This is a genomic window from Nocardioides sp. J54 (assembly GCF_000519005.1).
In the GTDB taxonomy this organism is placed as follows: domain Bacteria; phylum Actinomycetota; class Actinomycetes; order Propionibacteriales; family Nocardioidaceae; genus Nocardioides.
In genome coordinates, this window is the sequence record NZ_JAER01000006.1 from 1 (window position 1) to 180,544 (window position 180,544).

The window sequence follows — 180,544 nt, forward strand, 5'->3', positions numbered from 1 at the left end:
AGCGAGGAGCCGCACCCCGGTGGTTGAGGTGCGACGAGCGCCAGCGAGGAGCCGCACCCCGGTGGTTGAGGTGCGACGAGCGCCAGCGAGGAGCCTCGAAACCACCGGGCCTGCCAGGCGGACGGTGCCGGGCACAGTCGGGTGCATCGGGGCCGGAGGTTTCGAGGCTCGGCGCTAGCGCGCCTCGCACCTCAACCACCGGCGAGAGGCTCGGCGCTAGTCGCACCTCAACCACCGGCGAGAGGCTCGGCGCTAGCGCGCCTCGCGCCTCAACCACCGGCGAGAGGCGGGTCATCGCTGCCGCCTGCGGTAGCGGACCCGGGCGGGCTGGGCGAGCTGGATGACCATCTTGCTGAAGTCGTCCTGGTAGGAGTCGAGCGGCTGGACCGGCTCGAACTCGAAGTCGCGCAGGATCACCGAGAAGATCGCCTTCATCTGCATCATCGCGAAGGCGTTGCCGACGCAGCGGTGCTTGCCGGCGCCGAACGGGATCCACGTCCAGCGGTTCTGCAGGTCCTCCTGGCGCGGGTCGACGTAGCGGCCCGGGTCGAACTCGTCGGCCTTCGGGAAGTCCTCCTCGATCCGGTTCGACACCCGCGGCGATGCGGCGAGCACGGTGCCGGCGGGGATCGTCCGCCCGAGCAGGTCGAAGTCCTGCTGGACCAGGCGCATCAGGATGACCAGCGGCGGGTGCAGCCGCAGCGTCTCCTTGAGCGCCGACTCGAGAACCGGGATCGAGCGCAGCGCCTGGAAGGAGACCTCCGGCGCGTTGCCGTCGGCGTCGGGGGCGTAGAGGGCGTCCAGCTCGGCGACGACGTCCTGCATCACCCCGGGGTGGCGGAGCAGCTCGATCATCGCCCACGACGCGGTGCCCGACGAGGTGTGGTGGCCGGCGAACATCATCGAGATGAAGATGCCGGTGACCATGTCGGCGTCGTACCCGACGGCGATGAGGACGTCGAGCAGGTCGCGCTCCTCCTTCGGGATCTCGCCCTTCGCGATGCGGGCGGTGATGATCGCCTGCACCTTGGCGACGAGCTCCTCGCGGGCCTCGTCGCGGATCCGGAAGCTCTCGATGTCGGCGTAGGGGTCGACGTACGCGATCGCGTCGGTGCCACGCTCGAGGCGGTGGTAGACCTCGGCGAAGGAGCCGTCCAGCGCGTCGCGGAACGGCTTGCCGATGAGGCAGGAGGAGGTGGTGTAGATCGTCAGCTCGGCGAAGAAGTCGAGCAGGTCGATCTCGCCCTCCTCGCCCCACCCGGCGACCATCCGGCGGATCTCCGCCTCGATGGTCTGCGCGTGCCCGCGCATCATGTCGCCGCGCAGTGCCTGGTTCTTCAGCATCTGCTGGCGCTCCTCGGGGCTGGCGTCGAAGACGACGCCCTTGCCGAAGATCGGGGTCATGAAGGGGTACGCCGCAGCCTGGTCGAGCACGTCGTCAGGTGCGCGGAAGAAGGCCTCGTTGGCCTCGGCGCCGGTGACCAGCACGACCTGCTTGTCGGCGAGGCGGAACCGGCCGACGTCGCCGCACTCCTCGCGGACGCGGTGGAAGAGGCGGATCGGGTCGACCCGCATCTCCGGCAGGTGGCCGGTGCCCTTGATGATCGCCGGCACGTCGGCGCCCTGGTCGTCGACGACCATCGACACCTCGGGGATGTTCTCGAGACTCATCGGCGCTCCAGCGGGGCTTCGGGGTTCACGTCGACGGGGCTGAGGTGGATGCCCCGCGGCGTGCTGACGACGGTGGCGATGGCGTCCGCGACGGCGGTCGCCTTCATGAAGTGGGAGTGGCGGGCGTGACCCCACTTGACCCACTCGTTGAGGACCCGCGCGGCGGCGGCGGGGTCCCAGTCCATGCCCATCTCGCTCCACGTCGGCCCGGGGCGTACGACGGACGCCCGCACGCCGCTGCCCTCGAGCTCCATCTGCAGGGAGGCCACCAGCCCCTCCAGCCCGGACTTGGTGGCGCTGTAGCCGCCCATGAACGGACGGGCCCGGACGGCGGTGTCGGAGGAGACGAAGACGATGTCGCCGCGCTGCCGCTCGACCATGCCGGGCACGAACGCCCGGACGAGGCGGTGCGGGCCGAGCAGGTTGACGTCGACCTCGCGGGCGAGCCGCGCACTGTCGGTCTCCAGCAGCGAGCCGGGCCCGATGAGTGCGGCGTTGCTGACCACGACCTCGACGTCGCCCAGGTCGGCGGCCGCCTTGGCGGCGAACTCCTCGACCGACTCGTCGGAGGACACGTCGAGCGGGTGGGCGACGGCCTCGCCGCCGGCCTCACGGATCTCCGCGGCGATCTCCTCGCACAGGTCGACGCGGCGCGCGCCGAGGGCGACCGGGAAGCCCGCCGCGGCCAGGGCGCGGGCGGTCTCGGCCCCGATCCCGGACGAGGCGCCGGCGACGACGGCCGGACGCCGGTCGGGGTGCACGGGCTTGGGCATCAGCGGTTCCTCTCCGTGAAGGTGACCGGGAGCGAGGCGAAGCCGCGCACGCTGGTGGAGTGGACGCGGACCGCGCGGTCGGCGTGGACGTGGAAGTCGGAGACCCGACGGACCAGCTCCTCCAGGACCACCCGGGCCTCGAGCCGCGCGAGGTTGGCGCCGAGGCAGAAGTGGCGGCCGGTGCCGAAGCTGAGGATCTCGGAGAGCTCGGCCTTGTCGCGGTGGATGTCGTAGGTGGTGGGGTCGGTGAAGACCCGCTCGTCGCGGTTGGCGCTGCCCAGCAGGACCAGCGCCTTGGAGCCGGCGGGGATCCTCACCCCGGCGACCTCGACGTCCTCGACGACGTACCGCGCGAGCATCTGGCTGGAGGTGTCGTGGCGCAGCGTCTCCTCGATCCACGCCGGGACGAGGGCGATGTCGCCGAGCACCTGCGCCTTCTGCTCGGGCGCGGCGGCGAGGTGGAAGAGCGCGTTGCCGAGCAGCTTGGTGGTGGTCTCGTTGCCCGCGACGACCATCAGGAAGAGGAACGCCATGATCTCGCCGTCGGCGAGCTGGTCGCCCTCGAGCACGGTCTCGACGAGCGCCGAGGTGAGGTCGTCGCTGGGGGCGCGACGGCGCGCCCTGACCATCTCGCCGTAGTACTCGAACAGCGTGAAGGACGCCTCCACGCCGGCCTTCGGGACGTCGCGCACCCCGTCCTCGCGGTGCACCACGAGGTCGGCGAGGCGGCGGACCTCGTCGCGGTCGGCCTCCGGCACGCCCATCATCTCGGAGATGACGTCCATCGGGAGCTTGCCGGCGAAGTCGGCGATCCAGTCGGACTCGCCGTGCTCGGCGTTCGCCGCGAACGTGCGGGCCAGGTAGTGGTCGGTGAGTGCCTGGATCTGCGGCGTCAGCTCGCGCACCCGGCGCGGGGTGAACGCGGCGGAGACCAGCTTGCGAATGCGGGACTGCTCGGCGCCGTCGAGCCCGAGGAAGCTCATCACGCGGTGCGCCTCGGGGTTCCACGCCGACGCGTCGAGCGAGACGCCCATCCGGTTGGAGAAGACGGTGTCGTTGCGCAGCACGTCGAAGACGTCGCGGTGCCGCGAGATCACCCAGAGGTCGTCGGCGGCGGCATGGAAGACGGGCGCCTCGTCGCGCAGGCGCTGGTACGTCGGGTAGGGGTCGTCCTGGAAGGCGTAGTCGTAGGGGTCGAAGACGAGGTCCCCGGCCATGGAGAGGTCGGCGGTCATCGGTGGTCCCCCAGGATCGTGGCGACGACCGTGTCGAGGCGGTCGCCGAGGTCGGCGTAGGTGATCAGGCCCATGCCGGCCTGCAGCAGCGCGCCGGAGAACGCGAGCACGAGGGCGTCGACGAGCTCCGGCGTCGCGGCGTCGCCGAGCGCGGCCTCGAAGCGGGTGACGAACTCCGCGCCGATGCGCAGCCGCAGCCGGTCGACGTCGGGGTCGGAGCCGAGCAGGGCGACCGTGGCGCCCGCAGCCAGGTGCGGGTCGTGCTCGCAGAGCTCGGTGAGCGCCCGGGTCACGGCCTGGACCCGGGAGGTCGGCGACCCGCCGGTCGGTGTGGCCGGGGCGTCGTCGACCAGCCGCCGCCAGAACAGCTCGGCCAGCAGGTGGTTCTTCGAGGAGAAGTAGGTGTAGGCCGTGGCCGGCGAGACACCCGCCCGCATCGCCACCTGCCGCACGGTCAGGGCCTCGGGCCCGACCTCGGCCAGCTGCTCGAGGCCGGCCTCGAGCAACCGCTGCACGGTCGCCGCCTGCCGCTGGTTGAGCTGGCGCCGCGGCGAGCTGGTCAGTTGACTGGACACGTGTCCAACCTAGGACCGGGCAGCGAGCCGTGCAAGACATTTCTGGAACTTGTTCTAGATCCGGTCGAGCCGATCGCCTAGCGTGCTGGCATGCCAGCCGCACCCGTCACCCCTGCCTTCGACACGATCGTCCGCGGCGGTCTCTACTTCGACGGCGACGGCTCGCCCGCGCAGGTCCGCGACGTCGGCATCCGCGACGGCCGGGTGGCCGCCGTGTCGGCGACGCCGCTCGACACGACCGGGTGCCCCGACGTGGTCGACGCGCACGGCCGGTGGGTCGTCCCGGGCTTCCTCGACATCCACACCCACTACGACATCGAGGTCCTCGCCGGGCCGGCGCTGCTCGAGTCGCTGCGCCACGGCGTGACCACGGTCCTCCTCGGCTCGTGCTCGCTGTCGACCGTCCACGTCGGCGGCGTGGACGCCGGCGACCTCTTCGGGCGGGTCGAGGCGATCCCGCGGATGCACGCGATCCGCGCGGTCGAGGAGGCGAAGGACTGGGGCTCGGCGAGCGAGTACGTCGCCGCGCTCGAGCGCCGCGCACTGGGCCCGAACCTGGCGGCGTTCATCGGGCACTCCGACATGCGCACCGCGACGATGGGCCTGGACCGGGCCACCCGCCCGGAAGTGCGCCCGTCGGCCGCCGAGCAGCGACGGATGGAGCAGATGCTCACCGAGGCGCTCGACGCCGGGTTCGTCGGCATGTCCGCCCAGCAGCTGCTGTTCGACAAGCTCGACGGCGAGCGCTGCCGCTCGCGGACCCTGCCCTCGACGTACGCGAAGAGCCGGGAGATGCGCCGGCTGCGGCGGGTCCTGCGCGAGCGCGACCGGGTCATCCAGGCCGGGCCGGACGCCTCGCACCCGCACACGATCCTGCTGCAGGCCCTGGCATCGATCGGCGGCTGGTTCCGCAAGCCGCTGAAGACCTCGCTGCTCTCGGCGGCCGACCTCAAGGCGATCCCGTTCATCATCCACCTGATGCGCCTGCTCGCGGGGACGGTCAACCGGCTCGGGGCCGACTTCCGCTGGCAGCACCTTCCGGTGCCCTTCGAGGTCTACGCCGACGGCATCGACCTGGTGATCTTCGAGGAGTTCGGCTCCGGCGCGCAGGCGCTGCACCTGCAGGAGAAGGTCGCCCGCGACGAGCTGATGAAGGACCCGGCGTACCGCAAGGCGTTCCGCAAGGACTACGAGTCGAAGTTCGGCCCGCGGGTGTGGCACCGCGACTTCTTCGACGCCGAGATCGTCGCGTGCCCCGACCCCAGCGTGATCGGCAAGTCGTTCGGCCAGGTCGGCGTGGAGCGCGGCGGGCAGCACCCCGTCGACGCCTTCCTCGACCTCGTCGTCGAGCACGGCACGGCGGTGCGCTGGCGCACCACGATCTCCGGCCACCGCCCGCAGGTGCTGCGAAAGATCGCCCAGGAGAAGGGCGTGCAGATGGGCTTCTCCGACGCCGGGGCCCACCTGCGCAACATGGCTTTCTACAACTTCGGCCTGCGGCTGCTCAAGCACGCCCGCGACGCCGAGCGCGCCGGTCGTCCGTTCCTCAGCGCCGAGCGCGCGGTGCACCGCCTGACCGGCGAGCTCGCCGAGTGGTACGGCATCGACGCCGGCCGGATCCGCGAGGGCGACCGCGCCGACCTCGTCGTGCTCGACCCCGAGCGGCTCGACGCGACGCTCGAGGAGTACCACGAGGCCCCGGTGGCGGCGTACGACGGCCTCCCGCGGATGGTCAACCGCAACGACGCCACGGTGACGCACGTCTACGTCGGCGGGCGGGCGGTGTGGCACGGCAGCGCGCCGACCTCCCTGGTGGGCGGCGAGCGCACCGGCCGCTTCCTGCGGGCCGGCGTGGTCGACCGCGAGCCGCTGGCCGTCGCGGAGGCCCGTCCGGAGCAGGGCGTCGCCAACCAGACAGGTGTCTAGCGCAACGCTAGAACACGTTCTACTGTTGGCGTCATGCGCAACGGCATCGTCCTGTTCACGTCCGACCGCGGCATCACCCCGGCCCGCCTCGCGCAGGCGGCCGAGGAGCGCGGCTTCGACACCATCTACGTCCCCGAGCACACCCACATCCCGGTCCGCCGGGACGCGTTGCACCCGACCGGGGGCGAGGAGCTGCCGGACGACCGCTACCTGCGCACCCTCGACCCGTGGGTCTCGCTGGCCACCTGCGCGGCGGTCACCGAGCGGATCGGCCTGTCCACCGCGGTCGCGCTGCCCGTCGAGTCCGACCCGATCACCCTCGCCAAGACCCTCGCCACCCTCGACCACCTCTCCGGCGGCCGGGTCACCATCGGCGCCGGCTACGGCTGGAACACCGACGAGCTCAGCGACCACCACGTCCCGGCGGGCAAGCGGCGCACCGTGCTCCGGGAGTACCTCGAGGCGATGCGGGCGCTGTGGACCCAGGAGGAGGCGTCGTACGACGGGGAGTTCGTGTCCTTCGGCCCCAGCTGGGCCTACCCGAAGCCCCCGCAGGGCCGGATCCCGGTCATCATCGGTGCGGGCGGCGGGCCGAAGACGATGAAGTGGATCGCCGCGAACGCCGACGGGTGGATGACCACCCCGATCGAGACCGGCATCGCCGACAAGGCCGCGCTGCTGCGCAAGGAGTGGGCCGAGGCCGGCCGCGAGGGCGAGCCGGACGTGCGCATCCTGGTCGCGAAGAAGCCGACCGAGGAGGACTTCGCCGACTGGATGTCCGCCGGGGCCACCGAGCTGATCTGGGGCGTGCCCGACGCCGAGGAGGACAAGGTGCTCGCCTACCTCGACAAGATGGCCGCGCGCCTGGGGCTCGCGGGCTGAGCACCGGCATGACGACCGGCATGACCAGCCGCTACACCGACCTCAGCCGCGAGGAGCTCGCGGTCGTCGTACCCGAGCTGCTGCTGATCGGGCAGCTCATCGACCGCTCCGGCATGGCCTGGTGCATCGCCGCCTTCGGGCGCGAGGAGATGCTGCAGGTCGCCATCGAGGAGTGGGCGGCGGCGAGCCCGATCTACACCCGGCGGATGCAGCAGGCACTGGGCTACGCGCCCGCCGAGCCCGGCCGCGGCGACGTGGTCACGATCTTCAAGGGCCTGCAGCTCGACATCGGCGCTCCCCCGCAGTTCATGGACTTCCGGTTCACCGTGCACGACCCGTGGCGCGGGGAGTTCCGGCTCGACCACTGCGGCGCGCTGATGGACGTGGAGCCGATGGGCGAGGACTACGTGCGCGGCATGTGCCACGACATCGAGGACCCGACCTTCGACGCCACCGCGATCGCCACCAACCCGCACGCGCAGATCCGGCCGATCCACCGCCCGCCGCACAACAGCGCCGAGCGCGCGGGCGGGGCGCACTGCGCGTGGACGGTCACCATCGACGAGTCGCACCCGACGCCGGAGCCCGTGCCCGCGCTGGAGGTCAACGAGCGCTCCCGCGCGGCGACGCTCGCGCTGGACCCGATCGACCCGGCCGACGAGGGCCGCAGCGACTACTCCGGCCCGCTGCTCTCCGACCTCGACTTCGCCGCGTTCTCCCGCTCCGCGCTGGTGCGGATCGCCGACGAGGTCTGCCTGCAGATGCACCTGCTGGACCGCGCGTTCGCGCTCGCCGTCGCTGAGCGCACCGAGACCGACGGCGAGCTGGAGAAGCTGCGCCGCAAGCAGCTGGTCGGCGTCGCCGGCATCGGCGCCGAGCGCCTCGCCCGCGCCCTCGGCCTGCTCGGGACCGAGGACCCGGTCGCGGCGGCCGTGCGGCTGCTGTCCGTGCACCCGCTGCTCAACCCGGCTGCGTACGTCGACGCCTCGCTCACCGACGGCACCCTCGTCGTGCATCCCTCCCCCGCCCACGAGGACGAGGCGTGGATCTCCCTGTGCGGCCCCGCCAGGACCGGCGCCCTGCAGGCGGTCGTCCGCGCCGTCGACCCCCACCTGGACGTGGAGGTCGAACCGCTCGCTAACGAGGAGGGCTGGCGGGCGAGCGTGGTCCGTCGTACCGACCCGGCGCCGGAGGCCAGCGAGGTCGCCGTCACCCGCTTCAGCACCGGCGCCGGCTTCACCTTCCAGCCCCGCCGCTCCCTCCCCATCACCCCGGTCTGAGGCCCGCCCGGCTGCGGTAGTCCCGGGTCAAAAGCACCCTCGCATGGCGTGTCGCGGTGCTTTTGACCCGGGACTATCCCGGTCCGGCCGGGTACGGCGGCGCGGTAGTCCCTGACGAAAAGCACCGCGACACGCCGTCGGACGGTGCTTTTCGTCAGGGACTATCCCGGCGAGGAACCCGGGCCCGGCCGTCAGCCGACGAGGCGGGGGCGGCCGCAGTCGACGCTGGGGACGGCCTGGACGGTGCCGCCGGCAAGGTCGATGCCGAGGGTGCGCAGCAGGGGGTCGAGCAGCCAGCGGTCGAGGCCGCTCACCAGCGGGTTGACCAGGCCCTCGAGCACCAGCTTCGAGACCCAGTTCAGCAGGCTGCCGATGCCGAGGAACTCCAGCAGGGAGGAGAGCGGGCCGAGGCCGCCGAGCAGGGTGAGGTCGGTGAACGCCAGGTGCAGGGTCGGGATGCCGAGGCCGCCGACGGCGGCGGGCAGGAGCGCGGAGTAGTCGTCGCCGACGATGTCGAGGTCGACGACGCGGGTCGGCCGGCTGGTGCTCTGCCCGCTGCTGAGGGCGATGGTGCCGCTGACGACCTCGACGCCCTTCCAGCTCGACAGGCCGATGTCGAGCAGCGCGACCCGCAGCTTCGGCGAGGTCGGGTCACCGGCGCGCTGGCCGAGCCGCACGTCGACCCCGAGCAGGCCGCTGTCGATCAGGAGCTTGACCCGCTTGCCCTCCGACAGGCAGGTGATGCTCTGCGCCGTGGCGCTGGCGTCGGCGAGGGTGACCCGGATCGACAGCGGCACCTGCACCTTGACCAGGCCCAGGTCGAGGTTCACCGCGTTGCCGGACAGCTCGAGCTCGACCTGGGAGCTCTCGGCCTTGCCGCCGCACTGGACGACCGGGCGCTGGCCGACCTTCACCCGCACCGACAGGTCGACGAGGCTGGAACCGCCGGAGCCGAGGGGCAGCGGGACCTTGACGTTCAACGGGAGTGCGATGACGTTCTCGCCGTTGGCGATCGCGAGGGAGCCCGCGACGAGGTCGAGCAGGTCGAGCTTCACCTCGGCCGCCGCCTCCTGGTCGGTGTCGAGCTCGACGAGGTCGGACAGCGTGATGTCGATGTTCGAGACGTTCGCCTGCAGGCCGCCCATCACGTTGCGCAGCAGGTCGACCTCGGCGAGCCGGCCGCTCTGCCGCTCGAGCACGTTGACGGCGGCGAGCATCAGCCGGGACAGGCCGACGCCCACGCCGGCGGCCTTGGTGAACGACGCCACCGAGATGTCGGCGCCGACCAGGGCGTCGAGCTCCTCGATGAGCTCCAGCAGCGAGAGGTCGACGCCGGCGAGGCCGGACTCGGGGTCGAGGACCCGGGCCGAGAGGCCGCTGCCGAGCAGCTTGCCGAGCAGGGCGTCGAGGAGCCAGGACCGCCCGGTGTCCACCTGGGCGGCGTACGAGCTGACCTTGAGGCAGGCGACCTTCGCCGCGATGCCGACGGCGCTGCGCCGGGCGTCGCCGCGGCTGACCCCGGTGACACCGGAGAAGGCCATGGGTACGTCGTGGGCGACGGTGACCCGGATGCCGCCGGGCACGTCGGTGGCGGATGCCTGCTGCCAGCCGCCGTCGTCGCCGCGGACCACCAGCTGCCAGGTGACCGCGCCGGGCGGCAGGTCCCCGCCGACGCCGGTGGCGTTGCGGGCGACGCTGCGGTCCCGGGCGGTGTTGATCCGCTGGATGTCCGCGCTCGAGTAGCCGGAGACGGGCTTGCCGGTCAGCTCACGGGCGAGGTCGAGGGCGACCACGTCGGCGACGGCCTGGAGGTCGCGACGCAGCACCCGGTGCAGCCCGGCATCCACCGCGAGCACGCCGACCACCAGCAGCACGACGAGGCAGAACGACCCGAGCACCGCGACGGCGCCGCGCTCCCCGCGCTGCGCCCCCCTCCGGGCGCGCTCCAGCAAACCCACCGGGGCTCCCTCCCCTGTCCGGCCCGCCGAGCCGGCGACTCCCACGCCGACGCCGACGGACGTCTCCCGCGGGGGACGCTATCGGAGAAGTGGAGAACCCTTGTCAGGAGTCCCGTAACTGGAGTTGTGCCCTTGGTCACGCGAGACCGTACCCGGGCCGGGGGCGGGCCGGGCAGCGGGCCGGGTCAGCCGTGCAGCCCCTTCTCGATCGCGGCGACCACCTTCGGCCGCAGGTCGCTGGCCGCGATGACCTCGTCGACGGAGCCGACCTCGACTGCGCGGTGGATGTTGTGGACCGCGTCGAACTCGGCGGCGACCTCCGCGATCTTCTCGGCGCGCAGCTGGGCGCGCAGCTCGGCGAGCTCGACCACGAGCCGGCCTCGCTCCCCGTCCCCGGCGCCGTCGATGCAGGCCTCGAGCTCGGCGACCCGCGGGTCGGCGGCGGCGCGCTTGGCGACCTCGGCGGAGAAGACGACGGCCGCGGCGGGCGCGCCGCCGAGCACGGAGGCGTAGGAGCCCTCGATCGCCAGGACGGTCATCTCCGGGTTGAGCCGCTTGGAGAACACCACGAACGCGCCGCCGTGGTAGCGGGAGATCACGCAGAAGACGATCGGGCCGCGGAAGTTCACGATCGCGCGACCGATCTCGGCGCCGTACTCCAGCTGCAGGTTGCGCATCGACTCCGGTGAGCCGTCGAAGCCGGACAGGTTCGCCAGCACCACGAGCGGCCGGTTGCCGGAGGCGGCGTTGATCGCGCGGGCGACCTTCTTCGACGACCGCGGGAACAGGGTGCCCGCGGTGTAGGTGTCCGGGCCGTCGGTGGGCGGGAAGCCGGCGCGCGGCACCGGCCTGGACTCGATGCCGACGAGACTGACGGGGTAGCCGCCGATGCGGGTGTCGACGACCACCGCGGTGTCGGCGTCGGCCATGCCGGCCCAGCGCTCGAGCATCTCGTGGTCGGCATCGGCGAGCGCCCGCATCACGGTGCGGATGTCGAAGGGCCGCTTGCGGTCGGGGTTGTGCTCGGCGGAGAAGATCTCGCCGACGGTGGCGAAGTCGCCGCCGTGCGGGAAGCCCGACACGTCGCGGTCGACTGGGTCGCTGGAGGGCGCACGGCGCGGCCCCGGCTCCCCCGGTACGACGTAGGTGTGCTCGTAGTGCGACATCAGCACGTTGAACGCGCCGGCCAGGTCGGGCACCCAGTACTGCGCCTGGCCGTTCGGGCCCATGACCCGGTCGTAGCCGCCGATGCCGTGGTTGTCCTCCGCGGAGACGCCGCCGGAGAAGTCCAGCGACTGCTTGCCGGTGAGCACCATCGCGCTGTCCGGCGTCATCACGAGGATGCCCTTGGTGTGCATCAGCATCGTGGCCTCGGCGTTCCAGTAGGGCTGGGCGCCGACGTTGATGCCTGCGACGACGATGTTGATCTCACCACCGACCTGGGTGAACTCCACGATCCGGCGCAGCGCCGCGGCCACCCAGTCCATGTTCTCGGTGCCGCTCTCCATGGAGATGCGGGCGCCGGCGGACACGGCGAACCACTCGACGGGGACACCCATCTCCTCGGCGAGGTCGATCGCGGCCATGACGCGCGAGCACTCCGGCTCGGAGAGGGCGCCGAGCGACTTCAGCGGGTCGCCGCAGAGCACGACCCGGGTGATGCCCTCGGGGTGCAGCGCGGTCGGGGTGGTGACGACGGCGACGATCATGCCGGCGGTGTTCTGGCCCGGCGCCCGGTCGACCGGCACGAGGCGGCCGGAGGCGTCGAGGTCGTGCTCGACGACGGAGCCGCCGCCGGCGAGGACGGCCTGCAGCTCGTAGGGGTAGACCAGGCCACGGCGGCGGGCACGCAGCACCTTGCCGGTGTAGTCGTCGAGCGGCGCGAGCGGCTCGGTCGGCGGCTCGATGACGTCGGCGACGACGCCGGCGCCGGGCTTGGCGTGGAAGCGGATCGCCAGCGGCACCGGGGCGCCGCCGTCCGGGCCGGCGACGCGGCCCTCGGCGAGGACCTCCTCGATCCCGGCACCCTCGCTGAGAGGGGTGATCTTGCCCTGCAGCGCGGCGAGCTGGTCGAGGTCGGCGTCGACGACCGGCCACACCGTCACCCACACGTGGTTGACGTCGAGCTTGGTGCCCTCGCGGCCGCGGGCGGTGCGCACGCGGCGGATCGCCTCGAGGCAGTTCTCGACCGCGCGCTCGGCGTGCGGCAGCGCGATGACCCTGCCCTCGTCGTCGCGTACGACGGCGAGCTGGCGCACCTGCGCGGCGGCGACCAGGCGCCGGTCGGCGGGATTGTTGCGGGCGACGCACTCGTAGAGCAGGACGTCGTCGGGCGCGGCGAGCCGGGTGACGTCGAACTCGCGCAGCCGCCACAGGTTGAGCCGGCGCCCGACCATCGGGTGCATGCCGCGGACCAGGGTGTCCTCGACGAGCACGTCGCCGCCGGGGCGGAAGGTGAAGTAGCCGACCGGCTGCGGCGCGCTGGGGCACACCACGACGGAGACCCGGCGGGCGCGTTCCGCGAAGGGCTGCTCGGCCAGCATCTTGGCCAGCTCGGCAGAGACGTCGTCGGCCTCGGCCGGGGCGTCGGGCCAGCGCAGGTAGACCTCGACGACGTCGTCGTGGTCGTCGGTGAGCACCGAGCTGACGGCTGCCGCCAGCGGGCCGTCGGGGTCGGCGAGCTCGGCGACGTCACCGATCGTCGAGATGACCCGGGTGGCGCCCTTGTCGTCGGTGGCGTACTCGGCGTGCACGACGGGGCGGCCGTCGTGCTCCTGCGGGGAGCTGACGGTGAGGTCGTGGAGGTCGTACTCCAGGTAGTGACGCCGGATCAGCACCTCCAGCAGCGGCTCGCTCGTGGGCAGGCCGTCGCCGAGCCGGTCGCGCAGGAACCCGACGAGCGGCTCGGGGATCGCGGTGAGCGCGGCGATGCGCGCGTCGCGGTCGGCGGCCGCCGGGTCGGTGAGCGCCTCGACCTCGGCGGCGACGCCCTCGAGCACGGCGCGGCGCTCGTCGTCGACCAGCGGCTGGTCGAACCAGCTGAAGCGCACCGACCGGGCGAGGTCGCCGACGACGGCGAAGCGCAGCTGCGTGGCGCGGACCAGTCGCTCGAGCAGGGCGCGCACGGCGGCGCGGTCCTCGGCCTCGGGCGGCGGGTCGCCGAGCCAGCGCTGGAGGACGCCGACGGCGATCTCGACGTCGGAGGTGTGCTGCTGGGCGAGGAACACCCGGAACACGGCGCGCTCGAGGTCCGGCGTGCGGTCCAGGTCGGCGACCCCGTAGTGGCCGAGCACCCGCAGCAGCTTCTCCCGGAAGTGCTCGGGCAGGGCCCCGCGGTCGGGGTCGAGGCTGCGCAGGTAGGTGTGGAAGAACTCGCGCGAGCTGTGCACCCGCAGCTCAGCGGACGGCTCGTCACCCGCCGGGCGGTTGCGGCTGAGCTCGGCGAAGTCGGTGAAGAGGGACAGCAGGTCCATCTCCGTGCGCAGCGTGTCGGCCGGCGAGCCGGCGTCGCGGCAGGCGAGGTAGTCGGCCAGCAGCGCGGGACGCTGGTCCGGCTCGACGTCGTACCCGAGGAGCAGGCTGCTCAGCGCCGCGCGCGCCTCGGCGCAACGGCCGGACTCGGCGATCGGCAGCGGCTCGGGCAGGTCGAGGTCGACCTCGGCGCCACCGGCCTCCTGCTCCTCCGCGGCGTCGGCGGTGGGGTCGAGGCGCACCAGCGGCGCGCCGGTCTCGACCTGGCTGCCGACGCGGACCAGCAGCTCCTTGACCCGGCCGGTGAACGGCGCGGTGAGCGCGGTCTCCATCTTCATCGACTCGAGCACCAGCACCGGCTGCCCGGCAGCGACCTCGTCACCGACCGCGAGCGGGGTGGCGACGACGAGCGCCGGGGCGGGTGCGCGGACCATGCCGCCCTCGTCGCGGCTGATCCGGTGCATGACGTCGTCGACCTCGACGAGGTGGACGGTGCCGTGGCTGGCGGTGACGAGGCGGTAGCGGTGCCCGTCGACGGTGAGCCGGCCGTGCACCTCGTCGATCCGGTCGAGGTTGGCGGACACGGTGCGCTCGACCGCACCGGCGGTGATCGTGACGCGGTAGCGGGCGGGGCCGACCTGCTGCACGGTGAGTGCGTACGTCGTCCCGCGGAGCTTGAGCTCGATGGTGCGTGCCGGGTCGTGCTGGACCTGCGGCCGGCCGCCCTGGGCGGTGCGCAGCAGGTGCGCGATCTCGGCGCGCTCCTCCTCGTCGTACGCCTCGATGGCGGCGGCGACGAGCGCGATGCCGGAGTGGCGCGCGGCCTGGAGGCGGCCCTCGCCGCGGACCCGGTCGATCCAGCCGGTGTCGGCCCAGGCCGGCTCGCCGGTGGTGACCTCGGGCTGGTCGAGCAAGTCGAGGATGAAGCTCTTGTTGGTGGCACCGCCGTCGATGACGACCGTGGTCTCGGCCATCGCGCGGCGCAGGCGGGCGAGAGCCTGCTCGCGGTCGGCGCCCCACGCGATGACCTTGGCGATCATCGAGTCGAAGTCGGCGGGGATGGTGTCGCCCTCCGCGACGCCGGTGTCGACGCGGATGCCCGGCCCGGCGGGGAACTCCAGGCGGCTGATCCGGCCCGGGGCGGGGGCGAAGTCGCGGTCGGGGTCCTCGGCGTTGAGCCGCGCCTCGACGGCGTGGCCGCGCTCGTCGGGGCGCTCGCCGGACAGCGGGATCCCGCGGGCGACCTGGATCTGCAGCGCGACGAGGTCGGTGCCGGTGACCTCCTCGGTGATCGGGTGCTCCACCTGGAGGCGGGTGTTGACCTCGAGGAACGCGAAGGTGCGCTCGCCGGGGTGGTAGAGGAACTCGACGGTGCCGGCGCCGGCGTACCCGACCGCGTTGGCGAGCCGCTCCGCGGATGCCTTGAGGTCGGCGGTCTGGGCCTCCCCGAGCAGCGGGGAGGCGGACTCCTCGATGACCTTCTGGTTGCGGCGCTGGACCGAGCAGTCGCGCACGCCGATCGCCCACGCGGTGCCCTGGCCGTCGGCGATGACCTGCACCTCGACGTGGCGGGCGTCGGTGACCAGCTTCTCCAGGAACACCACGCCGCTGCCGAAGGCGCGCTCGGCCTCGTCGCGGGTGCGTTGGTAGGCGTCGGCGAGCTCGTCGGCGGTGGCCACCTTGCGGATGCCACGACCGCCGCCGCCGGCGGTGGCCTTGAGCATGAGCGGGTAGCCGATCTGCTCGGCGCTGGCCAGCGCCTCCTCGAGGGTGTCGACGCCGCCGCGGCTCCACGGGGCGACGGGGACGCCGACCTCCTCGGCGATGAGCTTCGAGCCGATCTTGTCGCCGAGCTTGCGCATCGCCTCGGCGCTGGGCCCGATGAAGGTGACGCCGAGCCGGTCGCACAGCTCGGCGAAGGCCGGGTCCTCGGCGACGAAGCCCCAGCCGACCCACGCCGCGTCGGCGCCGGTGCGGGCCAGGGCCTGCTCGAGGACGGCGAGGTCGAGGTACGGGCGGTCGGCGGCCGCGCCGAGCAGGTAGGCCTCGTCGGCCTCGCGGACGAAGGCGGCGCCGGCGTCGACGTCGGTGTAGAGCGCGATGGTGCGGATCGCCTCGCGGGCGCCGTGCCGGGCGTTCAGGTCGCGGACGGCGTGGATGAGCCGCATGGCCGCTTCACCGCGGTTGACGATGGCGATTCGAGAGACCTCTGGCACGCTCTCGACACTGCCAGCCCGGGCGGGGGCGGCGACACAACGGATCCCACAGGATTGGCGGCCGTTCGTTGTCGGTTCCATCCAGCGCCCCGCCGGGCGCCGGGGGCGACGCGATTTCAGGGGCAGAAAAGTGCAAGGCTCGCGACTCTGGCCGCTCACACCCGTGTGTCCCTACGATCTCGCCATGACTGCCGCGGCCGCGTTGCCCGACGACGCGACCCTGGTCGCCGGTGTGCTCGCCGGGGACCGGCAGGCCTTCGCCGGGGTGTACGAGAAGTACGCCGACCGGCTGCACGACTTCGCCTGGTCGATGCTGCGCAGCTCCGAGGAGGCGGCCGACTGCGTGGCCGACTCCTTCGTGGTGATGGCCGAGAAGGTCGGCCAGCTCCGCGACCCGTCCCGGCTGCGCCCGTGGCTCTACTCCGTCGTACGCAACGAGTGCCTGCGCACCCTGCGCGCCCGCGGCCGGGAGGCCCACGACGACGAGTGGCTGGAAGCCATGCCTGACCACGGACCGAGCCCCGAGGACGTGGTGGCCGACGACGCCCACCAGGCGGAGCTGCGCGAGCTCGTCTGGGCGGCCGTCGAGGGCCTCAACGACCGCGACCGGGCGCTCATCGACCTGCACCTGCGCCAGGGCCTGGAGGGGGCCGAGCTGGCGGCGGCGATGGACGTGACCCCGTCGAACGCCTACGTCATGCTCAGCCGTGCGCGCGACCAGGTCGAGCGGGCGCTGGGCGCACTGCTCATCGCCCGCAAGGGCAGCGACGACTGCGCCGACCTGGCGAGCGTGCTGAAGGACTGGGACGGCACCTTCTCCCCCCTCGTCCGCAAGCGGGTCGCACGCCACATCGACAACTGTGAGGTGTGCGAGAGCCGTCGCAGGCTGATGGTCAGCCCGCTGGCGCTGCTGGCGGGCGTGCCCGCCTTCGCCGCCCCGGCCGCGCTGCGCGACCGGGTGCTCGACAACGAGCGGCTCGTCGCGTTCTACGTCGACCAGCCAGCGGTGGCGCCCGCCTCGGGGCCTGGTGCTGCTGGTGCTGCCGGTGCTGGCGGTGCTGGCGGTGCTGCGGAGCGTGCCCGTCGGCGCAGCGGGCTCGTCGCGGCAGCGGCGGTCCTGCTCCTGCTCGCCGGGGTCGCGCTGGTCACCCTGCTGTGGCCCGGGGGCGACACCGACCTGGTCGCCGTCGACACCCCGACCAGCACGCTGGCGACGTCACCGGCGCCGGTCTCATCCTCGGCGCAGGGGACGGACCCGACCACCGGGGCCGGGAGCGACCCCGCCCCGACCAGCACCGCCACCGGGACGACGGGCACGACCGGGACGACCGGGTCCACCGACGGGACCGACGCGACCAGCGAGCCGACGACCGACAGCACCGTCGCCGCCGCGCCCGGCGAGCTGCGGCTCTCCACCCGCTCCATCGACCTCGGCTCGAGCGGCACCAGCGGCACCGTCCGGCTCTCCAACGTCGGGGGGAGCCCGGTGGACTTCACCGCCCGGGCACGCACCGCCTGGCTCTCGGTCTCCACCAGCGGCGGCCGGATCGCGGCCGACGGGTCGACCGGCCTGCGGGTCAGCGCCAGCCGCTCCGGGCTGTCCGAGGGCACGCACCGCGGCCAGGTCGAGGTGACCTGGTCCGGCGGCACCGAGCTGGTCACCGTCACCCTGCGGGTGAACCGCCCGCCGGTCGTCGGCACCATCACCGCCGGCGCCACCAGCTGCAGCATCCCGGTCACCGCCGAGGTCAGCGACGGCACCGGCGTCCAGTCCGTCCGGGTCACCTGGTCGGGCTCCGCGAACGGCCAGGCCACCGCCACCCGCTCCGGCGGCCGCTGGCGGGCGAGCATCCCGGTCGCCGTCGGCGGCAGCGTGACGGTCACCTTCACCGCGACCGACACCGCCGGGCTGCGCTCGACGCGGTCGCGGACCTTCTCCTTCGACCCCTGCCCGGGCTGATCCTGCGGGGCTGATCCTGCGGGGCTGGTCCGGCGGGGCTGGTCCGGGGCTGGTCTGGGGCTGGTCCAGGGCCCCGGGAAGAAGTTGCAAGGTCCGCCGCTGTGTCGGCTCCTACCTGCATGAGCCACACGCGCACCCGCCTCGCCGACCTGGTCCTCCTCGTCGGGCTGGTCGCAGGCCTGGCGGCGCTCGCGGCCGGTGTGCTGCCCGGTGTGCTGCCCGGCCTGCAGCGCGAGGAGGAACCGGCGGCCGTCGTACCTGCTCCGCCGGCGCTGGCGCTGCCACCGGCTCCCCCGGTCCCCGCCGCGCCGACGCCGCCCGAGCGCGTGACGGCACCGACCCGGATCGAGGTCCCGGTCATCGGCGTGGACGAGCCGCTCACCGGCCGGGGCCTGGCGGCCGACGGCTCGCTCGACACCCCGGAGTTCGGCACGGCGGCGTGGTACTCCCCCGGCCCGCGCCCCGGCGAGCCCGGCGGCGCGGTGGTCGTCGCCCACGTGCACGGCCCCGACGGCCCCGACGTGTTCTGGGACCTCGCCACCCTCGAGCCGGGCGACACCGTCCGCGTGCACCGCCGCGGCGCCGTGGCGACCTTCGTGGTCGAGGACGTCGAGGACGTGCCGAAGGAGCAGCTGCCCTACGCGCGGATCTGGCCGGCGACCGAGGAGCCACTGCTGCGGCTGATCACCTGCGGCGGGACCCGTACGGCGGACGGCTACCCCGACAACACGATCGTCTACGCGCGCCTGGTCGGAACCGAGCGGCGCTGAGCTGGTCGGGGCGGTCGGCTGGTGGCTGGGGGCGGTGGGCCGGGGGCGGTGGGCCGGTGGCCGCCATGTAACACGTCGTTCGCTGACCTCCCCGCCCGTTCACCGCGCCCCAGCGGCGCGTCACCCGGCATGTCGCGCGGTCAACGGGCTGCCACAGCCGCGAACCACGTGTTACAGCCCGCCCGGCCCGCCGACGTACGCCGCCCCGCCATGCAACACGTCGTCCACCGACCTCCCCGCCCGCTCACCGCGCCCCACCGGCGCGTCACCCGGCGTGTCGCGCGGCCAACGGGCTGCCACAGCCGCGAACCACGTGTTGCAGCGCGCGTCAGCCCCCCCACCACCACCCGGCCCCGGCCCGCACCGCCAGGCAGGCACCGCCGAACCCCTCCCGACCAGCCCGAAAGAACTTCCGCGGAAAAGCTGCAAGGTCCCGAACCCCCGCTGCTCCTACTCCCAACGAACACGAACCGGGCCCGCACCGGCCCACCACACCAGGAGCAGACATGAACACCACCGCCCGCACCGCCCTCCGCCTCCTCGTCGCCACCCCGATCGCGGCCGCCGCGATCGCCGTCGGCGGCGGGGTCGCCCACGCCGACGGGTTCGGGCCCGGCCCGATCGTCGTCGCGATCCCCGGTGACGGGGAGCCGACCGGCCCGGGCGGCTTCACGAACCCCGAGCCCGAGCCGAAGCCGGACCCGAAGCCGGAGGGTCCGGGTGGCTTCACGAACCCCGAGCCCGGCCCGAAGCCGGACCCGAAGCCGGAGGGCCCCGGCGGGTTCACCAACCCCGAGCCCGGCCCGAAGCCGGACCCGAAGCCCGAGGGCCCCGGTGAGATCACCGCCGGCGAGGACGACGGCCCGCGCCCCGACGGCCCGGACGACCTCGCCCACCCCGAGGAGGGTGACCAGCCTGAGGACCAGCCCCAGGACCAGCCCGGTGACGAGCCGGCCGACGAGCCCACCGCGGAGGACGGCGGCAAGGGCGAGCTCCCGGACGACCGGACGGACGTCAAGGACGTCGACGAGGTCGGCGGCGTGACCGAGGCGGTGCCGGTCCCGACCCGCATCGATGCCGGCTCCGCCGACGCCGGTGAGCCCGACCTGGGCCTCACCTTCGGCCTCGCCGGCGGCGGCCTGCTGGCCGCGGCGGCAGCCCTGCTCGCCCGGCAGCGCCTGGTCCGCCGCCAGCGCTGACCTGCCCCCTCAGCATGGGTTGAGGAGTGGGGCCGCAACCCATCCGCACGACGGCCGCCCGGTCACCCGGGCGGCCGTCGTCGTGCTGTCAGGGGCTCTTCCGACCGTACGACGGAGCGCCGGTCAGACCCGCTCGAAGGCGATCCCCGCCCGCTGCAGCCGGGCGAGCAGCGCATCGCCCATCGCGGTGGCGGTGGTGACCTGGCCGGAGACGTTCGGGTTCTCGTCGAGGGCCAGGCAGATGGCCGACTCGGCCAGCATCTTCGCGGTCTCGGTGTAGCCGGGGTCGCCGCCGGAGACGCGGGTGTGCACCGTGTGCCCGCCGCTCTCGGCGACGAAGTCGACGGTGAACCATGACTTCTCCCGCCGCCCCTCGGACGGGCCCTGACCCTGCGGCACCCGCTTGAGCAGCGCGTTGCGCAGCGGCGGCACCTGCGAGGCGAGGGTGAGGCCGGTGGCGCCGATCGCGCCGCCCGCCGCGTAGCGCAGGGTCTTCGTCCCTGCGTAGTGGGAGTAGGTGAACGCCGGGCCGTAGGCCGGCAGCGCGGCCCCGCTGCGCGCCACGACGAACGGGTCGATGGTCGGCAGCGGGAGCAGCCAGTAGCCGAGGTCGCGGTCGCGACGCGGTGCGCTGGCCGAGGCGCGGGAGCGGCGGCCCTCGGGGCGCGGCTCCATCCGGCGCCGGGCGCTGGACGCCTCCTTCATCTGCCGCGCGCGCGAGAAGGCGGTCAGCGCGGAGTGGAAGGTGCCGCCGGAGAAGCTGGCCTTCGACCGCACCACGCCGCGCATGGTGACCGGCGCGGTGATCTCCCCGCCGACCTCGCGGGCGAGCTCCTTGATCGTGAAGTACGCGCCGAGGTCGTGCGGGATCGAGTCGAACCCGCAGCAGTGCACGAGCCGGGCGCCCGAGCCCTCCGCGGCGGCGTTGTGCTCGACGTAGGTGCGGTCGACGAACTCCGGCTCCCCGGTCAGGTCGACGTAGTCGGTGCCAGCGACGGCGCACGCGGCGACCAGCGGGCCGCCGTACTGGACGTAGGGCCCGACCGTCGTGGCGACCACCTTGGTCGTCGCGACGACCTCGGCGAGCGCGTCGGGGTCGGCGGCGTCGGCGACGAGCAGCGGCAGGTCGGCCAGGTCCGGCCGGGTGGCGGCGAGCCGGTCGCGGACCTGCTCGAGCTTCCGCTCGTTGCGCCCGGCGATGGCCCAGCGCAGGTCGCCGCCGTGCGCGGCGAGGTAGTCGGCGGTCAGGCCGCCGGTGAAGCCGGTGGCGCCGAACAGGACGACGTCGTACGGGCGGGAGCTCTCAACCATGTCGGCGAGTCTTGCACCCCGGATGGAACCTCACGCAAGGCTCGACCCGTCTCACCCATGACAGATCATTGCCAGCACGAACGACCGGAGCGCACGTGGACCCAGGGAACGAGTCGGACTACGCCGACTACGTCGAGCAGGCATGGCCCTCGCTCGTGCGCGCCGCCGTCTTCCTCGGCGCCCGGCCGGACGAGGCCGAGGACCTCGCGCAGACCACCCTGGTCCGCTGCTACACCGGCTGGGACCGGGTGCGCAGCGCCGACAACCGCGACGCCTACGTCTACCGGATGCTGCTCAACTGCCTGCGCGACAGCCGCCGGACCCGGTGGTGGAAGGACCGGCGGTACGACGACCCGCTGGCCCTCGAGCAGCAGGACGCCCGCCGCGCCCGCTCCGGCGGGGACGCCACCGAGCGGGTCGCGATCGCCGACGCCGTGCACCGCGCGCTGGGTGGGCTGTCGAAGCCGAACCGGGACGTCGTGGTGCTCCGCTACTTCGTCCAGCTCAGCGAGAAGCAGACCGCGGCCGTGCTCGGCGTGCCGGCGGGGACGGTGAAGAGCCGGCTCTCCCGGGCGCTGGCCCACCTCGCCACCAACGACCACCTCCTCGACATCGCGGGAGAGCGACAGTGACCGACCTCGAGAACCTCTGGGACGATTACCCGACCGGCAAGGCGCCGGTGACCGCGATCCTCGCCGCGGCCGTGGGTGAGCGGCGCCGGCGCCGCCGGCTGCTGGTCCGGCCGCTGCTCACGGCGGGCGTGGCGACCGGCGTCGCCGGGGCGTTCGTCGCCGGCACCCTCGTCGGCGGGTCCGGGCCCGGCACCCCGGGCGGGACCGCCCTGCCGGAGCGGGTCGCCTTCAAGGCCGACCTCGAGCCGGCGGCCTCGTGCGACGAGCTGCTGGCGAGCTACGTGCGCCGCGGCAAGGAGCGGGTGACGGCGTGGGGGTGGGACGACTTCAGGGTGGCCCTCGGGGCGCACGGGCGTGAGGGGCCGGTCGCCGACCGAGCCGTCAACGAGCTGTCTGGCCGCACAGCCGGACAGGTGCCGAAGGCGCAGCGCGCCACCAGCAGCGACACCGGCACCAACGTGCAGGAGGCCGGCGTCGACGAGCCCGACACGGTGAAGACCGACGGCTCGGTCCTGGTCACCGTCCGCGACGACGACCTTGTGACCTGGGACGTGACGGGCGCGAGCACCGAACGGCTCTCCTCGGTCCGCCTCGACGGCATCGAGTCCGCCGAGCTGCTGCTGGCCGGCGACACGGTCGTCGCCATCGGCGCCGACGCCGGCGCCCCGCCCGAGGCCCCGGGCACGCGGGTGCTGACGATCAGCCTCGCCGACCCGGCCGAGCCCGAGGTCGTCGCCGACGTCAGCTACGACGCCGCCCTGCTGTCCGCCCGGCAGCACGGCGACACCGTCCGCCTCGTCCTCGAGTCCGGCCTCCCCGACCTCGACTTCGTCGAGCCGCGCGGACGCCGCACCGACCAGGCAGCCCTGCGCCGCAACCGGCAGGTCGTCGAGGAGTCGACGATCGAGGACTGGCTGCCCACCATCACCACGGATGGCGACAGCCGGCAGCTGCTGGACTGCACCGACGTCGCCATCCCGTCCGACGACCTCGGGCTCGCCACCACCAGCATCGTCGGCCTCGACCTCGCCAGCGCGGCCGAGCCGGACGCGATCGGCCTGGCCGGGCGCACCGGCATCGCCTACGAGTCGGCCGACCACCTCTACCTCGCGACCCGCGCCGGCTGGGACGGCTGGGATGGCAGCTGCCTCGACTGGTGCCGGGGCGCGCCGACCCGCACCTCCGGCACGACCCACGTCTTCGACTTCGAGCTCGCCGGCTCGGCCGCCACCCACGTCGCGTCCGGCGAGGTCGAGGGCGCGGTCCGCGACCGCTGGTCGGTCGACGAGGCCGACGGGGTGCTGCGGCTCGCGCTCGGGCCGACCAGCGAGACCGGCGACTTCAACTCCGTCGTCACGCTGCGCCGCGAGGGCGAGCAGCTCGTCGAGCACGGTCGCCTGGACCGGCTCGGCCCGCGCGAGGACATCACGTCCGTCCGCTGGTTCGACGACCTCGCCATCGTGGTGACCTTCCGCCGCGTCGACCCGCTCTACGCCGTCGACCTCACCGACTCCTCCCGCCCGCGGCTGCTCGGCAAGCTGAAGGTGCCCGGCTTCTCGTCGTACCTCCACCCGCTGGGGAGCTGGCGGATGGTCGGCGTGGGCGAGGGCCCCGACGGCAAGGGCGGCTGGGGCGCGCAGGTCGGGCTCTTCGACGTCCGCGACATCACCGACGTGCGCCGGCTCGACGTGCACAGCTACGGCCGGTCGTTCCGCGCGCTGGCCGGAACCGACCCGCGGGCGTTCACGTGGCTGCCCGACGAGCGGACCGTGGTGACCGTGCTCGAGAGGCGCGCACGCACCCGGGTGGGCTACGTGTCGATCATCCGCCTCGTCGACGGCGAGCTGCGCCAGCGCCTGCAGCAGGTGGAGTACGGCGCGGACGTCGACCTCGTGCGCGCCGTGCCCCTGCCCGACGGGCGGGTGGTGCTGGTGACCGGCGAGCAGGCGCAGTTCCTGGAGCCGTGAGGCCCGCTCCCCGGCGTACGGTGGAGGCATGTGCCGCAACATCCGTCCGCTCAACAACTTCGAGCCGCCGGCCACCAGCGAGGAGGTGACGGCTGCCGCCCTGCAGTTCGTGCGCAAGGTCAGCGGGACGACGAAGCCGAGCCAGGCCAACCAGGCGGCGTTCGACCAGGCGGTGCACGACATCGCCCACATCACCCAGCACCTGCTCGACAACCTGGTCACCACGGCGCCGCCGAAGAACCGGGAGGTCGAGGCCGAGAAGGCCCGCGAGCGTGCCCGGCTCCGGTACGGCTGAGGGCCCCGACGACCCCCGCGCCCGGGTCGCCGCCGCGATGGAGGCGGTCCCCCGGGAGCACTTCCTGCCGGCCGACCAGCGGCGCTTCGCCGGCGTCGACCGTGCCCTGCCCATCGGGCACGACGTCACGAACTCGCAGCCGTCGACGGTGCGCGCGATGCTCGAGCTCCTCGACGCCCGCCCCGGCCACCGGGTGCTGGACGTCGGCTGCGGGTCCGGCTGGACCACCGCGCTGCTCGCCCACCTGACCGCGCCCGACGGCCACGTCACCGGCGTCGAGATCCTGCCCGAGGTCATGGCGCTGGGTGCGCGCCACCTCGCGGCCCTCGGCCCGCCACCCGGCGTCGAGCTGCACGAGGCCCGGCCCGGCGTGCTCGGCTGGCCCGACGGCGCGCCCTACGACCGGGTGCTGGTCTCCGCCGACGCCGAGCACGTGCCGCTCGCGCTGGTGGAGCAGCTCACCCCGGACGGCACCTTCGTCGGGCCGGTGCGCGGGCGGATGCTGCGGATCCGCCGGCAGCCCGGGGCCGAGCCGCTCGTCGAGGAGCACGGCCGCTACGTCTTCGTCCCGCTCGTATCCTGAACCGGTGACGCTCCTCGGCCAGCAGGACCCCGCGCTGGAGCGGTGCGCCGCCGGCCCGCTGGTGCTGCTGACCGGCGCCGGGCTCTCGACCGACTCCGGCATCCCGGACTACCGGGGCCCGGGTGCCCCGGCCCGCACCCCGATGACCTACCAGGAGTTCGTCTCCGGTCCCGCTGCCCAGCAGCGGTACTGGGCGCGCAGCCACCTCGGCTGGTCCCGGATGAAGCGGGCGGAGCCGAACGCCGGGCACCGCGCGGTCGCCGCGCTCGGGGCGGAGCTGGTCATCACGCAGAACGTCGACGGCCTGCACGAGGCTGCGGGGACGCCGCGCACGGTCGCGCTGCACGGCCGGATCGCCGACATCGTGTGTCTGGCCTGCCGTCGTACGACGTCGCGGGCTGGGCTGCAGCAGCGGCTCGAGGACGCCAACCCGGGCTGGGCGGCCACGCACGCCGACGTGGCGGTGCGACCCGACGGCGACGTCGACCTCGAGGACACCCACGGGTTCGTCGTGCCGGCGTGCGAGGACTGCGGCGGCGTGCTCAAGCCGGACGTGGTCTTCTTCGGGGAGAACGTGCCGAAGCCGCGGGTGGAGTGCTGCTACGCAGCCGTCGAGGCCCTGGTCGGCTCCGACGGCTGCCTGCTCGTCGCCGGCTCCAGCCTGACCGTGATGAGCGGCCTGCGCTTCGTGCGCCGCGCCGCCCAGCTCGGCATCCCGGTGGTGATCGTCAACCGCGGCCCGACCCGCGGCGACGACCTGGCCGCGCACAAGGTCGACACCGGCACCAGCGAGTGGCTCTCGGCCCTCGCCGAGGTGCGCTGCTGAACGCAGTCGATCTGCGCGGGACGAAGCCGGCCCGGAGCCGGAGGGAGCGACGAAGGAGCGACCGGAGGCGCAGGGAGGCGCCGTCCCGCGCGCCGACGGTCTTGCCGCCACCCGGACGTCACCACCTGCCGGAGGCAACTGCGGCGCGGCAGCGCGGCGCGAGGCACGAGCGACGCGCTCGCGCCATCCAGCTAGAGCCGCTTCACGAAGATGTGGTCGGCGGCCTCGGGGAAGATCTCGGCGGTCTCGCCGCCAGCACCGACCAGCACACCGTCGGCGGTGGCCTGGATGGTGATGGTCTTGTCGGGCAACGCGCCGACGCGGCGCATCGCGCTCATCAGCGACTCGTCCTTCTGCATCTCCTCGGAGATGCGGCGGACCAGGGCGCGGGAGCTCTCGATGCCGGCGGCCTTGGAGAGCGGCTCGACGTCGTCCATGAACTCCGGTGCGACACGGACCTCGCCGAGCTCGTCGAGGCCGGGGATCGGGTTGCCGTAGGGCGACTCGGTGGGGTGGTCGAGCAGCTCGAGGAGGCGACGCTCGACGTTCTCGGAGATGACGTGCTCCCAGCGGCAGGCCTCCTCGTGGACCTGCTCCCAGTCGAGGCCGATGACGTCGACGAGCAGGCGCTCGGCGAGGCGGTGCTTGCGCATCACGCGGGTCGCGAGGCGGCGACCCTCGTCGGTCAGCTCGAGGTGGCGGTCACCCTCGACCGTCAGGAGGCCGTCGCGCTCCATGCGGGCGACCGTCTGCGACACCGTGGGACCGCTCTGGTGGAGGCGCTCGGCGATCCGCGCGCGCAGCGGGACGATGCCCTCCTCGATCAGCTCGTAGATCGTGCGGAGGTACATCTCGGTGGTGTCGATCAGGTCGCTCACCCGACCATTCTTACCTATGGCTCCCCTCCCCCGGGCTGGCAGGCTGGTGGGGTGACCTCGCTGCTCGTGCCCCGACGCTTCAACGGCCCGCCCCGCTCCGGGAACGGAGGCTGGGTGTCCGGAGCCCTCGCCGCCCGGCTGCCCGGAGAGGGGGTGGGCCGCCCCGTGACGGTGACCCTGCGCCAGCCCCCGCCGCTCGAGGTGCCGATGCCGGTCTCGCCCACGGCGAACGGCGCGATGCTGAGCCACGACGGCGGCGTGGTGGCCGAGGCGGCGTACGCCGAGCACGAGCCGACGCCGGTCGCCCCGCTGCCGGTCGGGCGGGCTGCGGAGGCGGAGGCGGCCTACCGCGGCCACCGCGTGCACCCGTTCCCCAGCTGCTTCGTGTGCGGGACCTCGCGCCGGGTCGGTGACGGGCTGCGGATCTTCGCCGGGCCGGTCGAGGGCGAGCCGGAGGGACGGGTCGCGGCGACGTGGACGCCGTACGCGAGCGACGTGCCGACCACCTGGGCGGCGCTGGACTGCCCGGGCGGCTGGTCCAGCGACCTCGAGGGCCGCCCGTCGGTGCTGGGCCGGATCACGGTGGAGGTGCGGCAGCTGCCGCGCACCTCGGAGCGTTACGTCGTGGTGGGCGAGCAGCGCCGGATCGACGGGCGCAAGACGCTCACCGCAGCCACCCTGTTCGGCCCGGGCGCCGAGGTGGTCGCGACGGCGGAGCACGTGTGGATCGCGGTCGACCCGGAGAGCTTCCGGTGACCGCCGCGGCCGAGCGGCCGTGGTGGTACGACGCGGTCGTCTACCAGGTCTACGTCCGCAGCTTCGCCGACGGCCTGCCGGTGCCCGGTGACGGGGTCGGCGACCTGCGGGGCATCACCTCGCGGCTGCCGTACCTGCGCGACCTCGGCGTGGACGCGCTGTGGATCACGCCGTTCTACCGCTCGCCGCAGAAGGACCACGGCTACGACGTCGCGGACTACTCCGACGTGGACCCGCTGTTCGGCGAGCTGGCCGACGTCGACACCCTGCTGGCGACGGCGCACGACCTGGGGCTGCGGGTCATCGTCGACCTGGTGCCGAACCACACCTCCGACCAGCACCCGTGGTTCCAGGCCGCGCTCGCGGCCGGGCCGGGCTCGCCGGAGCGGGCCCGCTACCTGTTCCGCGACGGCAAGGGGCCGGGCGGCGCGGAGCCGCCCAACAACTGGGGCTCGATCTTCGGCGGGCCGGCGTGGACGCGGGCGAGCGAGGCGAACGGCGAGCCGGGCCAGTGGTTCCTGCACCTGTTCGACAGCACGCAGCCCGACCTCGACTGGCGCAACCCCGAGGTCGGCGACATGTTCGAGGGCGTCCTGCGGTTCTGGCTCGACCGGGGCGTCGACGGCTTCCGGGTCGACGTGGCGCACGGTCTCTTCAAGGAGGAGTCGCTGCGCGACCAGGTGCTGCCCGACCCGGACGACCCCGACGACCCCGACGACCCCGACGGGACTGGCGCCGTCGGCGAGCCGCGGCAGGCCGAGTCGATGGTCGAGCGGGTGGTGCGCGACGAGCCGATGTGGGAGCAGCCGGAGGTCCACGACGTCTACCGCCGCTGGCGCCGGGTGCTCGAGGAGTACCCCGGCGACCGGATGGCCGTCGCCGAGGCGTGGACCCAGACCCCGGAGTCGATGGCGGAGTTCATCCGTCCCGACGAGCTGCACCAGGCGTTCAACTTCGCGTGGCTGAGCGCCCCGTGGTCGGCGTCCGCGTTCGCCGAGGTGGTCAACACCTCGATCGCGGCGGTGGCAACGGCCGACGCGGCCCCCACCTGGGTGCTGTCGAACCACGACGTGGTGCGCCACCCGACGCGGTACGGCGGCGGGCCGGCCGGCCTCGCCCGGGCCCGCGCCGCGACGCTGGCGATGCTCGCGCTGCCCGGCTCCGCGTACCTCTACCAGGGCGAGGAGCTCGGGCTCGAGCAGGTGGACGTGCCGCCCGAGGCGCGGCAGGACCCATCGTGGTTCCGCACCGGCGAGCCCGGCCGGGACGGCTGCCGGGTCCCGATGCCGTGGTCGGGCTCGGCTCCGCCGTACGGCTTCGGCGGGCCGGAGGGCACCCAGCCGTGGATCCCGCAGCCGACGGGCTGGGCGGGGCTGACCGTCGAGGCACAGCAGGCCGACCCGGACTCGACGCTGGCGTTCTACCGCCGCGCGCTGGCGACGCGCCGCGAGGTGTTCGCCGGCGCGGACGACGAGACCACCGCCGCGACCGACGGTGACCTGCTGGTCTTCCGCCGGGCCGGGGTGACCGTCGTCCTCAACGCGGGCACCTACCCCGCCCCGCTCCCCGCCGGCGAGGTCCTGATCAGCAGCGGCCCGCTCCCCGGCGCCGTCCTGCCCCCCGACACCGCCGCCTGGGTCCGCTGACACGTCGAGGCGTCACCTGTGGCCCGTCGAGACGTCACCTGTGGCCCGTCGAGGCGTCACCTGTGGCCCGCTCGGCGCGGTAGTCCCTGACGAAAAGCACCGCGACACGCCGTACGACGGTGCTTGTCGTCAGGGACTACCGCAGCCCGTGCTCAGTGGTCGCCGGGCTCCGAGAGGGCCTGGTTGTAGCGGCGGAGGGTGGCGACGAAGGACGACATCTCCTCCGGCGTCCAGTCGTCGAGGCGGTCGGCGAGGCGACGGCGACGCTCGGCGGCGACGCTGTCCATCCGCTCCACGGCCTCCGCGCTCGCGGTGAGCAGGGTGGCGCGGCCGTCGGCCGGGTCCGGCTGGCGGTCGATCAGCCCGAGGTCGATCAGGTGCTGGACCTGGCGGCTGATCGCGCCCTTGTCGATGTCGAAGACCTGGCCGATCGCCGAGGCCCGCACCGGGCCGTTGTCGCGGACGTAGCCCAGCATGAGGTACGACGCCGGCAGCAGCTCCGGGTGCACGGACCGCGCACGTTCGCCGATCACGCGCCGGATCCGGCGGATCAGCACGCCGACCTCGCCCTCGAGCTCGCGGAGGACGTCGGTGCGGGACAGTGTCGTGCTCATCGGGAGCCATCCTCCCGGACGGAGGTGCCGCCGGTGAAGACCGGCTGGTCGACCGGCTCGCCCGTGGCCACCAGCCCGGCCTGCACCTCGCTGTCCGCGACGCTCGGCGCCTTCGCGACCGACGCACCGTCAGCCGGGGCAGCCGGGGCAGTCGGGGCAGCCGGGGCGGTCGGGGCGTGGTTGGAGGTGCGCAGCGGGACCTCCTTGATGAACAGGATGCACAGGAAGCCGGCGATCGCGAACGGGACGGCGACCATGAACAGGTGGCCGACGGCCTCGCCGAAGGATGCCTCGTAGAGCGCGCGGATCGGGCCGGGCAGCTCGGACAGGGTCGGGATGTCACCGGTGGAGTGCTGCATCTCGGCGAGCTGCTCCTGGCTGACCTGGCCGCTGGCGACCAGCTTCACCAGCCCGTCCTTGACGCTGCCGGTGACCTGGTGGGCGAGCACCGCACCGAGGGCGGCGACACCCGCCGAGCCACCGATGGACCGGAACATCGCGACCACGGAGCTGGCCGCACCGAGGTCCTCGGGACGGGTGTTGTTCTGCACCGCGAGGACGAGGTTCTGCATGGTCGCACCGACGCCGACGCCGGTGAGCGCCATCCAGAGGCCGACGATCCACAGCGAGGTGGTGGAGTCGATCGTGCCGAGCAGGGCGAGGCCGGCGATCAGCAGCACCATGCCGCCGACCAGCCACCGCTTCCAGCGACCGTCGCGGGTGATCACCCGGCCGCTGACGATGCTGGAGACGAGCAGGCCACCGACCATCGCGACCGACATCAGGCCGGCCTCGGTGGGCGTCATGCCGCGGGAGAGCTGGAAGTACTGGCTCAGGTAGACCGTCGCGCCGAACATCGCGACGCCGATCATGACCGACGTGGCGGTCGCCAGCGAGGTGGTGCGGTCGCGGAAGAGGCGCAGCGGGATGACGGGCTCCGCCGCGACCTTCGCCTCGACCCACAGGGCCGCCGCGATGAGCAGCAGGCTGCCGCCGACCAGCGCGGCCGACGTACCGGACACCCAGTCGAAGTTCGTGCCCGCGAGGCTGACCCACACCAGGATCAGGCTGATGCCGCCCATGATCAGGGTCGCGCCGAGGTAGTCGATCTTGACCTGACGCTTCACGACGGGCAGGTGCAGCGTCTTCTGCAGCACGACGAAAGCGACGGCCGCGACCGGGATGCCGATGATGAAGCAGCCGCGCCAGCCCAGCGGGCTGTCGACCACGAGCCCGCCGAGCAGCGGGCCGCTGACGGTGGCGGTGGCGAAGACGGCGCCGATGTAGCCGCTGTAGCGGCCGCGCTCGCGGGGCGGGACCATCGAGGCGATGACGACCTGGACCAGCGCGGTCAGGCCGCCGACGCCGAGGCCCTGGAAGGCACGGGCGCCGATGAGCACGCTCATCGACGGCGCGACCGCAGCCGCCACGGAGCCGGCCGAGAAGATGACGAGCGCGACCTGGACCAGCAGCTTCTTGCTGAACAGGTCGGCGAGCTTGCCCCAGATCGGGGTGGTCGCGGTCATCGTGAGCATGGTGGCGACGACGACCCACGTGTAGCCGGTCTGGCTGCCGTTCAGGTCGGTCACGATCGCGGGCAGCGCGTTGCTGACCACGGTGCTCGAGAGCATGGCCACGAACATCGCCAGGAGGAGCCCGGTCAAGGCCTCCATGATCTCGCGGTGGGTCATCTGACCCGTCTCGGCGGTCGCCGGGGAAGTAGTTGACATGAATCAACCATATCCCCGATTAGTTGACTCAGACAACTTTCTGTGACCGGGCCGACACCGGACCCAGGGTGCCGGGGCGCCGGGGCGCCGGGACGGTACGACGGCGCCGTACCCGCCACCTCGGGCAGCCATGACCCGCACGTCGCGGCGCCACAAGACGCACGTCGCACCGCCACAAGACGCACCTCGTGGCGCGAAGCGTCACACCTCGCGGCGCGAAGCCCCACACCCCGCGGGGGAGGGGCGGGCAGGACGACGGGAAAAAAGGAGCGACCCGCAGGTGTGGTCCGCGGAGGGACCCCGTCCGGTGGATGGTCCGGACTCACCTGCGGGTCGGGTGGCTGCGTTGGATTCGCGTCGCAGCCGAAGCAATTCGCACTGCGGGGCTGCTAGCGGGCAGCCACCTCACGCATCCGATGAGAATTCATTCTTCGGACCACCTCCTTTCCCGTGTGCGACCACCGTAGGTCGCGTCCGGGCGCCACACAATGGATTAACGCCGGCAGGCCCCCAGCCCACTCAGCCCACTCAGCCCACTCAGCCCACTCAGCCCACTCAGCCCACTCAGACCGCGGCCGCCGCGAACTGGGCCGCGTGCAGGCGGGCGAAGGCGCCGTCGCGCTCGAGCAGCTCGGCGTGCGAGCCCTGCTCGACGATCCGCCCGTCCTCCATGACCAGGATCAGGTCGGCGTCGCGGATGGTCGAGAGGCGGTGCGCGATGACGAACGAGGTCCGGTCGGTGCGCAGCGCGGCCATCGCCTTCTGCAGCAGCAGCTCGGTGCGGGTGTCGACCGACGACGTCGCCTCGTCGAGGATGAGCAGCGCCGGCTGGGCCAGGAACGCCCGGGCGATGGTGATCAGCTGCCGCTCCCCCGCCGACAGGTTCGAGCCCTCGTCGTCGACGCGCGTGTCGTAGCCGTCGGGCAGCGAGTGGACGAACCGGTCGACGTACGTCGCCCGCGCGGCCTCGCGGATCTCCTCCTCCGTCGCGTCGGGCCGGCCGTAGGCGATGTTGTCGCGGATCGTGCCCTCGAACAGCCAGGTGTCCTGCAGCACCATCCCGACCCGGCTGCGCAGCTCGGCGCGCGACATCGCGCTGACGTCGGTGCCGTCGAGGGTGATCCGGCCGCCCCTGAGCTCGTAGAAGCGCATGACCAGGTTGACCAGCGTGGTCTTGCCGGCGCCGGTCGGTCCGACGATGGCGACCATCTGGCCGGGGTGCGCGACGAGCGAGAGGTCCTCGATGAGCGGCTCCTCGCCGTACGAGAAGGACACGTGGTCGAAGACCACCTCGCCGCGGGTCTCGATCCGCGCCGGCAGCGCTGCGAGCGAGGACGGGTCCGCCTCCTCCTCGGCGTCGAGCAGCTCGAAGACCCGCTCGGCGGAGGCGACACCGGACTGCAGCAGGTTCGCCATCGACGCGATCTGGGTGATCGGCTGGGTGAACATCCGGGTGTACTGGATGAACGCCTGCACCTCGCCCAGCGACAGCGAGCCGGACGCGACGCGCAGGCCACCCACGACGGCGATCACGACGTAGTTGAGGTTGCCGATCAGCATCATCAGCGGCATCACCAGGCCACTGATGAACTGCGCGCGGTACGACGACTCGTAGAGCTGCTCGTTGGCGTCGTCGAACTCGGCCTCGACCGCTGCACGGCGGCCGAACACGGTGACCAGCGCGTGCCCGGAGATCGCCTCCTCGACCTGGGCGTTGAGCCGCCCGGTCTGGCGCCACTGGCCGATGAACTGGCCCTGGGAGTGCCTCATCACCCGGCTGGTGGTGAACATCGCGATCGGCACGGAGACCAGCGCGATCAGTGCCAGCAGCGGCGAGACCCAGAACATCATCCCGAGCACGCCGACCACCATCATCAGCGAGGTGAGCAGCTGGCTCATCGTCTGCTGGAGGTTCTGCGCGACGTTGTCGATGTCGTTGGTGACCCGGCTGAGCAGCTCGCCGCGCGGCTGGCGGTCGAAATAGGCCAGCGGCAGGCGGTGGATCTTCTCCTCCACGTCACTGCGCATCCGGCGCACGGTGCCCTGCACGATGTCGTTGACGAGGTAGCCCTGCAGCCAGCCGAGGACCTGGCCGCCGACGTAGATCGCCAGCGCCATCAGCAGGATGTCACCGACCGCGCCGAAGTCGACGCCGCGGCCCGGCACGAAGTCGAGGCCGTCGAGGAACCCGGCGAGGCCACTGTCACCGCGGGCCTCGGCGTCGGCGACGACGTCGGCCTTGGTCGTGCCCGGGTCGATCCGGCCACCGATGAAGCCGTTGAACACGGCGTCGGTGGCGCGGCCGAGCAGCCACGGGCCGACCGCGACGGAGGCGACCGAGCCGGCGGCGAGCAGCAGCACGGCCACTGCCCGGCCGCGGGCGGGTCGGAGCAGCTGGAGCAGGCGGCGGGCGGAGCCGCCGAAGTCGTCGGCCTTCTGGCCGACCATGCCGCCCATCGGGCCACGCCCCGGGCCGCCCTGCTGGACGATCCGCTCGGTGGTCCTCATGGTGCCGGAGGGCTTCTGGTCGCTCATGCCGCCACCTCCTCACCGCTCACGCCTTGCGAGGCGGCGATCTCCCGGTAGGTCTCGTTGTCGGCCATCAGCTCGTCGTGCGTGCCCTGGCCGACCACCCGGCCGTCCTCGAGCACGAGGATCTGGTCGGCGTCGCGGATCGTCGCGATCCGCTGGCCGACGATGAGCACGGTGGCCTCGCGGGTCACCGGCGCGAGCGCGGCGCGCAGGCGGGCGTCGGTGGCGACGTCGAGCGCCGAGAACGCGTCGTCGAAGAGGTAGATCTCCGGTCGTCGTACGAGCGCGCGGGCGATGGCGAGCCGCTGCCGCTGGCCGCCGGAGACGGTGGTGCCGCCCTGGGCGACCGCGGTGTCGAGCCCGTCGGGCATCTCGCGCACGAAGTCCGCGGCCTGCGCGATCTCCAGCGCCTCCCACAGCTCCTCGTCGGTGGCCTCGGGCCGCCCGTAGCGCAGGTTCGAGGCGATGGTGCCGGAGAAGAGGAAAGCGCGCTGCGGCACCAGGCCGATGCGCGACCAGAGCAGCTCGGGGTCGAGCTCGCGAACGTCGACACCGTCGACCCGCACCGTGCCCTCGGTGGCGTCGAGCAGCCGCGGCACCAGGTTGACCAGGGTGGTCTTGCCGGCGCCGGTCGAGCCGATGATCGCCACCGTCTGGCCGGGGCGGGCGGCGAGGCTGACGCCGGACAGCACCGGCGCCTCGGCGCCGGGGTAGGTCAGCCCGACGTCCTCGAGGTCGAGGTGGCCGGCGACGTCGACCTCGGTCACCGGCTCCGCGGGAGGTACGACGCTCGTGCTGGTCGCCAGGACCTCGCTGATCCGGTCGGCGCTGACCGCCGCGCGCGGCACCATCATCAGCATGAACGTCCCCATCATCACCGACATCAGGATCTGCATCAGGTAGGCCAGGAACGCGGTGAGCGCACCGACCTCCATCTGCCCGCTGTCGACGCGGTGGCCGCCGAACCAGATCACCCCGACGCTGGCGACGTTGGACACCCCCATCACCAGCGGGAAGAGCGCCGCCATCCACCGGCCGGCGCGCAGCGACACCTCGGTGAGCTCCTCGTTGGCGTCCTCGAACCGCTTCGTCTCGTGCGGCTCGCGGACGAACGCGCGGACCACGCGGATACCGGTGATCTGCTCGCGCAGCACCCGGTTGACGTCGTCGAGCCGCTCCTGGACGGAGCGGAACGCCGGCACCATCCGGGACACGACGATGCCGATGCAGACGAAGAGGACGGGCACGACGGCGACGACCAGCCAGGACAGGCCGGCGTCCTCGCGGACCGCCATGATCACGCCGCCGAACATCATGATCGGGATGGTCACCGCCATCATGCAGGTCATCACCGCGAGCATCTGGACCTGCTGGACGTCGTTGGTCGCGCGGGTGATGAGCGAGGGCGCACCGAAGGTGGAGACCTCGCGCGCGGAGAAGCTGCCGATGCGGTGGAAGAGCCGCTGGCGCACGTCGCGGCCGAAGGCCATCGCCGTGCGCCCGGCGAACCACGCGGACGACATCGAGCAGACGGCCTGCACGAGCGCGATGCCGAGCATCACGGCACCGATCCGCACGACGTACGCGGTGTCGCCCTTGGCGATCCCGTTGTCGATGATGTCGGCGTTGAGGTGCGGCAGGTAGAGCATCGCGACCGTCGCCGTGAGCTGCAGGAGCACGATGGCCACCAGCCAGCGGCGGTACGGCGCGAGGTGGGTCCGCAGGAGTCGGAGGAGCATCAGTCTCGGCTGCTTTCGGTGGTGTCCACGACACCGTTGAGCACGATGTCGACGATCTCGGTTGGGGTCAGCAGGTCGCCCTCGGCGATCTCCGCGTGGGAGCCGGCGAAGGTGAGCACGCGCCAGGCGTGCAGGACCCGCTCGGGCGGCATGGTGAGGCGGTCGCGGTCGGGCTCGAGGAGCGCGAGCTGCCGCTTGCGCGCCGCCTCCATCCCGGCTGCGACGTCCGGGTGCTCCATCACGTGCGCCGGCGGGCCGACGGCACCGATGGCGCTCATCAGCCGGAAGATCGCGAGGAAGCGCTGCTGCAGGATCGTGGTCATCGCCACCATCCGCTCGCGCAGCGGCAGGTCGATGTCGATCTCCTCGAGCCGGGTCAGCACGTCGCCGACCTCGAACGCCCGCGCGACGGTGGCGTCGACCAGCTCGTCCTTGGAGGCGAAGACCCGGAAGATGGTCCCCTCCGCCACGCCCGCCGCCTCGGCGATCAGCCGGGTGGTGACCCGGAGGCCGTGCTCGTAGAGCAGGGGGCGGGTCGCGCGGATCAGCGCCTCGCGGCGCTCCTCCGGCGACATCGGTGCTGCACGACGGGCCACGCCCGCCAGCCTAAGTGAGTGAGCACTCACTCACCAAACCCTTTTCCTAGCTCCCACGACTCGTCGAGACGGCACTTGTGGCAGGTCGAGTGGTCAGTCGTGGCACGTCGAGTGGTCACTTGTGGCCCGTCGAAGCGTCACTTCCGGCGCGTTGAGACGTCATCTCTGGCGACCGGCCCACCGTCGTACGACGGTGACCACTCGACGTGCGCGAAGTGACGTCTCGACGGGCCGGAAGTGACCAGTCGACAGGCCACACGTGACGTCTCGACGGGCCACAAGTGACGTCTCGACGGTCAGGGGAGGTCGAGGGTGCTGCCGGGCAGGACGGGGAGGCGCAGGCGGGCGCCGTCGGGGCCGCCGAGGCGGAGGGTGTGCAGGCCGGGGAGCGCGAGCGGGGAGGCCAGCGACGTGCCGACGAGCTGGACGCGGATCCGGTGGCCGGCGCGGAACCGGTTGCCGACCGGCCACAGCTCGACCTGGTACCGGCGGAACTGGCCGAGCCGGGCGGGCGAGGGGTTCGTGTAGTCGCCGTACGGCTGCACGACGCGACCCTGGTCGTCGGTCAGCGACCTCTCCTCGACCACGCCGGGGAAGCTCGTGGAGAGCCGGCCGACGGTGAGCGGGTGCGCCCGGCCGTCCGGCGCGACGTCGGACAGCACCGCCCAGATGCCCGACCCCGGGGTGGTCGTCGCGAGCTCGAGGTCGAGGGTGACCGGGCCGGCGAGGTCGACGTCGCTACCCAGTGGCGCGGTGGTGAAGGACTGGCCGGTGAGGCCGTCGATGCTCGCGAGGTTGGACTGCGCCAGCAGCGGCAGCGCGCCCGTCAGCGCGCTGAGCCCGCTGGCCTCGAGCAGCGAGGTGTTCGGGACGTCGGTCATCGTCGGCAGGGACGGCACGGTGAGGTACGACGCCGTCGTGCGCCGCGCGGGGACGCTCGGCGACAGCCCCTTGCCCGACGCCAGCGCGAGCTCGGTCCACGTGGTGCCGGGCACCGGCCAGTCGTCCGCGGTGACGGTCACGTGCTCCCCGGCGAGGTACGACGCGCGCGAGCCCTGCGCGAGGGTGAGGCTGACCCGCGGCGCATCCTCGATGCCGTTGTCGATCCCCCGCACGTGGTGGTCCAGCCACGCCGCTGCCTCGGCGGCGCCGCCGTCGGTGCCGGCCGGGAGGCCGTCGTGGCCGCCCTCCATCACCAGGTGCGCCCCGTCGGCGCGCAGCGCGCGGAAGGCCTCGAACGCGCCACGCGACTCGACGTCGTAGAAGCCGTTGACCATCAGCACGGGGATGTCGTTGGCGTCCCCGCGCCAGCCGCGCTGCTGCCACCACTCGTCGAGGGTGGGGTGGGCGAGCACGTTCAGCCCGGTGGCGAAGAGCCCGCCGACGACGTCGAGCGCGGAGCCGGGGTCGCGCTGCAGCCGGTCGAGGCCCTGCAGCAGCGCCGGTGCGCCGATCAGCGCGAGCACCCCGGCACCCGGGAGCAGGTTGAGCACCCCGCCCGGCACGAGCAGGTCGCGGTAGAGCTCGTGCGTCCCGGACTTGAGGATCGCCGCCTCCACGCAGGGCAGCTCGAGGTGCCAGGAGTTGTAGAGCGTGATCGCGCTGGCGGAGAACCCGTTGAGCGCGAGGCGGCCGTCGCTGAACGGCTGCTGGCACGCCCACTCCAGCACCTCGACGACGTCGGCCTGGGTGCGCGGGCCGAGCGCGTCGAAGGACCCGTCGCTGTCGCCCGTGCCGCGGATCTGGACGAGCAGGAAGTTGTAGTCCGCGCTGACGTCGAGCGACTCGCTGCCGCGCCCGTACGGCGAGAACTCGACCACCGTCGGCTTCGGGGTCACCGGCCCGGTGCTGGTCAGCGTGGTCTGCAGCTCCACCCCGTCGGAGGTGGTGAACCGCTCCTGGACGACGACGTCCTGCGGCTCGTCGGCCCGCACCGGTGCTGGAGCGAGGGCGAGCCCGGAGGCGGTGACGACGGCGGCGAGCAGAGCGGCCCCGGTGCGCTTCCCCATGGTGGCCCAACGACGTCCTGCGGGTCGGGCTATGCGGACAATGGGGCCATGGCCCGCGTCGCACTCGTCCTCGGCTCCGGCGGTGCCCGGGGCTACGCGCACCTGGGCGCGGTCGACGAGCTCCGCTCCCGCGGCCACCAGGTCGTCGCGGTGTCCGGTACGTCGATGGGGGCGCTTGTGGGCGGCCTCGTCGCGACCGGCAAGGACCGGGAGTTCGCGGACTGGGCGACCACGCTGACCGGCCGCCGCGTGCTGCGGCTCGCCGACCCCACGTGGGCCGGCGGCGGCGCGGCGACGGCCGAGCGGCTGATGGCGCACCTCGAGGAGATGCTCGGCGACACGCTGATCGAGGACCTGCCGGTCCCCTACACCGCCGTCGCCACGGACCTCGCTGCCCGCCGCGAGGTGTGGTTCCAGCGCGGGCCGCTGCTGCCCGCGATCCGCGCCTCCATCGCGATCCCCGGCCTGTTCACGCCCGCCGTCGTCGACGGCCGGATCCTCGTCGACGGCGGCCTGCTCAACCCGCTCCCGCTCGACCCGACCGCCGCCGCGGCCGCCGACTTCACCGTCGCCGTGTCGCTCCAGGGCCCGCGCGCGCCGCACGAGCCCTCCTCCCCCGCCCGCGGCTTCTCCGTGCGTCGCGCCGAGTGGGCCGCCGACCTGCGCCGCCGCTTCCGCCGCTCCGAGGCCGCGTCCGTCGACGACCTCGTCGAGGACGTGCCTCTCGGCGCCGTGGAGGCGCCCGCCGAGTCGGCCTCGGAGGTGGACGTCCGCCCCGACGTCCGTACGTCGGAGGTGGTGTCGCTGTCCTTCGACGCGATGCAGAGCCTGATCACGCGCTACCGGCTCGCCGCCCTCCCGCCCGACGTGCTGGTCACCGTCCCCCTCGGTGCCGCCCGCACCCTCGACTTCCACCGCGCCGAGGAGCTCATCGAGCTCGGCCGCCAGCTGACCCGGCAGGCCCTCGACGACGCGGAACGCTAGCCACCTGCTCGAGCGCGTCGCCTGTCGTGCTCGCCTGGCCCACGAGGCGGACCGTGCCCAGCGCAGCCCGGTGCACCACGGCCGGAGGTTTCGAGGCTCGGCGCCGGGGCGCCTCGCACCTCAACCACCGGCAGACCGGCACCGCGCCGGGGCGCCTCGCACCTCAACCACCGGCAGACCGGCACCGCGCCGGGGCGCCTCGCACCTCAACCACCGGCAGAAGGCGCCCTGTAGCCCCCGGTGGTTGAGGTGCGACGAGCGCCAGCGAGGAGCCTCGAAACCACCGGGCCCCTAAGGCGGACGGTGCCCAGCACAGCCCGGTGCACCACGGCCGGCGCGGGAACCTCCCACCGCCTCACCCCGCACGCCGTATCCTCCGAGTCACCATGACCAAGGAGGACCTGGTGCCGACAGCGTCGTCTCGGGGGCCGCGCGCCCTCCGCATCCTCGGGACCGGTGCGGCGGTGCCGGACGTGGCCCTGACCAGCGCCGAGCTGGACGAGCGGCTGGGGCTGCCGCCGGGCACCGTCGAGGACAAGACCGGCGTCCGGGTGAGGTACGTCGAGCGCGGTTCTGCCGCGGAGCTCGGGGCGCGGGCGGCACGGAAGGCACTGGCGGCAGCGGGTGTCGACCTCGACGACGTCGACGTGGTCATCGGCGCCAGCGCGACCCCGGACCAGCCGCTGCCGTGCAACGCGGCGCTGCTGCACGAGGAGCTGGCCCCGGGGCGACCGATCCCGGCGTGGGACGTCAACGCCAGCTGCATGAGCTTCCTCGTCGCGCTCGACCTCGCGGCCACGCTGGTCGACGCGGGCCGCCACGAGCGCATCCTCATCGTGTCCAGCGACCTCGCCTCGGTCGGCCTCGACTGGTCCGACCTCGGCGCGTCCGGCATCTTCGGCGACGGCGCCGCGGCGGCGGTGGTGGGGCCGGCCGACGGCTCCGGGTCGGCCGTGCTGTCGTCGGGCTTCGAGACGCACAGCGAGGGCGCGCACAGCTGCGAGATCCGCGGTGGCGGCTCCCGCTACGCCCCCGACCGCGTGGAGGGCGACTACGCCGACTGGGGCCGCTTCCGGATGGACGGCGGTGCGGTGTTCCGCCTCGCGTTCCGCCACCTGCCGCCGTTCGTCGACCGGCTCCTCGCCGCGGCCGGCGTGACGATGGACGACCTGTCCGTCGTCGTGCCGCACCAGGCGAGCCACCACGGCATCAGCTGGGTGCGCCAGCAGCTCGGCGCCGGCGACCGGGTCGTCGACATCTACGCCGAGCACGGCAACCAGGTCGGCGCCTCGCTGCCGTCGGCGCTGCACGCGGCGATCGAGACCGGGCGGCTGCGGCGCGGCGACCACGCGCTGCTGCTGGGCACCGGCGCCGGGATCAGCCTGGGCGGGATGGTGCTGTGCTACTGACCCCGCTCCCCCAGCAGCCCGAGGTCACCTTCCACTGGCTGCGCGTCGGCCACTGCAAGGGTCCCGAGGCGATGGCCCGCCAGGGCGGGCGGTTGCGGCTGATCGAGTTCCCGTCGTACGTCGGCGCCCTGCACCACCCGGATCACGGCTGGACGCTCTTCGACACCGGCTACTCGCAGCACTTCTTCGACACCACCCGCCGCTTCCCCGAGCTCGTCTACCGCAACCTGCTGCCGGTGACGCTGCCCGAGGCGGAGCACCTGCCGCACCAGCTGGCAGCGCTCGACGTCGAGCCCGGCGACGTACGACGGGTCGTGGTCTCCCACTTCCACGGCGACCACGTCGGCGGCCTGCTCGACTACCCCCACGCGCGGTTCATCGCCGGTGCCGCGGGTGCCGAGCAGGCGCTGTCGCTGCGCGGGGTCAACGCCGTGCGGCACGCGATCGTGCCGGCGTTGCTGCCCGACGACCTGCGCGACCGGCTCGACCCGGTCGAGGAGTTCCCGGAGCTGGCCGTCGGCGGGCTGCGCACGTGGGACCTGCTCGGCGACCGCAGCCTGCTCGCGGTCGACCTGCCCGGGCACATGCCCGGCCACCTCGGCCTGCTGTTCACCTCCGGCGGGCGGCAGGTGATGCTCGTCGGCGACGCAGCCTGGACGACCCGGTCCTTCCGCGAGGTGCGCCCGCCCTCGCGGCTGGCGAAGGGGATCATGCACGACTGGTCGAGCACCGTCCGCACCCTCGGGGCGCTGCACGACCTCGACGCCGCGCACGACGACCTGCTCGTCCTGCCCGCGCACTGCCCCGAGGGCGCCGCCGCCTGGGCGGCCGGGACGGGCAGGGCCTGAGGAGATGGCCGGCAGCCACGCGGCAGTGGCCGCGGCGTTCGCGCGCGAGCGCTGGCTCCTCCCGCGGAGGTACGACGCCGCGCGGGCTCGGGCGCTGGAGCGGTTCCTGCGCGAGGACCTCCCCCGCGCGTCCTTCTACGCGCCGCACGCCGGACGTCCGCTCGCCGAGCTCCCGGTGGTCGACAAGCGCACCGTGCTGGCGGACTTCGCGGCGTTCAACCGGTTCGGGATCACGCTGGAGCAGGCGCTCGAGGTCGCCGAGGCGGCCGAGCGCTCGCGCGACTTCACCACCACCCTGCCGGGCGGGGTGACGGTCGGGCTGTCGTCGGGCACCACCGGCACCCGCGGGGTCTTCCTCGTCTCCGAGCAGGAGAGCCGCCTGTGGGCCGGGATCCTGCTGGGGCAGGTGATGGCGCCCGCGTCGCTGCGCACGCTCGCCCGCCGGCCGCTGCGGGTCGCCCTCTTCCTGCGCGCCAACAGCAACCTCTACGAGACCCTCGACAGCAGGCGGGTGCGCTTCACGTGGCACGACCTGACCGTCCCGGTCGAGGACCACCTCCCGGACCTGCCGGGCACCGACGTGCTCGTCGCGCCGGCGAGCGTGCTGCGCCGGGTCGCCGAGGCCCGCCCGGCCGGGCTGCGTCCGCTGCAGGTGGTCTCCGTCGCCGAGACCCTCGACCCGGAGGACGAGGCGGTCATCCGGGAGGCGTTCGGCCGGCCGGTCGAGCAGATCTACCAGGCCACCGAGGGCCTGCTGGCCGTCAGCTGCCCGGCCGGACGCCTGCACCTCAACGAGGCCCACGTGCACGTCGAGCCGGAGTGGCTCGACCACCGCCGCTTCCACCCGGTGGTCACCGACTTCACCCGGACCACGCAGCTGGTGGTGCGGCACCGCCTCGACGACGTGCTGCTGGCGGCCCCCGGCCCGTGCCCCTGCGGAGGCCCGGGACGCAGCATCGCGGCCGTGCTGGGCCGCGCCGACGACGTGCTGCACCTCGACCCGTCCGGGGTCGCTCCCGGCAGCAGTGGCGAGCGCACGACGGTCCCGGTCTGGCCCGACGTGCTGCGCCACACCGTGGCGCTGGCCGGCGACCTCGGCGACTACCGCATCGAGCAGCACGGTCCCGAGTGGCGGGTCGCGGTGACCGGTGACCCGGCCGCGGTCCCGCGGGTCGCCGCCGAGGTCACCCGGCTCGCGGAGCGGCTGCGTGCGCGACCGCCGGCCGTCGTACCCATGGCGTGGCCGGACGAGGCGCCCGACCAGAAGCGCCGCAGGATCAGGAGGATCGCGTGATGAAGCTGCTGGTGACCGGGGCGTCCGGGTTCGTCGGCGGACGGCTCGTCGAGGTCGCGCGGGAGGCCGGGCACGAGGTGTTCGGCGTCGGTCGCCGGCTGGTCGACCGCACGCCCTTCGCGGCCGACGACTACGCCAGCGTCGACCTCGGCCGGGTGGCCGCCTCCGGCCTCCCGGACCTGCCCTGGCAGCCGGACGCGGTGGTGCACTGCGCGGCCCGCGCGACGCCCTACGCCCCGCGCCGGGCCTACGACCGCGACAACGTCGACGCGACCCGCACCGTCGTCGAGTGGTGCCGCCGGCTCGGCCGACCGCGCCTGGTGCACGTGTCGTCGAGCTCGGTGCTCTACCGCGACGGCGACCAGCTCGACCTCACCGAGGACTCCCCCGTCGGACCGCCGTTCGCCAACGACTACGCCCGCACCAAGGCCGCGAGCGAGCAGGTCGTCCGGGAGTACGACGGCAGCTGGGTCCTCGCCCGTCCCCGGGCCGTCTTCGGCCCGGGCGACACGGTGCTCTTCCCGCGGATCATCGCCGCTGCGAAGGCGGGTCGGGTGCCGCGGCTGACCGGGCGGACGGAGCCGGCGGTCGGCGACCTGATCTACGTCGACAACCTCGCCGACTACCTGCTGCAGCTCGCGGCGCGCCCGGAGCTCGGCGGGGTCTACAACCTCACCAACGCCGAGCCCGTCGAGATCCAGGCGATGCTGCTCGAGGTGATCGACCGGCTCGGGCTGCGACCGCCCACCCGGGAGGTCAGCCTGACCACCGCGATGCGCGCGGCCACCGTGCTGGAGCGCGCCTGGCGGCTGCTGCACCTGCCCGGCGAACCGCCGATCACCCCCTACGGCGTGGGCGTCCTGAGCTGGTCGAAGACCTTCGTGCCGGACAAGATGCTGGGCGACCTCGGCAAGCCCCGGGTCTCCGTCGCCGACGGCGTGGACCGGTTCGTCGCGTGGCAGAGGGAGCGGTTGTGAGCGGCCGCGGCGTGGTCACCGCGGCCGCGGCGGGCTACCTGGCGCTGCACGCCGGCAAGGCCGCCACCACGCTGCGTTCCGCGTCGCGGGCACCGTCCGCCGTGGCGCCGGACGAGGAGGCCGTCGCGCAGGTCGTCGTCGTGCAGCCGATCCTGTCCGGCGACCCGGGGCTGGAGGACGCGCTGCGCGACAACCTCCTCGCGCTCGCGGGCGCCCGGTTCTGCTGGCTCGTCGACGAGGACGACGCGGAGGCGCAGCGGGTCGTCGGCGCGATCACCGCCCAGCTGGCGCGATCCGGCGAGGCCGGCCGGGTCGAGGCCGTCACCTGCCCGGCCGCACCCGACGGGGTGAACCCCAAGCTGGCGAAGCTCCAGCCGGCCCTCGACGCCGCGGCCGACGACGAGGTCTTCCTGGTCCTCGACGACGACACCCGGTTGCCGCGGGAGAGCCTGGGCGCACTGCTCGCCGGGCTGGAGCGGGCGACGCTCGCGACCGGCCTGCCGGCGTACCTCCCGGGCAGCACGGTGTGGGCGCAGCTGGTCGAGCAGTTCGTCGACAACAACGCGGCGATGACCTACCTGACCCTCGACCCGGTCACGATCAACGGGATGACGTGGGCGATGCGGGTGCGCGACCTGCGCGCGCTGGGCGGGTTCACGCCCCTGCTGCGCAACCTCACCGACGACCTCGCCGTGGCGCGGGCGGTGCTCGCCGGCGGCGGCACGATCTGCCAGACCGCCTCACCGCAGTGGATCACCACCACCGTCGCCGGCCCGGGCGCCTACGTGCGGCTGATGCACCGGTGGATGCTGTTCGCGAACCTCCTGCTGCGCCGCCAGCCGGCGCGCACCGTCGCGGCGATCAGCGCGTTGCACGGCGTGCACCCGACGCTGCTGTGGACCGTGCTGCTCGGGTCGGTGCGCCAGCGCCGCCTGCTGCCGCTCGTCACCGTCCTCGGCGGCCGGGCGGCGCTGCTGCGCGTGCTGCAGCGACGGATCTACGGTCGCCCGCTGCACCGGCCCGGGGTCTCGCTGGCCTCGGAGCTCGTGCAGCCGCTGCACCTCGGGCACGGGGCGGTGCAGCGCACGATCCGCTGGCGCACCCGGACCTACCGCGTGCGCAGCGACGACGACTTCGCCCCGGTGGACGGATGAGGCTCCAGGTGCTCCACCTGACCGGGCAGAGCGACCCGCGCAGCTGCGCGCTGTCGCCGGTCCAGCACGCCTTCCTCGACGACCTGCCCCTGCCGGAGGAGGCGAAGGTCCGGCTCAACTTCCCGTACGACGACGCGCTGGCGCCGTACCGCGCCGTGCCGCTGTGGCTCGGGAGCCTGCGCCACGTCGTGCTGTTCTGGCGGGTCCGGCTGCGGCGAGGCGCGTGGGTGGCCCGGCACCGGCCCCTGGTGGAGGCGCAGCTGCGCCGCGCCGAGCGCAGCCTGGTGCTGGCCGGGTCGATCGGGCTCGACCTGCTCGGCCGCCTCGACCTTCCGCGGGAGCTGCTCGACCGGCTCACCGTCGTCGCCTACGGCGCGGTGGCGACCCGCCCACCGGCCTGCCGCACGATCCGGGTCGCGAGCCGTCGCGACCACCTCGCCCGCTGGTGGCCGCACGACGTCACCGTCGACGCCGGGCACCTCGATTACCTGGCCACCCCCGAGCTCGCCGAGCTGTGCGGACGCCTGGCCACCGAGCTCGCGGGGGAGGCCGCGTGAAGCGCATCGACGTCATCACGCCGCCGATGGCCGGTCACCTGCACCCTGCCCTCGGCGTGGCCCGCCGTCTGGCGGACGAGCCCGGCCTGTCGGTGCGGGTGATCAGCACCCCGGCCGCCCTGCCGGCCGTCGCGGCGACCGGGGTCCCCGGCCTGGCGCTGCTCGAGGGCGCCGACGAGCTGCTCGAGACGGTGGTCAACCCGCCGTACCGGATCGGCAGCAGCCCGCGGAGGCTGTTGCGCCAGTTCCGCGCGGCCGCCGCCCTGCAGCGCGACTTCCAGGCCGACCTGCTCGACCTGTGGGCGGGCGACGCCCCGGACCTGGTGGTCGCGGACTTCACCATGGCCGCGGTGGGGCCGGCGGCCGACGCGGCCGGGCTGCCGTGGTGGACCCTGCACCCGTCGCCGTGCGCGATCGAGGGACGCAGCGGCCCGCCGGCGTACCTCGGCGGCTGGCGGCCGGGGGTCACGCCGCTGGGCCGGGCCCGCGACGCCGTGGGGCGACGCTGGGTGCACGGGTTCAAGCGGGTGACGCCCCGGATCGCCCGGGTCCGGCTGGCCGACGTGGGCATCGACGCGATCTACCGCCCCGACGGGTCGGAGCGGATCTACTCCGCCGACCGCGTCTTCGCCCTCACCCCTGCCGCCATCGAGTACGACCGCGCCCTGCCGGCCTCCGTGCGCTACGTCGGTCCGGTGCTGCACACCCCGCCGACTGGCCGGCCCCCGGTCGAGCTCGAGCCGGGGCACCGGCACGTCCTGGTCACCGCCGGCACCCACCTGCCGTGGCACAAGCAGGCGCTGCTGGACGCGGCCGTCGGTGCCTCCGCCAGCCTCCCGGACGACGTGGTGCTGCACCTGAGCCTGGGTGGCACCGGCGGCGTCGCCCGGACGGCGTTGCCGGCGGGGGTGGTCGTGCACGAGTTCGTCGACTACGAGCGCGACCTGCCGCGCTTCGACGCCGTGGTGCACCACGGCGGCGCCGGGGTCCTGGGGCACACGCTGGCGGCCGGACTGCCGGCCGTCGTGTGGCCGGTGGACTACGACCAGTTCGACCACGCCGTCCGGCTCGTCGACGCCGGCGTCGCCGTACGCCTCCTCCGGCCGGCAGGCCTGGGCAACCGTGTCCGCCAGGTGCTCGAGGACCCCCGCTACCGGGCGGCCGCGCAGCGGGTGGCGGCGGAGGTCGCGGCGGCGCCGGCCGTCGAGCAGGTGGCAGCAGAGGTCCGCGCGCGCCTGCTGGGCGGGGAGGCCGGGTGAGCGACGACGGCGCCGCCCGCTTCGTGGATTCGCCCCCGCGATCGGCCCAGCCGGGGCATCATGCGCCCATGGACATGGGGACCACGTCGCCTGCGCGCGCCCACCTGCAGGCGCTGATCGCCGCGGCCGCCCCGGACCCGCTGCCCGCCGAGCAGGCGCTCCCCCTGCTCGCGCAGCTCGGCGAGACCGACACCGAGGCCCTGGGTCGCATCGCCTACCACGCCCTCACCGGCACCGAGCCGGGCGACGGCGAGCCGCGGGCGCCGCGGGAGGTCGTCGACGGCTTCCCGCCCTTCGCCTCCGAGGTGCTGGTGCGTGCCATCGCCGGCCCCGACGAGCGTCGCCCCACCCCGCAGGCCCTGCTCATCGTGCTCGACACCGTGCCGAAGGGCAGCTGGCCGAGTGCGGGGCGGCCGTTCGTCACGCTGCACGAGGAGGCCGCCGCGACGGTGACCGAGCCGGAGCCCGCAGCCGAGGGTGGCGCCGCACCGGAGCCGGCCGCGCCGGAACGACTCGCTGGCGATGCCGGGCCTGCGCCGGTCGAAGCAGCCGCCCCGGCCCCCGAGCCGGTCGTCGAGGCCGAGCCGGTCGTCGAGGCCGAACCGGTCGCCGACGCCGAACCTCCGGCCGCGGTCGAGCCGATCGCGCACGACGAGTTCCGCAGCCTGCTCACCCCGTCGCGGTCGGTGCCCCGCTTCGACCCGCTGACCGACCCGTTGCCCGAGCTGCTGGACGACCCGCTCACCGGCCCCTGGCGGCCCGACGACGAGCCGGCACCGATCGACCTCTCCCGGGTCGCCGGTGGCACGAGCGACCAGACCGCGCAGGTCGATGCCGACGCCGCCTTCGAGGGCGACGCCGACGCCGAGGTCGAGGTCGAGGCCGAGACCGAGCAGCCTGCGGTCGACGCGGAGCCCGAGCCGGTCGACGCGCAGCCCGCCCCCGAACCGGAGCCGGTCCCCGCCCCGGAGCCGGTCAGGGCTGCGCCGCCGGCCCCGTCCCGGCCGGAGGCACCGGCCGACCAGCGGGGGATGCACGAGGAGTTCCGCAACTTCGTCTCGCCCGGCTTCGAGGTGCCGCGGTTCGAGCCGCTCGAGGGTGAGCTGCCGGCGGGCAGCGACCTGGTCCGTCGGCGCCGCAGCCGCAGCAGCCGCAGCGCCCGGGGACTCGGACGGCGCCGCGACCGCGCGAGGCGGACACCGTCCCCCGAGCCGCAGCCGGCCGCGGAGCCGAGCCTCGACGAGGCTGTCGAGCAGCGGATCGCCGCGTTCACCAGCCCGGTCCCGAGCACGAGCGGCAGCGACCCCGCAGCCACCGAACCGGCCACCGAACCGGCCACCGAACCGGCCACCGAACCGGCCACCGAGCCGGCCACCGAGCCGGCCACCGAACCGGCCACCGAGCCGGCCACCGAGGTCGCGCCGCAGGCACCGGCCGCCGAGGCCGCGCCCGAGCCGGAGCCGGTCGACCAGCCGGTCGACCAGCCGGTCGACCAGCCGGTCGACCAGCCTGACGACCAGCCGGACCAGGTCGACGGGGCCGACGGGGCCGGGCCGGAGCAGCCGGAGGTTCAGGCGAGCACCGCGCGTGCGTCTCGTCAGCGCCGCCCGGCGGTCGCCCACGCCTCCTCCGACGACGACCGCCAGCACACGCTCGTGCTGGTGGCGGTGATCGCGGTCCTGATCGTGCTCGGCGTGGTCTGGGCCTCGCGGGACTCCGGCGAGCCCGAGGAGGCGGGGACGCCTCAGGGTGCCAGCCGCTCCAGCGTCCAGCTCGTGCCGTCGGCGGTGTAGCGCAGCCGGTCGTGGAGGCGGCCGCGCCGGCCCTGCCAGAACTCGAAGCGCTGCGGCGCGACGCGGTAGCCGCCCCACTCCGGCGGCACCGGGACGTCCTGGCCGGCGAAGCGTTCCTCGGCCTCGCGGTAGCGCAGCTCCAGCTCGTCACGCCCGAGCACGACCTCCGACTGCGGTGACGCCCAGGCGCCCAGCTGCGAGCCGCGCGGTCGGGTCGCCCAGTAGGCCTGCACGTCGCCGACCGGCAGGCGGGTTGCCGTGCCCTCGACCCGCACCTGTCGCTCGAGCGGGTGCCACGGGAAGAGCAGCGCACAGGCCGCGGAGTGCGCGAGCGCGGAGCCCTTGCGTGACGCGGTGTTGGTGAAGAAGCGGAAGCCGTCCGGGCCGACGCCCTTGAGCAGCACGGTGCGCGCCGACGGCGTCCCGTCGGGGTCGACGGTGGCGACCACCATCGCGTTCGGCTCGTGCAGCCCGGCGGTCGCGGCGTCGTCGAACCAGCGCTGCCACAGGGCCCACGGGTCGGGGCCGGCGCCGACCTCGTCGAGCCCGGCGTCGCCGTACTCGGCACGCAGCGCGGCGAGGTCGGACGGGTGCTCGTGCTCTGCCATGGACCCAACCTAGACGTGGGCCGGATCGCGTTGGCGGGGACGCCCGTAGGGGCCGTTACGGGGGTGGGGCAGAATGCGGGTGGCCCGCGGCCCGCTGCGCCCTCGCGCGCGCCGCCCGAAGCAACGAAGGAGTCGCCGATGGTCGAGGTACATCACGGACTGGAAGGCGTCGTCGCCTTCGAGACCCAGATCGCGGAGCCGGACAAGGAGGGCTCGGCGCTGCGCTACCGCGGCGTCGACATCGAGGACCTCGCCGGCCGCGTCCCCTTCGAGAACGTGTGGGGGCTGTTGATCGACGGCTCCTTCACCCCCGGCCTGCAGCCGGCCGAGGCGTACTCGCTGCCCGTCCACACCGGTGACGTGCGCGTCGACCTGCAGTCGGCGATCGCGCAGCTGGCGCCGGCCTTCGGCATCACCTACACCTACGACTCGACCCCCGAGAAGGTCCGCGAGGACCTCGGCCGGGCGGCCGTCATGGTGCTCGCCTGGGCCGGGCAGTCCGCCCGCGGCCTGGGCCTGCCGGTCGTGCCCCAGAAGGTCGTCGACGAGGGCAAGACCCTCGCCGAGCGGTTCCTGCTGCGCTGGCGCGGCGAGGCCGACCCGAAGCACGCGAAGGCGATCGACGCCTACTGGTCGTCGGCGGCCGAGCACGGCATGAACGCCTCCACGTTCACCGCCCGCGTCATCACCTCGACCGGGGCCGACGTGGCAGCCGCCCTCTCCGGCGCCATCGGCGCGATGAGCGGCCCGCTGCACGGCGGCGCCCCCTCGCGCGTGCTCGGCATGATCGAGGACGTCGAGAAGTCGGGCGACGCCCGCAAGTACGTCAAGAACCTGCTCGACTCCGGCGAGCGGCTGATGGGCTTCGGCCACCGCGTCTACCGCGCCGAGGACCCGCGCGCCCGCGTGCTCCGCCGCACCGCCCGCGAGCTGGGCGCCGCCCGCTACGAGGTCGCCGAGGCCCTCGAGCAGGCCGCCCTGGCCGAGCTCCGCGAGCGCCGCCCGGACCGCGTGCTGGAGACCAACGTCGAGTTCTGGGCGGCCATCGTCCTCGACTTCGCCGACATCCCGGCGCACATGTTCACCTCGATGTTCACCTGTGCCCGCACCGGCGGCTGGTCGGCACACATCCTCGAGCAGAAGAAGACCGGTCGCCTGATCCGCCCGTCGGCGGTCTACACCGGTCCCTCGTCGCGGCCCGCCAGCGAGATCGACGGCTGGAACGCCGACTGGGCGGGATGACCCGCTCCCCCTGACGACGACAGCGCCCCACCGGCTCGGCCGGTGGGGCGCTGTCGTGTCGTACGGCGTCGGTCGGCGCCGTCCTTCAGTGCCGTGGGTCAGTGCCGTGGGTCAGTGCCGTGGGTCAGTGCATGAGCACCGGGGCGACGTCGCCGTCGGCGTCGGCGGCCTCGTCCTCCTCGCGGCGGCGCGGCAGGAACGCGACCGGGACGAGGGTGACCAGCACCAGGGCGAGCGCGACCCCGAAGGTGCTGCCGAAGGCACCGGCCGCAGCGTCGAGGCCGCTGGCGACGAGCTCGCGCGGCAGCTCCAGCGCCGTGGCCAGGCCCGGGTCCATGGTCGCGGCGATGGCGAGCTCGGCCTCGGAGAGCGACTCGCCGCCAGCCAGCGGGACGCTGTCGCCCTTGCCGAGCTGCGTGGTCAGCACGACCGAGAGCACGGCCGTGCCGACCGAGCCGCCGACCTGCTGGATGATGTTGAGCAGGGTGGACCCGCGGGCGGCGTCGGCGTGGCTGAGCGTCTTCAGCGCCGAGGTCATGATCGGCATCATCGTCATGCCCTGGCCCAGCCCCATCACGAACAGCGCGCCGCTGAGCAGCCAGTACGACGTGTCCGCCTCGAGCTGGGTGAAGCCGAGCAGGCCGACGGCCATCGCGACCAGGCCGAAGGGCGCCGTACGACCGATCGGGACCCGGTCGGCGAGCACGCCGGCCAGCGGCATCATCAGCATCGCGCCCAGGCCCTGCGGGGCGACGAGCAGGCCGGCGTGGAGCGTGGACTCGCCACGCACCTGCAGGTAGTAGCTCGGGAAGAGCAGGCCGGCACCCATGAACGCGACCATGAAGATGAACATGGTGATGGTGGCGACCGTGAGGCGCTTGTTGCGGAACAGGCGCAGGTCGACCAGCGGGTGGGCGGGCTTGAAGCTGTAGAGCACGAAGGCGACGATCAGCACGATGCCGGCGGTGGCCGAGACCCACACCCGCGGGCCGAAGGACGCCCCCTCGCCGGACTCGGCGATCGAGGAGACGCCGAAGAGCAGCAGCGCCAGGCCGGGCGAGAGCAGCAGCATCCCGAACAGGTCGAAGCGCTCGGAGGGGTGCGGCTCGTCCTTCGGCAGGATCGCGGCGGCAGCGGCGATCGCGATCGCGCCCAGCGGCAGGTTGATGAGGAAGATCCAGTGCCACGACGCGATGTCGATCAGCCAGCCGCCGAGGATCGGGCCGCTGATCGGGCCGAGCAGCATCGGGACGCCGAGGATCGCCATCAGGCGACCCATCCGCTTCGGGCCGGCGGCCCGGGTCATCATCGCCATGCCCAGCGGCATCAGCATGCCGCCGCCGAGGCCCTGCAGGACCCGGAACAGGATGAGCATGCCGACCGAGTCGGCGAGCGCGCACAGCGCCGAGCCGGCGGTGAAGAGCAGCAGCGCCACCAGGTAGAGGCGCTTGGTGCCGAACCGGTCCGCGGCCCAGCCGGTCATCGGGATGACCGTGGCCAGGGCCAGCGTGTACGCCGTCATCGTCCACGCCACGGTGGCCAGCGAGGCGTCGAACTCCTCGCGGAAGGTCGGCAGCGCGACCGACACGACGGTGATGTCGAGGATGGACATGATCGCCCCGAGCACCACGACGAGCGCGACCTTGAGGACCGCGGCGTCGATGTGGTCGGGGTACTCGGGCTCGGCGGGGCGTGATGGCGCCGCAGCGTCAGTCATCGGGCGGGCTCCTTGCGGTCGCGGTCCGTCGGGAGCGGGTGCACCCGACGGGGAGTCTCGTTCGGTGTGCGCTCGCCGCGGCGGCGGTCCGACGACCGCGGCCTGCGGGGCGGCCGACCGGCGGCGCGTCCCCTGCTCGCGCGCAACCTTGGCAAACTATCACCAACCAGCAGCTGTTCCCGGCCGCGCGGCGTGATTCCGCGCACACCTCCCGGGGCGTCCGGGACGGTGGTCCCGGCAGGTCCGGCAGGTCCGCGGCGTCAGTGGGCGATGCCGAGCTGGTCGAGCAGCGCCGCCGCGGCCGGTGCCGGCCCGAAGCTGCTCCACACCAGGTGCTCGGTGCGCACCGGCGCCCCGGTCACCGGGATCGCGACCAGGTCCGGGAACTGGTCGACGAAGGCGGAGGCGAGCAGCGCGACCGCGAGACCCTCGCGCAGGATCCGCGCCATCAGCAGCATGTCCGCGACCTCGAAGGCGACCTCGCGGGTCAGCCCCGCCCGCTCGAACGCGAGGTCGCTCTGCTGGCGGCCCGGGCTGGTCGCCGGGAAGTCGACGAAGGTCTCCTCCGCGAGCCGCTCCAGCCGGACCCGGCGCCGGGAGGCCAGCGGATGGCGGGGCGCGACGACGGCGCGGTGCTGGTCGCGCGGGAAGACGTGCCCGGCGACGCCGGAGGGGACTCGCCCCTCGGGCAGCCCGAGGAACGCGAGGTCGAGCGAGCCCTCCGCCACCCGGCGCACGAGGGTGTCGCTGCTCGCGCTCTCGAACCGGACCCGGACACCGGGGTGGCGGGAGCGGAACTCCCGCAACGCTGCAGGCACGTCGACCGCTGCGACCGTCGGGATCACCCCGATGGACAGCGGTCCACGGATCTCGCCGACCGCCGCGGCGACCTCGGCGGCGGCGCGCTCGGCGGCGTCGAGGCACTGCCGGGCGACGGGGAGGAAGGCCTCACCGGCGGGCGTGAGGCGGACCTGCCTGCTGGTCCGGTGGAAGAGGCGCGCGCCCAGCTCCTGCTCGAGCCGGGCGACCTGGTGGCTCAGCGCCGACTGCACGACGAAGCACCGCTCCGCAGCGCGGGTGAAGCTGCCGAGCTCGGCCACCGCCACGACGCACCGCATCTGCTGGAGCTCCACGAGATCAATCGTGCAGCACGATTGATCTCATGAAAAGCATGCGTTGGACTCATGGCTCGGAGGCGAGCACCGTGGAGGCATGACCTCCTCCACCCTCGCCGCCCCCGGCTCGCCGGCACCCGCCACCACCTCCCCCGCCGTCGACCCGGGTCGCGCCGGCCTCACCGCGCTGACCGCGCTCGCACCGGTGGTGTGGGGCACGACGTACCTCGTCACCACCGAGCTCCTCCCGGCCGGCCACCCGCTCTTCGCCGGCCTGCTGCGCGCCCTGCCCGCCGGCCTCCTGCTGCTCGTCGTGCTGCGGCGGCTGCCGCAGGGGGTGTGGTGGTGGCGGACGCTCGTGCTCGGCTCCCTCAACATCGGCATTTTCTTCCCGCTGCTCTTCGTCGCCGCCGAACGGCTGCCGGGCGGCGTCGCCGCCACCGTCGGCGCGATCCAGCCCCTCCTGGTGGTCGCCCTGGCGCTGCCCGTGCTCGGCGAGCGGCCCACCACGCCGCGGGTGGGGTGGGCCGTCGCCGGCGCCGTCGGCGTCGCGCTGGTGGTGCTGAACCCGGCCGCCGACCTCGACGCCCTCGGCCTGCTCGCCGGCGCCGGTGCCGCGCTCTCGATGGCTGCGGGCCTCGTGCTGACCCGCCGCTGGGGCCGCCCCGAGGGCACCTCCTCCCCCGTCCTGGTCAGCTGGCTGCTCACCGCCGGCGGCTTGGTCCTGCTGCCCGCCACCGTCCTCGTCGAGGGCGCGCCGCCCGCGGTCGACGGTGGCGCGGCCGCCGGCTACCTGTGGCTCGGCGGCGTCGGCGGCCTGGCGGCGTACCTGCTGTGGTTCCGCGGCGTCGGCCGCCTGCCCGTCGCCTCCACCGCCCTGCTCGGCCTGCTCTCCCCGATCATCGCCGCCACCCTCGGCTGGCTCGTGCTGGGCCAGGACCTCCGCCCCGTCCAGCTCGCCGGCTTCGCCCTCGCCCTCGCCGCCATCCTCGGCGGCCAGCTCGCCACCGGCGAGCGGCGGTGACGCGCACGGTAGGCCCACGGGCACGGGAACGAGCACGGGCACGGACACGGGCCCGGCTCGACCACCGGGCGTCCGATCACGCCGTCCCGGGCAGTCAGCGGGTGACGTGGTCGAGCAGCTCGGCGCTGGCGCGGGCGGCGGCCCCGGCGTCGCCGCGGCGGACGGCCTCGAGGACGGCGTCGTGCTCGGGGAGCATCGCGGGGTAGCCCCGGGTCGGGTCGTCGATGCTGGCGCGCAGGGTCTCGACGAGGCCGCCGTAGAGCTCGCTGAGCAGCGGGTTGTGGGCGGCGGTGACCACGGCGACGTGGAAGGCGACGTCGGCGTCGACGAAGCCCTGGCCGTCACCGGCGTCGAGGGCGGCCAGGCGGCGGGCGGCCAGCCGATCGAGGGCGGCCAGGTCGTCGTCGGTACGACGCTGGGCGGCCAGCGCAGCGGCGCGCACCTCGATCGCCTGGCGCACCTCCAGCAGGTGCAGCGCGTCGACCCGCTCGACCTGGCGGCGCATCAGCGCCTGCACCTCGGTGGTCGCGGCGACGTAGGTCCCGTCGCCGCGGCGCACCTCGAGCACCCCGACGTGAGCGAGCGCCTTGACCGCCTCGCGAACGGTGTTGCGGCTGACCCCGAGGGTCGCGGCCAGCGCCGGCTCGGGCGGGATCCGGGTGCCGACGGACCACTCACCGCTCGCCAGCAGGCGACGCATCCCGTCGATCGCCTGGTCGACGAGGGAGGTGGGGGTGGCGGGCGCGAGGGGCATCCATTCGTCCAATCATCCGATGTCTGTCATGCTAGGGGACGTGCCCGACGTCGTCCACCCGACCCCGAGCCGCCCGACCAGCAGGCCACGCCGCGCCGGGCTCGGCCTGGTGGTCGCGGTCCTGCTCGTCTCGGTCAACCTGCGCATCGCCGTCACCAGCCTCGGCGCGCTGCTCGACCGGCTCGGCGAGATGGGCGTCTCCCCCACCACGCAGGGCGTCCTCACGTCCCTGCCCGTGCTGTGCTTCGCGATCGTCGGCGCCACGGCGATGGCGGTGACCCGCCGGGTCGGCGTCGACCGCGGCCTGGCGATCGCGCTGCTCGTGCTCACCGCCGGGCTCGTGCTGCGCGTGCTCGACGGCACCCCGGCCCTGCTGGCGGGCACCTTCGTCGCCTGCGCCGGCATCGCGCTCGCCAACGTGCTGATCCCTGCGATCGTCAAGGAGCACTTCCCGGGCCGGGTCGGCGCACTGACCGGCGCCTACACCGCGTTCCTCTCGATCGGCTCCGCGGCGGGCGCCGCGCTCGCCGTGCCCCTCACCAACGCCACCGGCTCCTGGCGCCTCGGGCTGGGCCTGTGGGCCGTCGTCGCGCTCGCGGCCGCGCTGGCGTGGGCGCCCTTCGCGCGCGGCGGCGCCGAGCGCCGCTCGACCCAGCGCGGCGCACCGATGTGGCGCCACCCGACGGCGTGGGCGGTCACCGTCCTGTTCGGCACCCAGTCGCTCTACGCCTACGTGATGATGAGCTGGCTGCCCAGCGTGTACGTCGACGCGGGGTTCAGCGAGGAGGCCGCCGGCGTGCTGCTCGCGGTCAGCATCATGATCGGCGTCCCGTTCTTCTTCGTCGTCCCCAGCATCGCCGGACGGATGCGGCAGCAGGGCCCGCTGATCGCCGGCCTCACCGGGCTCACCGTCCTCGGCTGGACCGGGCTGTGGGTCGCGCCGGAGCAGGGCGCGTGGCTGTGGGCGGCGCTGCTCGGCGCCGGCGGCTCGGTCTTCCCGGTCGTGCTGCTCTGCTTCGCCCTGCGCACCTCGACCTCGGCCGACACCGCCGCGCTGTCGACGATGGGCCAGAGCGTCGGCTACCTGATCGCGGCCGGCGGCCCCTTCCTCGTCGGGGTGCTGCACCACGCGACCGACGGCTGGGCCGTGCCGTGCGCGCTGCTCGTCGGCCTCGGCGTCGTGCAGGTGGGTGCCGGGTTGCTCGCCGGCCGACCGGTGACCATCGACGCACCGGCCGGTCCCGCTGCGAGCCAGGTCAGGACCGGTCCAGCGCGCTGACCAGCACCGCCAGCGCCTGGTCCAGCTCGGCGTCGCTCGGCCCGCCGAAGCCGACGACCAGCCCGCTGAGCCGCGCCGTGCGGCAGTAGTCGCGCAGGAGGTTGACCCGGAAGCCCGCCCGCTCCGCGGCCGCCCGGGCGCGGACCGCCCGGGCGTGCGGCAGCAACCACGTCGAGTACATGCCCGCCACCGGGCCGGCCAGCTCGGCGAAGGGCTCCAGCGCCGCCACCACCCGCGGCGCCCGCTCGGCGTAGACCCGGCGGGCGGAGCGGACCACCGCGTCGACGTACCCGTCGCGCAGCAGGGTGACCATCGCCCGCTGCACGGGCCACGCCGGGGCGTCGTGGGTGAGCGAGCGGTGCGCGTCGTAGGCATCGAGCAGCGCGTCCGGTACGACGCTCCAGCCCAGCCGCAAGGACGGCGAGATCGCCTTCGACGCGGTGCCGAGGTAGGCCACCCGCTCGCGGTCGAGGGTGGCCAGCGCCGGCACCGGCGCGACGTCGTAGCGGAACTCGGAGTCGTAGTCGTCCTCCACCACCAGCGCGCCGTCGCGTCGGGCCGTGGCAACCAGGACGAGCCGGTCGGCCGCCGGCATGACCCGGCCAAGCGGGTGCTGATGGGCGGGGGTGACGTAGGCCGCCGCACACCCGGCGAGGTCGTGGACCGGCTCGAGCGCGGGCAGGTCGCGCACCTCGCGGCCGGACTCGCGCACCGTGGCGACGGCGGCGCGGTAGCCGGGGTCCTCGACCGCGACCGGCTCGCGCGGCAGGACGGCGAGCAGGTGCCGCAGCCCGGCGCCGGTGCCGCTGGTGACGCGCACCTGGTCGGCGTCGACAGCCAGGCCGCGGGTGCGGCCGAGCCGCTCGGCGACCAGTGCACGCAGCTCCGGCAGCCCGCGCGGGTCGTCGTACCCCCGCGGCGGCGTCGCCGACGACACCTCGCGCCACGCCCGCCGCCACACCGCGGCGTGCCGCGGGTCGACCCACGGCGTGCCGGCGTCCATCATCACCAGCTCCCGCTCCGCCCGAGGGGTACGACGGCGCGCCGGTCGCGCCAGCCCCGCCGCACGACCGCCCGGGCCGCCCGCGACCCAGGTGCCGGCACCGCGGCGGGCCTCGAGCCAGCCCTCGGCGAGCAGCTGGTCGAAGGCCTGCTCGACGACCGACCGGGAGACGCCGAGGTCCGCTGCGAGCCGGCGCGAGGCCGGCATCCGGTCGCCCGGGGCGAGGCCTCCGTCGAGCACCAGCTGGCGGACCCGGTCGGCGAGCTGGGTGCCGAGCGGGCGCGGGTCGGCCCGGTCGAGCCGGACAGGGAGGGTGCTCATTGGCCTGCCGAACTTGTCGAGAACTGGCCCGGGACAACAGGCCACTTGGCGCGCACCATGGTGCCATGACCACGCCCCCGACCGCACCGCCGTCCCACCAGTCCCTGCCGCCGCTCGAGCCGACCGCCCGCGCCCGGGTGACCCGCGGCCGCAACCGCGCGGTCACCGATCGTGCCGCGCTGCTGGACCTGCTCGCCGACGGCCTGGTCGCCCACCTGGGCGTCACCGTCGGGGACCACCCGGTCGTGCTGCCCACGGCCTACGCGGTCGACCCCGACGGGCCGGACGAGGGTGGCAGCCTCTACGTGCACGGATCGGTCGCCGCCCGCTGGTTGTGCGGGTCCGTGGGCGCGACGGTGTGCGTCACGGTGACCGAGCTCGACGGGCTGGTCGCCGGCCGCTCGGCCTTCCACCACTCGATGAACTACCGGTCCGCGGTCGTCATCGGCCGGCCCCGGCTCGTCGACGACCCGGCGGAGCGGCAGCACGCGCTCGACCTCCTCGTCGACCACATGATCCCGGGCCGGTCGGCGACCCTGCGACCGAGCACGCGCAAGGAGCTGGCCGCCACCGCGGTGCTGGCGGTGCCGCTGCACGAGGCGTCGATGAAGGCCCGCGCCGGCGGGCCGGTCGACGAGCCGGAGGACGTCGCCGCGGGGGTCTGGGGCGGGCACGTGCCGGTGCGCCGCGAGCTCGGGCCCGTCGTACCGGCCGGGGACAACCTGCCGGGGCTCAGCGTCCCGGCGGACGTCGCAGGCCGGACTCGATCGCGAACACGACCAGCTGCGCCCGGTCCCGCGCCTGCAGCTTGACCATCGCCCGGCTCACGTGGGTGCGCACGGTGTCCGGGCTGACGACCAGCGCGTCGGCGATCTCGGCGTTGGACATGCCGGTCGCCACCCAGCCGAGCACCTCGCGCTCGCGCTCGGTGAGGTCGCCCAGGCGCGGGTGCGGCCGCTCGGCGCGGCTGGCACCGAAGTGGTCGATCACCCGGCGGGTGACCGACGGCGCGAGCAGGGAACCGCCCTCGGCGACGACCCGCACCGCGTCCAGCAGCGCGGTCGGCTCGGCGTCCTTGAGCAGGAAGCCGCTGGCGCCGTTGCGCAGCGCCTCGAAGACGTACTCGTCGAGCTCGAAGGTGGTCAGCACGACCACCCGCACGTCCGCGAGCGTCGGGTCGGCGGCGACCTCGCCCAGCAGCGCCAGCCCGTCCATCACCGGCATCCGGACGTCGCAGAGCACGACGTCGGGGCGGGTACGACGCAGCAACGCCAGGCCCTCACGCCCGTCGCCGGCCTCCCCCACCAGCTCGAGGTCGGGCTCCGCGTCGACGAGGGTGGCCAGGCCCATCCGCACCAGTGGCTGGTCGTCGACCAGCGCCACCCGGACCGGCGCACCGGCCGCCGTCATGCGGGCAGCACCGCCGCGACCTCGAAGCCCCCGCCGGTCGCCGGCCCGGCGCGGAAGCTGCCACCGACCGCGGCCACCCGGGCGCGCATCCCGCTGATGCCCATGCCCTCATCCTGCACCGCACCGCCCCGGCCGTCGTCGGAGACGCGCAGCGCCACGGTCTCGGCGCCGCGTTCCCAGGTGACCAGCGCGGTGCTGGCGAACGCGTGGCGCAGCACGTTCGTCAGCGCCTCCTGGAGGAGCGCGTACGCCGTCTCGCCGACCGCCGGGTCGAGGACGCCCGGGTCGCCGAGCACCTCGACGCGCAGCCCGGCGGCGCGGACGCGATCCACCAGCGCCGGGATCGCCTCCGCGCCGGGGGCGGGACGCCGCGGAGCAGGCTCCCCGGCCATCGTCGCGAGCTCGGTGCGCAGCGCGTCGAGGGCCTCACGGCTCGTCGTCCGGATCGCCTCGAGGCTCTCCCGCGCCTTGGCCGGGTCACGGTCCAGCACGTGCAGGGCGACCCCGGCCTGCATGGCGATCACCGCCAGCCCGTGTCCGACGCCGTCGTGCAGGTCCTGCGCCATCCGCAGCCGCTCCTCGGCCGCCGCCCGCGTCGTGCGGTCCACCCGTGCGCTGCGGCCGTGGCGCAAGGAGGTCCCGATGGCGGTCGCGGCAGCGACCAGGGCACCCACCCCGATGCCCTGCCAGGTGCCGACGACGACGTCGTCCCACCGCAGCCCGCGCACGAGCAGGCCGGCCCACAGCAGCACCGCTGCCGCACCCAGCACGGGCAGCCACCCGCGCACCGGCCGACCGGTCGCGAGCACGAAGGCGCCGACGATGAGCGCGAAGAAGATCGGCCCGTTCTCGCCCCCGACGGCGAAGTAGCCGCCGGACAGCGCGCCGGTCGCGAGCAGGCCCGTCGGCCAGCGGTCCAGGGCGAGCAGCGACAGCGCCGCCGCCGCGGCGAGCACGACGGCGAGGAACCGCGCGGCCACGCCGGGGTCGACCACCCCGCCCGGACCGAGGTTGGTGCCGGCCGAGCCGCCGATGATGACCACCGCGACCGGGACCAGCCACCAGCGCCGTGCGAGCCACGTGTTCGTGTCCATGCACCGAACGTAGGCGAGTCGACGGCCGACGTCGTACGACGAGGAGAGCCTCCGCCCTACGCAGGCTTGCGTACGTCGGCGCCTCCTGCCGGCGGACGCGCCGGACGGCGTCGGCCCGCAGGGTGGGAGCCATGGACGACATGGCACCCACGGTGGCCTCCACCGACAACCTCACCAGGGTCTACGGCGACCGGGTCGCCGTCGACCGCGTCACCATGACCGTGCGGCGCGGGGAGGTCTACGGCTTCCTCGGACCGAACGGGGCCGGCAAGACGACGACCCTGCGCATGCTGCTCGGCCTGGTCCGGCCCACCTCGGGTTCGGCGTACGCCACCTCCCCGGTGGGCGCGCTGATCGAGGGGCCGGGCTTCTTCCCCTACCTGTCCGGGCGCGCGAACCTGCGCACCCTCGCCCGGCACCGCGGCTTCGACGACGCCGAGGTGGAGCGCGTGCTCGAGCGGGTCGACCTCGCCTCGCGCGCCGACGACCGGTTCAAGGGCTACTCCCTCGGCATGAAGCAGCGCCTCGGCGTCGCGGCCGCGCTGCTCGGCGACCCCGAGCTCGTCGTCCTCGACGAGCCGACCAACGGCCTCGACCCCGCCGGGATGGCGGACATGCGCGCCCTCGTCGTCGACCTCGCGCGCGGCGGCCAGACCGTGCTGCTGTCCAGCCACCTGCTGGCGGAGGTGCAGGAGATCTGCGACCGCGTGGCGATCATCCACGAGGGCCGGCTCCTGCACGAGGGCAGCGTGGCCGAGCTGCGCGGCGGCGTGTCCCTGCGCGTGCGGGCCGCCCCGGAGGACGAGGCGCTGGCGGTCGCGATGCGGCTCGCCGGCGACGACGGCGTCGCCCGCACCCCGGACGGGGCGCTGCAGCTGGCCCTCCGTCCCGAGCGGGCGCCCCGGGTCGTGCGCGACCTCGTCGCCGCCGGCGTCGACGTGCACGAGGTCACCGCCGTCGAGCGCAGCCTCGAGGACGTCTTCTTCGAGATGACCACCCACCACGTGACCAGCCCGACCGACCCGTCCAGCCACCACACCACCGAGGAGGTGCCGGCATGAGCACCACCGCCGCCACGCGACCCACCGCACCGAGCGCCCGCACGGGCGCCGTGACCGCGACCGTCCGCAGCACCCGCGCCGAGCTGCTCCGGCTGCGCGCCTGGCCGGCCGTGTGGATCACGCTCGGCGCCTGGCTCGCGCTGAGCCTGATGTTCGGCTACCTGTTCACCTACCTGTCGTACACGACCGGCGACCCGGGGTTCGCGGACGAGGGCACCACGCGGGAGCAGCAGCTCGCCGAGCTGCTGCCCACCGCGGTGCCCGACGTCTTCCTGCAGGGCATGCCGATGTTCGGCGGCGCGCTGATGATGGTGCTCGGCGCACTGGTCGCCGGCAGTGGCTACGGCTGGGGCACCTGGAAGACGGTGTTCTCCCAGGGGGTACGCCGTGGTCCCGCCGTGGTCGGCTCCGCCCTCGCGCTGAGCGCGTTCGTCGTAGCGACCCTGCTGGTCACCCTCGCCTTCGACCTCGGCGTCTCCCTGGTCATCACCGCCAGCGAGGGCCACGACGTCGTGCTGCCCTCGACCGGCGCGGTCGTCGAGTCGCTCGGCGTCGGCTTCCTCGTGCTGGAGACGTGGGCGCTGGTCGGCTTCGCCCTCGGCACCCTCGCCCGCGGCCCCGCGCTCTCCGTGGGGCTCGGCCTGGTCTGGGCGCTGGTGGTCGAGAACCTGCTGCGCGGCGTCGGACAGCTGCTCGGCTGGGTCGAGGCGCTCACCGAGGTGCTGCCCGGCACCGCCGCCGGGTCCCTGGTCGGCGCCCTCGTCGGGGCCGGTGAGGGCGACGGCACGCCCGGTGTGCTCGACACCGTCCCGGCCACCCGGGCCGCCCTCACCCTGGTCGCGTACGTCGTCGTGGCGCTCGTGCTGAGCGCCGCCCTGGTCCGCCGGCGCGACGTCTCCTGACCCACCGACCGCACTGGCCGCGCGGGCCGCACCAAGGCTTTACCGGTGCAGATGTTTGAGAGCCCTCGCGGCGGGAAATGGCAGGACCGGAGCTGAGCGGCCATCTCGGGGCCGCTCAGACCGGCGAGTCGAACCTCTCAGATCCGCTTGCCGAAGCAGCGCGACAGCTCGTGGCCGGCGTAGTAGCCGAAGTCGGGGACCTCGACGTAGCCCTCACTGAGGTAGAGGCTGATCGCCTCCGGCTGCTTGAGGCCGGTCTCGAGGACGGCGAGGTCGTGGCCGGCAGCGGCAGCCGTCGCCTCCAGCTCGCGCAGCACCCTGCGCGCCAGGCCGCGGTTGCGGGCCTCCGGCACGACGTACATCCGCTTCACCTCGACCGCGGACGTGGCGCCGAGCTCGCGGACCGGGGAGCGGCGCCAGGCGCCGGTGGCGACCGGGGTCGCGCCGTCGTACCCGACGAGGAAGAGGCCCTCCGGCGGGTCGAAGACGGTCGGGTCGATCGGCGCCTCGTCGGGCGAGCCGTAGCGCTCGGCGTACTCCTGCTGGACGCGGTCGACCAGCAGGGTGGCGTCGGCGTGGAGGTAGCCGACCGGACGGAGCTCGAGCGAGGCTTGCATGGCGAAACCGGTTTAGCACCGGCGTCACCTGCCTGTCACACTGGTTTCACCCCTGACAACGTCGTCAGCCTCACTCTGCTCGCACCGATGAGAAGGTTGACCACGTGACCGACATCCAGATCCCCGCCGACCTCAAGCCCGCCGACGGCCGCTTCGGGGCGGGGCCGTCGAAGATCCAGACCAGCCACCTCGACGCGCTGGCCGCGACGGGCGACTCGCTGATGGGGACCTCGCACCGCCAGGCGCCGGTCAAGGACACGGTCGGTCGCGTGCTGCAGGGCCTCGCCGACCTGTTCACGCTGCCCGAGGGCTACGAGGTCGTCCTCGGCAACGGCGGCGCCACGGCCTTCTGGGACATCGCGGCCTTCGGCCTGATCGAGAAGAAGTCGCAGCACCTGTCGTTCGGCGAGTTCTCCAGCAAGTTCGCCGCGTCGGTCAAGGCCGCCCCCTGGCTCGACGAGCCGTCCGTCATCACGGCCGAGCCCGGCTCGCGCCCCGAGGCCGTCGCCGAGGAGGGCGTCGACGTCTACGGCTGGGCGCACAACGAGACCTCGACCGCCGTGATGGCCCCGGTCGTGCGCCCCGCGGGCACCGCCGACGACGCGCTCGTGCTCATCGACGCCACCTCGGGCGCCGGCGGCCTGCCCGTCGACCTCGCCGAGACCGACGTCTACTACTTCGCGCCGCAGAAGTGCTTCGCCTCCGACGGCGGCCTGTGGTTCGGCATCTTCAGCCCGCGGGCGCTCGAGCGCGCCGAGCGGATCGCCGCCTCGGACCGCTACGTCCCGCCCTTCTTCGACCTGCACACCGCGATCGACAACAGCCGGAAGAACCAGACCTACAACACCCCGTCGGTCGCCACCCTCTTCCTGATGGCCGAGCAGCTCGACTGGATGAACAGCCAGGGCGGCCTCAAGGGCATGGTCGAGCGGACCACCGCCTCCTCCGACGCGCTCTACGGATGGGCCGAGCGGACGTCGTACACGACGCCGTACGTCGCCGACCCCAGCCACCGCTCGCTCGTCATCGGCACCGTCGACTTCGACGACGCCATCGACGCCGCCCAGGTCGCGAAGGTGCTGCGCGCCAACGGGATCGTCGACACCGAGCCCTATCGCAAGCTCGGCCGCAACCAGCTCCGGATCGCGATGTACCCCGCGGTCGACCCCGCCGACGTCGAGGCGCTGACGCGGTCGATCGACTACGTGGTGGAGCGGCTGGGCTGAGCCTCGGTGGGTGGGGGTTTCACCACCTGGGTGGTGAAACCCCTGCCTGGCGCAGGAAATCCGGGCCGGATCGGCGAGTTTCGTGTGCCCAGTCCCGTAGTTTCACCACCTAGGCGGTGAAACCCCGCCCCGCCAGCCCCCGCACGACCCTCAGGCCATCACGTCCACCCGAGGGGCTCCGAGCGCGACCATCAGGTCGCGTCGGGCCTCCCCGGTCACGGCGCCCGGCGTGGAGAGGGCCTCGGCGACGGAGCGCCGGAGGTCCTTGGCCTCGTGGAAGTGGTGGAGGGCGGCAGAGCGCCACTCCTCGATGTCCGGCCCCATCTCCGGCATCGGGTCCACGACGACGGGCGTGCGGAGGACGAAGGCCCCGCACAGGAGCGCGAACCCGGTCAGCAGCACCGCGGTGGTCAGCTCGATCGGCATGGTCGTCTCCTCTTCTCCTCGCCTGCGTCGGTGACCGGACCAACGCGGGTCCGCAGGGGAGGTGACGATCGGACGACGAAATCGGGACGAAGTCCCGATCACCCGCCGGAGGCGTTCAGAGGCGCCCCGCGACGAGCTCGTACGACGACCGGCCGAACGCGACGATGCGGGCGAGCTCGACCTGCGTGGGGGTGCCGCGCAGGGTCTCGAGGGCGGCGTCGACCGCGTCCTCCTTCGGCCAGCCGTAGATGCCGGCGCTGACGAGCGGGAAGGCGAGGCTGCGGGCGCCGAGCTCGTCGGCGACCTCGAGGGCACGGCGGTAGCAGGAGGTCAGCAGACGGCGGTCGGTCTGCCCGATGCGGTAGTTCGGGCCGACGACGTGGATCACCCACCGGGCGGGCATGTCGCCGGCGGTGGTCCAGCCGGCGTCGCCGGTGGCGAGCCCGTCCGGGAAGCGTCGTACGCAGTCCTCGAGCACCGCCGGGCCGCCCGCCTGGTGGATGGCACCGTCGACGCCGCCACCGCCACGCATGCGGGAGTTCGCTGCGTTCACGACCGCATCGACGCGCTGCTGGGTGATGTCGCCCTCGACGACCTCGATCTCCATGCCTGTCCCCTTCACTCGACCGTGCGGAGCCGCACCCGGCACGGTCCGCCCTCGACCAGGCCCTCCGCGGTGCGCACCGACTTCTTCACCGGCAGCACGAACGTCTTCTGCTCGGCGCTGGGGAAGACCGACGTGCGCCACGTGCTCGCACCGATGGTCACCTCGACGCGGACGCTGCCGAAACCCTTGCGCGGCGCGACGTCGTCGATCGCGTCGGACACCTCGAACGGCAGGCTGACGAAGAACCAGCTGCTGCCCGCCTGGTCGCGCGCCTCCCAGCGCCACAGGTCCGCGGTGAACGCGAAGTCCTCATCCACGCGGCCGATCCTGTCAGCGACCTCCGACAAGGCGCAGCGTCGCCCGCTCCAGCGCGGCCCGGCGGGCATCGGGGTCCACGTCCTCGCCGGAGGTACGACGCACGGCCGCCCGGATGGTCCGGTCCGCCTCGTAGGCGTCGACCACCCGCGGGTCGACGTACGCGCTGCGGGCCAGGGCCGGCGTGTTGCCGAGGAACTCCGACACCTCCCGCATGGCCGAGGCGATCGCCCGCTTCCGTGCGGTCTTCGACGACTCCGACGCCGGGGGCGCCTCGGCGAGGGCGGCCGCGGCGAGCACGGTGCCGTGCCAGGTGCGGAAGTCCTTCGCCGACACGTCGAGCCCGCTGACGTTGCGGAGGTACTCGTTCACGTCGGTGCCGGTGACGTCCAGCAGCCGCGTGTCCTTGCGGCGACGCCGGCGCCGCTTGTCGAGCGCCTCGACCGCGACCTGGTCGTCGATCTCCACGTGGTGCTCGACGCCGGACTTGCCGGTGAACTCGAAGACCAGCTTCTCCTTCCGGCGACGCACGTGCTGCCGCTCGAGCGTGGTGAGCCCGACCGAGCCGTACTCCTCGGCGTAGATGTCGTTGCCGATGCGGAAGCAGCCCAGGTCGATGAGCCGTACGGCGAGGGCGCAGGTCGCCTTCTGCCCGAGGTCGTCCTCGCCGAGGTCGGCGAGCACCTCCTCGCGGATGCGCGGCAGGCGGCGGCCGAGCTTCACCACCCGGCGGTGCTTCTCGTCGCTGCGCCGGGTCACCCAGTCCGGGTGGTAGATGTACTGGCGGCGGCCGGCGTCGTCGGTGCCGACAGCCTGCAGGTGCCCGTTGGGGAACGGGCAGATCCAGACGTCGGTCCACGCCGGCGGGATCACCAGCGCCTTGCACCGCTCGACGTCCTCCGGATCGAGGCGCGCGCCGGACTGGTCGAGGTGCACGAAGCCACGCCCGGCACGGCGCCGGATCCAGCCCGGCTGGTCGGGTGAGCTGCGACGGAGACGGACCACGCAGGACAGGTATCCAGTGCGGCTGGTTCCAGCCGTCCGCCCGTGCGTGACCATGCGCACCGTAGCGGTCGCACACGCGTTTGTGGTTAGGTCTTGTCGGGTCGTGACATCCGTCGGCTGTTCGTGGGGAACGTGACGGGACGTTCCCGGCGGCCCACCAGGAGGTGCCCTCCCCGTGTGGGAGTTCATCAGTGAAAGACGCGCCAGTCTGGCCTTCGACGCCTACCAGCACACGAGCCTCGTGCTCCAGTGCGTGCTCCTCGCGACGGTGATCGCCGTCGTCGCCGCTGCCCTCATCACCCGCGCCCCGCGGCTCGAGCCGGTGGCCAACGCGGTGTCCGCGATCGGCCTCACCCTGCCGTCCCTGGCGCTGATCGGCCTGCTGATCCCGCTCTCGGGGCTGGGCACGACCACCGCCGTCGTGGCGGTGACCTTCTACGCCGTGATGCCGATCCTGCGCAACGCCGTGGTCGGCTTCGCGCAGGTCGATGCCACGCTTCTGGAGTCCGCACGCGGCATGGGGATGTCGGAGCTGCGGACGCTGACGCGCATCCGGCTGCCGCTCGCCTGGCCGGTGATCCTCGCCGGGGTCCGGGTCTCCACCCAGATGTCGATGGGCGTCGCGGCGATCGCGGCGTACGTCATCGGCCCCGGCCTCGGCAAGTACATCTTCACCGGGCTCGCCACCGACGGCGGGGCGAACTCCGTCAACAACGCCGTCGTCGGCACGTTCGGCATCGTGCTGATCGCGCTCGTCGCCGACGCACTGCTCCTGCTCCTGGGCCGCCTGACGATCTCGAAGGGAATCCGCGCATGACCACCACCGAGGGTGCACCCGACGACACCGCCCACAACGACGACACCTCCCGCGAGATCAGCGGTGCGGAGCTGGTGCTGACCGACGTCGTCAAGAAGTACCCCGGCCAGAAGACGGCCGCGGTCGAGGGCCTGTCCCTCACCATCCCCGCCGGCGAGATCGTGATGTTCATCGGGCCGTCCGGCTGCGGCAAGACGACCTCGCTGAAGATGATCAACCGGCTGATCGAGCCGACGTCCGGCACGATCACCATCGACGGCAAGGACATCCGCCAGCAGGACGAGAACGAGCTGCGTCGCCACATCGGCTACGTCATCCAGGGCGGCAGCCTGTTCCCGCACATGACGGTGGAGAAGAACATCGCCATCGTGCCGAGGCTGCTCGGCTGGGACGCCGACCGCATCGAGGAGCGGGTCACCGACCTGCTCGACCTGGTCGGCCTCGAGCCGGCGCGCTACCGCCACCGCTACCCGCGCGAGCTCTCCGGCGGCCAGCAGCAGCGCGTCGGCGTGGCCCGCGGCCTCGCGGCCGACCCGCCGGTGATCTTGATGGACGAACCCTTCGGTGCGGTCGACCCGATCACCCGGCAGCGGCTGCAGGACGAGCTGCTCAGCATCCAGCGCGAGCTGCGCAAGACGATCGTCTGCGTCACGCACGACATCGACGAGGCGATCAAGCTCGGCGACCGGATCCTGATCCTCCAGGAGGGCGCGAGGATCGCGCAGTACGACACCCCGGAGACCATCCTCAGCGCGCCGGCCAACGACTTCGTCGCCGACTTCGTCGGCGCCGGCTCGTCGCTGAAGGCGCTCAGCCTGGCCCGGGTCTCCGACGTCGAGCTCCGCCAGCCCACCACCGCACGCGTCGGCGAGTCGACCGCGGAGGCGCGCAAGAGGGCCGAGGCGAACGGCGACACCGCCGTCGTCGTCCTCGACGACCGCGGCCGGCCACGCGGTTGGCCGTGGCTGCGGCAGCTGCGCGGGGAGACGATCATCGTCCCCGACCACGAGGTCAACGACGTCGACGAGCGGTCCACGCTCAACGACGCGCTCGACACGATGCTGTCGAGCAGCCACGGCGCCGCGATCGTCACCGGGCGCCGCGGCCAGTACCTCGGCGTGGTCGACTTCGCCGCGGTCACCGAGCAGATCCGCGCGATGGAGGAGCAGGCCGGTGGCTGAGCCCACGACCGTCACGCCCACCGCGCCCGCGACCGAGTCCGCGCCCCGCGGCCGGCTGACCCGCGAGGCCCTGCTGATGCTGGTCCTGCCGCCCGTCGTCGTGCTGCTGGTCTTCGGCGCCTGGGTCTGGTGGCGCCAGACCACCGACCTGGACGTCATCGAGGCCAACCAGCTGCGCTGGTCGGAGATCCGCTCGCTGCTCGTCGAGCACGTCCAGCTCACCGTAGTGACCTCGCTGATCGTCGTCGGCATCGCCGTCCCGCTCGGCATCGTGCTCACCCGCCGTGCCTTCCGCGCCGCGGCGCCGGTGGTCGTCGGCATCGCGAACGCCGGCCAGGCCGCGCCGTCGGTCGGCCTCATCGTGCTGCTGTTCCTGTGGCTCAACGACTGGCTCAGCGGCTTCTGGATCGCGGTGATCGCGCTGAGCCTCTACGGCATCCTGCCGGTGCTGCGCAACACGATCACCGGCATCGAGGGGGTCGACCCGACCCTCGTCGAGGCCGGACGCGGGGTCGGCATGACGACCTTCGGGACGCTGTTCCGCATCGAGCTGCAGCTCGCGCTGCCGGTGATCATGGCCGGCGTCCGTACGTCGCTGGTGCTGGTCGTCGGCACCGCCTCGCTCGCGTGCTTCATCAACGCCGGCGGGCTCGGCGAGATGATCATCACCGGCATCACCCTGTTCAAGTACTCCCTGATGATCTCCGGCGCCCTGCTCGTCGCACTGCTCGCGCTCGTCTTCGAGTGGCTGGGACGGGTGCTGGAGCTGCTGACCCGACCGAGGGGCATCTGACATGCGCATGCTGCGGAACACCGCCGGTGCCGCACTGGTGGCGCTGTGCCTGGTGGCGACGCTCACCGGCTGCGGCCTGGGCACCGCGGGCGGACGGATCCTGTCCGGCTCGCTCTCCGGGCCGGTCGAGGACGTCGAGTCGCTGGAGGGGCTGCACATCGGTGTCGGCTCCAAGAACTTCAGCGAGAACATCATCCTCGGCAAGATGGCGATCAGCCTGCTCGCCTCGGCCGGCGCCGACGTCACCGACCTCACCAACATCCCCGGCTCCGCGTCCGCGCGGGAGGCCCACCTGCAGGGCCAGATCGACGCGATGTGGGAGTACACCGGCACCGGGTGGATCGCCTACCTCGGCGAGGAGAAGCCGATCCCGGACGAGCAGGAGCAGTACGAGGCCGTCCGCAAGCGCGACCTCGACGAGAACCAGCTGGTCTGGCTGCCGCCGGCACCGATGAACAACACCTACGGCTTCGCGATGACCCAGGCGACGAAGAAGAAGCTCGGCATCAGCAAGCTCTCGGAGCTGCCCACGGTGCCGGTCGAGGAGCGCACCTTCTGTGTCGAGTCGGAGTTCACGAACCGCCCCGACGGCCTGCCCGGGATGCTGAAGACCTACGGCGTCCCGCAGGGCCGGCCCAACGGCGTGCCGGACGGGAACCTGAAGACCTTCCAGACCGGTGCGATCTACAGCGCCACCGACGCCGGCAAGTGCAACTTCGGCGAGGTGTTCACCACCGACGGCCGGATCAAGGCGCTCGACCTCGTTGTGCTCGAGGACGACAAGCAGTACTTCCCGAAGTACAACGTCTCCCTCGTGGTCCGCGAGGAGGTCCTCGACGACTACCCCCAGATCGCCGACCTGTTCGCGCCGGTCTCCGAGGAGCTCACCGACGAGGAGCTCATCGAGCTCAACGCACGGGTCGACGTCGACGGCGAGGAGGCCGTCGACGTGGCCTGGGAGTGGCTGGTCGAGAAGGGGTTCGTCACCGAGGAGTGACGGGCCGCGGCCCGCTGTCAGCGGGGGCGCAGCGCGCGCAGCAGCACGACGACGATGACCGCGCCGGCGACCCCGCCGAGGGCCCACGGCCACCAGTCGCGCTCCTCGGCCCGCACCGGTACGGACTCGCCGTCCTCGCCGTCCTCGCCGTCAGCACGGCTGTCGCCGTCGGTGGCGGCGTCCGCCGGCGCACCGGTCGCCGAGCCGTCGACGGCGGCCCGGACGTCGGCGGGAAGCTCGACCCGCAGGACCTCGGCGGCCTGGCCCTCCGAGCTGAGCAGCACCTCGCCGTCCGCGGTGACCGCCAGGCCCTCGCCCTGCTGCTGGGAGGGCAGGTCGAGCAGCGCGACCCGGTCCAGCGCGGGCCAGGTGTAGACGGCGGCCTGGGTGTAGTTGCGGATGATGACGTGCCGCCCGTCGGGGAAGAAGGCTCCGTCGGTGGCGATGCCGAGCACCTCGTCGACCGGCTCCAGCTCGTTGACCCGGTCCTCGGACAGCTCCTCGGGCGCGGCGTACACGCGACCGAAGACGCCCTTGGAGACCACGTAGAGGCGGCCGGTGCCGGGCTCGGTGAGCAGCGTCTCGGCGTCGCGGGGTCCGCCGTCGTAGCTCAGCCGGTACGACGGCGCCCGCACCTCGCGATCGCCGCGCCCGACCGGCACCTTCGTCACCGTGACGGTGCGCCGGGCGGCCAGGTTGTCGCCGATGTCGCCGACCCACACGTGCCCGTCGCCGGCGGGGGCGAGCGCCTCGATGTCGGTGGCCTCGCCCTGCCACCGGGTGACCCCGACGGTCTCGCCGGTCGCCGGGTCGATGGTGAAGACGCGGTTGCTGTCGCCGGAGTCGTTGACGGTGACCGCGAGGCCGTCCTGCAGCACCAGGCCGCTGGACTCGACGACCTCGGGGTCGGCGAACGCGAACACGACCTCGGAGTCGACCGGCTCCTGGGCGACGCCGGGCGCGAGCAGCGCGACGCCGAAGGGCACGGGCAGCAGGGCGAGCAGGACCTTCTCGACCACGCGGCTCACGCCCCTGCGGCCGGCAGGTCGAGGAGCTCCCCGAGCCGCGGTCGGATCCCCCACGTCGCCACCAGGTCGTCGTACTCGTCGAGCGGCTGGGCGCCGCCCGTGCGCACCGCCCGCAGCAGGGTGTTGCGCGGGGTGTGCTTGCTGTCCACGAACTCCATCACGTCGACGCGGTAGCCGCGGCTGCGCAGCAGCTGGGCCCGCAGCGCGTCGGTGAGGGTGTCGGCGAACCGCTCGCGCAGGATCCCGTCGCGCACCAGCGAGGTGTACGGCGCCGGCGAGTCCGCCTTGCGCAGCTGGGCCGCGATGTCGTGGTGGCAGCAGGGCGCGGCCAGCACCAGCGTGGCGTCCCAGCCCACGGCGCGGGCGAGCGCGTCGTCCGTGGCGGTGTCGCAGGCGTGCAGGGCCAGCACGACGTCCGGCGGCTCGGGCAGCTCGGCGTCGCCGATCGTGCCGGCGACGAAGCTGGCGTCGATGCCCAGGCCGGCGGCCACCGCGGCATTGTGGTCGCGGGACTGCTCCTTGACGTCGACGCCGGTGAGCCGCACGGGCAGGCCGCGGCGCTCGCTGAGGAAGCGGTGCGCGGCGAAGGTGAGGTAGCCGTTGCCGCACCCGAGGTCGACGACCCGCAGCGGCTCCTCGGGCGTGGGGCGGCGCAGGTGGCCGCGGGCCCGGGCGTCGGCGATGGACCGGTCCAGGATGCGCAGGAAGTCCTCGACCTGGCGGTACTTCGCCATCCGGCTGGGCTTGATGCGGCCCTTCGCGTCGGCGAGGCCGAGGGCCGCGAACAACGGGTCGCCCTCGGGCAGCATCCGCTCCTTGGCGCGGTCGTGGTCGCGGGTCGGCTCCGCCTCGGCGTCGGCCTGCCGCTTCGCGGCGTGCACCTGGGCGTCACCCTTCTTGGTGACCCGCAGCGACAGCTGCCGGTCGGTCGTCTCGACGGTCCAGTTGCCGAAGGGCTCGGCGAGCAGGCGGTCGACCTCGGCCCCGGCCGCGTCGCCGAGCAGGTGGTTCGAGGTGTGGGCCTGGGTGGCGTCGTACCGCACGACCTGGAGGTGCCGGCCCGCCTTGAGGTCGACCCAGCGCAGCTCGACGCGGCGCCACCCGGGAGCGGCGGTGCGGCGCTTGCCGGACGCGACCGCACGGACCAGGCGGTCGTCGGCGAGCAGGTCCTCGCGCACCCGCGCCAGGCCCTGCTCGAGCGTCTCCGTGCGGCTGCTCATCGCGGGCTCACTGCACGACGGCGGCCACGACGACGATGAGCAGCAGGAGCACCAGCGCAGCCGGGATGACGAGTCGACGGTGGCGCGGGTTCACGCACCGATCCTACGGTCCGCCCGGTCCGCGTCCGCATCGGCTCACCACAGCGAGAGGGAGGCGCCGACGATGCCGGCGAGGTCGTCGGCGCTCACCCGCTTGGGGGCGGTGTCCAGCAGGCGCTGCTGCTTGAGCGCACCGTCGACGAGGTCGTCGACGTCGCCCTCGTCGTAGCCCACGGCGGCGAGGCCGTTCGGGATCCCGATGTCCTGCATCAGCCTGGCGACCACGCCCGGCAGCACGTCCGGACCGTTGCCGGAGACCGTCGGGTCGAGGAGCTGGGCGGCGCGCAGGTGGCGCTGGGGCGCGGCGTCGAAGGTGAAGCGGAACGCCTCCGGTGCGGTCAGCGACACCGCCATCCCGTGCGGCACCATCGGCTCGTCCTGCGGGTAGTCGGGCGGCACGAAGTCCCGCACGCGCCCGGCGATCGGGTAGGCGTTGGCGTGCGGGATGTGCACGCCGGCGTTGCCGAAGCCCAGGCCGGCGAAGGTCGCGGCGAGCGCCATCTGCTCGGACACCACCGCGCCGAGCGCGTCGTCGGGCTTGCGGTGGACCGCGGCCCGGAAGGCGCCGGAGAGCAGGCCGAGGGCGCGCTCGGACCACAGGTCGGCGATCGGGTTGGAGCCGCAGTAGGGCACCCGCTGCTCGGGCGACTTCGCCTCGTAGTCGCCGTACCAGCGCGCGGTGTAGCTCTCCAGCGCGTGGCACAGGATGTCCATGCCCGCGGCGGCGGTGACGGCGGCAGGCTGGGTCGCCGACAGCGCCGGGTCGACCACCGCGAGGCGCGGGCGGAGCGCGGCGTGGCTGATGCCGGTCTTCACCTTCAGCGACAGCACGTCCATCACGCAGATCGTGGTCGACTCGCTGCCGGTGCCGGTCGTGGTCGGCACCGCGACCAGCGGGAGCACGGGCTGCTCGGGCGCCCGGGCCTTGCCGACTGGGGCATTGACGTAGTCCATCAGCTCGCCGGGGTTGGTCACCAGCAGCGCGACCGCCTTCGCGGTGTCGATCGACGACCCGCCGCCGACCGCGACCACCGCGTCGAACGGTCCCTCGGAGCGCGCGAACGCGACCGCCTCCTCCAGCGACACGTCCGTCGGCTCGACCCGGGCCCGGTCGAAGACGACGACCTCCAGCCCGCTCGAGCGCAGCGCGCCCGCGACGTCGTCCGCGTGACCGACGAGCGCGACCCCGGGGTCGGTCACCAGCAGCACCCGGCGCGCGCCCCAGGCGCTGACGTCGTACCCGATCTCGCGGGATGCGCCGCGCCCGAACTTGAGCGCCGGCGCGGCGTAGGTGAAGACGGTCTCCTGCCGAGAAGTGGTCACACCTTCACGTTATCGCCGGCCACCTCGATCGCCGCGCGGACCGAGCCGTAGACCTTGAGCCGGCCCGCGGCGACGTCGGCGAGCGGGACCCAGGCGACGTGGTCCGTCGTACCGCCCTCCTCGACGACGCGGGGCTCGCCCTCGCCGACGCGTGCGCGGTAGATGATGCCGATGGCGTGGAAGTCCTCGGCGCGGCCGTTGGGGGCGGTGCCGGTGAAGTGGTGGTCGAGGACCGTCAGCAGGCCGGTCGCCTCCCCCTCGAGGCCGCACTCCTCCCACAGCTCGCGGCGGATCGTGTCCGTCGGGGACTCGCCGTGGTCGATGCCACCCCCGGGCAGGTGCCAGGTCCCGGGGTCGGGGGCGAGGTCGGAGGTGCGGGTGAGCAGGATGGCGCCGTCGCGCACCACGTAGGCGTAGGCGGCGGCGCGCTGCCGGCGACGGACCTGGTACGACGCCAGCGCCTCGCCCACGAGGCCGACCGTCGGCACGGTGCCGTCGAGCACCTCGGCGAGCGGCTTCCAGGCGGCCTCGGCGGTGCTGCCGTCGACCTCGGTGACGTGGGGCTCGGGCGCGTCGGCGGGCACCCAGCCCTCGAAGACGATCCGCACCGAGTGCGCGTCGACGCGACGGCCCCGGCGCCACGCGTCGGCGACGTGCATCGAGAACACGTGGGCGGTCGGCTCGACGGTCACGTCGAGGCCGGTCTCCTCGTAGACCTCCCGCACCACCGCGTCGGCGGGGTCCTCACCGTGGTCGACACCGCCGCCGGGGAGCGACCACAGCTCCTTGCGGGTGACCTTCTCCGAGAGCCGCGAGAGCAGGATCTGGTCGCCCCGGACGATGACGGCGTACGCCGCCAGTCGCTGCACCCGCTGCGCCATCGCCGCCTCCTGTCCGTCTCGGTCCACCCTAGGGCGTGCCCGGTGGCGGTCAGGAGAAGGGCGGGCGGGCGTCCCTGGCGAGGGAGCGCTTGCCGGCCCAGCGCCACACGCGCGCCGCGCGGTCGCGGTCCTCGTCGGTGACGAGGTTGCCCATCCAGCGCAGCGCGAGGGTCATGAGCAGGTCCGAGCGCATGCCGAGCGGACCCAGCGTGGGCAGCAGGCGCGGGACGGTGACGAGGCCGGCGAGGCGACGGGCGATGGAGAACGACTCGCCGTAGTGCTCGCGCAGCAGCGCCGGCCAGACCGTGGCGAGGTCGACGTCGGGGGTCTCGGCCAGCAGCTCGGCGACCAGTCGCCCGGTCTCGAGGCCGTAGTCGATGCCCTCGCCGTTGAGCGGGTTGACGCAGGCGGCCGCGTCGCCGATCAGCGCCCAGTTGCGGCCGGCGACGTTGGACACCGCGCCGCCCATCGGCAGGAGCGCCGAGGTCGGCATGCGCAGCTCCTCGCCGAGGCCGAACTCCTCACGGAGCCGGTCGGCGTACAGCGCCATCAGCGGCTTGATCGCGACGTCCGCGGGTCGCTTGGCGGTCGCGAGCGTGCCGGCACCGAGGTTGACCTCACCGGCACCGGCGCCGAGGGGGAAGATCCAGCCGTAGCCGGAGAGGATCTCGTCCTGCTCGCCGCGCAGCTCGAGGTGGGAGCTGATCCACGGGTCGTCCGCGCGCGACGACTTCACGTAGCAGCGCCCGGCGACGCCGTACACGGTGTCGCGGTGCCACTCCCGGCCGAGCACCTTGCCCAGCGGCGAGCGGACCCCGTCGGCGACGACGAGGCGGCGGCAGGCGACCTCGCGGCCGTCCTTGAACACCACGGCGGCGACCCGGTCGCCGTCCATGCGCACGTCGACGGCGCGAGCGCCCTCGAGGCCGACGGCGCCGGAGTCCAGCGCGGTCGTGCGGAGGTGGTCGTCGAGCTCGGTGCGGGCCACGGCGCTGCCCCAGTCGGGCAGGTGGCCGCCGGGCCAGGGCAGGTGCAGCGTCTGACCGAAGCCGTGGGCGCGCAGGCCCTGGTTGACGGTGTGGGAGCGGACCCAGTCGCGCAGGCCGAGGCGCTCCAGCTCGCCGATCGCGCGCGGGGTGAGCCCGTCGCCGCAGGTCTTGTCGCGGGGGAAGACGGCGGCGTCCGCGAGCACCACGTCGGCACCCGAGCGGGCCGCCCACGCCGCCGCCGCCGATCCGGCCGGACCGGCGCCGACGACGAGGACGTCGGTGCTCAGCGGGGTGCTCGCGCTCATCCTCCGATTGTGTCAGCCGCCCGCCTGCTCCCCCGCATCCACCACCCCGCTCGTGGGACAGCCTGTGGAGACAGCTGCGATAGTCCCGGGTCAAAGCACCGCGACACGCCGGTCCAGGGTGCTTTTGACCCGGGACTACCGCGGCGTCGTCCACAGGCAGGTGCCCGGGAAGTCGGGCCGCGGGGCACTGGAATCCGGGTCGGCGGGGTCGTGAGGGTCGGGGGCATGCAGCTTCCTCGACCGACCACCGGCACCGCACCGACCACGTCCACGCCCGTCACCGGGGCGGTCCGGTGAGGGCCGGACGGAGGCGGTCCCGCGCCGTCGCCGTGGCCTGGGCCCTGCTGGCGGTGGCTGGCACGACATTGGTCACCGGGTGCGACGACGGCGGCGAGCCACCCGGTGCCCGCGGCGTCCCCGGCAACGCGGGCGACGACACCCCGGGCGGTCCCGGCGGTCCCGGCGGGCCCGGCGACGACGCCGACGGCGCCGACGGCGCCGACGGCGCCCCGGACGCCGGAGACGTGCCGGAGGAGTGCCGCGAACCGTTCCCGCTCGCGTTCGGCCCCGCCGACCTGGACGACATCGCCCTGCTGCCCGACGGGTTCCCCGACCCACCGGTCCCGGCGACCCTGTGCCTGACCGACGAGACGTTCGACGGGACGCAGGAGTCGGCGTCGTACGCGACCTCGGCCAGCGAGGAGGAGGTGCTCGCCGGCTACGAGGCGGCACTCGCCGACCTCTCGCCGGTCCGGGAGCAGGACGGCGTCGGCCGGCCGGTCGTGAGCGCCAGCGACGGCGACCTCTTCATCCAGGTCACGCCGCGCCCCGGCGGCTTCGTGCTGGCCCTGGCCTTGAGCACCGGGTGAGCCGCGGGTGGGGTGGTCGACTCGGCCGAACCGGTCACCTCACCGGCCCGGACCGGCGATGATGGCGCTCGTGCCAGCGACGACCAGTGGCCCCGCCCCGGTGCGCGGGCTCCCTGAGCGCGCCGGCGCGGCCCTCGGCGCCGTGCTGGTCGCGCTGGGCCTCGCGACGCTGGCGAGCCTGCTGCTCACCGCCGAGGCGTCCGGCCCGTCGTACGAGGTCCGGCGCGAGCTGGCGCCGTTCGACCTGGTGATGAGCGCGGTCTACGGCACGGTCGGCGCACTGATGGTCGCCCGGCGGCGCCACCTCGCCGGCTGGGTCTTCCTCGTCGTCGGGTGGGGGTACGGCGTCACGGCGGCCAGCATCGCCTGGACGGTCCTCGGCGGGGAGCACCCCGACCTGCCGGGCCTGGCGTGGGCGCCGCCGGTGGTGCTGGCCGGCTGGACCACCTCGGCGCTGCTCACCGTGCTGGTCCTGCCGTGGCTGCTGACCCCCCGGGCGCCGACCGGCTGGCTGCGCGGCGGCGCGATCGGCGGGGCCGCCGTCGTGGCGGTCGCGGCCGTCGTGCGGATGCTGCTCCAGGTCCCCGGCGCCCCGCCGCACCCGCTGACCGGCGGCGGCCGGATCTCGGACCTGGCCCGCCGCGCCGACGACGCCCTGATCCCGGTGTACTTCCTGCTCGCCCTGCTGGTCGCGGCGCACCTGGCGTGGCGGCTGCGGCGAGCGCCGGTCCAGCAGCGGCGGGAGCTGCTGTGGTTCGTGGCCTCGGTGCTGGCGGTCGCCGTGGGCTACATGGCCTTCGAGATCGGCGTCAGCCTCGACGGGCGGTGGTTCGTGATCGGCACCGCCGCCATGTTCGTCGCGGCCCTGACCCTGCCGGCGGTGGTGTTCCTGCTGCTGCGCCGACAGCCGTCGTGGCAGCTCGACCTCGCGATCTCCCGCACCCTGGTGGGCGGCCTGCTCACGGCGATCCTGGTCGCGAGCTACGTCGTGCTGGTGTGGGCGCTGAGCATGGTCGCGCCATGGGGCGAGCAGTCGCGCGGCGTGGTCGTCGTCGCCGGCCTCGCCCTCGCCGTCCTGCCGCTGCGCGACTGGCTGCAGCGCCAGGTCGAGCGGCTCGTCTTCGGCTCGGGGGCGGACCCGTCGGTGCTGCTGGAGCGGGTGGCCCAGGCCCTGAGCGCGGCCGACGAAGACCAGCCGCAGCTCGACGGGATGATCGCCGCACTGCGCCGCGCCCTGCGCCTGAGCCGGGTCGAGGTCACCCTCCACGACACGCTGCTGACCGCCGACGGCCGCGAGGAGGAGGACCAGGACGAGCGCGCCATCCGGCTCCCGCTCAGCAGCAACGGCCGCACGATCGGCGAGCTGGTCGCGGTCGCACCCCGCGGCGAGCGCCTCGACCCGCGCTCGGTGCGGCTGCTGCGCCAGATCTCCGGCCTCGTCGCCGTCGCCGCGGAGCTCGACGAGACCAACCGGGCGCTGGAGGCCGCGCGGGCACGGGTCGTCGAGGTGCGCCACGAGGAGCGGCGCCTGCTGCGCCGCGAGCTCCACGACGGCCTCGGCCCGGCCCTGTCCGGCACCGCGCTCGCCCTCGCCGCCGTACCGGCCACGTCCTCGCTCAGCGCGGACGACGCCGTCCTGCTGCGCCGCCTCGTCGAGGAGCTCAGCCGGCGGGCCGACGACGTGCGCCAGATGGCGCGGGTGCTGCTGCCGCCGGTGCTCGACGACGGGCGGCTCGGCGAGGCACTGGCCTTGCTGGCCGACCGCTACTCGATGGGCCGCTTCTCGGTCTCCGTGGACGCGCCGCACGCCGACCGGCTCGACGGGATCCACCAGGTCGTGGTCTACCAGGTCGCCGCCGAGGCCGTCCGGAACGCGGCGCGGCACGCGGGCGCGCGACACTGCCTGGTCCGCGTGGAGCTGCCCGACGGCGGCGGGGTGCGTCTGGAGGTCTGCGACGACGGGCGCGGCATCAGCGCCGAGGCCGCGCCAGGCGTGGGCATGGCGTCCATGCGGGAGCGGGCCGGCGAGCTGGGCGGGTCCGTCGAGGTCACCGCCACCGAGGGAAGGGGGACCACCGTGGTCATGGTGCTGCCGTGAGCACGTCCGAGGGCACCGCCGGAAATCCGGTCGGGACTGTGTCCGGCGGCGCGCCGGGCGCGAGCGACACGATCCGGGTGGTGGTCGTCGACGACCACCCGGTCTTCCGGATCGGCATGAGTGCGCTGCTGCGCTCGCTGCCGGACGTGGAGGTGGTCGGGGAGGCCGCCGACGGTGACGAGGCGCTGGCGGTCGTCGCCGAGCACGCTCCCGACGTCGTGCTCATGGACCTCGACCTCGCCGGCGACTCCGGCGTCGAGACGACCCGAGAGCTGTGTCGCCGGGACCCCACCCTGGGGGTCCTGGTGATCACCATGCTCGGCGACGACGACTCGCTCTTCGCCTCGATCCGCGCGGGGGCACGGGGCTTCCTGCTCAAGGGCGCCTCGCCGGACGAGGTCGCCCGCGCCGTCCGCTCGGTCGCCAACGGCGACTTCCTGCTCGGGCCGCAGCTGGCGCAGCGCGGCGCGCTCTACCTGTCCGGGGCCCGCACCCGCGGCACGGTGCCCTTTCCCGAGCTCACCGACCGGGAGCGCGAGGTGGTCGACCTGGTCGCCCGCGGCTACGACAACGCGACCATCGCACGGCGGCTGGTGCTGAGCACCAAGACCGTGCGCAACTACGTGTACGGCGTGCTGGCCAAGCTCGACGTCCCCGACCGCGGCCAGCTCATCGTCCGGGCCCGCCAGGCCGGTCTGGGTGGCGACGAGCCCGACGACGCGGGGCGGTAGCCCGGGCGGGGTGCCCGGGAAGTCGGGCGCTGCTGACCTGTCCCCCGGGCCGTCGGGTCGCGCACGCTCGGCAGCATGAACGAGACGACCCCCCTGACCACGCCAGCGGGCGCTCCGCCCGGCCCCGCGCCTTCGCGCTTCACGGCGTGGCCCCTGATGATCACGCTCTGTGGGCTGCTCGGCCTGGTCGCCCTCCTGCTGGAGGGACGGCCTGACAACAGCAGCGACTTCGACTACCCCGTGACCGCGGAGCACGTGCTCGAGATCGACCATCTGCCGTACCGGCTCTCCGGCGCGATCGGCTACGTCGTCGCGCTCCTGCTCGTCGCAGCTGCGGTGATGTGGCGGCACCGCGTCGAGCGCCGGTTCCCCGGGTCGGGCGGGGCGACGGCCGTGTCCTACGGCGTGCTGGCCACCGCCGCCCTGGTGACCCTCACGTACGGCTGGCGCGGCGCGTTGGGCGACTACCTGCCCGGCGGACCGGAGGAGGACACCTACGACACCGAGGGGCTCTACAACTACTTCGTGATGACCGACTTCAGCCCCTACATCGCCTTCGTGCCGTTGCTGGCCTCGGCGTACGGTCTGGCGTGGATGGCGTTCCACGAGCGCCTGGTCTCGCGGGGTCTCGGAGCGCTGTCGGCCGTCTTCGCCAGTGCGCTGCTGCTGGCGGTCTTCGTCACCGGCGTGCCCGGGCTTCCCGCCCTGATCGTGGTCGGTCTCATCGTCGCCGGCATCTGGCTCGCCGTGGGTCGCAGCCCGATCACGATGGAGGTCGGCCGATGAGGCGCCGCATCGCCCGGACCGGCGCCATGGTGTCGGCCGCCGTGCTGGTCACGGCCACCGCGCCCGCCCTCGCCCAGCCCGGTACCGACCCCGAGGTCCCGAGGGACACCATCGGGCCCGCGATCGCGATCACCGCCCCGGACCCGGTCTGGCAGGACTGGCACGGCGGCGCCGTCGAGCTCTCGGTCCGCGCCACCGACATCAGCGGGGTCGAGTTCGTCTCCTACACCCTCGACGGCGCCCAGTCGGGCGGCGGTTCGTTCCCCGTGTCCTCGGGCAAGGTGTCGGTCTGGGCCGACGGCGTCACCACGATCACCGTCACCGCGATCGACGGGGAGGGCAACGACGCGACGAAGACCCACACCGTGCGGGTCGACGCGACGGACCCGACGACGCAGCTGCTGGGCGTCGCGAACGGCGCCCGGCTGGTTCGCGGCTCGCTGCACGCGCTGTTCCACAGCTGCGAGGACCTGCGCACCGGCATCGCGAGCTGCGCGACGACACCGCCCCGCACCTCGGGCGCCGGCGTCGACACCAGCACGCTCGGGCAGCACACGATCACCCTCACCGCGACCGACAACGTCGGCCGGACGAGCACCCGCAGCCTGAGCTACACCGTCGTCGAGCCGGAGCTGCGCGTCACGCGGCCCCCCGAGGTCACCGGGCACACGGGCGCACCCCGTGTCGGGGACATCCTGCACGTCTCGGGTGCGGAGTTCGAGCCGGCCGCGGAGTCGCTGACCTACCGGTGGGTCCGGGGCGCGGAGATCGTCGCCACCGGCACGTCGTACGAGGTGACCGCTGCGGACCTGGGCCACCAGGTCGGCGTCCAGGTGACCGGGCACCGCAGCGGGCACGAGGACCTGACGTGGGGCAACCTCTACGTCGGCTGGGCAGTCGAGGGCGAGTTCACGGTCAGCGGCGTGGGGCGGCTGAGCGGGACCGCGACCGAGGGCCGCACGCTGCGAGTGACGCCGCCGGAGGTGAGCCCGACGCCGACCTCGACCACCTACGAGTGGACCGTCGGCTCACGGGTGGTCACCACCTCGGTCCCGACGCTGGCGCTGACGTCGGCGATGGTCGGCCGGCGGGTCAGCGTCCGGGTCGGCTTCCAGGCGCCGGGCCGCACCACCGCCTGGACTCCGGCGACCCTCACCGGCGAGCCGGGCGGGGCGACCCGGACCGCCGTGGTCACCGGCAAGGCCTGGAAGGTGCTGCGTCGCCCCGCCGTCACCGGCACCCCGCGGGTCGGCAAGCGCCTCGCCGTTCGCGCACCGCGGCTGTCGGGCAAGGCCCAGCGCCTGACCTACCAGTGGCTGCGCAACGGCAAGGTGATCAAGGGCGCCACCGGCACGCGCTACGTCCTACGCACAGCCGACCGCGGCAAGCGGATCAGCGTCCGGGTCCGCGCCACGACACCGCACCGCCCGGCCACCCGCGCCACCTCCCCCGCCGTCCGCATCCGCTGACGGCTCCCTCCCCCCAGGGCGAAGGCCCTCCCGACCGGCGTCGGGAGGGCCTTCGTACGTCGTGGGCGAGTCCACGCGCGTCACGTGGTGGCCGTTCCCGGGCGAGCGTGACCCGCCACTTCCTGACCGTTCCTGTTGCTTCCTGACCTTTGCAACACTCAGGAAGCGAGGGAATCACCGCTGAGGAGGTGATTCCGCCCCCCCGCCGGGCGCCGCGCCCGGAACGCCCGAAGGCCCCCACGAGCGTGCTCGCGGGGGCCTTCGGCTGGTTGACCCGGTCTCGGACCGGGACCTGGCTTCGCTCAGTTCTGGTACGAACCGAAGTCGAAGTCGTCGAGCGCGACGGCCTGGCCGGCCGCGTTGCCGAACTCGTAGTCGTAGGACTCGTAGCCCGTGACGGCGTACGCCGCGGCGCGCGCCTCCTCGGTCGGCTCGACGCGGATGTTCCGGTAGCGCTCCAGGCCGGTGCCGGCCGGGATGAGCTTGCCGATGATCACGTTCTCCTTCAGGCCACGCAGGCTGTCGGAGCGGCCGTTGATCGCGGCGTCGGTGAGCACCCGGGTGGTCTCCTGGAAGGAGGCCGCCGAGAGCCACGACTCGGTCGCGAGCGAGGCCTTGGTGATGCCCATGAGCTCCGGACGACCCGAGGCCGGCTTGCCGCCCTCGGAGACCACGCGACGGTTCTCCTCCTCGAAGAGCACGCGGTCGACCAGGTCGGAGGGCAGCAGGTTGGTGTCACCCGACTCGAGCACGGTGATCCGGCGCAGCATCTGCCGCACGATGATCTCGATGTGCTTGTCGTGGATCGACACACCCTGGCTGCGGTAGACCTCCTGGACCTCGTCGACGAGGTGCTGCTGCGTCCGGCGGACACCGAGGATGCGGAGCACCTCCTTCGGGTCCGGCGTGCCTTTGGTCAGCATCTGGCCGACCTCGATGTGGTCGCCGTCGTTGACCAGCAGGGCCGAGCGGCGGCTGACGACGTACTCGATGACGTCGGAGCCGTCGTCCGGGGTGACCAGGACCTTGCGGGCCTTGTCGGTCTCCTCGATCTGCACGCGGCCGGCGGCCTCGGAGATCGGGGACACACCCTTGGGCGTACGGGCCTCGAAGAGCTCGACGACGCGGGGCAGACCCTGCGTGATGTCGTCGGCGGAGGCCACACCACCGGTGTGGAAGGTACGCATGGTCAGCTGCGTGCCGGGCTCACCGATCGACTGGGCGGCGATGATGCCGACGGCCTCGCCGATGTCGACCAGCTTGCCGGTGGCCAGCGAGCGGCCGTAGCACTTGGCGCAGGTGCCGGTACGGGCGTCGCAGGTCAGCACGGAGCGCACGGAGACGGTCTCGATGCCGGCCTCGATGAGCTCGGCGATCTTGACGTCACCGAGGTCCTCGCCCGCGGCGGCGAGCACCTCGCCGGTCTCCGGGTGGGCGATGTCCTTGGCCGCCGTACGGGCGTAGGCCGCGGTCTCGGCGTTGTCGTCCTTGACGACGGTGCCGTCCTCGGTCCGCACGCCGATGACCTTCGGCAGGCCACGCTCGGTGCCGCAGTCGTCCTCACGGATGATGACGTCCTGCGAGACGTCGACCAGACGACGGGTCAGGTAACCCGAGTCGGCCGTACGCAGCGCGGTGTCGGCCAGACCCTTGCGTGCACCGTGGGTCGAGATGAAGTACTCCAGCACCGACAGGCCCTCACGGAAGTTGGCCTTGATCGGGCGCGGGATGATCTCGCCCTTCGGGTTCGCCACCAGGCCTCGCATGGCGCCGACCTGGTTGATCTGGTTGAAGTTACCCGAGGCGCCCGAGTGCACCTGCACGTAGATCGGGTTGGTCGGGTTGGCCTCGAACGTCGACCGCAGGGCCTTGCCGACCTCCTGGCTGGCCTTGGTCCAGATCTCGATGAGCTCTTGGCGGCGCTCCTCGTCGGTCACCAGACCGCGCTCGAACTGCTTCTGGATCTTGGCGGCCTGCGCCTCGTACTCTCCGAGCAGCTCCGCCTTGTTCTCCGGCGTGATGACGTCGTCGATCGAGACGGTGACACCCGAGCGGGTGGCCCAGTGGAAGCCGTTGTCCTTGAGGGCGTCCAGCGACGCCGCCACGACCACCTTGGGGTAGCGCTCGGCGAGGTCGTTGACGATGGCGCCGAGGCGCTTCTTGCCGACCTCCTCGTTGATGTACGGGTAGTCCGCCGGCAGCGTGTCGTTGAAGATCGTGCGGCCGAGGGTGGTCTCGAGCAGGACGGGCTCGCCCGGCTCGTGGCCCTCGATGACGTAGTCGGTCAGCATGATCTTCACGCGGTCCTGCAGCGCGATCTCGCCACGGTCGTAGGCCATGATCGCCTCGGACGGGGACGAGAAGGAGCGCAGGTGCGTCTCGCCGTCGACCTCGACCGTCGCCTGGCCACGCTCGGTGGTCAGGAAGAACAGGCCGATGATCATGTCCTGGGTCGGCATGGTCACCGGACGGCCGTCCGACGGCTTGAGGATGTTGTTCGTCGACAGCATCAGGATGCGGGCCTCGGCCTGCGCCTCCGCGGAGAGCGGCAGGTGGACAGCCATCTGGTCACCGTCGAAGTCCGCGTTGAACGCGGTGCAGACGAGCGGGTGCAGCTGGATGGCCTTGCCCTCGACGAGCTGCGGCTCGAAGGCCTGGATGCCGAGGCGGTGCAGGGTGGGCGCACGGTTGAGCAGCACGGGGTGCTCGGTGATGACCTCTTCGAGGACGTCCCACACGACCGGGCGGCCGCGCTCGACCATCCGCTTGGCCGACTTGATGTTCTGCGCGTGCGACAGGTCCACGAGCCGCTTCATGACGAACGGCTTGAAGAGCTCCAGCGCCATCTGCTTGGGCAGGCCGCACTGGTGCAGCTTCAGCTGCGGACCCGACACGATGACCGAACGGCCCGAGTAGTCGACGCGCTTGCCGAGCAGGTTCTGGCGGAAGCGACCCTGCTTGCCCTTGAGCATGTCGGACAGCGACTTGAGCGGCCGGTTGCCCGGGCCGGTCACGGGACGACCGCGGCGACCGTTGTCGAACAGCGAGTCGACGGCCTCCTGGAGCATCCGCTTCTCGTTGTTGACGATGATCTCCGGCGCACCGAGGTCGAGCAGCCGCTTGAGGCGGTTGTTGCGGTTGATGACGCGGCGGTACAGGTCGTTGAGGTCGGAGGTCGCGAAGCGACCACCGTCGAGCTGCACCATCGGGCGCAGGTCCGGCGGGATGACCGGGACGGCGTCGAGGACCATGCCCTCGGGCTTGTTGCCGGTCTTGCGGAAGGCCTCGACGACCTTGAGGCGCTTGAGGGCGCGGACCTTGCGCTGGCCCTTGCCGGTGGCGATCGTCTCGCGCAGGCTCTCGACCTCGGCGTCGAGGTCGAAGGACTGCAGGCGCTTCTGGATCGCCGTGGCGCCCATGTGGCCCTCGAAGTACTTGCCGAACCAGTTCTTCATCTCGCGGTAGAGGACCTCGTCACCCATGAGGTCCTGCACCTTGAGGCTCTTGAAGGTCTCCCATACCTCCTCGAGGCGGTCCAGCTCGCGCTGGGCGCGGTCGCGCAGCTGCTTGAGCTCACGCTCGGCACCGTCGCGGACCTTGCGGCGCTGGTCGGCCTTGGCACCCTCGGCCTCGAGGGCCGCGAGGTCCTCCTCCAGCTTCTTGGTCCGGTCCTCGAGGCCGGCGTCGCGGCGCTTCTCGATGGACTGGCGCTGCAGGCTGATCTTGCCCTCGAGGTCGGCGAGGTCGCGGTGGCGCGCCTCGTCGTCGACGTGGGTGATCATGTAGGCCGCGAAGTAGATGACCTTCTCGAGGTCCTTCGGCGCCAGGTCGAGCAGGTAGCCCAGGCGGCTCGGCACACCCTTGAAGTACCAGATGTGCGTGACCGGGGCGGCCAGCTCGATGTGGCCCATCCGCTCACGGCGGACCTTGGACCGGGTCACCTCGACGCCGCAGCGCTCGCAGATGATGCCCTTGAAGCGCACGCGCTTGTACTTGCCGCAGTAGCACTCCCAGTCCCGGGTGGGACCGAAGATCTTCTCGCAGAAGAGGCCGTCACGCTCGGGCTTGAGCGTGCGGTAGTTGATGGTCTCCGGCTTCTTGACCTCGCCGTGGCTCCAGGTGCGGATGTCGTCCGCGGTAGCCAGGCCGATCTGAAGCTGGTCGAAGAAGTTCACGTCGAGCACGGTGGCTGATGTCCTTCGTTAGTTCTTGAAAGTGAGGCTGGGGACTGAGGGAGGCGGTACGACGCCCGGGGGCGTCGTACCGCCGTCGCGCTCAGACTTCTTCGACCGTCGAGGGCTCGCGACGCGACAGGTCGATGCCGAGCTCCTCGGCGGCGCGGAAGACGTCCTCCTCCGCGTCGCGCATCTCGATGGCGGTGCCGTCCTGCGACAGGACCTCCACGTTGAGGCAGAGCGACTGCATCTCCTTGACGAGCACCTTGAACGACTCCGGGATGCCGGAGTCGGGGATGTTCTCGCCCTTGACGATGGCCTCGTAGACCTTGACGCGACCGGGCACGTCGTCGGACTTGATGGTCAGCAGCTCCTGCAGGGCGTAGGCGGCGCCGTACGCCTCCATGGCCCAGACCTCCATCTCGCCGAACCGCTGGCCACCGAACTGGGCCTTACCGCCCAGCGGCTGCTGCGTGATCATCGAGTAGGGGCCGGTCGAGCGAGCGTGGATCTTGTCGTCGACCAGGTGGTGCAGCTTGAGGATGTACATGTAGCCGACCGAGACCGGGTCCTTGAACGGCTCGCCGGAGCGGCCGTCGAACAGGCTGGCCTTGCCGGTCTCCTTGACCATCCGGACGCCGTCGCGGTTGGGCAGCGTCTGGCCGAGCAGGCCGGTGATCTCGTCCTCGCGGGCGCCGTCGAAGACCGGCGTCGCCAGCTTGGTGTCGGGCTGCGCCTCGTCGGCGCCGATGGCGACGAGCCGCTGGGCCCACTCCTCGTCGCGGAGGTCGGCGTCGATGTGCCAGCCCTGCTTGCCGAGCCAGCCCAGGTGCAGCTCGAGGATCTGGCCGATGTTCATCCGTCGCGGGACACCCAAGGGGTTGAGCACGACGTCGACCGGCGTGCCGTCCTCGAGGAACGGCATGTCCTCGATCGGCAGGATCTTCGCGATGACACCCTTGTTGCCGTGACGGCCGGCGAGCTTGTCACCCACGGAGATCTTGCGCTTCTGCGCGACGTAGACGCGCACCAGCTGGTTGACGCCCGGCGGGAGCTCGTCACCCTCCTCACGGTCGAAGACCCGGACGCCGATGACCGTGCCGGTCTCGCCGTGCGGGACCTTCATCGAGGTGTCGCGGACCTCGCGCGCCTTCTCACCGAAGATCGCGCGGAGCAGGCGCTCCTCGGGGGTCAGCTCGGTCTCGCCCTTGGGCGTGACCTTGCCGACGAGCAGGTCGCCGTCGCGGACCTCGGCACCGATGCGGATGATGCCGCGCTCGTCCAGGTCGGCCAGCATCTCCTCGGAGACGTTCGGGATGTCCCGGGTGATCTCCTCGGGACCCAGCTTGGTGTCGCGGGCGTCGACCTCGTGCTCCTCGATGTGGATCGAGGTGAGGACGTCCTCCTGCACCAGGCGCTGGCTGAGGATGATGGCGTCCTCGTAGTTGTGGCCCTCCCACGGCATGAACGCCACGAGGAGGTTGGTGCCCAGCGCCATCTCGGCGTTGTCCGTGCAGGGACCGTCCGCGATCGGCGAGCCGACCTCGACGCGGTCGCCGGCCTCGACCAGCGGGCGCTGGTTGATGCAGGTGCCCTGGTTGGAGCGCTTGAACTTCGCGAGGCGGTACGACGAGTAGCCGCCGTCGTCGTCCATGGTCTCGACCAGGTCGGCCGAGACGGACTTGACGACGCCCGCCTTGGTGGCGACGACGACGTCACCGGCGTCGACCGCGGCGCGGTACTCGATGCCGGTGCCGACGATCGGGCTGTCGCTCTTGATGAGCGGCACGGCCTGGCGCTGCATGTTCGCGCCCATGAGCGCGCGGTTGGCGTCGTCGTGTTCGAGGAACGGGATCAGCGCGGTCGCGACCGACACCATCTGGCGCGGCGAGACGTCCATGTAGTCGACGTCGTCGGCCGGGACCTCGGCGACCTCGCCGTCGCGCTGGCGGACCAGCACGCGCTCGTCGGTGAAGCGGTTGTCGGCGCCCAGGGCCGCGTTGGCCTGGGCGATGACGTACCGGTCCTCGTCGTCCGCGGTGAGGTAGTCGATCTTGTCGGTGACCTGGCCGTTCTCGACCTTGCGGTAGGGCGTCTCCACGAAGCCGAACGGGTTGATCCGGCCGTAGGAGGCGAGCGAGCCGATCAGACCGATGTTCGGGCCCTCAGGGGTCTCGATCGGGCACATGCGGCCGTAGTGCGACGGGTGGACGTCACGGACCTCCATGCCGGCGCGGTCGCGGGACAGACCACCGGGGCCGAGCGCGGAGAGGCGACGCTTGTGCGTCAGGCCGGCGATCGGGTTGGTCTGGTCCATGAACTGCGACAGCTGCGAGGTGCCGAAGAACTCCTTCAGCGCCGCGACGACCGGGCGGATGTTGATGAGGGACTGCGGCGTGATCGCCTCGACGTCCTGGGTCGTCATCCGCTCGCGGACCACGCGCTCCATGCGGGCGAGGCCGGTGCGGAGCTGGTTCTGGATCAGCTCGCCGACCGTGCGCATGCGACGGTTGCCGAAGTGGTCGATGTCGTCGGCCTGGACCGGCAGGTCCTTGCCGTCGGCGTCGGTGAGGACCTCGCCGCCGATGGCGGTGACGAACTCGTCGCCGTTGTGGAGCTGGACGATGTACTTGATCGTCGCGACCATGTCGGCGATCGTCATCGTCTGCTGGTCGAAGGCCTGGTGGAGGCCCAGCTTCTTGTTGACCTTGTAGCGGCCGACCTTGGCCAGGTCGTAGCGCTTCGGGTTGAAGTAGTAGTTCTTCAGCAGCGTCAGCGCAGCCTCGCGCGTCGGCGGCTCGCCCGGGCGCAGCTTGCGGTAGATGTCGAGCAGCGCGTCGTCCGGACCGGAGGTGTTGTCCTTCTCCTCCGTCAGCTGGATCGACTCGTACTGGCGCAGGTCGGCCATGACGGCCTCGTAGTCGTAGGCCTCGCCGGTGTCCTCGGCGATCGCCTGCAGCGCCTTGAGCAGGACGGTGACGTTCTGCTTGCGCTTGCGGTCGAGGCGGACGCCGACCATGTCGCGCTTGTCGATCTCGAACTCGAGCCACGCACCGCGGCTCGGGATGAGCTTGGCGGTGTAGATGTCCTTGTCGGACGTCTTGTCGGCGGAGCGCTCGAAGTACACGCCGGGCGAGCGCACGAGCTGCGACACGACGACGCGCTCGGTGCCGTTGATGACGAAGGTGCCCTTCGGGGTCATGAGCGGGAAGTCGCCCATGAACACGGTCTGGCCCTTGATCTCACCGGTCTCGTTGTTCGTGAACTCGGCGGAGACGTAGAGCGGGGCGGAGTAGGTGAGGTCCTTCTCCTTGCACTCGTCGACCGTGTACTTCGGGTCGTAGAACACGGGGTTCTCGAACGAGAGCGACATGGTCTCGGAGAAGTCCTCGATCGGGGAGATCTCCTCGAAGATCTCCTCGAGACCGGACTTGAAGGTGGCGTCCTCCCCCGCGTCGATGCGGGCCTGGATACGGGCCTGGTGGGCCTCGTTGCCGACGAGCCAGTCGAAGCTGTCGGTCTGGAGGGAGAGGAGCTGCGGGAGCTCCAGCGGCTGCTGGATCTTCGCGAAAGAAATGCGGGACTTACCGGGGGTGGTGCGCGCGGCCAAGAGTTGTCCTTCGACGGGTTCGACTCTTCGAGAAGCGCCCTGCCCACCACGTCATCGGCCACCGGGCAGGCCGAAGCGCATCTGAGGGCAGGCGCAAGGAGCCACGATACCTGATATGGGCGCGCTCCACAATGCCGGCTGCGTCTCTCCTCGCAGTCGCGGAGCCGATCGCCTCACTTCCGTCGATCCGGTGCCGCCGATCATGCGTCGCCCGACCGGGCGAGGTCAAGGGCGCCACGCCCGGCCCGGGGTGTGAGCGATCGCACCGCAGGTGCGGTACGGCGCCCGGGCAGCCGGGCCGGCCGAGTAGCGGATCAGCCGGGACGGTCGCAGTTGGAGTCGACGCAGACGTCGTCGACGAGCCAGCTCTGCGAGCTGCCGGACTCGCGGACCATGGCCAGGGAGACCCACATCCGCAGCGGGGTCTGACGGACCTCGTTGCGGGTGCTCTCCTGGACGAGGAAGACCATGACCGTCGCGTTGCGGCCGTCGCGGCTGAGCCGGGTCAGGGCGACGGCCTCGGCCCGGGCCTGGACCACCAGCTTCTGGTCGGCGGCGTCCTTCGCGATGTCGGGCCAGCCCTTGGCCTGCTTCGCGCCGAGCTCGGGGGTGACGTGCTGCTGGACCCGCTCGAGGTCGGCGTCCATGGTCTCGTAGTTGTACGAGAACACCTCGCCCACCAGCCGCTCGGCGGCGGACTCGACCGAGCGCGCGGACTCCTGGAAGCGCTGGTTGGCCGCGGCGACCTCCGCCGGGGAGTCGTCGCTGAAGAGCTTGCCGCCGGGCTGGAGCAGCAGCACGACGGCGAGCACGAGGGAGACCACGGCCGCGACACCGGCGGCGCCGAGCGCCCAGCCGGGAGGGCCGGCCGGCTCTGCCTGCTGCTTCGTCGTGGCAGCGGGCTCGCGGGCCGGGGCCGCACGCGTCGGGACGGCCTCGTCCTGGCCGCGGGCCTCGCCCTCCGCGTCGTCGGCAGCGTCGTCGGCAGCGTCGTCGGCAGCGTCGTCGGGCGCGTGCTTGGTCAGCACGACCGGGGCCCCGGCCGGCTCGTCGGCGTCACGGGCGGCAGCCAGCTCGGCGTCGTACGCCGCGCGCTTGTCGGCGTCGAGGAGCACGGCGGCGGCGTCGTTGAACGCGCGGAACCGCCGGTCGGTCGGGTCGAGGTCGGCGACCGCGGCCTTCCAGGCGCCGCGGATCTCGTCGGCGGAGGCGGTCTCGTCGACGTTGAGGATGTCGTAGAGGTTCGCGCTCACTGCTCGCCGCCCTCCTCGTCCGCGCCGCCGGACTGCCCGGCGCCGGACTCCTCGGTGGCCGGAGCGTCCGGGGTGACGTCCTGGCCCGGCGCGCCCGAGGGCGACTGGCCCGGGTCGGGGACGGCGTCCTGCGAAGTCGAGCTGGCGAACGACGGCAGGCCGTCGTCGACGTCGTCGAGGTCGTCGACGACCCAGCTGCCGCTGATCTTGACCAGCGTCACCTCGTAGCGGAAGCGCTGCGGCTCGAAGTCGACGCGCTCCTCGTCGTCCTCGCCGCTGGGGTACGACGACCGGACCTCGGCGCCGACGAGCACGGTCGCGGAGTCGGAGTCGATCGCGGAGATCCCGATGCCGTAGACCGTGGCCGCGCGGTCGATGCCGGTCTCGGCGACCGCCTTCTCGGCGATGGCCAGGTTCTCCTCGAACGCGGCACGGAACTTGGCGGTCATCAGCTCGCCGACGGCGCGGTACTCCGGCATCTGCCCGGAGTCCTCGAGCTGGTCGGGGCCGTAGGTGTTGAAGCGCTGCACGAAGGTGCGGGCCGCGGCCAGCACCTCCTCGCGGTCGCGGGTGGGGTCCTCCGGCGGGTCGAAGACCGAGGAGACGCGGTCACCGAGGCTGGAGCCCGCGCCATTGCCGAAGACCACCAGGGCCGACACGGTCAGCCCGGCGACGCACAGGCCGACGAGCGCGGCGAGGACGGCCCAGCGCGTGCGGGCAGCACGGGCTGCGCCCGTCGTCCCCTCCGTCTTCTGGTCGTCCGCCTTGCCGTCCGCGGTCACCGGCTCGCGTTGAGCATCGGTTGGACGTACAGCCACTTCCACGAGTCCTCTCCGAGCGTCGGAGGGGCCACGTTACCCCGGTCGCTCGAGGCGCCCTCGGGGACGTCCCAGGTCACGTCGCCGGTCTCCTCGTCGACCCGGACGGCGATGTCGTAGCGGGTGCCGCCGGGTGCCACGCGCTGCAGGTTCTGCAGACCGCGGGGGTTGGACTTGGTGATCGGCTCGGTGCAGCCGACGTCGTGGGGCATGGGCAGGTCGCCGCGGTCCGACTCCGGGTTGCGGCGCTCCTTGACGTAGCCCTCGTAGCAGATCTTCGGCAGCGTGTTGAGGATGAGGCCGAAGTGCACGTCCCAGTAGCCGCTGCCGCCCTGGGCGACCGACTTCTTGCCGACGACGACCTGGCCGGCGCCGACGGCGTACGGGTAGACGACGAGCATCTGCCGCAGGCCGGGCAGGTGGCGGACCACGACCCGACCGGTGGTGACGAGGTTGGCGAGCAGCTCGCTGAGCTCGACGCCGTTCTGCTCGAGGAAGGTGCGCAGCTGGGTGGCGGCCACGGAGCCGGAGTCGATCACCTTGCGCAGGTCCTTGTCGGCGCCCGCGAGCGACGACGAGAACGCCGAGAGCTGGCTGGCGAAGGCACGCAGCGACGTCTGGGTGGCGAGCTGGCCGCGGAGCACGGTGTTGCTGTCGCGGATCAGCGCGGTGGTGACGTCGAAGTTCTCGTCCGCGGTCTCGATGAACGAGTTGCCGGTGTCGATGATCCGCTGGAGGTCCTGTCCGGTGCCGGCGAAGGCCTTGCCGAGCTCCTCGACCGTGGTGGAGAGGGCCTCGCGGTCGACGCTGGCGACGGTCGCCGACAGGTCGCCGAGGAGCTTCTCGGTGGCGATCGGCGTGGCGACGTCCTCGATCTCGGAACCCTCGGCGAGGTAGGGCTCGCCGTCGCTCTGCGGCTGGAGCTCGACGTACTGCTCGCCGACCGCGGAGCGGTTGCCGACCAGGGCGATGGTGTCGCTCGGGATCTCGTCCCACTTCTTGTCGATCTCGAGGGCGACGTCGACGCCGTCGGAGGTGAGGGTCAGTTCGCCGACCTCGCCGATCCCGACGCCGCGGTAGGTGACCTCGGCGCCGGTGAAGATGCCGCCGGAGTCGGGGTAGTGCGCGATCACGGTGTAGGAGCGGTCGATGACGACGCGGTCGAGCTGCGCGTAGCGCGCGCCGACGTAGGTCACGCCGAGCAGCGTGATCATCGCGAAGATGAGCAGCTGGATGCGGGTGCGACGGGTGATCACCGGCTCACGCTCCGTCCGTCGTCCGAGGCCCGCAACGGGGCGGAGTAGACGTCCACGAGGTCCGTGTCGTACTGCTCGTCGAAGTCACGCCACATCTTGCTGGCGTCCTCGGACATGCCCGGCCGTGGCCGGTTGAGGCCGCCGCCCTTGAGGGCGTTGCCGAGCACGTTGCCGAGCAGGTCGCCCGACGCCCGGGTGCCGGAGGTGCCGGTCCGGCCACTGCCGCAGAGGATCTTGACCGCGTCGCAGATGTTGTCGAGCAGGTAGCCCGGCAGCTTGAGGCACTCGGTCGGGTTCGGCGGGGTCCGCAGGCACTTCTGCAGGGTCTGGGTGACGCCGTTGCACAGCGTCTTGAGGTCCACCAGCACGTCGAGCGGCAGGTCGGGCAGCTCGTTGATCGGGATGCAGGCGATGTCCGGCAGCACCAGGTTGCCGAGGTCGAGCTGCAGGTCGACCGACAGGTTGACGTAGTCGCCCATGTGCAGGTTGCGGGCGGTCTGCGGGTTGCGGCCCACGGCGTCGTCGACGAACGGGTAGGTCAGGAAGGTGCTGAAGCCCGTCGCGAAGTTGTCGCCGGACGCCGCGATCTGGGTGAGGATCGGGTCGAGCTGCCTGAGCGTGGTGATCGTCGACTGCTTGGTCGTGTTGATCACCCGCACACCGACGTCGCTGAGCTTCGTCAGGCCGTCGAGCATCGACACCAGGTCCTCGCGCTGCCGGTCGAGCGAGTCGAGCGCGCTCGGCAGCTCCTCGAGGGCGAGGTCGATGCTGTCCTGGTGCTCGCGGGCGCTGATCGCCAGGCGGTTGACCGACTCGATGGCGTTGACGATGTCGCCCTTGCGCTCGTCGAGGCGCCGCACCAGCGACTCCACCTGGGTCAGGACCGACTTCGCGGAGTCCTCGCGGCCGTCGAGGGCCAGGTTGAGCTCCGAGGCGATGGTCTTGATCTGGGCCACGCCACCGCCGTTGAGGACCAGGCTGAGCGCGCCCAGCACCTCCTCGACCTCGGGGTTGCGGCCGCCCTTCTCGATGACGTCGCCGTCGTCGAGGCGTCCCTCGCCGCCGCCCGAGGGCGCGGCCAGGGACACGAACTTCTCACCCAGCAGGCTGGTCTGGCGGATCGAGGCGATCGGCTGGTCGGGCAGGTCGACGTCGTTGCGGAGCTCGAGCTCGACCACCGCCTGGTAGCCGTCGAGGTCCACGTCGACGACCTGGCCGACGGTGACGTCGTTGACCTTGACCGAGGACTTCGGCACGAGGTCGAGGACGTCGTCGAAGCGGACGGTCACCGTGATCGGGTCGCTGCCGACGTCGGCGCCACCGGGTAGCGGCAGCTGGTAGACGTCGAAGTCACAACCGGTCAGCGCGACCATGCCGACGAGGGTGGCGGCCACGACGCGGGCGCGGGAGCGCAGGCGCTTCATCGGTCACCTCCCACCAGGCCGAAGAGGGTCGGGTCGTAGGGCTGCGAGAACGCGGAGCCGGTGCCGAACGGTGCGCCGCGCGGCAGCAGGGTCCCGATCAGGTTGCACAGCTCGCCCTTCGGGTCGTTCGCCGACACCAGGGTGCACAGCACCGTCTTCGGGTTGGACGTGAGCTCGTGCACCAGGTTGCCGATGTTGGCGTTGGCGTCGAGCGTGCCGTTCTTGGGGTTGTAGGTGTGGTAGAGGTTCGTCAGCGCGAGCGGGCCGGCGCGCAGCAGCTCGTCGAGGTTCTCGCGCTGGCGCACCAGCACCTTGGCGACCCGGTTGACGTCGCGGATGTTGCGGCCGAGCACGGCGCGGTTGGTCTTCACGAAGGTCGCGACCTCGCCGAGCGCCGTACCGAGGTTCGACAGCGCCGAGGTCAGCTCCTGGCGCTCGTCGGCGAGCAGGCCCGAGACGTCGCCCAGCGACTTGTTGAAGTCGCGGACGGTCTGGTCGTTGTCGGCCAGGGTCTTGATGAAGCTCTCGAGCTGCGCGGCGGAGTCGAACAGCTCTTCCTTGTTGTTGTCGAGGGTGTCGCTGAGCCGGCCGAAGTCCTTGATGGTCTGGCGGAACTGCTCGCCCTGGCCGCCGAAGTTCTTCGCGGTCTGCTCGAGCAGGTCGGTCAGCGCGCCCTCCTTGTTGGCGCCCTCCGGGCCGAGCGCGACCGTGAGCTTGTCGATGCTGGAGTAGATCTCGTCCAGCTCGAGCGGGATCGCGGTGCGGTCGGCCTTGATGACGGTGTTGTCCGCCATCACGGTGTCACCGTCCTCGTAGGCCGGCGTGAGCTGGATGTAGCGGTCGCCGACGACGGACGGGGAGACGATCACCGCCTGGGCGTCCTGCGGCACGTCGACGTCGCTGTCGTAGGTCATCACGACCTTGACCTGGGTGCCCTCGGGCACGACCTCCTCGACCTTGCCGATCGCGACCCCGAGCACACGGACCTCGGAGCCCTCGTAGACCGACACCGCACGCGGGAAGTACGCCGTCACGGTCTTGGCGTCGCCGGCACCGCCGATCATCCACACCACGCCGGCGGCCAGCAGCAGCACGACCACGGCCACGGGCAGGAGACGTCGCAGGTCGCTCATCAGTTGCCACCTCGCAGACCGGGCACCGGCGGCAGGTTGAAGATGTAGTTGTCGAACCACGGCCCGTTGCCGAGCGTGCTCGCGAACACGCGGTAGAAGGGCGCCATCGTCTTGATGGCGGTCTCCAGGTTGTCCTCGTTCTTCTTGATGACCTGCAGCACCGAGTCGAGCTGGTCGAGGGCGGGCTTGAGGTCGGCGCGGCTCTTGCGGATCAGCCCGGTCAGCGTCTTGCTGAGGGTGCTGGTCGACACGAGCAGGCGGTGGACCTGCGCCTTGCGCTGCAGGAGCGCCTTGAACAGCGTGTCGGCGTCGTCCATCAGCGCGACGATCTCCTCGTCGCGGGCGTCGAGGACCGTCGAGACGCGGTCGAGGTTCTTGAGCAGCGAGTTGATCTCCTCGTCGCGCGAGGCGATCACCTTCGACAGCGCCGAGACACCGTCGAGCGCCGCCCGGAACTCCTCGGGGGTGTTGCGGGTCAGGTCGGCGAGCGTGGTCAGCGCGTTGGCCAGCTGGTCGGTGTCGATGTCCGCCGAGGTCTCGGCCAGGCCGGTGAAGGCCTCGACGACGTCGTACGGCGAGGTGGTGCGCTCGGTCGGGATGGTCGCGCCCTCGGCGAGCTCACCGGTCCCGGCCGGGTAGAGGGAGAGGAACATCGAGCCGAGGATGGTCTTCACCTTGATGTCGGCGCGGGTGTCCTCGCCGAGCTCCTGGTCGGTCTTGACCTGGAAGCCCACCTTGACGGAGTTGCCGTCGAGCTCGACGGAGGTCACCTGGCCGACGCGGACGCCGGCGATGCGGACCTCGTCCTTGACCTTGAGGCCGCCGGCCTCCTCGAAGGAGGCGTAGTAGGTGTCACCGCCGCCGATCAGCGGCAGGTCCTGGGCGCGCATGGCCGCCACCAGCATCAGGACGAGGACGGTGATGCTCGCCGCCCCGACCACGACGGGGTTGCGCTCGCGGAACGGCTTCACTCCCCCACCTCCTGCTTCAGCGAGCAGCGCGGCGCGTTGATCGGGACGGTCGCCCCGATCGGGTTGTTCAGGCCGGGAACCTTGATCCTCGCCGTGAAGTGGCAGAGGTAGAAGTTGAACCAGGAGCCGTAGATCGCCGTCCGTCCGATCTTGGTCAGCTTGATCGGGAGCACCTGCAGGGAGCGGTCGATCTCCTTGCGGTTGCGGTTGAGGGTCGTGGCGACCTTCCGCAGCTCCTTGACGTCCTTGAGCAGCGGCTTCTCGATGTCGGTCACCAGCGCCGCGGTCTGCACGGACAGCTCCGAGATCGAGTCCAGCGAGGACAGGATCGCCTCGCGGTCCTCGTTGAGCCCGCCGACGAGCGAGCGGAAGCTGTCGATCAGGTCGGTGAGCTGGTCGTCGCGGTCGGCGATGTGGTCGAGGACGTAGTCGAGGTTGTCGAGCAGCTCGCCGATCACCTCGTCGCGGTCCGCGAGGGTGCGGGTGATCGAGGCGGTGCTGGACAGCAGCCCCTCGACGGTGCCGCCCTCGCCCTGGAAGACCTGGACGATCTCGTACGACAGCTTGTTGATGTCGTCGGGCGAGAGCGCCTCGAACAGCGGCTTGAAGCCGTTGAACAGCACCGTGAGGTCGAGGGCCGGGGTGGTCCGGTCGACCGGGATCTTGCCGCCCTCGTCGAGCCGGTCGCTGCCGCTGCCCTGCTGGGTCAGCGAGATGTAGCGCTGGCCGAGCAGGTTGCGGTAGCGGATGGTGGCGTGGGTGGCGTCGTCGACGACGGTGTCCTCGGCGACCTTGAAGGTGAGCAGTGCCCGGTCCGCGGCGAGGATCTCGATGTCCTCGACGGAGCCGACCTTCACGCCGGCGATCCGGATGTCGTCACCCTTGTTGACGCCGGTGACGTCGACGAACTCGGCGGCGTACTCCTTCGTGGCGCCGAAGGACAGGTTGCCGATCGTGATGATCAGGACGCCGGTGGCCATCGCGGTGGTCACCATGAAGATGACCAGCCGGACGAGGTCGCCGGAGGTGCGCTTGTCGAGCCCGCGGATCATCAGCGACCACTCCCCGCGGCCACGGCCGGACCGGCGAGCACGACGTTGATGTCGGCGCCGGCGCCGTACTCGGCCTCGAGCGCGCCCCGCAGCGCGGTGACGTCGTCGGGCGTGCCCTGGTAGGCCGCCGACGGCGCGGGCCGCAGGTTGCCCTTCTCCGTGGAGCCGTTCATCCCGTCGTTGATCTTCGGCAGCGGCGGGTAGGGGTTGTCCTGGCTGTAGGGGATGTCCGGCAGGCCCAGGCAGTCCGGGCCGCGGTCCTCGCCGAACTTCGGCGCGTCGGCCGGGGTGTAGGCCCGCGGCTGGTCGATCAGCGTCTCGAGGACGATGTGCAGCTCGTAGCCGCGGAACGCCTCGGCGAGGCGGCCCTGCGCCTTGACGATGCCCGCCGACATGCACGGGAAGATCGGGGAGTACCGCGCCACCACGGCCAGCGTGCGGGTGGAGAGCTCGCCGGCCTCGCGCAGGTTGGCCTCGTTGGCGTCGAGGAAGGAGCGTGCCGTGTCGGAGAAGCTCCGGATGTCACGCAGCGTCGCGGTCAGCGCCGCCTCCTTCTCCTCGATGGTGCCGGTGGTCTTGACGGTGTCGTCCAGGATCTGCGCGACCTCCGGGAGGATGTCGGCGTAGGTGTCGGAGACCTGCGCGGTCAGGCGCAGGTCCTCGAGCAGCGCCGGGATCTCCGGGTTGATCCGCTTCAGGTAGGAGTCGACGGTCTCGAGGTTGGACCCGAGCTGCTCGCCGCGGCCCTCGAGGGCGGTGGAGAGCGCGGTGAGGGTGGCGTTGAGGTCGGCCGGCCGCACCGTGCGCAGCAGCGGGTAGATGTCGGACAGCACCTCCTCGAGCTCGGTGGCGACCTCGGTGCGGTCGATGACCGCGCCGGCCTGGATGGTGCCGGACGGACCCGTCTCGGGGACCACCAGCGACACGTACTTCTCACCGAAGAGCGTCTTGGGGACGATCGAGCCGGTCACGTTGGCCGGGATGTCGTCGATCTTGTCGGGGTAGATGCCCAGGGTCAGCTCGGCACCGCGCTCGTCGCCGGCACTGGCCTCGAGGACCTCGCCGACGATGACGCCACGGACCTTGACGTCGGCGCGGATCGGCAGCTGGAGACCGATGTTGGAGGTCGTCAGCGTGATCCGCTCGTAGCTGGCGAACTTCTTCGTGAAGGTCGCGTAGGTCAGCCAGACACCGAGCAGGAGCAGGCACAGGAAGACCACGCCGAGCGCCTTGTGGGCGGAGAGCAGCTTGTTCATCGCCTCGTCACCCCGCCAGCCTGACCGTCGTGGACGCGCCCCAGATCGCCATCGACAGGAACAGGTCGATGACGTTGATGGCCACGATGCTGGTCCGCACCGCACGGCCCACGGCGATGCCCACGCCGGCGGGACCGCCCGACGCCGTGTAGCCGTGGTAGCAGTGGATGAGGATCACGACGACCGCGAAGACCAGCACCTTGCCGAAGGACCACAGCACGTCGCCCGGTGGCAGGAACTGGTTGAAGTAGTGGTCGTAGGTGCCCGCGGACTGTCCGTAGAACTGGGTCACCACGAGCCGGCTCGCGACGTACGACGAGAGCAGGCCGACGACGTACAGCGGGACGATCGCGATCAGGCCCCCGATGACGCGGGTGGCGACCAGGAACGGCATCGAGGGGATCGCCATGACCTCGACGGCGTCGATCTCCTCGGAGATGCGCATCGCGCCGAGCTGGGCGGTGAAGCCGCACCCGACGGTCGCGGCGAGCGCGATGCCGGCGACGAGGGGCGCGATCTCGCGGGTGTTGAAGTAGGCGGAGACGAAGCCGGTGAAGGCCGCGGTGCCGAGCTGGTTGAGCGCGGCGTAGCCGGACAGGCCGACCTGGGCACCGGTGAAGAAGGTCATGCCGGCGATGACGCCGACGGTGCCGCCGATGACGGCGAGCGCACCGGTGCCGAGGGTGACCTCGGCGAGGATCCGCAGGATCTCCCGCGGGTAGTGCATGACCGAGCGCGGCAGCGCCAGCAGCACCTTGATGTAGAAGGACAGCTCGTGGCCGAGGGTGTCCAGGCCCTTGACGGGCCGTTCGTAGATCGCCTTGAGGTTCGCCATCGCGCTAACCCGTCTTCGGGGGCACGACCTGCAGGTAGATCGTGCTCAGGGTGAAGTTGACGACGAACAGGAGCAGGAAGGTGATGACGACGGACTCGTTGACCGCGTCGCCGACACCCTTCGGGCCGCCGGCGGCGTTCATGCCCTTGTAGGACGCGACGACGGCGGCGATGAGGCCGAAGACGAGGGCCTTGATCATGCCGATCCACACGTCGGGCAGCTGCGCGAGCGCGGTGAAGCTGGCCAGGTAGGCGCCCGGGGTGCCGTCCTGGAGGATCACGTTGAAGACGTAGCCACCGCCGACGCCGACGACCGCCACCATGCCGTTGAGGAAGACCGCGACGAGCATGCAGGCGAGCACGCGGGGCACGACCAGGCGCTGGATCGGGTCGATGCCCAGCACCATCATCGCGTCCAGCTCCTCGCGGATCTTCCGCGCACCGAGGTCAGCGGCGATCGCGGAGCCGCCGGCGCCGGCGATGAGCAGCGCGGTGGCGATGGGGCCCGCCTGCTGGATGACCGCGAGCACGGACGCCGAGCCGGTGAACGACTGCGCGCCGAACTGCTTGATCAGGCCGCCCACCTGCAGCGCGATGACCGCGCCGAAGGGGATGGCGACCAGCGCCGTCGGGACGATGGTGACCGAGGCGATGAACCACGCCTGTTGGAGGAACTCCCGGGTCTGGAACGGACGCCGGAACAAGCTCCGCCCCACGTCGAGCGCGAAGGCGAACAGCTTGCCAGCGGTTCCGACAGGCTGGAGAGCCCGAGCAACCGTCAGTGACATGAAGATCCGTCAGTGCTCGGCGCGTCCACTGGCGTGCTCGGCTTCCTTGGTGAAGGAACCCGGCGGCGGCGTCACGCCGTTGAGGCGGCACCACTCGCCCGGCGGGCGCTGGGCCCGGCGCGGGATACCGTTGGACGGCTCGAGCTGCAGCGGGATCGGGGGCAGCGGCGGCAAGCTCAGGTCCTTCTCCGCGGCCAGCTGGTCGGCGTCCTTCTCCTCGGACATGCCGATCGGGCCGACGGTCTGGGCGTTGAGGAACTGGCGCACCACCGGCTCGTCGGACGACAGCAGCATCTCGCGCGGGCCGTACATGGCCAGGTGCTTGTGGTAGAGCAGGCCGATCTGGTCCGGCACGATCCGCACGGAGTGGATGTCGTGGGTGACGATGAGGAAGGTCGCGTCGATCTGGGCGTTCAGGTCGACGAAGAGCTGGTTGATGAACGACGTGCGCACCGGGTCGAGGCCGGAGTCGGGCTCGTCGATCAGCAGGATCTCGGGGTCGAGCACGAGGGCGCGGGCCAGGCCGGCGCGCTTGCGCATGCCGCCGGAGATCTCGCCGGGGAGCTTCATCTCGGCACCGAGGAGGCCGACGAGGTCCATCTTCTCCATGACGATGTCACGGATCTCGGACTCGGACTTCTTGGTGTGCTCGCGCAGCGGGAAGGCGACGTTGTCGTAGAGGTTCATCGAGCCGAACATCGCGCCATCCTGGAACAGCACGCCGAACAGCTTGCGGACCTCGTAGAGCTCCTTCTCCGAGCACGAGGCGATGTCGGTGCCCTCGATGACGATCGAGCCCTCGTCGGGCTTGATCAGGCCGATGAGGGCCTTGAGGAAGACCGACTTGCCGGTGCCGGACGGGCCCAGCATCACCGAGATCTCGCCGGCGGGGAGGGTGAGCGTCACGCCCTTCCAGATGAGCTGCTTGCCGAACTGTTTGGTCAAGTTCGTCACCGCAACGTCGACGCCCATGTGTTCCCTCTTCCCTACGTCCGCTGACCCGGAGCATTGCTGCACTTGCACAACGCAGCGAGGTGGCGCACGTTACGCACCGCCCGTGGTGGGCGTCACGTGACGACGGCCACCGCGAACGGGACCGTACTCGTGAGTAGCCCCGCGGGTCAACCGGGGTCCACCCCCGCGGCCAGAGGGTTGACAGGATGCCCGGTCACTGCATCCGGGCCACGCCCGGGGCGCCAGGCGGCCGCGTCCCGAGGTGGCGCCGAAAAGCGACAGGGCCGGCAGAGCGTGCGCTCTGCCGGCCCCGGGTGCTGACCGAGGTCAGCGAGGGGTCACTTGAGGGTGACGGTGGCGCCGGCGCCCTCGAGGGCCTCCTTGGCCTTGTCAGCGGCCTCCTTGTTGACCTTCTCGAGGATCGCCTTCGGGGCGCCCTCGACGAGGTCCTTCGCCTCCTTGAGGCCGAGCGAGGTCAGCGCGCGGACCTCCTTGATGACGTTGATCTTCTTGTCACCAGCGGCCTCGAGGATGACGTCGAACTCGTCCTGCTCGGCGGCGGCCTCGCCACCGGCCGCGGCGCCGCCGGCGGCGGGGGCAGCGGCAACGGCGACGGGGGCAGCGGCGGTGACGCCGAAGGTCTCCTCGAACTGCTTCACGAACTCGGAGAGCTCGATGAGGGTCATCTCCTTGAACGCGTCGAGGAGCTCGTCAGTGGTGAGCTTCGCCATGGTGGCGTGTCCTTTCTCAGATGGCCTGGCCGCGTACTGCGGGCGGGCCGGGTTTCAGGTGGTGTACGTCGGCCTGGATCAGGCGTCGGTGGACTCGGTCGCCTCGTCAGCGGCAGCCTCGGCGGCCGCGGGGGCCTCCTCAGCAGCAGCGTCCTCGGCGGCCGGGGTCTCCTCGGCAGCGGCCGGCGTACCGGCACCACCTGCGAGGATCGAGGGGTCCTCCTGCGCCTTCGCCTCCAGGGCGCCGGCGAGCCGGGCAGCCTGGGCGAGCGGGGCGTTGAGGAGGTAGACGGCCTGGCTGAGCGAAGCGAGCATCGCGCCCGCCAGCTTGCCCAGGAGCACCTCGCGCGACTCGAGGTCCGCCAGCTTGGCGATCTCGTTCGCGTCGAGGATGTTGCCGTCCAGAACGCCACCCTTGATCACGAGGGTGGGGTTCGCCTTGGCAAAGTCACGCAGACCCTTCGCCGCCTCGACGACGTCGCCCGTGATGAAGGCGATCGCGGTCGGGCCGGTGAGGAGGTCGTCGAAGCCGTCGATGCCCGCCTCCTTGGCGGCGAGCTTGGCCAGCGTGTTCTTGACCACGGCGTAGTTGGCGTTCGCACCGAGGGAGCGGCGGAGGTCCTGCAGCTCCTTGACGGTGAGACCGCGGTACTCGGTCAGCACAGCGCCTGCGGCCTCGCTGAAGTGCTCAGCGATCTCCGCGACGGCGGCCTGCTTGTCTGCCCGCGCCATGGGTCTCCTTCCGGTGGGGACCGCCGCACTCGTCCGGGAAAGACGAACGCCCCGAGCGCAGGCGCTCAGGGCGTGGACATCGCGGGCTTGCCCGCGTCGTTCTGCTCTGATCCCCTGCGCAGGCCGTCCACTCTCGCGGAACCTTCGGCCCGGACTGGTAGCCCGGACAACCGGCGGTCTTAAGGTTTCGACGACGAGGGTACGACGGCGCCCACTCCCGCCCCAAATCCACGAGCAGCCCGACGCTGCCCCCGCGGGGCCGATGCGGCACGATGGTGCCGTGACCTCCGCGACCCCTCTCGCCGACCTGTCCGCCGACGACCTCGCCGCGCGCCTGACGGCGGTGCGCGCCGACTACGACGCGCTCAAGGAGCGCGGGCTGAAGCTGGACCTGACGCGGGGCAAGCCCGGAGCCGACCAGCTGGACCTGTCCAACGGGCTGCTGACCCTGCCGTCGTCGTACAAGGACCGCTCGGGCACCGACGTCCGCAACTACGGCGGCCTCGAGGGCCTCGCCGAGCTGCGCGAGATCTTCGCCGACCTGCTGGGCGTCGACACCGCCGACGTCGTGTGCGGCGGCAACTCGAGCCTGACGATGATGCACCAGGTCATCACCTGGATGCTCCTCAAGGGCGGGCCGGACTCCCCGCGGCCGTGGTCGCAGGAGCCGGTCGTGAAGTTCATCTGCCCGGTGCCCGGCTACGACCGCCACTTCACGATGCTCGCCGAGCTCGGCATCGAGATGGTGACCGTCCCGATGACCCCCGACGGCCCGGACCCGGTCGCCGTGCGCGCGCTCGTCGCCGACGACCCGGCCATCAAGGGCATGTGGATCGTGCCGACCTACGCGAACCCGACCGGCGCGGTGTGCTCCGCCGAGGTCGCCGCCGAGCTGATGGCGATGCCGACCGCGGCCCCGGACTTCCGGATCTTCTGGGACAACGCCTACGCCGTGCACCACCTGACCGAGGTGGAGACCAAGAGCGCCGACGCGCTCGGCCTCGCTGCGGCGTCCGGCCACCCCAACCGGCCGGTCATGTTCGCCTCGACCTCGAAGATCACCTTCGCGGGCGCCGGCGTCGCCGCGCTGGCCGCGTCGGCGGAGAACAAGGCGTGGTACCTCGAGCGCCTCGGCTTCGCCGCCATCGGACCGGACAAGGTCAACCACCTGCGCCACGTCGAGTTCTTCGGTGACGCCGACGGTGTGCGCGCGCACATGCGCAAGCACCGCGACCTGATCGCGCCGAAGTTCGCCGCGGTCGAAGAGGCACTCACCTCCCGCCTGGCCGGCCTGGGCATCGCCGAGTGGACGGTCCCGACCGGCGGCTACTTCGTGAACCTCGACGTGCTCGACGGCACCGCCTCGCGCGTGGTCGCCCTCGCCAGGGAGGCCGGCATCGCGCTGACCCCCGCCGGCTCGGCCTTCCCGCACGGCGACGACCCGAACGACCGCAACATCCGCCTCGCCCCCACCTTCCCCGTGCTGGAGGAGGTCCAGGCCGCGATGGCCGGGGTCGCGGTCTGCGTGGAGCTGGCCGCGCTGGAGTCGCTGACGCAGGGCTGAGCCGGTGGCGAGGGAATCACCTCCTCAGCGGTGATTCCCTCGCTTCCTGACCGTTGCAACGGTCAGGAAGCAGCAGGACCGGTCAGGAAGTGGCGCCCGGACGGCAGGGGCAGCGGTCGCTAGGCAGGCTGGAACGGCGACAGCGAGAGCGTCGTGAACTGGCCGATGTCGGCCGCGTGGCCGTCGATCAGGGCAGGGACGGTGATCGGCACCTGGCCCGCGGCGAGCTGGACGACGACGATCGAGGCCTGCTCCTGCTCCGCACCGGCGAGGGCGCCGCTCCACAGCAGGTGCAGGGTCGCCTCCTCCCCCGGCGCGACCCGCACCGGGCGCCGGGGCACGGCGTTGCCACCGGCGTCGTGGTCACGGTGCCCGACCTCCGGTACGAACGTGGATCCCCACGTGCCGCGCACACCGATGCCCGGGACGCCCTCGACCACGCAGGACCGGTCGGAGGTGTTCCGCACGACAAGGGTCGTCACCCGGGTGCCCGCGGCGGCGTCGATGCCACGCAGGGACCCGGTGACGTCGTCCGGGCCGCAGTGGTCGGGGCCGGGGTCCACGGCGGCACGGGTGCGCAGCAGCGCCACCAGCGCGTCGCCCTGCAGCTGCTCGTCGGCCACCGGCGGGGCGCCGTCGGGGCTCTCGTCGTAGCCGGGCGGGACCTCCTCCAGCCCGGGCGGGGCGGTGGTGCCGCTCGGGCCGTCCGCCGCGACCGACGTCCCCGGTCCACCGGGCGGGCGGTCGTCCGTCCCGTCGGAGCAGCCGGCGAGCCCGCCGCTGAGGGCTCCGGAGAGCACGACGACGAGCAGGGGCGTCCCGAGGCGCAGCACCCGGTCACCCTACGCAGGCGCGTCGGGCTGCCCGCGAGCCGCCCGCGAACACCGGGGAACGGCGACGCCCGCCGCCCCTGCTGGGGACGGCGGGCGTCGTACGGCGTCGTGGGCGGCGTGTGCCGCCCGGTGCACCGGAGGCGTCAGGCGACCTCGTCCTCGACCGCGACGTTCTTGGTGCGGTTCGGGTCGACCTGGACGCCGGGGCCCATGGTCGTGGAGATCGTGACCTTCTTCAGGTAGCGGCCCTTGGAGCTGGCCGGCTTGAGACGCAGCACCTCCTCGAGGGCGGCGGCGTAGTTCTCGGCGAGCTGCTGCTCGGAGAAGGACGCCTTGCCGATGATGAAGTGCAGGTTGGCGTGGCGGTCGACGCGGAACTCGATCTTGCCGCCCTTGATGTCGGAGACGGCCTTGGCCGGGTCCGGGGTGACGGTGCCGACCTTCGGGTTCGGCATGAGGCCGCGGGGACCGAGCACGCGGCCGAGGCGGCCGACCTTGCCCATGAGGTCCGGGGTGGCGACGACGGCGTCGAAGTCCGTCCAGCCGCCGGCGACCTTGTCGATCAGCTCGTCGCCACCGACGAAGTCGGCGCCGGCCTCACGGGCGGCCTCGGCCTTGTCCGCGTTCGCGAACACGAGGACGCGGGCGGTCTTGCCGGTGCCGTGGGGCAGGTTGACGGTGCCGCGCACCATCTGGTCGGCCTTGCGGGGGTCCACGCCGAGGCGGAAGACGACGTCGACGGTCTCGTCGAACTTCTTCTTGCTGGCGGCCTTCGCGATCTTGATCGCGGCGAGCGGCGCGTAGAGCTCGTTCTTGTCGAACGTCTCGGCAGCCGCGCGGTAGGTCTTGCTGCGCTGCATGGTGATTCCTTAGTTAGAAGAGGAGGTGTGGTCAGCGGGCCAGCGCGGCCCTTCCACGAGTGATCAGGCCTCGACGGTGACGCCCATGGAGCGGGCGGTACCCTCCACGATCTTCATCGCGGCGTCGATGTCGTTGGCGTTGAGGTCGGGGAGCTTGGTCGTCGCGATCTCGCGCACCTGGTCCTTGGTCAGCTTGCCGACCTTGTCCTTGTGCGGGACGCTCGAGCCCTTCTTGAGGCCGGCGGCCTTCTTGATCAGCTCCGCGGCCGGCGGGGTCTTCGTGATGAAGGTGAAGGACCGGTCCTCGTAGATCGTGATCTCGACCGGGATGACGTTGCCGCGCATGGACTCGGTCTGGGCGTTGTACGCCTTGCAGAAGTCCATGATGTTGACGCCGTGCGGACCGAGCGCGGTACCGACCGGCGGAGCCGGGGTGGCCGAGCCGGCCTGCAGCTGCACCTTGACCAGTGCGGCGATCTTCTTCTTGGGAGGCATTCCTCTATCTCTTTCTCTCGTGGTCACAGCGAGGACGTCGTCCTCTGCCACTTGCTGCCGGGGCAACCCGGACATTCTTCCGCGTCTTCGCGCGTACGGCGAATTGCGGGGAGGCCCCGCCACCGGACCGGTTCGGTCCCGGGGCGTTCCTCGCGCCGGTCGTCAGGGGCAGCGCGCTCGCGCGCGCTCCGCTCAGACCCGCTGGATCTGGCTGAAGCTGAGCTCGACCGGGGTCTCCCGGCCGAAGATCTCGACCAGGGCCTTGACCCGCTGGGCCTCGGCGTTGATCTCGGTGATCGTGGCGTGCAGCGTCGCGAAGGCACCGTCGACGATGAGGACCGAGTCGTTGACGTCGAAGTCGACGACCTCGACCGGCTTCTTCGCCGGGGTGGCGGCCGTCGTACCACCAGCGGCGGCAGCGGCCTCGCTCTCGGCGGCCGCGGCGGTGACCACGGCCGGGGCGAGCATCTTCTCGACCTCGCCCATGCTCAGCGGCACGGGCTGGTGGCTGTGACCGACGAAGCCGGTGACCGACGGCGTGTGCCGCACGGCGGCCCAGGACTCGTCGGTGAGGTCCATGCGGACCAGGACGTAGCCGGGGAGGACGGTGCGCTTGACCATCTTGCGCTGGCCGTTCTTGATCTCCGCGACCTCCTCGGTGGGGACCACGATCTCGTGGATGTAGTCCTCCATGTTGAGGGAGTGGATGCGGTTCTCGAGGTTCTGCTTCACCCGGTTCTCCATGCCGGAGTAGGTGTGCACGACGAACCAGTCACCGGGCTTGGCCCACAGCTCGCGGCGGAACGCCTCGAGCGGGTCCTCGTCCTCGGCCTCGGCGGGCTCGTCACCCTCGGCAGCGGCGTCGGCGTCGGCGTCAGCGTCGGCGTCAGCCTCGACGTCCTCGGTGCCGGCGAGGTCGTCAGCACCCTCGGTGGACGCCTCGGGGGCGCCCTCCTCGATGGCCTCGGGGGCCTCGACCTGGTCGGCCGCCTCGTCGATCTCGGGGGCCGAGTCGTACTGCTCCGACACGTGCTGCTCCATCAGTTGTCCGAAAATGTCAACGACGACCCCACCCGGGAGGGCGGGATCAGATGTCGTCCGCGCCGGTGAAGATCTCGAAGGCGAGCTTGCCGAAACCGAGGTCCAGCAGCGACACGATCGCGATCATCACGAGGACGAACGCGAGGACGACGAAGAAGTAGGTCACCAGCTGCTCGCGGGTGGGGTAGACCACCTTGCGCAGCTCGGCGACGACCTGGCGGTAGAAGGTCACCGGCCCGGTGCGCTTCTCGGAGGGCTTGCCGCCGGAGGGGTCCTTGCGGCCCCCGCGGACTGCCGGAGCGTCCGACACGCTGCTCACCCTTTCGCCAGTCGTTCTTTCGTCATCTCTTGCAGGGCACGAGGGACTTGAACCCCCAACCTTCGGTTTTGGAGACCGATGCTCTGCCAGTTGAGCTAGTGCCCTCCGCGGCTTCCCCCGGCTCCCGCTCCCCGACCTCGTCAGGGCGCGACTCACCATGTGGAGGATCCACCAAGGGATGACTCTACCCATCCTGACCACACGGGTCCAAAGCCGGCCCGTCGCCCGGCCGTCGCCCGGCCGTCGCAGAGGCGCCACGGAGCCGTCGCGGCGCCCCCACGGGCGACCCGGCCACCCCTACGATGGCGGGCGTGCGGGACCTCCAAGCTTTGCCCAAGGCGCACCTCCACCTGCACTTCACCGGCTCGATGCGGCACGCGACGCTGCTGGAGCTCGCCGAGCGCGACGGCATCCACCTGCCCGACGCGCTGGTCTCGGAGTGGCCACCGCAGCTGACCGCCGCCGACGAGAAGGGCTGGTTCCGCTTCCAGCGTCTCTACGACGTCGCCCGCTCCGTGCTGCGCACCGAGGACGACGTGCGCAGGCTGGTGCGGGAGGCCGCCGAGGACGACGTCGCCGACGGCGGGCGCTGGCTGGAGATCCAGGTCGACCCGAGCGGGTACGGCGGCCGGTTCGGCGGGATCACCGCGTTCACCGACCTGGTGCTCGACGCCGTGCGCGAGGCGTCGGAGCTGACCGGCCTGGGGATGGCGGTGGTGATCGCGGCCAACCGCACCCGCCACCCGCTGGACGCGCGCACGCTGGCCCGGCTGGCGGCGCAGTACGCCGGGCGCGGGGTCGTCGGCTTCGGGCTGTCGAACGACGAGCGCCGCGGGCGCACCGAGGACTTCGGCCGGGCGTTCGCCATCGCCGAGCGGGCCGGCCTGCTGCTGGCGCCGCACGGCGGTGAGCTGCGCGGCCCGGAGCACGTGCGCACCTGCCTCGACACGCTGCACGCGGACCGGCTCGGCCACGGCGTGCGCTCCGCGGAGGACCCGGCCCTGCTGGACCGGATCGTCGAGGCCGGGGTCGTGCTGGAGGTGTGCCCGGTCTCCAACGTGGCGCTCGGGGTCTACTCCGACCTGACGTCGGTGCCGCTGCCGACGCTGCTCGAGGCGGGCGCGACGGTGGCGCTGGGCGCCGACGACCCGCTGCTGTTCGGCTCGCGCCTGGCCGGGCAGTACGCCACGATGCGCGCCGCGCACGACCTGAGCGACGCCCAGCTGGCCGAGCTGGCCCGGATGTCGCTGCGCGCGAGCCGCGCACCGAAGGACCTGCTGGACCGCGCGCTGGCCGACGTCGACGCGTGGCTGGCCGGTCCCGACCGGTGACCCCTGTGGTCCGACGGTCACGCGGAGGCGGTTTCGCCGTGCCTGCCGGATGGGAGGATGGGGGCCATGAGCGAGCAGCCGCCCCTGGCGTCACCGTCCGGCCCCGACCCCTCGTTCGAGCCGTACTCCGCCCCCGCCTGGGGTGACGTCACCGGCGAGACCGGGACCGAGCCGACCCGGATGGCGCCGCCGGGACCCGCCCCGACCGCGTCCTTCGGCGCCGCTCCCCCGCCGCCGGCCGCCGGCGCCCACGGGGTGCCCGGCACGCCCGGGGGCCCGGCTGCGAGTGAGGCCGGCTGGTCGCCGTACCCGGTGGCCCCGCAGGGCCAGAACCCCTACCAGGTCCACCAGCAGTTCGTGACCTACGGCGCCCCGACCCACCAGCTCGCGACCACCTCGCTGGTGCTCGGCATCATCGGCATCGCCGGGATCCTGCTGACGCCGATCTTCCTGATCACCTTCCTCAGCGCCGCGTGCTCGCCGTTCGCGATCTGGCTGGGCATCAAGGCGCGCCGCGAGATCCGGGCCAACCCCCGCCAGTACGGCGGCGAGGGCGTCGCCACCGCGGGCCTGGTGACCGGCATCGTCGGCCTCGTGCTCGGCGTGATCGGGCTGTTGCTGATCGTCGCGCTGTTCGCCTTCTTCGCGGCGATCTTCAGCGCCGCCTGAGCCGCCTCCGCGAGCGGCTCAGAACTCGGCGCCGACCAGCACCGGCTCGTTGACGAGGGTGATCCCGAAGCGCTCCTGCACGCCGGCGCGGACCTCCCGGGCGAGGTCGAGCAGCTCGGCCGTGGTGGCGCCGCCCCGGTTGGTGAGCGCCAGCGTGTGCTTGGTCGACAGCGACACCCGCGCACCGGGGCGGTCGAGGCCGTAGCCCTTGCCGAACCCGGCGTGGTCGATCAGCCACGCCGCGCTGGTCTTCACCCGCCCGTCCGGCTGCGGGTACGACGGCGCCCCCTCGGGCACGGCGCCCGGCTCGACGAAGGGGTTGGTGAAGAACGAGCCCGCACTCCACGTGTCGTGGTCGTCGGGGTCGAGCACCATCCCCTTGCCGCGGCGCAGCCCGAGCACGGCCTCGCGCACCTCGGCCAGCGGCGCGCGCTCCCCCTGCTCGACACCGAGGGTGCGGGCGAGCTCGGCGTAGGCGACCGGGGCGCTGAGCCCGTCGCGGCGCAGCCCGAAGGTCACGTCGAGGACCAGGTGCCGGCCGGGGTCGGCCTTGAACCGTGAGTGGCGGTAGGTGAACTGGCACTCCTGCCCGGTGAAGGTGCGCTCGCCGCGCAGCACGCGGTCCCAGACCCGGACCCGGGTGATCGTCTGGGCGACCTCCTGGCCGTAGGCACCGACGTTCTGGATCGGGGTCGCGCCGGTGGTGCCGGGGATGCCGGAGAGGGCCTCCACGCCGCTCCAGCCCTCCGCGACGGCGCGGGCGACGAGGTCGTCCCAGCGCTCGCCCGCGGCGACGGTGACGCCGACGGTGTCCCCGTCCCCCTCGTCGTCGACCTGCATCCCACCGCCGGTGAGGTGGACGACGGTGCCGGCGAAGCCCGCGTCGGCCACGACGAGGTTGCTGCCGCCACCGACGAGCAGCACCGGCTCGCGCGCGGCGTCGGCCTCGGTGACGGCTGCCACGAGCGCGTCGGCGTCCGGGGCGGCGACGTACCGGCCGGCGGGGCCGCCGAGCCGCAGGGTGGTGAGGTCGGCGAGGGCGGGCTCAGGCACGGACGGTCGCCCTGGGCGCCCCGAGCACCTTGGTGCCGTCGACGGTGACCTCGAGCGCGAGCTTCAGCAGGCCGTCCTCGGTGCGGTCGCCGACCGTGCCGGCGACGGTCACCTGCGCGGCCCCCTCGGCAGGTACGACGACCGGCTGGGTGAACTTCGCGCCGATCTCGACGACCTCGGCGCCTCCGGTCCACTCGGCGACGGCGCGGCCGACGAGGGCGAGGGTGTACATCCCGTGCGCGATCACGCCGGGCAGGCCGACGGCGAGCGCGACCTCCTCGTCCTGGTGGATCGGGTTGTGGTCACCACTGGCGTGTGCGTAGGCGACCAGGTCGGCGCGGGTGACGTCGAAGGTGATCGTGGGCAGCGCGGTCCCGCTGGTCAGCTCGCTCATCAGGCACCTCCGCGGTGGACGAGGGTGGCGGTGGCGGTGCAGACCAGGGCGCCGTCGGCGTCGGTGATCTCGCTGGAGGTGCTGATGATGTCGTTGCCGCCGATGGACCGGACACCGGTCACGGTCAGCGTCGCGGTCAGCTCGTCACCGACGACGACCGGGCGCTGGTAGGTGAACCGCTGGTCGCCGTGCACGATGCGGGAGAGCTCGACCTGCTCGGCGGCGAGGAAGTCCTGCAGTGCGGCGAAGGTCACGACGATGGGGAACGTGGGCGGGACGGTCCCGTCCCCGGCGCCGGCACCGACGGCCGAGGCGAAGGCCGAGACGGCCTCCGCGGTGACCGGGCGGGGCTGCGTCGCGGGGAAGGCGCGTCCGACCAGGGAGGCGTCGATCGGCATGCGTCGACCCTAGTCCGGCGCTCGGGCTACTCGCGAGTCGCGTGCGCCCTGGGCCGGTGCACCACGCCTCCAGCCGGGTACCGGGCGTTCCTCCCGGTGGTTGAGGTGCGAGGCCGCCCGCGGCCGAGCCTCGAAACCACCGGGCCCGCGGGGCGGACTGTGCTGGGCACAGCCCGGTGCACCGTGACCGCAGGTTTCGAGGCTCGGCGCCGGGGCGCCTCGCACCTCAACCAGCGGCGGGAGGGCGCAAGCACCGGCACGCGCTCGGGCAGTGAGCTCCGGTTGGCCGCCAGGCGGGCTGTGCCACCCGCCGGGGGCAACGGCGTGCGCGGCAGCGCGGCGCCCGCGCCGAAGCGTCGAGGGCAAGCGTGGGCCGAGCGGAGCGAGTGCCTGCGCGCAGCCCTCGACAGGCGACGCGCTCGCGCGATCATGCGCTGCAACGACGACGACCCGCCGGCCCCATCGGGGGCGGCGGGTCGTCGGAGCGCTGGTGGCGCTGGGGTTCAGCGGGTCTCGCGGTGCGCGGTGTGCTTGCGGCAGCGCGGGCAGAACTTCGACAGCTCGATGCGGTCGGGGTCGTTCCGGCGGTTCTTCTTCGTGATGTAGTTGCGCTCCTTGCAGTCCACGCAGGCAAGCGTGATCTTGGGGCGAACGTCAGAGCTCTTGCTGGCCACGAGGATTCCTTCGGGATGCGTCTTGGGGGTGCTGCTGGAACTGCTTCGTCATCTGGCGTAGCGGGGGCGGGACTCGAACCCGCGACACCACGATTATGAGCCGTGTGCTCTAACCACCTGAGCTACCCCGCCAGGGGGTCAGGGCACCCGCGTCCCCGGCCGTTGTTCTGGCCGGTTCGGCGGACCCTTGCTCCCAGAGCCCCTTTACGGAATCGAACCGTAGACCTACTCCTTACCATGGAGTCGCTCTGCCGACTGAGCTAAAGGGGCAACGGCCGAGAACTATATACGCGCCCCCGTGCCGCGCGAAATCGGCGGCACCATCCACGGATCGGGCCACCTCCCCGGCCTCTTCCGGACGCCGCGGGAGTGCCCGGATCAGTCCTGGATCCGGGCGAACGGGACGGCCTCCTCGAGCTCGTAGGCGAGCTCGATCAGCAGGGCCTCGTGGCCCGGCGCGGCGCCGAACATCATCCCCTGGGGCAGGCCGCCGGCGGTGGTGGCGAGGGGCAGCGAGATGGCCGGCGCGCCGGTGATGTTCTGCCACGGGGTGAAGGCGACCCAGTCGAGCAGGCGGTCGATGATCACGTCGTGCTCGAGGGTGGGGTCGAGGTGGCCGACCCGCGGCGTGGCCGTCGCCAGCGTCGGGGTCAGCGCGACGTCGTACCGCTCGTGCCAGAGCTCGGCCTGGTTGGCCGCGCGCTTGAGGCGGGTGATCGCGCCGGGCAGGCGGTGCAGGTTGCGGCGCGCGTGCCGGGCGAGGCCGAGGGTGAGGTTGTCGTGGCGGGTGCGGTCCCAGCTGCGGCCGTGGCGGGCGCGGCCGGTGGTGAGCATCACCTGGGCCAGCATCGCCCAGTAGAGCAGGAAGTCGTCGGCGAACCCGGGGCCGACGGGCACCTCGGCCTCGGTGACGGTGTGGCCGAGGTCCTCCAGCAGCGCGGCGGTCTTCTCGGTCAGCGCGGCGGTCTCGGGGTCCGCGCCGCGGCCGACGCCGGACGTGTTGAGCGCGACCCGCAGGCGGCGCTTGATCGGGCGGGTGAGGTCACCGACGGGCGGCAGCTCGAGGTTGCGGTGGACCCGCTCGGCCTCGCGGTAGAACGCGGCGGTGTCGCGCACGGTGCGGGTCACCACGCCGTCGGAGACGATCCGGATCGGCATGTCACGGAAGAGCTTGTCCTGGGCGAGCCGGCCCCGGGTCGGCTTGAGCCCGACCAGGCCGTTGACCGCCGCCGGGATGCGGATCGAGCCGCCGCCGTCGTTCGCGTGGGCGATGGGCACGGCGCCCGCGGCCACCAGCGCGGCCGCCCCGGAGCTGGACGCCCCGGCGGTGTGCTCGGTGTTCCACGGGTTGCGGACGGCGCCGAGGCGCGGGTGCTCGGCGGAGGCGCTGAAGCCGTACTCCGAGAGCTGGCTCTTGCCGAGCGCGACCAGGCCGGTGGCGAGGTACTGGTCGGCGAAGTCGCCGTTGCGGCGGGCCGGGCGCGGGTCCCAGGCGTCGGTGCCGGCCATCGTGGGCATGCCGGCGACGTCGACGTTGTCCTTGACCAGCGTGGGTACGCCGGCGAGGAACCGGCCGGTCTCGTCGGGGCCGCCGGCGGGCACGGTGCCCGCCTCGGCGCGTGCGCGGTCCCAGGCCTGGTAGGCGATCGGGTTGAGGTCGCCAGCGACCTTCTCGATGCGGGCGATGGCGGCGTCGACCGCCTCGCGGGCGGAGACCTTGCCGGCCCGGAGGTGCTCGGCCAGCCCGACCGCGTCGAGGTCGCCGAGGGCGTCGTCGGTGAAGGAGTGCACGCGCATGGTGGGAACCTAACCGGACCTCGGGGAACCCGCCGCGCGACACGGTCGGATTTCCCCCGAAGAGGGCACCGGCAGCGGTGCCGCCCTGGCTCGGTCAGGACAGGGCTCGGTCAGAACAGGACGACGGCGAGCAGCGGCACCAGGATGCTGATCGCCAGCGCGGACAGGCCCATCGAGAGCCCGGCGAAGGCGCCCTCGGTCTCGTCCTCCTGCAGCATCCGCGAGGCCCCGACGCCGTGCGAGACCGCGCCGACCGCGAGCCCGCGGGCGCGACGGTCGCGGATCCGGAGCAGGTTGAGCGTCGCCGGCCCGACGACCGCGCCGAAGACGCCGATCAGGATCACCAGCACCGCCGCCACCGGGGCGATGCCGCCGACCGCGTCGGTGACCGCGATCGCGACCGGGGTCGTCGCGGACTTCGCGGTCAGCGTCTTCTCGAGCCGGTCGTCGGCCCCGAGCGCCCGCGCGATGAGCACCGCGCTGACGATGGACACCGCGGCGCCGACCACCACGGCCACCAGCATCGGGACCACGAAGCCGGTCAGCCGGCCGGCCTGCCGGTGGAGGGGCACGGCGAGGGCGACCGTCGCGGGACCGAGCCAGAACGCGATCATCTGGGTCGCGGAGACGTAGTCGTCGTACTCGACGTCGAGGAGGGTGATCCACGCGCCGACGATGACGATGGCGACCAGCACCGGCTGGGCGATCGCGTGGCCGCCGAGCCGGTTCTGGAGCTTGCGGCCCAACTGGTAGCCGATCAGGGTCACGGCGAGCAGGCCGAGCGGGGAGCGCAGGACGTCGACGACGTCGTCGAGGGCGTTCGTGATCGCGTCGTTCATGCGGCGGCCTCCGCCGGCGGGTCGCCGAGGTCGTCGCGCGGGCGGCCGAGCAGCCGCTCGAGGCCGACCGCGGTCCAGCCCACGACGACCAGGCCGAGGAACCACGAGCCGAGCACCGCGACGGTCACCGGGAGCACGTCGCGGCCGAGGACCGAGGCGAAGGCGACGACTCCCACCCCGGCCGGGATGAAGAACAGCTGGAGGTGGCGGAGCAGGCCGGAGCCCGCGATGACGATCGAGCCGCTGTCGTCGTACCGGCGCAGGCGGAGGTAGGCGAAGAGCAGCAGCATCCCCACCACCGGGCCGGGCACGGGCAGGTCGAGGACCCGCACCACCAGCTCACCGAGGAGCTGGAACCCGACCAGCCAGGTCAGGCCAGCGATCACCGGCGCTCCCTCAGCCGGGCGTTGGGCAGGGCGGGCGCCGGGATCGGCGGCAGCGGCTGGTCCGGTACGACGCCGAAGCGGCCAGCCGCGACGAGGCGGCTGTCGGGCAGCACGCTGCCGGTGGCCGGGTCGGTGATCTGCTCCTGCCAGGCCGCTCGGTAGGCGACGACCTCGTCGTGCGTGCGGCCCACGAAGTTCCACCACATGACGATCGACTCGCCGAACGGCGGGCCGCCGAGGACGAGCAGCCGGGCGCCGTCGCCGCCGGCGACGAGGCTGATCTCGTCGGTGCCGGGCGGGACGTAGGCGAGGTCGGCCGGACCGGCGTCCAGGCCGCAGACGCCGGCCGAGCCGAGGTCGACCAGGACGCCGTGCTCGAAGGTCGGGTCGACCGGCACGGCCAGGGAGGTGCCGGGGTCGAGGACCAGCTCGGCGCCGAGCAGCGGGGTGAAGGTGGCGACCGGCGAGCTGTCGCCGAGCAGGGACCCGAGGAAGACGTGGGCGCGCCAGCCGTCGCCGGAGACCTCCGGCGGCGCGTAGTGCTCGAAGCCGGGGTCGGTGTCGCGGGCCGCCTCGGGCAGCGCGACCCACAGCTGCGCGCCGTGCAGCACGGTGGTCGCGGCGGTGGAGACCTCGGAGTGGCTGATGCCGCGGCCGGCAGTCATCAGGTTGACCTCGTGCGGGCGCACCATGGCCACGTTGCCCGCGCTGTCGCGGTGCTCGATCTCACCGGTGAACAGCCAGCTCACCGTCTGCAGCCCGGTGTGCGGGTGCGGCGCGACCACCATGCCGCCGCTCTCGCTGACCGGGTCCGGGCCGTAGTGGTCGAGGAAGCACCACGCCCCGATCAGGGACCGGTGCCGCTGCGGGAGGGTGCGTCGTACCGACATCGCACGGGGCCCGCCCAGCGGCACCTCGCGCGGCGTCATCAGCTCCACGCCGGCCGCCTCCCGGCCCTCGCACACCATCTCACCGGGATCCCGGTCCGGGTTGCTCATGCCCCCATCCTCCCCCTTCTGCCCCGCGCCCCGTCTTCCTCCGCCTCCCCCACCCCCGCGAGGTGTGAGGGTGGGCACCACGAGGTGCGGGTTGTGGTGGCACGAGGTGCGGGTCGTGGTGGCACGAAGTGCGTGGCATGGCGGCTCGAGGTGCGGGTCGTGGTGGCTCGAAGTGCGTGGCTTGGCGGCTCGAGATGCGGGTCGTGCCTGCGCCGTACGCCGCCAGCGTCCTCGCACCACCACAAGGCGCACCTCACACCACCACAAGGCGCACCTCACACCGCCACGACCGACACCTCGCACCACCACAACCCGCACCTCGCGGCGCGAACCCTCACACCTCGCGGCGCGAACCCCCACACCTCGTGGTGCCGGGGGTCACACGTCGGGGTGGTGGAACGGAGGACGGGGTGGGGTGGGGATGTCCTAGGGTGCGGGGCCATGGGCCTGCTCACCCCCGTCGCGATCAAGCTCGGGTCGTACTCCTGGATGCCGCGACTGCTCCCCCAGATCACGTGGACCGACAAGCACCTGCAGCGGCTGACGAAGCGGCGGGTGAGCCTCGTCGGCATCGCCGGGCTGCCGAGCCTGCTGCTGACGGTCAAGGGCCGCAAGAGCGGGATCCCGCGCTCCACGCCGCTGCTGTGCGTGCCGTGGCAGGGCGGCTGGCTGATCGCCGGGTCGTCGTTCGGCGCGCCGAAGCCGCCGATCTGGTCGGCGAACCTGCGGGCGGCCGAGACGGTCGAGGTCGACTACAACGGCCGGCACCACACCTGCACCTGGCGCGAGCTCCTCGACGAGGAGAAGGAGCGCGCGTGGGCGCACATGGTCACCATCTGGCCGAACTACGACAAGTACGTGGAGTGGACCGACCGGGTCATCCCGGTCTTCCTGCTGACGCCGGTCGACTGACCGCCGCCCGGCCGGGCGGACCCGACCACCCCTTGGGAAGTTCGCCAGTAAGGGAAGCCTTGCTTTAGTCTTCCGGCCATGGGGGAAGGCACGGTCGAGGCCCCTGCCTCGGCAGGGTTCGCTGACCTCGCCCGCCACGGGGAGCGCACCGCGCTCCGTGCCGGTGGGCGGGTGGTCAGCTACGCGGAGCTGGACCGTCGCGTCACGACGGCCCGCGACGCGCTCGAGGCGTTGACGCCGCCGGGCAGTCGCCAGCTGATGCGCCTGGACCCCGCCCCGACGGTGGACTTCGTCGTGGCGTGGCTGGCGGCGCTGACCGGCGGCCACACCACGTTGCTCACCCGCGACCGCGGGCTCGGCGCGGCCTACCTCCCCTCCGTGGAGCACGCCGACGGCGCCTGGCACCGCACCGGCACCACGGCACCGCGGCTCCACCCCGACCTCCGGCTGCTGCTCAGCACGTCCGGATCCACGGGGTCCCCCAAGCTGGTCCGCCTCTCTGCGTCGAACCTGGACGCCAACGCCCGCGCGATCGCGACGTACCTCGGGCTGCGCAGCGACGACGTCGCCGTGACCACGCTCCCCCTCGACTACTGCTACGGCCTCTCGGTGCTGCACAGCCACCTCGCCGTGGGCGCCTCGCTGCTGCTCGACGACCGGTCGGTGACCGACCCGGGCCTGTGGGCGGACGCCCGCGATCACGGTGTGACGTCCTTCGCCGGCGTCCCCTACACCTTCGACCTGCTCGGCGCCGCCGGCTGGCCGGACCTGCCGAGGCTGAGGCAGGTGACCCAGGCGGGCGGACGGATGGCGCCCGAACGGGTGCGCGCACTGGCCGAGCAGGGTGCCCGCGAGGGCTGGGAGCTGGTCGTGATGTACGGCCAGACCGAGGCGACCGCGCGGATGGCCTACCTGCCGCCGGACCTGGCCGCCAGCCACCCCGGCGCGGTCGGGGTCGCGATCCCCGGCGGGTCGTTCCGGCTCGAGCCGGTCGACGGGGCCGAGGCCGGCGTCGGGGAGCTCGTCTACTCCGGGCCCAACGTGATGATGGGGTACGCCGAGTCGCCGGCCGACCTGGCCCGCAGCGCCGAGCTCACCGAGCTGCGCACCGGCGACCTGGCCCGGTTCACCGAGGACGGGCTCGTCGAGATCGTCGGACGGCGCTCCCGCTTCGCGAAGCTCTTCGGCCAGCGCATCGACCTCGACCGCGTGCAGACGCTGCTCGCCCTCGGCGGCCACGACACAGGCTGCGCCGAGGCCGACGACGCCGAGCAGCTGGTCGTCGCCGTCCCGGGCGACCCCGACGCGGGCGTGCTGGCCGAGGTGGGCGCGACGGTCGTCGCCGAGACCGGGCTGCCCGCACACGCCGTCCGGCTGGTGCCCGTGAGGACGCTGCCCCGGCTGGCCAACGGCAAGCTGGACCAGCAGGCCGTCGCCCGGCTCGAGGCGCCGCTCGAGGTCGACGGCGACTCGCCCGTCCGGTCGCTGGTCCGCCTCTACGAGCGGGTGCTGGGTCGCGACGTCGTCGGGCCGCACGACTCGTTCGTGACGCTCGGCGGCGACTCGCTGTCGTACGTCGAGCTGTCGCTGCGCCTCGAGCACCGGCTGGGCCGGCTGCCGTCGGACTGGCAGCACCGCACGATCGCCGACCTCGCGCTGCTCGCCCCCGCCGCTGGCTGCCCCGGCGAGGCGGGCACGACCGCGCGGCACCGCTGGTTCGCCCGCATCGACACCACGATCCCGCTGCGGGCGCTGGCGATCCTGATGATCGTCGGCTCCCACACCGACCTGTGGGTGCTGGTCGGCGGTGCGCACGTGCTGCTCGGGGTGGCCGGGGCCAACTTCGCGCGCTTCCACCTCACCGACGAGCACGCGCGCGAGCGCCTGCGCCGGGTCCGCCGGGCCGCGGCCCGGATCGCCGTGCCCGCCGTGCTGTGGATCGGCCTGGTCACGTTGCTCACCGGCGACTACCCGCTGCGCACCGTGCTCCTGCTCAACGACGTGCTCGGCGGACGCGACTGGTCCGAGCCCGCCTGGCACTACTGGTTCGTCGAGGTCGCGCTGCTCTGCGCGGTCACGGCCGGCCTGCTGACGTCGGTGCCGCGGGTGATGGCGCTCGAGCAGCGCCACCGGTTCGGGCTCGCGGCCATCCTCGCCGCCGTGCTGCTCGTCCCGCGCTTCTGGGCCGACCTGACGTCGTACGACGGCGACGTGATCCACTCCTCGCTGTTCGTCGCCTGGCTCTTCGCCGGCGGCTGGGCCGCCGCGGTCGCCCGCTCGACCGGGCAGCGGGTCGTGGCAGCCGCCCTGCTCGTGGCGGGGACCTGGGGCTTCACCGGCGACACCCAGCGCGACCTGGTCATCATCGGCGGGCTGATGGCGCTGGTCTGGCTGCCGACCGTGCCGTGGCCGCGCCCGCTCGTCGGGCCGACCGGTGCGCTGGCCAGCGCGTCGCTCTACGTCTACCTGACCCACTGGCAGGTCTACCCGCACCTCGAGGACCGCTGGCCGCTCGGCGGACTGCTCGCCTCGCTCGCAGTCGGCCTGCTCGCGTGGCGCGTCGTCGAGCGGCTCGCCCCGGCCGCGACCCGGCTCGCCCGCCTGCCCCAGCACGTGCGGCCCGCCCGCCGACCCGATCCCCGACCCACACCGGCCCGTCCCGTCAGGTCGGCCCGATCCCACCACCACCTCACTGGACAGGAAGCACGATGAAGAAGCAGCTCCTGCGCGCCGGCCTCGGCGTCGCAGCCCTCACGCTCGTCGCCCCGCTCCTCGCTGCGTGCAGCGGGGACGACGAGCCGAAGCTCGTCATCTACAACGCCCAGCACGAGCCGCTGCTGAAGGAGCTGGCGCCGGCGTTCACCGAGGAGACCGGCATCGAGGTCGAGCTGCGCAACGGCAAGGACCTGGAGCTGTCCAACACCCTGGTCCAGGAGGGCGACGCGTCCCCGGCCGACGTGTTCCTGACCGAGAACTCACCGGCGATGTCGCAGGTCGAGGCCGCGGGCCTGTTCGCGAAGCTCCCCGACGACCTGGTCGCACCGATCCCTGAGCAGTACCGCCCGCGCAGCGGCCTGTGGACGGGCTTCGTCGCGCGCTCGACCGTCCTGGTCTACAACACCGAGCAGGTCCAGGAGTCCGACCTGCCCGCGTCGCTGCTCGACCTCGCGAAGCCCGAGTGGAAGGGCCGCATCTCGTTCTCCCCCACCGGTGCGGACTTCCAGGCGATCGTCGCCGCCGTCCTCGAGCTCGAGGGCGAGGAGGCCACCCGCGCATGGCTGGAGGGCATCAAGGAGAACGGCACCGTGTACGACGGCAACAACGTCGTCCTGGAGGCCGTCGACTCCGGCCAGGTCGAGGTCGGCATCGTCTACCACTACTACTGGGAGCGCGACCGCAAGGAGAACGGCGACGTCAGCGACAGCTCGGCCCAGCACTACTTCACCGACCAGGACCCCGGCGCCTTCGTCAGCGTCTCCGGCGCGGGCATCCTCGAGTCCAGCGACATGAAGGACGAGGCGGAGAAGTTCATCGAGTTCCTCGTCAACGAGACCGGCCAGCAGGTCCTCGCCGACAGCTACGCGCTGGAGTACCCCCTCAACCCCGCCGTGGAGCTGCCCGGCGTGACCAAGGCGTTCAGCGAGCTCGAGCCGCCGGAGGTCAACGTGTCGGACCTCGACGCCCGCAAGGTCGTCGACCTGATGACCGAGGTCGGCTTCCTCTGACCGACGCCCTCGTCTCCCAGCGACCCCCCGCGACCCGTCGGCCGCGGGGGGTGGCTGCGCCTGCCCTGCCGCTGCTGCTGGTCGGACTCGCAGTCGCCGCCCTGGCGCTGGTCCCGCTCGGCTACGTGCTGTGGAGCACCGCCGAGCTCGGCCCCGGCGAGGCAGGGGCGTTCCTGTGGCGCCCCCGCATCGGCGAGCTGCTGTGGAACACCACCCGGCTGCTGGTCGTCGGGGTCCTCGCCAGCGTCGCCGTCGGCGTCGCCGGAGCGTGGGTCGTCGAGCGGACCGACGTCCCGGGACGCGGCTGGTGGCACGGCCTGCTGTGCGCGCCCCTCGCCGTGCCCGCCTTCGTCAACGGCTTCGGCTGGGTGTCGACCACCCACGCGGTGCAGTCGTTCCCGGGCGCGGTGATGGTGGTGACGCTGTCGTACTACCCGCTCGTCTACCTGCCGACCGTCGCGGCCCTGCGCCGGCTCGACCCGGCCGTCGAGGAGGTCGCGACCGCGCTCGGCCGCAGCCCGTGGAGCGTCTTCTGGCGGGTCACCCTGCCCGCGACCAGCCCGGCGGTGCTGGGCGGCGCCCTTCTGGTCGGCCTGCACCTGCTGGCGGAGTACGGCGCCCTGCAGCTGCTCAACTACCCGACCCTCACGACGGCGATCCTCCAGCAGTACGGCACCGTCTTCAACGGTCCCGAGGCGACCTTGCTCGCGCTGGTGCTCGTCGCCTTCTGCCTGCTCCTGCTCGGCCTCGAGCTGCTGCTGCGCGGACGCCGACCGCGCAGCCGCGTCGGCGCCGGCACCAGCCGGGTCGCCGGCCGGGTGCCCCTCGGCAGGGCGCGACCGCTCGTCGTCCTGGCCCTGGCCGGGCTGGTTCTCTGGGCCCTGGCCGTCCCCCTCGCCGCACTGGTGCGCTGGCTGGTGCGCGGCACGTCCGCGGGCATCGAAGGTGCTGAGCTGGCCGACGCGCTCGGCAACACCCTCCTGCTGGCCGTCCTCGGCGGGCTCGTCACCACCGCCGCCGCCGTCCCCGTCGTGTGGCTGGCCGTGCGGCACCGCAGCCTGCTGACGACGGCCATCGAGCGCAGCGTCTACACCGCCAGCGCGATGCCGGGCATCGTCATCGCCCTGGCCCTGGTCACCGTCTCGATCCGCGCCGTGCCGGACCTCTACCAGACCATGGCACTGCTCGTCGCGGGCTACCTCGTGCTGTTCCTGCCCCGCGCCGTGGTCAGCGTGCGCGGCACCTTCGAGCTGGTCCCGCCGGCACTGGAGGAGGTCGCGCGCAGCCTCGGTTGCAGCGGTCCCGAGGTCGCCCGCCGGGTGACCCTGCCACTCGTCGTACCCGGCCTGGCGGGCGCCGGGGCGCTGGTCGCGCTCGCCGTCTCCACCGAGCTCACCGCCACGCTGCTGCTGGCGCCGATCGGGACCGACACCCTCGCCACGAAGTTCTGGTCGGAGGCGTCCTCGATCGCGTACGGCGCCGCCGCGCCTTACGCCCTGGCGCTGATCGTGCTCTCCGTCCCCTCGACGTGGCTGCTCGCCCGTCTCAGCACCAGGAGTGACCGCTGATGCCCGCACTGGAGATCCGCGCCCTGACGGCGGGCTACGGCAAGGACCCGGTGCTGCGCGGCATCGACCTGACGGTCACGTCGGGCGTCACCGCCATCCTCGGCTCCTCGGGCTGCGGCAAGACGACCCTGCTGCGAGCCGTCGCCGGCTTCGTGCAGCCGGCGGCCGGGACGATCGACGTCGCCGGGACGCGCGTCGTCGGCGGCGGCGGGCGCAGCGTGCCCGCCCGGCGGCGGGGCATCGGGTACGTCCCCCAGGAGGGCGCGCTCTTCCCGCACCTGACCGTCGCGCGCAACATCGCCTTCGGCCTGCCCCGCGGCCAACGGCGCAACGCCGGTGGCGTGGTCGCGGAGGCGCTGGCGATGGTCGAGCTCGACCCGTCCCTGGCAGCGCGCTTCCCGCACCAGCTCTCGGGTGGCCAGCAGCAACGTGTCGCCCTGGCCCGGGCTCTCGCCCCGCAGCCGAGCCTGGTGCTGCTGGACGAGCCCTTCTCCTCCCTCGACGCCGGCCTGCGGGAGGAGACCGGCCGGGCCGTGGTCCGTGCCCTGCGCGCTGCGGACGCCGCCGCCGTGCTGGTCGCCCACGACCAGGGCGAGGCGCTGTCGCTGGCCGACCAGGTCGCGGTGATGGCGCAGGGGCGCTTCCTCCAGGTCGCCCCACCGGCCGAGGTGTACCTCGAGCCCGCCGACCCGCAGGTCGCGTCGTTCATCGGCCACGCCTCGCTGCTCCCCGGCGAGGGCGACGGAGCCGGCCGCGCGACGTGCGCGGTCGGTGAGCTGGCGGTGCGCCCCGGCCACCCCGGCACGGCCGGGCCGGCCGGGCCGGTCCAGCTCGCCATCCGCTCCGAGCAGGTGCAGATCCGCACCGACGGCGCCGGCACGCCCGGCGAGGTGGTCGACGTCAGCTTCTTCGGGCACGACGCCACGGTGCGGCTCCGCCTCGACTCCGGGGAGCAGCTCGCCGCGCGTACCCCTGCCGACTCCGTGCCGCACCCCGGCGAGAAGGTGCGGCTGTCGGTCGTCGGCGAGGTCGTGGCCTTCGCCGGCCAACCGGGCGCCTGATGACGAAAAACTTGATGACGAGAGCTTGCGCTTGATGACGGTTGCAACCGTCGTCAGGCGCAGGAATCCCCGCCCAGGCGGGGATTCCTGCAGCCGTCAGGGTCAGCCGAACCAGCCCGACGGCGCGAGCTCGCCACCCATCCGCGGCACGTACTGGTCGAAGTAGATCCGCGCAATCAGCTCGCGCCGCGAGCGGACGTCGGCCTTCTCGAAGACGGACTTGAGGTGGTCCTGGACGGTGTAGGCCGACAGGTGCAGGGTGCGTGCGATCTCCTTGGTGTCCACGCCCTGCAGCACCAGCTGGGTGACGTCGCGCTCGCGGGGGGTGAGCCCGAAGGCGGCGACGACGAGGGTGACGATCTCGGGCGGGCGGGCCTCCTCGATGGTGATCACCACGTCGCCGTCCCGATCGCGGAACGAGCTGAGCGGACCGGCCTGCAGCACCAGCCACATGCCGCTCGCGGTGCGCAGCCGGCAGCGCGGGATGCCCTCGGACTCGCCGCGGGCGAAGCGCCGGGCGGCGCCGATCAGGGCGGCGACCGGGGACAGCGGGGCGCAGTGACCCGGCCCGGTGGCCAGCTCGCTGAGGCGGACCTCGGCGGCCGGCGTCATCTGGGTGATCTGGTTGTCGGGGCCGACGATGATCACGGCCGGCCCGGCGCCGGCGTCGGGCCGGCAGGGCGCGTGGTCGGCGACCCGGGCCAGCATCCCGGAGCGCACGCCGTGGGCGAACGGCGCGGCCAGGGAGGCGAGGAAGTCGACCTCTGCCTCGTCGAAGGGGGCGTCGTCCGCGCCGCGGAAGAGGGCCACCCCGCCCCACGCCTCGCTGCCGTCGCGCATCGCGAGGCGGGCCTCGTCGGCGAAGCCGAAGTTGGGCTGCATGAACTGCGACAGCCGTGGCGAGAGCTCGGTCCGGCCGCCGGTCAGCAGGTGCACCCCGGCCGCAGGCACCTCGGCCCGGGCGATCGCCCGGAAGGAGGTCGGCTCCTCGGTGCCGTACTCGATGAGCCCGAACTCGTGGTCGTGGCTGTTGCGGATCGCCAGCTCGCCGTACTTGCGGGCGCTGGTGAGCATGTGGCTGCTCGGGTCGTGCGTCGCGATGCAGGCAGCCACCCACGGGACGGCACGGCGCACCGACTCGACCGCCTCGACGAGGAAGGTCTCGAGGTCCAGACCGGCCCGCGCCACGACGTCGACGTCCTGGCGCACCCGCGCCGCGGTCAGTCCTCGGGCCATGCGTAGCAGTGTGTGGCAAGGCCCGGGGTGCTGCCATCCCAGATTTCTGGGGATTGTCCTGCTCCCACATCCGCAGGGCGGAGATCTACCCAGGGATCGGGGATGGTCCCGGACCGGTCGCAGGGCGCAGGGTTCTCGGCACCAACCCCGAGAACGAAGGAACCAGCATGACCACCACCCCCGACACCGGTGCCCTGGCCACCCTCACCAGCGGGTGCCCGGTGCACCTCCCCGGCGACCCCGGGTACGACGCTGCCACGACCCCGTGGAACCTGTCGGTCGAGCAGCGCCCGGCCGCGGTCGCGGTCCCCCGCACCGTCGACCAGGTCCGTGACGTCGTCCGTGCCGCCGCGGCCGCCGGGCTGAAGGTCGCGCCGCAGAGCACCGGGCACGGCGCCGCGGCCCTCGGCGAGCACTCCCTGGAGGACGTCGTCCTCGTCCGCATGCACGAGCTGACGGGCGTCAGCGTCGACCCGGCGGCCGGCACCGTGCGGGTCCTGGGCGGCACGCTGTGGCAGGACGTCGTCGCGGCCGCCGCCGCGCACGGCCGGAGCGTGCTGCACGGCTCGGCCGGGGACGTCGCCGTCGTCGGCTACGCACTGAGCGGCGGGCTCTCCTTCTTCGCCCGCCGCCACGGCGTGGCCGCCAACTCGGTCCGCGCGGTCGAGGTCGTCACCCCCGACGGCGAGCTGCGCCGGGCGAGCGCGGAGGAGCACCGCGACCTGTTCTGGGCCCTGCGTGGTGGTGGCGCCGGCAACTTCGGCGTCGTCGTCGCCGTCGAGCTCGGCCTGCTCCCCTACGCCGACGTCTTCGCCGGCATGCTGCTGTGGGACCGCGAGCGCGCGCCCGAGGTGGTGCGGGCGTGGGTGGAGTGGACGCGCACCGCACCGGACAGTGCGACCACGTCGCTGCGGGTCATGAGCTTCCCGCCGCTGCCCGAGCTCCCGCCGTTCCTGTCCGGCCGCGACCTGGTCGTCGTCGACGGCGCGATCCTCGAGGACGACGAGCGGGCAGCAGAGGTGCTCTCCCCGCTGCGGGCCCTGGCGCCCGAGATGGACACCTTCGGCCGGATCCCCGCGCCCGCGCTGCTCGGCGTGCACATGGACCCGCCCGAGCCGTCGCCGGCGGTCGGCGACCACAGCGTCCTCGGCGAGCTCGACGACGCCGCCGTCGAGGCGTTCCTCGCCCAGGTCGGCCCGGGCACCCGCAGCGGGCTGATGTTCGCCGAGCTGCGCCACCTCGGCGGCCAGCTCGCGAGGACCGTCGCCGGCGGCGGGGTGCTGTCCTCGGTCAGCGGCGAGTACGCGCTGCTGTGCATCGCGATGGCGCCGACGCCGCAAGCCGCGGTGGCCGGTCGGGCCGCGGCGTTCGCGGTCAACCGGGCGATGTCGGCGTGGTCGCGCGTCTCCCTCGTGCCGACCTTCGCCGAGACCCGCGTCGACGCGAGCCGCTTCTACGACGCCCACGACTGGGCGGCACTGTGCCGGGTGCGCGACGAGGTCGACCCCGACCGGGTGCTCCTCGCCAACCACCCGCTCTGACCCCGCGAAGGGGTGGGCCCGGTCCGCATCGGCGGACCGGGCCCTCCGTCGTACCCAAGCGGTGGGACGGTACGACGGTCGTTCAGCTGCGCGCGCGGGGGAACACGTCGAGCGACTTGCGGTACATCGCGACCGCGGCCAGCTGGGAGTCCACGCCGAGCTTGCGGCGCAGCGACTTGACCTGGCTGCGCACGGTGGCCTCGGCGACGCCGGAGGCCTCGGCGATGTGCTTGACGCCGATGCCGTCGTAGAGGGCACCGAGGACCTCGTACTCGCGGTGGGTGAGCAGCTCCATCCGGCGCACCAGGTCGCGCTGCTCGTCGGCGACGTCCTCCCAGGCACGCACCGCACGGGTCCGCAGCCTCGGCGGCGTCGGCGAGCGCCCCGCAAGGGTCTCGTAGAGCGCGCGGACCAGGCCCGCGGTCGAGGTCGTCGTCGGCAGCACGCCGACGGCTCCCGCGGCCAGGACGGTCCCCCAGCGGGGGCCGACCTCGCTGTCGGTGAGCACCACCCACGGGATGCCGCCGCTCTTCACGACCACCTCGACGTCGTAGAGCAGGTCCGGGGTGCGCAGGTCGCACATCACGACGCCCACCCGCGCCCCGCTCAGCGACAGCCGCCGGCGGAAGGCCCGGATCCCGCGACGCTCCGGCCAGTCCAGCACGGTGGCCCGGAAGCCCTGCGCGGTGAGGGCGGCACCGATCGCCTGCCCGACCAGTCGACGGTCGGACACCAGCACCACGCGGCGGACCGCGGCGTCAGCGGACGTCGACGACGACACGATCGATCGTCCCGTTGAACTGGTCCGCGGACTTCTTGTCGAGGCGCCCACCGGCACCGACCTTCGCGCCGATCGACATCGGCACGGTGCCGAAGCGCAGCTCGCCCGGGTCGTCCTCCTCCACCCACTCCTCCGGTGCGGCGCCGCCCTCGAGGTCGGTCAGCCGCATCCGCACCTCGCCGGGGCGCACCGAGCAGGACAGGCGGTACCACCGTTCGGGCTCGACCGGCTGCTCCGCCGCGAGGAACACCTCCCCCGCGGTGCCCGCGGCACGGCACGACGGCTTGCCGTGGTCCAGCTGGAGCTTGAGCTGGGCGGGGTCGCCGAACCGGCCCCACTGCACGAGGTTGTCGCCGTCGTCACCCGGGCGCGAGGGCGCGGGCGGGTCGGCACGGAAGTCGACCTGCATCTCCACCGGTCGCCCGCCCGGGTCGAGCCCGGCCAGGCTGGAGGGGTCCGGCCACACCACGATCGCGGCGGCGCGGACCGGCTCGTCCTCCGCGGCCGCGACCGGGGCGCGCACCGCCCAGCCGTTGCCACGGTCCGGGGTCCAGGTCAGGGCACCGCCGCGAGCGGTCACCACGGTGGTGTTGACCCGCGCCGTGCCGACGTTGGTGACGCCGGGGACGACGTCGCCGGGCACGACCGGTTGGTCGAAGTCGAAGAGGATGTCGTACGACGCGGGGTCGACCTGGTCGCGCGACACCGGTGGTCCGGTCGCGGCGACCGGGGTGGTCGGGTCCTCACTGGCGCCGCACGCGCAGAGCACGCACACCACCGGCAGGCACACGACTGCGGTCCGGGCGCTCATGGCTCACCAGCATGCCCCGACACGGGGCCGCGCTCCGAGTGCGCTCGGCCTCCTGGCGTGGAAGGCATCGTCGCCGTCTCCCTCCCGTGCTCGTACGGGCCACGTCCGTCGATTCCGACCGTAGGCCGGGCGACGCACCCCGGACCGGGCCGCGGGCAGGTTCACCCAATATTGGTGAGTCGCCTCCGACGTGCTGACGGGTTCCCTAGAGCCATGCCGGAGGTGACCGGGACCGAACCTCCGACCACGAAGGTGGCCCGCAGGGCCTTCGTCGTCGGTGTCCTCGGCCTGCCCGCCTGGTGGCTGCTCGGCATCGCCTCGTTCGTGCCGGTCCTCATGGTCCTGCCGATGGCGCGGGACCTGTGGGTGCGGCGCAACCGCAACGTCCCGCCGCACTTCGGCTGGTGGTTGCTCTTCCTCGTCTGGGTGCTGCTCGGCATCGGCACGCTGTGGGCGCTCGCGCCCGGTTCCGCCGACACCGGCGGCATCGCCCGGATCCTCGTCTTCGGCTACCGCTTCAGCTGGTACGCCGCCTGCACGGTCCTGCTGCTCTGGGTCGGCACCACACCGCAGCGGTGGCTGCCGGACCGACTGGTGCAGCGGGTGCTCGGGTCGGTCTTCGTCGTGGCGGTGGTCGGTGGCCTGCTCGGCATCATGGTCCCCGACCTCGCCGTGCCGACCGTCGCCGAGCGGGTGCTGCCCGGCGGGCTGCGCGGCAACGAGTTCGTGCGCACGCTGGTCTCCGCGGAGGTCGCCGACGTCCAGCGCGTCCTCGGCGACGACGCACCCCGGCCGAAGGCACCGTTCGCCTACACCAACACGTGGGGCAGCGTGATGGCGCTGTCGCTGGTGTTCTTCCTCTCCGCCCTCGGCACGCTGCGCCGCAGGCGACGGTGGTGGGCCGCCCCGGTCCTCGTGCTGGCGGCGGTCCCGGTGGTGCTCAGCCTCAACCGGGGGTTGTGGCTGGCCCTGGCCGGCGCCGCCGTGGGCTTCCTGGTCCTCGCAGCCGTCCGTCGCAACACCGTCGCCCTGGTCGCGCTGGCCGGGGTCGTCCTGTGCGGGGGGACCCTGCTCACCGCGACCACGCTCGGCGACACCATCCAGGCGCGCCTCGACAACCCGCACAGCAACGACCGCCGCTCGCAGCTGCTCGTCGCGACAATCGACTCGATGACCGAGGGCTCGCCGGCGGTGGGCTTCGGCAGCACCCGCGACCCGGCCGGCTCGTTCTCCTCGATCGCCGGTGGCGCGACGGCGGACTGCTCCGCGTGCGGCGTCCCGCCGCTGGGCACGCAGGGCCAGCTGTGGCTGGTCCTCTTCTCCCAGGGCTGGATCGGGGCGGCGTTCTTCCTCGCCTTCTTCGTGCTCACCCTCCTGCGCCACATCCACTGCCGCACCACGCCGGCGACCGTCGCCACCTTCGTGGTCGGCACCTTCCTGCTCCAGCTCGCGGTCTACGACACCCTCGGGCTGCCGATGATGCTGGTGATGGCCGCGATCGGCCTGGCCTGGCGTGAGCGTGCCGAGCGGCGACGCCTCCCCGCGATCGGCCGGCGCACCGCCGCGGTCGTCACCGGCACCGCCGTCGTGGGCGCCACCATCGGCGCGGCGCTCGGCGCGACGGGCGAGCCGGAGCGGTCCAGCAAGGTCGCGGTCGCGCTGACCGCGGCGCCGACGTACCTGGACGCCGGGGTGCCCGCCCCTGCCAGCCAGGACCTCGGTGAGCTCACCTCGGTGCCGACCACGAGCAGCGTCGACACCGAGGCCGCGCTGCTGCTCTCGGAGCGGGCGCTGAGCAGGGCGAGCGTCCGCGCGGGCCTGCCACCGTCCCGGCTGCGCGAGGGCGTGGCGGTGAGCGCGCCGCCGTTGACGACGGTGATCGAGATGACCGTGACCACCCCGGCCACCCGTGACCCGGCGCAGGTCGCGCTCGCCGTCGCCGAGGAGTACCTCGCCGAGCGGCACCGCTTCCTCGAGGCGCGCCGCGACGACCTGCTCGCCCGGCTCCGCACCACCCTCACGGCGAGCAACCCGGTGGACCCGGCCTGGACCACGTCGCGGACCTACCTCCGCTCGGCCATCGACCACCTCACCACCCACCAGCCCGAGGTCGGCCGGGTGATCCGGGTCGGCGAGCCGCGCCGGGTGCAGCACGACCTGTCGGTGCCGGCGACCACCGGCCTGGCGCTCGGCGGCCTGCTCGGACTGGCCGGGGTGCTCGTGCTGCGGCGCGTCCCCGGTCCGCGCCACGCACCGGCCACCACTGCAGGGAGGAAGCCGTGAGCACGACAGCCCCGACGCGGGACATCTGGACCCGGGCGGTGATCGACCCGGTCGCCGACCCGCTCGCCCGCCTGCTGGCGCCGCGGCCGTGGGTGACCCCGAACCGGGTCACGGCCGTCTCCGGCGTGCTCGGCGTCGCGGCGGCCGCCTGCCTGGCCACCGGCCGGCTGCGGCTGGGCGGAGCACTGTTCCTGCTGCGCTTCCTCGCCGACTGCCTCGACGGCAAGGTGGCGCGGGCGCAGCGCAGCAGCTCGCAGCGCGGCGCCCTCCTCGACGTCGCCACCGACGTGGTGACCGTGACCGCGGCGTACGCCGCCCTCGCGTGGTGGGCCGTGCGGACCGACCGGGTCGACCCGGCCCTGGCGGCGCTGCTGCTCGGTGCGCTCGGCACCTACGGCTGGAGCCTCACCCACCGCAAGCTCGTCGCCGGGGCGGTCGACGGCGGCAGCGGCAGCTCCCGGTTCCCGACCGCGACGGGCAACCCGCTCGTCGACCGGTGGCTGCGGCTGTGCCACCGCCAGCACATGCGGCCGGTGCCGTGGTCGGTCGAGGCCGAGACCCTCGCCCTCGGCCTGCTCCCGCTGGCCGGGGCCACCCCAGCGGCCGCCGGGATCCCGGTCGCCGTCGCGTTCTACCTCGTCGCCACCGCAGCCAACCTGGCGCGCGGCTGGCAGCTCGCCGGACGGCTGGACCGGCGCGAGCACACCGGCAGCCCCGAGACGGAGGAAGCAGCATGAGCACACCCCACGCGACCCACCCGAGCCGCGAGGCCGACCCGGGCGGCACGGCCCGTCCCGACGTGGACGTCGTCATCGCCACGCACCACCGGCCCCAGGAGGTCCGGGAGGCGATCGCCGCCGTCCTGGAGCAGGAGTACGCCGGCCGGGTCCGGGTCCTCGTGGTCTTCGACGGGTCCGACCCGGACCCCTCTCTCGCGCGGCCCGGCGACCACCGCTCGGTCGAGGTGCTCGTCAACCAGCGCCGCCGCGGCCTGGCCGGGGCCCGCAACACCGGCATCCTCACCAGCACCGCCGAGCTGGTCGCGTTCTGCGACGACGACGACCTGTGGCTGCCGGGCAAGCTCGAGCGGCAGGCGGCCATGCTGGCGTCCGGCGGCCCGGCCACGTGCGTGACCGGCATCGAGGTGACCTACGACGGCACCAGCCACGTGCGGGTGCCGAGCCCGGAGGACCTCGACCTGCGCAACCTGGTCCGGCACCGGGTCATGGAGGCACACCCCTCCACGGTCGTCGTACGACGGACCGCACTGCTCGACGACATCGGGCTCGTCGACGAGGACATCCCCGGCAGCTACGGCGAGGACTTCGACTGGATGATCCGGGCCGCGATGGCCGGTGGGTTCCACGTCGTCCCCGCCCCGCTGGCCCGCGTGCGCTGGGGCGGGTCCCAGTTCTCCCGCAACTGGTCGACGATCGCCGAGGCCATCGACTACGGGCTGGCGAAGCACGCGGTGTTCCACGACGACCGCCGCGCACTCGCCCGCCTGCTGGGCCGCAAGGCCTTCGCGCTCGCCGCGATGCGCCGTCGCGACGCCCTCGCCTGGTCGCTGCGCTCGGCGCGCCAGTCGGTGCTCGAGCCCCGTGCCTACCTGTCCGCCCTGGTCGCCCTGCGCCTCGTCAGCGCCGACCGCCTGCTGGCCACCGCCCACCGTCACGGACGCGGCATCTGAGCGATGGCCCCCCTCCCCCTTTTTGGGGGAACCAATTCACGTCGGTCCCCTCCCGACCGATGGAATCCGTGTCGTTCTGACACGACGGACCGGCCCGCGCACGGTGTGGGCCGGCCCAGGGGAGGGGTTGAAGGCGATGACGAGCGTCCATCGCACGACATGGCTGTTCGCCGCGCTGCTCGCACTTGCTGCGGGCGTCGTCGCGGTGCTGCCGACGGCACGATCGGCTGAGACGACGGTCCAGGTGAGCAGGTTCGAGAAGGGGCTCGCGGGCTTCAGCGGCACCACGTCCACGCGGGTCGCGCTCTCACGTGAGGGCGCCGGCCGCCAGCAGAGCCGCGCGCTCGTGCTGCGGGCGAAGCAGGCCGGACCGGCCAGCACGCAGCGGCGGCAGGCCGTGGGCGAGCACGACCGCGGCACCCGTTTCGTCGTCGACGGCTGGGCCCGGGCGTCGGCGCGACGCACGGTGGCGCTGCGCGTGGTCGAGGTCTCCGGCGGCAAGGTGCTGCAGAGCAAGGTCGCCCGGGTCGTCGCCGGCCCGAAGAAGTGGCGGCGGCTGCCCGTGGCCATCACCGCGAAGTCGGCCGACTCCTCGTTGCGCCTGACCGTCCGCTCCCCCCGCCTGCGGGCGGGTGAGCGCGTCCTGCTCGACGACGTCCGCGTCGTGCGCACCGTCGCCTCCACCACGACCACCCCCGGCCCGGCGAAGCCGGGCACGTGCGCGGTCTCCCAGCGGGGCATCCCGAGCTGCGGGGTCTACGTCGGCGCTGCCCACGGCTCGAACACCGACCCCACCGCGCTGGAGTCGAAGCTCGGCCGCAAGCTGGCTGTGCGGCGCACGTACTTCACCGCCTCGGGCGTCACCAAGGCGGTCTCGACCGCCCGGACCGACCTCGCTGCCGGCCGCCTGCCGTGGATGAGCTTCAAGCTCCCCCACTCGTGGCCGGACATGGTCGCCGGCAAGGGCGACGCCTGGGCGAAGGACCTCGCGAAGCGCCTCGGTGAGCTCGACGGTCCGGTCTGGGTGGCGTTCCACCACGAGCCCGAGGGCGACGGCAACATCCAGACGTGGCGCAAGATGCAGGAGCGCCTGGCGCCCATCGTCCGCTCCGCCGCGTCCAACGTGGCCTTCACGGTGGTCGTGACCGGCTGGAACCAGTTCTACGGTGCCGCCGAGTACCGGCTCTCCGAGATCTGGCCGCGCGGCGTGAAGGTCGACGTCGCCGGGTTCGACATCTACCAGCAGTACGGCGTGGTCAAGAACGGCAAGACCACCACCAAGTGGACCGACTTCTCCGAGTACTACTCGAAGATCGCCACCTGGGCGCGCACCGTCGACGTCGCCTGGGGCCTGGGCGAGACCGGCGTCACCGACTCCGCCGCCCGGGCCCGGCCCGAGGAGATCGCCAACAGCGTGAAGCTGATGGAGGACTACGGCGGCATCGCCTACAGCTACTTCGACACGACGCTGAACAGCATCGCGAACTGGGCGCTCAGCACCGCGGTGAAGCAGCAGGGCTTCGCGTCGGCGCTGGGCGGCACCACCCGCCTGAAGTAGCGCCTCGGCCCGCCCGGGCAGCCGGGCAGCCGGGCAGCCACCGCACGACCGGTCCCGCGGGGCTGGGCGCGGCCGGGAGACCGGTCAGCCCAGCCCCGCGAGCCGTTCCAGGGCCACGAGGGTGTGCATCGCCCGGTCGGAGATGTGCTCCCCGCCGGCGACCTCGGTCAGCCGCAGGTAGCGCGCCAGGATCTCGACGAGGTAGAGCAGGCTGCTGCAGCGTGCCTGCTGGGCCACCCCGGCGTGGCGCTGCTCGGCGAGCGACAGCGCCCACACGACGCCCTCGGCGGACGGCGGCGTGCCGTGGTTGAGCGCGTTCACCTGGTAGTGGATCGCGTCGAGCCCGGCGGGCACGCCCTCCTCGAAGCGCTCCCAGTCCCACAGCAGCACGCGGTCTCCCGCGGTCGCCATGTTCCACGGCGTCCAGTCGCCGTGCCAGGCACCGAACGGCAGCGGGTCGCGGCCGGCGGCGAGGGAGACGTGGTCCATCGCCCGCTCGAAGCGGCTGCGGGTGACCGGGTCGGCGATCTCGCCGGCGAGCTGCCAGCGGGTCGACCACCAGTCCGAGTCGACCAAGGTCCGCTCCTCGCGCCCGAAGGCGGTCTCGAGCTCCGCCATCGCTCGCTCGGGCGGGTCCGTCGGCCGCCGCAGCCGGGGCCACGCCGAGGTGGGGAGCGGCCCGCTGACCAGGACCGGCCGGCCCCGCCAGCTGCTGCGCGCCAGCAGCTCCGGAGGTACGACGGTCCGGAACCGCCGCGTGCCGACCCGCGCCAGCGCCTCGCCCTCGGCGAGCACGTCCTCGACCGTGCTGTCCGACCAGCCGACCTTCACGAACGCCAGGCAGGTCCCGGTCTCGTCGAAGACCTGCAGCACCGGCTTCTGGTTCACCCGCGCGCTGCCGACCGTGATGCTGAAGGTCACCTCCGTCCCCAGCACCTCGGAGAGGTGCTCGGCGAGGCTGTCGTCACCGCCCCGGACCTCGACCCGGTTGCGCAGCAGGCCGGGGGCGACCCGGACCGCGGCGCCGGCCGCGGCACGGGTCGTCGAGTCGCGCCACGTCGATGCGGTGCTGAACCGCCGCAGGGACGCACCCGCCGCCACGGCCGACTCGACCGGCACGAGCACGGTCGGCACCTTCGAGCGGCTGACCACGGCGTAGCGGGCGCGGACCGGCCGTCCGTCGTACGAGGTGCCGGCGGGGACGACGTCCGCCCCCGGCCACAGCTCGGCCGCCGTCTCGAGCAGGTCCACGCCGCTCACCCCTGCACCGACCGGTCCTCGCGCACGCACGCGAACAGGTGCCGGCCGTAGTTGTCGGCGTACGGGCCGACCGCGTCGCGGTCGGGGCCGAGGTCGAGGACCTGGTCGAAGGTGGTGTGCTCGAGCAGGAAGCTGCGGATGTGCTCGGGGTTCCACCCCTTCAGCGAGCTGCGGAACCAGCGCTCGTGCTCCTGGCCGGTGTCGAGGAAGAGCACCTTGCCCGTCACCTTGTCGAGCAGCTTCACCAGCTCCTCGGGCTCGCAGCTGCCGCGGCCGAGCACGAAGTGGTGCAGCAGGCTGAAGCAGGAGACGACGTCCCACTGCTCGTGCGTGCCGCGCAGGTGCTCGACCGCGTCGCCGAACCGGATCCGGGCCGGGTCGAGGCCGTAGGCGAGCCGCCCGACGGTGCCGCCGAGCGAGTCCTGCTCGATGCCCTCGCTGGCGAACCCGAGCTCGCCCATCTGGTGCACGAACCAGCCGTAGCAGCTGGCCACGTCGAGGTAGCGGCCGGAGAGCGACGGCAGGCGGTCGCGCAGGAAGCTCTCCATGGACTCGAGCCGGTCGACGCAGCAGCGCACGGTGGGCCACAGCGCCTCGAGCTCGGGGGCGTCGAGCGGCTGGTAGAGCTCGCGCCCGCCCTTGAGCCACGACATCTTGCGCAGCAGGTCCTGCAGCGGCGTGGTGACCCGGCCGCGTCGTACCCGCACGGAGACGGTGGTCTCGCCGGCGGCGGCCGCCAGCGCGATCCGGTGGTGGCCGTCGAGCACCTGGTAGCAGTCGGAGTCGGCGATCGGCACGACCAGGACCGGCACGCCCGGGGGCGAGTGGTGGTCGCCGGTCACCACCGGCGTCTGCTCCCCCGCCGCGCGGGCGAGGAACTGCCGGGCCTGGCGGACCACGCCCTCCTCGTCGGTCGCGGCGAAGTAGCGCCCCGTGTGGCGCACGCAGGTCATCGCCATCCGCCCGTACGACGACGCGAGGATCTCCTGGTCGGTCTGGGACGGTCCGCGCTCGATCATCTCCGCGTGCGGGCCGTCGACGACCCGGCGGGAGGGCCACAGCGGGTCGCCCATGGCGTCGGCGAACTGGTGCCCGGTGGTGCCGTTCTGCCCACCGAGGAGGAGCCGCGGGATGGGGACCTCCCGGGTGCCGGGGTGCCACCGCGCGACCCGGGCGAGCCGGTGCCGGGTCCCTGCGGTGAGGATCCCTCGTCGGTCGGGGGACGTGCTGATTGCCGTCATGCTGGTTCCTTTCGCCAACTGGGCTCGCGGCCCAGGAGCTCTGCCAGAGCCGCGTCGTGCTCGTCGAAGTACGCCCGCAAGCGGGCGACCAGGGGTTCGGGGAGGGGTTCGCGCGGACGCTCGTTCCACCTGCCGACCTCCGCCGGCCGGTGCACCGCCAGGCCGAGCTGCTGCTGGAGGTCCACGTAGACCGGCACCGGGTCGGCGAACAGCTCGTCCGCGTCGACGACGTGGACCCGGTCTCGGCCGAGCGCGTCGATGAAGCGGCGCACCTGCACGGCGTACTCGCCGCGCTGGAGGTAGGCGTGGTGGCGGTGGGCGAAGCTGACCGCCGTGGGGTCGGCGGCGAGCAGCTCGGCCTGGCCGGCCGTGCGCTCGGGCTCGCGGGCGACCGCCTCGTCGAAGGGCAGCGACTCGAAGCCGCGGGCCGCCTCGTGGCGGTGCGCCGAGTGCGCCCGGACGACCGGGTCGCGGACCATCACCACGACGTGGCACTCGGGCAGGTCCCGGGCGATGCGCTCGGCGGCGAGCGGGTGGAACAGGTAGTAGCCGCTGCACTCGAAGGCGGTGCGCCGCCACCGTCCGGGCCGGCGCAGCGGGAAGTGCGCGCGGTACCAGCGCGGGCCGCGGCGGTAGTTGTCGTCGAAGTAGCCGGTGCCCTTCGCCGCCGTGGGGCGGCACAGCTGCGGGTGCTCGCTGAGCAGCCGGAAGAGGGTGGTCGTGCCCGCGCGCTGCGCGCCGACGACGATGAACGCCGGCCGCTCGCGCAGGTCGGCCGTCAGCCAGCCCCACGCCAGCAGCAGCGACTTCACGGCACTGCGTGCCCACGGCGGGAGGGAGCGACGCACCCGGCCGGTGATGGTGCGGATCATGCCGCCACCGCCTCTCGTTGCCGGCCGGACCTGAGCCCGGCGACGAAGTGGTCGACCGCGAGCGGCTCGCGCAACCGCCACACGGCGGCGACGTACGCCGCGCCGGCGAGCAGGCAGGCGAGCACCCACGTGAGCGGGGTGAGCCCGAGCAGGACGTGGGCGGCCCCCAGCGGGACGAGCAGGCAGCCGACGGGCAGGGACGCCGCGCGCAGCAGCGCCCGGACCGGCACCTGGAGCTCGATGTCCGACCGCAGCTGCACGACCGCGAGCAGGCAGCGGACGACGACGGCGACGACCCACGCCACGGCGGCACCGGCGATGCCCATGCGCGGCACGAGCAGCAGGCAGAGCCCGACGTCGACGGCCAGCGCGACGAGCGTGTTGGCGAGGCTGCGGCCGCTGCGGCCGATCATGAGCAGCAGCGTGTCCACGGGGCCGGACGCGACCGCGACGAGCATCCCGCAGCACATCACCACCGCGACCGCCACCGCGTCGCCGGTCACGTAGCCCTCGCCGAACCAGCCGAGGTACGCCGCCGGCGCGGCCACGACGCACAGGTAGACCGGCCAGGCCGACAGGATGCTCCACCCGGTGGTGACCGCGAAGACGCGACCCACCAGCGCGCGGTGCTCCGGCCCGTCGCCCTCGGCGAGGATCATCGTGAACCGCGGCTGCACGACGGTCGAGACGGCCTGGTTGGCCAGCTGGCCGAACACGACGAACCGGGTGGCCACTGCGTAGAGCGCGGCCTCGGCCGGCGAGAGCAACCAGGCGACGACCACGACGTCGACCTTCTGGATCGCCATCTGGGCGACGCGGGCGACGCCGCGCAGCCAGGTGAACCGCCAGAAGTCGCCGGCGGAGACGGTCTCCCCCGGCCCTGCGGGTCCGCCGTGCCCGGTGGATCCCGGTCGGCGGAGCACCACCCGCAGGGCCCGCAGGGAGAGCAGGGCGGAGACGACGTACGCCGCCGCCCAGGCCGCCGCGATCCCCGCGCCGGACGGCTCGGTCGCGACCACGAGGGCCACCAGCACCAGCTGGACACCGGGGCGCACCAGCCGGTCGATGAGCACGGTGGCGCGGAACAGCGCGTGGGCGCGGATCGCGGCGAGCGCGAGGTCCGAGGCCGCGGCGAGCGGCAGCGCCCACACCAGGGCGCGGGTGTCGCTCCAGACGGCTGCGAGCACCAGGGCCAGCACGGTGGCGGCGACCAGGACGGGCACGGCCGCGGTCCGGACGAGCGGGGCGACCGCGGCGGGGTCCCCCGCCCGGAGCACGAACCGGGCCAGGCCGGTGTCGGTGCCCAGGCCGGCCGTGGCGAGGGCGAGGAGGAACACCGCGGACGCCGCGAAGAAGCGGCCTGCGGTGTCAGCGGGCACCGTGTGGGTCACGAGCAGCACCAGGCCGAACCCGGCGACGGTGCTGACCACGGCACCGAGCAGGGTGCCCGCGCTGCCGCGCGCGACGGCGCGCAGGTGCCCGCCGGCGCGGTCGGCGGCGTCGGACCGGGTCACGGGCGCTCCTCCCCTGCCTCGGTGCCAGCCGACGCGTCGGCATCGACGTCGACGTCGGCCTCCACCTCGGCAGCGGCCTCAGTTCCGGTGCCGGGGCTGGCAGCGGCGGCGGAGCGCCGCACCTCGACCACGCCGGCCAGCTCCGCGCCCTGGCGCTCGACCTCGGCCTGGAGGTCGAGCAGCTCGGACCGGGTCGACGAGCCGGGGGTGACCTCGGTGAGGACGGCGCGCGAGGCCCGGAGCAGGGAGCGGCCGGCCGGCGTGGAGAGCGCAGGCGCGTGCACGACCACCAGGTCGGCGCGCTTGGCGAGCTCCTCGAGGCAGGTCCGCATCTGCGCGGACGCCGTCAGGTCGTCGAAGCCCGGGTGGTCACGGTCGGGGTGGAGGGGCTGCAGGCCGTGGCGGAATCCGGCCACCGGGACCAGCACGTCGCTGGCGACGGCGTCCTGGAGGACCATCTCGGCGAGCGCGGCGCGGTCCGCCGCGCGGGCCAGGTCGACGGCGACGACCTCGTAGCGCGCCCGCGTGAACGACTCGACCAGCGGCTCGAAGAGCGCCGACACCCCCGCGGTCAGCGGGGCCACCGTCACCACCAGCGGGCGCTCGGGGGCGGCCAGCACCGCCGAACGGGCGCTGGCGACGAGGTCCTCGGCCGGCGCGTCCGGGTCGTCGACCACGCCGAGTGCGGGCACCCCCGTGCCGGCCAGGTCGTCGAGGTCGCGCACGGTCAGCGCGGCAGCCCGCGTCCGTCGTACGACGCCGACGAGCACGCACAGGGCGAGCCCGCCGATCCCGCCGGTCGCCGTCATCACCACGGAGTCGGCCGTCGCGCCGGCAGGCGACACCTGCCCCGGCGTGACGACCTGCCCGGGGTCGAGGCCGATTGCCTGGGCCGTCGCCAGCTGCGCGCGCAACGAACCGATCTGCACGACGATCTCCTGGAGCTGCTGCTCGACCAGCCGTCGCTGCGGCGCGGTGGGCGAGAGCTTCGACAGCCGGGCGAGCGCAGCCTTGCGCTCCTCCTCACGGACCTCGACGAGCTCCTCGATCCGCGACGTGCGGCCGAACACCGACGACTCGGTGCGCGCCCGGCGGAACTCGAGGTACACCTCGGCGAAGGCCGACGCCCGGGTCACCGCGGTCTCGTCGTCACGCGCCCGCACCGTGATCTCGAGCAGCTGGGTGTTGGGCGGCACGGAGACCGAGACGCTGGACAGCAGGGCGGCCGGGGTCGCGGGCGAGTCGAGGCGCTGCAGCACGGCCCGGGCGACGGCGTCCGAGCGGAGCACCTGGGCCTCGGTCTCGAGGTTCACCAGGTCGTCGCCGCGCCCGCCCGGGCTGTAGGCGTTGCCCTCGAGCGGGTGCAGCATGATCGTCGCCGTCGCGACGTGCTGGCGGTCGTTGTAGCGGGCGAAACCGTAGCCGGCCAGGGCGCCGAGCAGCACGACCAGCGCCACGGCGAGGGTGGTCCGCAGGACGCGGGCCCCGCGCCGCGGCACACGCGCCGTGCGCACCTTGCTCATGCCGATCACCGCCGTCGAACGGGAGGGAGAAGCCGCCGGGCCGGTCACCCAGCGACCGCTTCATCATGGGCACCGGCAGAGCGGGTGTGGGGCGCCGCGGACTGATACACCCAATTTGTGGGACGTCCACCGGAACGGCCGCGGAGGGTGGCCCGCCAGGCCTTGCACAACCTGCCCAATTTCAGGCATGCCGGGCGGTCCCGGACGGCGTCACGATCACAGGGCCCTCCTGACCGAGGGCCGTGCGAGTGCGGGGGCGGTGAGGCGAATGTGCTCTACCACCACCAGTCGGCGTCTACCGGTCCCCGGCCGACTTCGGCGACACATCGCCCGGGGCGTGCCTTCCCGTGTCCGCCTTCGTGGCCGTCCCCGCACTCGCGCCACCGACCGCCGCACCGGCCCCGTCCCGGGCACCGGGTGTGCCGGGTCGGCGGTGACCGGGTCGTCCGCAGCTGGGGGGTGCGGGTGTCCCGGTCACCCGCCGGCCAGGGCGGAGAGGCGTGCCGGGGCGCACTGCACCCCGAGTACCTTCTCAGCAACCACACCTGCACCATCTTTTCCACGGGTTTCAGCGCGTTGTCGCCCACCTGAGTCAAAAATTGGGTACGTTCCGCCGTTCCGCCACGCTGACCCCCGGGGCGACGCATAATCGCTGCATGACAGGCCAGTGGGACGGCCGGGTCAAGACCTACGTGGGGCATGGAGTGGGTCACCGGATGCGGAGCCGTCAGCAGGGGACGCACCACCGTGGGGAACAGAAAACTCTCGGTTGGGCGTTGCTGCTGACTGCCCTGATGCTGCACCCCTACGCCATCCTCGCCCTCGAGGGCACAGGTGACGATCCGGTGACTCTTGCCGGGAACGTGTGCACCGTAGTGGCGGACCTGATCCTGATCGGGTGCGCACTCGTGCTCGCCCTCGACGCCCGCACCGCCAGGTGCGCCATGCGGGCCAACCTCGCCACGATCGCGATGCTCGTCGCCGTCCAGGACCTCCCCCTGGTGGTGATGGCCGTCGCTGATCCCAACCTCAGCGGGCACGCCTTCCGGTTGACCGGGGGCCACGTCCTCACGGTCGCCGCCGTGCTCGCCCTCGTCGTCACCGGCTCGCAGCGCGGCCGGCCGCCACGGCGCAACCCGCTGGTCGCGGGCCTGCTGCTCGGCGGCCTGCTGCTGGCGATCCGGATGGCCGAGGTCGTCCTCGACCCGGTGCCGTACCTGCACCTGGGCAGCGTGGTCGACGTGCTCCTGATGCTGCTCCTCTGCGTGCTCGGCGCGCTGGTCTGCGTGGCCATGATGCGCTCGCCGCTGCCGCGACAGGCCTCGGCCCAGATCACGATCGGCGTGCTCTCCCTCGTGCTGGCCCGGCTCACCGCCTCGGTGATGGAGGCCGCGACGCCGCCGCCGGCCATGATCGTCGGGGTGCTGCTGTCCAGCGCGATCCTGGCGACCACGTCGATCTCGCTGCTGCTCGGGACGCTCAGCCACCGCGAGGCGCGCGAGCACGACCTCCAGCACCGGGCGGCGGTCGCGGAGGCCACGGTGCGCCACGACCGGGAGGTCGTCCACGAGGTCCGTTCGGCCACCGCCGGGATCGTTGCAGGGGTGCACCTGCTCGCCAACGACAAGGTGCCGCCCGGCCCGCGGCGCAAGGCACTGCAGCGAATGGTCGACGTCGAGGCGTCCCGCCTGGACCGACGGATGTCGCGCGCCCGGGCGGAGGAGACCATCGAGCTCGAGCTCGACGACCTGGTCGAGCCGCTGGTCGTGGCTCACGCTGCGCAGGGCCACGACGTCGTCTGGTGGCCCTCGGGCAACCGGGTGGTCGGCCGCCACGACGCCGTGGTCGAGGTGATCAGCATCCTGCTCGCCAACGCCGCTCGCCACGCCGGCGGCGTCGGCACCGCGATCGACGCCCAGCTCGTCGGGGACCAGGTGCACGTCTGCGTGTCCGACGGCGGCCCCGGGATCGCCGACGACGTGCGGGACCGGGTCTTCGAGTGGGGGGCACGCACCGCGACCTCCGTGGGTGAGGGTGTCGGCCTGCACTGCGCGCACCGGCTCGCCCGGGAGATGGGCGGCGACCTCCGGCTGGACGACTCGCGCTCCCCCAAGGAGGGCGCCTGCTTCGTCCTCGTGCTCCCGGCGGCGGCCACCGCGGTCGCCCCACGTCCGGCGTCGCTGCACGCGCCCGCGGGGATGACCGGATGACGCGTCCCAGCAACGCGACGCGGGTCACCATCGTGGACGACCACGCCCTCTTCGCGGAGTCCGTGGCGCTCACCCTCGAGAACGAGGGCTACCAGGTACGACGCATCGACCTCGCCGACTCGCGAGCGACGCTCGCCAGCGTGCTCGCCGCCATCCTCCGCGGCAACCCGCGGATCGTCCTGCTCGACCTCGAGCTCGGTCGCGTCGGCGACGGGATGCGGCTGATCACGCCGCTCGCCAGCAACGGTGTCGCCGTGATCGTGGTCACGGGCACCGTCGGCGGCACCTGGCGCGGGGAGTGCCTGCGCCGTGGCGCCAAGGCGGTGATGACGAAGACCAGCCCCCTCGAGGAGGTCATCGCCACCGTGCGCCGGGCTCGCGACGGCCTGCCGCTGATGAGCCGTGAGGATCGCGACCGGCTGATGACCGAGGCTGCCCACGGGCAGGACGAGGACCGCGAGATGCGGTCCCGCCTGGAACGACTGACCCGCCGCGAGATGGAGGTCCTCGGCGCACTGATGCGCGGCGCCCAGGTCCGCGACATCGCGCGGGAGAGCGTGGTCTCCGAGGCGACGGTCCGCACGCAGGTGAAGTCGATCCTGGCCAAGCTCGAGCTCAGCTCCCAGCTGTCGGCGGTCGGCGCGGCGTACAAGGTCGGCTGGCGCCCGCCGGGCGAAGCCACCACCTGACGAGACCGCGGAGCTCTCACCGGTCCCGGCTCCCACCGATCCCGCATTTCGGGCATGCGGGTGCCGGGACCCCGTCCCTACTGTCGGAGGGCGCCCATCACCTCCGACCTCCGGGACTCGTCATGCGACTGCTGTTGGTCTCCTCCTCAGGCGGACATCTCGCCCAGCTGATGTGCCTGCGCTCCTGGTGGGAGAAGCACGACCGCCACTGGGTCACGTTCGACACCGACGACGCCGTCGCCAAGCTCCAGGGCGAGGAGGTGACCTGGGCGCACCACCCGACGACCCGCAACGTGCGCAACCTGCTGCGCAACACCACGCAGGCGCGGCGCGTGCTGGAGCGCACCGACCCCGACGTGATCGTGTCGACCGGCGCGGCCGTGGCGGTGCCGTACTTCTGGCTCAGCAAGTGGCGCCGCTCCTCGACGGTCTACCTCGAGGTCTACGACCGCATCGAGACCCCGACCCTCACCGGTCGGCTGTGCCGCCCGGTGACCGACCTGTTCCTCGTGCAGTGGGAGGAGCAGCGCCGGCTCTACCCGTCCTCGGTCCTCGTGGGGGAGCTGTGGTGACCTCCGACCGGCCGCTGGTCGCCGTCTTCGTCGGCACCGACCACCACCGCTTCGACCGCCTCGTCGACTGGGCGGCGCACCTGCACTTCGGGGGCCGCTTCCGCTTCCACGTGCAGCACGGCGCGACGCCGCTGCCGCCGGGCCTGCCCGGCTCCCCGATGCTCGACGTGATGCGGCTGGACGCCCTGCTCGAGCGCGCCGATGCCGTGGTCACGCACGCCGGCCCCGGCAGCATCATGGACGCCCGCGAGCGCGGCCACGTGCCGGTCGTCGTCCCGCGCGACCCGGGGTTCGGCGAGCACGTCGACGACCACCAGCTGCGGTTCGCGAAGTTCCTGGCGCGACGAGGCGTCATCACCACGGCGTACGACGTCGACCAGCTCGCGACGCGGCTGCAGTACGCCACCGTGGTGGGCCGCTCCCGGCCCACCGACGAGCGAGGCACCTCGCCGACACTCGCTCGCTTCGAGGCGATGATCGAGGAGCTGGTCCACCGATGACGATCCTGGAGGCCCGCGCCCTGGCCGTGCCCGCCACGGCCGGACGCGCCCGCATGGAGCCGGTCGTGCACCGCGCGAGCCGGGTGCTGCTGGCCGGCGACGCACTGGCTGCGACCGTCGTCGCCGCCCTCGCGATCAGCGGGCCGACCGCGCTCGACCCCGACCTGGCCGGGGCGTTCGTGCTGGCCTGGCTGGTCGCGGTGGCGCTCACCGGCGACTACCGCCTGCCCGGCACCCTCGGCCTGCGCGCACGCCGGCTCGGCCTGGTCGCCCTGGCCCTGCCGACCTTGGTCCTGCTGGCCACGAACGTCCTGCACCGCCCGCTGCTCCCCGGCACCGCGACGGTGCTGTGCCTGTCGACGGCCGCGCTCGGCATCGCCGGTCGCGGCGTCCTCGCAGCGGCGTCCCGGCGCGGCTTCGTCGTGCTCGGCCTCGTGCACCGGGTCGTGGTCGTCGGCTCCAGCGAGAGCGCGACGACCCTGCTGCGCCGCTTCGACCAGGTCCGCGCGGGCCGCTTCGAGGTCGTCGGCGCCTGCGTCGCCGACGACGGCACCTGCGAGGTCGCTCCCGGCCCGGTCACCCACGGGCTGCAGACCTGCACCGGTCTGGCCCGGGCGTGCGACGCGGACGCCGTGCTGCTCGCGCCCGACCCGACGATCGACCCGGCCGAGCTGCTGCGCCTGCAGTGGGCGCTCGACGAGTCCGGCCTCGACACCTTCGTGTGGGCCGGGGTGCCCGCCCCTGCCGGCGGACGGACCTCCCTCGACCTCGACGGCCTGCCGCTGCTGCACGTCGGCCGGCCCCGCCGGCTCGGCCTGTCCTACGCCGTCAAGCGCCTCCTCGACCGGCTGCTCGCGCTGGTCGCGCTGCTCCTGGCTGCACCGGTGATCGCCGTGCTCGCGGTCGCCGTCCGGATCGACTCGGAGGGCCCGGCGTTCTACCGCCACACCCGGGCCGGCAAGGACGACACCCGCTTCACGATGTGGAAGCTGCGCACGATGACGGTCAACGCCGCCGCGGTGCGCGCCCAGCTGCACGAGGCCAACCAGGCCGAGGGGCCGCTGTTCAAGATCCGGGAGGACCCGCGGGTCACCCGGCTCGGCAGGTGGCTGCGCCGTACCTCCCTGGACGAGCTGCCCCAGCTGCTCAACGTGGTGCGCGGCCAGATGTCGCTCGTCGGGCCGCGTCCCGCGCTCCCGTCCGAGGTGGACCAGTACCACCCCGACGTACGCCACCGGATGATCGTGCACCCCGGCATCACCGGGCTCTGGCAGGTCTCCGGCCGCTCGGACCTCTCATGGGAGGAGTCGGTGCGGCTCGACCAGCGCTACGTCGACGACTGGTCCCTCATGCTCGACCTGAAGATCCTGCTGCGCACCGTGGTCGCGGTGTGCCGGCGGGCGGGGGCGTACTGACCCGACGAGCAGTCGGCCTCGGTCGTCCAGGACCCGCTACAGAACTGGGAAATCTCGGGAAGTGCTCTCGGAGCGGGAGCCTGCCCGGAGCCCGACGCGGGACCCGCGCGAAGGTACCCGAATTCGGTCACGACCCCGGTCCTCGCCGCAGTGTGCGATAGGCGGGTGAAGGCCCGAACCAAGCTCCGCTCCCTCCTCATCAGCGCGGCGGTCGCCGCAGGCGTGCTGGTCCCCGCGACCACGTCGCCCGCAGCGGCGCCGGTGGCAGGCTCTCCCCTGACCGCCGCCGTGGCGACCGCCGCGCCCCAGACCGGCCGGATCGTCTCCGAGTCCCCGGCCTCGTTCACGCCGCACGTCATGGACGGCGCCGTCTACTCGATGGCCCAGGTCGGCAACATGATCGTGGTCGGCGGCAACTTCACCCGCGTGCGCAACGCCGGGTCGTCCACCGACATCGCGCGCCGCAACGTCTTCGCGTTCAACGCGACCACGGGCCAGGTCAGCACGACCTTCGCGCCGAACCCGAACGGCACGGTCTACGCGCTCACCCCGGCCCCCGACGGCCAGAGCGTGTACGTCGGCGGCGGGTTCAGCTCGATCACCTCGGGCGGCTCGACGGTCAGCGTGAGCAACCTGTTCCGCGCCGACCTCGCCACCGGCAACCGGATCACCCAGTTCAGCTCGGGGACGATCAACGGCCAGGTGCGCGACCTCGAGGTCCTGGGCAACCGGCTGTGGGTCGCCGGCAAGTTCACCCACGTGCAGGGCAAGGCCCGCAAGGCTCTCGCGACGGTCAGCGCCACCACCGGCACGATCGACAACTACTTCGACCGGGTCTTCGCCGGCGTCCACCGCGGCACCGTCACGAACATCCAGGAGTTCACGATCAACCCGGCCGGCACGCGGCTGGTCGCGGTCGGCAACTTCGACACCGTCGACGGCGTCAAGCGCCACCAGATGGCGGTCCTGGACCTCGGACCGACGTCCGCGACCCTGGCCGACTACCGGACGACCCTCTTCGAGTCCGGGTGCAGCCCCTCGTTCGAGACCTACACGGTCGACGTGAACTTCAGCCCCGACGGGAGCTTCTTCGTCGTCGGGACGACCGGCGCCTACGGCGGCTACTCCGGCAGCATGGCCGGCACCAGCGGCTGCGACGTGGTCGCCCGCTTCGAGACGTCGGCCAGTGGCTCCGCGGTGCGACCGACGTGGACGGCGTACACCGGCGGTGACACCACCTGGACGGTCGAGGTCACCGACGACGTCGTGTACGTCGGCGGGCACCAGCGCTGGCAGAACAACCCGGGCCGCGGCGACGCGCCCGACGAGGGTGCGGTGTCCCGACCGGGGATCGCGGCACTCAGCGCGCACAACGGCATCCCCTACTCGTGGAACCCCACGCGCACCCTCGGCGCCGGCGTCCGCGACATGGTGGCGACCGACCAGGGGCTGTTCGTCGGCTCCGACACCGACGTCTTCGCCGGCCAGACGCGCCGCAAGATCGCCTACCTGCCGCTGTCGGGCGGCAAGGCGCTCCCGGCGCGGCAGGACCTGAAGCTGCCCGGCGACGTGTTCCGGGTCGGCAGCTCGCAGACCCAGCTGGTGCGGCAGTCGTTCAACGGCAGCAACCTCGGCTCGCCCGGCAACGCCCCCAACGGCCCCGGCTGGGGCACCACGCTGGGTGCGTTCATGGTCAACGGCGACCTCTACACGGTGCAGAGCAATCGGACCTTCACCCGCCGCACCTTCGACGGCACCAGCTACGGGCCGGCCCAGACCATCAACGCAGCGGACCAGCTCGTCTACCAGGACGACTGGCACAACGGCGACATCCCGACCATCACCTCGCTCTTCTACCACCAGGGCTGGATGTACTTCACGAAGTCCGGTGCCTCGCAGCTGTACCGCCGGGGCTTCGAGCCCGAGTCGGGCATCGTCGGCCAGCAGCGGTTCACCACGAACTCCGTCTCCGGCGTCAGCTACAGCGGCATGCGCGGCGCGTTCGTCGCCGACGGCTACCTCTACTTCGCCTCCAGCGACGGGTCGTTCAAGCGGGCGCAGTGGGGCCAGCACGGCGCCGTGGCCGGCACGGCCACCACGATCGCCCCGGCGGGGGCGGGCTGGTCGTCGCGAGCCCTGTTCCTCTACCAGGGCCCGGCGCTCGAGCCGCCCGTCAACAACCCGCCCACGGCGTCCTTCACCGTCAGCTGCTCCGGCCTGACCTGCAGCTTCGACGCGAGCGCCTCCAGCGACCCCGACGGCCCGGTCCAGGGCTACCAGTGGAACTTCGGCGACGGCCAGACGAGCACGGCGGGGCCGACGGTCAACCACACCTACGCCAGCGGCGGCGCACGCACGGTCACCCTCACCGTGTCCGACGGGCAGCTCACCGCGAGCACCACCCGCACGGCGCAGCCGGCGGCGCAGGCACAACCGGTCAGCCACGTCACCACGGTCTCGACCGGCGGCAACCGGGTGAACCACCGCGCCACCATCCCCGGCAGCGTCCAGGCCGGTGACCTGATGCTGGCCTACCTGGTCGCCAACACCACGGCGCCGTCGTACACCGGACCGGCGGGGTGGACCCAGGTCGAGGCCCAGAACGCCAGCAGCAAGGCCGTCGGGCGGCTCTACGCCCGCGTGGCGACCGCCGCCGACGCCGGCAGCACGGTGACGGTGACCTCGAGCGCCTACGCCAAGAGCGTGCTCACCGTGGCCGTCTACCGCGGCGTCGACCCCTCGGCACCGATCACCGACAGCGCGATCGCCGTCCAGACCAGCAGCAGCACCACGCACGTCACGCCGACCGTGTCGGCGCCCGACGGGGCGCACTGGCTGGTCAGCCACTGGGGCGACAAGAGCTCCGCGACGACGGACCTCGCCCCGCCGCCGGGCGTCACCCAGCGCGACGAGGCCTCCTCCGACGCCGGCTCCGGGCACGTCACGACGCTCCACGGCGACAGCAACGGCCCGGTCCCGGCCGGCAACCGCGGCGGCCTCACCGCCACGGCCGACCAGGCCGCCGGTGCCGCGATCACCTTCAGCGTGCTGCTGAAGCCCGCCTCCTGACGCCCCGAGGGTCACCGAGGCACGAGCAAATGCAGCAGGCCCCCACCTTGCGGCGGGGGCCTGCTCGTTGCCGTGGCAGGTAGTGGATTCGAAACAGTATCGTGCTACGTTGGCCATGTGGCGGGTGACCAGCGAAAACCCATCCTGACCTGCACAAACAGGCCCCCGCACGAATACACATAACTAGTCATAGCCCACACACTGATACGTTTCCGTAGCACGCTCGTAGCACGTTTTGACCCCGAGGAGGCCGGTAGTGGCTGGCTCTGCAAGAGGCTTCGGCCGGGTCAGGAAGCTGCCCTCCGGCCGGTGGCAGGCGTTCTACTCCGATCCTACCGGCGCGACGCGGCTCTCGCGGTCAGGAAAGCCGACGCCCGTCCGGCACGCCGCCGCCTCCACCTTCTCCACGAAGCGCGACGCCGAAGCGTGGCTCGGCCGCGAACAGGCCCTCATTGCCGGCGGCACCTGGACCCCACCCGCCGCACGACAGGCAGCCCAGCGCGCCGCCGCCGAATCCGCCAACAAGGGCACCCCGGGCGAGACCTTCGGCTCCTACGCCGCCCGCTGGATCGTCGAGCGCCGCACCCGACAGGGCGCCAAGCCCCTCGCGCCGCGCACCCGGACGAAGTACGCCGACATGCTCGAGCACGACCTCGCACCCCTCGCACCCCTCGCGATCGAACACATCACCCCCGAGGTCGTGTCGGGCTGGTACGACACGTGGACGCCGAGACGACGCCGGGCCCGCGCCGGCGACACCGGGGCCACCCAGCGCGCCCACGCCTACTCCTTCGGCCGCGCCGTCATGGCATCCGCAACCTCGGCAGGCGGGCCGCTCGCAGGCCAGATGAACCCGTTCTCGATGCGCGGCGCCGGCTCGTCACCGTCGCGGCGCCGCGAAGAGCTCGCCACGGCCGAGCAGGTCGACGTCATGCTCGCCACCATCCGCCCCGAGTGGCGACTCCTCCTGCAGCTCGGCCTGTGGACCGGCCTCCGGTTCTCCGAGATCGCCGAGCTGCGCCGCAAGGACGTCGACCTCGACCGACGCGTGCTCCGCATCCGGCGCGCCGTGTCCGGCGACAAGGCCGAGCCCGTCAAGGGCCCGAAGTCCGAGGCCGGCGACCGCGACCAGCGGGTGCCTGCCTCGCTCGTGGCCGACATCCGCCAGCACCTGCGCGACCACGTAGGCCGCTCCCGCGACTCACTCCTGTTCCCCTCGCGCACCGGTGGGCACCTCGCCCCACAGACGTTCTACGGAGCCGCGCCGGGCGACAAGCGCCGGGGCCGTGCGAGCGTGTCTGCAGGCAACCGCGGCTGGTACCACGCTCGGACGGCGGCCGGACACCCGACGCTGCACTTCCACGACCTGCGGGCCACCGGGGCGACCCTCCTCGCCCAGCAGGGCGCTACCGAGGCCGAGGTGCAGGCGTTCCTCGGCGACTCCACCCCGCAGGCTGCCCAACGCTACGTCCGGGCCGCCCGGTCACGGATGGACATGCTTACCGACCGGCTCGACGACCTCGCCACCTCCGGCGGCTGGTAGACCCGCTCACAGCAGGATCGTCTCCATCTGCTCCCGCAACCAGGCGTGCTCGCGGGGGGCGAGGGTCGAGAGGCGGACGTTCAGCAGCTGCTCGTCGACCCAGAGGTGGTCGGCCGTCTCCTCGTAGTCACCGTGGTTCCACGCCAGCGCGTGCCCGATGCGCCGCACCGACGGCAGGAGCAGCCGGGACGCCTGCCGCTCGACGAGCGACTCCTCGTAGAGCTTGCGGCAGACGCTGAACGGGCCGCGCACCACATGGCCGGTCTCATGAGCGATGGTGCTGCGCCGCTCAGCCTGGTCGAGGCCCTCGGCCATCAGGACCCGCTTCTCGCGGTGCAGGGTCAGCCCCCATCGCCCCTCAGGCAGCCAGTTGACCCAGTCCACCCGCCAGTCGGTGAACTGGCCGATGAAGCGCCACGGGTGGTGGCCGCGGTGATCACGACAGCGGGACCGGTCAAGCATGGGCGCGACCCTAGGAGGGCGGTCCGACACAGGACGATGCGCCAACTATAGTGGGAGTCGCAGATCCCACCACCTGCTCAGCGGTGCCCGGAGCCAGGGTCATCGGGGGCGCCGGCACGATCGGGGCCGGATATACGTCGCCGAGACGCGTCTCGGCACGAGGGTTCGAATCCCTCCCGCTGAGTCAGGGGCTCAGCCTCACGTGGTAGAGGTACCGCAGGTCGGACACCCTTCTCCATCCGCGGTGCCCAACCCGCGGGCGGGGCCGAGCATCGTGTTGGGGCCAGAGGCTGCGCCGCCGGACCAGCCTCATCCTGCGATGGGTGATCTGTTCGTTCTCGCGGTACTGGAGGACGTATCCGGCCCTTCCGACGGAGATCACCTGCAGAAGGCCATGGGCGAGCAGCTGTGCCGGCTCGCCGTGCTCGTCGACCTCCGCCACGAACATGCGACCGTGGGACATTGCAAAGTCATGTGGCGCCCATGCCGCGTCAACCTGCCAGCCGGGAGGCAGCGGACCATCAAGATCAGCGATCATCCGCAACTGTTCCCGGCCTAGCACTGCGCTGGGAGGGTCATCCATTTCGAAGACGGCCGTCGTCTTCAGCAACCAGCGGACAAGGATGCTGCGCTCCTCGTCGCTCGGCACATGTCGGCGCTCCTGAATCTGCCTTAGGAGAATCGGACGCACCTCCTGTTCAAGCCGCGACATCCAACCCGAGTTGCATCGCCTACACGCGACCTTCACGGTTCGCTCGGCGGCCGCCCCCCCTTGCCCCTTCGCCTCGTCCCACGAGAGTTGAACTGGGAGTTCGGAGTCAGGATGGAGTTTGATGGACCGGTCTCGCCTCAGCGGTCTACTCGGCGCGTCCACTCGAGTGTGAAGTCTCGGCTCGTCATGGAAGTGCCTGGTCAACCACTGCGGCCACACATGCTCCCTCGTCACTGGAGTACGGCCGCAGAAGATACAGCGGCGCGGTCCTTCATAGCGGGCGTGCTTCCGGGCCAGTGCGTGCAGGTCGTAGGAGTGAGAAAACGCCAGGTGAACCTTGCCGCACGAGGGGCATAGCCGCTCCAGATCTGGCTTCGAACTAGGGTCCCAGACCTCCCTGAAACCGCAATGTGAACATAGGTAGTCGGCGTACTGAGAGTGGTTAGGGCCCGTCATACCGGATCCATCCCGCCGCGGTCCTGGCTCTCCGTGCCGGCCTGATCTTGCTTCTCTCGCGCCTTCTGGGCCTTGCCCTTGCGGCCGACGTCCCGAGCCGCCGGCGCTAGGCGAAGTCCAGGCGCGCCTGAGTCCGGGCCCGAGCCCGGCTGGCTGGTGGCGGCGGCGTCTCCATCCGCCTCACCTCCTTCTTTTCTGGGGGCCGCCTGGCCGGCGGCCACACGCGTGCCGGATAGGTATGTCCAGCGCATGGCTTCTCGGTGCGCGCTTGAGGCGATCGGACCGAGGTCCATCAGGTTGACCTCACGACCGTCTCCGGGTTCATAGACCAGCTCGAGCGCGGTCTCCCTTCCTTCGACATCGATGGCAACGGTTCTCGCCCGGTAGAGGACCCGGTCGTTGAGCCGCTCGACCCTCGTCTCCGAGGAGACGATGCCGCCGCTTGGAGCCGGCACGCCGCCCGACCCGATGGCCCGAGAAACCTCCTGGTCGGGGAGGGTCCCTGTCTCCCAGAGCACCTCTGCACTTCCATCAGGCCACCCCGCAGCGACGTCGATCTTGCGCATGGTGTCCCCGCGAGGCCGGCTCAACGCCTCGCCTTCGCTGGCCTTCCGCAGCTTCGTCATGGTTGTCGTCGACGGACCGCCGGCTGCGACCACTTGATCGACAGTGAAGTGCCGCGCCGCCTTGAACGCTTCGAGCACGACGGTCGCGAAGTGCTGGGCATTGGCTGACATGGCAGCAACCTCCCACAAATCTTTGGCAAACCTCGGTGCCGTTCGGCAAACCATGGTCGCTCAAGTCTCGCGCTCAGAGAAGTTACATCGCTGTCGTTCCGCAGGTCAGCCGAAGTTTGCCACTTCGAAGGGTTGAGTTGGGAGTTAGTTTGCCGTTAGATTGGGTTCATGCCCAACTACGACAGCCAGCGCCCCCGACGGGTGCCGCCTCACGTCAGCCTGGGTGACCTCCGAGCGGTCAGCGGCAAGACGCTCGACCAGATCTGCGAGCTCGTCTCCGAGGAACTCGGGAAGCCGTTCACCCGCGGCGCCCTCTCGGGGATCGAGAACGGCCACCGCGGCGCCTCGCGTCCGGTCCTCGCCGCCCTGGAGGTCGCCTACGGCCTGCGCCCCGGGGCGCTCACCACGGACTACGTGCCGCGCAACCGAGAGGAGGCGGCATGACCGCCCTCGACCTGTTCAAGTACGAGAGCCACGACGTCCACGTGGTCTCGATCGACGGCGAGCCGTGGTTCGTCGCCGGCGACGTGGCCCGGATCCTCGACTTCCGCGACGCCTTCAACCTGACCCGCGGCCTCGACGAGGACGAGAGGGGTACTCACGTTGTGAGTACCCCCGGCGGCGAGCAGACGGTCACCGTCATCAACGAGGCCGGCCTCTACTCCGCAATCCTCCGCAGCCGCGTCCCGCAGGCCAAGGCATTCAAGCGCTGGGTCACCCACGACGTGCTCCCCGCGATCCGCCGGACCGGCTCCTACGGGGCCCCGGCCGGCATGTCGTTCGAGGAGATGACCGCTCACGTCATCGGCGAGCTGAACGCCAGGATCGAGGCGGCACAGCAGCGCGCGAAGGAGCTCGAGGCACCGGCCGCCGCGTGGAACGGTCTCGCGAAGGCCGAGGGCGACTTCACGGTCTCCGACGCCGCGAAGATCCTCGGCCGCGACGGGATCGCCACCGGGCCCCGCAAGCTCTACGACTGGCTCGACGCGAACGGCTGGGTGTTCCGCCGGGGCGGTCGCTGGCAGGCGATGCAGACCGCGGTGAACGCCGGGCTCCTCGTCGAGCGGATCACGACCGGCTACCACGACCAGAACACGGGCGAGCGGAAGCAGGGCGACCCGCAGGTCCGGGTGACCGCCAAGGGCCTCGAGCGGCTCCGTGAACTGCTGTCGGCCGAGCGCGAGCTGGTCGTCCTGGACGGAGGCATCGCATGAGCCGGCCAGTCCGCATCAGCCTCAAGGAGGCCGCCGAGATCCTCGACGTCTCGGTCGAGACGGTTCGCCGCTGGATCGCCGCGGGCGACCTGCCCGCCGAGCGCATCGGCAAGCGGCTGCTCAAGGTGAACCGCTCCGACGTCGAGGCTCTGGCTCAGCCGGTGCCCACGGGCGGTGACCAGTGATGACCGCTACCCCTGCACCTGTTCCGCCCGCTGTGGCGCGCTTGTCCTGTCCGCGCTGCCAGACCCCGTACATGGTTGCTGCGCTCGACGCCGAGGCCGAGGGTCGTGCGCTGGCTGGTTGGCGCTGCGACTGCCTCCTCGCTGACGTCGACCCGGAGCGGCCCGCTGGCGGTGCTGCGGTCGTCGTGCTCGGCGCGTTCTTCGTGCTGATCGGCGTCTTGGCCTCGGTCGTCTTCTACATCGGCCGCTCGCGAGGTGCGTGGTGAAGGCACCCCTGACCGCTCAGCGGCTCGGCTCGCGCGCCTGCCCGGAGTGCGAGCGCCCCTTCGCCGACCATGACGAGACCGTTCTGGTCGAGGGCGAGGAGCCGGTGCGGAACCGCTACGGCGGGTTCTCCGACGGCCGCACTCGGCGCACCTCTCGCCGCTGGCACGTCGCCTGCCTCTCTGGTTTCGAGGCACGGAATGCCGCCTATCGAGCTCAGGTCGAGGCCGACCGCCTCGCCTTGATCCGCGAGCTCGGGCGGGCTGCCGGGTGGTCGGACGAGCTCATCGAGCAGGCCGTCGCGAAGGCGGCAGCCGCCACCACCTAGTTGACCTCCGGTCGTGGATCGCGTGGGGAAGCGCGCATGGCCGGACAGGGGCCGCCTCGTCGGGGCGGCCCCACCCAGAACCCAGAAACAGCGAGGTCGGCGCCACCACCAAGCAGCCGCCGACCTCACCTCTTCAAGAAGGAGTATCGCATGCACGAGCGTGGAGCACAGATCAAGCCGGCGTACCCGGCCGACTGGATCGAGTGGGGCTTCAGGCCCGGCGACCCGGCTCTGGTTGCGGCGGTCCCGGACGACGACGGCGAGACGGCCCTGATCCGGCTCGACCAGTTCGCGCCGACCGGCCACCGTGAGCGCGAGTTCGTCACCGCCCTGCTGAACATCGCCCACCGCCTGCTCGCCGAGTCCGAGCCGACGTCGCTGACCTCGGGGGCGAAGGCATGACCGACGACCTGACCATCCGCCACCGGGCCGCTCGGCTCACGCAGGCGCTCAACCCGCGCCACATCCCGTTGACCGCGCACCGTCGCTTCGAGCAGTTCTGCGGGGAGGTCGCGGCCGAGTCTGGTCTCGACGTGCTGGACCGCATCGTCGCGCAGGTCTCGCGGCACTCGGACCTGAGCCGGGGTGCAGCATGACCCCGATCCAGCAGCGGGCCGTCGAGTCCTTCGAGGCCGCCCGTGCCCAGCGTCAGGCGATCGAGTACGCCGAGTTCGAGCTGGTCGTCGCCGAGAAGCCCGTTCCTCACGAGGTCAGGGTCGCCGAGGCCCAGGCCCTGCTGCGGGAGCAGAACGTGCTCACGGTGGCCCGACTGCTGGGGGTGTCGGCATGAGCGCCTACGACCTGACCGCCCTGGTGCTCGTCGCGTGCCTCGTTGCTGGCTACCCGCTGCACCGCCGGGCCGTAGCTGCCGAGGAGGGTGCGCGATGACCGCCGAGATCCTGCGCCGGGCCGCTGCTGGAATCCGACAGGACGCGACCGAGGTCCCCGACCGGACTGTCGTTGACCACCGCGTCAACGGCGTGTGGCTGAACTCCGTCTATTACCTGACGACGACCCCCGCCGTCGCGCTGGCCGTGGCGGACTGGCTGGACGCCGAGGCCGGACACGCCGACGACTGGTTCGACCCCGAGCCCGCCGCCCTCGCCGTCGCCCGCGCCTACCTCGGGGAGGCCGCCGATGCATGACCAGCCCCTCTCCCCCGCCTACCAGTGCCGCGTCGAGGGCTGCGACTGGGACGCCGTGCAAGGACACCTGTGCGTCGAGCACGAACGGCGGTGGACCGCATGACCTCCTGCCGCTGCACCGACCCCGACCACCCCTGCACCAACTGCGCCGCCCAGATCGACGACGCCGAGGACCGCAAACGCGGCTACTACCGCGACTACACCGACCGCGAGAACGACGACAGGGCCGACGCACAAGCCGCCCGCGACTGGGCCGGAAGGGACTACTGACATGACCATCGAAATCATCGACGTTGAGCAGCGATCGGAAGCCTGGTTCAAGGCACGCTGCGGCATCGTCACCGCCTCGGCCGTGGGGAAGCTCATCACCCCGAGGACCGTGAAGCCCGCGAGCAACGACGAGTCGCGCCGACTCGTGTCGCTGCTGGCGGCTGAGCGAGTCACCGGCATCGTCGAGGAGACGCCGACCACCGCCGACATGTGGCGCGGGATCGAGGCCGAGCCCTACGCGCGGGAGCTCTACTCGCAGCACCACGACACCGCGATCGAGGTCGGGTTCATGCGCCGCCACTTCGACGGGTTCACCATCGGCTACTCCCCCGACGGACTCGTGGGCGACGACGGACTCATCGAGATCAAGTCGCCCCGAGCACGCGGCCACTTCCTCACCATCGTCTCCGGCGAGGTGCCGTTGATCTACATGGCGCAGTTGCAGACCGGGCTCCTGGTCTCCGGCCGCGAGTGGATCGACTTCGTGTCCTACGTCGGAGGGATGCCGCTGTGGGTCAAGCGCGTCACCCCCGACCCCAAGTGGCAGGCCGCGATCTTGGCTGCCGTCGAGCAGGCCGAGACCGACATCGTCGAGCACGTCTCCGAGTACGAGCGCGTGGTCGTCGGACTGCCCACCACCGAACGCATCGACTTCAACGTCGTCGAACTTAAGGGCATCGCATGAACACCTACCAAGTCCTCTACACAGCCACGGCATCAACGGTCATCACGATCGAGGCCGACTCGCCCGAGGAAGCTCGCGAACTCGCCGACGAGCAGTTCGAAGGCCCCACCCTCTGCGCCCAATGCTCCGGTTGGGGCGGTCGACAGGACCTCGATCTCGGCGACTGGGAGCAGGACGAGTCCGACGGCGGGGTGTGGTCCGAATGAAGGTCACCATCGAGAAGAAGACCGACCAGCTCAACTACGAGGATTTTCTGGGCGGCGTGACCCGGATCGTCACCATCGCCGGGATCAAGAAGGGCACCAAGGAGCAGCAGTACGACATCGAGATCGTCGGCGACTCCCGCGTCTGGCGGCCCGCGGTCACCGTGCTCAAGCTCCTCGTCGCCGCATGGGGTGACGACGCGAGCACCTGGATCGGGCGCCACGTCGAGCTCTACGGCGACCCCGACGTCACGTTCGGCCGGGAGAAGGTCGGTGGCATCCGGGTCTCGCGGCTGTCCCACATCGACGGCCCGGTTGCCGCGAGCCTCACCGAGACCCGTGGCCGTCGCAAGGTCCACATCGTCGAGCCGCTGGACCGAGTTTCCATCCTCCGCGCCGAGTGGACAACCGCGACCCCTGAGCGCAAGGCCGAGATCGAGGCCGAGGTCAAGTCGCTGACCCAGCCAACCGAGGGCGGTGCGGCATGAGCGGCCCGCGCATCGGAGAGTTGTTCGCCGGCTACGGCGGGCTCGGGATGGGCGTGCAGTCCGTCTACGGCGGTGAGGTCGTGTGGGTGTCCGAGTTCGACAAGGGCCCCAGCAAGATCCTCGCCCACCGCTTCCCGCACGCGCCGAACCTGGGCGACATCACGAAGATCAAGTGGACCCCCGACTGCCCGACGTGCGGGGAACTGCTTGCCCTCTATTGGAACGACGACATGCCCGAGGGTCGTGGCTACTACTGCCCGACAGACGGGTGGTTCGACCTCGACCTCTGGATGTCCGAGCCGAACGTGCCCGAGCCCGTCGACATCCTGACCGGCGGCTCACCCTGCCAAGACCTGTCACATGCCGGACGACGCGCCGGCATGACCGAGGGAACCCGCTCGAACCTCTGGGTTGCCATGCGCGAGGCGATCGCGCAACTGCGCCCGGCGATGGTCGTCTGGGAGAACGTGGGAGGGGCTTTCAGTGCCGCAGCCGATAGCGAAGTGGAACCCTGCGCGGGATGTGTGGGAGACGGACCAGGGGTGCATCTGCGAGCACTTGGACGTGTTCTCGGAGACCTGGCCTCGCTCGGGTATGACGCGAGCTGGCACAGCCTTCGAGCCGCCGACGTCGGCGCCCCGCATGGACGACTCCGAGTGTTCGTCGTTGCTACCGACGCCAATGGTGGGGTCGAGCTCGCCGGCCGCGCACGGGCAGATCAGCGGACAGTGGCGCACGGCGATGGCCGAGGCGCTGCCGCAGCACTTCTTCCCACGCCCCGGAGCAGCGACACCAACGGAGCCGGAAGCCACGGAAGCGGCGGGCTAGACCTGCGGACGACGGTTCGCCTGTTGCCCACGGCGACGACCCGCGACCACAAGGACCACACGATCCGCCGCGAGCCCCACCGGCCCGACGATGTGGACACGCTCGCCAGGGCGCTCACCGATGTCCCGTGCGCGCTCCTCCCGACGCCCCGTGCCACCGACGGCACCAAGGGCGGCCCGAACCAGCGCGGATCGTCGGGCGACCTCATGCTGCCCGCCGCCGTGCAGCCGGATCGGCTGTTGCCGACGCCGCGCACGAAGAACAACGAGAACCGCCAAAGCGAGAAGTTCGCGGGCGAGGACGGCAACTTCTACGGCCTACTCCACAACCCCGAACGCTGGGGTGACTACGCCGCCGCAATCGCCCGCTGGGAGCACGTCCTCGGGCGGACTGCACCGGAGCCGACGACCCGCGACTGGGAGCGATTCGAGAGGCGTAAGGCGCGCCGCATCCTTTCACCGCTGCCGATCGGAATGCGCGGCTCGATCGCCTTCATGCATCAGGGTCCGGCGCCGCAACTGTCCCCGCGCTTTGTGGAGTTCCTCATGGGCCTGCCCGCCGGGTGGATCACCGACGTCCCCGGCATCACCCGCAACGAAGCGCTCAAGGCTCTCGGCAACGGCGTCGTACCCCAGCAGGCCGCCGAAGCGCTGCGCGTCATGGCCGGTTGGGCGGTGGCCGCATGACGACCCTCACCTTCTCCATCCCCGCCGACCTGTGGCTGTCTGCGAACCAGCGGCTCCACTGGGCACCCAGAGCCAAGCGCACCAAGGCCCTGCGCGAGCTCGGCTACTTCACCGCGAAGGCCCGGCGCGCACCCCGGTTCGACGTCGCCCACGTGGCCGCGTTCATCGGCTACCCGCGCAACGGCAAGGCGGACCCGGCCAACGCTGCCCCAACGATCAAGGCGCTGATCGACGGCATCACCGACGCCGGGGTGTTTCCCGACGACGACAGCACGCACGTCATCGGCCCCACCTACCTGCGTGACCCCAAGCCCGAGACGCCCGGCTGCTACTCGGTGCGGCTCGTCATCACCAACCAGGAGGTGCCGTGGTGAGCAGCCACCACCTCGTCATCACCACCACCTTCGACGCCGGCCACGAGTCGACCTGGACCTACTACAACCAGCCCGGCACCGCGAAGGACGCCCACAACAACCTCGCCGCCCGCTGGAAGGCCGCCGGCTACGAGTTCACCCGCGACAAGGCCGCGCTCACCCTGACCCGCCACATCGCCGACGAGAGCCGGGGCGGGCCGTACACCGACCACATCGCACACGAGGACGCCCCATGAGCCGCCGCTGCACCGCCCGCCACGGCGACCTCACCTGCTGCCGACTCCACGGCGGCAACGACACCTACACCATCCCCCACCCCATGCCCCACCTCGACCCGACCGGCACCCAATGGGACGACCACGGCATCCGACGGGCACGCGGGAACGACCCATGGAAGGGACAGATCCGATGACCGACGCCGGGAAGCATGGCGAACGCGGGACGTACCTCCGCGGCTGCACCTGTGAGCCGTGCCGCGAAGCCAACGCCGACTACTGCAAGCGGTACCGCACCCGCGTCTACCGCAACGGCGGCAACATCCGCGTAGACGCCGGGCCCGCCCGCGACCACATCGCGCTCCTACGCACCCACTACACGGTCTCAGCAATCGCCACCCTCGCACAGATGAACTCGTCCGCGATCTGCCGCATCAGCAATGGCCAACAGGCCAAGATCACCCCCGATGTCGAAGGTCGCATCCTCGCGGTTCGACCAGGGCTGGACGTCGGCCGCCAGTGGGTCAATCCCATCGGCGCGATGCGCCGCGTCCAGGCCCTCTGCGCGATCGGCTACGCCCTCCACTGGCAGGGCACCCGCCTGAACTACCAGAAGGCCAACATGTGGGCGCTCGTCCGCGGCGACAAGCCCTACATCACCGGCGCCGTCGATCGTCGCATCCGCGAACTGTACGACGAGCTGTGCATGAAGCCGCGCACCTCGACATTGAGCACCGAGAAGGCGTCGATCACCAAGGCCCACCGCATGGCCGCCCGCGAAGGCTGGGCGCCCCCGCTCGCCTGGGACAACATCGACGACCCCGACGAACGCCCCAACCTCGGAGCCCCCGACGCCCGCAACCACAACGGCACCCGACCACTCCACCTCATGGTCGAAGACGCCGAATGGTTGGCCGACAGCGGGCTGAATCTGACTGGCGTCCTGCACCGCCTCAACGTCAACCGCGACACCTTCCGCGACCTCCTCCGCCGCGCCGACCGCGCCGACCTCTACTGGCGCCTCGCCATGCGCGAACCCGACGCCGACAACCGCAAAGCCACCCGCGACGGCATTCGACGCGGCCGGGAGGTGGCCTGATGGCACTCCCCTGGGCCCGCCTCGACGTGAACATCGCCTCGCACGACAAGATCGTGAACCTCCTGTCCAGCGAGACGCAGGCCGCGCTGCGCTGGCAGGCCGTCGCCTCGTACATGTTCTCGATCGGCTACTCGGTCGGCCACGGCACCAACGGGCACATCCCGAAGGCAGCCCTGCCGTTCGTCCACGGCACCCCGCGGACAGCCCGCCTTCTCGTCGCCTACGACCTCTGGATCGAGGCCACGAGCGGCTGGGACATCAAGAACTTCGCGCTCTACCAAGAGCTCGACGTGATCTCGGAGAGCAAGCGGGCCGCCCGCACCGCCAGCGGCCGCAAGGCGGCGTGCATCAAGTGGCACGGCAAGGACTGCGGCTGCTGGAAGGGGGCAGCAAACGATGCGTGACGCAATGCGGACGCAATGCGAAACGGATATGCGATTCGCAGATGCAACGGACGGACGGACGGACGAACGTAGAAGTCGCATCACCTTCGCATGTGAATCCAACTCCCGTAACGCGCAGGAGCAGCAGGCCGAAGCGGACCCGATCGTGAGCGTCGGCGACGTCCTCGCGGACGTCAGCCTGTGGCCGAGCGGCGACCGCCACCCCGTCGTGCGACACGGCGACCGCGCCGAGATCCCCACGCACGTCCGAGCAGCCGTCTGGTTCCGCGACCGCGGACTCTGCAAGCTCTGCGGCAGCGACACCCCCACAGACCAGCCGCTCCACCTCGACCACATCACCCCCTGGTCTGCCGGCGGCCCCGACACCACCGACAACCTCCGCCTGCTCTGCGAGCGCCACAACCTCGAGCGCAGCAACTTCGACGACGGCACCCGGCAGGCACGTCCCGCGACCTGGTGGTGCATCAACTGCTACAGCCGCGAGGGATACGGCTGGGAGTACGTCGGCGGTTTCGTCAGGTGCCTGATGCACCCCCGCGGCCTCGGCTGCCGTGTAGGCAACCGCTACCAGCGCGAGGCGATCGCCGGCGGCGAGGTCACCAACTGGCACGAACGCGAGCCCATCGTCCACGCCTCAGTGCTCGCCTACTGCGCGCACTGCGACGCCCCCGGCATGACGGACCAGCCGCTATGAACGCCGAGGAAGCCCGCGAGCAGGCTTGCCACGCCCTTGCCGCCCGACTCCGCGCCTGGGGCGTGCCTGACCCCGAGGTCCGTGCCCGCGACTACATGGCCGGCCTCCACGCCGCCGGCTGGCGCTGGCAGGCGCCCGAGAACCGGCCGACGCCGCCCCGTCGCGCCGAGGAGTGCACGACGCACGCCGGCCAGTACGCCGCCAGGTGCGCCGGGTGTGCGGCCGACGCGAAGGCGATCGAGCACAGGCCCGAGCCCGAGCCGCCCCGACCGAAGGCCCCGAAGCCACCGCTGCCTCGCTTCCGCACCACCACCAAGGAGACCCCATGACCACCGAGAACCCCCGCGAGGCTGCCGACGTTGGCCGTAGAGCGACGAACAGCCCGCCGATGGCCCCCGAACCCACCCCGACGCTGACGGACGTCCTCGCGCCGTTCGTGCGATGCGGCGACCGCTACTGCGAGTCGTTCGACAAGGGGAACCGGCGATGCGGCGAGTGCTGCGAACGGGTCGCGGCGGCCGAGCGCATCGTCCGCGCCCACGCCGAGCTCGCATGGGACGAGGCGGTCGCGTCGGCCTACCTGCACGAGACCGAGCACTGGACGGGCATCAAGCACGCCGCCAACCCCTACCGACAGGAGACCGACCAGTGAGTGACTTTGACGAGGCCGCGTGCAGGGCACGGGTCGAGAAGGCAACCGAGGGACCGTGGCGGAGGGCCGAGCAGACTCATGGCGAGTGGTTTGGTATCCATTCGGAGTTCTTCGCGCTCGGGAACATCTTCGACGCGCCCGACGCCGAGTTCATCGCCCACGCCCGCACCGACTTCCCCGCGCTCCTGACGCTGCTCGACAAGGCACGGGCCGAACTGGCTGAGGCGCGAGGCGAGCACGGCGGCGGCTGGTTCATGTCCCAAGCCGAATGGGCGGACTGGTCCAACGACCTCGCCCGCCTCGTGCCCGAGGAGTACGAGGCCGACGTTGAGCAGGAAGAGATCATCGAGCGCGCTCTGGCCGATCTCGTTCGACGCGCCAAAGCCGCCGAGGGTGCGATCGAGCGGGTCAAGGCGCTGGCGGACGAGCGGTACGGCTCTCCCCGGTGGGGGCTTCTCCGCGACGGCGTCAGGTACGTCGAGGTGGCCCACGTCCGCGCCGCCCTCGCCCCCGCCGACACCACGAACGAAGGAGACGAAGCATGACCCCCGAGGAAGCCCGCGCCACCGACCGCGAGCGACTGGCCGAGGTGATCCGCGACGCCGTGCGCATCCGACCGCTCGCCCCACACGTCCGCCAGATCCACGACAACGGCGGGAGCGTGCGCCTGACCGGAACCGAAGCCGGGCAGGCCGCCGACGCCGTGCTCGACTACCTCGCCGAACGCGACCAGCGGATCAAGGCCGAGACGCTGCGGGAGGCGGCATCGGCGCCAGAACTGCGCCTGCGCGGCCACTCGGGGATCAGCGTGCGTGGGCTTCTCGACCGAGCTGAGCGGATCGAGAGGGGCGAGGCATGAACACGACGACCGTAGTGACGCTGTTCCTGATGGCGCTGGGCGGCTTCGGGCTCCTGCTGTTGTCGGCCCTGACAGGGGGTGCCCAGTGACCGCCCTCGCCCGCCGCGTGCTCAACCGCATCCGCACCTGGCTCAACCAACTCGACGACGCCCACGACTGCTGGGAGGACGAATGAACATCTGCACCATGCCCGGCTGCACCACCCCACCCACCACCATCAACCGCGCCGGCCAAGACGTCTGCCGCACACACCGCGCCGTCGTCATCGCCGACAGCTGGATGGGCGAGGGCGACAACCACCTCGAGCCGACGGGAGACAGCCAGTGACGGCAAGCCGACCAGGACAGGGGCGCCCATGACCAGCGCCCTCACCAACAACGGATCCACCCGAGCATGGCGCAAGATCCGCGCCCAATACGAAGCCGCCCTCAACATGCTCGGCGAACTCCCCTGCGGACGCGGAACCGGCACCATCAAACCCGGCGACCAATGGGATCTCGGCCACCGCGTCGACCGCGCCCTCGGAGGCAGCGACCACGACGGACTCTGGCCCGAACACGCAACCGAAACCCCCGGCTGCTGCGAAGGCAACCGCAACGCCGGCGCACGCCTCGGCAACCAACTCCGCCGTTTTTCTGGGCCCGGGGGTAGCGCCGGACAGGCCGGACTGTCCGCGTCTCTCTCTCCGGGGTCCTCTCCCTCGCAGGTGGGTGAGGATGCGCCGGTGTTCGACCCGGCGTCGCTCGAGGGTGTGCCGTGGCTGGCGGATCTGCTCGACAAGCCAGCCGATGCCGCCTGGCCTCGCCACATGACGCCGGTTCACCCCGAGGCTGTGGGTAGTTACGGCTGGTCTCTGATCGAGTGGGGCCGGACGTCGCAGAAGCTTGAGCCGCGGTGGTGGCAGAAGCTGGCGTTGGTGCGGATCCTCGAGCACCGCGAGGACGGGTCGCTGTGCTGGCCTGAGGTGGTGCTGTCGTGCTCGCGCCGGTCGGGGAAGTCGGTCGTCGTGCGGCTGTTGGCGCTGTGGCGGCTGGTGTTCGCGCCGCGGCTGTTCGTGGAGATGCAGCTGATCGTCCACTCGGCGAGCACGCTGAAGATCGCGAAGGAGCCGATGCGGTACGCCGGGCTGTTGTGGGCCCGGAACCAGGATCACCTGAAGGTGTACACGAACAACAACAACTACGCGATCGAGGACACCGAGGGTGGGCATCGGTGGATCGTTGTTCCGCCGGACGCGACGGCCGGTCTGGATACGTGCATGGGCATCGTGGACGAGGCGTGGAAGTGTGATCCGCAGGTGGTTGACGACGACCTCGAGCCGTCGTTGATGGAGCGGGTGTCGCCGCAGTTGCTGTTGGTGTCGACGGCTCACCGGCGGGCGACGTCGTTGATGCGGGGCCGGATCTCGGGCGCGTTGGCGGGGCAGGACGCGGACCGGTCGTTGTTGCTGTTGTGGGCTGCGGCGCCTGATGCGGAGCCGGGTGACGAGGCCGCGTGGCGGTCGGCGTCGCCGTACTGGTCGGAGGCGCGTGAGGACACGATTCGTCGGGCCTACGAGAAGGCGTTGCGCGGTGAGGTTGACCCGGAGGCGGATGACCCGGACCCGATGGAGGGTTTCAAGGCGCAGTACCTGAACCAGTGGCGGGTGAGGAAGGTCAGGCTGCCGGGGACGCCGGCGGTTGACGAGGATGACTGGTTGAGCCGTGGGGTGTACGAGCCGGGCGGGGGTGGCCGTGTGATCGCGGTGGAGGCGGCGTTCGCTGACGGGGTGTGTGTGGCGGTGGCGGAGGTGCTGCCGGATGGTCGGGTCGGGGTGTCCGTGGAGGACTTCGCGACGGCGCCAGCGGCTGCTGCTCGGGCGGCGGAGCTGTTGTCGGGTGAGGTTCCGGTCTGGGGGTACGTGGCGGGGAAGTCGCTGACCCGGGATCCGGGGTTCGAGGACGCGGAGGGTGTGCAGGGTCAGAGTCGGCAGGCGGTGAAGGATCTGCGGGCGCTGGTCCGGGATGACGCGTTGGTGCATGACCGGTCGCCGGTGTTGATGGAGCAGGTTGAGGGGCTGCGGGTGAAGGAGGCCCGCGGTGAGGTGCAGGTCGTGTCCAACGGCCGCATCGACGGTGTGAAGGCGGCGACCTGGGCGGCGACCCGTGCCCGCGAGTTCGCCAACGCGTCGCCGGACATCTACTGATGGATCCGAACCTCAACCTAAGTTGAGGGTACGATTCATCTAGGAGCCAAGAGTCGGCCCCGCTGTTCGGAAGGCCAAGCGTCGGCCCCACGCCTACCTGAAGGTGTTGACGCATGGGTCTGTTCGACCGGTTCCGCCGCACGGAGACTCGCGGGTCCTACGTGCGGACCTCGGGCGACCTGCTCGTTAACGAGCCGATCACCTGGGTCGGCTGGGACGGAGGCGGCGGGGCGTACCCGATCGGACCCGGGCAGTGGACGGCGCCGGCGATCCCCGCGACGCTCCGCGCGACGAGCCTGATCGTGACCCCGCTGACGGCGGCCCCGTTCCGGGCGCTAGCGGGCAACGGCCGCCCGACGGCTTCCACGCCGCGGTGGATCACGGACCCGATGCTGCTGCGGCCGGACGAGCGGTACGCCGCGCCGACGCACCCCGCGGTCGTCCAGCTCCCCCGCGGGCTGTTCTGGGCGGAGTGGATCCGGTCGGCGTGCTGGTGGGGCGAGGGTGGGCTGCTGTACGTCGAGGACGCCTCGGGGCAGCCGGTTGCCGGGTCGCTGCGGAACGTCGCCTCGCACGCGCTGGGGACGACCAGGGACCAGAACAACGCGCTGCGGTGGACGCTCGGTGAGGGCTCCGAGCTCGTGGTGTTCGACCGGGGCGGGTACGCGACGATCGGGGCGCACCGCTACCGGCTCGTGGTGCTGCGCAACCCGTACTCCCCCGTCGACCTCGACGGCCGGTCGCGGGGTGTGTTCGCGATGACGCCGTCGGTGTTCGGGCTCGCCGACCAGTTGACGACCTACCAGTCGGGGCAGTTCCGGTCGGGTGTCCCGAATGGCTACCTGAAGGTCACCTCACCGAACCTCGACCAGACGAAGGCCGACGCGCTCAAGAAGAAGTGGTTGGAGAACCACGGCGGCGACCGACGGTCGATCGCGGTCCTGAACGCGACGACGGAGTTCAAGCCGATCAACCTGTCGCCGGTCGACACGGCGCTCGACCAGGTGAAGCGGCTGAACATCGCGGACCTCGCGTTCGCGTTCGGCATCGACCCGATGACGCTCGGCGCCGGCCTGAACAACTCCGCGACGTACAACAACCTGCGCGACGCGTGGGCCAACCACAAGGACTTCGGTCTCGCCGCGTGGATCGCGGCCGTTCAGGACTGCCTGACGCCACTGATGCCCGGCGCGCAGTCGATCGCCGTGTCGCTGGAGGGTTTCGCGAACCCGACGCCGAAGGAGCGGTTGGAGACCTATCAGCTGGCGCAGACGGTCGACCCGTCCGGCGGGCTGTTGAACGAGATCCGTGCCGACGAGGGCCGTGCCCCGTTGCAGCTCGCCACCCCCGACCCCGACCCCGACCCCATCGCTGACGAGGATCCGGCGCCCGAGCCGGACCCGACCGACGACGCTCCCGAGGAGGAGTCATGACCATCACCGACATCGAGGTCCCGCGCTCCCTCCAGGAGCCGCAGTTCCGTTCGGCGGAGATCCGCGAGATCGCGGCCGACGACGAGCGGTCGATCCTGCTCCGCGCCGTGCCCTACGACGTGGAGACCCAGCTGTGGGACAACCTCTACGAGTCGTTCGCGCCGGGTGCGTTCGCCCGTGCGACGAAGGACCCGGCGCGGGTGAAGTTCTACCTCGGTCACGGCGGGCCGCTGGTCGGCATGGCCGAGATGGTCGAGGACCGTGAGGACGGGGTGTGGATCCGCAACATCGTCTCCCGCACCGCGTCGGGTGACGAGCTGCTGACGCTCGCGCGGGACAAGGTGCTCGACGAGGCGTCGATCGAGTTCCGCATCGTGAAGGGCGGGACGGAGATCACCGAGCGCGACGGCAAGACGTACTGGCGGCACAAGCGGGCCCAGCTGCTCGGGGTGGCGCTGGTGCCGCATGGCGCCTATGGCCGGAACGCGCTGGTGAAGGCCGTGCGTGACGACCAGGACAAGGCGGCTGAGGTCGCTCGTGCTGCTGCTCGCGCGGAGGCGATCGCGCGGCTGACCGGGCTGAACCACTGATGTCCGCGGACGTGATCCGAGTGACGGACGAGACCACTCGCCCGGAGATCGAGGCGTCGCTGCGCGAGTACGCGGCCTATGCCGCGCGGCAGCTGCACCACCCGGACTGTGTCCAGTGGCGCCTGGCGCACGACCGCATCGACGCGCTGCTCGACGACTGGCGCCGTGCGCCCGACACGCGCGACACGAACCTCAACCAAGGTTGAGGTTCGGGTATTCTCTATCCCAGTAGCGTCCCGCCGTAAGCCGGCCTCGTAGGTCCCGCCCCGTCACCGGGGTCCCGCCCGGAGTGCTCAGCGACAAGGTCCCGCGTGAACAGAATCCCGCCCGTTCTGCTCACGTCTTGGAGGACCTGATGAGCACCGCCGTACTGGACAAGATCCGCACCGAGCGCGACCAGGTTCGCGCCGCCGCCCTCAAGATGGTGGAGTCCGACGACTTCAACCCCGAGGACGAGACCTACAAGGAGCTCGAGGCCCGCGCCGCCGCGCTCGACACCCGCGCCGCGAAGCTCGTCGAGCTGCTCGAGGGGCAGGCCGCCACCGACGCGACGTTCGGCCGCATCGACGAGGCCGCGAAGAAGCAGGAGGAGCGCTCCAAGGTCACCGAGCCCGAGGAGCGTGGCCGTTCGTGGGGTGAGCTGTTCGTCCGCTCCGACGCCTTCAAGGGCTACAACCTCCACGGCCGCTCCGACCGGTTCGAGCTCAACCTCGACGAGGTCGAGGCCCGTGCCCTCCCGACCGGCCTGTCCGACCTCGTGTCCGCGGGCCTGTCGATGCCGAAGTTCACGGTCGACACCACGGCCCCGGTCGCCCCGACCCCGCTGCTCGACGCGATCTCCTCGTTCCGGGTGGAGACCAACGCCGTCGAGTTCGTGAAGTGGGCCAAGGTCGCCGGCGGCGCCGCCGTCGTCGCCGAGAAGGGCAACAAGCCCTCCGCGGAGTTCGCGCCGACCGTCACCTCCGACACCCTCGACAACATCGCGGTCTGGACCCAGGTCACCCGCCAGATGGCCGAGGACCAGCGGACCGTGATGGACAAGATCAACAACGAGCTGCGCCGCGACGTGCTCCGCGAGGAGGAGGCCCAGGCCGCTGCCGCGCTGGCCGCTGCGACCCTCCCGACCGCGACCGCCGCGACCCTGCTCGGCGCGATCCGTACCGGTCTCGCGACCGTCCAGTCGGCCGGCTACCAGCCGAACGCGGTGCTGCTGAACCCGGCGGACTGGGCCGAGCTGGACATCGACGTCATGGGCGCCACCCTCTACGGCCCGCAGGTCGCGCAGCGGTTCTGGGGTCTGACCCCGATCCCGGCGGCCTCGCAGCCGGCGGGGACCGCGACCGTGGGTGACTTCCGGGCCGGTGTCGAGCGGTACGTCCGCACCGAGGTCAGCCTGTACGTCACCGACTCCCACGCGTCGACGTTCATCGCGAACGTGCTGACGATCCTCGCCGAGCGTCGCTCGCTGACCGCCGTGGTGCGGCCGCAGGCGCTGGTCGAGGCGTCGGTCGCGACCCCCTGATCGCGCCGTGTCCGCCCCGACAGTTCCTGAGGTTCAGGCGTACCTGACCTCGATCGGACTCACTCCGCAGCCCCTCACCGTCGAGAACGCCTACGAGGCCGAGAAGGCTGCGCAGGCGCGGGTGTGTGAGGTGCCTGCGGACGGGGCGGACTGGCCGGCGGATCTCGCCGAAGCGCTGTGCCGGCGGGTGGCCGTGAACCTCACGGTTCGCGGCCTCCCGCTGGGGGTGCAGGCGTCGATCTCGGAGGCCGCGGTCGGCATCGCCCGGGTGGGTGGTGGTGACCGTGAGGTCGACCGGCTCGAGGGCCCGTACCGGACCATCCCGATCGCCTGAGGAGGGCGTGATGACCGAGCAGGACAAGCAGGAGAAGTCGGAGCCGAAGAAGGCGCCGGCGAAGAAGGCCGCCTCGCGGAAGCGGGTGAAGGACGAGTCGCCGGCCCCGCAGGGCGAGAACGTCACGAAGCGGGTGAAGGCGCCGGCGCGACCGGAGTCGGCCGTCCAGATCAAGAAGCGCGTCAAGGCCGAGGCCCGGTCGCGGTCGATCCCCGAGGCGGTCGACGAGAAGTGAGCCAGGTGGTACGGGAGGCGCTTGCTGCCGCGGCCAACACGGTCGACGGTGTCAACGTCACGCCGTACTACCGGCAGGCCACCGGCGTCGGGGAGGGTCTGGTCCGCTACGACCGGACCGACTACCCGAACGCGTTCGGCGGCCTCGTGACCTGGTGGGTGGTCGTCGTGCTGCCCCAGGACATGCGAGCCGCGGAGGAGTGGCTCGACGAGAACGGCGCGGCCCTCCGAGAGGCGGTCGCCGAAGAGCTGATCGTGCGGTCGATGTACCCACAACAGCTCGCCCTCACCGACGGCAGCGCCGTGCTCGCCGTCGTGATCGAAGGACAACGAGAGGAAGCATCATGACCGCACTCGGAACCCGTCTGCTGACCCTGGAGGTCGACGGGACGGACTTCACCGCGCAGGTGTCGAACGTCCGCATCGTCTCCGGGGAGTCGGACGCCGACTTCGTCACCTTCGCTGACGCCGCCTCCGGCGGCGCCCGCGAGTACCGGCTGGCGTTCACCGCCGTCCAGGACCCCGCCACCGGCACGCTGTGGGACGAGGTGTGGTCGAACGCCGGCGACACCGTCCCGTTCACCATCGCCCCGGCCGGAGGCGCCACCGCGTCGCCGACCACCCCGCACTTCGAGGGGTCCGCGGTGATCAGCGAACCGGACGGCGACATCCTCGGTGGCGAGGCGAACGCCTCGACGACCGCCCGCTTCACCTTCGAGTGCGAGTGGGTCTGCACGGCCAAGCCCACCCGGGTCACGGTCTGAGCCGATGACCAACGGGTCCGACGTCCGCGTGGAGGGTCTGGCGGCTGCCGTACGGCAGTTGCAGGCGCTCGGCGTGGATCTGGAGGACCTCCGGGCCGCGTTCACCCGGATCGCCTCCGAGGCCGTCCCGACCTACCAGCGGTTCACGCCGGTCAGGTCGGGGCGGCTGCGAGGCAACTACCGGGCGTCGAAGACGAAGAACCGGGTGGCGCTGCTGGTTGGTGGCGGCGCCGTCCCCTACGCGCGGGTCATCAACTACGGCTGGCCCAAGCGCAACATCGCGGCCGCGGACTTCGTCGCGAAGGGCGACGTGGTCACCACCCCGAAGGCTCTCGAGGCGATCGAGGCCGACATCAACCGACTCATCCGATCCATGTGAACGCAACCGAGGAGCAGCACCGATGAACGCACCCAGCAAGAACTACGGCATGACTGCCGTGGAGGCCATGAACTCGCTGAACGGGTTCGACGAGATCGCGATCGAGAAGGCGTTCGGTCAGGACTTCGACGACCTCAACGGCCGAGCCACCGTCCGCGCGGTGATCTTCGTCCTGGAGAAGCGCGCCGGCGCCTCGGACAAGGACGCGAAGCAGTACGCGATGAGCGTCCCGATGGGTCAGCTCGACGACCACTTCGAGAGCAACCCCGAAGAGGTGGACGAGGACGAGCCCGAGACCGAGCAGGGAAAAGACTCCTCCGCCGACGGCTGAGGGACGAGGAGCTCGCCGCGTTCTGCCTGCTGACGGGGGTGGCGCCGAGCGAGTACCCGGGCCTCACGAGGGGGCAGCGGGAGGCATTCATCAAGGTCGCGAAGGGAAAGAGGTGATCAGCGGTGGCGGTTCGTCCGATCCGAATCTCGGTCGTCGCTGACGCCAGCAAGGCCCGCAAGGAAGTCAGCGCTCTCGGGAGCAAGCTGAAGACCGGGCTGGCGCTGGGGGCGGCCGCCGGGACTGCGGCGCTGGTGAAGTTCGGCGTCGACTCGGTCAAGTCGCTGGCCCGCATCGAGCGCATCAACGCGCAGACCGCGGCCGCGATCAAGTCCACCGGCAGGGCTGCGGGGGTGTCCGCGAAGCACGTCGAGGACCTCGCCGGTTCGCTCGAGGCCGTCACCGCGACCGAGGCCGAGTCCATCCAGACCGGCGCGAACTTCCTGCTGACGTTCAAGAACATCCGCAACGAGGCGGGCAAGGGCAACGACATCTTCGACCAGACCGTCCGGGTCATGACCGACGTGTCGCGGGCGATGGACAACACTGGGGGCGCGGTTCTCGACACCCGCACCCAGGCGTTGCAGCTGGGCAAGGCGCTGAACGACCCCGTGAAGGGCATCACGGCGCTGTCGCGGGTCGGCATCACCTTCACCCGTCAGCAAGAGAAGCAGATCAAGACGCTGGTCGAGTCCGGCAAGACGATGTCCGCACAGAAGCTCATCCTGAAGGAGCTCGAGGCGCAGTTCGGGGGCTCGGGCAAGGCGTTCGCGAAGACCACCGCGGGCCGGTGGGAGCTGCTGCAGCACCAGCTGGGGACGCTCGGGGAGACGATCCTCGAGGACCTGCTTCCGCATCTGTCGGACCTCGCCGACAAGGGCACCCGCGGCCTCGAGGTGCTGACCGAGCACGCCCCGGAGATCAAGGCGTTCGGCCGCGACGTCGGCGACCTCGCGAAGACCGTCGGCCAGGAGCTGATCCCGCCGGTGAAGACGGCCGGTGAGCTGCTGGTCGACCTCACGAAGTTCGTCGCCGGCCTCCCGGGCCCCGTGAAGGAGGTGGGGGTCCAGGTGGGCATCGCGGCCCTCGTGCTACCGCGGTTCACCGCCGGGGTAACCGCGGCGACCGCGGCCGTCGGGGTGAACATCGCCCGGCTGAAGCAACTGCAGGCCGAGATGACCTACACCGCCACGCGGTCACAGCTCGCCTCGACTGCGATGGGTCGGCTTGGGAGCGGTGTCAGGACTGTCGCCGGGATCGGTGGCCTCGTGGCCCTCACGTCGGGGCTCTCCGACGCCTCGAAGGAGGGCACCACCTTCGGGAACGTGCTGAAGGGGGCCGCGGGTGGCGCAGGTGTCGGTGCGATGTTCGGCCCGATCGGCGCTCTGGTCGGTGCCGGCGTGGGTGGCGGCCTGACGGCGCTCGCCGGGTCGTTCGCGACCACGGCCGAGGAGGCCACCAAGGCCCGACTTGAGCTGCTGCGGACCGAGGGGTTCAAGCAGGCGAAGTCCGACGCTGACGACCTCGGCACCGCGCTGCGTGGGGTGATCAACGCCTACGGCGAGACGTCGCGGGCGGCCGTGCGGGCGTCGTTCACCGGCAAGGACGGGAAGCTGGACGCGGACATCGCGAAGCTCCGGTCTCTCGGGGTGTCGATGGACACCATCGTCTCGGCGACGCTCGGCCAGGCGGACGCCCAGAAGGTCGTCGACAAGGCGCTGGCTGGTTCGGTGACGGACCTGCAGAAGGTCGCCGACGGCTACAAGGCGGCGTACGACAACGTCAAGGACGGCGCCGACGACCTCGTCACCGCGACCGGTCAGGTGATCAAGAACGGTCGCGCTCTCACTGGCGATGAGCTGAAGGGCTACAAGACCCGCTGGCAGGAGGCCGAGGCTGCCGTCGAGGAAGCCCGCATCGCGACCGACACCTTCAACAAGCGCATCGGGGAGAACGCCGGCGCGATCAAGGACCACCAGGAGCAGGTCCGGCAGCTGGCGACCAGCCTCGGCCTGTCGGTGAAGGAGTACCGCCAGTTCCCGAAGTCCGTTCGGACGAGGTTCGAGTCGGAGGGTCTGCCGCAGACGTCGGCGGACGCTGTCCGCCTGATCGGCCGGTTCAAGGCCCTGCAGTCCTTCCGCAGCATCCGCGCCCTCGTCTCCGCTCCGGGGATCGACCTCACCCGGAAGCAGATCACCGACCTGCAGAAGCGGTACAACCTCACCCCCAAGCAGGTCCGCACCCTGTTCCGCTCCGAGGGCGTCGGGAAGGTGAAGAAGGACGCCGCCGACGTGAAGGCCGGGCTGTCGAAGGTCGACACGAAGGTCACCCTGAAGGGCTGGCTGAACGGCCTCAAGTCGGCCATCAACCAGGGCGCCACCCTCACCGAGCGCGACCGCAAGACGATCAAGGACAAGCTCGAGGCGATCGAGAAGGCACACCCGAACCTCGCCCCCTACGTCAAGTCGGTGCGGACCGCCGTCTCGAACGCGAAGACCGCGGCGTCCGACTCGAACACTGTCGGCAACCAACTGAAGCAGGGCCTCCTGAACGGCATGTACGGGACAGGTCCCGCGCTGTCGGCGATCATGTCGTCGGCCGTCCGGGACGCGATCCGGTCCGCGAAGCGTGAGGCCGACTCCCACTCGCCGTCCCGCAAGACCCACAAACTGGGTGAAGACCTCGGCGCGGGTCTCGTGAACGGGATGCGGGCCAAGCGGCCGAAGGCGAGGACCGCCGGGCAGAAGCTGATGCAGTCGGTGCTGGCCGGCGTCCGCGACGGCTCCCGCGGGGTCGACGGTGCGCTCGACAAGGTCACCGCGGCGGTGCAGAAGGCGATCACCGGCAAGAACGAGGCCGCTCGGGAGAAGCGGTACCTGAAGTCGCTGCGCGACGAGTACACCGCGCTGCGGCGCAACGCGACCGCGCAGGACCGGAACGCGGCGAAGCTGGACCGGGCCCGGGACCGTCTGCGGACCCTCACCGACGAGTACAAGGCGTACCGGTCGGCGATCTCGGACGCGGTCAAGGCGACCGGGGACATCACGCAGCTGGGGCGGCAGGACGACGGCACCGTGACGATCACGGGACTGCTGAACGAGCTGAAGAACAAGGTGAACGCGGCGAAGCGGTTCGACGTGCTGCTGCGGGACCTGGCCGCGAAGGGCCTGGACCGGACGGCGATCCAGCAGATGCTCGACGCCGGCCCCGAGGCTGCGCTGGCTACGGCTGAGGCGATCGCGTCGGGTGGTGCTTCGGCGATCACGGAGATCAACGAGCTGCAGGCGCAGTTGGCGAAGACCGGGGACACGCTGTCGAAGTCGATGGCGGACCGGTATTACGGCGCCGGGGTGGCTGCGGCCAAGGGTGTCGTGAAGGGGCTGGAGGCGGAGGCGAAGAGGCTCGACAAGGCTGCGGTGCGGCTGGCGAACGAGCTGGTGAAGGCGGTGAAGAAGGCGCTGGGGATCAAGTCCCCGTCGCGGGTGTTCGCCGGGATCGGCGACAACGTCACCAAGGGTCTCGTGATCGGGCTGGATGACACCTACGTCCGCCGGTCGGGTGCGGTGCTGGCGTCGTCGCTGGAGAAGGGGTTCGGTACGCCGGCGCTCGACGCGATGGTGTCGCGAGGTGTCGCGGGTGATGGGGAGCGGACGCTCCGTGTGCGGTTCACGGCTGAGCAGGTGTCTCGGCTTCAGAAGGGCCGCGAGGTCATCGCGGACATCGACTACGCACGCTCCAACGGCGTGAGGGCGGAGACGTTCTGATGGTTCAGCAGCAGTTCGACACGGTCGACGTGGTGCGGCTCGAGGTCGAGACCGACCCGACGGGGTTGGCGAACCTGATCCAGAACCCGAACGGCGAGCTGGGCGGCTGGGGGTGGATCACCCCGGTCGCGGGTTCGGCGATGGAGGCCGTCACGGCGGGGTTGCGGTTCTCGGGTGTCGCGGGCGCGTCGTACTTCACGTCGGAGGCGATGCCTGTGACGGCCGGCCAGTACGTCGCGGCCCGCCTGTCCGGCCTGGGTGGTGTGGGGGTGACGCACGTCCGGGTGCGGTTCGAGTGGCTGGATCTGGACGGGGTGCTGTTGTCCTCGTCGGCGCAGTCGGCGTATCTGCCGGTGGTGTCGGCGAATGTGCAGTACGGCCCGCTGGTGGCGCCGGCGTCGACTGTGTTCGTGCGGTTGCGGGTCGACCTGTACGCGTCGAACACGGGCACGAACCCGGCGGGGGCGCACTCGTTCACGTTCGACCAGGTGACGGTGGCGAAGGCCGCGTCGACGGGCGAGTTCAACCGGGTACGGACCAACCTCGTGCCGAACCCGTCGTTCGAGGACGGCACAACCATCGGGTGGGTTGCGGGGCCCCAGACCTGGATCACGCCATACGCAGGGCCGCCGGCGCCTTGGGTGGGCGGGAGGCTGCTCGCTCTCGGCGTTGAGTCCGGGGCGCCTGCCGCTCTGTCGGCACAGACCGCACCCGGAACCGCGGGAATGCCTGTCACGCCGGGTCTCGGCTACGGGTTCCGGGCCATGCTGTTGATCCCGTGGGACGCCGAGCAGAGCCGCACCGGACTCGTCTCCGTCCGCTGGTACAACGCCTCGGGGGCGCTGATCATCGAGACCAAGCCGATCCCACAACCGGCCGTCGAGCCTGACGCCTGGCAGCTCTTCGAGGCCGGCGGACTGATCGCACCGCCGTCCGCGGCCTACGCCGCGATCCACGTGTCCGTCAGCACGACACCGACTCAAGACTCGGCGTTCGTCGACGGCTTCCTGTTTGAGCGCACCAACAGCACCCCCGACGCCTACTTCGACGGCTCCACCCCCGACGCCCTCGGCTGGGATTACGCGTGGACCGGAACGCCCAACCAGTCCCCGTCCACGGCCACCCTCAACGGCCTCTCCTACATCCCGCCCACGGAGTACCTCAACGTCCTCCCCGACTCCCACACCATCCGCGTCTCCCGCTCCGAGCTCAACGCCGGACACCTCGACGCGACCATCCTGTCCAGCGCCCTCGACCCCTCGCAGTCGACCCTCATCCGTCCCGGACGGCGGGCACGCCTGACCGCGCTCGTCGACGGCCAGTGGGAGACCGTGATCGGTGGGAAGCTCCTCGAGGCGAACGTCACCTACGAGGTGAAGAACCCTGCGGTCCCGGACGAGAAGCGGGCGCGCATCGAGGTCACCATCGTCGACCCCGCCCAGACCCTCGCGAACACCGGCCGCCCCGAAGGTGTCGCCACCATCGACGAGCTCCCCTACGTGCTCGAGGGCGCTGGGGTGCCGTGGTGTGTCAACGGGTCCGGCAACCAGGTCCCCGCGGCGGACGTCACCACCTACAACGAGGGCGCGAAGGCGCTCGACCAGGTCGCGCTGACCCGGGACACGCGGATCGGGTACGCGTGGATGAACCGGGTCGGCGTGCTGAACGTGTGGGACCGCGACCAGATCGCGTCCGGGTCGCCGGTCCTGCTGGACGAGGACGACTACTCCGACATTGACCTGTCCTACTCCACGAAGGACTGCATCAACGAGGTCCAGATCACCGTCCAGTCCCTGGGTGCGGACGGGACGACGACGGAGACCGTCTACGGCCCCTACGTGGACGGCGCCTCCATCGTCGAGTGGGGTCGGTACCGCAAGGAGTTCACCGTCACCGGCCTCGACTCCACCGAGGTCGACGCGTTGGCGGCAGCGATCCTCGCCGCAGCGGCCACCCCCCGCATCCGCGTCAACTCCCTGACCATCCCCCTCAACACGATCGCCCGCGTCGAGGCCCACGCACTCCGGGACCTGTACGACGAAGTCCGCGTCGTGCTGACCTCGCTCGGCATCGACGAAGTCCTCCGCGTCACCGGCCTCGAGCACACCATCGCCACCAGCAAGTGGATGCTCCGCCTCGACTTCTCCGACGAGGGCGGTGTCGCTTCACCGACTGTCCAGCCGCCGGTGCAGTCCGGGATCCGGCCCGACGTCGGGGTGATCGAGCTGTTCGCCGGTTCGACCCCGCCGGCCGGGAAGCTGCTGTGCGACGGCACCTCCTACCCGGTGGCCGACTACCCGCACCTGTTCGCGGTCATCGGCTACACGTTCGGCGGGTCGGGCGCGTTCTTCAACGTCCCCGACCTGACCGACCGGTTCCCGATCGGGTCGGGCACCAAGGCCCTCGGCACCACGGGCGGCTCACCGACGAAGCCGATCCCCGCCCACACCCACGGCATCCCCGGCCAGTCGCCTGCCACGGCACGCACCTGGGCCTCGGGCACGTCGAGCACGAACGCGCCCGCGCTCGGCAACTACGACGGCCACAACCACGGCGGGTCCACCTCCGGCACCAGCGGTTCGGCCTTCGACGTCATGAACCCCTGGATCTCCCTCAACTTCGTCATCCGAGCAGCCTGAGGAGTCCCCCGTGACCAGCGACCCAACGCCCCGCGAGCTGCTGATCCAGCTGCAGGCCGCCGTCGCACAGATCGACGCCCTCACCGCGCGGCTCGACGGGCTGACGCAAACCCTCGCGTCGTCCTACGTGCCCCGCGGGGAGTACGCCGCACACCGCGAGGCCGACGACCGACGGTTCAAGGAGGTCGAAGGCGACCTCGCCGCGCAGGCAGGGTTCCGCCGGCAGGTCGCAGCCGGGTTCGCCGTCGGGTTCCTGCTCCTGCTCGCCACCGTGATCGGCACCCTCGCCCAAGTCCCCGGAGTCGGATGATGAAGACACCAGTCCCCTCCCGCCGCGCACTGGTCGCGCTCGCCTGGCTCGTCGCGCTCGCCGCGCTCGCCCTCGGCGCGTGGCTGGTCGGCGCCGTGACCACGCTCGGCGAGGAGAACCACCGTTTCGAGGAGCGCGACCGGCAGTCCCTCGCCGACCGTGAGGAGCTCCGCGAGCGTCTCGACCGCGAGGAGGCTGCGCTGGCGGCGCTGGCCGAGCAGCTGCGGCAGCTCGGCGAGGACCCCGTCGTCGAGCCGACCGACCCGCCGGCCACGGACCGGCTCGTGCCGATCCCCGGGCCCCGTGGCCTGTCGTGCGTCGAGGAGCTCGGCCTGCGCCCGTGTCGCGGTGACCGTGGCGCCCCCGGCCCTCGTGGCAGCGACGGCGGCCGTGGTGCGCCCGGGGAAACCGGGGAGACCGGTGCGCAGGGTGAGCCCGGTCCCGCTGGTCCCGCCGGACCGGCTGGCAAGGACGGCGCCCCCGGCCCCGCCGGCCCTCCGGGACCCCAGGGTCCCGCGGGGACAGCCAAGCCCGGCACCTACTCCTGCCCCGCCGGCGAGGTCATGACCGGCTTCACCGTCACCGCCGCCGGCGACGTCACCGTCACCTGCGCCCCGACCTTCTCCCCCGGCAACCCGAACGGAGCCCGCCGATGACCTACCGTGCAGTCGGCACCGACACGAGCGGCCGACCCATCCGCATGTCGCCCGTCTTCACCGACTGGTGGGACCTCTACGTCGACCGCCTCGGGTTCGTCCCGACCATCACCCAGGGCGGGTGGATGGGTGACCTCGCCGCGGCCCTGTCCAGCACGACCCACGACGGCGACGCGCTCGACCTGCGGGTCTGGGACCGCACCCAGAACCAGGTGCAGGCGATGGTCCGCGAGGCCCGCGCCCTCGGCGCCGCCGCGTGGCTCCGCGACCAGCGGCACGGCGGCTTCACCGACCCCCACGTCCACCTCGTCCCCGGCCGCTGGGCCCACCCCTCGGCGTCGGCGCTCCGCCAGTGGGACGCCTGCCGCAACGGCCGCGACGGACTCGCCTCCAACGGCCCCGACTACCACCCCTACCCCCTCGCCACCACACCACCGAAGGACGACCTCATGGCCGCAGCAGACGACATCCTGAAGGCGATCGACGCGCAGACGAAGGCGATCAACGCCCACACCGACAAGCGGGTCGCCGAGCTGAAGAACCGCATCGACATCAGCCGCAACCGGATCCGCGAGGTGCTGGGCAGCAAGACGTCGAAGCTCGACGCGAACGACCGCGCGATCCTCGAGGCGATCCTGGCGGACGACGATGCGTGACACCGTCCTGCTGTTCGTCCTGCGGGTCGCGTTCGGCAACGTCCCGACGAAGGTCAAGGCCGCCGGCTGGGAAGGGTGCTTCCGCATCCTGAAGGCCCGCGGCGACGTCGTCGGGATCAACGAGGCCGGCAACTGGAGGGCGAAGCGGGTCTACGCCCGTCTCGCGAAGGCCGCCGGCTACGGGCGGTACGGGCTGTTCATCGGCCCCAACCCGATCTTCTGGGACCGTCGGGTCTACCGCCGCTACTCGGCCCGACAGGTGAGGCTCCACGACAGCGGGAAGGGCCGCCGGGCCCGCCTGTGGCCCGGGTTCAACGCCGCCCGGTACATGACCGTCGTCGTCCTGACACACCTCGACACCGGCCGCCTCGTGACGTTCATCAACCTGCACTTCGTCGCCCCGGGCCCGAAGGTCCCGGCGCGCTGGCGGGCAGCGATGCGGAACCGCTCGATCGCCCGCCTGCGGAAGATCGTCGCGCACCACCAGGCCGCCGGCCGCGACGTCGTCGTGTTCGGTGACGCGAACCGCCACGGCTTCCCCATCCCCGGCGCCGTGTGGCTGGACTCGAGCCGCCCCGACGTCCTCGCGATCGTCCCTGCCGACGACACCCGCCTCGGAGACACCACGGTCGAGCAGGTCCCTGCCCCGACCGACCACAAGCGCGTGGTGGCCGCCCGCGCCGAGCTGATTGGAGCAGCAGCATGAAGAACCTCGCCCCCTACGCGAAGGCCCTCGTGGCCGCCGCCACCGCCGCCATCGCGTTCGCGATCCCCATCGTCGACGACGGCCTCAAGCCCTCCGAGGTGCTCGGCATCATCGGCGCCGGCCTCGCGGGCCTCGGGATCGTGTACGCCGTCCCGAACCGAACCGAGCCGAAGCACCGCGCCGAGCCCGGCCTCATCTACGGCGACGAGGTCTAGCCATGTCGCCGTGGGCCGTGGCGCTCGAGGTCCCCGCCCTGCTCGTCGGGCCCCTCGTCTGCCGCGTCACCGGCCGACACCGCTGGCACGTCTGGCGCCACCACGCCGCCCCCACCCAGCGCATCTGCCTCCGCTGCGGCGGAACCGGGAAGGAGAACCGATGAGCACCTACCGAACCCTCACCGGCGACCTGCGGGACGTCGCCCGCACCGCCGAGGCCGACGTCACCGCCACCGTGCGCACCAACCAGGGCAACCGCGCCATCGTCGACCGCGACACCGGCCGCGTCTTCCTCCCCGGAACCTCCCACATCGACGTCCGCAGCAACGGCACCTTCCGCGTCGAGCTCCTCGACTCCCACTCCCCCGACACCAACGTCGACGGCCCCATCCAGTACGCCATCGACGTCCGCCACGCTGGCAAGCCGTGGACCAGCGGCTGGTTCGAGCTCACCGCCGACACCGACCTCGCCGACGTCGTCGCGGTCGACTTCATCCCCGCCACCCTCCTCGACGGCGTCGACGCAGCGCTGGCCGGCGAGCTCGCCAAACCCGACAGCGAATCCGGTGCCGCGGTCGACACCCGTGCAGCCGCGGTCGCGACGTCGGCAGCGGTGGTGGCCGCCGAGGCCGCCGTCGCACCCCTCGCCACCGCCGTCGACGACCTCGCCGCCGACACCCTGCCCGACGCCGACGGCTGGCCCATCCACCTCTACGGCGCGTCCTACGCGGTGGTCAACCAGACCGCCGGCCCGTTCTTCACCCCCGGCGGCCACTACGCCCAGCTGCTCGCCGCGAAGGCCGCCGCCGGCGCCGTCACCTCCTACGGCGTCAACGGCCGCCGCGCCCTCGACGTCGCCCTCACCCTCCTCAACGGGCAGCCCATGTCCGGCATCACCGGCATCATCGCCGCCGGCAAGTGGCCCGGCACGGCAACCCGCTCCGGGCTGCTCGTCCACGACGCCCTCGGCAACGACGTCATGAACCAGGCCGCGATGAACGCCGCGTCGATCACCGTCGCCGCCATCACCGGCAGCGCCT

At 72.4% G+C, this 180,544-nt stretch carries 172 protein-coding genes and 3 tRNA genes; 103 read left to right on the forward strand and 72 right to left on the reverse strand.

All coding sequences use genetic code 11. From position 1 onward, the window contains the following. Positions 1 to 291 precede the first annotated feature (291 nt). From NOCJ54_RS0105855 to NOCJ54_RS0105870, 4 genes are read right to left on the reverse strand one after another with little or no spacing between them, the layout of a single operon-like run. Positions 292 to 1,671 (reverse strand): cytochrome P450, encoded by a 1,380-nt coding sequence (locus NOCJ54_RS0105855; RefSeq protein ID WP_084254952.1) that lies wholly within the window; start codon positions 1,669 to 1,671, stop codon positions 292 to 294. Beyond that, a complete protein-coding gene (locus NOCJ54_RS0105860) occupies positions 1,668 to 2,444 on the reverse strand; it encodes an SDR family oxidoreductase (protein WP_028654754.1) in 777 nt (258 codons plus the stop codon). Before NOCJ54_RS0105860 ends, NOCJ54_RS0105855 begins: the two co-directional genes overlap by 4 nt. Next, positions 2,444 to 3,679 (reverse strand): cytochrome P450, encoded by a 1,236-nt coding sequence (locus NOCJ54_RS0105865; RefSeq protein ID WP_028654755.1) that lies wholly within the window; start codon positions 3,677 to 3,679, stop codon positions 2,444 to 2,446. Before NOCJ54_RS0105865 ends, NOCJ54_RS0105860 begins: the two co-directional genes overlap by 1 nt. Next, on the reverse strand, positions 3,676 to 4,254 hold the full coding sequence (locus tag NOCJ54_RS0105870; protein WP_028654756.1) for a TetR/AcrR family transcriptional regulator: 579 nt from the start codon (positions 4,252 to 4,254) through the stop codon (positions 3,676 to 3,678). Before NOCJ54_RS0105870 ends, NOCJ54_RS0105865 begins: the two co-directional genes overlap by 4 nt. 90 nt (positions 4,255 to 4,344) lie before the next feature. Here NOCJ54_RS0105870 and NOCJ54_RS24085 point away from each other — a divergent pair, with 90 nt between their 5' ends. Genes NOCJ54_RS24085 through NOCJ54_RS0105885 form a run of 3 tightly spaced genes read left to right on the forward strand, consistent with a single transcriptional unit; the run spans position 4,345 to position 8,342 of the window. Further along, positions 4,345 to 6,180 (forward strand): N-acyl-D-amino-acid deacylase family protein, encoded by a 1,836-nt coding sequence (locus NOCJ54_RS24085; RefSeq protein WP_084254953.1) that lies wholly within the window; start codon positions 4,345 to 4,347, stop codon positions 6,178 to 6,180. Positions 6,181 to 6,213: 33 nt separating this feature from the next. Next, positions 6,214 to 7,062 carry an LLM class F420-dependent oxidoreductase gene (locus tag NOCJ54_RS0105880; RefSeq protein ID WP_028654757.1) on the forward strand — a complete coding sequence of 283 codons (849 nt, stop codon included), beginning with the start codon at positions 6,214 to 6,216 and terminating at the stop codon, positions 7,060 to 7,062. An 8-nt stretch (positions 7,063 to 7,070) separates the two neighbouring features. Further along, positions 7,071 to 8,342: a hypothetical protein gene (locus NOCJ54_RS0105885; RefSeq protein WP_232221689.1), complete on the forward strand. Its 1,272-nt coding sequence runs from the start codon at positions 7,071 to 7,073 to the stop codon at positions 8,340 to 8,342. 191 nt (positions 8,343 to 8,533) lie between these two features. Here NOCJ54_RS0105885 and NOCJ54_RS0105890 read toward each other — a convergent pair whose 3' ends face one another. Both NOCJ54_RS0105890 and NOCJ54_RS0105895 read right to left on the reverse strand, forming a co-directional pair. Then, the gene (locus NOCJ54_RS0105890; RefSeq protein ID WP_157514800.1) at positions 8,534 to 10,300 is read right to left on the reverse strand and encodes a hypothetical protein; all 1,767 of its coding nucleotides are present in this window, start codon (positions 10,298 to 10,300) and stop codon (positions 8,534 to 8,536) included. Positions 10,301 to 10,485: 185 nt separating this feature from the next. Beyond that, on the reverse strand, positions 10,486 to 15,987 hold the full coding sequence (locus NOCJ54_RS0105895; protein ID WP_028654760.1) for an ATP-binding protein: 5,502 nt from the start codon (positions 15,985 to 15,987) through the stop codon (positions 10,486 to 10,488). Between the two features lie 184 nt (positions 15,988 to 16,171). Here NOCJ54_RS0105895 and NOCJ54_RS24090 point away from each other — a divergent pair, with 184 nt between their 5' ends. The 3 genes from NOCJ54_RS24090 to NOCJ54_RS28065 all read left to right on the forward strand — a co-directional run bounded on the left by NOCJ54_RS24090 (position 16,172) and on the right by NOCJ54_RS28065 (position 19,916). After that, positions 16,172 to 17,947, forward strand: a complete 1,776-nt coding sequence (locus NOCJ54_RS24090) for a sigma-70 family RNA polymerase sigma factor (protein ID WP_036517042.1) — start codon at positions 16,172 to 16,174, stop codon at positions 17,945 to 17,947. Positions 17,948 to 18,066: 119 nt separating this feature from the next. After that, entirely contained in the window at positions 18,067 to 18,717 is a 651-nt protein-coding gene (locus NOCJ54_RS0105905; RefSeq protein WP_051485519.1) for a sortase domain-containing protein, read from the forward strand. A gap of 506 nt (positions 18,718 to 19,223) precedes the next feature. Beyond that, the gene (locus NOCJ54_RS28065; RefSeq protein WP_028654762.1) at positions 19,224 to 19,916 is read left to right on the forward strand and encodes a hypothetical protein; all 693 of its coding nucleotides are present in this window, start codon (positions 19,224 to 19,226) and stop codon (positions 19,914 to 19,916) included. Positions 19,917 to 20,039: 123 nt separating this feature from the next. On the opposite strand, the gene NOCJ54_RS0105915 is transcribed toward NOCJ54_RS28065, so the two are convergent. After that, positions 20,040 to 21,227 carry a saccharopine dehydrogenase family protein gene (locus NOCJ54_RS0105915; RefSeq protein WP_028654763.1) on the reverse strand — a complete coding sequence of 396 codons (1,188 nt, stop codon included), beginning with the start codon at positions 21,225 to 21,227 and terminating at the stop codon, positions 20,040 to 20,042. A 95-nt stretch (positions 21,228 to 21,322) separates the two neighbouring features. On the opposite strand from NOCJ54_RS0105915, the gene NOCJ54_RS24100 reads away from it, so the two are divergent. The 5 genes from NOCJ54_RS24100 to NOCJ54_RS0105940 are packed head-to-tail and all read left to right on the forward strand — an operon-like array spanning position 21,323 to position 25,530. Next, positions 21,323 to 21,859 carry a SigE family RNA polymerase sigma factor gene (locus NOCJ54_RS24100; protein WP_036517043.1) on the forward strand — a complete coding sequence of 179 codons (537 nt, stop codon included), beginning with the start codon at positions 21,323 to 21,325 and terminating at the stop codon, positions 21,857 to 21,859. Then, complete coding sequence (locus NOCJ54_RS24105) at positions 21,856 to 23,826, forward strand: beta-propeller domain-containing protein (protein WP_036517044.1); 1,971 nt, start codon at positions 21,856 to 21,858, stop codon at positions 23,824 to 23,826. The genes NOCJ54_RS24100 and NOCJ54_RS24105 overlap by 4 nt, the downstream gene beginning before the upstream one ends. Before the next feature lie 28 nt (positions 23,827 to 23,854). Then, positions 23,855 to 24,121, forward strand: a complete 267-nt coding sequence (locus NOCJ54_RS0105930; RefSeq protein ID WP_028654764.1) for a DUF2277 domain-containing protein — start codon at positions 23,855 to 23,857, stop codon at positions 24,119 to 24,121. Then, positions 24,099 to 24,704 (forward strand): protein-L-isoaspartate O-methyltransferase family protein, encoded by a 606-nt coding sequence (locus NOCJ54_RS0105935; protein ID WP_232221690.1) that lies wholly within the window; start codon positions 24,099 to 24,101, stop codon positions 24,702 to 24,704. Before NOCJ54_RS0105930 ends, NOCJ54_RS0105935 begins: the two co-directional genes overlap by 23 nt. A 4-nt stretch (positions 24,705 to 24,708) precedes the next feature. Further along, complete coding sequence (locus NOCJ54_RS0105940) at positions 24,709 to 25,530, forward strand: Sir2 family NAD-dependent protein deacetylase (protein ID WP_028654766.1); 822 nt, start codon at positions 24,709 to 24,711, stop codon at positions 25,528 to 25,530. Between the two features lie 191 nt (positions 25,531 to 25,721). Here NOCJ54_RS0105940 and NOCJ54_RS0105945 read toward each other — a convergent pair whose 3' ends face one another. Next, positions 25,722 to 26,408: a metal-dependent transcriptional regulator gene (locus NOCJ54_RS0105945; protein ID WP_028654767.1), complete on the reverse strand. Its 687-nt coding sequence runs from the start codon at positions 26,406 to 26,408 to the stop codon at positions 25,722 to 25,724. Between the two features lie 51 nt (positions 26,409 to 26,459). On the opposite strand from NOCJ54_RS0105945, the gene NOCJ54_RS0105950 reads away from it, so the two are divergent. Continuing rightward, positions 26,460 to 27,164: a hypothetical protein gene (locus tag NOCJ54_RS0105950; protein ID WP_028654768.1), complete on the forward strand. Its 705-nt coding sequence runs from the start codon at positions 26,460 to 26,462 to the stop codon at positions 27,162 to 27,164. After that, on the forward strand, positions 27,161 to 28,810 hold the full coding sequence (locus tag NOCJ54_RS0105955) for a glycoside hydrolase family 13 protein (protein WP_028654769.1): 1,650 nt from the start codon (positions 27,161 to 27,163) through the stop codon (positions 28,808 to 28,810). Before NOCJ54_RS0105950 ends, NOCJ54_RS0105955 begins: the two co-directional genes overlap by 4 nt. Positions 28,811 to 28,962: 152 nt before the next feature. Here NOCJ54_RS0105955 and NOCJ54_RS0105960 read toward each other — a convergent pair whose 3' ends face one another. The 6 genes from NOCJ54_RS0105960 to NOCJ54_RS0105985 all read right to left on the reverse strand — a co-directional run bounded on the left by NOCJ54_RS0105960 (position 28,963) and on the right by NOCJ54_RS0105985 (position 38,030). Then, positions 28,963 to 29,424, reverse strand: coding sequence for a MarR family winged helix-turn-helix transcriptional regulator (locus NOCJ54_RS0105960; RefSeq protein WP_036517052.1), 462 nt, complete (start codon positions 29,422 to 29,424; stop codon positions 28,963 to 28,965). After that, positions 29,421 to 31,154 carry an MFS transporter gene (locus NOCJ54_RS24110; protein ID WP_232221691.1) on the reverse strand — a complete coding sequence of 578 codons (1,734 nt, stop codon included), beginning with the start codon at positions 31,152 to 31,154 and terminating at the stop codon, positions 29,421 to 29,423. Before NOCJ54_RS24110 ends, NOCJ54_RS0105960 begins: the two co-directional genes overlap by 4 nt. A 564-nt stretch (positions 31,155 to 31,718) precedes the next feature. Beyond that, positions 31,719 to 33,689 (reverse strand): ABC transporter ATP-binding protein, encoded by a 1,971-nt coding sequence (locus tag NOCJ54_RS0105970; protein ID WP_028654771.1) that lies wholly within the window; start codon positions 33,687 to 33,689, stop codon positions 31,719 to 31,721. Beyond that, positions 33,686 to 35,425, reverse strand: a complete 1,740-nt coding sequence (locus tag NOCJ54_RS0105975; protein WP_028654772.1) for an ABC transporter ATP-binding protein — start codon at positions 35,423 to 35,425, stop codon at positions 33,686 to 33,688. Before NOCJ54_RS0105975 ends, NOCJ54_RS0105970 begins: the two co-directional genes overlap by 4 nt. Further along, entirely contained in the window at positions 35,425 to 36,021 is a 597-nt protein-coding gene (locus NOCJ54_RS0105980) for a TetR/AcrR family transcriptional regulator (protein WP_198020129.1), read from the reverse strand. The genes NOCJ54_RS0105975 and NOCJ54_RS0105980 overlap by 1 nt, the downstream gene beginning before the upstream one ends. 296 nt (positions 36,022 to 36,317) lie before the next feature. Beyond that, positions 36,318 to 38,030, reverse strand: coding sequence for a CocE/NonD family hydrolase (locus NOCJ54_RS0105985; protein ID WP_028654774.1), 1,713 nt, complete (start codon positions 38,028 to 38,030; stop codon positions 36,318 to 36,320). A gap of 48 nt (positions 38,031 to 38,078) precedes the next feature. Between NOCJ54_RS0105985 and NOCJ54_RS0105990 the strand changes: the two genes are divergently transcribed. From NOCJ54_RS0105990 to NOCJ54_RS0106030, 9 genes are all read left to right on the forward strand, one after another. Then, entirely contained in the window at positions 38,079 to 39,014 is a 936-nt protein-coding gene (locus tag NOCJ54_RS0105990; RefSeq protein WP_028654775.1) for a patatin-like phospholipase family protein, read from the forward strand. Between the two features lie 386 nt (positions 39,015 to 39,400). Then, positions 39,401 to 40,423, forward strand: a complete 1,023-nt coding sequence (locus NOCJ54_RS0105995; protein ID WP_051485520.1) for a 3-oxoacyl-ACP synthase — start codon at positions 39,401 to 39,403, stop codon at positions 40,421 to 40,423. Beyond that, on the forward strand, positions 40,414 to 41,271 hold the full coding sequence (locus NOCJ54_RS24115; RefSeq protein ID WP_051485521.1) for an MBL fold metallo-hydrolase: 858 nt from the start codon (positions 40,414 to 40,416) through the stop codon (positions 41,269 to 41,271). Before NOCJ54_RS0105995 ends, NOCJ54_RS24115 begins: the two co-directional genes overlap by 10 nt. Before the next feature lie 4 nt (positions 41,272 to 41,275). Continuing rightward, complete coding sequence (locus NOCJ54_RS24120; protein WP_051485522.1) at positions 41,276 to 42,565, forward strand: F390 synthetase-related protein; 1,290 nt, start codon at positions 41,276 to 41,278, stop codon at positions 42,563 to 42,565. Next, entirely contained in the window at positions 42,565 to 43,542 is a 978-nt protein-coding gene (locus NOCJ54_RS0106010) for an NAD-dependent epimerase/dehydratase family protein (RefSeq protein WP_036517054.1), read from the forward strand. The genes NOCJ54_RS24120 and NOCJ54_RS0106010 overlap by 1 nt, the downstream gene beginning before the upstream one ends. Further along, entirely contained in the window at positions 43,539 to 44,696 is a 1,158-nt protein-coding gene (locus tag NOCJ54_RS29795) for a glycosyltransferase (RefSeq protein WP_036517056.1), read from the forward strand. Before NOCJ54_RS0106010 ends, NOCJ54_RS29795 begins: the two co-directional genes overlap by 4 nt. Beyond that, complete coding sequence (locus NOCJ54_RS24125) at positions 44,693 to 45,253, forward strand: hypothetical protein (protein WP_051485523.1); 561 nt, start codon at positions 44,693 to 44,695, stop codon at positions 45,251 to 45,253. Before NOCJ54_RS29795 ends, NOCJ54_RS24125 begins: the two co-directional genes overlap by 4 nt. Further along, a complete protein-coding gene (locus tag NOCJ54_RS30485) occupies positions 45,250 to 46,512 on the forward strand; it encodes a glycosyltransferase (RefSeq protein ID WP_028654779.1) in 1,263 nt (420 codons plus the stop codon). Before NOCJ54_RS24125 ends, NOCJ54_RS30485 begins: the two co-directional genes overlap by 4 nt. A 68-nt stretch (positions 46,513 to 46,580) precedes the next feature. Continuing rightward, positions 46,581 to 48,305, forward strand: a complete 1,725-nt coding sequence (locus NOCJ54_RS0106030) for a hypothetical protein (protein ID WP_157514802.1) — start codon at positions 46,581 to 46,583, stop codon at positions 48,303 to 48,305. Here the strand turns inward: NOCJ54_RS0106030 and pdxH are convergent. Further along, positions 48,257 to 48,913, reverse strand: coding sequence for a pyridoxamine 5'-phosphate oxidase (gene pdxH, locus NOCJ54_RS0106035; RefSeq protein WP_028654781.1), 657 nt, complete (start codon positions 48,911 to 48,913; stop codon positions 48,257 to 48,259). The two genes, NOCJ54_RS0106030 and pdxH, sit on opposite strands and share 49 nt — an antisense overlap. Positions 48,914 to 49,051: 138 nt before the next feature. Here pdxH and NOCJ54_RS0106040 point away from each other — a divergent pair, with 138 nt between their 5' ends. Next, positions 49,052 to 50,155, forward strand: coding sequence for a citrate synthase 2 (locus NOCJ54_RS0106040; RefSeq protein WP_028654782.1), 1,104 nt, complete (start codon positions 49,052 to 49,054; stop codon positions 50,153 to 50,155). A 124-nt stretch (positions 50,156 to 50,279) separates the two neighbouring features. Here the strand turns inward: NOCJ54_RS0106040 and NOCJ54_RS0106045 are convergent, their stop codons facing one another. After that, positions 50,280 to 51,872: a DHA2 family efflux MFS transporter permease subunit gene (locus NOCJ54_RS0106045; protein ID WP_028654783.1), complete on the reverse strand. Its 1,593-nt coding sequence runs from the start codon at positions 51,870 to 51,872 to the stop codon at positions 50,280 to 50,282. Positions 51,873 to 52,132: 260 nt separating this feature from the next. Continuing rightward, complete coding sequence (locus tag NOCJ54_RS0106050) at positions 52,133 to 53,005, reverse strand: LysR family transcriptional regulator (protein ID WP_028654784.1); 873 nt, start codon at positions 53,003 to 53,005, stop codon at positions 52,133 to 52,135. Positions 53,006 to 53,084: 79 nt separating this feature from the next. Between NOCJ54_RS0106050 and NOCJ54_RS0106055 the strand changes: the two genes are divergently transcribed. After that, positions 53,085 to 54,011, forward strand: a complete 927-nt coding sequence (locus NOCJ54_RS0106055; RefSeq protein WP_028654785.1) for an EamA family transporter — start codon at positions 53,085 to 53,087, stop codon at positions 54,009 to 54,011. A 94-nt stretch (positions 54,012 to 54,105) separates the two neighbouring features. Here the strand turns inward: NOCJ54_RS0106055 and NOCJ54_RS0106060 are convergent, their stop codons facing one another. Further along, the gene (locus tag NOCJ54_RS0106060; RefSeq protein WP_028654786.1) at positions 54,106 to 54,765 is read right to left on the reverse strand and encodes a FadR/GntR family transcriptional regulator; all 660 of its coding nucleotides are present in this window, start codon (positions 54,763 to 54,765) and stop codon (positions 54,106 to 54,108) included. A 19-nt stretch (positions 54,766 to 54,784) separates the two neighbouring features. Here NOCJ54_RS0106060 and NOCJ54_RS24130 point away from each other — a divergent pair, with 19 nt between their 5' ends. Then, on the forward strand, positions 54,785 to 56,044 hold the full coding sequence (locus NOCJ54_RS24130; RefSeq protein ID WP_084254958.1) for a CynX/NimT family MFS transporter: 1,260 nt from the start codon (positions 54,785 to 54,787) through the stop codon (positions 56,042 to 56,044). Here the strand turns inward: NOCJ54_RS24130 and NOCJ54_RS0106070 are convergent. Further along, positions 56,022 to 57,368: an aminotransferase-like domain-containing protein gene (locus tag NOCJ54_RS0106070; RefSeq protein ID WP_028654787.1), complete on the reverse strand. Its 1,347-nt coding sequence runs from the start codon at positions 57,366 to 57,368 to the stop codon at positions 56,022 to 56,024. The two genes, NOCJ54_RS24130 and NOCJ54_RS0106070, sit on opposite strands and share 23 nt — an antisense overlap. A 65-nt stretch (positions 57,369 to 57,433) precedes the next feature. Here NOCJ54_RS0106070 and NOCJ54_RS24135 point away from each other — a divergent pair, with 65 nt between their 5' ends. Further along, positions 57,434 to 58,180, forward strand: a complete 747-nt coding sequence (locus tag NOCJ54_RS24135; protein ID WP_051485525.1) for a pyridoxamine 5'-phosphate oxidase family protein — start codon at positions 57,434 to 57,436, stop codon at positions 58,178 to 58,180. Here the strand turns inward: NOCJ54_RS24135 and NOCJ54_RS0106080 are convergent. Continuing rightward, the gene (locus NOCJ54_RS0106080; RefSeq protein ID WP_028654788.1) at positions 58,101 to 58,778 is read right to left on the reverse strand and encodes a response regulator; all 678 of its coding nucleotides are present in this window, start codon (positions 58,776 to 58,778) and stop codon (positions 58,101 to 58,103) included. The genes NOCJ54_RS24135 and NOCJ54_RS0106080 overlap by 80 nt on opposite strands. After that, positions 58,775 to 59,872 (reverse strand): sensor histidine kinase, encoded by a 1,098-nt coding sequence (locus tag NOCJ54_RS24140; RefSeq protein ID WP_051485526.1) that lies wholly within the window; start codon positions 59,870 to 59,872, stop codon positions 58,775 to 58,777. Before NOCJ54_RS24140 ends, NOCJ54_RS0106080 begins: the two co-directional genes overlap by 4 nt. Before the next feature lie 131 nt (positions 59,873 to 60,003). Here NOCJ54_RS24140 and NOCJ54_RS24145 point away from each other — a divergent pair, with 131 nt between their 5' ends. Further along, positions 60,004 to 60,933 (forward strand): ATP-binding cassette domain-containing protein, encoded by a 930-nt coding sequence (locus NOCJ54_RS24145; RefSeq protein WP_232221692.1) that lies wholly within the window; start codon positions 60,004 to 60,006, stop codon positions 60,931 to 60,933. Continuing rightward, positions 60,930 to 61,835 carry an ABC transporter permease gene (locus tag NOCJ54_RS0106095; RefSeq protein WP_157514803.1) on the forward strand — a complete coding sequence of 302 codons (906 nt, stop codon included), beginning with the start codon at positions 60,930 to 60,932 and terminating at the stop codon, positions 61,833 to 61,835. The genes NOCJ54_RS24145 and NOCJ54_RS0106095 overlap by 4 nt, the downstream gene beginning before the upstream one ends. A gap of 137 nt (positions 61,836 to 61,972) precedes the next feature. Here the strand turns inward: NOCJ54_RS0106095 and NOCJ54_RS0106100 are convergent, their stop codons facing one another. Next, the gene (locus tag NOCJ54_RS0106100; protein ID WP_028654790.1) at positions 61,973 to 62,452 is read right to left on the reverse strand and encodes a GNAT family N-acetyltransferase; all 480 of its coding nucleotides are present in this window, start codon (positions 62,450 to 62,452) and stop codon (positions 61,973 to 61,975) included. 104 nt (positions 62,453 to 62,556) lie between these two features. Between NOCJ54_RS0106100 and serC the strand changes: the two genes are divergently transcribed. Further along, entirely contained in the window at positions 62,557 to 63,678 is a 1,122-nt protein-coding gene (gene serC / locus NOCJ54_RS0106105; RefSeq protein WP_028654791.1) for a phosphoserine transaminase, read from the forward strand. Between the two features lie 150 nt (positions 63,679 to 63,828). Here serC and NOCJ54_RS0106110 read toward each other — a convergent pair whose 3' ends face one another. The 4 genes from NOCJ54_RS0106110 to NOCJ54_RS0106125 all read right to left on the reverse strand — a co-directional run bounded on the left by NOCJ54_RS0106110 (position 63,829) and on the right by NOCJ54_RS0106125 (position 66,031). Further along, positions 63,829 to 64,104, reverse strand: a complete 276-nt coding sequence (locus NOCJ54_RS0106110; protein WP_028654792.1) for a hypothetical protein — start codon at positions 64,102 to 64,104, stop codon at positions 63,829 to 63,831. Between the two features lie 115 nt (positions 64,105 to 64,219). Further along, positions 64,220 to 64,711, reverse strand: coding sequence for an O-acetyl-ADP-ribose deacetylase (locus NOCJ54_RS0106115; protein WP_028654793.1), 492 nt, complete (start codon positions 64,709 to 64,711; stop codon positions 64,220 to 64,222). A gap of 11 nt (positions 64,712 to 64,722) precedes the next feature. After that, entirely contained in the window at positions 64,723 to 65,028 is a 306-nt protein-coding gene (locus tag NOCJ54_RS0106120; RefSeq protein ID WP_036517059.1) for a DUF1905 domain-containing protein, read from the reverse strand. A gap of 13 nt (positions 65,029 to 65,041) precedes the next feature. Beyond that, positions 65,042 to 66,031: a DNA topoisomerase IB gene (locus NOCJ54_RS0106125; RefSeq protein WP_028654795.1), complete on the reverse strand. Its 990-nt coding sequence runs from the start codon at positions 66,029 to 66,031 to the stop codon at positions 65,042 to 65,044. 175 nt (positions 66,032 to 66,206) lie between these two features. On the opposite strand from NOCJ54_RS0106125, the gene NOCJ54_RS0106130 reads away from it, so the two are divergent. The 4 genes from NOCJ54_RS0106130 to NOCJ54_RS0106145 are packed head-to-tail and all read left to right on the forward strand — an operon-like array spanning position 66,207 to position 69,819. Beyond that, positions 66,207 to 66,848 carry an ABC transporter permease gene (locus NOCJ54_RS0106130; RefSeq protein WP_028654796.1) on the forward strand — a complete coding sequence of 214 codons (642 nt, stop codon included), beginning with the start codon at positions 66,207 to 66,209 and terminating at the stop codon, positions 66,846 to 66,848. After that, on the forward strand, positions 66,845 to 68,029 hold the full coding sequence (locus tag NOCJ54_RS0106135; protein WP_051485527.1) for an ABC transporter ATP-binding protein: 1,185 nt from the start codon (positions 66,845 to 66,847) through the stop codon (positions 68,027 to 68,029). The genes NOCJ54_RS0106130 and NOCJ54_RS0106135 overlap by 4 nt, the downstream gene beginning before the upstream one ends. After that, positions 68,022 to 68,822, forward strand: a complete 801-nt coding sequence (locus NOCJ54_RS0106140; protein ID WP_232221693.1) for an ABC transporter permease — start codon at positions 68,022 to 68,024, stop codon at positions 68,820 to 68,822. The genes NOCJ54_RS0106135 and NOCJ54_RS0106140 overlap by 8 nt, the downstream gene beginning before the upstream one ends. A 1-nt stretch (position 68,823) precedes the next feature. Beyond that, entirely contained in the window at positions 68,824 to 69,819 is a 996-nt protein-coding gene (locus NOCJ54_RS0106145) for a glycine betaine ABC transporter substrate-binding protein (protein WP_028654799.1), read from the forward strand. A 17-nt stretch (positions 69,820 to 69,836) separates the two neighbouring features. Here NOCJ54_RS0106145 and NOCJ54_RS24150 read toward each other — a convergent pair whose 3' ends face one another. From NOCJ54_RS24150 to NOCJ54_RS0106175, 5 genes are all read right to left on the reverse strand, one after another. Then, entirely contained in the window at positions 69,837 to 70,847 is a 1,011-nt protein-coding gene (locus NOCJ54_RS24150) for a hypothetical protein (protein WP_051485528.1), read from the reverse strand. Further along, positions 70,844 to 72,067, reverse strand: a complete 1,224-nt coding sequence (locus NOCJ54_RS0106155; RefSeq protein WP_028654800.1) for a class I SAM-dependent methyltransferase — start codon at positions 72,065 to 72,067, stop codon at positions 70,844 to 70,846. Before NOCJ54_RS0106155 ends, NOCJ54_RS24150 begins: the two co-directional genes overlap by 4 nt. A gap of 135 nt (positions 72,068 to 72,202) precedes the next feature. Beyond that, positions 72,203 to 73,489 (reverse strand): hydroxyacid-oxoacid transhydrogenase, encoded by a 1,287-nt coding sequence (locus tag NOCJ54_RS0106165; RefSeq protein ID WP_028654801.1) that lies wholly within the window; start codon positions 73,487 to 73,489, stop codon positions 72,203 to 72,205. Continuing rightward, a complete protein-coding gene (locus tag NOCJ54_RS0106170; RefSeq protein WP_028654802.1) occupies positions 73,486 to 74,370 on the reverse strand; it encodes an NUDIX hydrolase in 885 nt (294 codons plus the stop codon). Before NOCJ54_RS0106170 ends, NOCJ54_RS0106165 begins: the two co-directional genes overlap by 4 nt. Before the next feature lie 49 nt (positions 74,371 to 74,419). After that, positions 74,420 to 75,664 (reverse strand): geranylgeranyl reductase family protein, encoded by a 1,245-nt coding sequence (locus NOCJ54_RS0106175; RefSeq protein ID WP_028654803.1) that lies wholly within the window; start codon positions 75,662 to 75,664, stop codon positions 74,420 to 74,422. Between the two features lie 293 nt (positions 75,665 to 75,957). Here NOCJ54_RS0106175 and NOCJ54_RS29800 point away from each other — a divergent pair, with 293 nt between their 5' ends. From NOCJ54_RS29800 to NOCJ54_RS0106200, 5 genes are all read left to right on the forward strand, one after another. Then, positions 75,958 to 76,533, forward strand: coding sequence for a hypothetical protein (locus NOCJ54_RS29800; protein WP_198020130.1), 576 nt, complete (start codon positions 75,958 to 75,960; stop codon positions 76,531 to 76,533). 70 nt (positions 76,534 to 76,603) lie between these two features. Further along, the gene (locus tag NOCJ54_RS0106185) at positions 76,604 to 78,631 is read left to right on the forward strand and encodes a sensor histidine kinase (protein ID WP_157514804.1); all 2,028 of its coding nucleotides are present in this window, start codon (positions 76,604 to 76,606) and stop codon (positions 78,629 to 78,631) included. Further along, a complete protein-coding gene (locus tag NOCJ54_RS0106190) occupies positions 78,628 to 79,362 on the forward strand; it encodes a response regulator transcription factor (RefSeq protein WP_232221694.1) in 735 nt (244 codons plus the stop codon). The genes NOCJ54_RS0106185 and NOCJ54_RS0106190 overlap by 4 nt, the downstream gene beginning before the upstream one ends. 75 nt (positions 79,363 to 79,437) lie before the next feature. Further along, the gene (locus NOCJ54_RS0106195) at positions 79,438 to 80,148 is read left to right on the forward strand and encodes a hypothetical protein (RefSeq protein ID WP_028654807.1); all 711 of its coding nucleotides are present in this window, start codon (positions 79,438 to 79,440) and stop codon (positions 80,146 to 80,148) included. Then, entirely contained in the window at positions 80,145 to 81,617 is a 1,473-nt protein-coding gene (locus NOCJ54_RS0106200; RefSeq protein ID WP_028654808.1) for a hypothetical protein, read from the forward strand. The genes NOCJ54_RS0106195 and NOCJ54_RS0106200 overlap by 4 nt, the downstream gene beginning before the upstream one ends. A 302-nt stretch (positions 81,618 to 81,919) precedes the next feature. On the opposite strand, the gene NOCJ54_RS0106205 is transcribed toward NOCJ54_RS0106200, so the two are convergent. The 15 genes from NOCJ54_RS0106205 to rplJ form a co-directional block, all read right to left on the reverse strand. Then, the gene (locus NOCJ54_RS0106205) at positions 81,920 to 85,801 is read right to left on the reverse strand and encodes a DNA-directed RNA polymerase subunit beta' (protein ID WP_028654809.1); all 3,882 of its coding nucleotides are present in this window, start codon (positions 85,799 to 85,801) and stop codon (positions 81,920 to 81,922) included. Positions 85,802 to 85,892: 91 nt separating this feature from the next. Next, positions 85,893 to 89,402: a DNA-directed RNA polymerase subunit beta gene (gene rpoB, locus NOCJ54_RS0106210; protein WP_028654810.1), complete on the reverse strand. Its 3,510-nt coding sequence runs from the start codon at positions 89,400 to 89,402 to the stop codon at positions 85,893 to 85,895. Between the two features lie 314 nt (positions 89,403 to 89,716). After that, positions 89,717 to 90,655, reverse strand: coding sequence for a DnaJ domain-containing protein (locus NOCJ54_RS0106215; protein WP_028654811.1), 939 nt, complete (start codon positions 90,653 to 90,655; stop codon positions 89,717 to 89,719). After that, entirely contained in the window at positions 90,652 to 91,437 is a 786-nt protein-coding gene (locus NOCJ54_RS29805; RefSeq protein ID WP_028654812.1) for a hypothetical protein, read from the reverse strand. Before NOCJ54_RS29805 ends, NOCJ54_RS0106215 begins: the two co-directional genes overlap by 4 nt. Beyond that, on the reverse strand, positions 91,434 to 92,729 hold the full coding sequence (locus NOCJ54_RS0106225) for an MlaD family protein (RefSeq protein ID WP_028654813.1): 1,296 nt from the start codon (positions 92,727 to 92,729) through the stop codon (positions 91,434 to 91,436). The genes NOCJ54_RS29805 and NOCJ54_RS0106225 overlap by 4 nt, the downstream gene beginning before the upstream one ends. Next, complete coding sequence (locus NOCJ54_RS24155) at positions 92,726 to 94,153, reverse strand: MCE family protein (RefSeq protein WP_051485530.1); 1,428 nt, start codon at positions 94,151 to 94,153, stop codon at positions 92,726 to 92,728. The genes NOCJ54_RS0106225 and NOCJ54_RS24155 overlap by 4 nt, the downstream gene beginning before the upstream one ends. Further along, positions 94,150 to 95,286 (reverse strand): MCE family protein, encoded by a 1,137-nt coding sequence (locus tag NOCJ54_RS0106235; protein ID WP_036517062.1) that lies wholly within the window; start codon positions 95,284 to 95,286, stop codon positions 94,150 to 94,152. The genes NOCJ54_RS24155 and NOCJ54_RS0106235 overlap by 4 nt, the downstream gene beginning before the upstream one ends. Further along, positions 95,286 to 96,257 carry an MCE family protein gene (locus NOCJ54_RS0106240; RefSeq protein ID WP_028654815.1) on the reverse strand — a complete coding sequence of 324 codons (972 nt, stop codon included), beginning with the start codon at positions 96,255 to 96,257 and terminating at the stop codon, positions 95,286 to 95,288. Before NOCJ54_RS0106240 ends, NOCJ54_RS0106235 begins: the two co-directional genes overlap by 1 nt. Beyond that, positions 96,254 to 97,309, reverse strand: a complete 1,056-nt coding sequence (locus tag NOCJ54_RS0106245) for an MCE family protein (protein ID WP_232221696.1) — start codon at positions 97,307 to 97,309, stop codon at positions 96,254 to 96,256. The genes NOCJ54_RS0106240 and NOCJ54_RS0106245 overlap by 4 nt, the downstream gene beginning before the upstream one ends. Further along, entirely contained in the window at positions 97,309 to 98,565 is a 1,257-nt protein-coding gene (locus tag NOCJ54_RS0106250; RefSeq protein WP_028654817.1) for an MCE family protein, read from the reverse strand. The genes NOCJ54_RS0106245 and NOCJ54_RS0106250 overlap by 1 nt, the downstream gene beginning before the upstream one ends. 7 nt (positions 98,566 to 98,572) lie before the next feature. Continuing rightward, complete coding sequence (locus NOCJ54_RS0106255; protein ID WP_028654818.1) at positions 98,573 to 99,400, reverse strand: MlaE family ABC transporter permease; 828 nt, start codon at positions 99,398 to 99,400, stop codon at positions 98,573 to 98,575. Positions 99,401 to 99,404: 4 nt separating this feature from the next. Continuing rightward, positions 99,405 to 100,187, reverse strand: coding sequence for an MlaE family ABC transporter permease (locus NOCJ54_RS0106260; protein WP_028654819.1), 783 nt, complete (start codon positions 100,185 to 100,187; stop codon positions 99,405 to 99,407). 9 nt (positions 100,188 to 100,196) lie between these two features. Then, complete coding sequence (locus NOCJ54_RS24160) at positions 100,197 to 101,159, reverse strand: ABC transporter ATP-binding protein (RefSeq protein WP_036517063.1); 963 nt, start codon at positions 101,157 to 101,159, stop codon at positions 100,197 to 100,199. A gap of 320 nt (positions 101,160 to 101,479) precedes the next feature. Further along, on the reverse strand, positions 101,480 to 101,872 hold the full coding sequence (rplL, locus tag NOCJ54_RS0106270) for a 50S ribosomal protein L7/L12 (RefSeq protein WP_028654820.1): 393 nt from the start codon (positions 101,870 to 101,872) through the stop codon (positions 101,480 to 101,482). Positions 101,873 to 101,950: 78 nt separating this feature from the next. Then, a complete protein-coding gene (gene rplJ, locus NOCJ54_RS0106275; protein WP_028654821.1) occupies positions 101,951 to 102,604 on the reverse strand; it encodes a 50S ribosomal protein L10 in 654 nt (217 codons plus the stop codon). Between the two features lie 262 nt (positions 102,605 to 102,866). Here rplJ and NOCJ54_RS0106280 point away from each other — a divergent pair, with 262 nt between their 5' ends. Beyond that, positions 102,867 to 104,168 (forward strand): aminotransferase class I/II-fold pyridoxal phosphate-dependent enzyme, encoded by a 1,302-nt coding sequence (locus tag NOCJ54_RS0106280; RefSeq protein ID WP_036517064.1) that lies wholly within the window; start codon positions 102,867 to 102,869, stop codon positions 104,166 to 104,168. 119 nt (positions 104,169 to 104,287) lie between these two features. On the opposite strand, the gene NOCJ54_RS28070 is transcribed toward NOCJ54_RS0106280, so the two are convergent. The 6 genes from NOCJ54_RS28070 to NOCJ54_RS0106310 all read right to left on the reverse strand — a co-directional run bounded on the left by NOCJ54_RS28070 (position 104,288) and on the right by NOCJ54_RS0106310 (position 107,821). Then, entirely contained in the window at positions 104,288 to 105,001 is a 714-nt protein-coding gene (locus NOCJ54_RS28070; protein ID WP_028654823.1) for a DUF4232 domain-containing protein, read from the reverse strand. Between the two features lie 143 nt (positions 105,002 to 105,144). Then, positions 105,145 to 105,861, reverse strand: a complete 717-nt coding sequence (gene rplA / locus NOCJ54_RS0106290) for a 50S ribosomal protein L1 (protein ID WP_028654824.1) — start codon at positions 105,859 to 105,861, stop codon at positions 105,145 to 105,147. 63 nt (positions 105,862 to 105,924) lie between these two features. Further along, the gene (gene rplK, locus NOCJ54_RS0106295; protein ID WP_028654825.1) at positions 105,925 to 106,356 is read right to left on the reverse strand and encodes a 50S ribosomal protein L11; all 432 of its coding nucleotides are present in this window, start codon (positions 106,354 to 106,356) and stop codon (positions 105,925 to 105,927) included. A gap of 192 nt (positions 106,357 to 106,548) precedes the next feature. After that, on the reverse strand, positions 106,549 to 107,397 hold the full coding sequence (gene nusG / locus NOCJ54_RS0106300; protein WP_028654826.1) for a transcription termination/antitermination protein NusG: 849 nt from the start codon (positions 107,395 to 107,397) through the stop codon (positions 106,549 to 106,551). Between the two features lie 46 nt (positions 107,398 to 107,443). Then, a complete protein-coding gene (gene secE / locus NOCJ54_RS0106305; RefSeq protein ID WP_028654827.1) occupies positions 107,444 to 107,707 on the reverse strand; it encodes a preprotein translocase subunit SecE in 264 nt (87 codons plus the stop codon). Positions 107,708 to 107,748: 41 nt separating this feature from the next. Further along, positions 107,749 to 107,821: transfer RNA gene (locus NOCJ54_RS0106310), tRNA-Trp, on the reverse strand. 197 nt (positions 107,822 to 108,018) lie between these two features. Here NOCJ54_RS0106310 and NOCJ54_RS0106315 point away from each other — a divergent pair. Further along, positions 108,019 to 109,047: an adenosine deaminase gene (locus NOCJ54_RS0106315; RefSeq protein WP_036517065.1), complete on the forward strand. Its 1,029-nt coding sequence runs from the start codon at positions 108,019 to 108,021 to the stop codon at positions 109,045 to 109,047. Between the two features lie 66 nt (positions 109,048 to 109,113). Then, positions 109,114 to 109,716: a DUF4190 domain-containing protein gene (locus NOCJ54_RS24170; protein WP_051485531.1), complete on the forward strand. Its 603-nt coding sequence runs from the start codon at positions 109,114 to 109,116 to the stop codon at positions 109,714 to 109,716. A gap of 18 nt (positions 109,717 to 109,734) precedes the next feature. Here the strand turns inward: NOCJ54_RS24170 and NOCJ54_RS0106325 are convergent, their stop codons facing one another. The 10 genes from NOCJ54_RS0106325 to NOCJ54_RS0106370 form a co-directional block, all read right to left on the reverse strand. Next, positions 109,735 to 110,769, reverse strand: a complete 1,035-nt coding sequence (locus NOCJ54_RS0106325; protein ID WP_028654829.1) for a UDP-N-acetylmuramate dehydrogenase — start codon at positions 110,767 to 110,769, stop codon at positions 109,735 to 109,737. Beyond that, positions 110,762 to 111,163 carry a MaoC/PaaZ C-terminal domain-containing protein gene (locus NOCJ54_RS0106330; RefSeq protein ID WP_036517068.1) on the reverse strand — a complete coding sequence of 134 codons (402 nt, stop codon included), beginning with the start codon at positions 111,161 to 111,163 and terminating at the stop codon, positions 110,762 to 110,764. Before NOCJ54_RS0106330 ends, NOCJ54_RS0106325 begins: the two co-directional genes overlap by 8 nt. After that, entirely contained in the window at positions 111,163 to 111,561 is a 399-nt protein-coding gene (locus NOCJ54_RS0106335) for an FAS1-like dehydratase domain-containing protein (RefSeq protein ID WP_028654831.1), read from the reverse strand. Before NOCJ54_RS0106335 ends, NOCJ54_RS0106330 begins: the two co-directional genes overlap by 1 nt. Positions 111,562 to 112,064: 503 nt before the next feature. Continuing rightward, a complete protein-coding gene (gene rpmG, locus NOCJ54_RS0106340) occupies positions 112,065 to 112,235 on the reverse strand; it encodes a 50S ribosomal protein L33 (protein ID WP_028654832.1) in 171 nt (56 codons plus the stop codon). Between the two features lie 58 nt (positions 112,236 to 112,293). Beyond that, positions 112,294 to 112,367 (reverse strand) — tRNA-Met (locus NOCJ54_RS0106345). Between the two features lie 65 nt (positions 112,368 to 112,432). After that, positions 112,433 to 112,505: transfer RNA gene (locus tag NOCJ54_RS0106350), tRNA-Thr, on the reverse strand. A gap of 108 nt (positions 112,506 to 112,613) precedes the next feature. After that, on the reverse strand, positions 112,614 to 114,032 hold the full coding sequence (locus NOCJ54_RS0106355; protein WP_028654833.1) for an amidase: 1,419 nt from the start codon (positions 114,030 to 114,032) through the stop codon (positions 112,614 to 112,616). Between the two features lie 110 nt (positions 114,033 to 114,142). Next, the gene (locus tag NOCJ54_RS0106360) at positions 114,143 to 114,871 is read right to left on the reverse strand and encodes an LrgB family protein (RefSeq protein ID WP_036517069.1); all 729 of its coding nucleotides are present in this window, start codon (positions 114,869 to 114,871) and stop codon (positions 114,143 to 114,145) included. Further along, positions 114,868 to 115,257: a CidA/LrgA family protein gene (locus NOCJ54_RS0106365; protein ID WP_028654835.1), complete on the reverse strand. Its 390-nt coding sequence runs from the start codon at positions 115,255 to 115,257 to the stop codon at positions 114,868 to 114,870. Before NOCJ54_RS0106365 ends, NOCJ54_RS0106360 begins: the two co-directional genes overlap by 4 nt. Then, the gene (locus NOCJ54_RS0106370; protein WP_028654836.1) at positions 115,254 to 116,255 is read right to left on the reverse strand and encodes a pirin family protein; all 1,002 of its coding nucleotides are present in this window, start codon (positions 116,253 to 116,255) and stop codon (positions 115,254 to 115,256) included. The genes NOCJ54_RS0106365 and NOCJ54_RS0106370 overlap by 4 nt, the downstream gene beginning before the upstream one ends. A 441-nt stretch (positions 116,256 to 116,696) precedes the next feature. On the opposite strand from NOCJ54_RS0106370, the gene NOCJ54_RS0106375 reads away from it, so the two are divergent. The 5 genes from NOCJ54_RS0106375 (at position 116,697) to NOCJ54_RS0106395 (ending at position 123,521) form a co-directional block, all read left to right on the forward strand. Continuing rightward, positions 116,697 to 117,167 (forward strand): nitroreductase family deazaflavin-dependent oxidoreductase, encoded by a 471-nt coding sequence (locus NOCJ54_RS0106375; RefSeq protein ID WP_028654837.1) that lies wholly within the window; start codon positions 116,697 to 116,699, stop codon positions 117,165 to 117,167. 78 nt (positions 117,168 to 117,245) lie between these two features. After that, complete coding sequence (locus NOCJ54_RS24180; RefSeq protein ID WP_051485532.1) at positions 117,246 to 119,879, forward strand: non-ribosomal peptide synthetase; 2,634 nt, start codon at positions 117,246 to 117,248, stop codon at positions 119,877 to 119,879. Continuing rightward, complete coding sequence (locus NOCJ54_RS0106385) at positions 119,876 to 120,892, forward strand: iron ABC transporter substrate-binding protein (protein ID WP_028654838.1); 1,017 nt, start codon at positions 119,876 to 119,878, stop codon at positions 120,890 to 120,892. The genes NOCJ54_RS24180 and NOCJ54_RS0106385 overlap by 4 nt, the downstream gene beginning before the upstream one ends. Before the next feature lie 50 nt (positions 120,893 to 120,942). Then, positions 120,943 to 122,460 (forward strand): ABC transporter permease, encoded by a 1,518-nt coding sequence (locus NOCJ54_RS0106390; protein ID WP_036517072.1) that lies wholly within the window; start codon positions 120,943 to 120,945, stop codon positions 122,458 to 122,460. Beyond that, positions 122,460 to 123,521: an ABC transporter ATP-binding protein gene (locus tag NOCJ54_RS0106395; protein WP_028654839.1), complete on the forward strand. Its 1,062-nt coding sequence runs from the start codon at positions 122,460 to 122,462 to the stop codon at positions 123,519 to 123,521. The genes NOCJ54_RS0106390 and NOCJ54_RS0106395 overlap by 1 nt, the downstream gene beginning before the upstream one ends. A gap of 102 nt (positions 123,522 to 123,623) precedes the next feature. Here the strand turns inward: NOCJ54_RS0106395 and NOCJ54_RS0106400 are convergent, their stop codons facing one another. Then, on the reverse strand, positions 123,624 to 124,757 hold the full coding sequence (locus tag NOCJ54_RS0106400) for a response regulator transcription factor (protein ID WP_028654840.1): 1,134 nt from the start codon (positions 124,755 to 124,757) through the stop codon (positions 123,624 to 123,626). 167 nt (positions 124,758 to 124,924) lie between these two features. Between NOCJ54_RS0106400 and NOCJ54_RS0106405 the strand changes: the two genes are divergently transcribed. Further along, positions 124,925 to 126,298, forward strand: coding sequence for an FAD-binding oxidoreductase (locus NOCJ54_RS0106405; protein ID WP_028654841.1), 1,374 nt, complete (start codon positions 124,925 to 124,927; stop codon positions 126,296 to 126,298). 82 nt (positions 126,299 to 126,380) lie between these two features. Here the strand turns inward: NOCJ54_RS0106405 and NOCJ54_RS0106410 are convergent, their stop codons facing one another. Together NOCJ54_RS0106410 and NOCJ54_RS0106415 are read right to left on the reverse strand one after the other, a co-directional pair. After that, positions 126,381 to 127,079 (reverse strand): response regulator transcription factor, encoded by a 699-nt coding sequence (locus tag NOCJ54_RS0106410; RefSeq protein WP_028654842.1) that lies wholly within the window; start codon positions 127,077 to 127,079, stop codon positions 126,381 to 126,383. Continuing rightward, the gene (locus tag NOCJ54_RS0106415) at positions 127,057 to 127,890 is read right to left on the reverse strand and encodes a hypothetical protein (protein WP_028654843.1); all 834 of its coding nucleotides are present in this window, start codon (positions 127,888 to 127,890) and stop codon (positions 127,057 to 127,059) included. Before NOCJ54_RS0106415 ends, NOCJ54_RS0106410 begins: the two co-directional genes overlap by 23 nt. 213 nt (positions 127,891 to 128,103) lie before the next feature. Here NOCJ54_RS0106415 and NOCJ54_RS29345 point away from each other — a divergent pair, with 213 nt between their 5' ends. The 4 genes from NOCJ54_RS29345 to NOCJ54_RS0106435 all read left to right on the forward strand — a co-directional run bounded on the left by NOCJ54_RS29345 (position 128,104) and on the right by NOCJ54_RS0106435 (position 133,421). Continuing rightward, positions 128,104 to 130,173 carry a hypothetical protein gene (locus NOCJ54_RS29345; protein ID WP_051485533.1) on the forward strand — a complete coding sequence of 690 codons (2,070 nt, stop codon included), beginning with the start codon at positions 128,104 to 128,106 and terminating at the stop codon, positions 130,171 to 130,173. Next, positions 130,170 to 130,910, forward strand: coding sequence for a CDP-alcohol phosphatidyltransferase family protein (locus NOCJ54_RS28080; RefSeq protein WP_028654844.1), 741 nt, complete (start codon positions 130,170 to 130,172; stop codon positions 130,908 to 130,910). The genes NOCJ54_RS29345 and NOCJ54_RS28080 overlap by 4 nt, the downstream gene beginning before the upstream one ends. Then, positions 130,907 to 131,863 carry a glycosyltransferase family 2 protein gene (locus NOCJ54_RS0106430; protein ID WP_051485534.1) on the forward strand — a complete coding sequence of 319 codons (957 nt, stop codon included), beginning with the start codon at positions 130,907 to 130,909 and terminating at the stop codon, positions 131,861 to 131,863. The genes NOCJ54_RS28080 and NOCJ54_RS0106430 overlap by 4 nt, the downstream gene beginning before the upstream one ends. 136 nt (positions 131,864 to 131,999) lie before the next feature. Further along, complete coding sequence (locus tag NOCJ54_RS0106435) at positions 132,000 to 133,421, forward strand: cellulase family glycosylhydrolase (protein ID WP_028654846.1); 1,422 nt, start codon at positions 132,000 to 132,002, stop codon at positions 133,419 to 133,421. 84 nt (positions 133,422 to 133,505) lie between these two features. On the opposite strand, the gene NOCJ54_RS24195 is transcribed toward NOCJ54_RS0106435, so the two are convergent. Genes NOCJ54_RS24195 through NOCJ54_RS0106460 form a run of 5 tightly spaced genes read right to left on the reverse strand, consistent with a single transcriptional unit; the run spans position 133,506 to position 139,831 of the window. Beyond that, a complete protein-coding gene (locus tag NOCJ54_RS24195; protein WP_051485535.1) occupies positions 133,506 to 134,681 on the reverse strand; it encodes a hypothetical protein in 1,176 nt (391 codons plus the stop codon). Then, positions 134,678 to 135,922: a hypothetical protein gene (locus tag NOCJ54_RS24200; protein WP_051485536.1), complete on the reverse strand. Its 1,245-nt coding sequence runs from the start codon at positions 135,920 to 135,922 to the stop codon at positions 134,678 to 134,680. Before NOCJ54_RS24200 ends, NOCJ54_RS24195 begins: the two co-directional genes overlap by 4 nt. Continuing rightward, positions 135,919 to 136,794 carry a sulfotransferase domain-containing protein gene (locus tag NOCJ54_RS0106450; protein WP_028654847.1) on the reverse strand — a complete coding sequence of 292 codons (876 nt, stop codon included), beginning with the start codon at positions 136,792 to 136,794 and terminating at the stop codon, positions 135,919 to 135,921. The genes NOCJ54_RS24200 and NOCJ54_RS0106450 overlap by 4 nt, the downstream gene beginning before the upstream one ends. After that, entirely contained in the window at positions 136,791 to 138,308 is a 1,518-nt protein-coding gene (locus tag NOCJ54_RS24205; protein ID WP_051485537.1) for a polysaccharide biosynthesis C-terminal domain-containing protein, read from the reverse strand. The genes NOCJ54_RS0106450 and NOCJ54_RS24205 overlap by 4 nt, the downstream gene beginning before the upstream one ends. Next, positions 138,305 to 139,831 carry a hypothetical protein gene (locus NOCJ54_RS0106460; protein ID WP_157514806.1) on the reverse strand — a complete coding sequence of 509 codons (1,527 nt, stop codon included), beginning with the start codon at positions 139,829 to 139,831 and terminating at the stop codon, positions 138,305 to 138,307. The genes NOCJ54_RS24205 and NOCJ54_RS0106460 overlap by 4 nt, the downstream gene beginning before the upstream one ends. A gap of 776 nt (positions 139,832 to 140,607) precedes the next feature. On the opposite strand from NOCJ54_RS0106460, the gene NOCJ54_RS0106465 reads away from it, so the two are divergent. The 7 genes from NOCJ54_RS0106465 to NOCJ54_RS24220 all read left to right on the forward strand — a co-directional run bounded on the left by NOCJ54_RS0106465 (position 140,608) and on the right by NOCJ54_RS24220 (position 149,829). Next, positions 140,608 to 142,041: a sensor histidine kinase gene (locus tag NOCJ54_RS0106465; RefSeq protein WP_198020131.1), complete on the forward strand. Its 1,434-nt coding sequence runs from the start codon at positions 140,608 to 140,610 to the stop codon at positions 142,039 to 142,041. Beyond that, on the forward strand, positions 142,038 to 142,730 hold the full coding sequence (locus NOCJ54_RS0106470) for a response regulator (RefSeq protein WP_028654850.1): 693 nt from the start codon (positions 142,038 to 142,040) through the stop codon (positions 142,728 to 142,730). The genes NOCJ54_RS0106465 and NOCJ54_RS0106470 overlap by 4 nt, the downstream gene beginning before the upstream one ends. 122 nt (positions 142,731 to 142,852) lie before the next feature. After that, entirely contained in the window at positions 142,853 to 143,302 is a 450-nt protein-coding gene (gene pssD, locus NOCJ54_RS0106475) for a PssD/Cps14F family polysaccharide biosynthesis glycosyltransferase (protein WP_028654851.1), read from the forward strand. Continuing rightward, positions 143,299 to 143,802 carry a glycosyltransferase gene (locus tag NOCJ54_RS24210; RefSeq protein ID WP_051485538.1) on the forward strand — a complete coding sequence of 168 codons (504 nt, stop codon included), beginning with the start codon at positions 143,299 to 143,301 and terminating at the stop codon, positions 143,800 to 143,802. The genes pssD and NOCJ54_RS24210 overlap by 4 nt, the downstream gene beginning before the upstream one ends. Next, positions 143,799 to 145,217 (forward strand): sugar transferase, encoded by a 1,419-nt coding sequence (locus NOCJ54_RS24215; RefSeq protein WP_051485539.1) that lies wholly within the window; start codon positions 143,799 to 143,801, stop codon positions 145,215 to 145,217. Before NOCJ54_RS24210 ends, NOCJ54_RS24215 begins: the two co-directional genes overlap by 4 nt. Before the next feature lie 165 nt (positions 145,218 to 145,382). Continuing rightward, on the forward strand, positions 145,383 to 148,286 hold the full coding sequence (locus NOCJ54_RS0106490; RefSeq protein WP_051485540.1) for a PKD domain-containing protein: 2,904 nt from the start codon (positions 145,383 to 145,385) through the stop codon (positions 148,284 to 148,286). A gap of 256 nt (positions 148,287 to 148,542) precedes the next feature. Next, on the forward strand, positions 148,543 to 149,829 hold the full coding sequence (locus tag NOCJ54_RS24220; RefSeq protein WP_036517073.1) for a tyrosine-type recombinase/integrase: 1,287 nt from the start codon (positions 148,543 to 148,545) through the stop codon (positions 149,827 to 149,829). A 6-nt stretch (positions 149,830 to 149,835) separates the two neighbouring features. On the opposite strand, the gene NOCJ54_RS0106500 is transcribed toward NOCJ54_RS24220, so the two are convergent. Next, positions 149,836 to 150,291, reverse strand: coding sequence for an ImmA/IrrE family metallo-endopeptidase (locus tag NOCJ54_RS0106500; RefSeq protein WP_051485541.1), 456 nt, complete (start codon positions 150,289 to 150,291; stop codon positions 149,836 to 149,838). Positions 150,292 to 150,610: 319 nt separating this feature from the next. Here NOCJ54_RS0106500 and NOCJ54_RS29350 point away from each other — a divergent pair, with 319 nt between their 5' ends. Then, complete coding sequence (locus NOCJ54_RS29350; RefSeq protein ID WP_157514808.1) at positions 150,611 to 150,850, forward strand: hypothetical protein; 240 nt, start codon at positions 150,611 to 150,613, stop codon at positions 150,848 to 150,850. Between the two features lie 605 nt (positions 150,851 to 151,455). On the opposite strand, the gene NOCJ54_RS0106510 is transcribed toward NOCJ54_RS29350, so the two are convergent. Beyond that, a complete protein-coding gene (locus NOCJ54_RS0106510) occupies positions 151,456 to 152,196 on the reverse strand; it encodes a hypothetical protein (RefSeq protein ID WP_028654855.1) in 741 nt (246 codons plus the stop codon). 168 nt (positions 152,197 to 152,364) lie between these two features. Here NOCJ54_RS0106510 and NOCJ54_RS0106515 point away from each other — a divergent pair, with 168 nt between their 5' ends. The 44 genes from NOCJ54_RS0106515 to NOCJ54_RS0106745 form a co-directional block, all read left to right on the forward strand. Next, on the forward strand, positions 152,365 to 152,640 hold the full coding sequence (locus NOCJ54_RS0106515; RefSeq protein WP_157514809.1) for a helix-turn-helix domain-containing protein: 276 nt from the start codon (positions 152,365 to 152,367) through the stop codon (positions 152,638 to 152,640). Continuing rightward, a complete protein-coding gene (locus tag NOCJ54_RS0106520; protein WP_028654857.1) occupies positions 152,637 to 153,410 on the forward strand; it encodes a BRO family protein in 774 nt (257 codons plus the stop codon). The genes NOCJ54_RS0106515 and NOCJ54_RS0106520 overlap by 4 nt, the downstream gene beginning before the upstream one ends. Continuing rightward, entirely contained in the window at positions 153,407 to 153,595 is a 189-nt protein-coding gene (locus tag NOCJ54_RS0106525; RefSeq protein ID WP_028654858.1) for a helix-turn-helix domain-containing protein, read from the forward strand. Before NOCJ54_RS0106520 ends, NOCJ54_RS0106525 begins: the two co-directional genes overlap by 4 nt. 71 nt (positions 153,596 to 153,666) lie before the next feature. Next, entirely contained in the window at positions 153,667 to 153,861 is a 195-nt protein-coding gene (locus NOCJ54_RS0106530) for a hypothetical protein (protein ID WP_028654859.1), read from the forward strand. Further along, positions 153,858 to 154,187, forward strand: coding sequence for a hypothetical protein (locus NOCJ54_RS0106535; protein WP_028654860.1), 330 nt, complete (start codon positions 153,858 to 153,860; stop codon positions 154,185 to 154,187). Before NOCJ54_RS0106530 ends, NOCJ54_RS0106535 begins: the two co-directional genes overlap by 4 nt. A gap of 150 nt (positions 154,188 to 154,337) precedes the next feature. Beyond that, positions 154,338 to 154,589 (forward strand): hypothetical protein, encoded by a 252-nt coding sequence (locus tag NOCJ54_RS0106540; protein WP_028654861.1) that lies wholly within the window; start codon positions 154,338 to 154,340, stop codon positions 154,587 to 154,589. Then, complete coding sequence (locus NOCJ54_RS0106545; protein ID WP_028654862.1) at positions 154,586 to 154,783, forward strand: hypothetical protein; 198 nt, start codon at positions 154,586 to 154,588, stop codon at positions 154,781 to 154,783. Before NOCJ54_RS0106540 ends, NOCJ54_RS0106545 begins: the two co-directional genes overlap by 4 nt. After that, positions 154,780 to 154,977: a hypothetical protein gene (locus NOCJ54_RS0106550; protein WP_028654863.1), complete on the forward strand. Its 198-nt coding sequence runs from the start codon at positions 154,780 to 154,782 to the stop codon at positions 154,975 to 154,977. Before NOCJ54_RS0106545 ends, NOCJ54_RS0106550 begins: the two co-directional genes overlap by 4 nt. Before the next feature lie 94 nt (positions 154,978 to 155,071). Further along, complete coding sequence (locus NOCJ54_RS0106560; protein WP_028654864.1) at positions 155,072 to 155,332, forward strand: hypothetical protein; 261 nt, start codon at positions 155,072 to 155,074, stop codon at positions 155,330 to 155,332. Positions 155,333 to 155,422: 90 nt separating this feature from the next. Beyond that, positions 155,423 to 155,602, forward strand: a complete 180-nt coding sequence (locus tag NOCJ54_RS0106565; RefSeq protein ID WP_028654865.1) for a hypothetical protein — start codon at positions 155,423 to 155,425, stop codon at positions 155,600 to 155,602. A gap of 1 nt (position 155,603) precedes the next feature. After that, positions 155,604 to 156,287 carry a lambda exonuclease family protein gene (locus NOCJ54_RS0106570; RefSeq protein WP_028654866.1) on the forward strand — a complete coding sequence of 228 codons (684 nt, stop codon included), beginning with the start codon at positions 155,604 to 155,606 and terminating at the stop codon, positions 156,285 to 156,287. Beyond that, entirely contained in the window at positions 156,284 to 156,493 is a 210-nt protein-coding gene (locus NOCJ54_RS24225) for a hypothetical protein (RefSeq protein WP_036517074.1), read from the forward strand. Before NOCJ54_RS0106570 ends, NOCJ54_RS24225 begins: the two co-directional genes overlap by 4 nt. After that, positions 156,490 to 156,978, forward strand: a complete 489-nt coding sequence (locus NOCJ54_RS24230; protein ID WP_051485542.1) for a hypothetical protein — start codon at positions 156,490 to 156,492, stop codon at positions 156,976 to 156,978. Before NOCJ54_RS24225 ends, NOCJ54_RS24230 begins: the two co-directional genes overlap by 4 nt. Further along, complete coding sequence (locus tag NOCJ54_RS28085) at positions 156,975 to 158,492, forward strand: DNA cytosine methyltransferase (RefSeq protein ID WP_051485543.1); 1,518 nt, start codon at positions 156,975 to 156,977, stop codon at positions 158,490 to 158,492. Before NOCJ54_RS24230 ends, NOCJ54_RS28085 begins: the two co-directional genes overlap by 4 nt. Continuing rightward, positions 158,489 to 158,866: a hypothetical protein gene (locus NOCJ54_RS24240; protein WP_051485544.1), complete on the forward strand. Its 378-nt coding sequence runs from the start codon at positions 158,489 to 158,491 to the stop codon at positions 158,864 to 158,866. The genes NOCJ54_RS28085 and NOCJ54_RS24240 overlap by 4 nt, the downstream gene beginning before the upstream one ends. Continuing rightward, positions 158,863 to 159,102 (forward strand): hypothetical protein, encoded by a 240-nt coding sequence (locus NOCJ54_RS0106595; RefSeq protein WP_157514810.1) that lies wholly within the window; start codon positions 158,863 to 158,865, stop codon positions 159,100 to 159,102. The genes NOCJ54_RS24240 and NOCJ54_RS0106595 overlap by 4 nt, the downstream gene beginning before the upstream one ends. Then, positions 159,099 to 159,278 carry a hypothetical protein gene (locus tag NOCJ54_RS0106600; protein WP_028654868.1) on the forward strand — a complete coding sequence of 60 codons (180 nt, stop codon included), beginning with the start codon at positions 159,099 to 159,101 and terminating at the stop codon, positions 159,276 to 159,278. The genes NOCJ54_RS0106595 and NOCJ54_RS0106600 overlap by 4 nt, the downstream gene beginning before the upstream one ends. Continuing rightward, positions 159,275 to 160,180, forward strand: a complete 906-nt coding sequence (locus NOCJ54_RS0106605) for a hypothetical protein (RefSeq protein WP_028654869.1) — start codon at positions 159,275 to 159,277, stop codon at positions 160,178 to 160,180. Before NOCJ54_RS0106600 ends, NOCJ54_RS0106605 begins: the two co-directional genes overlap by 4 nt. After that, positions 160,180 to 160,584, forward strand: coding sequence for a hypothetical protein (locus tag NOCJ54_RS24245; RefSeq protein WP_051485545.1), 405 nt, complete (start codon positions 160,180 to 160,182; stop codon positions 160,582 to 160,584). The genes NOCJ54_RS0106605 and NOCJ54_RS24245 overlap by 1 nt, the downstream gene beginning before the upstream one ends. A 145-nt stretch (positions 160,585 to 160,729) precedes the next feature. Beyond that, a complete protein-coding gene (locus NOCJ54_RS28090) occupies positions 160,730 to 161,278 on the forward strand; it encodes an HNH endonuclease (protein WP_051485546.1) in 549 nt (182 codons plus the stop codon). Next, positions 161,275 to 161,607, forward strand: a complete 333-nt coding sequence (locus tag NOCJ54_RS0106620) for a hypothetical protein (protein ID WP_028654870.1) — start codon at positions 161,275 to 161,277, stop codon at positions 161,605 to 161,607. Before NOCJ54_RS28090 ends, NOCJ54_RS0106620 begins: the two co-directional genes overlap by 4 nt. Then, positions 161,604 to 161,930, forward strand: coding sequence for a hypothetical protein (locus NOCJ54_RS0106625; protein WP_157514811.1), 327 nt, complete (start codon positions 161,604 to 161,606; stop codon positions 161,928 to 161,930). The genes NOCJ54_RS0106620 and NOCJ54_RS0106625 overlap by 4 nt, the downstream gene beginning before the upstream one ends. Next, positions 161,927 to 162,475: a hypothetical protein gene (locus tag NOCJ54_RS0106630; RefSeq protein ID WP_028654872.1), complete on the forward strand. Its 549-nt coding sequence runs from the start codon at positions 161,927 to 161,929 to the stop codon at positions 162,473 to 162,475. Before NOCJ54_RS0106625 ends, NOCJ54_RS0106630 begins: the two co-directional genes overlap by 4 nt. After that, the gene (locus NOCJ54_RS0106635; RefSeq protein ID WP_028654873.1) at positions 162,472 to 162,789 is read left to right on the forward strand and encodes a hypothetical protein; all 318 of its coding nucleotides are present in this window, start codon (positions 162,472 to 162,474) and stop codon (positions 162,787 to 162,789) included. The genes NOCJ54_RS0106630 and NOCJ54_RS0106635 overlap by 4 nt, the downstream gene beginning before the upstream one ends. Before the next feature lie 171 nt (positions 162,790 to 162,960). After that, complete coding sequence (locus NOCJ54_RS29355) at positions 162,961 to 163,116, forward strand: hypothetical protein (protein ID WP_157514812.1); 156 nt, start codon at positions 162,961 to 162,963, stop codon at positions 163,114 to 163,116. A 28-nt stretch (positions 163,117 to 163,144) separates the two neighbouring features. Next, positions 163,145 to 164,974: a terminase large subunit gene (locus NOCJ54_RS30490; RefSeq protein WP_036517076.1), complete on the forward strand. Its 1,830-nt coding sequence runs from the start codon at positions 163,145 to 163,147 to the stop codon at positions 164,972 to 164,974. A gap of 113 nt (positions 164,975 to 165,087) precedes the next feature. Further along, entirely contained in the window at positions 165,088 to 166,407 is a 1,320-nt protein-coding gene (locus NOCJ54_RS0106660) for a phage portal protein (protein ID WP_028654874.1), read from the forward strand. After that, entirely contained in the window at positions 166,404 to 166,997 is a 594-nt protein-coding gene (locus NOCJ54_RS0106665) for an HK97 family phage prohead protease (protein WP_028654875.1), read from the forward strand. The genes NOCJ54_RS0106660 and NOCJ54_RS0106665 overlap by 4 nt, the downstream gene beginning before the upstream one ends. A 20-nt stretch (positions 166,998 to 167,017) precedes the next feature. Continuing rightward, positions 167,018 to 167,203: a hypothetical protein gene (locus NOCJ54_RS0106670; protein WP_157514813.1), complete on the forward strand. Its 186-nt coding sequence runs from the start codon at positions 167,018 to 167,020 to the stop codon at positions 167,201 to 167,203. Between the two features lie 149 nt (positions 167,204 to 167,352). Further along, on the forward strand, positions 167,353 to 168,519 hold the full coding sequence (locus NOCJ54_RS0106675) for a phage major capsid family protein (RefSeq protein WP_028654877.1): 1,167 nt from the start codon (positions 167,353 to 167,355) through the stop codon (positions 168,517 to 168,519). 7 nt (positions 168,520 to 168,526) lie between these two features. Next, entirely contained in the window at positions 168,527 to 168,853 is a 327-nt protein-coding gene (locus NOCJ54_RS0106680; RefSeq protein ID WP_028654878.1) for a hypothetical protein, read from the forward strand. Between the two features lie 10 nt (positions 168,854 to 168,863). Then, complete coding sequence (locus NOCJ54_RS0106685; RefSeq protein ID WP_028654879.1) at positions 168,864 to 169,088, forward strand: hypothetical protein; 225 nt, start codon at positions 168,864 to 168,866, stop codon at positions 169,086 to 169,088. Beyond that, entirely contained in the window at positions 169,085 to 169,435 is a 351-nt protein-coding gene (locus tag NOCJ54_RS24260) for a hypothetical protein (protein ID WP_036517077.1), read from the forward strand. The genes NOCJ54_RS0106685 and NOCJ54_RS24260 overlap by 4 nt, the downstream gene beginning before the upstream one ends. Then, positions 169,432 to 169,851 (forward strand): hypothetical protein, encoded by a 420-nt coding sequence (locus NOCJ54_RS24265; protein ID WP_051485548.1) that lies wholly within the window; start codon positions 169,432 to 169,434, stop codon positions 169,849 to 169,851. Before NOCJ54_RS24260 ends, NOCJ54_RS24265 begins: the two co-directional genes overlap by 4 nt. Before the next feature lie 4 nt (positions 169,852 to 169,855). Then, complete coding sequence (locus tag NOCJ54_RS24270; protein ID WP_051485549.1) at positions 169,856 to 170,230, forward strand: hypothetical protein; 375 nt, start codon at positions 169,856 to 169,858, stop codon at positions 170,228 to 170,230. A gap of 22 nt (positions 170,231 to 170,252) precedes the next feature. Beyond that, complete coding sequence (locus NOCJ54_RS0106700) at positions 170,253 to 170,561, forward strand: hypothetical protein (protein WP_028654880.1); 309 nt, start codon at positions 170,253 to 170,255, stop codon at positions 170,559 to 170,561. A 122-nt stretch (positions 170,562 to 170,683) separates the two neighbouring features. Then, the gene (locus NOCJ54_RS0106705; protein WP_028654881.1) at positions 170,684 to 174,322 is read left to right on the forward strand and encodes a hypothetical protein; all 3,639 of its coding nucleotides are present in this window, start codon (positions 170,684 to 170,686) and stop codon (positions 174,320 to 174,322) included. Continuing rightward, positions 174,322 to 176,961, forward strand: coding sequence for a phage tail protein (locus NOCJ54_RS28095; RefSeq protein WP_051485550.1), 2,640 nt, complete (start codon positions 174,322 to 174,324; stop codon positions 176,959 to 176,961). The genes NOCJ54_RS0106705 and NOCJ54_RS28095 overlap by 1 nt, the downstream gene beginning before the upstream one ends. 10 nt (positions 176,962 to 176,971) lie before the next feature. Next, complete coding sequence (locus tag NOCJ54_RS0106715) at positions 176,972 to 177,271, forward strand: hypothetical protein (RefSeq protein ID WP_028654882.1); 300 nt, start codon at positions 176,972 to 176,974, stop codon at positions 177,269 to 177,271. Continuing rightward, on the forward strand, positions 177,271 to 177,927 hold the full coding sequence (locus NOCJ54_RS29360) for a hypothetical protein (protein ID WP_036517079.1): 657 nt from the start codon (positions 177,271 to 177,273) through the stop codon (positions 177,925 to 177,927). The genes NOCJ54_RS0106715 and NOCJ54_RS29360 overlap by 1 nt, the downstream gene beginning before the upstream one ends. Beyond that, positions 177,924 to 178,583: a hypothetical protein gene (locus NOCJ54_RS28100; protein WP_028654883.1), complete on the forward strand. Its 660-nt coding sequence runs from the start codon at positions 177,924 to 177,926 to the stop codon at positions 178,581 to 178,583. Before NOCJ54_RS29360 ends, NOCJ54_RS28100 begins: the two co-directional genes overlap by 4 nt. Continuing rightward, positions 178,576 to 179,289: an endonuclease/exonuclease/phosphatase family protein gene (locus NOCJ54_RS0106730; RefSeq protein ID WP_028654884.1), complete on the forward strand. Its 714-nt coding sequence runs from the start codon at positions 178,576 to 178,578 to the stop codon at positions 179,287 to 179,289. The genes NOCJ54_RS28100 and NOCJ54_RS0106730 overlap by 8 nt, the downstream gene beginning before the upstream one ends. Then, on the forward strand, positions 179,286 to 179,504 hold the full coding sequence (locus NOCJ54_RS0106735; protein WP_028654885.1) for a hypothetical protein: 219 nt from the start codon (positions 179,286 to 179,288) through the stop codon (positions 179,502 to 179,504). The genes NOCJ54_RS0106730 and NOCJ54_RS0106735 overlap by 4 nt, the downstream gene beginning before the upstream one ends. A 160-nt stretch (positions 179,505 to 179,664) precedes the next feature. Continuing rightward, positions 179,665 to 180,544, forward strand: an 880-nt coding sequence (locus NOCJ54_RS0106745) for a hypothetical protein (protein ID WP_028654886.1), incomplete at its 3' end; no start/stop codon positions are given.

Excerpts from the sequence above, each read along its gene's own strand:
- NOCJ54_RS29355 (WP_157514812.1), top strand. The coding sequence starts at position 162,961 with ATGAACATCTGCACCATGCCCGGCTGCACCACCCCACCCACCACCATC.
- NOCJ54_RS24160 (WP_036517063.1), bottom strand. The coding sequence starts at position 101,159 with ATGGGCGTCGACGTTGCGGTGACGAACTTGACCAAACAGTTCGGCAAG.
- NOCJ54_RS0105865 (WP_028654755.1), bottom strand. The coding sequence starts at position 3,679 with ATGACCGCCGACCTCTCCATGGCCGGGGACCTCGTCTTCGACCCCTAC.
- NOCJ54_RS0106660 (WP_028654874.1), top strand. The coding sequence starts at position 165,088 with ATGGGTCTGTTCGACCGGTTCCGCCGCACGGAGACTCGCGGGTCCTAC.
- NOCJ54_RS0106460 (WP_157514806.1), bottom strand. The coding sequence starts at position 139,831 with ATGAGCAAGGTGCGCACGGCGCGTGTGCCGCGGCGCGGGGCCCGCGTC.
- rplK (WP_028654825.1), bottom strand. The coding sequence starts at position 106,356 with ATGCCTCCCAAGAAGAAGATCGCCGCACTGGTCAAGGTGCAGCTGCAG.
- NOCJ54_RS0106060 (WP_028654786.1), bottom strand. The coding sequence starts at position 54,765 with ATGCCCCTCGCGCCCGCCACCCCCACCTCCCTCGTCGACCAGGCGATC.
- NOCJ54_RS24240 (WP_051485544.1), top strand. The coding sequence starts at position 158,489 with ATGACGACCCTCACCTTCTCCATCCCCGCCGACCTGTGGCTGTCTGCG.
- NOCJ54_RS0106100 (WP_028654790.1), bottom strand. The coding sequence starts at position 62,452 with ATGCAAGCCTCGCTCGAGCTCCGTCCGGTCGGCTACCTCCACGCCGAC.
- NOCJ54_RS0106625 (WP_157514811.1), top strand. The coding sequence starts at position 161,604 with ATGACCACCGAGAACCCCCGCGAGGCTGCCGACGTTGGCCGTAGAGCG.
- NOCJ54_RS0106415 (WP_028654843.1), bottom strand. The coding sequence starts at position 127,890 with ATGAGCGCCCGGACCGCAGTCGTGTGCCTGCCGGTGGTGTGCGTGCTC.
- NOCJ54_RS0106095 (WP_157514803.1), top strand. The coding sequence starts at position 60,930 with ATGAGCACCACCGCCGCCACGCGACCCACCGCACCGAGCGCCCGCACG.
- NOCJ54_RS0106155 (WP_028654800.1), bottom strand. The coding sequence starts at position 72,067 with ATGAGCAGCCGCACGGAGACGCTCGAGCAGGGCCTGGCGCGGGTGCGC.
- NOCJ54_RS0106525 (WP_028654858.1), top strand. The coding sequence starts at position 153,407 with ATGAGCCGGCCAGTCCGCATCAGCCTCAAGGAGGCCGCCGAGATCCTC.
- NOCJ54_RS24110 (WP_232221691.1), bottom strand. The coding sequence starts at position 31,154 with ATGTCAACTACTTCCCCGGCGACCGCCGAGACGGGTCAGATGACCCAC.
- NOCJ54_RS0106600 (WP_028654868.1), top strand. The coding sequence starts at position 159,099 with ATGAGCCGCCGCTGCACCGCCCGCCACGGCGACCTCACCTGCTGCCGA.
- NOCJ54_RS28095 (WP_051485550.1), top strand. The coding sequence starts at position 174,322 with ATGGTTCAGCAGCAGTTCGACACGGTCGACGTGGTGCGGCTCGAGGTC.
- NOCJ54_RS0106405 (WP_028654841.1), top strand. The coding sequence starts at position 124,925 with ATGACCACCACCCCCGACACCGGTGCCCTGGCCACCCTCACCAGCGGG.
- NOCJ54_RS0106010 (WP_036517054.1), top strand. The coding sequence starts at position 42,565 with ATGAAGCTGCTGGTGACCGGGGCGTCCGGGTTCGTCGGCGGACGGCTC.
- NOCJ54_RS0106545 (WP_028654862.1), top strand. The coding sequence starts at position 154,586 with ATGACCGACGACCTGACCATCCGCCACCGGGCCGCTCGGCTCACGCAG.
- NOCJ54_RS0106560 (WP_028654864.1), top strand. The coding sequence starts at position 155,072 with ATGACCGCCGAGATCCTGCGCCGGGCCGCTGCTGGAATCCGACAGGAC.
- NOCJ54_RS0106500 (WP_051485541.1), bottom strand. The coding sequence starts at position 150,291 with ATGCTTGACCGGTCCCGCTGTCGTGATCACCGCGGCCACCACCCGTGG.
- NOCJ54_RS24140 (WP_051485526.1), bottom strand. The coding sequence starts at position 59,872 with ATGGACACGAACACGTGGCTCGCACGGCGCTGGTGGCTGGTCCCGGTC.
- NOCJ54_RS0106700 (WP_028654880.1), top strand. The coding sequence starts at position 170,253 with ATGAACGCACCCAGCAAGAACTACGGCATGACTGCCGTGGAGGCCATG.
- NOCJ54_RS0106045 (WP_028654783.1), bottom strand. The coding sequence starts at position 51,872 with ATGACTGACGCTGCGGCGCCATCACGCCCCGCCGAGCCCGAGTACCCC.
- NOCJ54_RS0106450 (WP_028654847.1), bottom strand. The coding sequence starts at position 136,794 with ATGATCCGCACCATCACCGGCCGGGTGCGTCGCTCCCTCCCGCCGTGG.
- NOCJ54_RS0106110 (WP_028654792.1), bottom strand. The coding sequence starts at position 64,104 with ATGCCGATCGAGCTGACCACCGCGGTGCTGCTGACCGGGTTCGCGCTC.
- rplJ (WP_028654821.1), bottom strand. The coding sequence starts at position 102,604 with ATGGCGCGGGCAGACAAGCAGGCCGCCGTCGCGGAGATCGCTGAGCAC.
- NOCJ54_RS0106620 (WP_028654870.1), top strand. The coding sequence starts at position 161,275 with ATGAACGCCGAGGAAGCCCGCGAGCAGGCTTGCCACGCCCTTGCCGCC.
- NOCJ54_RS0106395 (WP_028654839.1), top strand. The coding sequence starts at position 122,460 with ATGCCCGCACTGGAGATCCGCGCCCTGACGGCGGGCTACGGCAAGGAC.
- NOCJ54_RS0105885 (WP_232221689.1), top strand. The coding sequence starts at position 7,071 with ATGACGACCGGCATGACCAGCCGCTACACCGACCTCAGCCGCGAGGAG.
- NOCJ54_RS28100 (WP_028654883.1), top strand. The coding sequence starts at position 177,924 with ATGACCTACCGTGCAGTCGGCACCGACACGAGCGGCCGACCCATCCGC.
- NOCJ54_RS24130 (WP_084254958.1), top strand. The coding sequence starts at position 54,785 with ATGTCTGTCATGCTAGGGGACGTGCCCGACGTCGTCCACCCGACCCCG.
- NOCJ54_RS24090 (WP_036517042.1), top strand. The coding sequence starts at position 16,172 with ATGACTGCCGCGGCCGCGTTGCCCGACGACGCGACCCTGGTCGCCGGT.
- NOCJ54_RS0105880 (WP_028654757.1), top strand. The coding sequence starts at position 6,214 with ATGCGCAACGGCATCGTCCTGTTCACGTCCGACCGCGGCATCACCCCG.
- NOCJ54_RS0106245 (WP_232221696.1), bottom strand. The coding sequence starts at position 97,309 with ATGATCCGCGGGCTCGACAAGCGCACCTCCGGCGACCTCGTCCGGCTG.
- NOCJ54_RS24125 (WP_051485523.1), top strand. The coding sequence starts at position 44,693 with ATGAGGCTCCAGGTGCTCCACCTGACCGGGCAGAGCGACCCGCGCAGC.
- NOCJ54_RS0106605 (WP_028654869.1), top strand. The coding sequence starts at position 159,275 with ATGACCGACGCCGGGAAGCATGGCGAACGCGGGACGTACCTCCGCGGC.
- NOCJ54_RS24155 (WP_051485530.1), bottom strand. The coding sequence starts at position 94,153 with ATGAAGCGCCTGCGCTCCCGCGCCCGCGTCGTGGCCGCCACCCTCGTC.
- NOCJ54_RS24085 (WP_084254953.1), top strand. The coding sequence starts at position 4,345 with ATGCCAGCCGCACCCGTCACCCCTGCCTTCGACACGATCGTCCGCGGC.
- NOCJ54_RS0106280 (WP_036517064.1), top strand. The coding sequence starts at position 102,867 with ATGCGGCACGATGGTGCCGTGACCTCCGCGACCCCTCTCGCCGACCTG.
- rplA (WP_028654824.1), bottom strand. The coding sequence starts at position 105,861 with ATGCAGCGCAGCAAGACCTACCGCGCGGCTGCCGAGACGTTCGACAAG.
- NOCJ54_RS0106145 (WP_028654799.1), top strand. The coding sequence starts at position 68,824 with ATGCGCATGCTGCGGAACACCGCCGGTGCCGCACTGGTGGCGCTGTGC.
- NOCJ54_RS0106200 (WP_028654808.1), top strand. The coding sequence starts at position 80,145 with ATGAGGCGCCGCATCGCCCGGACCGGCGCCATGGTGTCGGCCGCCGTG.
- NOCJ54_RS0106400 (WP_028654840.1), bottom strand. The coding sequence starts at position 124,757 with ATGGCCCGAGGACTGACCGCGGCGCGGGTGCGCCAGGACGTCGACGTC.
- NOCJ54_RS0106115 (WP_028654793.1), bottom strand. The coding sequence starts at position 64,711 with ATGGAGATCGAGGTCGTCGAGGGCGACATCACCCAGCAGCGCGTCGAT.
- NOCJ54_RS0106250 (WP_028654817.1), bottom strand. The coding sequence starts at position 98,565 with ATGAACAAGCTGCTCTCCGCCCACAAGGCGCTCGGCGTGGTCTTCCTG.
- NOCJ54_RS0106385 (WP_028654838.1), top strand. The coding sequence starts at position 119,876 with ATGAAGAAGCAGCTCCTGCGCGCCGGCCTCGGCGTCGCAGCCCTCACG.
- NOCJ54_RS24230 (WP_051485542.1), top strand. The coding sequence starts at position 156,490 with ATGAAGGTCACCATCGAGAAGAAGACCGACCAGCTCAACTACGAGGAT.
- NOCJ54_RS0106040 (WP_028654782.1), top strand. The coding sequence starts at position 49,052 with ATGGTCGAGGTACATCACGGACTGGAAGGCGTCGTCGCCTTCGAGACC.
- NOCJ54_RS0106315 (WP_036517065.1), top strand. The coding sequence starts at position 108,019 with ATGGCGGGCGTGCGGGACCTCCAAGCTTTGCCCAAGGCGCACCTCCAC.
- NOCJ54_RS0106435 (WP_028654846.1), top strand. The coding sequence starts at position 132,000 with ATGACGAGCGTCCATCGCACGACATGGCTGTTCGCCGCGCTGCTCGCA.
- rplL (WP_028654820.1), bottom strand. The coding sequence starts at position 101,872 with ATGGCGAAGCTCACCACTGACGAGCTCCTCGACGCGTTCAAGGAGATG.
- NOCJ54_RS0105905 (WP_051485519.1), top strand. The coding sequence starts at position 18,067 with ATGAGCCACACGCGCACCCGCCTCGCCGACCTGGTCCTCCTCGTCGGG.
- NOCJ54_RS0106570 (WP_028654866.1), top strand. The coding sequence starts at position 155,604 with ATGACCATCGAAATCATCGACGTTGAGCAGCGATCGGAAGCCTGGTTC.
- NOCJ54_RS24225 (WP_036517074.1), top strand. The coding sequence starts at position 156,284 with ATGAACACCTACCAAGTCCTCTACACAGCCACGGCATCAACGGTCATC.
- NOCJ54_RS24270 (WP_051485549.1), top strand. The coding sequence starts at position 169,856 with ATGACCAACGGGTCCGACGTCCGCGTGGAGGGTCTGGCGGCTGCCGTA.
- NOCJ54_RS29350 (WP_157514808.1), top strand. The coding sequence starts at position 150,611 with ATGGGTGATCTGTTCGTTCTCGCGGTACTGGAGGACGTATCCGGCCCT.
- NOCJ54_RS0106470 (WP_028654850.1), top strand. The coding sequence starts at position 142,038 with ATGACGCGTCCCAGCAACGCGACGCGGGTCACCATCGTGGACGACCAC.
- NOCJ54_RS0106675 (WP_028654877.1), top strand. The coding sequence starts at position 167,353 with ATGAGCACCGCCGTACTGGACAAGATCCGCACCGAGCGCGACCAGGTT.
- NOCJ54_RS29345 (WP_051485533.1), top strand. The coding sequence starts at position 128,104 with ATGCCGGAGGTGACCGGGACCGAACCTCCGACCACGAAGGTGGCCCGC.
- NOCJ54_RS0105995 (WP_051485520.1), top strand. The coding sequence starts at position 39,401 with ATGACCAAGGAGGACCTGGTGCCGACAGCGTCGTCTCGGGGGCCGCGC.
- NOCJ54_RS0106685 (WP_028654879.1), top strand. The coding sequence starts at position 168,864 with ATGACCGAGCAGGACAAGCAGGAGAAGTCGGAGCCGAAGAAGGCGCCG.
- pssD (WP_028654851.1), top strand. The coding sequence starts at position 142,853 with ATGCGACTGCTGTTGGTCTCCTCCTCAGGCGGACATCTCGCCCAGCTG.
- NOCJ54_RS0106430 (WP_051485534.1), top strand. The coding sequence starts at position 130,907 with ATGAGCACACCCCACGCGACCCACCCGAGCCGCGAGGCCGACCCGGGC.
- NOCJ54_RS0106330 (WP_036517068.1), bottom strand. The coding sequence starts at position 111,163 with ATGAGCGAGCTGACCAGCGGGACCGCGCTGCCCACGATCACCTTCGAC.
- NOCJ54_RS24265 (WP_051485548.1), top strand. The coding sequence starts at position 169,432 with ATGACCGCACTCGGAACCCGTCTGCTGACCCTGGAGGTCGACGGGACG.
- NOCJ54_RS0106175 (WP_028654803.1), bottom strand. The coding sequence starts at position 75,664 with ATGAGCGCGAGCACCCCGCTGAGCACCGACGTCCTCGTCGTCGGCGCC.
- NOCJ54_RS0106195 (WP_028654807.1), top strand. The coding sequence starts at position 79,438 with ATGAACGAGACGACCCCCCTGACCACGCCAGCGGGCGCTCCGCCCGGC.
- NOCJ54_RS28065 (WP_028654762.1), top strand. The coding sequence starts at position 19,224 with ATGAACACCACCGCCCGCACCGCCCTCCGCCTCCTCGTCGCCACCCCG.
- NOCJ54_RS0106030 (WP_157514802.1), top strand. The coding sequence starts at position 46,581 with ATGGACATGGGGACCACGTCGCCTGCGCGCGCCCACCTGCAGGCGCTG.
- NOCJ54_RS0105860 (WP_028654754.1), bottom strand. The coding sequence starts at position 2,444 with ATGCCCAAGCCCGTGCACCCCGACCGGCGTCCGGCCGTCGTCGCCGGC.
- nusG (WP_028654826.1), bottom strand. The coding sequence starts at position 107,397 with ATGGAGCAGCACGTGTCGGAGCAGTACGACTCGGCCCCCGAGATCGAC.
- NOCJ54_RS29360 (WP_036517079.1), top strand. The coding sequence starts at position 177,271 with ATGAAGACACCAGTCCCCTCCCGCCGCGCACTGGTCGCGCTCGCCTGG.
- NOCJ54_RS0106635 (WP_028654873.1), top strand. The coding sequence starts at position 162,472 with ATGACCCCCGAGGAAGCCCGCGCCACCGACCGCGAGCGACTGGCCGAG.
- pdxH (WP_028654781.1), bottom strand. The coding sequence starts at position 48,913 with ATGGCAGAGCACGAGCACCCGTCCGACCTCGCCGCGCTGCGTGCCGAG.
- NOCJ54_RS0106070 (WP_028654787.1), bottom strand. The coding sequence starts at position 57,368 with ATGAGCACCCTCCCTGTCCGGCTCGACCGGGCCGACCCGCGCCCGCTC.
- NOCJ54_RS0105985 (WP_028654774.1), bottom strand. The coding sequence starts at position 38,030 with ATGGGGAAGCGCACCGGGGCCGCTCTGCTCGCCGCCGTCGTCACCGCC.
- NOCJ54_RS24145 (WP_232221692.1), top strand. The coding sequence starts at position 60,004 with ATGGACGACATGGCACCCACGGTGGCCTCCACCGACAACCTCACCAGG.
- NOCJ54_RS0106665 (WP_028654875.1), top strand. The coding sequence starts at position 166,404 with ATGACCATCACCGACATCGAGGTCCCGCGCTCCCTCCAGGAGCCGCAG.
- NOCJ54_RS24215 (WP_051485539.1), top strand. The coding sequence starts at position 143,799 with ATGACGATCCTGGAGGCCCGCGCCCTGGCCGTGCCCGCCACGGCCGGA.
- NOCJ54_RS0106370 (WP_028654836.1), bottom strand. The coding sequence starts at position 116,255 with ATGAGCAACCCGGACCGGGATCCCGGTGAGATGGTGTGCGAGGGCCGG.
- NOCJ54_RS24135 (WP_051485525.1), top strand. The coding sequence starts at position 57,434 with ATGACCACGCCCCCGACCGCACCGCCGTCCCACCAGTCCCTGCCGCCG.
- NOCJ54_RS0106520 (WP_028654857.1), top strand. The coding sequence starts at position 152,637 with ATGACCGCCCTCGACCTGTTCAAGTACGAGAGCCACGACGTCCACGTG.
- NOCJ54_RS0106540 (WP_028654861.1), top strand. The coding sequence starts at position 154,338 with ATGCACGAGCGTGGAGCACAGATCAAGCCGGCGTACCCGGCCGACTGG.
- NOCJ54_RS0106080 (WP_028654788.1), bottom strand. The coding sequence starts at position 58,778 with ATGACGGCGGCCGGTGCGCCGGTCCGGGTGGCGCTGGTCGACGACCAG.
- NOCJ54_RS0106355 (WP_028654833.1), bottom strand. The coding sequence starts at position 114,032 with ATGCGCGTGCACTCCTTCACCGACGACGCCCTCGGCGACCTCGACGCG.
- NOCJ54_RS0106550 (WP_028654863.1), top strand. The coding sequence starts at position 154,780 with ATGACCCCGATCCAGCAGCGGGCCGTCGAGTCCTTCGAGGCCGCCCGT.
- NOCJ54_RS0106360 (WP_036517069.1), bottom strand. The coding sequence starts at position 114,871 with ATGAACGACGCGATCACGAACGCCCTCGACGACGTCGTCGACGTCCTG.
- NOCJ54_RS24170 (WP_051485531.1), top strand. The coding sequence starts at position 109,114 with ATGAGCGAGCAGCCGCCCCTGGCGTCACCGTCCGGCCCCGACCCCTCG.
- NOCJ54_RS0105960 (WP_036517052.1), bottom strand. The coding sequence starts at position 29,424 with ATGAGCACGACACTGTCCCGCACCGACGTCCTCCGCGAGCTCGAGGGC.
- NOCJ54_RS24120 (WP_051485522.1), top strand. The coding sequence starts at position 41,276 with ATGGCCGGCAGCCACGCGGCAGTGGCCGCGGCGTTCGCGCGCGAGCGC.
- NOCJ54_RS0105930 (WP_028654764.1), top strand. The coding sequence starts at position 23,855 with ATGTGCCGCAACATCCGTCCGCTCAACAACTTCGAGCCGCCGGCCACC.
- NOCJ54_RS0106255 (WP_028654818.1), bottom strand. The coding sequence starts at position 99,400 with ATGGCGAACCTCAAGGCGATCTACGAACGGCCCGTCAAGGGCCTGGAC.
- NOCJ54_RS30490 (WP_036517076.1), top strand. The coding sequence starts at position 163,145 with ATGACCAGCGCCCTCACCAACAACGGATCCACCCGAGCATGGCGCAAG.
- NOCJ54_RS0106135 (WP_051485527.1), top strand. The coding sequence starts at position 66,845 with ATGACCACCACCGAGGGTGCACCCGACGACACCGCCCACAACGACGAC.
- NOCJ54_RS0106055 (WP_028654785.1), top strand. The coding sequence starts at position 53,085 with ATGACCTCCTCCACCCTCGCCGCCCCCGGCTCGCCGGCACCCGCCACC.
- NOCJ54_RS24200 (WP_051485536.1), bottom strand. The coding sequence starts at position 135,922 with ATGACGGCAATCAGCACGTCCCCCGACCGACGAGGGATCCTCACCGCA.
- NOCJ54_RS0105855 (WP_084254952.1), bottom strand. The coding sequence starts at position 1,671 with ATGAGTCTCGAGAACATCCCCGAGGTGTCGATGGTCGTCGACGACCAG.
- NOCJ54_RS0106260 (WP_028654819.1), bottom strand. The coding sequence starts at position 100,187 with ATGTCACTGACGGTTGCTCGGGCTCTCCAGCCTGTCGGAACCGCTGGC.
- NOCJ54_RS0106170 (WP_028654802.1), bottom strand. The coding sequence starts at position 74,370 with ATGGCGCAGCGGGTGCAGCGACTGGCGGCGTACGCCGTCATCGTCCGG.
- NOCJ54_RS0106730 (WP_028654884.1), top strand. The coding sequence starts at position 178,576 with ATGCGTGACACCGTCCTGCTGTTCGTCCTGCGGGTCGCGTTCGGCAAC.
- NOCJ54_RS24180 (WP_051485532.1), top strand. The coding sequence starts at position 117,246 with ATGGGGGAAGGCACGGTCGAGGCCCCTGCCTCGGCAGGGTTCGCTGAC.
- NOCJ54_RS0105915 (WP_028654763.1), bottom strand. The coding sequence starts at position 21,227 with ATGGTTGAGAGCTCCCGCCCGTACGACGTCGTCCTGTTCGGCGCCACC.
- NOCJ54_RS0106530 (WP_028654859.1), top strand. The coding sequence starts at position 153,667 with ATGGTTGCTGCGCTCGACGCCGAGGCCGAGGGTCGTGCGCTGGCTGGT.
- NOCJ54_RS0106515 (WP_157514809.1), top strand. The coding sequence starts at position 152,365 with ATGCCCAACTACGACAGCCAGCGCCCCCGACGGGTGCCGCCTCACGTC.
- NOCJ54_RS0106335 (WP_028654831.1), bottom strand. The coding sequence starts at position 111,561 with ATGCCGATCGACGCCTCCCTGGTCGGACGCGCCTTCCCCGCGACGCAG.
- NOCJ54_RS0105975 (WP_028654772.1), bottom strand. The coding sequence starts at position 35,425 with ATGCTCCTCCGACTCCTGCGGACCCACCTCGCGCCGTACCGCCGCTGG.
- NOCJ54_RS24245 (WP_051485545.1), top strand. The coding sequence starts at position 160,180 with ATGGCACTCCCCTGGGCCCGCCTCGACGTGAACATCGCCTCGCACGAC.
- NOCJ54_RS0105970 (WP_028654771.1), bottom strand. The coding sequence starts at position 33,689 with ATGAGCGACCAGAAGCCCTCCGGCACCATGAGGACCACCGAGCGGATC.
- NOCJ54_RS0106735 (WP_028654885.1), top strand. The coding sequence starts at position 179,286 with ATGAAGAACCTCGCCCCCTACGCGAAGGCCCTCGTGGCCGCCGCCACC.
- NOCJ54_RS0106235 (WP_036517062.1), bottom strand. The coding sequence starts at position 95,286 with ATGAGCGACCTGCGACGTCTCCTGCCCGTGGCCGTGGTCGTGCTGCTG.
- NOCJ54_RS0106375 (WP_028654837.1), top strand. The coding sequence starts at position 116,697 with ATGGGCCTGCTCACCCCCGTCGCGATCAAGCTCGGGTCGTACTCCTGG.
- NOCJ54_RS0106510 (WP_028654855.1), bottom strand. The coding sequence starts at position 152,196 with ATGTCAGCCAATGCCCAGCACTTCGCGACCGTCGTGCTCGAAGCGTTC.
- NOCJ54_RS0105990 (WP_028654775.1), top strand. The coding sequence starts at position 38,079 with ATGGCCCGCGTCGCACTCGTCCTCGGCTCCGGCGGTGCCCGGGGCTAC.
- NOCJ54_RS28085 (WP_051485543.1), top strand. The coding sequence starts at position 156,975 with ATGAGCGGCCCGCGCATCGGAGAGTTGTTCGCCGGCTACGGCGGGCTC.